Origin of the sequence: Actinomadura opuntiae, from assembly GCF_030283205.1 — a bacterium.
Taxonomy (GTDB): Bacteria; Actinomycetota; Actinomycetes; order Streptosporangiales; family Streptosporangiaceae; genus Spirillospora.
In genome coordinates this window covers 64,540-293,601 of record NZ_JASNWF010000013.1, presented here as the reverse complement: position 1 = coordinate 293,601, position 229,062 = coordinate 64,540, and the positions used below count along the sequence as shown (strand labels likewise).

General features: G+C 72.7%; 206 protein-coding genes and 2 tRNA genes (1 of these 208 only partly in view). 118 read left to right on the top strand and 90 right to left on the bottom strand.

The features are described from left to right. On the top strand, positions 1–575 hold the 3' portion of the coding sequence (locus tag QP089_RS28160; protein WP_285915409.1) for a uracil-DNA glycosylase. The gene continues 106 nt to the left of window position 1, outside the view; only the last 575 of its 681 coding nucleotides appear in the window; its start codon lies beyond the left edge, outside the window; the stop codon is at positions 573–575. A 60-nt stretch (positions 576–635) separates the two neighbouring features. Here QP089_RS28160 and QP089_RS28155 read toward each other — a convergent pair whose 3' ends face one another. From QP089_RS28155 to QP089_RS28140, 4 genes are all read right to left on the bottom strand, one after another. Beyond that, positions 636–1,502: a 1,4-dihydroxy-2-naphthoate polyprenyltransferase gene (locus tag QP089_RS28155; RefSeq protein WP_285915408.1), complete on the bottom strand. Its 867-nt coding sequence runs from the start codon at positions 1,500–1,502 to the stop codon at positions 636–638. A 43-nt stretch (positions 1,503–1,545) separates the two neighbouring features. Beyond that, on the bottom strand, positions 1,546–3,213 hold the full coding sequence (locus tag QP089_RS28150) for an MFS transporter (RefSeq protein WP_285915406.1): 1,668 nt from the start codon (positions 3,211–3,213) through the stop codon (positions 1,546–1,548). Between the two features lie 93 nt (positions 3,214–3,306). Then, positions 3,307–3,861, bottom strand: coding sequence for a GNAT family N-acetyltransferase (locus tag QP089_RS28145; RefSeq protein ID WP_285915404.1), 555 nt, complete (start codon positions 3,859–3,861; stop codon positions 3,307–3,309). Between the two features lie 50 nt (positions 3,862–3,911). Beyond that, positions 3,912–4,472, bottom strand: coding sequence for a CGNR zinc finger domain-containing protein (locus QP089_RS28140; protein WP_285915403.1), 561 nt, complete (start codon positions 4,470–4,472; stop codon positions 3,912–3,914). Positions 4,473–4,573: 101 nt separating this feature from the next. Here QP089_RS28140 and QP089_RS28135 point away from each other — a divergent pair, with 101 nt between their 5' ends. Both QP089_RS28135 and QP089_RS28130 read left to right on the top strand, forming a co-directional pair. After that, entirely contained in the window at positions 4,574–4,843 is a 270-nt protein-coding gene (locus tag QP089_RS28135; protein WP_285915401.1) for a hypothetical protein, read from the top strand. Further along, entirely contained in the window at positions 4,840–5,196 is a 357-nt protein-coding gene (locus QP089_RS28130; protein WP_285915399.1) for a VOC family protein, read from the top strand. The genes QP089_RS28135 and QP089_RS28130 overlap by 4 nt, the downstream gene beginning before the upstream one ends. A gap of 33 nt (positions 5,197–5,229) precedes the next feature. On the opposite strand, the gene QP089_RS28125 is transcribed toward QP089_RS28130, so the two are convergent. Continuing rightward, a complete protein-coding gene (locus QP089_RS28125) occupies positions 5,230–6,618 on the bottom strand; it encodes an aminotransferase-like domain-containing protein (protein WP_285915397.1) in 1,389 nt (462 codons plus the stop codon). Here QP089_RS28125 and QP089_RS28120 point away from each other — a divergent pair. Continuing rightward, the gene (locus QP089_RS28120; protein WP_285915395.1) at positions 6,617–7,681 is read left to right on the top strand and encodes a DMT family transporter; all 1,065 of its coding nucleotides are present in this window, start codon (positions 6,617–6,619) and stop codon (positions 7,679–7,681) included. The genes QP089_RS28125 and QP089_RS28120 overlap by 2 nt on opposite strands. After that, positions 7,656–8,681 (top strand): hypothetical protein, encoded by a 1,026-nt coding sequence (locus QP089_RS28115; protein WP_285915394.1) that lies wholly within the window; start codon positions 7,656–7,658, stop codon positions 8,679–8,681. The genes QP089_RS28120 and QP089_RS28115 overlap by 26 nt, the downstream gene beginning before the upstream one ends. An 83-nt stretch (positions 8,682–8,764) precedes the next feature. Here QP089_RS28115 and QP089_RS28110 read toward each other — a convergent pair whose 3' ends face one another. After that, positions 8,765–8,941 carry a hypothetical protein gene (locus QP089_RS28110; protein WP_285915393.1) on the bottom strand — a complete coding sequence of 59 codons (177 nt, stop codon included), beginning with the start codon at positions 8,939–8,941 and terminating at the stop codon, positions 8,765–8,767. Positions 8,942–9,220: 279 nt separating this feature from the next. Here QP089_RS28110 and QP089_RS28105 point away from each other — a divergent pair, with 279 nt between their 5' ends. The 8 genes from QP089_RS28105 to pgsA all read left to right on the top strand — a co-directional run bounded on the left by QP089_RS28105 (position 9,221) and on the right by pgsA (position 19,321). Then, positions 9,221–10,276: a glycoside hydrolase family 18 protein gene (locus QP089_RS28105; protein WP_285915392.1), complete on the top strand. Its 1,056-nt coding sequence runs from the start codon at positions 9,221–9,223 to the stop codon at positions 10,274–10,276. 138 nt (positions 10,277–10,414) lie between these two features. Next, complete coding sequence (locus QP089_RS28100; protein WP_285915391.1) at positions 10,415–10,636, top strand: hypothetical protein; 222 nt, start codon at positions 10,415–10,417, stop codon at positions 10,634–10,636. A 177-nt stretch (positions 10,637–10,813) separates the two neighbouring features. Beyond that, positions 10,814–11,752: a 4-hydroxy-tetrahydrodipicolinate synthase gene (gene dapA / locus QP089_RS28095; protein ID WP_285915389.1), complete on the top strand. Its 939-nt coding sequence runs from the start codon at positions 10,814–10,816 to the stop codon at positions 11,750–11,752. Next, positions 11,749–13,434: a ribonuclease J gene (locus QP089_RS28090; RefSeq protein ID WP_285915387.1), complete on the top strand. Its 1,686-nt coding sequence runs from the start codon at positions 11,749–11,751 to the stop codon at positions 13,432–13,434. Before dapA ends, QP089_RS28090 begins: the two co-directional genes overlap by 4 nt. Before the next feature lie 136 nt (positions 13,435–13,570). After that, entirely contained in the window at positions 13,571–16,237 is a 2,667-nt protein-coding gene (locus QP089_RS28085; RefSeq protein ID WP_285915385.1) for a DNA translocase FtsK, read from the top strand. Between the two features lie 218 nt (positions 16,238–16,455). Next, on the top strand, positions 16,456–17,211 hold the full coding sequence (locus QP089_RS28080; RefSeq protein WP_285915383.1) for a helix-turn-helix domain-containing protein: 756 nt from the start codon (positions 16,456–16,458) through the stop codon (positions 17,209–17,211). A 98-nt stretch (positions 17,212–17,309) separates the two neighbouring features. Further along, entirely contained in the window at positions 17,310–18,737 is a 1,428-nt protein-coding gene (rimO, locus tag QP089_RS28075; RefSeq protein WP_285915381.1) for a 30S ribosomal protein S12 methylthiotransferase RimO, read from the top strand. A gap of 8 nt (positions 18,738–18,745) precedes the next feature. Then, positions 18,746–19,321 (top strand): CDP-diacylglycerol--glycerol-3-phosphate 3-phosphatidyltransferase, encoded by a 576-nt coding sequence (gene pgsA, locus QP089_RS28070; protein ID WP_285915379.1) that lies wholly within the window; start codon positions 18,746–18,748, stop codon positions 19,319–19,321. Between the two features lie 12 nt (positions 19,322–19,333). On the opposite strand, the gene QP089_RS28065 is transcribed toward pgsA, so the two are convergent. Continuing rightward, positions 19,334–20,116, bottom strand: coding sequence for an MOSC domain-containing protein (locus QP089_RS28065; RefSeq protein ID WP_285915377.1), 783 nt, complete (start codon positions 20,114–20,116; stop codon positions 19,334–19,336). 87 nt (positions 20,117–20,203) lie between these two features. Between QP089_RS28065 and QP089_RS28060 the strand changes: the two genes are divergently transcribed. From QP089_RS28060 to QP089_RS28045, 4 genes are all read left to right on the top strand, one after another. Further along, a complete protein-coding gene (locus QP089_RS28060; RefSeq protein ID WP_285915375.1) occupies positions 20,204–20,716 on the top strand; it encodes a DUF1990 domain-containing protein in 513 nt (170 codons plus the stop codon). Between the two features lie 530 nt (positions 20,717–21,246). Further along, on the top strand, positions 21,247–22,542 hold the full coding sequence (locus QP089_RS28055) for a CinA family nicotinamide mononucleotide deamidase-related protein (RefSeq protein ID WP_285915374.1): 1,296 nt from the start codon (positions 21,247–21,249) through the stop codon (positions 22,540–22,542). Positions 22,543–22,653: 111 nt separating this feature from the next. Then, a complete protein-coding gene (locus QP089_RS28050; RefSeq protein ID WP_151538353.1) occupies positions 22,654–23,007 on the top strand; it encodes a helix-turn-helix domain-containing protein in 354 nt (117 codons plus the stop codon). A 184-nt stretch (positions 23,008–23,191) separates the two neighbouring features. After that, complete coding sequence (locus QP089_RS28045) at positions 23,192–23,659, top strand: Dps family protein (RefSeq protein ID WP_285915370.1); 468 nt, start codon at positions 23,192–23,194, stop codon at positions 23,657–23,659. Between the two features lie 120 nt (positions 23,660–23,779). Here QP089_RS28045 and QP089_RS28040 read toward each other — a convergent pair whose 3' ends face one another. Beyond that, positions 23,780–24,664, bottom strand: a complete 885-nt coding sequence (locus QP089_RS28040; protein ID WP_285915368.1) for a LysR family transcriptional regulator — start codon at positions 24,662–24,664, stop codon at positions 23,780–23,782. Positions 24,665–24,865: 201 nt separating this feature from the next. Here QP089_RS28040 and QP089_RS28035 point away from each other — a divergent pair, with 201 nt between their 5' ends. Continuing rightward, positions 24,866–25,444 (top strand): TetR/AcrR family transcriptional regulator, encoded by a 579-nt coding sequence (locus tag QP089_RS28035; RefSeq protein ID WP_285915366.1) that lies wholly within the window; start codon positions 24,866–24,868, stop codon positions 25,442–25,444. After that, positions 25,441–26,019 (top strand): hypothetical protein, encoded by a 579-nt coding sequence (locus QP089_RS28030; RefSeq protein WP_285915364.1) that lies wholly within the window; start codon positions 25,441–25,443, stop codon positions 26,017–26,019. Before QP089_RS28035 ends, QP089_RS28030 begins: the two co-directional genes overlap by 4 nt. Here QP089_RS28030 and QP089_RS28025 read toward each other — a convergent pair. From QP089_RS28025 to QP089_RS28000, 6 genes are all read right to left on the bottom strand, one after another. Next, positions 26,016–26,804, bottom strand: coding sequence for a DNA-formamidopyrimidine glycosylase family protein (locus tag QP089_RS28025; protein ID WP_285915363.1), 789 nt, complete (start codon positions 26,802–26,804; stop codon positions 26,016–26,018). The genes QP089_RS28030 and QP089_RS28025 overlap by 4 nt on opposite strands. 12 nt (positions 26,805–26,816) lie before the next feature. Next, positions 26,817–27,281: an RrF2 family transcriptional regulator gene (locus QP089_RS28020; RefSeq protein ID WP_285915362.1), complete on the bottom strand. Its 465-nt coding sequence runs from the start codon at positions 27,279–27,281 to the stop codon at positions 26,817–26,819. Between the two features lie 552 nt (positions 27,282–27,833). Beyond that, positions 27,834–29,291 carry a glycoside hydrolase family 3 protein gene (locus tag QP089_RS28015; RefSeq protein WP_285915360.1) on the bottom strand — a complete coding sequence of 486 codons (1,458 nt, stop codon included), beginning with the start codon at positions 29,289–29,291 and terminating at the stop codon, positions 27,834–27,836. Continuing rightward, complete coding sequence (locus tag QP089_RS28010) at positions 29,288–30,184, bottom strand: carbohydrate ABC transporter permease (protein WP_285915359.1); 897 nt, start codon at positions 30,182–30,184, stop codon at positions 29,288–29,290. Before QP089_RS28010 ends, QP089_RS28015 begins: the two co-directional genes overlap by 4 nt. Beyond that, positions 30,181–31,152 (bottom strand): carbohydrate ABC transporter permease, encoded by a 972-nt coding sequence (locus QP089_RS28005; protein ID WP_285915358.1) that lies wholly within the window; start codon positions 31,150–31,152, stop codon positions 30,181–30,183. The genes QP089_RS28010 and QP089_RS28005 overlap by 4 nt, the downstream gene beginning before the upstream one ends. An 88-nt stretch (positions 31,153–31,240) precedes the next feature. Beyond that, positions 31,241–32,515 (bottom strand): extracellular solute-binding protein, encoded by a 1,275-nt coding sequence (locus QP089_RS28000; RefSeq protein WP_285915357.1) that lies wholly within the window; start codon positions 32,513–32,515, stop codon positions 31,241–31,243. Between the two features lie 252 nt (positions 32,516–32,767). Between QP089_RS28000 and QP089_RS27995 the strand changes: the two genes are divergently transcribed. Beyond that, the gene (locus QP089_RS27995; protein ID WP_285915356.1) at positions 32,768–33,991 is read left to right on the top strand and encodes an ROK family transcriptional regulator; all 1,224 of its coding nucleotides are present in this window, start codon (positions 32,768–32,770) and stop codon (positions 33,989–33,991) included. 55 nt (positions 33,992–34,046) lie between these two features. Here the strand turns inward: QP089_RS27995 and QP089_RS27990 are convergent, their stop codons facing one another. Continuing rightward, entirely contained in the window at positions 34,047–34,181 is a 135-nt protein-coding gene (locus QP089_RS27990) for a hypothetical protein (RefSeq protein ID WP_285915355.1), read from the bottom strand. Between the two features lie 232 nt (positions 34,182–34,413). On the opposite strand from QP089_RS27990, the gene secA2 reads away from it, so the two are divergent. Then, complete coding sequence (secA2, locus tag QP089_RS27985) at positions 34,414–36,744, top strand: accessory Sec system translocase SecA2 (protein ID WP_285915354.1); 2,331 nt, start codon at positions 34,414–34,416, stop codon at positions 36,742–36,744. Between the two features lies 1 nt (position 36,745). Here the strand turns inward: secA2 and QP089_RS27980 are convergent, their stop codons facing one another. Further along, on the bottom strand, positions 36,746–37,303 hold the full coding sequence (locus QP089_RS27980; protein WP_285915353.1) for a TetR/AcrR family transcriptional regulator: 558 nt from the start codon (positions 37,301–37,303) through the stop codon (positions 36,746–36,748). 81 nt (positions 37,304–37,384) lie between these two features. On the opposite strand from QP089_RS27980, the gene QP089_RS27975 reads away from it, so the two are divergent. Beyond that, positions 37,385–38,374: a DMT family transporter gene (locus tag QP089_RS27975; protein WP_285915352.1), complete on the top strand. Its 990-nt coding sequence runs from the start codon at positions 37,385–37,387 to the stop codon at positions 38,372–38,374. Here the strand turns inward: QP089_RS27975 and QP089_RS27970 are convergent. Continuing rightward, entirely contained in the window at positions 38,295–43,061 is a 4,767-nt protein-coding gene (locus QP089_RS27970; protein WP_285915350.1) for an Lhr family helicase, read from the bottom strand. The two genes, QP089_RS27975 and QP089_RS27970, sit on opposite strands and share 80 nt — an antisense overlap. A 119-nt stretch (positions 43,062–43,180) precedes the next feature. Here QP089_RS27970 and QP089_RS27965 point away from each other — a divergent pair, with 119 nt between their 5' ends. After that, complete coding sequence (locus QP089_RS27965; RefSeq protein WP_285915348.1) at positions 43,181–44,458, top strand: alpha/beta hydrolase; 1,278 nt, start codon at positions 43,181–43,183, stop codon at positions 44,456–44,458. Positions 44,459–44,467: 9 nt separating this feature from the next. Further along, positions 44,468–44,662, top strand: a complete 195-nt coding sequence (locus QP089_RS27960) for a DUF3046 domain-containing protein (RefSeq protein ID WP_285915346.1) — start codon at positions 44,468–44,470, stop codon at positions 44,660–44,662. Positions 44,663–44,672: 10 nt separating this feature from the next. On the opposite strand, the gene QP089_RS27955 is transcribed toward QP089_RS27960, so the two are convergent. The 3 genes from QP089_RS27955 to QP089_RS27945 all read right to left on the bottom strand — a co-directional run bounded on the left by QP089_RS27955 (position 44,673) and on the right by QP089_RS27945 (position 47,254). Then, complete coding sequence (locus tag QP089_RS27955; RefSeq protein WP_285915344.1) at positions 44,673–45,830, bottom strand: glutathionylspermidine synthase family protein; 1,158 nt, start codon at positions 45,828–45,830, stop codon at positions 44,673–44,675. A gap of 3 nt (positions 45,831–45,833) precedes the next feature. Then, positions 45,834–46,151, bottom strand: coding sequence for a hypothetical protein (locus QP089_RS27950; RefSeq protein WP_285915343.1), 318 nt, complete (start codon positions 46,149–46,151; stop codon positions 45,834–45,836). Positions 46,152–46,384: 233 nt separating this feature from the next. Beyond that, positions 46,385–47,254: an ATP-grasp domain-containing protein gene (locus QP089_RS27945; protein ID WP_285915341.1), complete on the bottom strand. Its 870-nt coding sequence runs from the start codon at positions 47,252–47,254 to the stop codon at positions 46,385–46,387. A gap of 253 nt (positions 47,255–47,507) precedes the next feature. Between QP089_RS27945 and recA the strand changes: the two genes are divergently transcribed. The 4 genes from recA (at position 47,508) to QP089_RS27925 (ending at position 52,767) form a co-directional block, all read left to right on the top strand. After that, positions 47,508–48,659, top strand: coding sequence for a recombinase RecA (gene recA / locus QP089_RS27940; protein ID WP_285915340.1), 1,152 nt, complete (start codon positions 47,508–47,510; stop codon positions 48,657–48,659). Between the two features lie 588 nt (positions 48,660–49,247). Further along, entirely contained in the window at positions 49,248–49,763 is a 516-nt protein-coding gene (locus QP089_RS27935) for a regulatory protein RecX (RefSeq protein WP_285915339.1), read from the top strand. Positions 49,764–50,203: 440 nt separating this feature from the next. Then, entirely contained in the window at positions 50,204–51,775 is a 1,572-nt protein-coding gene (gene rny / locus QP089_RS27930; protein ID WP_285915338.1) for a ribonuclease Y, read from the top strand. Positions 51,776–51,828: 53 nt separating this feature from the next. Further along, the gene (locus tag QP089_RS27925) at positions 51,829–52,767 is read left to right on the top strand and encodes a trypsin-like serine peptidase (protein WP_285915337.1); all 939 of its coding nucleotides are present in this window, start codon (positions 51,829–51,831) and stop codon (positions 52,765–52,767) included. A gap of 97 nt (positions 52,768–52,864) precedes the next feature. Here QP089_RS27925 and QP089_RS27920 read toward each other — a convergent pair whose 3' ends face one another. From QP089_RS27920 to QP089_RS27900, 5 genes are all read right to left on the bottom strand, one after another. Continuing rightward, entirely contained in the window at positions 52,865–54,868 is a 2,004-nt protein-coding gene (locus tag QP089_RS27920) for a S9 family peptidase (protein WP_285915336.1), read from the bottom strand. A 171-nt stretch (positions 54,869–55,039) separates the two neighbouring features. Next, a complete protein-coding gene (locus tag QP089_RS27915; protein WP_285915335.1) occupies positions 55,040–56,041 on the bottom strand; it encodes an amino acid ABC transporter permease in 1,002 nt (333 codons plus the stop codon). Next, positions 56,038–56,721, bottom strand: coding sequence for an amino acid ABC transporter permease (locus QP089_RS27910; protein ID WP_285915334.1), 684 nt, complete (start codon positions 56,719–56,721; stop codon positions 56,038–56,040). The genes QP089_RS27915 and QP089_RS27910 overlap by 4 nt, the downstream gene beginning before the upstream one ends. A 95-nt stretch (positions 56,722–56,816) precedes the next feature. Next, positions 56,817–57,686 (bottom strand): glutamate ABC transporter substrate-binding protein, encoded by an 870-nt coding sequence (locus tag QP089_RS27905; protein WP_285915333.1) that lies wholly within the window; start codon positions 57,684–57,686, stop codon positions 56,817–56,819. A 40-nt stretch (positions 57,687–57,726) separates the two neighbouring features. Beyond that, a complete protein-coding gene (locus QP089_RS27900; RefSeq protein WP_446474094.1) occupies positions 57,727–58,449 on the bottom strand; it encodes an amino acid ABC transporter ATP-binding protein in 723 nt (240 codons plus the stop codon). Between the two features lie 261 nt (positions 58,450–58,710). Between QP089_RS27900 and miaB the strand changes: the two genes are divergently transcribed. Both miaB and QP089_RS27890 read left to right on the top strand, forming a co-directional pair. Further along, positions 58,711–60,246, top strand: a complete 1,536-nt coding sequence (gene miaB / locus QP089_RS27895) for a tRNA (N6-isopentenyl adenosine(37)-C2)-methylthiotransferase MiaB (protein ID WP_285915331.1) — start codon at positions 58,711–58,713, stop codon at positions 60,244–60,246. A gap of 46 nt (positions 60,247–60,292) precedes the next feature. Then, entirely contained in the window at positions 60,293–61,024 is a 732-nt protein-coding gene (locus QP089_RS27890) for a class III extradiol ring-cleavage dioxygenase family protein (RefSeq protein WP_285915330.1), read from the top strand. On the opposite strand, the gene QP089_RS27885 is transcribed toward QP089_RS27890, so the two are convergent. Then, a complete protein-coding gene (locus tag QP089_RS27885; protein ID WP_285915329.1) occupies positions 61,021–61,260 on the bottom strand; it encodes an antitoxin in 240 nt (79 codons plus the stop codon). The genes QP089_RS27890 and QP089_RS27885 overlap by 4 nt on opposite strands. A 122-nt stretch (positions 61,261–61,382) precedes the next feature. Here QP089_RS27885 and miaA point away from each other — a divergent pair, with 122 nt between their 5' ends. After that, a complete protein-coding gene (gene miaA / locus QP089_RS27880) occupies positions 61,383–62,273 on the top strand; it encodes a tRNA (adenosine(37)-N6)-dimethylallyltransferase MiaA (RefSeq protein WP_285915455.1) in 891 nt (296 codons plus the stop codon). Between the two features lie 30 nt (positions 62,274–62,303). Beyond that, positions 62,304–63,119, top strand: a complete 816-nt coding sequence (gene dapF, locus QP089_RS27875; protein ID WP_285915328.1) for a diaminopimelate epimerase — start codon at positions 62,304–62,306, stop codon at positions 63,117–63,119. Positions 63,120–63,382: 263 nt separating this feature from the next. On the opposite strand, the gene QP089_RS27870 is transcribed toward dapF, so the two are convergent. Continuing rightward, positions 63,383–65,347 carry a sensor histidine kinase gene (locus QP089_RS27870; RefSeq protein ID WP_285915327.1) on the bottom strand — a complete coding sequence of 655 codons (1,965 nt, stop codon included), beginning with the start codon at positions 65,345–65,347 and terminating at the stop codon, positions 63,383–63,385. 341 nt (positions 65,348–65,688) lie between these two features. Here QP089_RS27870 and QP089_RS27865 point away from each other — a divergent pair, with 341 nt between their 5' ends. The 4 genes from QP089_RS27865 to QP089_RS27850 are packed head-to-tail and all read left to right on the top strand — an operon-like array spanning position 65,689 to position 71,310. Further along, positions 65,689–66,690, top strand: coding sequence for an ABC transporter permease (locus tag QP089_RS27865; protein ID WP_285915325.1), 1,002 nt, complete (start codon positions 65,689–65,691; stop codon positions 66,688–66,690). Then, the gene (locus tag QP089_RS27860) at positions 66,687–67,589 is read left to right on the top strand and encodes an ABC transporter permease (RefSeq protein WP_285915324.1); all 903 of its coding nucleotides are present in this window, start codon (positions 66,687–66,689) and stop codon (positions 67,587–67,589) included. Before QP089_RS27865 ends, QP089_RS27860 begins: the two co-directional genes overlap by 4 nt. Continuing rightward, complete coding sequence (locus tag QP089_RS27855; protein WP_285915322.1) at positions 67,586–69,631, top strand: dipeptide ABC transporter ATP-binding protein; 2,046 nt, start codon at positions 67,586–67,588, stop codon at positions 69,629–69,631. The genes QP089_RS27860 and QP089_RS27855 overlap by 4 nt, the downstream gene beginning before the upstream one ends. Continuing rightward, on the top strand, positions 69,628–71,310 hold the full coding sequence (locus QP089_RS27850; protein WP_285915321.1) for an ABC transporter family substrate-binding protein: 1,683 nt from the start codon (positions 69,628–69,630) through the stop codon (positions 71,308–71,310). Before QP089_RS27855 ends, QP089_RS27850 begins: the two co-directional genes overlap by 4 nt. A 14-nt stretch (positions 71,311–71,324) precedes the next feature. Here QP089_RS27850 and QP089_RS27845 read toward each other — a convergent pair whose 3' ends face one another. From QP089_RS27845 to aceB, 5 genes are all read right to left on the bottom strand, one after another. Further along, positions 71,325–72,032: a hypothetical protein gene (locus tag QP089_RS27845; RefSeq protein WP_285915320.1), complete on the bottom strand. Its 708-nt coding sequence runs from the start codon at positions 72,030–72,032 to the stop codon at positions 71,325–71,327. A gap of 141 nt (positions 72,033–72,173) precedes the next feature. Further along, positions 72,174–73,460, bottom strand: coding sequence for a (Fe-S)-binding protein (locus QP089_RS27840; protein WP_285915319.1), 1,287 nt, complete (start codon positions 73,458–73,460; stop codon positions 72,174–72,176). Continuing rightward, the gene (locus QP089_RS27835) at positions 73,461–74,666 is read right to left on the bottom strand and encodes an FAD-binding oxidoreductase (protein WP_285915318.1); all 1,206 of its coding nucleotides are present in this window, start codon (positions 74,664–74,666) and stop codon (positions 73,461–73,463) included. Beyond that, positions 74,666–76,114 (bottom strand): FAD-linked oxidase C-terminal domain-containing protein, encoded by a 1,449-nt coding sequence (locus QP089_RS27830; protein WP_285915317.1) that lies wholly within the window; start codon positions 76,112–76,114, stop codon positions 74,666–74,668. Before QP089_RS27830 ends, QP089_RS27835 begins: the two co-directional genes overlap by 1 nt. A gap of 156 nt (positions 76,115–76,270) precedes the next feature. Beyond that, a complete protein-coding gene (gene aceB, locus QP089_RS27825) occupies positions 76,271–77,878 on the bottom strand; it encodes a malate synthase A (RefSeq protein ID WP_285915316.1) in 1,608 nt (535 codons plus the stop codon). Between the two features lie 240 nt (positions 77,879–78,118). Between aceB and hflX the strand changes: the two genes are divergently transcribed. The 6 genes from hflX to holA all read left to right on the top strand — a co-directional run bounded on the left by hflX (position 78,119) and on the right by holA (position 86,838). Then, entirely contained in the window at positions 78,119–79,564 is a 1,446-nt protein-coding gene (gene hflX / locus QP089_RS27820) for a GTPase HflX (protein ID WP_446474090.1), read from the top strand. Positions 79,565–80,154: 590 nt separating this feature from the next. Further along, positions 80,155–81,369, top strand: coding sequence for an imidazolonepropionase (hutI, locus tag QP089_RS27815; RefSeq protein ID WP_285915314.1), 1,215 nt, complete (start codon positions 80,155–80,157; stop codon positions 81,367–81,369). 81 nt (positions 81,370–81,450) lie between these two features. Further along, on the top strand, positions 81,451–82,296 hold the full coding sequence (locus tag QP089_RS27810) for a DegV family protein (protein WP_285915312.1): 846 nt from the start codon (positions 81,451–81,453) through the stop codon (positions 82,294–82,296). Positions 82,297–82,386: 90 nt separating this feature from the next. Then, on the top strand, positions 82,387–83,145 hold the full coding sequence (locus tag QP089_RS27805; protein WP_285915310.1) for a ComEA family DNA-binding protein: 759 nt from the start codon (positions 82,387–82,389) through the stop codon (positions 83,143–83,145). 506 nt (positions 83,146–83,651) lie between these two features. Beyond that, complete coding sequence (locus tag QP089_RS27800) at positions 83,652–85,766, top strand: ComEC/Rec2 family competence protein (protein ID WP_285915308.1); 2,115 nt, start codon at positions 83,652–83,654, stop codon at positions 85,764–85,766. A 121-nt stretch (positions 85,767–85,887) separates the two neighbouring features. After that, positions 85,888–86,838 carry a DNA polymerase III subunit delta gene (gene holA, locus QP089_RS27795; protein WP_285915307.1) on the top strand — a complete coding sequence of 317 codons (951 nt, stop codon included), beginning with the start codon at positions 85,888–85,890 and terminating at the stop codon, positions 86,836–86,838. Between the two features lie 416 nt (positions 86,839–87,254). Here holA and QP089_RS27790 read toward each other — a convergent pair whose 3' ends face one another. Together QP089_RS27790 and QP089_RS27785 are read right to left on the bottom strand one after the other, a co-directional pair. Next, positions 87,255–87,674 carry an SRPBCC family protein gene (locus QP089_RS27790; protein ID WP_285915305.1) on the bottom strand — a complete coding sequence of 140 codons (420 nt, stop codon included), beginning with the start codon at positions 87,672–87,674 and terminating at the stop codon, positions 87,255–87,257. Further along, on the bottom strand, positions 87,614–88,540 hold the full coding sequence (locus tag QP089_RS27785; protein ID WP_285915303.1) for a LysR family transcriptional regulator: 927 nt from the start codon (positions 88,538–88,540) through the stop codon (positions 87,614–87,616). Before QP089_RS27785 ends, QP089_RS27790 begins: the two co-directional genes overlap by 61 nt. A gap of 70 nt (positions 88,541–88,610) precedes the next feature. On the opposite strand from QP089_RS27785, the gene QP089_RS27780 reads away from it, so the two are divergent. Beyond that, a complete protein-coding gene (locus QP089_RS27780) occupies positions 88,611–89,135 on the top strand; it encodes a hypothetical protein (RefSeq protein WP_285915301.1) in 525 nt (174 codons plus the stop codon). Here QP089_RS27780 and QP089_RS27775 read toward each other — a convergent pair. Both QP089_RS27775 and rpsT read right to left on the bottom strand, forming a co-directional pair. Then, positions 89,080–89,613, bottom strand: a complete 534-nt coding sequence (locus tag QP089_RS27775) for an RNA 2'-phosphotransferase (RefSeq protein WP_285915300.1) — start codon at positions 89,611–89,613, stop codon at positions 89,080–89,082. The genes QP089_RS27780 and QP089_RS27775 overlap by 56 nt on opposite strands. A gap of 120 nt (positions 89,614–89,733) precedes the next feature. Then, positions 89,734–90,003 carry a 30S ribosomal protein S20 gene (rpsT, locus tag QP089_RS27770; RefSeq protein WP_285915298.1) on the bottom strand — a complete coding sequence of 90 codons (270 nt, stop codon included), beginning with the start codon at positions 90,001–90,003 and terminating at the stop codon, positions 89,734–89,736. A 279-nt stretch (positions 90,004–90,282) separates the two neighbouring features. On the opposite strand from rpsT, the gene lepA reads away from it, so the two are divergent. Beyond that, positions 90,283–92,124, top strand: coding sequence for a translation elongation factor 4 (lepA, locus tag QP089_RS27765; protein WP_285915296.1), 1,842 nt, complete (start codon positions 90,283–90,285; stop codon positions 92,122–92,124). Between the two features lie 46 nt (positions 92,125–92,170). On the opposite strand, the gene QP089_RS27760 is transcribed toward lepA, so the two are convergent. From QP089_RS27760 to QP089_RS27750, 3 genes are all read right to left on the bottom strand, one after another. Further along, positions 92,171–92,767, bottom strand: coding sequence for a DUF4870 domain-containing protein (locus QP089_RS27760; protein WP_285915294.1), 597 nt, complete (start codon positions 92,765–92,767; stop codon positions 92,171–92,173). Positions 92,768–92,886: 119 nt separating this feature from the next. Further along, positions 92,887–94,290: a hypothetical protein gene (locus tag QP089_RS27755; protein ID WP_285915292.1), complete on the bottom strand. Its 1,404-nt coding sequence runs from the start codon at positions 94,288–94,290 to the stop codon at positions 92,887–92,889. A gap of 112 nt (positions 94,291–94,402) precedes the next feature. Beyond that, complete coding sequence (locus QP089_RS27750; RefSeq protein ID WP_285915291.1) at positions 94,403–95,317, bottom strand: hypothetical protein; 915 nt, start codon at positions 95,315–95,317, stop codon at positions 94,403–94,405. A 262-nt stretch (positions 95,318–95,579) separates the two neighbouring features. On the opposite strand from QP089_RS27750, the gene QP089_RS27745 reads away from it, so the two are divergent. Next, positions 95,580–96,020, top strand: coding sequence for an antitoxin YezG family protein (locus QP089_RS27745; protein WP_285915290.1), 441 nt, complete (start codon positions 95,580–95,582; stop codon positions 96,018–96,020). Between the two features lie 40 nt (positions 96,021–96,060). After that, positions 96,061–97,269 (top strand): radical SAM family heme chaperone HemW, encoded by a 1,209-nt coding sequence (gene hemW / locus QP089_RS27740; protein ID WP_285915288.1) that lies wholly within the window; start codon positions 96,061–96,063, stop codon positions 97,267–97,269. A 198-nt stretch (positions 97,270–97,467) separates the two neighbouring features. Here hemW and QP089_RS27735 read toward each other — a convergent pair whose 3' ends face one another. Further along, positions 97,468–98,280 carry a DUF3097 domain-containing protein gene (locus QP089_RS27735; protein WP_285915286.1) on the bottom strand — a complete coding sequence of 271 codons (813 nt, stop codon included), beginning with the start codon at positions 98,278–98,280 and terminating at the stop codon, positions 97,468–97,470. 188 nt (positions 98,281–98,468) lie between these two features. On the opposite strand from QP089_RS27735, the gene hrcA reads away from it, so the two are divergent. The 3 genes from hrcA to QP089_RS27720 all read left to right on the top strand — a co-directional run bounded on the left by hrcA (position 98,469) and on the right by QP089_RS27720 (position 101,437). Beyond that, positions 98,469–99,479 (top strand): heat-inducible transcriptional repressor HrcA, encoded by a 1,011-nt coding sequence (gene hrcA / locus QP089_RS27730; protein ID WP_285915284.1) that lies wholly within the window; start codon positions 98,469–98,471, stop codon positions 99,477–99,479. Beyond that, complete coding sequence (gene dnaJ / locus QP089_RS27725) at positions 99,480–100,616, top strand: molecular chaperone DnaJ (protein ID WP_285915283.1); 1,137 nt, start codon at positions 99,480–99,482, stop codon at positions 100,614–100,616. 89 nt (positions 100,617–100,705) lie between these two features. Beyond that, positions 100,706–101,437 carry a 16S rRNA (uracil(1498)-N(3))-methyltransferase gene (locus tag QP089_RS27720; protein ID WP_285915281.1) on the top strand — a complete coding sequence of 244 codons (732 nt, stop codon included), beginning with the start codon at positions 100,706–100,708 and terminating at the stop codon, positions 101,435–101,437. A gap of 31 nt (positions 101,438–101,468) precedes the next feature. Here the strand turns inward: QP089_RS27720 and QP089_RS27715 are convergent, their stop codons facing one another. Both QP089_RS27715 and QP089_RS27710 read right to left on the bottom strand, forming a co-directional pair. After that, positions 101,469–102,176: a hypothetical protein gene (locus QP089_RS27715; protein ID WP_285915280.1), complete on the bottom strand. Its 708-nt coding sequence runs from the start codon at positions 102,174–102,176 to the stop codon at positions 101,469–101,471. Beyond that, positions 102,173–102,760: a SigE family RNA polymerase sigma factor gene (locus tag QP089_RS27710; RefSeq protein ID WP_151538426.1), complete on the bottom strand. Its 588-nt coding sequence runs from the start codon at positions 102,758–102,760 to the stop codon at positions 102,173–102,175. The genes QP089_RS27715 and QP089_RS27710 overlap by 4 nt, the downstream gene beginning before the upstream one ends. 300 nt (positions 102,761–103,060) lie before the next feature. Between QP089_RS27710 and QP089_RS27705 the strand changes: the two genes are divergently transcribed. The 4 genes from QP089_RS27705 to QP089_RS27690 all read left to right on the top strand — a co-directional run bounded on the left by QP089_RS27705 (position 103,061) and on the right by QP089_RS27690 (position 106,434). Next, the gene (locus tag QP089_RS27705) at positions 103,061–103,405 is read left to right on the top strand and encodes a histidine triad nucleotide-binding protein (RefSeq protein WP_285915277.1); all 345 of its coding nucleotides are present in this window, start codon (positions 103,061–103,063) and stop codon (positions 103,403–103,405) included. 190 nt (positions 103,406–103,595) lie between these two features. Further along, entirely contained in the window at positions 103,596–104,675 is a 1,080-nt protein-coding gene (locus QP089_RS27700; RefSeq protein ID WP_285915275.1) for a PhoH family protein, read from the top strand. Next, on the top strand, positions 104,672–105,148 hold the full coding sequence (gene ybeY, locus QP089_RS27695) for an rRNA maturation RNase YbeY (RefSeq protein WP_285915274.1): 477 nt from the start codon (positions 104,672–104,674) through the stop codon (positions 105,146–105,148). The genes QP089_RS27700 and ybeY overlap by 4 nt, the downstream gene beginning before the upstream one ends. Next, positions 105,148–106,434, top strand: coding sequence for a hemolysin family protein (locus QP089_RS27690; protein ID WP_285915272.1), 1,287 nt, complete (start codon positions 105,148–105,150; stop codon positions 106,432–106,434). The genes ybeY and QP089_RS27690 overlap by 1 nt, the downstream gene beginning before the upstream one ends. Positions 106,435–106,518: 84 nt before the next feature. Here QP089_RS27690 and QP089_RS27685 read toward each other — a convergent pair whose 3' ends face one another. Beyond that, complete coding sequence (locus QP089_RS27685) at positions 106,519–106,851, bottom strand: cytidine deaminase-like protein (RefSeq protein ID WP_285915270.1); 333 nt, start codon at positions 106,849–106,851, stop codon at positions 106,519–106,521. A gap of 108 nt (positions 106,852–106,959) precedes the next feature. Here QP089_RS27685 and QP089_RS27680 point away from each other — a divergent pair, with 108 nt between their 5' ends. From QP089_RS27680 to era, 3 genes are all read left to right on the top strand, one after another. Then, positions 106,960–109,089, top strand: coding sequence for an MMPL family transporter (locus QP089_RS27680; protein WP_285915268.1), 2,130 nt, complete (start codon positions 106,960–106,962; stop codon positions 109,087–109,089). A 77-nt stretch (positions 109,090–109,166) separates the two neighbouring features. Then, positions 109,167–112,469: an ATP-binding protein gene (locus QP089_RS27675; RefSeq protein WP_285915266.1), complete on the top strand. Its 3,303-nt coding sequence runs from the start codon at positions 109,167–109,169 to the stop codon at positions 112,467–112,469. 162 nt (positions 112,470–112,631) lie between these two features. After that, on the top strand, positions 112,632–113,546 hold the full coding sequence (gene era, locus QP089_RS27670; protein ID WP_285915453.1) for a GTPase Era: 915 nt from the start codon (positions 112,632–112,634) through the stop codon (positions 113,544–113,546). A gap of 13 nt (positions 113,547–113,559) precedes the next feature. On the opposite strand, the gene QP089_RS27665 is transcribed toward era, so the two are convergent. Next, positions 113,560–114,357, bottom strand: coding sequence for a hypothetical protein (locus tag QP089_RS27665; RefSeq protein ID WP_285915264.1), 798 nt, complete (start codon positions 114,355–114,357; stop codon positions 113,560–113,562). Between the two features lie 101 nt (positions 114,358–114,458). Here QP089_RS27665 and QP089_RS27660 point away from each other — a divergent pair, with 101 nt between their 5' ends. The 9 genes from QP089_RS27660 to QP089_RS27620 all read left to right on the top strand — a co-directional run bounded on the left by QP089_RS27660 (position 114,459) and on the right by QP089_RS27620 (position 127,786). Further along, positions 114,459–115,070: a tellurite resistance TerB family protein gene (locus QP089_RS27660; protein WP_285915263.1), complete on the top strand. Its 612-nt coding sequence runs from the start codon at positions 114,459–114,461 to the stop codon at positions 115,068–115,070. A 1-nt stretch (position 115,071) separates the two neighbouring features. Further along, on the top strand, positions 115,072–115,848 hold the full coding sequence (gene ddaH / locus QP089_RS27655) for a dimethylargininase (protein ID WP_285915262.1): 777 nt from the start codon (positions 115,072–115,074) through the stop codon (positions 115,846–115,848). A gap of 246 nt (positions 115,849–116,094) precedes the next feature. Then, entirely contained in the window at positions 116,095–117,792 is a 1,698-nt protein-coding gene (gene leuA / locus QP089_RS27650; protein ID WP_285915260.1) for a 2-isopropylmalate synthase, read from the top strand. A 259-nt stretch (positions 117,793–118,051) separates the two neighbouring features. Next, positions 118,052–119,068, top strand: coding sequence for a LacI family DNA-binding transcriptional regulator (locus QP089_RS27645; RefSeq protein ID WP_285915259.1), 1,017 nt, complete (start codon positions 118,052–118,054; stop codon positions 119,066–119,068). 195 nt (positions 119,069–119,263) lie between these two features. Further along, positions 119,264–120,628: an ABC transporter substrate-binding protein gene (locus QP089_RS27640; protein ID WP_285915258.1), complete on the top strand. Its 1,365-nt coding sequence runs from the start codon at positions 119,264–119,266 to the stop codon at positions 120,626–120,628. 70 nt (positions 120,629–120,698) lie between these two features. Continuing rightward, positions 120,699–121,628, top strand: coding sequence for a carbohydrate ABC transporter permease (locus tag QP089_RS27635; protein WP_285915256.1), 930 nt, complete (start codon positions 120,699–120,701; stop codon positions 121,626–121,628). A 3-nt stretch (positions 121,629–121,631) separates the two neighbouring features. After that, positions 121,632–122,510, top strand: coding sequence for a carbohydrate ABC transporter permease (locus QP089_RS27630; RefSeq protein WP_285915255.1), 879 nt, complete (start codon positions 121,632–121,634; stop codon positions 122,508–122,510). A 46-nt stretch (positions 122,511–122,556) separates the two neighbouring features. Beyond that, the gene (locus QP089_RS27625; protein ID WP_285915253.1) at positions 122,557–124,101 is read left to right on the top strand and encodes a glycoside hydrolase family 13 protein; all 1,545 of its coding nucleotides are present in this window, start codon (positions 122,557–122,559) and stop codon (positions 124,099–124,101) included. Positions 124,102–124,201: 100 nt separating this feature from the next. Next, positions 124,202–127,786, top strand: coding sequence for a discoidin domain-containing protein (locus QP089_RS27620; RefSeq protein WP_285915252.1), 3,585 nt, complete (start codon positions 124,202–124,204; stop codon positions 127,784–127,786). A gap of 89 nt (positions 127,787–127,875) precedes the next feature. On the opposite strand, the gene QP089_RS27615 is transcribed toward QP089_RS27620, so the two are convergent. Then, positions 127,876–128,130 carry a protealysin inhibitor emfourin gene (locus tag QP089_RS27615; RefSeq protein ID WP_285915251.1) on the bottom strand — a complete coding sequence of 85 codons (255 nt, stop codon included), beginning with the start codon at positions 128,128–128,130 and terminating at the stop codon, positions 127,876–127,878. Between the two features lie 70 nt (positions 128,131–128,200). Next, a complete protein-coding gene (locus QP089_RS27610; RefSeq protein ID WP_285915249.1) occupies positions 128,201–129,232 on the bottom strand; it encodes a M4 family metallopeptidase in 1,032 nt (343 codons plus the stop codon). Positions 129,233–129,415: 183 nt separating this feature from the next. On the opposite strand from QP089_RS27610, the gene recO reads away from it, so the two are divergent. Both recO and QP089_RS27600 read left to right on the top strand, forming a co-directional pair. Next, positions 129,416–130,210: a DNA repair protein RecO gene (recO, locus tag QP089_RS27605; RefSeq protein ID WP_285915247.1), complete on the top strand. Its 795-nt coding sequence runs from the start codon at positions 129,416–129,418 to the stop codon at positions 130,208–130,210. Further along, positions 130,207–131,007, top strand: coding sequence for an isoprenyl transferase (locus tag QP089_RS27600; RefSeq protein WP_285915245.1), 801 nt, complete (start codon positions 130,207–130,209; stop codon positions 131,005–131,007). The genes recO and QP089_RS27600 overlap by 4 nt, the downstream gene beginning before the upstream one ends. A 13-nt stretch (positions 131,008–131,020) precedes the next feature. On the opposite strand, the gene QP089_RS27595 is transcribed toward QP089_RS27600, so the two are convergent. The 6 genes from QP089_RS27595 to QP089_RS27570 all read right to left on the bottom strand — a co-directional run bounded on the left by QP089_RS27595 (position 131,021) and on the right by QP089_RS27570 (position 134,888). Further along, on the bottom strand, positions 131,021–131,446 hold the full coding sequence (locus QP089_RS27595) for an OsmC family protein (protein ID WP_190856170.1): 426 nt from the start codon (positions 131,444–131,446) through the stop codon (positions 131,021–131,023). Between the two features lie 68 nt (positions 131,447–131,514). Next, a complete protein-coding gene (locus QP089_RS27590; RefSeq protein ID WP_285915241.1) occupies positions 131,515–131,901 on the bottom strand; it encodes a Fur family transcriptional regulator in 387 nt (128 codons plus the stop codon). Further along, the gene (locus QP089_RS27585; protein WP_285915239.1) at positions 131,898–132,797 is read right to left on the bottom strand and encodes a metal ABC transporter permease; all 900 of its coding nucleotides are present in this window, start codon (positions 132,795–132,797) and stop codon (positions 131,898–131,900) included. The genes QP089_RS27590 and QP089_RS27585 overlap by 4 nt, the downstream gene beginning before the upstream one ends. Further along, positions 132,794–133,555 (bottom strand): metal ABC transporter ATP-binding protein, encoded by a 762-nt coding sequence (locus tag QP089_RS27580; protein WP_285915238.1) that lies wholly within the window; start codon positions 133,553–133,555, stop codon positions 132,794–132,796. The genes QP089_RS27585 and QP089_RS27580 overlap by 4 nt, the downstream gene beginning before the upstream one ends. A 17-nt stretch (positions 133,556–133,572) precedes the next feature. Beyond that, positions 133,573–134,538: a metal ABC transporter substrate-binding protein gene (locus QP089_RS27575; protein WP_285915236.1), complete on the bottom strand. Its 966-nt coding sequence runs from the start codon at positions 134,536–134,538 to the stop codon at positions 133,573–133,575. Positions 134,539–134,570: 32 nt separating this feature from the next. Continuing rightward, complete coding sequence (locus QP089_RS27570) at positions 134,571–134,888, bottom strand: DUF6703 family protein (protein WP_285915234.1); 318 nt, start codon at positions 134,886–134,888, stop codon at positions 134,571–134,573. A 28-nt stretch (positions 134,889–134,916) separates the two neighbouring features. Here QP089_RS27570 and QP089_RS27565 point away from each other — a divergent pair, with 28 nt between their 5' ends. From QP089_RS27565 to QP089_RS27555, 3 genes are all read left to right on the top strand, one after another. Beyond that, the gene (locus QP089_RS27565; RefSeq protein ID WP_285915232.1) at positions 134,917–135,207 is read left to right on the top strand and encodes an antibiotic biosynthesis monooxygenase family protein; all 291 of its coding nucleotides are present in this window, start codon (positions 134,917–134,919) and stop codon (positions 135,205–135,207) included. Between the two features lie 167 nt (positions 135,208–135,374). Continuing rightward, a complete protein-coding gene (locus QP089_RS27560; RefSeq protein WP_285915230.1) occupies positions 135,375–136,904 on the top strand; it encodes a DUF1906 domain-containing protein in 1,530 nt (509 codons plus the stop codon). A gap of 256 nt (positions 136,905–137,160) precedes the next feature. Further along, positions 137,161–138,549 (top strand): glycine--tRNA ligase, encoded by a 1,389-nt coding sequence (locus tag QP089_RS27555; protein WP_285915229.1) that lies wholly within the window; start codon positions 137,161–137,163, stop codon positions 138,547–138,549. 137 nt (positions 138,550–138,686) lie between these two features. On the opposite strand, the gene QP089_RS27550 is transcribed toward QP089_RS27555, so the two are convergent. After that, a complete protein-coding gene (locus QP089_RS27550; protein ID WP_285915227.1) occupies positions 138,687–139,349 on the bottom strand; it encodes a hypothetical protein in 663 nt (220 codons plus the stop codon). A gap of 297 nt (positions 139,350–139,646) precedes the next feature. Here QP089_RS27550 and QP089_RS27545 point away from each other — a divergent pair, with 297 nt between their 5' ends. Together QP089_RS27545 and secD are read left to right on the top strand one after the other, a co-directional pair. Beyond that, a complete protein-coding gene (locus QP089_RS27545; RefSeq protein WP_285915226.1) occupies positions 139,647–140,033 on the top strand; it encodes a hypothetical protein in 387 nt (128 codons plus the stop codon). Between the two features lie 66 nt (positions 140,034–140,099). Further along, a complete protein-coding gene (secD, locus tag QP089_RS27540) occupies positions 140,100–142,361 on the top strand; it encodes a protein translocase subunit SecD (protein WP_285915224.1) in 2,262 nt (753 codons plus the stop codon). A 35-nt stretch (positions 142,362–142,396) separates the two neighbouring features. Here the strand turns inward: secD and QP089_RS27535 are convergent, their stop codons facing one another. From QP089_RS27535 to QP089_RS27525, 3 genes are read right to left on the bottom strand one after another with little or no spacing between them, the layout of a single operon-like run. Further along, complete coding sequence (locus QP089_RS27535) at positions 142,397–143,200, bottom strand: septum formation family protein (RefSeq protein ID WP_285915223.1); 804 nt, start codon at positions 143,198–143,200, stop codon at positions 142,397–142,399. After that, complete coding sequence (locus QP089_RS27530; RefSeq protein ID WP_285915221.1) at positions 143,197–144,354, bottom strand: septum formation family protein; 1,158 nt, start codon at positions 144,352–144,354, stop codon at positions 143,197–143,199. The genes QP089_RS27535 and QP089_RS27530 overlap by 4 nt, the downstream gene beginning before the upstream one ends. Continuing rightward, positions 144,351–145,445 carry a DUF4190 domain-containing protein gene (locus QP089_RS27525; RefSeq protein WP_285915219.1) on the bottom strand — a complete coding sequence of 365 codons (1,095 nt, stop codon included), beginning with the start codon at positions 145,443–145,445 and terminating at the stop codon, positions 144,351–144,353. The genes QP089_RS27530 and QP089_RS27525 overlap by 4 nt, the downstream gene beginning before the upstream one ends. 146 nt (positions 145,446–145,591) lie before the next feature. On the opposite strand from QP089_RS27525, the gene QP089_RS27520 reads away from it, so the two are divergent. Next, positions 145,592–147,349, top strand: coding sequence for a bifunctional metallophosphatase/5'-nucleotidase (locus QP089_RS27520; protein ID WP_285915218.1), 1,758 nt, complete (start codon positions 145,592–145,594; stop codon positions 147,347–147,349). A 51-nt stretch (positions 147,350–147,400) separates the two neighbouring features. On the opposite strand, the gene QP089_RS27515 is transcribed toward QP089_RS27520, so the two are convergent. Next, the gene (locus QP089_RS27515; RefSeq protein WP_285915215.1) at positions 147,401–149,287 is read right to left on the bottom strand and encodes a glycoside hydrolase family 15 protein; all 1,887 of its coding nucleotides are present in this window, start codon (positions 149,285–149,287) and stop codon (positions 147,401–147,403) included. Positions 149,288–149,628: 341 nt separating this feature from the next. On the opposite strand from QP089_RS27515, the gene ppdK reads away from it, so the two are divergent. The 7 genes from ppdK to sigJ all read left to right on the top strand — a co-directional run bounded on the left by ppdK (position 149,629) and on the right by sigJ (position 158,716). After that, positions 149,629–152,334 (top strand): pyruvate, phosphate dikinase, encoded by a 2,706-nt coding sequence (gene ppdK / locus QP089_RS27510; RefSeq protein WP_285915213.1) that lies wholly within the window; start codon positions 149,629–149,631, stop codon positions 152,332–152,334. 126 nt (positions 152,335–152,460) lie between these two features. Next, on the top strand, positions 152,461–153,267 hold the full coding sequence (locus QP089_RS27505) for a YdcF family protein (protein WP_285915212.1): 807 nt from the start codon (positions 152,461–152,463) through the stop codon (positions 153,265–153,267). Positions 153,268–153,339: 72 nt separating this feature from the next. Next, positions 153,340–154,635, top strand: a complete 1,296-nt coding sequence (locus tag QP089_RS27500) for a deoxyguanosinetriphosphate triphosphohydrolase (protein WP_285915210.1) — start codon at positions 153,340–153,342, stop codon at positions 154,633–154,635. Positions 154,636–154,775: 140 nt separating this feature from the next. After that, positions 154,776–156,005: an NAD(P)/FAD-dependent oxidoreductase gene (locus QP089_RS27495; RefSeq protein ID WP_285915208.1), complete on the top strand. Its 1,230-nt coding sequence runs from the start codon at positions 154,776–154,778 to the stop codon at positions 156,003–156,005. A gap of 71 nt (positions 156,006–156,076) precedes the next feature. Further along, entirely contained in the window at positions 156,077–157,279 is a 1,203-nt protein-coding gene (locus QP089_RS27490; protein ID WP_285915206.1) for an MFS transporter, read from the top strand. 113 nt (positions 157,280–157,392) lie between these two features. Further along, positions 157,393–157,842 carry a GtrA family protein gene (locus tag QP089_RS27485; RefSeq protein ID WP_285915451.1) on the top strand — a complete coding sequence of 150 codons (450 nt, stop codon included), beginning with the start codon at positions 157,393–157,395 and terminating at the stop codon, positions 157,840–157,842. A 1-nt stretch (position 157,843) separates the two neighbouring features. Beyond that, entirely contained in the window at positions 157,844–158,716 is an 873-nt protein-coding gene (gene sigJ, locus QP089_RS27480) for an RNA polymerase sigma factor SigJ (RefSeq protein WP_285915205.1), read from the top strand. A 19-nt stretch (positions 158,717–158,735) separates the two neighbouring features. Here sigJ and QP089_RS27475 read toward each other — a convergent pair whose 3' ends face one another. After that, positions 158,736–159,578 carry an isocitrate lyase/PEP mutase family protein gene (locus QP089_RS27475; RefSeq protein WP_285915203.1) on the bottom strand — a complete coding sequence of 281 codons (843 nt, stop codon included), beginning with the start codon at positions 159,576–159,578 and terminating at the stop codon, positions 158,736–158,738. Positions 159,579–159,706: 128 nt separating this feature from the next. Here QP089_RS27475 and QP089_RS27470 point away from each other — a divergent pair, with 128 nt between their 5' ends. Next, positions 159,707–160,147, top strand: a complete 441-nt coding sequence (locus QP089_RS27470) for a carboxymuconolactone decarboxylase family protein (protein ID WP_285915201.1) — start codon at positions 159,707–159,709, stop codon at positions 160,145–160,147. 53 nt (positions 160,148–160,200) lie between these two features. Here QP089_RS27470 and QP089_RS27465 read toward each other — a convergent pair whose 3' ends face one another. From QP089_RS27465 to QP089_RS48870, 3 genes are all read right to left on the bottom strand, one after another. Beyond that, positions 160,201–161,070 carry an LLM class F420-dependent oxidoreductase gene (locus tag QP089_RS27465; protein WP_285915200.1) on the bottom strand — a complete coding sequence of 290 codons (870 nt, stop codon included), beginning with the start codon at positions 161,068–161,070 and terminating at the stop codon, positions 160,201–160,203. A 107-nt stretch (positions 161,071–161,177) separates the two neighbouring features. Continuing rightward, the gene (locus QP089_RS48875; RefSeq protein WP_353070628.1) at positions 161,178–161,477 is read right to left on the bottom strand and encodes a histidine phosphatase family protein; all 300 of its coding nucleotides are present in this window, start codon (positions 161,475–161,477) and stop codon (positions 161,178–161,180) included. 20 nt (positions 161,478–161,497) lie between these two features. Next, a complete protein-coding gene (locus QP089_RS48870; RefSeq protein WP_353070627.1) occupies positions 161,498–161,629 on the bottom strand; it encodes a histidine phosphatase family protein in 132 nt (43 codons plus the stop codon). A 689-nt stretch (positions 161,630–162,318) separates the two neighbouring features. Here QP089_RS48870 and QP089_RS27455 point away from each other — a divergent pair. Together QP089_RS27455 and QP089_RS27450 are read left to right on the top strand one after the other, a co-directional pair. After that, entirely contained in the window at positions 162,319–163,545 is a 1,227-nt protein-coding gene (locus QP089_RS27455) for an HNH endonuclease signature motif containing protein (RefSeq protein ID WP_285915448.1), read from the top strand. Between the two features lie 1,799 nt (positions 163,546–165,344). Further along, positions 165,345–165,722 (top strand): MerR family transcriptional regulator, encoded by a 378-nt coding sequence (locus tag QP089_RS27450; RefSeq protein ID WP_285915199.1) that lies wholly within the window; start codon positions 165,345–165,347, stop codon positions 165,720–165,722. Here the strand turns inward: QP089_RS27450 and QP089_RS27445 are convergent. Both QP089_RS27445 and QP089_RS27440 read right to left on the bottom strand, forming a co-directional pair. Further along, a complete protein-coding gene (locus QP089_RS27445; RefSeq protein WP_285915198.1) occupies positions 165,686–166,096 on the bottom strand; it encodes a hypothetical protein in 411 nt (136 codons plus the stop codon). The two genes, QP089_RS27450 and QP089_RS27445, sit on opposite strands and share 37 nt — an antisense overlap. Continuing rightward, a complete protein-coding gene (locus tag QP089_RS27440; RefSeq protein WP_285915196.1) occupies positions 166,084–166,692 on the bottom strand; it encodes a TIGR03086 family metal-binding protein in 609 nt (202 codons plus the stop codon). Before QP089_RS27440 ends, QP089_RS27445 begins: the two co-directional genes overlap by 13 nt. 82 nt (positions 166,693–166,774) lie before the next feature. Between QP089_RS27440 and pdxR the strand changes: the two genes are divergently transcribed. Next, positions 166,775–168,205, top strand: coding sequence for a MocR-like pyridoxine biosynthesis transcription factor PdxR (gene pdxR / locus QP089_RS27435; protein ID WP_285915195.1), 1,431 nt, complete (start codon positions 166,775–166,777; stop codon positions 168,203–168,205). A gap of 5 nt (positions 168,206–168,210) precedes the next feature. Here pdxR and QP089_RS27430 read toward each other — a convergent pair whose 3' ends face one another. Then, positions 168,211–169,485 (bottom strand): ABC transporter ATP-binding protein, encoded by a 1,275-nt coding sequence (locus QP089_RS27430; protein WP_285915194.1) that lies wholly within the window; start codon positions 169,483–169,485, stop codon positions 168,211–168,213. Between the two features lie 257 nt (positions 169,486–169,742). Between QP089_RS27430 and dnaG the strand changes: the two genes are divergently transcribed. The 5 genes from dnaG to efeB all read left to right on the top strand — a co-directional run bounded on the left by dnaG (position 169,743) and on the right by efeB (position 176,100). Continuing rightward, positions 169,743–171,680: a DNA primase gene (gene dnaG / locus QP089_RS27425; RefSeq protein WP_285915193.1), complete on the top strand. Its 1,938-nt coding sequence runs from the start codon at positions 169,743–169,745 to the stop codon at positions 171,678–171,680. Positions 171,681–171,751: 71 nt separating this feature from the next. After that, a complete protein-coding gene (rpoD, locus tag QP089_RS27420) occupies positions 171,752–172,897 on the top strand; it encodes an RNA polymerase sigma factor RpoD (protein WP_285915446.1) in 1,146 nt (381 codons plus the stop codon). Between the two features lie 186 nt (positions 172,898–173,083). After that, complete coding sequence (locus QP089_RS27415; protein ID WP_285915192.1) at positions 173,084–173,524, top strand: YbjQ family protein; 441 nt, start codon at positions 173,084–173,086, stop codon at positions 173,522–173,524. Between the two features lie 180 nt (positions 173,525–173,704). Beyond that, on the top strand, positions 173,705–174,832 hold the full coding sequence (efeO, locus tag QP089_RS27410; protein ID WP_285915191.1) for an iron uptake system protein EfeO: 1,128 nt from the start codon (positions 173,705–173,707) through the stop codon (positions 174,830–174,832). Beyond that, positions 174,829–176,100 (top strand): iron uptake transporter deferrochelatase/peroxidase subunit, encoded by a 1,272-nt coding sequence (efeB, locus tag QP089_RS27405; protein WP_285915190.1) that lies wholly within the window; start codon positions 174,829–174,831, stop codon positions 176,098–176,100. The genes efeO and efeB overlap by 4 nt, the downstream gene beginning before the upstream one ends. A 20-nt stretch (positions 176,101–176,120) precedes the next feature. On the opposite strand, the gene QP089_RS27400 is transcribed toward efeB, so the two are convergent. Next, a complete protein-coding gene (locus QP089_RS27400; protein ID WP_285915189.1) occupies positions 176,121–177,371 on the bottom strand; it encodes a molecular chaperone DnaJ in 1,251 nt (416 codons plus the stop codon). A 156-nt stretch (positions 177,372–177,527) separates the two neighbouring features. Between QP089_RS27400 and QP089_RS27395 the strand changes: the two genes are divergently transcribed. The 10 genes from QP089_RS27395 to QP089_RS27350 all read left to right on the top strand — a co-directional run bounded on the left by QP089_RS27395 (position 177,528) and on the right by QP089_RS27350 (position 186,957). Next, positions 177,528–178,103: a TerD family protein gene (locus QP089_RS27395; RefSeq protein WP_285915187.1), complete on the top strand. Its 576-nt coding sequence runs from the start codon at positions 177,528–177,530 to the stop codon at positions 178,101–178,103. Between the two features lie 33 nt (positions 178,104–178,136). Then, positions 178,137–178,715, top strand: a complete 579-nt coding sequence (locus QP089_RS27390) for a TerD family protein (RefSeq protein ID WP_285915186.1) — start codon at positions 178,137–178,139, stop codon at positions 178,713–178,715. A 64-nt stretch (positions 178,716–178,779) separates the two neighbouring features. Then, positions 178,780–179,895: a DUF475 domain-containing protein gene (locus QP089_RS27385; RefSeq protein ID WP_285915184.1), complete on the top strand. Its 1,116-nt coding sequence runs from the start codon at positions 178,780–178,782 to the stop codon at positions 179,893–179,895. 58 nt (positions 179,896–179,953) lie between these two features. Further along, positions 179,954–180,532, top strand: coding sequence for a TerD family protein (locus QP089_RS27380; RefSeq protein WP_285915182.1), 579 nt, complete (start codon positions 179,954–179,956; stop codon positions 180,530–180,532). 7 nt (positions 180,533–180,539) lie between these two features. Next, entirely contained in the window at positions 180,540–181,730 is a 1,191-nt protein-coding gene (locus QP089_RS27375) for an HpcH/HpaI aldolase/citrate lyase family protein (protein ID WP_285915180.1), read from the top strand. Beyond that, a complete protein-coding gene (locus QP089_RS27370) occupies positions 181,727–183,097 on the top strand; it encodes a phosphoribosyltransferase family protein (protein ID WP_285915178.1) in 1,371 nt (456 codons plus the stop codon). Before QP089_RS27375 ends, QP089_RS27370 begins: the two co-directional genes overlap by 4 nt. Next, the gene (locus QP089_RS27365) at positions 183,094–184,206 is read left to right on the top strand and encodes a cysteine protease StiP family protein (protein WP_285915176.1); all 1,113 of its coding nucleotides are present in this window, start codon (positions 183,094–183,096) and stop codon (positions 184,204–184,206) included. Before QP089_RS27370 ends, QP089_RS27365 begins: the two co-directional genes overlap by 4 nt. Then, positions 184,203–185,012, top strand: a complete 810-nt coding sequence (locus QP089_RS27360) for an HAD family hydrolase (RefSeq protein ID WP_285915174.1) — start codon at positions 184,203–184,205, stop codon at positions 185,010–185,012. Before QP089_RS27365 ends, QP089_RS27360 begins: the two co-directional genes overlap by 4 nt. A 113-nt stretch (positions 185,013–185,125) precedes the next feature. Then, on the top strand, positions 185,126–186,445 hold the full coding sequence (locus QP089_RS27355) for an MGH1-like glycoside hydrolase domain-containing protein (RefSeq protein WP_285915172.1): 1,320 nt from the start codon (positions 185,126–185,128) through the stop codon (positions 186,443–186,445). Between the two features lie 17 nt (positions 186,446–186,462). Then, entirely contained in the window at positions 186,463–186,957 is a 495-nt protein-coding gene (locus QP089_RS27350; RefSeq protein WP_285915171.1) for a hypothetical protein, read from the top strand. On the opposite strand, the gene QP089_RS27345 is transcribed toward QP089_RS27350, so the two are convergent. After that, a complete protein-coding gene (locus tag QP089_RS27345; RefSeq protein ID WP_285915169.1) occupies positions 186,954–187,250 on the bottom strand; it encodes a YtxH domain-containing protein in 297 nt (98 codons plus the stop codon). The two genes, QP089_RS27350 and QP089_RS27345, sit on opposite strands and share 4 nt — an antisense overlap. Positions 187,251–187,389: 139 nt before the next feature. Here QP089_RS27345 and QP089_RS27340 point away from each other — a divergent pair. Next, a tRNA-Asn gene (locus tag QP089_RS27340) sits at positions 187,390–187,462 on the top strand. A 142-nt stretch (positions 187,463–187,604) separates the two neighbouring features. Here QP089_RS27340 and QP089_RS27335 read toward each other — a convergent pair. Then, positions 187,605–189,590, bottom strand: coding sequence for a hypothetical protein (locus QP089_RS27335; RefSeq protein WP_285915167.1), 1,986 nt, complete (start codon positions 189,588–189,590; stop codon positions 187,605–187,607). A 67-nt stretch (positions 189,591–189,657) separates the two neighbouring features. Between QP089_RS27335 and QP089_RS27330 the strand changes: the two genes are divergently transcribed. After that, positions 189,658–190,044 (top strand): VOC family protein, encoded by a 387-nt coding sequence (locus tag QP089_RS27330; RefSeq protein WP_285915165.1) that lies wholly within the window; start codon positions 189,658–189,660, stop codon positions 190,042–190,044. Positions 190,045–190,051: 7 nt separating this feature from the next. On the opposite strand, the gene QP089_RS27325 is transcribed toward QP089_RS27330, so the two are convergent. Further along, positions 190,052–190,516, bottom strand: a complete 465-nt coding sequence (locus QP089_RS27325) for a MarR family winged helix-turn-helix transcriptional regulator (RefSeq protein ID WP_285915164.1) — start codon at positions 190,514–190,516, stop codon at positions 190,052–190,054. A gap of 66 nt (positions 190,517–190,582) precedes the next feature. On the opposite strand from QP089_RS27325, the gene QP089_RS27320 reads away from it, so the two are divergent. The 4 genes from QP089_RS27320 to QP089_RS27305 all read left to right on the top strand — a co-directional run bounded on the left by QP089_RS27320 (position 190,583) and on the right by QP089_RS27305 (position 193,382). Continuing rightward, the gene (locus QP089_RS27320) at positions 190,583–191,527 is read left to right on the top strand and encodes a quinone oxidoreductase family protein (protein ID WP_285915162.1); all 945 of its coding nucleotides are present in this window, start codon (positions 190,583–190,585) and stop codon (positions 191,525–191,527) included. A 154-nt stretch (positions 191,528–191,681) separates the two neighbouring features. Then, entirely contained in the window at positions 191,682–192,509 is an 828-nt protein-coding gene (locus QP089_RS27315; protein WP_285915160.1) for a helix-turn-helix domain-containing protein, read from the top strand. Continuing rightward, positions 192,506–192,715, top strand: coding sequence for a DUF397 domain-containing protein (locus QP089_RS27310; protein ID WP_285915159.1), 210 nt, complete (start codon positions 192,506–192,508; stop codon positions 192,713–192,715). Before QP089_RS27315 ends, QP089_RS27310 begins: the two co-directional genes overlap by 4 nt. Before the next feature lie 7 nt (positions 192,716–192,722). Beyond that, positions 192,723–193,382, top strand: coding sequence for a DUF6939 family protein (locus QP089_RS27305; protein WP_446474089.1), 660 nt, complete (start codon positions 192,723–192,725; stop codon positions 193,380–193,382). On the opposite strand, the gene QP089_RS27300 is transcribed toward QP089_RS27305, so the two are convergent. Both QP089_RS27300 and QP089_RS27295 read right to left on the bottom strand, forming a co-directional pair. Then, positions 193,304–194,146 (bottom strand): siderophore-interacting protein, encoded by an 843-nt coding sequence (locus QP089_RS27300; protein ID WP_285915155.1) that lies wholly within the window; start codon positions 194,144–194,146, stop codon positions 193,304–193,306. The genes QP089_RS27305 and QP089_RS27300 overlap by 79 nt on opposite strands. 19 nt (positions 194,147–194,165) lie before the next feature. Beyond that, positions 194,166–195,194, bottom strand: coding sequence for an ABC transporter substrate-binding protein (locus QP089_RS27295; RefSeq protein ID WP_285915153.1), 1,029 nt, complete (start codon positions 195,192–195,194; stop codon positions 194,166–194,168). Between the two features lie 135 nt (positions 195,195–195,329). Between QP089_RS27295 and QP089_RS27290 the strand changes: the two genes are divergently transcribed. The 5 genes from QP089_RS27290 (at position 195,330) to QP089_RS27270 (ending at position 200,353) form a co-directional block, all read left to right on the top strand. Next, positions 195,330–196,397, top strand: a complete 1,068-nt coding sequence (locus QP089_RS27290) for a FecCD family ABC transporter permease (RefSeq protein WP_285915152.1) — start codon at positions 195,330–195,332, stop codon at positions 196,395–196,397. Beyond that, positions 196,394–197,431 carry a FecCD family ABC transporter permease gene (locus QP089_RS27285; protein ID WP_285915151.1) on the top strand — a complete coding sequence of 346 codons (1,038 nt, stop codon included), beginning with the start codon at positions 196,394–196,396 and terminating at the stop codon, positions 197,429–197,431. Before QP089_RS27290 ends, QP089_RS27285 begins: the two co-directional genes overlap by 4 nt. Then, complete coding sequence (locus QP089_RS27280; RefSeq protein ID WP_285915150.1) at positions 197,431–198,309, top strand: ABC transporter ATP-binding protein; 879 nt, start codon at positions 197,431–197,433, stop codon at positions 198,307–198,309. Before QP089_RS27285 ends, QP089_RS27280 begins: the two co-directional genes overlap by 1 nt. A gap of 104 nt (positions 198,310–198,413) precedes the next feature. Beyond that, positions 198,414–199,883: an MFS transporter gene (locus QP089_RS27275; protein WP_285915148.1), complete on the top strand. Its 1,470-nt coding sequence runs from the start codon at positions 198,414–198,416 to the stop codon at positions 199,881–199,883. Beyond that, a complete protein-coding gene (locus QP089_RS27270; protein WP_285915146.1) occupies positions 199,880–200,353 on the top strand; it encodes a MarR family winged helix-turn-helix transcriptional regulator in 474 nt (157 codons plus the stop codon). Before QP089_RS27275 ends, QP089_RS27270 begins: the two co-directional genes overlap by 4 nt. Positions 200,354–200,374: 21 nt before the next feature. Here QP089_RS27270 and QP089_RS27265 read toward each other — a convergent pair whose 3' ends face one another. The 6 genes from QP089_RS27265 to QP089_RS27240 form a co-directional block, all read right to left on the bottom strand. Next, on the bottom strand, positions 200,375–200,977 hold the full coding sequence (locus QP089_RS27265; protein ID WP_285915144.1) for an Rv1733c family protein: 603 nt from the start codon (positions 200,975–200,977) through the stop codon (positions 200,375–200,377). 209 nt (positions 200,978–201,186) lie between these two features. Then, positions 201,187–202,587, bottom strand: coding sequence for a WS/DGAT/MGAT family O-acyltransferase (locus tag QP089_RS27260; RefSeq protein ID WP_285915142.1), 1,401 nt, complete (start codon positions 202,585–202,587; stop codon positions 201,187–201,189). Between the two features lie 223 nt (positions 202,588–202,810). Beyond that, positions 202,811–204,331 (bottom strand): MFS transporter, encoded by a 1,521-nt coding sequence (locus QP089_RS27255; RefSeq protein WP_285915140.1) that lies wholly within the window; start codon positions 204,329–204,331, stop codon positions 202,811–202,813. Then, the gene (locus QP089_RS27250; RefSeq protein ID WP_285915139.1) at positions 204,328–205,014 is read right to left on the bottom strand and encodes an LppX_LprAFG lipoprotein; all 687 of its coding nucleotides are present in this window, start codon (positions 205,012–205,014) and stop codon (positions 204,328–204,330) included. The genes QP089_RS27255 and QP089_RS27250 overlap by 4 nt, the downstream gene beginning before the upstream one ends. A 567-nt stretch (positions 205,015–205,581) precedes the next feature. Further along, positions 205,582–205,655, bottom strand: a tRNA-Ile gene (locus tag QP089_RS27245). Between the two features lie 101 nt (positions 205,656–205,756). Beyond that, complete coding sequence (locus QP089_RS27240; RefSeq protein WP_285915137.1) at positions 205,757–206,530, bottom strand: enoyl-CoA hydratase-related protein; 774 nt, start codon at positions 206,528–206,530, stop codon at positions 205,757–205,759. Between the two features lie 68 nt (positions 206,531–206,598). Here QP089_RS27240 and QP089_RS27235 point away from each other — a divergent pair, with 68 nt between their 5' ends. Next, positions 206,599–206,985, top strand: coding sequence for a DUF7715 family protein (locus QP089_RS27235; protein WP_285915135.1), 387 nt, complete (start codon positions 206,599–206,601; stop codon positions 206,983–206,985). A 14-nt stretch (positions 206,986–206,999) separates the two neighbouring features. Next, positions 207,000–207,296 (top strand): MTH1187 family thiamine-binding protein, encoded by a 297-nt coding sequence (locus tag QP089_RS27230; protein WP_285915133.1) that lies wholly within the window; start codon positions 207,000–207,002, stop codon positions 207,294–207,296. A 14-nt stretch (positions 207,297–207,310) separates the two neighbouring features. Here QP089_RS27230 and QP089_RS27225 read toward each other — a convergent pair whose 3' ends face one another. The 3 genes from QP089_RS27225 to QP089_RS27215 form a co-directional block, all read right to left on the bottom strand. Then, positions 207,311–207,688, bottom strand: a complete 378-nt coding sequence (locus QP089_RS27225) for an STAS domain-containing protein (RefSeq protein ID WP_285915131.1) — start codon at positions 207,686–207,688, stop codon at positions 207,311–207,313. Positions 207,689–207,859: 171 nt separating this feature from the next. Further along, on the bottom strand, positions 207,860–208,564 hold the full coding sequence (locus QP089_RS27220) for a 3-keto-5-aminohexanoate cleavage protein (protein WP_285915130.1): 705 nt from the start codon (positions 208,562–208,564) through the stop codon (positions 207,860–207,862). Between the two features lie 22 nt (positions 208,565–208,586). Next, on the bottom strand, positions 208,587–210,557 hold the full coding sequence (locus QP089_RS27215; protein ID WP_285915128.1) for a hypothetical protein: 1,971 nt from the start codon (positions 210,555–210,557) through the stop codon (positions 208,587–208,589). A gap of 265 nt (positions 210,558–210,822) precedes the next feature. Between QP089_RS27215 and QP089_RS27210 the strand changes: the two genes are divergently transcribed. After that, entirely contained in the window at positions 210,823–211,785 is a 963-nt protein-coding gene (locus tag QP089_RS27210) for an isopenicillin N synthase family dioxygenase (RefSeq protein ID WP_285915127.1), read from the top strand. A 34-nt stretch (positions 211,786–211,819) separates the two neighbouring features. After that, positions 211,820–213,262, top strand: a complete 1,443-nt coding sequence (locus QP089_RS27205; protein WP_285915125.1) for a purine-cytosine permease family protein — start codon at positions 211,820–211,822, stop codon at positions 213,260–213,262. Here QP089_RS27205 and QP089_RS27200 read toward each other — a convergent pair. The 5 genes from QP089_RS27200 to QP089_RS27180 all read right to left on the bottom strand — a co-directional run bounded on the left by QP089_RS27200 (position 213,217) and on the right by QP089_RS27180 (position 219,510). Beyond that, entirely contained in the window at positions 213,217–214,497 is a 1,281-nt protein-coding gene (locus QP089_RS27200) for an adenylosuccinate synthetase (RefSeq protein WP_285915124.1), read from the bottom strand. The two genes, QP089_RS27205 and QP089_RS27200, sit on opposite strands and share 46 nt — an antisense overlap. Positions 214,498–214,510: 13 nt before the next feature. After that, positions 214,511–215,482: a hypothetical protein gene (locus QP089_RS27195; RefSeq protein WP_285915122.1), complete on the bottom strand. Its 972-nt coding sequence runs from the start codon at positions 215,480–215,482 to the stop codon at positions 214,511–214,513. A gap of 12 nt (positions 215,483–215,494) precedes the next feature. Further along, positions 215,495–216,535, bottom strand: coding sequence for a serine/threonine-protein kinase (locus QP089_RS27190; protein WP_285915120.1), 1,041 nt, complete (start codon positions 216,533–216,535; stop codon positions 215,495–215,497). 7 nt (positions 216,536–216,542) lie between these two features. Further along, positions 216,543–217,367: an NUDIX hydrolase gene (locus QP089_RS27185; protein WP_285915118.1), complete on the bottom strand. Its 825-nt coding sequence runs from the start codon at positions 217,365–217,367 to the stop codon at positions 216,543–216,545. 160 nt (positions 217,368–217,527) lie between these two features. Continuing rightward, the gene (locus tag QP089_RS27180; RefSeq protein WP_285915117.1) at positions 217,528–219,510 is read right to left on the bottom strand and encodes an amino acid permease; all 1,983 of its coding nucleotides are present in this window, start codon (positions 219,508–219,510) and stop codon (positions 217,528–217,530) included. Positions 219,511–219,871: 361 nt separating this feature from the next. Here QP089_RS27180 and ggt point away from each other — a divergent pair, with 361 nt between their 5' ends. From ggt to QP089_RS27165, 3 genes are all read left to right on the top strand, one after another. Continuing rightward, positions 219,872–221,731 carry a gamma-glutamyltransferase gene (gene ggt / locus QP089_RS27175; protein ID WP_285915116.1) on the top strand — a complete coding sequence of 620 codons (1,860 nt, stop codon included), beginning with the start codon at positions 219,872–219,874 and terminating at the stop codon, positions 221,729–221,731. Positions 221,732–221,783: 52 nt separating this feature from the next. Further along, a complete protein-coding gene (gene cutA, locus QP089_RS27170) occupies positions 221,784–222,143 on the top strand; it encodes a divalent-cation tolerance protein CutA (RefSeq protein ID WP_285915115.1) in 360 nt (119 codons plus the stop codon). Between the two features lie 80 nt (positions 222,144–222,223). Then, entirely contained in the window at positions 222,224–223,138 is a 915-nt protein-coding gene (locus QP089_RS27165) for an oxygenase MpaB family protein (RefSeq protein WP_285915113.1), read from the top strand. Positions 223,139–223,148: 10 nt separating this feature from the next. On the opposite strand, the gene QP089_RS27160 is transcribed toward QP089_RS27165, so the two are convergent. Next, on the bottom strand, positions 223,149–224,714 hold the full coding sequence (locus QP089_RS27160) for a DHA2 family efflux MFS transporter permease subunit (protein WP_285915112.1): 1,566 nt from the start codon (positions 224,712–224,714) through the stop codon (positions 223,149–223,151). A gap of 115 nt (positions 224,715–224,829) precedes the next feature. On the opposite strand from QP089_RS27160, the gene QP089_RS27155 reads away from it, so the two are divergent. Then, positions 224,830–225,378, top strand: a complete 549-nt coding sequence (locus QP089_RS27155) for a MarR family winged helix-turn-helix transcriptional regulator (RefSeq protein ID WP_285915110.1) — start codon at positions 224,830–224,832, stop codon at positions 225,376–225,378. On the opposite strand, the gene QP089_RS27150 is transcribed toward QP089_RS27155, so the two are convergent. From QP089_RS27150 to QP089_RS27130, 5 genes are all read right to left on the bottom strand, one after another. After that, complete coding sequence (locus QP089_RS27150; protein ID WP_151546637.1) at positions 225,362–225,661, bottom strand: metal-sensitive transcriptional regulator; 300 nt, start codon at positions 225,659–225,661, stop codon at positions 225,362–225,364. The two genes, QP089_RS27155 and QP089_RS27150, sit on opposite strands and share 17 nt — an antisense overlap. 76 nt (positions 225,662–225,737) lie before the next feature. Beyond that, on the bottom strand, positions 225,738–226,337 hold the full coding sequence (locus QP089_RS27145) for a histidine phosphatase family protein (protein ID WP_285915107.1): 600 nt from the start codon (positions 226,335–226,337) through the stop codon (positions 225,738–225,740). A 43-nt stretch (positions 226,338–226,380) separates the two neighbouring features. Continuing rightward, complete coding sequence (gene ald, locus QP089_RS27140; protein ID WP_285915105.1) at positions 226,381–227,496, bottom strand: alanine dehydrogenase; 1,116 nt, start codon at positions 227,494–227,496, stop codon at positions 226,381–226,383. Between the two features lie 153 nt (positions 227,497–227,649). Continuing rightward, positions 227,650–228,462, bottom strand: coding sequence for an SAM-dependent methyltransferase (locus QP089_RS27135; RefSeq protein WP_285915103.1), 813 nt, complete (start codon positions 228,460–228,462; stop codon positions 227,650–227,652). A gap of 121 nt (positions 228,463–228,583) precedes the next feature. After that, positions 228,584–229,062 (bottom strand): glycerate kinase (locus QP089_RS27130; RefSeq protein WP_285915102.1); only part of this gene is annotated, 479 nt, incomplete at its 5' end.

The window sequence follows — 229,062 nt, the reverse complement described above, 5'->3', positions numbered from 1 at the left end:
AGTACGGCGCGCAGACCGTCTACCCGCCGCGCGAGGACCTGTTCAACGCCTTCCGGCACTGCCCGTTCGACGCCGCGCGCGTGCTGATCCTCGGTCAGGACCCCTACCACGGGCCGGGCCAGGCGCACGGGCTGAGCTTCAGCGTCCGCGACGGCGTGCGGCTCCCCCCGTCGCTGCGCAACATCTACAAGGAGCTCGCCGCCGACCTCGAGGTGCCGCCCGCCCCGTCCGGTGACCTCACGCGGTGGGCCGACCAGGGCGTCCTGCTGCTGAACGCGGTGCTGACGGTCCGCGCCGGGGAGGCCGGATCGCACGCCGGCCAGGGCTGGGAGGACTTCACCGACGCCGCGATCCGCGCGCTGAACGACAAGACCGACCGCGTCGTGTTCGTGCTGTGGGGCGCCTACGCGCGCAAGAAGGCGCGGCTCATCACCGGCCCGCAGCACACCGTGATCGAGTCGGCGCACCCGAGCCCGCTCAGCGCGAAGAAGTTCTTCGGCACGCGGCCGTTCAGCGCCGTGAACAAGGCGCTGGTCGACGCGGGCCAGCCGGAGATCGACTGGAGCCTCGCCTGATCGGCACGGCTTGAACGCCCCCCGGCCTCCTATGCGGGAGGCCGGGCACCGGCGCGCGGTCTACAGGGCCAGGCCGATGGCGAGGAGCACGCCATAGGCGATCTGGAGGCGTCCGGTCTCGCCCAGCACCGGGATCAGGGCGGGGCCGGACGCGCCGCCCAGCACCTTCTGCGTCGGCGGGATCGACAGCGGAGCCGCGAGCAGCGCGATCAGCACCCACGGGTGCGGCGCGGCCAGCGCCAGCACGAACATGAACGGCAGGGCGGCGCACGCGGCGTACAGGATCCGGGTGCGGCGGTCGCCGAGCAGCACCGCGAGGGTCCGCTTGCCGGACTCGCGGTCGGTGGGGATGTCGCGCAGGTTGTTGGCGACCAGCAGCGCGCAGGCCAGCAGGCCGACCGGCACCGCCGCCGCCCACCCCTCCCACGGCAGCTCCTCGGCCTGCACGTACACCGTCCCGACGACGGCGACGAGGCCGAAGAACACGAACACCGACACCTCGCCGAGCGCCCGGTAGCCGTAGGGGGTCTTGCCGCCGGTGTAGAACCAGGCGGCGAGGATCGCGACCGCGCCGACCAGCAGCAGCCACCAGGTGGTGACCGCGGCGAGCACCAGCCCGGCCACGGCGGCGGCGAGGAAGCAGCCGAGCGCGGCGGCGAGGACCTGCTTGGGCGGCGCGACCTTCGAGCCGACGAGGCGCAGCGGCCCGACCCGGTCCTCGTCGGTGCCGCGGATGCCGTCGCTGTAGTCGTTGGAGTAGTTCACCCCGATCTGCAGGACGAGCGCGACGAACGCGGCGAGCAGCGCGCGCCACCAGACGGCGTGGTCCGCGCCGATCGCGACGCCGGTGCCGACGACGACGGGAACGAGGGACGCGGGCAGGGTGCGGGGCCGGGATCCGGCGACCCATTGGTTCAGCGTGGCCACGGTTACCGTTCGTTCTCGAGGGACGACAGGGATTCAGGGGGTGTCAGCCGCCCTGGCGGTCCGATTCTTCCCGATGTCGATCAGTGCTCGGGCGCAGCCGCAGCGAGAGCGCCAGCCCCGCCGCCAGGATCGCGGCGGTCGCGAGCGCGGCGTGCCTGGTCGCGACGGCGAGGCTCGCGTCGGCGGCGTGCGCCTCGACGGCCTTCTCCGGATCGTCGTGCAGGTCGCGCCCGTAGGTGCCGGCGCTGTCGCGCAGGTGCCGGGTGACGGACGCCTGCTGCTCGGAGGAGAGGGACGTGCCCGCGAGCCGGTCGCTCATCGCGTGCCCGAGGCCGGTGGCGAAGACCGTCCCGATGAGGGCGATGCCGAGGGCCGCGCCGACCTGCCGGGCCGTGGACTGGGTGCCGGACGCCTGCCCGGCCTGCGCGGGCGGCACGTCCGCGAGCGAGACGTTCGTCAGCTGCGCCGACGTCAGGCCGAGGCCGAGGCCGTACAGCAGCATCCACGGCGCGAGCCCGAATCCGCCGGTGGTCGCCGACACCGTGACGCCGAGCGCGAGGACGGCGGCGACCTCCATCACCATGCCGATCTGGACGACCCGGTGCGCGCCGCGCCTGTTGGCGAGCTTGCCCGCGTACCCGCCGGTGAGGAACGCCCCGATGGCCAGCGGCAGGATCGCGACGCTGATCTGCAGCGGGTTCGTGCCGTGCACGCCGAGCAGGAACAGCGGCAGGATGAACAGCAGCCCCAGTTCGCCCACATTGATCAGGGACGAGGCGAGGTTGCCGTGCCGGAAGTTCGGGATCCGGAACAGCGCGAGGTCCAGCATCACCGGACGGCCCGCCGCGGCCCGCGACCGCTCGACCACCACCAGCGCCGCGATCAGCACGATCCCGAGCGCGATCACGACCGGGACGGGCGACAGCGCGGTGCCCGGCCAGTCGAACCCGCCGATCGAGAAGCGGCGGGTGGCCGTCCACCAGCCGTAGGTCTGGCCCTCGATGAGCCCGCACACCAGGGCGCCGAGCCCGAGCGCGGACAGCGCCGCGCCCGGCCAGTCGATCTCCCGCAGCGCGCCCCGCGAAGCCGAGCCGGGCGCCCGGGTCTCCGGCATCAGCCGGAACGCGCCCGCGATGAGCGCCGCGCCGAGCGGCAGGTTGATCCCGAACGCCCAGCGCCAGCCGCCGCCGGTGGCGACGGCGCCGCCGAGCAGCGGGCCGAGCGCCGCCATCCCGCTGATCATCGAGCCCCAGACACCGAACGCGATGGCGCGTTCCCGGCCGGTGAACACCGCGTTCACCGTGGACAGCGTCGCCGGCAGGATCATGGACGCGCCGACGCCCTGCGCGGCCCGCGCCGCGACCAGCGCGCCCTCGCCGCCCGCCAGCGCCGCGGCGACGCTCGCCAGCGCGAACACCGCCACCCCGAGCACGAACATCCGGCGCCGGCCGAACAGGTCGCCGGCCCGGCCGAACGGGATCAGCAGCGCCGCGAACACCAGCGAGTACACCGAGGTGATCCACTCCGCGCCGGCGGTCGTCAGGTCCAGGTTGGACACGACCCGCGGCAGCAGCACGCCGACGATGGTGGCGTCCACCACGACCAGCGAGACGCCCAGGCTGATGACGACCATGCCGAGCCAGCGGCGGTGGTCGGCCATCGGGGGCGTCGCCGGGGCATGCGGCGGCGTCAGAGAGGTGGACTCGGGCACGGCCTCAACGATATGGCCGGGGCGCGGATGCCCCTCACCGGCCCCTGCGCTACGGCGAGCCTCCAGGCCCGGTCTCAGTGCGCGCCGATGGTCTCAGTGCGCGCTGATGTCGGTGTGCAGCCGGATCTGCCGGACGGGCTCGCCCATGTCGAGCGTGCGGGCCGTTCCGTCGGGCGCCCAGCCCGCCCCGCCGAGGAACGCGCGGGTGACCTCGTCCTTCTCGAACGCCCAGCTGACCAGGGTGGTGAAGCCGTCCTCGCGGAGCAGGTCGACGGTGGCGGCGAGCAGCCGGCTGCCGTGGCCGGCGCGCGCGTGCAGCGGGTCGACCAGCAGCGTGATCAGCTCGGCGGCGGCCGCGGGGTCGAGATCGGCGTCCTCGGCCGGGGCGTGCGCCGCGAACCCCACGACCAGGTCGGACGCGACCGCGACGAGCAGCCGGTGCCGCGGGCTCGGCGGGTGCGCCGCCGCGTCCGCCCAGCGCTCCCGCCACGCCTCCAGCGCGTCGGGGCCGGTCACCCGGTCCAGGACGGCGGCCGGCAGCAGGTCGCGGTAGCCGTGCCGCCAGGCGCGCACCTGGATGTCGGCGACGGCGGCCGCGTCGGCGCGCCGCGCTTCGCGCACCCCCGCGTCGGGCCCGCTGGCGGTCATGGGCGCCCCCTCCTGAACGATCATCGGACAGTCTAGGGCCCGGGGCCGCCTCAGGCGCGGTTGCGGGCCCGGTAGGCGCGGGTCTTGGTGCGGTTGCCGCAGGTGCGCATCGAGCACCAGGACCGCGACCGGTTCTTGGAGGTGTCGAGGAACGCCCAGCGGCAGGTGCCCTCCTGGCAGACCTTGAGGCGCGGCCAGGTCCCGGCGGCGGCGGCGTCCGTGATCGCGGCGGCGATGCGGGCGAGGCCGGCGGCGGCGGTCGCGGGCGGGTCGAGCGGGACGAGCGCGGGCCGCGTCCCGGTGAGCTCGACCCGCAGGGGCAGCGCGGACAGCGCGTCGTCGAGGTCGGCGGGGAGGTCGGGCTCCTGCGGGCCGTGGTGGGCGGCCATGGCCTCGCGCAGGCCCTCGCGCAGGGTGATCGCGGTGGCCAGGTCGGCGGCGTGGGCGGGGGTGCCGTCCGGGACGAGCCCGCGCCCGGACAGCCATCCGGCGAGCGCGGCGGGCGACGCGAGGCCCTCGGTGCCGGAGTCGATGTCGAGCGTGTTGACGAAGTCCTGCAGCAGCACCGACGGGTCGTCGCCGGGGCGCTCGCCGGATCGCGCGTCGGCCATCGGTCCCTCCCGCCCTTCGCCGAGCAGCCTACCAACCGTCAACACCAGTGAACGGCTTTGACCGGTTGCAGAATTCCGACACCACCGTTACCGTTTGAGTGGTGTCAACGAAGGGAGGCGCGATGAACGCGCTGCCGTATCTCGCCGGTCTCGCGACCCGGCACGCCTGGGCCGAGCGGGAGTACGCACGGCTGCACGCCGAGATCGTCGAGGCGCGGCTCGCCGCCCGCGCCCAGGCCGGGGAGCGCGCCGCCCGCCGGCGTGCCCGGCTGCGCTCGGCGCTTCCGGTCCGCCGCCCCGAACCCGTCCACTGCCGGCGCGCCGCCGCGCGCCCGGTCCGCATCAGCGGCTCCCTGGGAGGAACCCGATGACCGGCCCGAAGATCGGGAACATCGTGATCGACTGCGCCGACCTGGAGGCGATGGCCGCGTTCTGGGGCGGCCTGCTCGGCGCGAAGACCACGGCGGCCGACGACGGATGGCTCGACCTCGAGCCGCTGGGGGAGGGCGGGCCGATCCTGTCCTTCCAGCGCGTCCCCGAACGCAAGAAGGTCAAGAACCGGCTGCACTTCGACCTGGACGTCCCGGACATCCACGCGGCCGGCGAGCGCGCCGCGAGCCTCGGCGCGACCCCGGCCGGCGAGCCGATGGGGAACCCCGAGGCGCCGTTCCGGGTCTGGCGCGACCCCGAGGGCAACGAGTTCTGCTTCTGCACGGCGCGCTGAGCGCCCGGGCCGCGCGGACGCCGGCGCGGCGCGTCAGCGCAGGACGGTCGCGAGCCGGCGGACGCCCTCGGCCAACTCCGCCTCCGACGACGCGCTGCCGTAGCTCAGCCGCAGGTGGGGCCCCGGAGCCTCGGCGGGGAAGAACGGCCGCCCGGCGCTGACCAGCACGCCGGCGCGCAGGGCGGCCTCGGCGACCGCGACGTCGTCCACGCCGTCCGGCAGCCGGACCCACAGGTTGAGACCGCCCGCGGGGCGGTTGGTCCGCAGCTGCGGCAGGTGGCGGGCGAGCGCGGTGCGCAACGCGTCGCGGCGCACGGGCAGCGCCGTCCGGATCGCGCGCAGGTGCCGCGGCCAGCCGGGCGAGGAGACGAGCTCCAGCAGCGTCTCCTGCAGCGGCCGGGCCGGGAAGAACTCCTCGACGAGCTGCGTCGCGCGGATCCGCTCGGCGACCGGCCCGCGCGCGATCACCGCGGCGATCCGCAGGCTCGGCGCGGTGGCCTTGGTGAGCGAGGCGATGTGCACGACGCGGCCGTCGGTGTCCTGCGCGATCAGCGGCGGCGGTGGCGGATCGATGGCGAGGTGCCGCGCGAAGTCGTCCTCGACGACGAAGGCGCCGGCCGCCCGCGCCACCGCGAGCACCCGCTCGCGCCGCTCGGCGCTCAGCACGGCCCCGGTCGGGTTGTGGAAGGCGGGCTGGCAGTAGAACGCCCGCGCGCCGCTCATGGCGAACGCCTCGGCGAGCAGGTCGGGCCGGACGCCATCGGCGTCCATCGGGACCGGCACCGGTTGCAGCCCGCTCGCCCGCGCGACCGCCAGAACCCCGAGATAGGTCGGCGACTCGACCAGGACGGGCGCGCCGGGCGGGAGCAGTGCCCGCAGCACCGTCGTGAGCGACTGCTGCCCGCCGTTGGTGATGGTCACGTCGTCGGGGGACACGCCCCCGCCGACCGTGCGGGCGAACCAGGCGCGCAGCTCCGGCGCCCCGCCGAGCCGGGGCATGTCCCAGGCGCTCGGGCGCCGCGCGGCCCGCGCCGCGGCGTTCGCCAGGGCGCGGACCGGCTGCAGACTCGGGTGCAGGTAGCCGCCGCTGAGCGCGACGGTGCCGTCCGGCGGCGGGGTGAGCAGCCAGGACACGCCGGCCGCGTCCACCGAGCGGCCGGCCAGCGTCACCGCCTGCCAGCCGAAGTCGGCGGGCTCGGACGCGGCGGACGGCCGGCGGGCGGCGAACGCGCCCGCGCCCGGACGCGTCACGACCAGCCCCTCGGCGGCCAGCAGCCCGATGGCGCGCGACACCGTGACCGGGCTGACGCGGTGCCGCTCGACCAGCGTCCGGCTCGACGGCAGCCGCTCGCCCGGGCCCAGCCGGCCGACCTCGGCGCGCAGCGCGTCGGCCAGCGCCGCCACACTGCTATCGTTCTTCATGAGGAGCAAAGATAGCGCTACTGTCAGCAGGCCGGTAGCGGGCGGGGTCCTCGGGGCCGGCATCGGGCTCGCCGCGCTGGGCGTGCTGATCTACTCGTTCACCCTTCCCGCCACGGAGTACGGGCTCGAAGGCCTCGACCCCTACCTGATCGGCGTCGGCCGGTCGGCCGCCGCGAGCGTCCTCGCCGGGATCGCACTGCTATCGGTCCGGGCCCGCCGGCCGCGCGGGCGGCAGTGGGCCGCGCTGGCCGTCGCGGCCGCCGGGGTGATCTTCGGCTTCCCGGTGCTGTCCACGCTCGCGCTCGACCGGGGCGCCTCGTCCTCGCACTCGGCGGTCGTGGTCGGGCTGCTGCCGGCGGCGACCGCCGTCCTCGGCGTGCTGCGCGCGGGCGAGCGCCCGTCGCGCGCGTTCTGGCTCGCCGGCGCCGCCGGGGCCGCCTGCGTGACCGGGTTCGCGCTGGTCCGCGGCGCCGGCCGGTTCAGCGTCGCCGACCTGCTGCTGTTCGCGGCGCTGCTGTCCGCCGCCGCGGGCTACGCCGAGGGCGGCCGGCTCGCCCGCGACATGCCCGGCTGGCGGGTGATCTCCTGGGCGCTCGTGCTGGCCGCGCCGATCACCGTCCCGGTGACCGGGTGGCTGCTCGCGACGACCCGCCCGCACTGGACGGGCCACACCGTGCTCGGCTTCGGGTACGTGACGGTCTTCTCCGCCTACCTCGGCTTCTTCGCCTGGTACGAGGGCCTGGCGCGGGCCGGGATCGCCCGGGCGAGCCAGGTCCAGCTCGCCCAGCCGGTGCTGACGCTCCTCTGGTCGTGGCTCATGCTCGGCGAATCGGTCGACGCGGTGACGATGCTGGCCGCCGCGGGCGTCCTTGTCTGCGTGGCCCTGACCCAGCGGACGCGGATCCGCCGCGCCCCCGCAGCCGTCCCGCTGGCGCCCGAGCCGACCGCGGTCGCGACCGGGCCGCGCAGGACCGCGACCGAGATGCGCACAATGGACGGTAGGGCGTCACGAAACGGTGACCAGCGAGGAGCCTTCCATGGCCGACAAGCCGATCGTCCCTGAGGGCGGGTTCTGGCCCGCCCCCGAGATCCCGCAGCCGAACATCTACCCGATGGAGTGGCGGGTCGAGACCGACAAGCTCGCCGCCATCTACGAGAAGTCCAAGCGGACGGTGTGGAACCCCGCCGACCTGCCCTGGGACGAGCTGCGCCCGGAGGCGTTCGCGCCGGAGCAGCGGCTCGGGATCATGTACTGGTTCGCGGTGCTGGCCAACTTCGACGCCTCCGGCCCGGCGGTGTTCGCCCGCGCCACCATCCACGCGTTCGAGCAGCACGAGGAGGACCCGGTCCGCAAGTGCTTCTTCTCGATCACCCGCGACGAGATGAACCACGAGGAGTGCTGCCAGCGGGCGATCGCGCGGACGTGGCCGGGCGGCCCGCTCGACTGGACCCCCGGAACGGACCTGGAGAAGGCCGCCCACAACAACATCGGCTGGCTCTACCACAACGGCGGCCGCTACTGGCAGGGCTACAACAGCGCCGTCCGCAAGTACTCGCTCGCGGTGCTGTTCACCAGCTTCATGATGGGGGAGATGGCCGCCTCCACATTGTTCCGGGGCATGGCGTCCGGGACCCGCCATCCGCTGTTCGGTGAGATGTTCAAGCGGATCGGCCGGGACGAGTCGCGGCACCTGCAGATCTGCATGACGATCCTGGAGAACGAGTGGCCCGGCCTCACCGAGGACGTCAAAGGCCAGATCACCAGGCAGCTGCGGGCCGGGTTCGTGTTCCTGTCGATGATCCTCTGGGAGCCGCCGGACGGCTTCTGGGACCTGCCGCCCTACTTCCTGGCCAACCACCGCGTCCTGATGGACCACGCCCGAGACGCGGGGCTCGGCGTCCTGTCGTTCGAGGAGCAGGCGGAGAACTGGCGCGTCGCGATCGCCCGCGTCCGCGCGATCGTGGAGCGCTGGGGCATCGAGTTCCCGGCCATCCCGGAGCTGGACATCTCCGGCGTCGACGTCACCGGCATCGAGGCCGCGGACATCATCCCGGTCTTCTGACCCTTCGTCGAGCCCTTCGTCGAGTTGCGGCGAGTCGTGGTTATGGACCGATCCATAACCACGACTCGCCGCAACTCGACGGCTCAGTCCCTGACGATCTGGGCCAGCAGGGTGACGACGCCCACGCCGACGCCGATGGGGACCGCGGCCCGCGGGGCCATCGCGGTCAGGGCGGCCGCGCCGACCGCGACGATCATGATCAGGAGCGCCCGGGTGCTGATCAGGGGTTTCGGTTCGGCCTGGTTCGGTCGGGTTCGCATGTCGGTTTCGACCTCCATCCCGGTACTTCGGAACAGGATCGGGGCGGCCCCCCAACGGGACCCAGGTCGAACCGGTGTTCGAATCGAAGGTTCCGGCACCGCTGAACCGCCTCGTCACCACAGGGTTCCCCCGGCGCGGGCGCGCGCCGCGCCCGCCACGCGGACGCGGCGCAATCGTGGTCGAGTCATGGAGGTGCCGTGCCCTCGGCCATGCCGGGCGCCGACCCTTCGGGGTCATGGCGCGCCCGATGTGCCGGACTTATACGGGATCATTGCTGGATGGCGGGGACGGGGTGGTCCGGCGGTATCCGGGGCCGGGCGTTGCGGTGGGCGGGCTGGACGGCGGCGTACGTGCTCGGCCTGGTCGCGATCGCCTTCGGCGGGGCGTGGGTCTGGTGGCAGCCGGAGCCGAAGGCGCGCGGCACCGAGGTGAACGCGCTGTGGGCGCGGCACCAGTGGGTGGGGGAGCCGCACACCGACGGCGAGTACCGGGCCCTCGGGGCGCTCCTCAAGCAGAACCGCATCACCGACGTGTTCTTCCATACCGGACCGTTCGAGTCGGACGGGACGGTGCCGCCGTCCAAGTACCGGTACGCGCGGCGGCTCATCGAGGCCGTCCGCACATACGCGCCCGGCGTGCACGTCCAGGCGTACCTCGGCCAGATACGCGTGGTCGAAGGGAAGGGCGTCATCGACCTGGACGACGCGGCGGTCCGGGAACGGGTGCTGAAGACGGACGCGGCCCTGCTCGACGTCGGCTTCGACGGCATCCACTACGACTTCGAGCCGATCTATCCCGACGACCGGGCGTTCCTGGCGCTGCTGGACGGGACCCGCGAACTGACCCGCTCGCGGGGGCGCCTACTGTCGGTCGCGCTGGAGCAGCCGACGCTCGTCGACGCGGCGCAGCCCGTCTACAAGGCGCTGCTGCCGCGCACCGGGTTCCTGCACTATCCCCCGCGCCCGACCGACGCCTTCCTGCGGCGGGTCGCCCGCCGGGTCGACCAGGTGGCGATCATGACCTATGACGTGTCGCTGCCGACGCGGTCGCTCGCCGGCCGGCACTTCGCCCGGCACACCCGGCACACCCTCGAACTGATCGGCGATCAGGTGACGGTTTTCGTCGGCGTCCCCACTTACCGCCCCGCCATGGACTGGGCTGAGAATCTCACTGTCGCCTTGCGTGGTGTAAGGCGCGGAATCGACGAGCTGAAACGGCCACCGAAGCGCCCCTACGGCGTCGGCGTGTACGCGGACTGGACCACCGAACCGTCCGAATGGGCGCGTTATCGCGCGACATGGCTGCCTTCCGCGACAGAAAAAGTTGGCCGCTGAGAAACCCGGCCGACTACGTACTGATTTATGCGTATTCGCAGGTAGAAAGGGGGCGTATAGCGCCGCACCGGCGGGGGTAGGGACGGGTGCGGAGACCGGGTGGTACCGGCGGAGGCGAGGGAAGTGGGGACGAGGCCGATGCGCGATCAGCGGACCGCATGGCACGACGCCGACCGGCTCAGCGAGCTGACGGCCGAGTTCATCGGCTGGCGGATCGGACGGGGCGGGTCCGGGTACTGGTGGGCCGTCCGGGGCAATGATCTCGTGCGCACGCCGGACGTCGAGGAACTGCGCGGTCGGCTGCGCGAACTGACCGGAGGGTCACGTTATCCAACCGAGTCCGGGAAGTGGCCGGACTGACCCCGTAACGAGGCATTTGCGTGCCACGATGTCGGGTGTGGGAGCCGCCGCCACGCGTACCCCCGAGCGTGTGGCGGCGGCTTCTTCCACGTCCGCGGCAGGCCCGCTCCGGACCCGGCCGCGAAACCCCTCGACCTGCGGGTCCAAGCCGGCGGCCGGAACGGTACCGTTCGATGCATGGCACCCAGCACAACGACCGACGCCCCGTTCGGGCGGATGCTGACCGCGATGGTCACGCCGTTCCTGCCGGACGGCGGAGTCGACTACGACGGCGCCGCGCGCCTCGCGACCCATCTGGTCGACGAGCGGCGCCACGACGGGCTGGTCGTCAACGGGACGACCGGCGAGTCGCCGACGACGAGCGACGACGAGAAGAGCGCGCTTCTGCGCGCGGTCATCGAGGCGGTCGGCGACCGCGCCGTGATCGTCGCCGGTGCCGGGACCAACCACACAGAGCACACCCTGCAACTCGCGCGGCAGGCCGAGGCCGCCGGCGCGCACGGCCTGCTCGTGGTCACCCCGTACTACAACAAGCCCCCACAGGAGGGCCTGCTCCGCCATTTCACGGCGGTGGCCGACGCGACGGGGCTGCCGAACATGCTCTACGACATCCCGGGGCGCGCCGGGGTGCCGATCCAGAACGACACGCTGATCCGGCTCGCCGAGCATCCGCGGATCATCGCCGTCAAGGACGCCAAGGGCGACCTGTTCGGCGCGTCCCGGGTGATGGCGCAGACCGACCTGGTGTGGTATTCCGGCGACGACGTGCTGAACCTGCCGTGGCTGTCGGTCGGGGCCGCCGGGTTCGTCAGCGTGGTCGGCCATGTCGTGGGAGCCGAACTCCATGAGATGATCGACGCATACCGCGCCGGTGAGCATGGGCGGGCGCTGGAGATCCACCGGCGCCTGCTGCCCGTGGTCGCCGCGATCATGACCCGTACGCAGGGCGCCATCGCCGTCAAGGCAGCGCTGAACCTGCTGGGCCTTCCCGGGGGCGGCCCGCTGCGCGCCCCGCTGGTGGAGGCCACGCCCGAGTTCGCGGCGCGCTTGCGTGAAGACCTCACGATAGGGGGAGTCAAAGTGCCGGAGGTCGTCATTCCGGAGGTCGCCCGGTGAGTCATCCTCACCCGGATCTCTCGGACCCGCCCGCGCCGCCCGAGGGCGGCCTGCGCATCGTCGCGCTCGGCGGGCTCGGGGAGATCGGCCGCAACATGACGGTGTACGAGCACGGCGGGCGCCTGCTGGTCGTCGACTGCGGCGTGCTGTTCCCCGAGACCGAGCAGCCCGGCGTCGACCTGATCCTGCCGGATTTCGAGTACATCAGGGACCGCCTGGACGACATCGAGGCCGTCGTGCTCACGCACGGGCACGAGGACCACATCGGTGCCGTCCCGTACCTGCTGCGCGAGCGCCGCGACATCCCGCTGGTCGGCTCGAGGCTGACGCTGGCCCTGCTGGAGGCCAAGCTCACCGAGCACCGCATCAGACCGGTCACCGACGTGGTGGCCGAGGGCGACCGGCGCACGTTCGGGCCGTTCGAGTGCGAGTTCTTCGCCGTCAACCACTCGATCCCGGACGCGCTCGCGCTCGCCGTCCGCACGTCCGCCGGGCTCGTCCTGCACACCGGCGACTTCAAGATGGACCAGCTGCCGCTGGACGGCCGGCTCACCGACCTGCCCGGGTTCGCCCGGCTCGGCGCCGAGGGCATCGACCTGCTGCTGTCGGACTCCACCAACGCCGAGGTCCCGGGCTTCGTCACCAGCGAGCGCAACATCGGCCCGGTCGTCGACGAGGTGTTCCGCACCGCGCAGGAGCGGCTCATCGTCGCCTGCTTCGCCTCGCACATCCACCGCGTGCAGCAGGTGCTGGACGCGGCCGTCGCCAACGGGCGCAAGGTGTGCTTCGTCGGCCGCTCGATGGTCCGCAACATGGGCGTCGCCCGCGAGCTGGGCTACCTGAACGTCCCCGAGGACATCATGGTCGACCAGAAGGAGCTGGACGACATCCCCGGCGACCGGCTGGTGCTGGTGTGCACCGGTTCGCAGGGCGAGCCGATGTCGGCGCTGTCGCGGATGGCCAACCGCGACCACTCGATCCGCATCACCGACCGCGACACCGTGATGCTGGCGTCCTCGCTCATCCCCGGCAACGAGAACGCGGTGAACCGCGTCATCAACGGCCTCACCCGGTGGGGCGCGCGGATCGTGCACAAGGGCAACGCGCTGGTGCACGTGTCGGGGCACGCGTCGGCGGGCGAGCTGCTGTACGTGCTGAACGTGACCAAGCCCGGCAACTTCATGCCGATCCACGGCGAGTGGCGGCACCTGCGGGCGCACGCCAAGCTCGCCGCGCTCACCGGCGTGCCCGACGACAACATCGTCATCGCCGAGGACGGCGTGGTCGTCGACCTCGTGGACGGGCACGCCAAGATCGTCGGGGCCGTCCCGGCCGGCTACGTGTACGTGGACGGCCTGTCGGTCGGCGAGGTCACCGAGACCTCGCTGAAGGACCGGCGGATCCTCGGCGAGGAGGGCTTCGTCTCCATCGTCGTCGGCATCGACTCCACCTCCGGCAAGCTGGTGGCCGGGCCCGAGGTGCACGCCCGCGGCGCCGGCATCGTCAACGAGGACTTCAACGAGATCATCGAGCGGATCGAGGGGGTGCTCGCCGGCGCGGCCGGCGACGCCGTCAACGACCTGCACCAGATCAACCAGCTGATCCGGCGCACCGTCGGCAAGTGGGTGAGCGACAACTACCGCCGCCGTCCCATGATCATTCCGGTGGTCGTCGAGGTGTAGCCGCCCGCCGGGACGGCCGGGCGCGCGCGGCGTGCCCGGTCGTCCCGGCGGTGTCGTGCCCGGTCGTCCCGGTATGGGGCAACACGCCCGGTCGCCGTCCCGGGAACCCCGGCGGTCCTTGGTTACTCTCATAACCATGGCCACACGTGCGTCCGGGGGAGCGAAGACCACCTCCTCGCGTACCGGGGGCAGCGCGGCTCGCAAACCCGCAGGGCCGGCCCCCCGGAAGCGAACGAGCAATGCGAAGGGCGGTGGCGCGAAGGGCGGTCCGGCCAGGAGCGGTGCGGCCAGGGGCGGCGCGGGCCGGGGGTCCGGCCGGGGGCGCCCGCAGCAGCAGAAGCCCGACCCGATCTCGCAGGCCGTCCTCGGGTTCTTCAAGCTGCTGTTCAAGCTGTACCTGCTCGCGGCGGTCACCGTCGGCTCCGTCTTCCGCGCCTACGGCAACGGCGCCCGCAACCTCGACCCCGAGCACCGGCGCGACGGGCTCGGGCTCGCGCTGCTCGGCTCGTCGATCGTGCTGGCCTCGGTCACCTGGTTCCGGCCGGACGGCGTCGTCACGATCGCGCTGGAGAAGGTCGTGCGCGGCGGCATCGGCATCGTCGCGATGGCGCTGCCGGTGGTGCTGGCGCTGCTGGCGTGGCGGACGCTGCGCCACCCCGAGCAGAACGAGGAGACCGGGCGCGTCGTCATCGGCCTGACCGCGCTCACCGTCGGTGTGCTCGGCGTCCTGCACATCGCCGCGGGGATCCCGTCCCCGGCCAAGGACATGCCCGGCGTCCGCGACGCCGGGGGCGTCGTCGGCTGGCTGGTGTCGGCGCCGCTGGACGCCGCGCTCAGCGGCTGGGTGGCGGTGCCGCTGCTGCTCCTGCTGTCGGGGTTCGGGCTGCTGGTCATCACCGCGACCCCGATCGCGAAGGTGCCCGAGCGCGTCGCCGACCTGTGGGCCGTCGCGACGCTGCAGGGCCGCCCGGAGCGCCCGTCCGACACGGTGGAGGGCGAGCAGGACGCGCCGAAGAAGCGCCGCCGCAAGAAGAAGGCGGAGGACGCCGACGGCGAGCTGGAGGTCGGCGAGCACTCCAAGCCGTACGACACGCCGCTGCTGGACGACGAGCCGAAGCGCCCCGACCGTCCGGTCCGCGACCTCGCCGACGAGCTGTTCGAGCCGGACCCGTTCGGCGGCGACGTCCCGCCGGCGCCGCCCGTCGACGACGGACCGCCGCTGGACGAGGCGCCCCCGGAGGACCTCCCGCCGGCCGAGCATCCCGAGCGCGCCGAGGTCCCCGACCCGACGCCCGCGCCGCGCAGCTCCGAGCAGCTGCCGCTGTCGTCGTCCGGTGAGATCTACGTGCTGCCGGATCCGATGGAGCTGCGGCCGGGCAGCGTTTCCAAGCCGCGCACCAAGGCCAACGACACGGTGGTGAACGCCCTCACCGGCGTGCTGGAGCAGTTCGACATCGACGCGCAGGTCACCGGGTTCACCCGCGGGCCGACGATCACCCGGTACGAGATCGAGCTCGGCCCCGCGGTGAAGGTGGAGAAGGTCATCGCGCTGACCAAGAACATCGCGTACGCGGTGAAGAGCGCGGACGTGCGGATCATCTCCCCGATCCCCGGCAAGTCGGCGATCGGCGTGGAGATCCCGAACACCGACAAGGACATCGTCAGCCTCGGCGACGTGCTGCGCTCCCCGGCGGCGACCAACGAGCACCATCCGATGGTGGTCGGGCTCGGCAAGGACGTCGAGGGCCGCACGGTGGTGGCGAACCTGGCGAAGATGCCGCACATCCTCATCGCGGGCGCGACCGGCGCCGGCAAGTCGACGTGCATCAACGGGCTCATCACCTCGGTCCTGATGCGGGCGACGCCGGACGAGGTGCGGATGATCCTGGTCGACCCGAAACGGGTCGAGCTGACCATGTACCAGGGCATTCCCCACCTGATCACCCCGATCATCACAAATCCCAAAAAAGCGGCCGAAGCCCTCGAATGGGTCGTCGGGGAAATGGACCGCCGCTACGACGACCTCGCCGCGTCCGGGTTCCGGCACATCGACGACTTCAACAAGGCGGTGAAGGCGGGCAAGCTCACCGCGCCGCCCGGCAGCGAGCGCGTCTACACGCCCTACCCCTACATGCTGGTGATCGTCGACGAGCTCGCCGACCTGATGATGGTCGCGCCGCGCGACGTCGAGGACTCGGTCGTGCGCATCACCCAGCTCGCGCGCGCCGCCGGCATCCACCTGGTGCTGGCGACGCAGCGCCCGTCCGTGGACGTGGTGACCGGCCTCATCAAGGCCAACGTGCCGTCCCGGCTGGCGTTCGCCACCTCGTCGCTGTCGGACAGCCGCGTCATCCTCGACCAGCCGGGCGCGGAGAAGCTGGTCGGGCAGGGCGACGCGCTGTTCCTGCCGATGGGCGCCAGCAAGCCGATGCGCATCCAGAACGCCTACGTGTCGGAGAAGGAGATCCACGGGATCGTCGACCACTGCAAGGGGCAGATGGAGGCGCACTACCGGGACGACGTCGCCGAGTCGTCCGCGCCGAAGAAGGAGATCGACGAGGACATCGGCGACGACATGGACCTGCTCGTCCAGGCGATCGAGCTGGTGGTGTCGACGCAGTTCGGGTCGACCTCGATGCTGCAGCGCAAGCTGCGCGTCGGGTTCGCCAAGGCGGGCCGGCTGATGGACCTGATGGAGAGCCGCGACATCGTCGGGCCGAGCGAGGGCTCCAAGGCCCGCGACGTGCTCGCCAAGCCCGACGACCTGCCCGGCGTCCTCGCGGAACTGCGCGGCGGCGGCTGACCGGGCGTTCCCCCGCGGCGCTTACCGCGGGGGAACAATGGAATGTCCGCGCGGTTGCCGTCATATGGCCACCCGTTCCGGGGACGGGCATGGCGGAATGATGCGAAATCTTGCCCTGTTTCGAACGTGTTGGCGCTCGCCGAGCGGGCATTCCCGTTTCTAGACTGGTGTCGCATCAGCGTGGAACGAGCGGCGAACGCGCTCGAAGGAGGCCCGGCGTGAGCATCGGTGAGACCTTGGCCCAGGAGCGTCGGCAGGCGGGTCTCTCGGTGACGCAGGTCAGTCTCCAGACGCGGATCCGCGAGACGGTGATCCGCGGCATGGAGTCCGACGACTTCTCCGCCTGCGGCGGCAACTTCTACGCGCGGGGCCACATCCGCAGCATCGCGCGGGTCATCGGCATCGACCCGGAGCCGCTGGTCAGCGAGTTCGACGCCGCGCACGGCGGCGCGCCGCAGCCGGTGTCGGCGACGGCGGCGTTCGAGCCCGAGCGCCCGATCCCCTTCCGCGAGCGCCGCTCGGCGAACTGGAGCGCGGCGATGGCGCTGGCCCTCGCCGTCGTGGTCATCGGCGGGGTGTTCCAGGCCATCCGGCAGGACGGCGGGCACGAGCGGCACACCGCCCGCCAGGTCGCCGGGACGCCCGCGCCGCGCACCCCGAAGCCGACCCCGCCGCCGGCCGCCAAGCCCGACGACCCGGTGGCGGCGGCGCCGCGCACCAAGGTCGAGGTCCAGGCCGTGGCCAAGCGGACGGTCTGGGTGAACGTCCGCGGCGACAAGGGCAAGGCGCTGTACTCCGGCGTCCTGCACAGCGGCGACCAGAAGAAGTGGACCGCCAAGAAGAAGATCAGCCTGGTGATCGGCATCGGCGGCGGCGTCCGCCTCACCGTGAACGGCAAGGACCTCGGCACGCCGGGCAAGGGCAAGGGCGTGCAGCGGCTCAGCTTCGACCGCAACGACCCGGCGGCCGCCTGATCCGGCGCCCCGGCCCGCCGCCGGGCCCCTGACCGGCGGGTCCCCGCACCGGCGGGGCGAAGGTCCGCCCCGGTCCCGGGGCCCATTACCTTAGGGGCATGTCGACTCGCCCCAAGGTCTCGCTCATCACCCTCGGTTGCGCCCGCAACGAGGTGGACTCCGAGGAGCTCGCCGCGCGCATGGAGGACTCCGGCTGGGACCTGGCCGACGCCCCGGACGGCGCCGACGTCGTGGTCGTCAACACCTGCGGCTTCATCGAGGCGGCCAAGAAGGACTCCATCGACACGCTGCTCGCGGCGCACGACTCCGGCGCCAAGGTCGTCGCCGCCGGGTGCATGGCCGAGCGGTACGGCAGGGAGCTGGCGGAGGCGCTGCCGGAGGCCGACGCGGTGATCGGGTTCGACGACTACCTGTCGATCGGCGAGCGCCTCGACGAGGTGATGGAGGGCCGCGCGCGCGAGGCCCACACCCCCCGCGACCGCCGCACGCTGCTGCCGATCAGCCCCGTGGAGCGATCCTCGTCCGCCGAGGGCGTGGCGATCCCCGGGCACGGCGACTCTGCCGACCAGTCTGCCGACCTGCCTGACGGCGTTGCCCCCGCATCGGGGCCGCGGGTGCTGCGGCGGCGCCTCGGCGGCGGCCCGGTCGCCCCGCTGAAGCTGGCGTCCGGCTGCGACCGGCGCTGCACGTTCTGCGCGATCCCCGCGTTCCGCGGCGCGTACGTGTCGCGCCCGCCGGCGGAGGTGCTGGAGGAGGCCCGCTGGCTCGCCGGCCACGGCGTCCGCGAGCTGGTGCTGGTCAGCGAGAACTCCACGTCCTACGGCAAGGACCTCGGCGACCTGCGGGCGCTGGAGAAGCTGCTGCCCGGCCTCGCCGCCGTGGACGGCATCGAGCGCGTCCGGGTCAGCTACCTGCAGCCCGCCGAGACGCGGCCCGGGCTGATCGAGGCGATCTGCGGCACGCCCGGCGTCGCGCCGTACTTCGACCTGTCGTTCCAGCACGCCAGCGGCCCGGTGCTGCGCTCGATGCGGCGGTTCGGCGACCGCGTCCGGTTCCTGGAGCTGCTCGACCAGATCCGCGCGCTGGCCCCGGAGGCGGGCGTACGGTCCAACTTCATCGTCGGGTTCCCCGGCGAGACCGAGGACGACTTCGAGGAGCTCGCGGAGTTCCTGTCCGCCGCCCGGCTCGACGCGATCGGCGTGTTCGGCTACTCCGACGAGGACGGCACCGAGGCCGCGAACCTGCCCGGCAAGGTCGACCCCGGCGAGATCGCCCGCCGCGTCGAGGACCTGTCGGAGCTCGCCGAGGAGCTGACCGCGCAGCGCGCCGAGGACCGGATCGGCACCGAGGTCCACGTCCTGCTGGAGGACAAGGCCGACGGCGGGTTCGAGGGCCGCGCCGCGCACCAGGCGCCCGAGGTGGACGGGACGGTGCTCGTCCGCGGCGAGGGGCTGGCCCTCGGCGAGATCGTCGCCGCGCGCGTCACCGGAAGCGACGGGGTGGACCTCGTCGCGGACGTGTCATGATCGCGGGCATGCCCGAACCGGTCGCCGGGGCGCCCGATCCGCCGCCCGCCAGCGTCTACAACATCGCCAACGCGCTGACGCTGCTGCGCATCGCGCTGGTGCCGCTGTTCGTGTGGCTGCTGTTCCTGGACGGCACCGGCTGGCGGATCGGCGCGTTCGCGGTGTTCGCCGCCGCGTCCGTCACCGACAAGATCGACGGCGACCTGGCCCGCGCCCGCGGGCTGGTCACCGACTTCGGCAAGATCGCCGACCCGATCGCCGACAAGGCGCTGATCGGGGCCGCCCTGGTCAGCCTGTCGGCGCTGGGCGAGCTGTGGTGGTGGGTGACCGTCGTCATCATGGTCCGCGAGATCGGCATCACGCTGATGCGGTTCGTCGTCATCCGGTACGGGGTGATCCCGGCCAGCAAGGGCGGCAAGCTGAAGACGATGCTCCAGGTCTTCGCGATCGGCTTCTACATCCTGCCCGGCCCGCTGGACTACCTGCGCTGGGTCACGATGGCCGCCGCGCTCGTCGTCACCGTCGTCACCGGCGCCGACTACGTCGTGCAGGCGTGGCGGTTGCGCCGCGCCCCGCGCTCCTGACGGGACGCCGGGTCAGGACGCGTGCAGCTCGTCGCCGACGCGGAGGACGCCGGTGGCGCGGGGGACGCCGAGCCGGCCGAACACGATCTCGCGGGAGCCGTTGGACCGCGCGGTGCGGTAACCGGCGAGCGCGCGCAGCGGCACGGGGGAGCGCCGGGCCGTCTCCTGGTCGGTGTTGATGATGACGCAGCGTCCGCACGGCTTGATCAGCTCGATCTCCGCCGCCCCGCGGAGCCGCGTGACCCCGTCCTCGCCGTAAGGGCCGAGGCCGCGCAGGACGATGTTGGGCCGGAACCGGTCCATCGGGAGCGGGGCGTCCACCCGGCGGTTCAGGTCGTCGAGCGACTTGTCGGACAGCACCGAGACCGGGTACCCGTCGGCGAACGTCAGCGTGCCGCCGCCGCGCTTGGTCGGGCGCGTTCCGGTGAAGCGGACGAGGCGGCAGGAGATCCCGAGAGCGTCGGAGAACCACGCGGCGGCATCGTCGCCCTGGTCGACGCCCTGGCAGGGGCGCCGGTGCACGGTGACGTCGCGTGCCGGGCCGTCGGCCGCCTCGCAGATCAGGGGAGCGTCCGCGAGCGGCGTGTGGACGGTCAGCTTCGTCCCGTCGTAGGCCGGGTGGATCAGCGCGAGTTCGGGCACCTCCCGCTGCGACAGGTGCCGTCCGTCCGGGCGGACGAGCATGAACGCGCGGTCGTGCCGCAGCCCCTGCGGCGTCAGCTCGGCCTCGGCGAGCGAGACCCCGCTCGCGCTCTTGACGGGGAAGACGTTCAGCTCCGCGATGACGGCGATCATGAGGCGACGTTAGATCCGCGCCCGGCCGGTGACCAGGAGAACGGGCGATACTTGACGCCGATTCGTCAGTTTGGGGGCCGGAGGCCGATGAGCGGGCAGGACTTCACCTACTCCGAGGTGGGCGCGACGTGGGACGCCGAGCGGCCGCCGGGGTTCCGGCATCTGCGCGTGCGCTCGCTCGTCGGCGCGGGACCGGTCGCGTTCCGGAACGCCTCCGACGCGCTGCTGGAGTTCTGGATGCATCGGGCGCTGCCGGCGCGCGTGCGGGCGTCGGCTCCGCGCGCGGAGCCCGGCGTGAGCGTCGAGATGGGCATCGGGGTCGGGCCGCTCCGCCTGGTGGCGCCCTGCCGGGTCGTGTGGACGCGGGAGGAGGACCGCCGCGCCGGATGGGCGTACGGGACGCTGCAGGGCCATCCGATGGCCGGAGAGGAGTCGTTCGTCGTGCACCTGGACGACGAGGGCGAGGTGTGGCTGACGGTCACCTCGTTCAGCCGCCCGGTCACGGCGGCGGCACGGCTGGCGGGGCCGCTCGGGCCGGTCTTCCAGCGCGCGTACGCGCGGCGCTGCGGGGCCGTCCTGCGCCGGCTGGCGCGCCCGTGACCCTCATAGCGGGCCGGGCGGGGACGAGCACGGCCGCCATGCGGGCTGCGGGAGCACGCCCACCCCGGTCGTGCCCCGCAGCCCCTTCATGGCGGCCGCACTGGCAATTATCCCTGTGAATGGGGAGTGGTCGCGACATGGCAAATGAGTTCTGACTCACAAAATGACGGCACGTGTGGCCGATGGTGGACCGTACGGCGCAATGGCGCAGGTCGGGGCGGTGCGACGATGCGCGTCCCGGTCGCGTTCCCATCCGCGCGCAGTGTGCGGGCCCGTGCGGGCGTGTGACACAATGCGCGGCCCGCGTTTTTGCCGGCGAACGAAATGGGATATGCAGCGAACGATCCGGCAAGCGGATGTTTGCCGGGCAAAGGAAGCTTCGTCCTGATTCGGCCGCACGGTGCCGTCAACCGGGCGCGCCTCGCCGCCGTCGGCGTCCCGCCGTCCCCGCCCGGCGCGCGGGCGGCCAGGCCCCGGACCGTCGTCGCCGGCCGGTAGATTCGGTTGGTCGGCGAACGGACGGGGAAGCGATGCGGGTCGAACTGCTCACGGTCGGGGACGAGCTGCTCCTCGGCGACACCATCAACGGGAACGCCGCCTGGCTCGGCAAGCGGCTCGCCGAGCACGACGTCGAGGTGACCCGCAGCGTGGTCGTCGGGGACGAGCTGGACGTCATCGTCGCCGCGGTGCGGTCCGCGCTGGAGCGCGCCGACGCGGTGATCACCACCGGCGGTCTCGGCCCCACCTACGACGACCTGACCCGCGACGCGCTCGCGCAGGCCGCGGGCGTCCCGCTGGTGCGCGACCCGGAACTAGAGCGGCGCCTGCGCGAGCGGGCGGAGGCGGCCGGGCGGGAACTGCAGCCGATGGCGTTGCGCATGGCGGAGGTCCCCGAGGGCGCCGGGCTGCTGCGCAACTCCGCCGGCAGCGCCCCCGGCCTGCGCGTCGAGCTGGACGGCGGCACCGTCTACGCGCTGCCCGGCGTCCCGTTCGAGATGCGCACGATCATGGACGAGGTGGTCCTGCCGGATCTGGCCGGGACCGCCGGGCTGCCCGCGGTCGCCCGCCGCACGCTGCGCACCGCCGGGATGTGGGAGTCGGTCGTCGCGACGCGGCTCGCCGAGGTCGAGGCCATGGACGGGGTGAAGCTCGCCTACCTGCCCGACCCGGCCGAGGTGAAGATCCGCATCACCACCGTCGGCGCGGACCCCAAGGGCCGGCTCGACGGCGTCGAGGTGCGCGTGCGGGAGCTGCTCGGCCCGGTCGTCTACGGAGTGGACGACGAGTCGCTCGACCGCGTCGTGCACCGGCTGCTCGCCGAGCGCTCCGCGACCGTCGCGGTGGCGGAGTCGCTGACGGGCGGGCTCATCGGCGCGGAGCTGACCGCGATGCCCGGCTCGTCGGAGACGTATGCGGGCGGGATGGTGACGTACGCCACTGAGCTCAAGCACAGCCTCCTGGGCGTCCCGGAGGACCTGCTCGCCGAGCACGGGGCCGTCCATCCGGACGTGGCAGCCGCCATGGCCGCGGGCGTCCGCGACCGGCTCGGAGCGACCTACGGGGTCGCGGTGACGGGCGTCGCCGGCCCCCTTCCGCAGGACGACCGGCCGGTGGGAACGGTCTATATCGGCGTGACCGGACCCGGGGATACGCGCACCGTGGTCAAGCCGAAACTCCCCGTGCCCGGCACCGGGCCGGAGATCCGCGCGGTGATCCGCCGGATGACCGTGGTGCACGCGCTTGAGCTGCTGAGACGTGTGCTGCTGGGGCTTGACGCCGAGGTCGGGACCGGGGACGCTCGGGAAGATCGGGAAGTTAGGGGCTGATTACAGCGTTACGTTCCGAGCGAACACGAAATCAACGGTCTGCCACGGCCACCGCCAAGCCGGGTACGGTGGAACCGGCAGATGGTCCGAACTGAGGGAGGGAGCGAGACGATGGTCCTGCTTCGCCAGCTGCTCGGTGACGTACTGCGGCAGCTGCGGCTGCGCCAGGGACGCACCCTCCGTGAGGTTTCCGCGGCCGCGCGGGTTTCCCTCGGCTACCTGTCCGAGGTCGAACGAGGGCAGAAGGAGGCCTCCTCCGAACTGCTCTCCTCGATCTGCAAGGCGCTGGGCGTTCCGCTGTCGCACGTGCTCAGGGAGGTGGCCGACTCGCTGGCCCTCGCCGAGCTGCAGCACGAGCCGGTCATGGCGGGCGCGCCCGAGCACGAGCGGATCCCCGCCGAGCGCATCCCGGAGACCCCCGAGGAGATCACCGGCGAGTTCCGCGGCGACATGGTCGCGGCCTAGCCGGCACCGGTCGCCGTACCGGCCGGCGTCCGCCGGGACCGCGGTCGCGACCGCGGTCCGGGGCGGCCGGGCCCATGCCCGACCGGGGCCGCGGGTGTGCGCGGTCTCACGCATGAGCTCGGCATATGGGGGGACGCTTTCCCGTTGTAGCGGATGACCGTAACGACGCGGAAGGAGCCCGACAATGGCGGCCGTCAAGAGCCCGCTCTCCGACGAGGCACTGAAGGTCACCGGGCAGGCCCTGCAGGGCGCCCTCGTGGACCTCATCGATCTTTCGCTCGTGGCCAAGCAGGCGCACTGGAACCTGACCGGTCGCAACTTCAAGGTCGTGCACGAGCACCTGGACGAGGTCGTCGACCTCGCCCGCGGCGGACAGGACGACGTGGCCGAGCGCGCCGTGGCGATCGGCGCGAACCCCGACGGCCGGGCCCGCACGGTCGCCGACCGCACCGAGCTCCCGCAGCTCGAGGCCGGGTACCTGGCCGACGACAAGGTCGTCGCCGCGATCACCGACGTGCTGGCGCAGATCATCGCGCGGTTCCGCGAGCGCATCGCGGCGACCGACGAGGCCGACCCCGTGTCCCAGGACCTGCTCATCGGCATCACCCAGGAGCTGGAGAAGCAGCACTGGATGTTCCAGGCGCAGACCTGACCGCCTGAAGCGCGGATCCGCGCGCCGCGCCGCCGCGATCCTCGGCGCGGCTCCCGGATCCGGACGAAAAGGCCCGGCCCCTCTCCTGGGGCCGGGCCTTTCGGCGTCCTGGGACGCCGGTCAGCGGCGCAGGTGGTCGAGGACGGTCTCGGCGAACTCGATGGCCAGCGGGGTCAGCGCGTCCCAGCGGCGCGCCGCCCAGCCGGCCGTGAGCGGCGGCAGGCCGGGGATCGGGATCAGCCGCACCTCGCCCTTCCCGCCGCCCCAGCCGGGCAGCGCCGGCAGGATCGCGTGGCCGAGGCCCAGCTCGGCGAGCAGCAGTGCGGTGTCCCAGTCGGCGACGCCGGTGCTGGACGTCAGCCGTACCCCGTGCCGCTCCAGGTGCATCTCCAGGTGGACGCGCGACGTCGAGTGCGCGGGCAGCTCGATGTGCCGGATGCCCGCCAGATCGTCCGGCGCGATCGTCTCCCGGCCGGCCAGCGGGTCGCCGGCGTGCACGGCGAGCACCCACGGCAGCTCGCACGACGCGCGCTGCTCGACGCCCTCCAGCGGCGGGCCGATCGTCACCCAGGCCAGGTCCGCGGCGTGCGTGCGCACCGCCTCCAGGCAGCGGCGGCTGGACCCGGCGGTCTCGAACTGCAGGGCCGCCTCCGGGTGCCGGGCCCGGAACGCGGCCACCCCCGCGGCCATGAAGTGCCGGACGGTCGTGGCGCCCGTCGCGATCCGGACCGTGCCGCCGACGCCGCGGCGCAGGTCGTCCAGCTGCCGCAGCGCCGCGTCCAGCCCGGCGATGCCCTCGGTGGCGGCCCGGTGCAGGATCCGGCCGGCGCGGGTGGGCAGCACCCCGCGCGGGCGCCGCTCCAGCAGCACCAGCCCGGTCTCCCGCTCGAGCCGCTTGACGTGCTGGCTCACCGCGGACTGGCTGCACGACAGGTCGCGGGCGACGGCGCTCAGGTTGCCGGCCGCGCAGACGGCCACGAAGACGCGGAGGTCGTCCAGGGTCATGGGCCCAAGTTAGACCTGGGAGATCGATAAGGAAACCCGAGAATTGACTTGGAACGATCGCAATCGGAGGATGGTCGCGCGGGCGCAGGATCCGGCGACCCGCTCCCGGCGGCGACCCGTCCGCGACCTCGAGGCGACGGACGGGCGCCGACCGCGCCGATTTCATTTACGGATCGATCCGTTTCGTTTATGCTCGGGACCATGAACCGGGGACGCCCGCGGTCCGGGCACGTGGACCGGGCCGTCGCGGACGCGGTCCGCGCGCTGCTGGCGGAGGCCGGCTACCAGGCGCTGAGCATCGACGGCGTCGCCGCGCGCGCCGGGGTCGGCAAGGCGGGGATCTACCGCCGCTGGCGGTCCAAGGCCGAGATGGTGTTCGCCGTCGCGGTGCACGGCCCGCATCCCGTTCCGCCCGCCGACTCCGGCTCGCTGCGCGGCGACCTGGCCGCGCTCGCCGAACGCGTCATCGACCTGCTGTCCGGCCCGTACGCGCGGCTCGTCCTGCCGGGCCTGACCGCCGACCTGTCGGCCGACCCGGCCCTCGCCGCGCGGTTCCAGGCCGGCGTCATCGACGCCGAGCGCGCCGTCGTCGCCGCGATCCTCGACCGCGCCCGCGCGCGCGGCGAACCGGCCGGCGGCGACCCCGCGTTCGTGCACGCCCTGCTGCTCGGCCCGATCTACACCTACCTGTTCCTGGCGGGCGGCGAAGCGCCGCCCGGCCTCGCCGACCGGCTGGCGGGCGCGGCGGTCGCCGCGCTCGGCACGAAGGAGAGCCCGTGAAGCACCCGACCCCGGCCGCCTCGCACGCGTCCGCCCGGCCCGCCCTGCTCGACCGCGTCCTGCCCGAGGCCGACTTCCGCTCCCGCTACACCCGCCGCGTCAAGGCCGAGCCCGCGGCCGTCTGGGACGCCCTGATGACCCTGACCGCCGAGGAACTGCCCGTCTCCCGCCGCCTGATGGCGCTGCGGTCCGGCGGGCGGACCCGGCTCAGCGGGCCCCTCCTCGAGGCGTTCCCGGCCCGCACCCTGCTGCGGGACGAGGGAACGGAGCTGGTCAAGGGAAAGATCGCCAAGTTCTGGCGGCTCCGCCCCGAGGGGGCGCCGGTGGAGCCGGGCGACCCCGGCGCGTTCACCGCCTTCACCGAGCCTGGCTGGGCGAAGGCCGCACTGTCGCTGCGAGTGGTACCCGACGGGCCGGGCTCGCTCCTGGCCTTCGAGACGCGGGTGCACTGCACGGACGCGTTCGCGCGCCGCGTCTTCGCGCCGTACTGGCTGCTCATCCGCGCGGGCGGCGCCGGGTTCATCCGGCTGGAGATCCTCGGCGCCGCCGCCCGCCGCGCCGAGCGGTCGTCCTAACGGACCGGCTGGCAGCGCGGGCACCAGAACGCCGTGCGGTCGCCCACGTCGGACGCCTGGGGAGCGCGTTCGACGCGGGTGCCGCAGCGGCGACAGGGGCGCCCGGCCCGCCCGTACACCCAGTGCTCCTGCCCGCGCGCGAGGTTCCCCGTGGTGACGTGGCCGTGCCGCTCCTTGTTGGCGTCCAGCAGGCGGTGAGCGAGGTCCACGAGGCCGGGCAGGTCGGGGACGTCCGACACCGGGGTCCACGGGTGGACGCCGCGCAGGAAGAGGATCTCCGCCTTGTAGACGTTGCCGATCCCGGCGAGCCGGGTCTGGTCGAGCAGCGCCTCGCCGATCGCGCGGCCGGGCCGCTCCTCCAGCCGCGCGACCGCCTGCGCGGCGAGCACGGCGTCCCAGCCGGGATCGAGCAGATCAGGGCCGAGATGGCCGACGGCCGCGTCCTCCTCGGCGGTGCGCAGCAGCTCGACCAGGCCCAGCGAAGAGCCGACCGCCTGCCGCTCGGCGTTCCCCAGCACCAGCCGGACCCGGTGATCGCGCGGCATCGGCCCGGCGGGCCGGATCTGCCAGCGGCCCTCCATGAGCAGATGGGTGTGGATCGTCAGGCCGCCCTCGACCCGGATCAGCAGATGCTTGCCTCGCGAGACCACGTCGAGCACCGTCCGGCCCCGCAGGTCGGCGGTCGCCAGCCGCGGCACGCGGAACTGCGCACGCGTCAACGGCCGCCCGGCGAGCGCCTCGTGCAGGCGCCGGGCGGTCAGCCAGACGACGTCGCCCTCGGGCATCGATCAGAGCCCCTAGATCAGCGAGGGGCTCTCCCAGGCGGACGGGTCCTCGGTGAGCTTGCGGACACCCTCCGGCAGCTCGCCGGCGGCGATGTGCCCGAGGCTGACCCGTTCCAGGATCGCCCGCTCGCTGGCGCGCAGCGCGATCCACACCTCCTGCAGGGAACGTGCGGGCCCCTCGTAACCGACGTGCTCCGGGCGCTCGCCGCGCACGCCGAGCAGCGGCCCGTCGATCGCGCGGATGATGTCGGCCAGCGAGATCTGCTCGGCGGGCCGCGCCAGCCAGTAGCCGCCCTCCGGACCGCGCTGGCTGCGGACGAGCCCGGAGCGGCGCAGCTGGCCGAGGATGTTCTCCAGGAATTTGGGCGGGATTTGCTGGGCCTCGGCGAGCTGCACCGCGGTCACCGGGTGACTCCCGGCCACCGCCAGCTCCGCGGCGGCACGCAACGCGTAGTCGACCCTGGCGGACAATCGCATGTAGGTATTATCCCTTGCCGATCGGACTGGTCGGGCTCTGCTTCTTGCATTGCCCTTGGCGTCAGGCCCTGGAGGGCCTTCCTTCGGCGGGCAATGCGTGCGATCGCTGCATCGCTCCGACTCGGCCCTGGGGGCCTCGCTCTGTTTGCTTGCATTGCCCTTGGCGTCAGGCGCCAGAGCGCCTTCCTTCGGCGGGCACTGCGGCGATCGCTGCATCGCTTCGACTCGGCCCTGGGGGCCTCGCTGCGCGATCAAGTTCTCGCTTCGCTCGAACTTGGCTTCGCTCGCGATCGCAACGGTTGAGGTTGTTGCGGGGCTGGGCAAGATCGGCTTGGGCGGTCGGTCAGTGCAGGCTGGGGCTGGGGCTGGGGGCGCGGACGTCCGGCTGTATGGGCGTGGCGCGCCCGCTGGTACCGGGCTGTTGACCGGCGGGCGCGCCACGGGCTTACTTGCATTGCCCTGGCGGGCGATGCGTGCGATCGCTGCAGCGTTTCGGCTCGGCCCTGGGGGCATCGAATTCGCGGTCGCGGTGTCGGCGGGTGGTTGGGTTGGTCAGGCCAGGCCTAGGAGTTCGGCGGCGGCTTGGGCGTTGGCGGCTGCGGCGCCGTAGGTGGCCACGTAGACGGCGGCGCCGGGGTTCCAGACCGGCAGCCCCATCTCCACCACCACGGCGTCCGGACGGGCCGTCAGCAGGGCGTCGGCGAGCGCCCGCTGGCCCGCGTGCCGGTGGGCGTCCCGCAGCACGACCACCAGCCCGCGCCCCCTGGCACGTTCCAGGACGCCTTCCGCCTCTCCGGGCGCCCCCGCGGCCCGGACGGCGTCGGGCGCCCAGGGCCGCAGGCCCCAGGGCGTCGGCCCCACCGCGATGTTGCCGGACGCCTCCGCCTCGACCACCAGCGGCGTCCCGTGCCAGCCGGGCAGCGAGCCCGTCACCCGCAGGGCGCGGCGGGCCGCCTCCAGCCCGGCGGCGCGGTCGGCCGCGGCGGGACCGCCGCCGGCGAGCCACTCGCGCAGCCGCCGGGTCCGCTCCGCCGCGTCGAACAGCCGCGCGGCCGGCAGCCGGCCGGCGCGCACCGCCTCCTCGATCGCGTCCAGCGTCGCGCGGAGCGTCTCGGCGTGCTCGTTCGGGCCGAGGCACAGCAGGTCCGCGCCCGCCAGCAGGGCGCGCACCGACGCCTCCGGGATGCCGATCGCGCCGCTCGCGCCCTGCATGTCCAGCGCGTCGGTGACGATCACGCCCTCGTAGCCGAGGTGCTCGCGCAGCAGGCCGGTGATCGCGGCGGGGGACAGGGTCGCCGGCACCCCGCCGGTGATCGCGGGCAGGTTGAGGTGCCCGGTCATCACCGCGCGGGTGCCGGCCGCGATCGCCGCCCGGAACGGGACCAGCTCGCGGCGGTCCAGCAGCGCCAGGTCGGCGTCGACGATCGGGACGCCGAGGTGGGAGTCCTCCACGGTCGCGCCGTGGCCGGGGAAGTGCTTGGCGCAGGCCGCGACGCCGGCCTCCTGCGTGCCGGTCACCGCCGCCGCGGCGTGCCGGGCGACGAGCTCGGGGTCCGAGCCGAACGAGCGGGTCCCGATCACGGGGTTGTCATCGGCGGTGTTGACGTCCACCGACGGCGCGAAGTTGAGGTTCACGCCGACCTCGGCCAGCTCGGCGCCCAGCGAGCGGTAGATCCGCCGGGTCAGCTCCGGGTCGTCGACGGCGCCGAGCGCGGCGTTGCCCGGGTAGGGGCTGCCGGTGGCGTGCCCGCCGAGCCGGGTGACGTCGCCGCCCTCCTCGTCGATGGTGACGAACGGGTCGCCCGCCTTGCGCATCCGCGCGGTGAGCGCGGCCAGCGACTCCGGGCTCGGCACGTTGCCGATCAGCGCGAACAGCGTCACGCCGCCGAGGCCCGCCTCCAGCTCGTCCAGCACCCAGCGGGGCGCCGACGCGCCCGGGAAGGACGGCAGCAGCGTGCCCCGCGCCAGCCGGGCGATCTCGCCGGTGGTCGCGATGTCGTCGGTGGTCACCCCTTCACCGCCCCGGCGGTCAGGCCGGACACCATGCGGCGCTGGACGAGCAGGAAGAACGCGATGACGGGAATGGTGAGCAGCGTGGACGCTGCCATGATGGGCCCCCAGGCGGTGCCGCTGCGGCCGAAGAAGAACTGCAGCATGATCGGCAGGGTGTACTTGTCCTGGTCGTCCAGGAACGTGAAGGCGAAGATGAACTCGTTCCACGCGGTGATGAACGAGAAGATGCTGGTCGCGACCAGGCCGGGCGCGACGAGCGGGAGCATGACGGTGAAGAACGTGCGGATCGGGCCGGCGCCGTCGATCGCGGCGGCCTCCTCCAGCTCCTTCGGGACGGCGGCGACGAAGCCGCGCAGCATCCAGATCGCGAACGGCACCGCGAACCCGATGTAGACGACCGCGAGCCCCGGCAGCGTGTTCAGCATGTCGAGCCGCTTGAGGTCCAGGAACAGCGGGATGACCAGCGACTCGCACGGCACCATCTGCACCACGAGCAGCATGATCAGGAACGTGGTGCGGAACCGGAAGCGGAACCGGGCCACCGCCGTCGCGGCCAGCAGCGCCAGCAGGCTCGACACCACGACGGTGATGAGGGCCAGCACGATGCTGTTGCGGAAGTAGGTCCAGAACGACACCTGGGCGATGCCGCCGTTGAGGACGAAGTCGAAGTGCGCCAGCGTCGGATGGGTCGGCAGCGGCTTCGGCGTGGTGCTGAAGATCTCGCTGTTCGGCTTGAACGCGGTGGACGCCATCCAGAAGACGGGGAACACCGCCAGCACGAACACCAGCACGCCGAGCGCGTTGAGCACGATCCGGCCGAGCCGCCTGCGCCGCGCGGGGCGGCGGCGGTTGCGCGCGGGCCGTCCGGCCTTGAGGGCCGCCTGGGTCATCGAGTCTCCCCCTGACGCACCATGACCCGCACGTACAGCGCGGTGACGACGAGCAGGATCAGCGTGAGCACCGCCGCGATCGCCGAGCCCATCCCGAGCTTGGGGTTGAGCGCGCCGAACGCCTCGGAGTAGCCGTACAGCGACAGGTTGAACGCGTCGCGGTTGGCCATTCCGGACATGATGAACAGCTGGGTGAACACCTTGAAGTCCCAGATGATCGACATCACCAGGACGACCAGGAAGATCGGCTTGAGCATCGGGTAGGTGAGGCTCCAGAACGTCCGCCAGGGGCCCGACCCGTCCACCCGGGCCGCCTCGTACAGCTCGCCCGGGACGCTCTTCAGGCCCGCCAGCACCGACACCGCCACGAACGGGCACGCCTGCCAGACGACGCAGACGGTGAGGACGGTGTAGGTGGACAGCGGCGTGGAGAACCAGTTGTAGTCGTCCCAGCCGCCGCCGACGAGGGCGTCGGGCAGCTTTTCCAGGAACCAGTTGACGAGGCCGCCGGTGGAGCCGAACAGCCAGCTGAAGATGATCGCCGCGGTGACCGGCGGGGTCGCCCAGGCGACCATCACGCCGCCGGAGACCAGGCTCGACATCCGCCGGCCGAGCTTGTTGAGCAGCAGCCCGACCAGCGTCCCGACCACCATCGTCAGGGTGACCGCGACCAGGGCGAACAGCACGGTGTGCCGCAGGGCCGCCCAGAACAGCGGGTCCTTGAGGATGGTGTCGAAGTTCTCGGTGCCGACCGACTCGGCCGGCTCGCCGCGCAGCTGGCGGTTGCCGACCTTCTGGAACGCCATGATCCCGATCTGGATCATCGGCCAGAACATCAGCACGGCGATCACGGCGACGGTCGGCGCGATCAGCAGGTAGGGACCGAATCGGGGCCGGCGGCGCGGGCGGGCGCGGCCGGACGATCTCCGGCCCGGTGGCCTGCGCACCGCGGGGGCGGTGTCGAGCATGGACGCTTCCGATCAGCGGGGACGGGGGCCTGCGGGGTCCGGCGGGCCCGCGGGGGATGAGGCGCGCGGGCCCGCCGGACGCTCGGTGCTACTGGTTGAGCAGCTCGTTGGCCTGCTCGTTGGCCTTCTTCATCTCCTGCTCGGCGGATTTGCCCTGCATGATCGCCTTCACCGCGTTCGGCAGCACCTTCTTGGACTGCTCGAAGTCGCCCCAGCCGGCGCTGATCGGGGTGAACTTGGTGTTGGTCGCGATCTGGGTGAACGGCGCCAGCGCCGGGTCGGAGAACTGGACGTCCGACCGCATCGAGGAGAAGCCGCTGATGTCGGCCCACTTCTTGGCGTTCGCGGCGTTGTTGAGGATGGTGATGTAGTCGAACGCGGCCTTCTTGGCCTTGCTGTCCTTCCACACCGCGAGGTCGGAGCCGCCCGCCATGACCGGCGCGTTACCGCCGGTCTTGGCCGGGATCGGGAAGACCGCCCACTTGTCGGCGTTCTTCGGCGAGATCTTCTTCATCTGCGCCAGCGCCCAGCTGCCGTCGATGTACATGCCGAGCTTGCCGAGGGCGAAGTCGCGCTGCGGGCCGTCCAGCTCGTTCTTGCCGACGTACTTCTCCGGCGCGACCTTCTCCTTGTTGACGAGGCCGGCGTAGAAGTTCACGGCCTCGACCGCCTGCGGCTGGTCGAGCTTGCCGGTCCACTTGCCGCCGTCCTTGACGGCGACCTCGCCGCCGTTGCCCCAGATGAAACTGACCAGCGCGTTGGTCTGGTCGCTCGGCGCGCCGATGCCCGGGACCTTCTTGGCGTCCTGGACCTTCTTGGCGGCGGCGACGAGGTCGGCCCAGTTCGCCGGCGGCTGGATCTTCAGCTCGTCGAACCAGTCCTTGCGGTACCAGATGGCGCGGACGCCGCCGTACCACGGCACGGCGTAGGTCTTGCCGTCCGCCTGGTCGTTCTGCAGCGCGGTCTTGTTCAGCGTCTTGTTGTCCGCCCAGCCCGACATCTCGTCGGTGACCTCGGCGAGGTTGCCCTGCTCGATGTGCGACTGCACGTCGGTGTTGCCGAGCTCGGTCACGTCCGGGCCCTCGCCGCCGGCGGCGGCCTTCTGGAACGTCGTGGCGACCTGCGGCCAGGGGACGTACTTGATCTGGACGGCGGTGTTCGGGTGCTTCTGCTTGAACTCGGTCTCGACGCCCTTCAGGAAGTTCGTCTGCTCGGTGGTGCCGTCGCCCATCATCCAGACCTTGAGCTGCGCCGGGTCCTTGCCCGAGCCCGACCCGTCGTCCTTGTTGTCACCGCCGCCGCCGCAGGCCGTGGCGGCCAGGGCGATCGCGGCCGCCGTGGCCGCAACCTTGATGTACTTCACTGGGGGTTCCTTTCCGGCATCGCCTCGCGCGGCCTTGTGGCCTGCGATGCGAGTGGAGCACGCTCGGACCCTTTAGGGTCCGGGACATGCCCCGCTCGCCGTCGCGTCGCTCGCGGGCGCCCTGCTCGCCAGTCGGCGCTCTGCACGCCCCTCCCCGGATGAGGGGACGGTCGGCGCTTGCGGGTAAACTAACAAGAAACTTTCCTAAACAAAACCGCCCGTTAGCGGATTGAGACATCGAGGGGTACCAGCATGGCCAGACGCCCGGGAACGCCGCGGCTGCTGCGTGAGCTGAACGACCGCGCGGCGCTGGACCTGCTCGTCGAGCACGGCCCGCTGACGCGGGCGCAGATCGGCGAGCACACCGGGCTCTCCAAGGTCACCGCCTCCCAGTTGCTGTCCAGGCTCGAGGAGCGCGGACTCGTCGCGGTGGTCGGGGAGCAGGCCGGTGGCCGCGGGCCGAACGCCGCCCTGTACGCCGTGGTGCCGTCGAGCGCCTACGTCGCGGGGCTGGAGGTCGGCCCGGACGGCGTCACCGCCGGCGTCGCCGACATCACCGGACGCATGGTCGCCCAGGTTACCGTCGATCCGAACGGCGCTGACGAGCCCGTCAAGATGGTCCACAACGCGGTTGTCAAGGCGTGCCGGTCGGCCAAGGTCGCGGTGAACAGGCTGAGCGCCTTCGTCATCGGCACCCCCGGCGTCGTCGACCCGCGCTCCGGCGACGTCCAGTTCTCCTTCGACCTGCCCGCATGGCACGAGGGCGTGCTCGCCGCGCTCCGCACCGACCTGCGCCGCCCGGTGACGATCGAGAACGACGTGAACCTCGCCGCCGTCGCCGAGCGCGCCTACGGCGCGGCGCGCGACGCCGACGACTTCGCGCTGATGTGGTTCGACCGCGGCATGGGCCTGTCGGTGATGCTCGGCGGCCGGCTGCACCGCGGCCGGTCCGGCGGCGCGGGCGAGATCGGCTACCTGCCGGTCCCCGGGGCGCCGCTGCCGCTGAGCACCGCGCGCCGCGTGCCCGAGGAGGAGGGCGGCGTCACCGAGTCGACGTCCTGGGGCATCCCGACCCTCGCCGGCGGCTACGGCGCCCTGGTCGGCGCGGACGGGGTGCGCGCCCTGGCCCACGAGCACGGCATCACCGAGCCGACGGCGGTGGAGTGCGTCCGGGCGGCGGCGGCCGACGAGTCGCGGGGCGGCGCGTTCCTGGACGAGCTGGCCAACCGGTTCTCCTACGGTGTGACCTCGGTCAACATCGTGCTGGACCCGGGCCTGGTGGTGCTGTCGGGCAGCCTGGGGCGGGCCGGCGGGGCGCCCCTCGCCGACCGCATCGAGCGGGCCGTCGGGCGGATCAGCCCGACCCGGCCGACCGTCGCGGTGACCGAGGTGGAGGGCAACCCGGTGCTGCGCGGCGCGCTGCACGCCGCCCTGGAGAAGGCCCGCGACGAGGTCTTCTCGGCGGACGCCGGCTGAGCGCGGACGACCGAGCGCCCCCGCCGGCGGCGGGGGCGCTCACGTGTGCTCGCGGTTACTTGGCCTGCGCGGCCGCGGCCGCGGGCTGGTCATGGCGCCGCGGGTCGTTGAGCGCGCGGTCGATGACCGTCTGGCTGATGATCTGGCGCTTGCGCCGCTGCGCGGCGGCCCACCGTGCCGTAGGTGTCATGGCGAAACCCCGTTCCGCGGTGACGCTCTCCCCGTGGCCACCGCAACCCCGTAATGCGTCCATGGTCTCAAACCGGGGGCTCGCGGGGATCCATCTTGGGGATGAATTCGAGGTCAGACCTCGTGCGGAGACCTCCCGGAGATCGTCCGGAGACCTTCCGCGGCGATCATGGGGAACGAGGGACCGGACCCGGCCGTTGGGGGAACCGTGACTGAGGGATCGAGGGGGCGAGATGGCGCTGCGTGACCGTTTCCGGCGCCTCGTCCAGAGGCCCGGCAGCGTCGATCTGGCGCCCTTCCGCGACGCCGTCGCGGAGGCCGGGCGGCGCGAGGAGCGGGTCCGGGGGCTGACCGACGCGGAGCTCACCGCCGCGGCCGCCCCGGACCTGATCGCCGACCTGCCGGAGTTCTGCGCGATCGGCCGCGAGGCCGCCCGCCGGACGCTCGGCGAGCGGCCCTTCGACGTCCAGCTCACCGGCACCCTGGCGCTCCTGGCCGGGCACGTCGCCGAGATGGCCACCGGCGAGGGCAAGACCCTCGCGGGCGCCCTGGCCGCCGCCGGGTACGCGCTGCGCGGCGAATCCGTCCACGTCATGTCGGTCAACGACTACCTCGCCCGCCGCGACGCCGAGTGGATGGGGCCGCTGTACGCGATGCTCCGGGTGTCCGTCGCCTGGGTGGGGCAGGCATCCACGCCGGACGAGCGGCGCGAGGCGTACCGGGCCGACGTCCTGTACGCGCCCGTCAGCGAGATCGGCTTCGACCTGCTGCGCGACCGGCTCGTCACCGACCCCGCCGACGCCGTCCAGCGGGAGGCGCGCGTCGCGCTGATCGACGAGGCCGACTCGGTCCTGGTGGACGAGGCGATGGTGCCGCTGGTGCTGGCCGGCGCCGCCGACCTCGACCCGGCCGACCCCCGGTACGCCGACCTCGTCCGGCGGCTGCGGCCCGGCCTGCACTACGCCACCGACGAGGAGGCCCGCAACGTCCAGCTGACCGCCGCCGGCGCCCGCGAGGTCGAACGCGTCCTCGGCCTCGACCTGTACGCCCCCGAGAACCTCGCGACGCTGACCGCCGTGAACGTCGCGCTGCACGCCGAGGTGCTGCTGCACCGCGACGTCGACTACATCGTCCGCGACGGCGCGGTCAAGCTGATCAGCGAGTCGCGCGGCCGGGTCGCGCTGCTGCAGCGCTGGCCGGACGGCCTGCAGGCGGCCGTCGAGGCGAAGGAGGAGCTGGAGGCGTCCCCGTCCGGGGAGATCCTCGACTCGATCACCGTGCAGGAGCTGATCGGCCGCTACCCGGTCCGCTGCGGGATGACCGGCACCGCGATGGCGGTCGCGGGGCAGCTCACCGAGTTCTACTCGCTGCAGATCGCCGTCGTCCCGCCGAACCGGCCGTGCGTCCGGGAGGACGAGCCCGACCGCCTGTACGCCACCACCGCCGACAAGGAGGTGGCGGTCGTGGAGGAGATCGTCGCGGCGCACGCGACCGGGCGTCCCGTCCTGGTCGGCACCGGCGACGTCGCCGAGTCCGAGCGGCTCGCCCGCCGGCTGGTCCGCGCCGGGGTCGAACCGGTCGTGCTCAACGCCAAGAACGACGCCGAGGAGGCCGCGATCATCGCCGAGGCGGGCGCGCCCGGCGCGGTCACCGTCTCCACCCAGATGGCCGGGCGCGGCACCGACATCCGGCTCGGCGGCGGCCCGGCCGCGTCCGCCCCCGGCACCGCGCCCGCCGACCGCGACGGCGCGGCCCGCGACGAGGTCGCCGCCGCGGGCGGGCTGCTGGTGATCGGCACCGGCCGGTACCACAGCAGCCGGCTGGACGACCAGCTGCGCGGCCGCGCCGGCCGGCAGGGCGATCCCGGCGGATCGGTGTTCTTCACCAGCCTCCAGGACGACCTGGTCACCCGCTACGCGCCCGACGAGGCCTACGAGGGGCCCGTCGGGAACGAGGGCCGCGTCGACGACAAGGGCGCGCACTGGATCGTCGGCCACGCCCAGCGGGTCGCCGAGGGCGTCGACCTGGAGCTGCACCGCAACACCTGGCGGTACAACCAGCTGATCGGCCTGCAGCGCCGCGAGGTCCTCGCCGAGCGGGACGCGGTCCTGACCGGCGACGCCGCCGACCGCGCCATGGCCGCCGACGCGCCCGCCAAGCACGCCGAGCTCGCGAAGGCCGCCGGCGCGGACGCCGTCGCGGCGGCGGCCCGGCAGATCGTCCTGTTCCAGCTGGACCGGTGCTGGGCCGAGCACCTGACCTTCCTCGCCGACCTGCGCGAGGGCATCCACCTGCGCTCCCTCGGCCGCGGCCTCGATCCGCTGGTCGAGTTCAACCGGGAGGCCGTCCCGGCGGGCAAGCGCCTCCTCGGCGACGCCCGCCGCCGGTCCGTCGCGGCCTTCGAGGGGCTCACCGCCTCCGAGGACGGCGTCGACCTCGACGCCGCCGGCCTCAAGCGGCCGTCCGCGACCTGGACCTACCTCGTGCACGACAACCCGTTCGGCTCCCTGGACGAACGGGCCCTCCGCGGCCTGATCTCGATGTTCAAGGGCCGCCGCCGCTGACCTACCGGGGCAGGAGCGCGTCGGCGGCGGCGCGGGCCTTGGCGGCGGCGTCGCCGACGCCGCCGACGCTGAAGGCGACGACCGCGCCCTCGTGCAGGATGAGGAGCTGGTCGGCCAGCGTCCCGTCGGCGACCAGTCCGGCGTACAGGTCCCTGACCCAGGACTTCTGCTCCGCGGCCACCCCGTGGACGGGATGCCGGGGATCGGGGAGCTCGGCGCAGGCGTTCACCATCGAGCAGCCGCGCCCGCATTCGGTGGACAGCCATTCGCCAAGGGCGTCGAAGGTCGCGAGGACGCGGTCGCGGGGGCCGGGGACCGCGTCGATCCGCCGGGTCATGAACTCCCGCCAGCGCGCGTCGCGGGCGCGCAGGTAGGCCAGGACGAGCGCCTCCTTGGAGCCGAACCGGTCGTAGACGGTCTTCTTGGTGACCCCGGCCTCGGCCGCGACGAGCTCCATGCCGACCGAGCCGATGCCGCGCTCGTAGAACAGCTCGCTCGCGACCTGGAGCACCCGCCGCGCGGCGGGGGTGAGCGGGCGCTCCCCGGTGGTGGCGGGCATCGGCGGCTCCTTCGACCTGGCTCTTCGGTCCGGCGCGGCCAAGTTTACATACCGGTATGGATATGGGGTAACTATACCGGTATGTATACCTCCGCCATCGCTCCGCGCCGCGACGCCCTGATCGGCACCGTGCTCGGCACCGTGTTCGTCGTGACCTGGAGCTCCGGCTTCATCGGCGCGCAGCTCGGCGCGGGCGCCGCCCCGGCGAGCACCCTGCTGGCCTGGCGGTTCATCGTCGCCGGCGGCCTGCTCCTGGCGTGGGCCTGCTGGCGGCGTCCCCGCATCCCGGCTCGCGATCTCGCCCTGCACGTCCTCATCGGGGCCCTGGGGCAGGGCGGATACCTGTACGGGGTCTTCCTGGCCGCCGAGCTCGGCGTCAGCGCCGGCGTCGACAACCTGATCACCGCGCTGCAGCCGCTGCTCGCCGCCGTCCTCGCGGTGCCCGTGCTCGGCGAGCCGATCACCCGGCGGCAGCTGGCCGGATTCGTCGTGGGCCTCGGCGGCGTCGCGCTCGTGGTCGGCGGCGACCTGCGCGGAGGAGCGCCCTCGTGGGCCTACGCGCTCCCGCTCGCCGCGACGCTCTGCCTCGTCGGCGCCACCCTGATCGAACGCCGCACGCGGCCGTCCGTGGGCGTCGTCGACGCCCTCACCGTCCAGGCAGGGACCAGCGCGCTGATCTTCACCGCCCTCGCCGGAGCCGGCGGCGGCCTGGCCCCGCCGGCGGACCCCGCCTTCTGGACCGCCATCGCCGTCCTCGTGGTGCTGGCGATGTTCGGCGGCTACGGCCTGTACTGGGTGAACGTCCGGCGCAGCGGCGTCGGCCGCGCCTCCGCCCTCCTCTACCTCACCCCGCCCGCCACCATGTTCGGCGCGTGGGCGCTGTTCGGCAGCACGCTCACGCCGCTGTCGCTGGTGGGCGTCCTGGCGTGCGCCGCTGCCGTGGCCGTCGTCCTGCGAGCGCCCGCCCCCCGGTCTCTCGCGAAGACCCGGGTCAGGAGCGCAGGCGAAGGCCGCGAGGAGTCGGATGGAAGCCTGCGGACTCCAGCGCGGCGGCGAGCGGCGAGTCGTTGATCGCGGTGCCGTCGGCCCGCTCGACGGTCAGCTTGCCGAGCGCCCCCTCGCGGACCGCCAGGGCGAGCGCGTCGACCGCCGGCCGCAGCACCTCGGGATCGTCGTCCCAGGTCAGCAGTGTCTTGCCGCCGCGCTCCACGTACAGGACGAGGCGTCCCTCGACCAGCACGACCAGCGCGCCGGCCTTGCGGCCCGGCTTGTGGCCGCTGGCGACCTCGTCGTCGCGGCCGGGCCAGGGCAGGGCGGCGCCGTACGGGTTGGCGGGGTCGGCCGCGGCGAGGACCAGCGCGCGGACATCCGGTTTGCGGGGCGTCTCCCACAGGGCGGAGATGTCGTCGGGCGCGGCGGCCGGGCGCAGCGCGCGGAGCCGGTCGACCGCGCCGGGCAGCGCGAACTGCGCGGCGCCCAAGCCCTCGACGAAGTACCCGCGCCGGCACCGTCCGCTCTCCTCGAAGGCGCGCAGCACCGGATACACCGCCGAGAACCCGCCGGGAGTGCGTTCGGCCGCCACCGCGCCGCGGATCACGATGCCGTACCGCTCCAGCAGCGCCTCCGCCAGCGCGTGCGAGCGCAGCGTCGCCGCGGTCTCGCGCACCGGAAGCGGCCACCAGCGGCCCGCGACCGTGGGCGGGCCCGTCCTGGACGGCAGGACGGGACGGCCGCGCCGGGTCGTCCGCGACCGGTGCGTGGGACGTCCGGAGCCGAGCGCCGCGCGCAGCGGGGCGAGGGTGTCGTTGGTCAGGTGCCCCGCCCAGACCAGGTCCCACACGGCGGTGGCGAGGTCGGCGTCGGCGGTGGCGACCTGCGCGTTGACGCGGTCGGCGAGGGTGCGGAAGAACAGCGCGCCGCCGCCTTCGAGGTTGTCGAGGACGGCCTGGTGCGCGGGCGTGAGGGTGATCTCCGCGGGTTCCGGCATGAGCAGCGGCGCGGTGTCGGCCAGGTACAGCGAGACCCAGCCGTCGCCGCCGGGCAGGCCGCCCTGGCCCGCCCACACCACCTCGCCGGCGGACGTCAGCTCGTCGAGCATGGCGGGGGAGTAGCCCGCGACCCGCGATGGCAGCACCAGCGACTCCAGCGCCGACGCGGGCACCGCCGCGCCCTGCAGCTGCTCGATCGCCTGGACGAGCGCGTCGATGCCGCGCAGTCGCGACCCGCCCGCGATGCCGTGCCAGGCCGGCAGGAACCGGCCGAGCGACTCCGGCGGGGACGGCTCCACCTCGGCGCGCAGCCGGGCCAGGGACCGGCGCCGCAGCGTCCGCAGCACCCCGGCGTCGCACCACTCGCCGGTCAGCGGGCCCTTCACGGCCTCGACGGGCAGGAACTCGCCCTCGACGACCCGTCCCGCGCCCGCCAGCCGCCGCAGCGTCTCGGCGACCACGGCGGCGCCGAGCCCGAACCGCGCCGCGACCTCGCCGGTGCGGAAGGGCCCGTGCGTGCGCGCGTAGCGCGACACCAGGTCGCCGAGCGGGTCGTCCACCGGTTCGAGGAACGCCTCGGGGACGCCCACGGGAAGCGGCGCGCCGAGCGCGTCGCGGAGCCGGCCCGCGTCCTCGATCGCGGCCCACCGCTCTTCGCCGGCGACGCGGACGCGGATCGCGCGCCGCGTCGCCTCCAGCTCCTCCAGCCACCGCGACGCCCACACGAGCACGTCCCGCGCCGGTCGCGCGGGATCGCCCGGCTCGCCGGCTCGTACCGCTTCTGCCGAACCGGGTATGACCTGGTCGTCGTGGACGGGGAATGCGGCGACGCCGCCGGGTTCGCCATCCGGGCCGGTACCGGGCCCGTCGGCGGGGCGCGGATCGACGGCCGCCGCGGCGTCGGGTGTCAAGGTCGTTCTCAGCGCGACCTCGGTGGTCGTCAGCGGGCCGAGCGCGCGCAGGAGATCGGCGACGCCTTCGAGGTCGCGGACGCGGCGGTCGGGGGCGAGGCGCTGCAACTCCCGCTCGATGTCGGCGACCGCGTCCGGATCGAGCAACTCGCGCAGGTCGGCCTGGCCGAGCAGTTCGGCGAGCAGGGCCGAGTCGAGCGCGAGCGCCTGGGCGCGGCGCTCCGCCAGCGGCGAGTCGCCCTCGTACATGAACGCGCCGACGTAGTGGAACAGCAGGGAGCGCGCGTAGGGCGACGGCTCGGGCGTCTCCACCTCGACCATGCGGACCTTGCGGCCCGACATGTCGCGCATCAGCTGGACGAGGCCCGGAACGTCGAACACGTCCTGCAGGCACTCGCGCATCGTCTCCAGGACGATCGGGAACGACGGGTACTTGCTCGCGACCGCCAGCAGCTGCGCGGCGCGCTGGCGCTGCTGCCACAGCGGCATCCGCTTGTCGGGACGGCGGCGGGGCAGCAGCAGGGACCGTGCCGCGCATTCGCGGAACCGCGCGGCGAACAGGGCGGAGCCGCCCAGCTCGTCCACCACGATGCGCTCGATGTCGTCGGCGTCGAACACCGCGAGGTCGAGGCTCGGCGGCTCGTCCATGTCGGGGATGCGGATGACGATGCCGTCGTCGGCGTGCATGGCCTGCGCGTCGACGCCGTACCGCTCGCGCAGCCGGCCCGCGATGGCAAGCGCCCACGGCGCGTGCACGCGCGCGCCGAGCGGCGAGTGGACGACCATCCGCCAGTCGCCGAGCTCGTCGCGGAACCGTTCGACGACCATCGTCCGGTCGTCGGGGACGTGCCCGGTGGCCTCCCGCTGCTCGCTCAGGTACGAGACGAGGTTGCCGGCCGCCCACTCGTCGAGGCCGGCGGTGGTGACGCGCTCGCGGGCCGTCTCGGTGGGGAGCCCGGCCAGCTCACGAGTGAACGCGCCCAGGGCGCGTCCCAGCTCGGCGGGGCGTCCGAGCGTGTCGCCATGCCAGAAGGGGAGCTTGCCCGGCTGCCCCGGGGCGGGCGAGACGAGGACGCGGTCGGGCGTGATGTCCTCGATCCGCCACGAGCTGGCGCCCAGGACGAACACGTCGCCCACCCGCGACTCGTAGACCATCTCCTCGTCGAGCTCGCCCACGCGGGACGACTTCTCGCCGACGAGGAACACGCCGAAGAGGCCCCGGTCAGGGATGGTGCCGCCGCTGGTCACCGCGAGGCGCTGCGCACCGGGACGGTCGTGCAGGACGCCGGTGACGCGGTCCCAGACCAGGCGCGGGCGCAGCTCGCCGAACTCGTCGCTCGGGTAGCGCCCGGCGAGCATGTCGAGGGTCGCCTCCAGCGCCGATCTCGGCAGCGTCGCGTAGGGGGCCGCGCGCTTGACGAGGGTCTCCAGATCGTCGACCGTCCACTCGTCCATGGACACCATCGCCACGATCTGCTGCGCGAGCACGTCGAGCGGGTTGCGCGGATAGTGCAGCTCCTCGATCGCGCCGCCGCGCATCCGCTCGGCCACCACGGCCGTCTGGACGAGGTCGCCGCGGTACTTGGGGAAGATGACGCCCTTGGACACCGCCCCCACCTGGTGCCCGGCCCGGCCGACCCGCTGCAGCCCGCTGGCCACCGACGGCGGCGACTCCACCTGGACGACCAGGTCGACCGCGCCCATGTCGATGCCCAGCTCCAGGCTGGACGTCGCGACGACCGCGGGAAGGCGGCCCTCCTTGAGCGCGTTCTCGATCACGGCCCGCTCCTCCTTGGAGACTGACCCGTGGTGCGCGCGGGCGATCTCCGTCACGGCGCCCTTGGCTGCGCCCGCCTGCGCCATCGTCGCCGCGGGGGAGTGGTCTTCCGGCAGCGGCTCGCCGGTGGCGCGCTCGTAGGCCAGTTCGTTCAGCCGCCCGCACAGGCGCTCCGCCAGGCGGCGGGAGTTGGCGAAGACCAGCGTCGAGCGGTGCGCCTGGATGAGGTCGAGGAGGCGGTCCTCCACGTGGGGCCAGATGCTGCGCTGCCGCGGGTCGGCCGTGCCGGACTCCCCGACGAACTGCCCCACCTCGCCCATGTCCTCGACGGGGACGACGACGTCGAGGTCGAACACCTTGTCCGAGCCCGGCTGCACGACCGACGCGGGCCGCGTCCCGCCGAGGAACGCCGCCACCTCCTCCGGCGGCCGGACGGTCGCCGACAGGCCGATCCGCTGCGCGGGCCGCTCCAGCAGGGCGTCCAGGCGCTCCAGGGACAGCGCCAGGTGCGCGCCGCGCTTGGTGCCCGCCACCGCGTGCACCTCGTCCACGATCACCGTCTCGACGCCCCGCAGCGACTCGCGCGCACGTGAGGTGAGGATCAGGAACAGCGACTCGGGCGTGGTGATCAGGATGTCGGGCGGCTTGACGGCCAGCCGGCGGCGCTCGTCGGCCGGGGTGTCGCCCGACCGCATCCCGACCCGGACGTCCGGTTCGGGCAGGCCGAGCCGCCGGGCGGCGTGCCGGATGCCGGTGAGCGGCGCGCGCAGGTTGCGCTCGACGTCCACGGCGAGGGCCTTCAGCGGCGAGACGTACAGCACGCGGCACCGGCGCAGCGGATCGGGCTTCGCCGAGGCGTCGCCATCGCCCGCGCTCGGCGGGCCCGCGGCGGCGAGCCGGTCGAGCGACCACAGGAACGCGGCGAGGGTCTTGCCGGACCCGGTCGGCGCCACGACCAGGGTGTTGTCGCCGCCGGCGATCGACTCCCACGCCCCGGCCTGCGCGGGGGTGGGCGCGGCGAACGCCCCGGCGAACCATTCGCGGGTCGCCGGGGAGAAGCGTTCGAGCACGTCACCGCCCATGGCGCCCATACTGCCCCGCGGGTCGGACAGAATGCGGCGGCGTGGCGCGCGTCACGTTGTAAGCAAGCGCTTGTATGGGCATGGTCTACCGGTAGGACGCCTGCCGCCTAGGAGTCGCGATGCCCTACCTGCTGCTCGCCTTCGGGATCCTGTTCGCCCTTCTCGCGGTCAACGCGCACGCGCCGCGGCGCAACGCCCTCCTGCTGGTGCCGAGCTTCTTCTCCGGCTGGCTCGCCATCGAGATGGCCCCGCACCTGCTCGTCGCCGAGGCCGTCGCGCTCGTCCTCACCTCCCTGTACGGGGGCCTGGACGGGTGGGCCGGCTGGATCGGGCTCGTCCTCGGCGTCCTGGGGGCGGCCGGTACCGTCGCCATCATCCTCGCGTCGCGCCGTACCGTCGTCACCCTGCGGGAGAGCGGAGCGCCCCTCCACCTCGACCCGGACGGCGCGCCCCGGTTCCCGCTGGCGCCGCTGTTCGTCCCGCCGCTGTGCCTGGTCCCGCGCAAGGGCGTGAAGGTGCAGCGCAACATCGTCTACCGCGAGGACGGCCGGCTCCGCCTGAAACTGGACGTCTACAGCCCGGCGGGGTCGGACCCCGGCGATGGGCTGAGGCCGGGGCTCATGCAGATCCACGGCGGCGCGTGGGTCATCGGCGACAAGCGCGAACAGGGGCTGCCCCTGCTCAACCACATGGCCGTCCAGGGATGGGTCGGGTTCAACGTCAACTACCGGCTCAGCCCGCGCGCCACCTGGCCGGAGCACCTGATCGACCTCAAGCACTTCGTCGCCTGGTACCGCGAGCACGCGCAGGAGTACGGCGCCGATCCCGACTTCCTCTGCGTGACGGGCGGCTCGGCGGGCGGGCACCTCACCGCGATGGTAGCGCTCACCGCGAACGTGCCCGAATTCCAGCCCGGCTTCGAGGACGCGGATACCTCCGTGCAGGGCGCGGTCCCCTTCTACGGCGTCTACAACCTCGTGGACGCCGGCCCATGGCCGGTCCCTATGGGAGCCACCCGGCTCCTGGAGAAGATGGTCGTCAAACTGCCCTTCGATGAGAACCGCGAGGCGTACGCCAAGGCATCGCCCGTCACCTACATCCGCAAGGACGCGCCGCCCTTCTTCGTCATCCACGGAAGCCACGACTCGCTCATCCCCGTGCTGGAGGCGCGCCGCTTCGTCGAGCGGCTGCGCGACGTCTCCGAAGCGCCGGTCATCTACGCCGAGATGAAGGGCGGGCAGCACGCCTTCGACGTCTTCCCCTCCTACCGGACGGCCCGCGTCGTCGAAGGCGTCGAGCGGTACCTGACCGGCCTGCATCGCCAGTACCGCCAGGGAACCGCCCCCGCTGTACCGGGCGAGGTCGCGGAGTCCTTGGACGGGCCGACCGTCGGATAGCGTGGGCGGGTGCGTCTAACAGTCTTCTGGGACCGGATGAACCAGCAGTTCGGCGAGGCCTACGCCCAGAGCGTGGCCAAGGACTACGTCATAGCCGAACTGGGCGGGCGCACCATCGAGCAGGCGTTCGCGGACGGGGAACCGGCCAAAAAGGTCTGGCAGGCCGTCGTCGCCACCTTCGACGTCCCCTCCAGCCTCCAGTAGTGCCCGCGCCCTACAGGGCGATGCGGTGCGGGACGAAGGACGAGGTGTCATCGGTGATGAGCCCCGACGTCTCCCGGATGCCCACGCCCGCCGACGCGTCCTCGATCACCCACGCGCCGAGCACCGGATGCTCACCGTCGAAGTCCGGCAGCGCGCAGAACTCCTGGAAGACGAAACCCTCCGCGCCGTAGTCGCCCTGGGTACGCTGCTCGCTGCCGTCCGGCGCGACGATCCGCATGCTCGCACCCTCCCGCCCCAGAAGCGGCTTCTGGACATAGGAACTGAGGCCGGACGGCGTGTTCAGGTACGTCGGCAGCAGGTTGGGATGCCCAGGGAACAATTCCCACAGCAGGACGAGCAGCGCCTTGTTCGACAAGACCATCTTCCAGATCGGCTCTATCCACGACGTCGGCGCACCCGGGATCTCCCGCCCGAACGGCTCCGCGACGATCCACTCCCACGGGTAGAGCTTGCAGAGGGTGCGGATCTCCTGCTCGTCCATGTCGACGAACCGCCGCCGCACCGGATCCCAGCCGATGTCCTCCATGGCGATCGCCACACCCGGCAGGCCCGCCTCCTCGGCGGTCTCCTGCATGTAGGCGATCGTCATGACCTCCTCACCGGTCTCGTCGGCGGTCGTCCAGGCGAAATGCGCGGGGCCGCCGCCGAACCGGGGCACGAGGTCCTTCCAGCGGGCCACCATCTTCTCGTGGATGGAATTCCACTGGTCGTCGCCCGGATGCACGTCCTGCAGCCAGTACCACTGCACCACGGAACTCTCCACGAGCGCCGTCGGCGTATCGGCGTTGTACTCCAGCAGCTTGGCGGGGCCCTCGCCGTCGTAGCGGAGGTCGAACCGCCCGTACAGATGCGGGTCGCGCCGCCGCCACGAGTCCTCGATGAGGGGCGCCACCCAGTCGGGTATGCCGAGCACGTGGTAGCGGCCTGTGCTGACGACGTGCTCCACCACCTGCAGGCACATGCCGTGCAGTTCCTCGACGACGGCCTCGAGCGCCAGCACCTCGTCCATGTCGAAGACGTAGTGCACGGACTCGTCCCAGTACGGCCGGGTCAGGTGCTCGGGATGCGCGGTCCGGTGGAACGCCAGCCCATGGGCTTCGACCTTCTCCGCCCAGCCGTCCCTCGGGGTCGAACGCATGCGGCGCACGGATCAGCTCCCGCTCTTGCCGCTGCCGCCGAAACCGCCGCGGCTCAGCGTCTTCCCGCTACCGGACTTGATCTTCCCGTCGCTCGGCCGGTACCGGCTGCCGCCGGACACGTAGCCGTTGGAGCCGCGCTTGCCGCCGTAGTACCAGAAGTACCGGTTGTAGGAGCCGGCGGACCCGTTGTCGATGTCCTTGACGTCGCAGTAGTTGTCCGGGACCGCCTTGTAGCCGCCCTTGCCCGACGGCGCGTTGCGGTCCACGCAGCGCGCGGTGGTGGAGTGGGAGCCGCAGGCGACCAGGGTCAGCGACAACGCGCTCACCATGCCGACCTTGACGGTACGGGAACTGAGCCGGCGACCGGACTCCTGAGGGGGCACGGGCAGAACACGTCCTTCGCAAGGGAGCTGTACAGCGGCCACAGCCTAGAGGTGGCTCAACATGGGACGGAAGCGGGCATATCCGGGTTCCGCCGCATCACGGACACCCAGCGCTGCCGCGTCCGTCGGTGTCTGTCGGCGTCCCCGCGTGCGTCGGCGTCCGCCGGCGCGCGTCCGCGTCAGTCCGGGACGGGCAGGTGCGCGTACAGGTCCATCGCGTCCACCGACGAGGGAAGATCGCTGACCTGTCCGTCGCCGACCTCCACCACGCGCCACTCGCCGTCCGTGCGGCGCGCCAGGTCGGTCGTGATGAAGCGGCAGCCGAGGGCGCGCACCGCGTGCGCGACCGCGTCCAGTTCCGGCTCGGGCTCCAGGCCCGGCGTGTCCGGATGCGGCCCCACCAGCGCGGGCTCCCCGTCCACCCACCACACGCGCGCCTCGCCCGCGCCGTCATAGGACTCGAACTCGCGCACGACCAGGCCGCCGGACAGGTACTCGTCCTGCAGGGCGATCATCTTGGCGGCGACGGCGTGCAGCTTCGCGGGGTTCTTCACGTCCGGGACGAAGCACGCCTCGTCCCACTCGTGCTTGCACGACTTCACGTAGTCCTTGACCACGCCAGGGCCCGCGCGCAGCGGCCGGACGAGGTCGGCGAGCGCGTTCAGGTCGCCCGGGTCCTGCCCGGCGGAGAGCGGGCGCCACACGCTGTGCGGCGTCAGCCCCGCGAACGTGTCGTGCCATCCGGGAAGCTCGTGCGCGCGCGTGTAGTCGTCCGGATGCGTCAGCAGCACCGTCCCGCGCCGCTTCAGCGCATTGGCCATCGCGGTGTACTCGTCGCCCGTGACCATCCAGCCGCGGTACCAGACCGGCCCCAGGTCGGCGGGCACCGCGCGCACCGCCGCCTCCACGTCACCGCGCCGCAACGCGTCATGGTCCAGCAGGACCGTCTCGCCGTAATGGTCCCGTACGGCCGCGGCCTCGCGGGCATAGTGGGGGTCAACGCGCCGGGGATGGATCGGATCGACGCAGAAGAGGACGGTCAGCGTCATGATGGGACCCTCCGTGGACGGCTCGCCGGCGCCAGCGTACGGGGTCCGGACCTCGGCGCGCACGGTGATTCCCGCCCGAATCGGCACACCGCGCGATGATCGAACGAATGTTCGGTAAGCTGGCCCCGGCACGCCTCGTCGTCCACAACCGCGCCCGCATCTCGAAAAGTGTCGGTGGCCCGCCGTAACGTCGCCTTCGACATCGCAAACAGCGGCCGAGAGCCGACAAGTCACAACGAGAAGGACATCTCACATGGCAGCGAACGACCGGGAGAAGGCTCTCGAGACCGCACTCGCCCAGATCGAGCGGCAGTTCGGCAAGGGCTCGGTCATGCGGATGGGCGAGGAGGCGCGCGCACCCGTCGAGGTGATCCCGACCGGCGCCATCTCCCTCGACATCGCGCTCGGCATCGGCGGCCTGCCCCGCGGCAGGGTCGTCGAGGTGTACGGCCCCGAGGGCTCCGGCAAGACCTCCATCGCCCTGCACGCGGTCGCCAGCGTGCAGAAGAAGGGCGGCATCGCCGCGTTCGTCGACGCCGAGCACGCCCTCGACCCCGAGTACGCCAGCAAGCTCGGCGTCGACATCGACGCCCTGCTGGTCTCCCAGCCCGACACCGGCGAGCAGGCCCTGGAGATCACCGACATGCTGATCCGCTCCGGCGCGATCGACGTCGTCGTCATCGACTCCGTCGCCGCGCTCGTCCCGCGCGCCGAGATCGAGGGCGAGATGGGCGACAGCCACGTCGGCCTCCAGGCCCGCCTGATGTCGCAGGCGCTGCGCAAGCTCACCGGCGCGATCAACCAGACCAAGACCACCGCCATCTTCATCAACCAGCTGCGCGAGAAGGTCGGTGTCATGTTCGGCTCGCCCGAGACCACCACCGGCGGCCGCGCGCTGAAGTTCTACGCCTCCGTCCGGCTGGACGTCCGCCGCATCGAGACCCTCAAGGACGGCACCGAGGCCGTCGGCAACCGGGTCCGCGTCAAGGTCGTCAAGAACAAGATGGCCCCGCCGTTCCGGGTCGCCGACTTCGACCTGCTCTACGGCCAGGGCATCAGCCGCGAGGGCGGCCTGATCGACCTCGGCGTCGAGCACGGCTTCGTCCGCAAGTCCGGAGCCTGGTACACCTACGACGGCGACCAGCTCGGCCAGGGCAAGGAGAACGCCCGCAACTTCCTCAAGGCCAACCCCGACATGGCCGACGGGATCGAGAAGAAGATCAAGGAGAAGCTCGGCATCGGGCCGAAGGTCGACAAGGAGGCCGAACCCGCCGCCGCACCGGTGGACGGCCCCGCCGCCCCGCCGACCCCGGCCCCGGTCGCCGCCGCAGCCGCGCCCGCCGCGAGCCGGGCCGCCGCCGGGAAGAAGAGCACCAAGACGGCCAAGACCGCGGGTGATTCCTGACGGAGAATCCCCCGATCCGGGTGACTCCTGACGAAGAGTGAGCGATGATCTCGTATGCAGGGCGGCGGCGCCCCACCCCGCACCGGCCCACCGGCGCGGGACGCCTTCCCCGACGGCGCCGCCGTCCTTATGGCAGTGTTCATTTGCATTGCCCTTGGCGGTCGGGCGCTGGAGCGCCCTCCCTTCGGCGGGCACTGCGTGCGATCGCTGCATCGCTCCGACTCGGCCCTGGGGGCCTCGCTGCGCGATCAAGTTCTCGCAAGCTCGAACTTGGCTTCGCTCGCGATCGCGACGGTCCAGGTCGCGGCGTGGCTGGGCACAAACGGCTGGGCAATCATCACCTCGCCGGATGCTGGCTTCGCTCGCATCAGCGCCCGGCGCCGATTCCTCGTTTCGCCCACCTCGGCGTCGGTTCCTCGCTTCGCTCACGTGGCGCCGGTTCGTTCGGTGGGGACCGCGGCGGGTGGGGGCCGGTGGATATCGGGGTGAATGTGGGGGGTGAGTGAGGTGGAGGAGGGTGTGGTCGGGTCGGGAGGGCGGCGGCGGGGTGGTGCTCGTCGGAAGGGCGGAGGGGAGTCCGCCGAGCGTGTGCCGGATAATCCTGAGGCCGCGGCGCGGGAGGTGTGCCTGCGGTTGCTGGCGTCCTCGCCGCGTACCCGCGCGCAGTTGGCGGACGCGCTGCGGCGCAAGAACATCCCCGACGACGTGGCCGAGAACGTGCTCGGCCGGTTCACCGACGTCGGCCTGATCGACGACGAGGCGTTCGCCCACGCCTGGGTGCAGTCCCGGCACGCCGGCCGGGGGCTGGCCAAGAGGGCGCTCGCCTCCGAGCTGCGGCGTCGCGGCGTTGCCAATGAGACGGTCGAAGACGCCGTCGACTCCCTCGACCCGGCGGACGAGGAGCGGACCGCGCGGGCGCTGGTCGACCGCAAGCTCCCCGCCACGAGGAGCGTCGACCCCGCCAAGCGCATGCGCCGCCTCGTCGGCATGCTCGCCCGCAAGGGCTACTCGCCGGGCCTGTCCTACCGGGTCGTCAAGGAGGCCCTCGCCGACGAGGGCACCGACCCGGACACCTTTCCCGATGATCCGCTCCCCTTCGACTGATCCGGGTTTTCCGGTCGGGGCGACACGCCGGGTGGAGTGAAGTCAGGTGGGGATCCGGCCGGTGCCCTCCGGCTCCGGTGGCCGGTCGCGGGGCAGGTGGCGCGGGGTGCGGGCGGTCAGGGCGGCCGGTAAGGAAGGACTCACGCGGACGTTCGGTTAGTCCGGAATGCCCGTCGTTTGCTTGCTCATTACCTCCATGCCGCTTACCGTTACGGCAGTGAGGAGTTACTCCGCGTCTCGCGGATTGCCATACGATCGAGCACGTTCCAGCAGCTGAGAGGCATACAGGACAGGTTCGTCGACCGGAACCGGCCGGAACGCCCGGGGCGCGCGACGCGGCCCGGCGGTGCCGTGTACCCGGCCGTCCGCCGGCGCGAGTAAATCCTCGCTAGTCAGGGTCCCGATGTCGGGCCGGCCCGCGGCGAGGAAGGATCTGCCTCATGGAGAGCGTCCTGCTGGGTGCGGCGCTGCTGGTGACCCTGGTCGCTCTCGTCATCGTCATGCTGTGGCGTCCCGGCGTGCCCGGGAAGGCGGCGGCGGAGATGGCCCGCGCGCAGGGCGAGGCCGACGAGATCCGGGCGCGGGTCAAGCAGGAGGCCCGGGAGGCGCGCGAGAAGGCCGAGGCGCAGGCGGAGCGGATCGCCGAGACGGCGCGCGCCGAGGCCGAGGAGGAGGCCCGGACCCTCCGCGCGGACCTGCGGACCGCCAGGGAGGACCTGGAGCGCAGGGAGACCCGGCTGGCCGAGCGGGAGCAGCGCCTCGACGGCGAGATGCGCCGCCTGCAGGAGTGGGCGGACAAGCTCGCGGAGACCAAGCGGTCGCTGGAGGAGCGCAGGAAGGAGCTCGCCGGGATCGAGGAGGAGCGCCGCAAGGTCCTGGAGCGCGCCGCCGGGCTCACCGCCGAGCAGGCCAAGGGCGAGCTGGTCGCGGCGATCGAGAACCAGGCCAAGCGGGAGGCCATCCCGATCACCCGCGAGATCGAGAACGCCGCGCGCGCCGAGGGCGACAAGCGCGCCCGCAAGATCGTGACGCTGGCGATCCAGCGGGTGGCCAGCGAGCAGACCGCCGAGTCGGTCGTGTCGGTCCTGCACCTGCCGAGCGACGAGATGAAGGGCCGGATCATCGGCCGCGAGGGCCGCAACATCCGGGCGTTCGAGACCACGACCGGCGTGAACCTCATCATCGACGACACGCCGGAGGCGGTGCTGCTGAGCTGCTTCGACCCGGTGCGCCGGGAGGTCGGCCGGCTGACCCTGGAGAAGCTCGTGCTGGACGGGCGGATCCACCCGCAGCGGATCGAGGAGGTCTACGAGCGCAGCCGCACCGACGTGGAGCAGCTGTGCGTGCGGGCCGGCGAGGACGCGCTCGTCGAGGTCGGCATCGCCGACATGCATCCGGAGCTGATCGCGCTGCTCGGCCAGTTGCGGTACCGGACGTCCTACGGGCAGAACGTGCTGAAGCACCTCATCGAGTCGGCGCACATCGCCGGGATCATGGCCAGCGAGCTGAAGCTTCCCGTGGAGGTCGCCAAGCGGTGCACGCTGCTGCACGACATCGGCAAGGCACTCACGCACGAGGTCGAGGGCAGCCACGCGCTCATCGGGGCCGAGATCGCGCGCCGGTACGGCGAGCACGAGGACGTGGTGCACGCCATCGAGGCGCACCACAACGAGGTCGAGGTCCGGACGGTCGAGGCGGTGCTCACCCAGGCGGCGGACGCGGTGAGCGGCAGCCGCCCGGGGGCGCGCAGGGAGTCGCTGGAGGCCTACGTCAAGCGGCTGGAGCGGCTGGAGCAGATCGCCCGGGAGAAGCACGAGGGCGTGGAGAAGGTCTTCGCGATGCAGGCCGGCCGCGAGATCCGCGTGATGGTGAAGCCGGACGCCGTCGACGACATCCAGGCGCAGGTCATCGCCCGCGACATCGCCAAGCAGGTCGAGGACGAGCTGACCTACCCCGGCCAGATCCGCGTCACCGTGGTGCGCGAGTCCAGGGCCATCGAGTTCGCGCGCTGACCGGTGTGATCGTTCCCGTTGTGCGGGACCGTCAAGATCGATAGTTTTGCGCGATGCGCAATCGGTGGATGCGGTGGACGGCCGCGGGCGGCGCCTGCGCCGGCATCGTCGCGGCGGGCGCCGGGACGGTCTGGTACACGGCGGGCGACGCGCGGGGACGCACGGTCGTCGACACGTCCGCCAGCATGCGGGTGAGCGCGGCGGACGCCAACGACGCGTCCCGCTACTGGACCCCCAAGCGGATGGCCGCGGCGACGCCCGTCGACCGCAGGAGCGGGGGCGTGACCGGGCAGACGTTCTCCTCGCAGGCGATCGTCCAGTCGAAGGCGTTCGGCGGCGTCCCGACGATCGGCGCGCTGTTCTTCAACAACGGACAGGGCGACCACTTCTGCACCGCGAGCGTCGTGCAGAGCTCGTCGCAGCGGCTGCTGATCACCGCCGCGCACTGCATCCACGGCGGCAAGGGCAAGAAGTACGCGACGAAGGTGGCGTTCGTCCCCAAGTACGACCAGGGGAAGCGCCCCTACGGCACCTGGACAGCCAAGATGCTGCTGGTCGACCAGCGCTGGGTGACCAGCACCGACCCCGACCTGGACTTCGGGTTCATCGCGCTGAACGACCGGAGCGGCAAGACGATCCAGAAGGCGGTCGGCTACAACAAGCTCGCGATCAACCAGGGCACGGGCAAGACGGTGAACGTGGCCGGCTACCCGAAGATCGCCTTCGATCCGCGCGACCGCCCCATCTACTGCCGCACCAAGACCGCGAAGCAGTCCCAGTTCCAGATCCGGATGGACTGCACGGGCTTCTACGGCGGCACGAGCGGCAGCCCGTGGCTGCTGAACTACAGCTACACGACGCAGAAGGGCGACATCAACGGCGTCATCGGCGGCTACCAGGGCGGCGGCAACACCGCGTCGCGCTCGTACTCGGCGTACTTCGACAAGGACGTCTACAACCTGCGCGCCGCCGCCGACAAGCGCGCCGCCTGACCGCCGCGCCGCCTAGCGCCGGGCCGCCTAGCCGCCGGGCCGGCCGGTACGGTCCGCCGCCGGGGCGGGACGCGCCGGCGGCGGACCGACGGCTGCCTCAGGCGACCGTCAGGTCGATGGGGTCGACCCCGCGCGGTTCGAAGCCGAGCGTCTGGCCGTAGAACGCCAGCTCCGCCTCCAGGCACGCGATGACGGTGTCGGCGCGGCGGAAGCCGTGCGACTCGCCCTCGAACGTCAGGTAGGCGTACGGCATCTTCTTGGCGGCCAGCGCGACCGCGAACCGCTCGGACTGGTCCGGCGGCACCACCGGGTCGTTGAGGCCCTGCAGGAGCAGCACGGGGCACGCGGTCCGGTCGGCGCGGTTCAGGGGCGAGCGCTCCTCGTAGGCCCGCTCGAAGCCCGGCAGCGGGCCGATCAGCCCGAACAGGTAGTGCGACTCGAAGTCGTGGGTGGCCTCGGCGAAGCTCTGCAGGTCGCTGATCCCGTAGTAGGACGTGGCGGCCTTGAACAGGTCGGTCTGGGTGGCGGCGGCCAGCGTCGTCCAGCCGCCCGCCGAGCCGCCGCGGATGGCGAGCCGGTCCGGGTCGGCTATGCCGCCGTCGACGAGCGCCTGGGCGGCGGCGATGGCGTCCTCCACGTCCACCACGCCCCATTGGCGGCGCAGCCGCTCGCGGTAGGCGCGCCCGTAACCGGTCGACCCGCCGTAGTTGACGTCGATGACGCCGATACCGCGGCTGGTGAAGTAGCACCGTTCCAGGTCGAGGTCCTTGGAGACGCGGCCGGTCGGGCCGCCGTGCACGAACACCACGTAGGGCGGCAGCTCCCCTTCCGGGGCCGCGGCCTCGGGGTTGGTCGGCGGGAACACGTAGGCGTGGACGGGGCGCCCGAACGGCCCTTCGAGGCGTTCGGTGCGCGGCTTCGACAGGTACGCGACGTCGGGCAGCTCGGCGAGCTCGCGGCGGAGCCCTTCGACGCGGCCGGTGGTGGTGTCCACCCGCACCACCGACGTCGGCAGGTCCGGGCCGCCCGCGATGCCGACGATCGTCGTGCCGTCCGCCGACAGCTGCGGGTGCCAGTCCTCGTAGGGCACCTCGATGTCGACCAGGTCGAGCGTCTCGGGGTCGTAGATACCGAGCCGCAGGTCGCCCTCGCCGTGCAGGACGGCGAGGCGCCCGTCGCCCAGCAGCGCGTACGGCATGCCGCCGAGCTGCCAGAGCGCCCCGGTGAACTCCTCCTCGGCCGGGTACTGCGCCTGCGGCGACTCCCCGTGCAGCCCGACCTGGTAGATGTTCCACCAGCCGGGCCAGTCGGAGATGACGTAGAGGGACTCGTCGTCGCGCCACAGCGGCGCCACGGCGGACTCGGTGAGGCCGCCCTTGACGGTGCGGGGCGCGACCGTGGTGCCGTCCTCGATGGCCGCCACGCGCAGCTCCGTCCCGTCCCACGGCATGCGCGGGTGGTTCCACTGCACCCACGCGAGGTGCCCGCCGCTCGGAGAAGGCGCGGGGGAGGCGTAGAAGTGCGCGCCGGTGACGAGCTCGCGGATGGCCCCGGCGTCGTCGGCGGCGCTGCCGTCCAGCGGGACGGCGACGATGGCGCGGCGGATGCCGGTGGTGCCCTCGCTCTGCTCGGCGGCGCCCGCCGGCGGCTCGGCGATGTGCCCCTCGCACACGCACCAGACCTCGGTGCCGTCGGGGGACAGCACGTAGTCGGCGTAGCGGAGCCCGGCCGGGACGGCCGGCTCCGGGGTCAGCGGGTAGGGCTTGGGGTCGCCCTCGTCGAGCCGGTGCAGCCGCTGGTCCTCGTAGTTGGAGAACACCAGGGACACACCGTTGGCGGTGCGGACCGGCAGGTACGACCGCCCGCCGTACTCGTGCACGCGCGTACGGGCGTCCCAGGGCGCCTGGAGCAGCTCGGTACGGTGACCGCCCTGGAGATGGATGACCGTCGTACGCCCGCCCTCCTCGGGACGGGTCTCCTGCCACCACACGTCATCGCCCACCACGGTGGGGAAACTGAGGCGAAGCCGAGCACGGGCCACGTCGGCCGCGGAGATGGGGGAAGGCCAGGAGCCGTAGGGGAGGGTCGCACGAGCGGTCATACCAGGAATCGTCCCGCATACGGGGATCGGTTGGGGCCATGACGGGCGCTTTGACTTCGGAAAGATATGTGCCGGTCACAGGTGATCGGCAACGCGCGGCGCCCGCCCCGGGAAAAGCGGAGGGCGCCGCCGGATAACGGCGGCGCCCTTGCACGGCGGGGTGCTGCGGGCCTAGACGACCCCGGCCCCGCCGGATGTCCCTCCGACGGCCATCCCGGGTGCGGGCGGAGCCCCCGTCCCGGTCCCCATGGTCCTCGCCTCCGTCTTGCGGCTGCGGCGGCTGCGCTTCTCCAGCGCCGTCGCCAGCCGGCTCACCGACATGTTGATCGCGATGTAGATGATCGCGACCACGACGCCGGCCTGGATGACGTTGTTGTGGTAGTTGGCGGGCACCTGCTTGAAGCCGGCCTGGAGCAGCTCCGGGTAGGCGATGATGAAGCCGAGGGCGGTGTCCTTGAGCAGGACGACGATCTGGCTCACGATCGCCGGCATCATCACGGTGACGGCCTGCGGGAGCAGCACCAGCCGCATGACGCCGTTCTTGCGGAGGCCGATGGAGTAGGCGGCCTCCGACTGCCCCTTCGGGACCGACAGCACGCCCGCGCGCACGATCTCGGCCAGGACCGAGCCGTTGTACAGGACCAGGCCGAAGACCACCGCCGCGAAGGCGGGCACGATGACGGTCCCGGCGTTGATCTCGACGCCGAAGAGCGAGAAGAAGTCCTCCACCAGGACCCGCTGGAGGGTGCCGAACTGCGACTCGGCGATCGACGGGCTGATCTTGTTCGGCACGAAGAACACGAGGAAGATCAGGATCAGCAGCGGGATCGCCCGGAAGAACTCGACGACGACGCCCGCCGGGATCCGCACCCACCAGTGGTCCGACAGCCGGCCCAGCCCGAAGACGACGCCGAACAGCAGGGCCAGCACCGAGGCCAGCGCCGCCGCCTTCAGCGTGTTCCACAGACCGGGCAGGATCAGGTGCTGCCAGACCCCCCACTTGAGGAAGGGGCTCCAGAGGTTCCCGGCGAACTGGCCCTTGTCGTTCAGCCGCCAGACGAGCACGGCGACGACCGCGGCCACCACGACCGACGCGACGGCGGTCAGCACCGCGTTGCGGACGCGCGCCCGCGGTCCGGGGGCGTCGAACAGGACCGTTGCTTCCTTGGTCATCGGGCCACCGCCATCCGTTTGGCCAGCCAACCGAAGAAGAAGCCGGTGGGCAGGACGAGGATCATGAAACCGACGGCAACGCCGATGAACAGCGGGATGGTGCCGTTGCTGAAGGTGGGCTCGTCCAGGATGGTCTTGGTGACCAGCGCGACCTCGGCGTAGCTGGCCGCGGAGGCCACCGTGGTGTTCTTGATCATCGCGATGTAGACGCTGCCGAGCGGCGCGATGACCGCGCGGAACGCCTGCGGCAGGATGATCATGCGGAGCGACTGGACGAAGGTGAGCCCGATCGAGCGCGCCGCCTCCGCCTGGCCGAGCGGCACGGTGTTGACGCCCGCGCGCAGCGACTCGCAGACGAAGGCCCCGGTGTAGCCGGACAGCCCGAGGACCGCCCACCAGTAGTAGCTCGTCGAGGAGTTGCCGGAGAACCGGATGGCCAGGTTGTCGTTGAGCCCCAGGCTGCACATCAGCAGGATCAGGGTCAGGGGGGTGTTGCGGATGATGTTGACGTAGACGGTTCCGACGCCGCGCAGGACCGGGACGGGCGACACCCGGAAGCTCGCCAGCACCGTGCCGATGACGAGCGACAGCACCGCCGACGCCGCGGCCAGGCGCACGGTCGCCCAGAACCCCTGGAGGATCTCGTCGAAGTGGTCGAAGAACGGGCCGAAGTCAAACATTGATTAGCTGTTCCATGGCGTTCCAGCGGGTCGGGGCCGCGCCGGCGCCTCCGGGACTCCCGGGACGCGCCGGCGCGACGGGCCTCGGCCTGGGATCAGGCGCAGCCTTCCATCTGCGGAGCGGTCGTGACGAGCTTCAGCCCGGTGCCGGAGAAGTTCTGCTCCAGGTACGTCTTGGCGCTGCCGTCGGTGTACATCTTCTGGATGGCGGCGTTGACGGCCTCGCAGGTCTCCTTGTCGCCCTTCTTGATGCCGACGCCGTACTTCTCGTCGGTGAAGGGGTCGTTGATGACCTTGAAGGCGCCCTTCTGCTGGGCGGCGAAGCCGGCCAGGATCAGGTCGTCGGTGCTGACCGCGTCGAGGGCGCCCGACTTGAGCTTGCTGACGCACTCGGAGTAGCTGCTGGCGTCGACCAGCGTGACGCCCTTGATGTTGAGCTTGCCGTCCGGCGGGCCCTCGGTGACGCGGCGGAAGGAGTTCGACCCGGCGGCGCGGCACAGCTTCTTGCCCTTGAGGTCCTGGGCCTTCTTGATGCTGTTGTTGCTCGCCTTGACCATCGTGTCCTGGTGCGCGACGTAGTACGGGCCGCCGAAGGTGACCTGCTGCTTGCGCGCGTCGGTGATGGAGTAGGTCGCCACGACCAGGTCGACCTGGCCGCCGCCGAGGAACGACTCGCGGTTGGCGGAGGTCGTCTCCTTGAAGGTGATGCCGCTCTCGGGGACGCCGAGCTGCTTGGCGATGTACTTGGCGACGTCCACGTCGAAGCCGGCGAACGTGCCGTCCGGCTTCTTCAGCCCGAGCGCGGGCTGGTCGAACTTGATGCCGATCGTCAGCTTCTTGTCTTCCTTGGCCTTCTGGACGACCGTCTTGGCCTCGGTCTTCTCCTTGTCGCTGCCGCAGGCCGACACGGCCAGCGACAGGGCCATGCCCGCGCCGATCAGAGCGCCGAAACGCTTGAATCGCATTGCTCGCTACACCTCTGCTTCTCTGCCGGAGCCCCGCGGCTCAGTGCGTGAGGATCTTGGAAAGGAAGTCCTTCGCGCGGTCCGTGCGCGCGTTGGTGAAGAACCCGTCGGGAGTGTTCTCCTCGACGATCTGCCCGTCCGCCATGAACACGACCTTCTGCGCGGCCCGGCGGGCGAAGCCCATCTCGTGGGTCACCACGATCATCGTCATGCCCTCCCGGGCCAGGCCGGTCATGACGTCGAGGACCTCGTTGACCATCTCGGGGTCGAGCGCCGAGGTGGGCTCGTCGAAGAGCATCACCTTCGGCTTCATGGCGAGGGAGCGGGCGATCGCGGCGCGCTGCTGCTGCCCGCCGGAGAGCTGGGCGGGGTACTTGCCGGCCTGGTCGGCGATGCCGACGCGCTCCAGCAGCTCCATCGCGTGCTTCTCGGACTCCTGCCTGCCCTGCTTGCGCACCTTCACCGGGCCGAGCGTGACGTTCTCGAGGATCGTCTTGTGGGCGAACAGGTTGAACGACTGGAACACCATGCCCACGTCCGCGCGGAGCCGCGCCAGATCCTTGCCCTCCTTGGGCAGCTCCTTGCCGTCGACGAGGATCCGGCCGCCGTCGATGGGCTCCAGCCGGTTGATCGACCGGCACAGGGTCGACTTGCCGCCGCCCGAAGGGCCGATGACGACGACGACCTCGCCGCGGTCGACGGTGAGGTTGATGTCCTTGAGCACGTGCAGCTCGCCGAAGTGCTTGTGGACGTGCTCGACCACGACGAGCGGTCCCGTGCCGGTTGCGGCGGCCTGCGTGATGGCGTCCTCCGGCCCTTGCCCCTTGGTCAGGTCGGGCCCGCCTTCGCTGTCCGTCATGCGGTGGAACTTTACGTCATCCCGCAGGACGCGTTGGTTCCGTGGCGGTACCGATCCGATCACGACTGCGCAGTTCGGCGGGTGGATCGGGCACCGCAGCGTGATCATCCGTGCCCGGCGCGCACCCTCCGGCGCGTACGCTTGGGGACTGTCATGAGTGCGCCTATGGAGACGAGCCCCCGCACGTACGAGATCCGTACCTACGGGTGCCAGATGAACGTCCACGACTCCGAGCGGCTGTCCGGGCTGCTGGAGGCGGCCGGGTACGTGCGCGCGGGCGAGGACGAGCCCGACGTGGTGGTGTTCAACACCTGCGCGGTGCGGGAGAACGCCGACAACCGGCTCTACGGCAACCTGGGCCATCTGCGGCCCGTCAAGGACGGTCATCCGGGCATGCAGATCGCCGTGGGCGGCTGCCTGGCGCAGAAGGACCGCGACACCATCGTCAAGCGCGCCCCCTGGGTGGACGTGGTGTTCGGCACCCACAACATCGGGTCGCTGCCGGTGCTGCTGGAGCGGTCGCGGGTGCAGAGCGAGGCGCAGGTCGAGATCGAAGAGTCGCTGGTGACCTTCCCGTCGACGCTGCCGACGCGCCGCGAGTCCCCGTACGCCGCCTGGGTGTCGATCTCCGTCGGCTGCAACAACACCTGCACGTTCTGCATCGTCCCATCGCTGCGCGGCAAGGAGCGGGACCGCCGCCCCGGGGAGATCCTGGCCGAGGTCGAGGCGCTGGTCGGCGAGGGCGTCCTGGAGATCACGCTGCTGGGGCAGAACGTCAACGCCTACGGCTCGGGCTTCGGCGCGCTGTCGGCCGCGCCGGACGAGGTGCGCGCGATGACCGCCGACGGCTCGTCCGCGTTCGCGGGCCTGCTGCGCGCGTGCGGGAACGTGGACGGACTGGAGCGGGTCCGGTTCACCTCGCCGCACCCCAAGGACTTCACCGACGACGTGATCGCGGCGATGGCCGAGACGCCGAACGTCATGCCGTCGCTGCACATGCCGTTGCAGTCCGGATCGGACGCGGTGCTGCGGGCGATGCGCCGCTCGTACCGTCAGGAGCGCTACCTCGGCATCATCGAGAAGGTGCGCGCCGCCATCCCGGACGCGGCGATCACGACCGACATCATCGTGGGATTCCCCGGCGAGACCGAGGCGGACTTCGAGCAGACCCTGCACGTGGTGCGCGAGGCGCGGTTCTCCTCGGCGTTCACGTTCCAGTACTCCAAGCGCCCCGGCACGCCCGCGGCCACCATGGACGGGCAGCTGCCCAAGGAGGTCGTGCAGGAGCGGTACGAGCGGCTCGTCGCGCTCCAGGAGGAGATCTCCTGGGCGGAGAACAAGAAGCAGCTCGGCCGCACCCTGGAGGTCCTGGTGGCCGAGGGCGAGGGCCGCAAGGACCAGGAGACCCGCCGCCTGTCGGGCCGCGCGCCCGACAACCGCCTCGTCCACTTCCAGGCGCCCGACGAGCCCGTCCGGCCGGGCGACATGGTCACCGTCGAGGTCACCTATGCCGCGCCCCATCACCTGGTGGCCGACAAGCCGGTCCAGGACGTCCGCCGTACGCGGGCGGGCGACGCGTGGGAGGCGCGGCAGGCCGAGGGGCCGAAGGGCGTGTCGCTGGGCATGCCGACGATCGGCCGCCCCGCCCAGAGCGAGGCCGCCGCACCGGGCTGCGTCGCCCCCGCCTCGACGCCGGCATGATCGCTCGGCACCTGGAGCGCCCGTCCGTCGCGCGGGCGCGTGAAGAATGCTGATCTCGGCGGCGGTGTGCCCGCATCCGCCCATCCTGGTGCCCGCGCTGGCGGCGGGCGCCGCGGCGGAGCTGGACGGCCTGCGCGCCGCCTGCGACGAGGCCGTCAGCCGGCTCGGCGCTGGCGACGCGGACGCGCTCATCGTCGTGGGCGGCGCGCCAGAGACGCGTGCCTACGGTGTCGGCGCCTACGCCACGCTGCGCCCGTACGGGCTCGACTGGACGAGCCCGGCCGACCCGGCCGACGGGTACGGCGGCGAGGCGCTGCCGCTCTCCCTCACGATCGGGTACTGGCTGCTCGAACGGCACGGCCTTGCTGCGGACGCGCGGTACCGGTCCATCGCGTTCGATGCGGATCCGGACGCCTGCCTGCGGCTGGGCGCGGAACTGGCCGGTTCGGCGCAGCGCGTCGCGCTTCTGGTGATGGGCGACGGATCCGCATGCCGGACGGAGAAGGCGCCCGGATACCTCGACGAGCGAGCGCAGCCTTACGACGAGCACGTCGCAGGGGCGCTCGGTAAGGGCGATGCCGCCGCCCTCGCCGCACTGGATCCCGCTCTCTCGCGGGAGCTCCAGGCGGCGGGGCGTGCGGCATGGCAGGTGCTCGCGGGCGGCGCCGCGGCCGCGGCTCCAGCGGGTTTCACCGCCTCGCTACTGGCCGACGACGCGCCCTACGGAGTCGGCTACTTCGTCGCGAGCTGGTCGATAGGGGACTCTGTGGTCGGCTAGTGGGGCTTGTTGGCGCCCGGCATACCGCCCTCGGGGCCGCCCTCAGTGCCGCTCCCCGGGGCGCGCCTGTCGCCGCGGTCGATGTAGTCGCCGGCCTTCTCCTGGGCCTTGTCGACCTTGTCGGCGTACTTGCCGCCGGTCTTCTGGTCGAACATGTCGCCGGCCTTCTCCACGCCCGACTTGGCCTGGTCGGGGTGCTGGCCCAGCATCTCCTTGACCTTGTCCATGAAAGACATATCGCGTTCCCTCCGGATCCCTCGGGGCCGATGGTCCCTCGCCGCCGGCCGCGGCGCGGTGCCCGTACGTGCGGGCCCATACCCACTCTGTTGCCACAATTGCAGTCGTGACCTCTCCAGATGTGATCGCGGTCGTGGGGGCGACGGCCGCCGGCAAGTCCGACCTCGCCGTGGAACTGGCGCTCCGCCTGGGCGGGGAGGCCGTCAACGCCGACTCGATGCAGCTTTACCGCGGCATGGACATCGGCACGGCGAAGCTGACGCCGGCCGAGATGCGCGGGGTCCTGCACCACCTGCTGGACGTCTGGCCCGTCACCGAGACCGCGAGCGTCGCCGAGTACCAGCGGCTCAGCGCCGAGGCGATCGCGGACGTCCGCGCGCGCGGGCACGTCCCCGTCCTGGTCGGGGGATCCGGGCTCTACGTGCGCGCCGCACTGGACCGGCTGGAGTTCCCCGGGACGGACCCGGCCGTCCGGGCGCGCCTGGAGGACGAACTGGAGCGGGAGGGGCCGGACGTCCTGCACGCCCGCCTCCGCGACCGGGACCCGGCGGCGGCCGAGGCGATCCTGCCGAGCAACGGCCGCCGCATCGTCCGCGCGCTGGAGGTCATCGAGATCTCCGGCCGTCCGTTCACCGCGACCCTGCCCGAGCACGTCTACCGCTACGACGCGGTGGTGCAGATCGGGCTGAGCGTGCCGCGCGAAAGGCTGGACGAACGGATCGCGCTGCGCGTGCAACGGATGTGGGACGCCGGGCTGGTCGACGAGGTCCGCGCCCTGGAGAAGCAGGGGCTGCGCGACGGCCTGACGGCCGGCCGCGCCCTCGGCTACGCCCAGGTGCTCCGGTACCTGGCCGGGGAGTGGACGGAGGAGCGCGCCAAGGAGGAGACGATCCGGACGACGCGGCGTTTCGCGCGCCGCCAGGAGTCGTGGTTCCGCCGGGACCCCCGCGTCCACTGGCTTCCGTACGACGCCCCCGACCTGCTGGAGCGGGCCCTCGCCCTGGTCGGATGAGGTGTCGGTCCCAGGCCATACGATCGAGGGATGCGGTTTGTTAAGGGGCATGGCACCGAGAACGACTTCGTGATCCTGCCCGACCTGGACGGTGCGCTGGAGCTCACGCCCGAGGCCGTGGTGCGGCTGTGCGACCGGCGCGCCGGCATCGGCGCGGACGGGGTCCTGCGGGTCGTCCGCACGAAGGCGATGGACTCCGGCGCCACCGGCGGGCTCGATGGTGCGGAGTGGTTCATGGACTACCGCAACGCCGACGGCAGCATCGCCGAGATGTGCGGCAACGGCGTCCGGGTGTTCGCCCGCTACCTCGTCGACTCCGGGCTCGCCGCCCCGGGGGAGTGGGACATCGCCACGCGGGGCGGCCTCAAGCGGGTGACGCTCGGCCCGTCCGGTGACGTGAGCGTCGACATGGGCGCGCCCGTGCCGCTCGGCCCCGGTGAGGCGTCCCTCGCGGGCGCCGTCTTTCACGGCGAACGCGTCTCCATGGGGAACCCGCACCTGGCGTGCCACGTGGACGGTCCCGTCGCCGCCCTGGACCTGTCGCGTGCCCCGGACTTCGATCCCCAGGCCTTCCCGGAAGGCGTGAACGTCGAGTTCTACCGGCCCGTGGGCGACCGGCATCTGGAGATGCGCGTGTACGAGCGCGGGTCCGGCGAGACGCGCTCCTGCGGCACCGGGACCGTGGCCGCGGCCGTGGCGGCGGCCGGCGGCGCGGCCGGGCCGGGCGAATGGACCGTGGACGTCCTCGGCGGGCGGCTCACCGTCACGCTCGACGGCCGGACCAGCCACCTGCGGGGCCCGGCCGTCCTGGTCGCCGAGGGCGAGACCCGGCCCGGCTGGATCTAGCCGAGACCGCCTCGACCAGGGCAGACGGGGCGTGCGGCGCGGTCCCGGATCGATCGGGACAAGTGTCCCTCTGCAACGGGACCGCGGGCCGCATAACTTCTCTCTTGCACACCCTCTGGTGAATGGCCCGTATGGACCGGGATGGGAGCCCCGGCGCCGTACGGAGCCCGAGGGCCGGTGGCGACCTTCTTGGCGGGGGGCGGTCACCGGCCCTCCCACCGGGAGGGCCGAGTCTCCGAAGGCCCGGGTCTCCGGAGGCCCTCTCAGCTCCGGGCGCCGTTGACGGGCAGCCGGGCGCGGACCAGCGTTCCGCCCTTGGGCCCCGGCCCCACCGTGCAGGAGCCGCCGATTTCGGCCGCACGCTCGCGCATGGACGACATGCCGATACCGGACCGCATCTGTGAGGGAAGCCCCACACCGTCGTCGTTGACGGTCACGTGCAGATCGCCGTTCAGGTACAGCCGCACCACCGCCGACTCCGCCCTGGCATGCCGGTGCACGTTCGTCAGGGCCTCCTGGACGATCCGGTACGCCGCCACCTCCGCGGCGGCAGGGAGCCGCTCCAGGTCGCCTTCGACATGGACGTCCACACGGGGCCCGTCCCCGGTCGCCACGACGCCGCCGAGCGCCTGGATCGCGCCGGCGAGCCCCAGATCGTCCAAGGCGGGGGGACGCAGCCCGTACACCAGTTCGCGGATGTCGCCGATGGTGCGGCCCATCATCGTCCGCAGGTTCTCCAGCAGCGCGTCGGCGGCCTCGGGGTCGGTCCTCATGGTGATGCGCGCCGCGTCCACCGTCATGGCGAGGCTGGCGAGCGTCGGCCCGAGCCCGTCGTGCAGGTCGCGGCGGAGCCGCCGCCGCTCCTCCTCCCGGGTGCGCAGGATGCGCTCGCGCGAGCGCTGCACGTCGGCGGTGAGCCGGGCGGCGTTCGCCAGCTCGGCGAGGTTGCGGGCGAGGATGCCCGACATGTGGGCGTCCGGCGGCCGGGCGACGCCGAACAGCAGCCGCCCGACCGGCTCGCCGTGCCACACCAGCGGGATGAGCTGCGGGCGGGCGCCGAGCACGCCGTCCTCCGCCGAGACCGTCCGGCCCTCGCGGTCCAGCACCTCGATCACGACGCCGGTGGCGTGCAGGGCGGTGCGGGCGATCTCCGCGGCGGCCGCGAGCGCCGCGGCCGGGTCGGCGGCGGCCTGCAGCCGCCGGTTCAGCCGGTCGGCGATCCGGTAGGGGTCGCGCTCGCCGTGGATCAGGCTGTCCACGGCGCGCTGCAGCCGCCGCCGGACCGGCTCGAACACCGCGCCGGCCACGACGGCGCCGGCGAGGCCCGCAAGCGTGCCGTAGCCGTGCGCGAGCAGGCTCGCCGCGCCGACCAGCGCGAAGTACACGCCGGTGATCACCACGACCAGCCCGGCGTAGACCAGCGTCCGGCTGACCACCAGGTCGATGTCGTACAGCCGGTAGCGGCGGATGGCGATCGCGATGCAGATCGGCACGGCGGCGATGCTGAGGTCGCGCAGCGGGTCGCCGATCGCGCTGTTCTCCCCGACGTAGATGACGGCCTGGGCGAGCACGCCGGGGTAGACGACCCAGGCGATCTGCCGCCGCACGTCCGGCGACGACCGGGCGAACCGGACCACCAGCGACAGCAGCCCCCCGGCCAGCGTCCCGAGGATCAGGACGGTGATCGGGACCGGGATCTCCTCGAACGGGTACACCGACACCCCGTTGTGGAACCGCCGGACGCCCGGGTCGATCGTCAGGTGCACGCACACGACCACCGGCACCAGGCAGGCCAGCCCCAGCACGGGCCGGAACCAGCGCGACACCAGCCGCCCGTCCGGGAAGATCAGCGGCAGGACGAGGGTGAGCGCGTAGGTGTCGACCGCCCACAGCCACGTGCCGAGCCACTTGAGGAAGCCGGCGCCCGCCCAGTCGTGCAGCGCGAACCACGGGCCGAGGTTGAGCACCAGGACGTACACCGCCGCGTTGAACCCCGAGCCGAGCATCAGCCAGCCGACCCGCAGCCCCGCCCGCTGCCGCAGCAGCAGGGCGGCCACCGGCGTCCAGAAGAGGGCGATGACGATCTCCGGATGCCACCAGACCAGCCGCTCGCCGGCGGGCAGCCCGGTGCCGAGCACCAGCGACGCGGCGACGGCCAGCACGGCCGCCAGGGCGAGCGGGACCGCCGCGCGTGCCGCGCGCCCGCGGCCGTGCTCGACGGTGTCCATGTGCGCTCCCCGGTTCAAAAGTAATGGAATGTTAAAACGCCCAGGTCTCCGTCCTGCACACATAGGGGCGTCCGCCTCAGGACAGGCGCGTCCGGGGCGCCGCACCGCGCTCGCTGCGGCGCGTGCCGTGATGGTAGCCGCGGAACCGGGCGCTGAGAACAGTTGTCCCAGTTCAGGCCGCCAAGGGGCGAACGGGGCATCTCGCTCATCACTCGTGTCCGCATTCCGAGCCGGCCGGCGGCGGTCGGGTAACGGAAACGGGAACCGTCGGCGTTTCTCCCGCGCTCTGCGTGATCGATCCATAGCATTCTGTGATCGATTCGTGCGGGGGGAGGAGGGACATGGCGGCGTTCCTGCTGCGCCGGCTCGCGAACCACGCGGTGCTGGTCGTGGTCGCCACGAGCCTGGCCTACCTGCTCGCCGCGGTCGCGCTCGATCCGCGCTCCAACTTCGACGGCCGCGCGCCCCGTCCGCCCGAGTCCGTGGTGGACGCGCGGCTCAGCGAACTCAACCTGAACGACCGGACGCCGCTGAAGGACCGGTACGGCCGGTGGGCGGCCGGCGTCCTGCACGGTGATTTCGGGCGCACGTGGGAAGGGCGTCCCGTTGACGCGGAATTGTGGCGGCGCGTGGGGGTGAGCCTGCGGCTGCTACTCGCGGGCGCTTTCCTGGGGTCGGTGCTGGGAATCCTGCTGGGCGCCTATGCGGCGATACGGCACGGGCATGCGGCCGACCGGTTCATCACGTTCGGGTCGTACCTGCTTCTGGCCGTGCCGGTGTTCGTGCTGGCGGTGCTGTTGCAGATCGTCGCCGCCAAGGCCAACGACGCGATGGGGATGCACATGTTCGCGTGGGTGGGTGAGACCTCCCCGGAGGCGGCGTCGGGGCCGTTCGGCGTGTTCGGCGGGTTCGCGGATCGGATACGCCATCTGCTGCTTCCGACCGTCACCATCGCGCTGACGCAGCTCGCCCTGTACAGCCGCTACCAGCGCAGCCTGATGATGGACGTCCTGTACGCCGATTACGTGCGCACGGCGCGGGCCAAGGGGCTGCGGCACCGCAGCGCTCTTCTGCGGCACGGGCTGCGCACCGCGCTGATTCCGATGACCACCTACTTCGCCTACTCGTTCGGGTTCCTGCTACTGGGTGGCATGTTCTGCGAGCAGGTCTTCGGTTGGCACGGAATGGGCGAATGGCTGGTCGAGGCGATTTCGCGCGGTGACGTCAATGTGGTCGCGGCGATCTGCTGCCTTGCGGCGTGCGGAGTGCTGTCCGCCGACCTGGTCTCGGACGTCCTGCAAGGGATGCTCGACCCACGCGTACGCGCGGGGGCGGTGGCGTGACGGCAGGTCTGGCGGCGCGGGACCGCCCTCTCCGTGTGGAGCCGCCCGCCGAACCGGTGCGGCTGCCGCGACGGTTGGCGCGCAACAAGCGGGCGGTCGCGGGCCTGGTCCTGCTCGCCGTGCTCTGCGCGGTCGCGTTCGCCGGGCCGCTGCTGTCGCCGTGGGGATGGGACGACACCGACTTCGCCGCGTTCCGGCAGGGCCCGTCGGCGCGGCACTGGCTCGGCACTACGCAGAGCGGCCGGGACGTCCTCGCCCTCACCCTGCGCGGCACGCAGCGGTCACTGGTCATCGGCATGGCCGCGGCTGTCCTGTCGACCGGGCTGGCGGCGCTGGTCGGCACGGCCGCCGGGTTCGCGGGCGGCTGGGTCGACCGGATCCTGATGTGGGCGACCGACCTGCTGCTGGTGCTGCCGTCGCTCCTGGTGGTCACCGTGCTGTCGGCGAGGTTCGGCGGCGGCGCGGCGGCGCTGGTGCCGCTGCTGGCGGCGTTCCTCTGGATGATCACCGCGCGGGCGGTGCGGGGCATGACGGTCTCGCTGCGCGAGCGCGAGTACGTGCTGGCCGCCCGGTTCGCCGGAGCCGGCACGCCGCGGGTGATCGTCCGGCACGTCCTGCCGCAGCTGGCGTCGCTGCTGGTCGTGGACGCGAGCGTGAACGTCAGCGTCGCCGTCGTCGCCGAGAGCGGGCTGTCGCTGCTCGGGTTCGGCGTCCGGCCGCCCGACGTCTCGCTGGGCACGCTGATCGCCGCCCGGCAGGGCACCGCGACCGGCCGCCCGTGGCCGTTCGCGGCGGCCGCGGCGGCGCTCGTTCTGATCGTCCTGGCGGTCAACCTGCTGGGGGACGGCCTCCGCGACGCCCTGGACCCTTCGCCCGGCCCGCGGCGGGGTGGGCGGTGACGGTCCTCGCGGTGCGGGACCTGACGGTCCGGTACGCGCCGGACGTGCACGCGGTCCGCGGGGTGGGCCTCGACGTCGGCGCGGGGGAGGTGCTCGGCGTCGTCGGGGAATCGGGTTCGGGCAAGACCGCCCTGGCTTTGGCGATCATGGGCCTGCTGCCGCCGGCCGCGCAGGTCACCGGGTCGGTCCGGCTGCGCGGCGAGGAGCTGCTCGGACGGTCCGACGCCGAGCTCTCGCGCGTGCGCGGCAAGGACCTGGCGATGGTGTTCCAGGACCCGCTGTCCGCGCTGACGCCCGTCCATCCGGTCGGCGACCAGATCGCGGAGACCATCCGGGCCCACGCGGGCGCCACCCGCGCGGCGGCGCGGGCCCGGGCCGTCGAACTGCTCGACCTCGTCGGCATCCCGGGGGCGGCGCGCAGGGCCCGCGCCTACCCGCACGAGTTCTCCGGCGGGATGCGGCAGCGCGTGATGATCGCGATGGCGATCGCCAACGACCCGGTCGCGATCGTCGCGGACGAGCCCACGACGGCGCTGGACGTCACCGTGCAGGCGCAGGTCCTGGACGTGCTGCGGACCGCGCGGCAGGCCACCGGCGCCGCGATCGTGCTGATCACCCACGACCTCGGCGTCGTCGCCGGGTTCGCCGACCGGATCATGGTGATGTACGCGGGGCGGGCGGTGGAGTCCGGGCCGGTGGAGGAGGTCTACCGGCGGCCGCGGATGCCGTACACGATCGGGCTGCTGCAGTCGCTGCCACAGATGGGGACGGCGGGGAGCGCCCGCCGCGTGGCGATCGAGGGCGCGCCGCCCGGTGCGTCCGCAGCGGGCGGCGGGTGCGCGTTCCTGCCGCGCTGCCCCGTCGCGACGGACGTATGCGGCGACCGGGAACCGGACCCGGTGCCGGTGGGGCCGTCCGGGCACACCGCCGCGTGCGTCAACACCGTGGCGACGGCCGGCTCCGGCGAGGTGTTCCCGCTGCCTGAGACGGTGCCGCCGCCCGCGCGTCCGCCCCGGTGCGAACGTCCGGTCGTCCTGGAGGTCGACGGCCTGGTCCGCCATCACCCCCTGTACCGGGGGACGCTGTTCCGGCGGCGGGTGGGGGCCGTGCACGCCGTGGACGGCATCGGGTTCGACGTCCGCGAGGCGGAGACGCTCGCGCTCGTGGGGGAGTCGGGGTGCGGCAAGACGACGGCCCTGATGGAGATCCTGCGGCTGGCCCGCCCGCAGGGCGGACGCGTCGCCGTGCTGGGCGAGGACACCGCCGCCCTGCGCGCCGCCCGCCGCAAGGCGCTGCGGCGCGACGTCCAGGTGGTCTTCCAGGACCCCTTCGCCTCCCTCGACCCCAGGATGCGCGTCGCCGACATCATCGCCGAGCCGCTCGCCGCGCACGGCGTGCGCGCGCCCGCCGGACGCGTCCGGGAACTGCTCGACCTGGTCGGGCTGGAGCCGGTCCATGCCGCGCGGTATCCGAACGGCCTGTCGGGCGGCCAGAGGCAGCGGGTCGGCATCGCCAGGGCACTCGCGCTGGAGCCGCGGCTCCTGCTGCTGGACGAGCCCGTCGCCGCGTTGGACGTGTCCGTGCAGGCCGGCGTCATCGACCTGCTCGAAGGGCTGCGCAACCGGCTCGGCATCGCCTACCTGCTCGTCGCGCACGACCTGGCGGTCGTCCACCGCATCGCCGACCGCGTCGCCGTCATGTACATGGGACGCATCGTCGAGATCGGTTCCGTCGACGAGATTTACGAAAGCCCCGCCCACCCGTACACGCGCGCGCTGCTGGACGCGGTTCCGCTACCGGATCCGCGCCTGGAACGGCGCCGCCGCCGCGTCCCGCTGCGCGGGGACCCGCCCGACCCCACGGCACCGCCCCCGGGCTGCCGCTTCCGTTCGCGCTGCCCGCGCTACGCGGCGCTGCCGGAAGTGGACGCCCGCCGCTGCGAAGAGCACGACCCCATGCCCCGTCCCATGAGCACCGACCGAGAAAGCGACCAATGGGCCGCCTGCCATCACCCCCTCGTCGAAGCCCGAGTCTGTCCGTGACGCGCCTGTTCGGGGCGTGTCTGCTGTTCATCACCGCCGCAGCGGTCGGCGGCTGCGGCGGTCCGGGGCCCGGGGAGGCGACGACCCGCGCGTCCGGGCGGCTGCCCGCCTCGGACGTGAACCCGACCCCGCGCGACCACGTCCGCAACGGCGGCACGCTGCGCTGGCCCCTGCCGGAGTTCCCCTCGCAGTGGAACTTCAACGACGTCAACGGCACGAAGGGGTCGGTCGAGCAGGTGATCCAGGGCGTGCTGCCCCACCTGATGCGCGCCGACGAGAAGGCCGTGCCGCATCCCGTCCCCGAGTACCTCCGCTCGGTGGAGGTGCGGCGGAGCGGGAACGGCCAGGTCGTCACCTACCGGCTCAACCAGGACGCGCGCTGGTCCGACGGGCGGCCCATCAGTTACCGCGACTTCGCCGCACAGGCGCACGCGCTGTCCGGCCGCGATCCGCGTTACGAGGTCTCCACCGTCACCGGTTACCGGGGAATTCAGAGCGTCGAGCAGGGCGCCGACTCCCATACCGTCAAGGTGGCCTTCGCGGGGACGTACGCGGACTGGCGGAGCCTGTTCAGCCCGCTCTACCCGGCCGCGGCCTACTCGACGCCCGCCGCGTTCAACACCGGCTGGGTCGACCGTATGCCGGTCACCGCGGGCCCGTTCAAGCTCCAGAAGATCGACCAGACGGCCGAGACCGTCACGGTGGTGCGCGATCCCCGCTGGTGGGGCCCGCCCGCCAAGCTCGACCGGATCGTCTACCGGGCGATGGACACCAGCGCGATGCCCGGCGCGTTCGCGAGCAACGAGATCGACCTGATGGACGTCGGGATGGACGCGGGCGCGCTGCACCGCGTGCAGGCCGTTCGCGGCGCCGTCGTGCGCAGGGCGGGCGGCCCTGACTGGCGGCACTTCACCTTCAACGCGGCGGGCCCGATCCTGTCCGATCCGCGTGTCCGGCGCGCCCTCATGCTGGGCGTCGACCGGCGCGCCATAGCCCGCTCCGACCTTTCCGGACTGGGAGCGCCGATCCAGACGCTCGGTAACCACTTCTATGTCAACACCCAGGACGGCTATCAGGACAACTCCGCGGAGCTTGGCGGCTACGACCCGGCAGGCGCGCGGCGGCTCCTCGACCAGGCCGGCTGGGCCCGGCACGGGAAGTACCGCGAAAAGGGCGGCCGGACGCTCGCGCTACGGTTCGTCATCCCCGCCGGTGTGCCGATCAGTGAGCAGGAAGGCGAACTGACGCGCGCCCTGCTGCAACGCATCGGCGTCCGGGTGGACATCGACGCCGTTCCCGCCGACGACGTGTTCGACCACTACGTCACGCCCGGGAACTTCGACATCGTCCCGTTCTCGTGGCTCGGGACCTCGTTCCCCGTGTCGCCCATGAAGGCGGTGTTCGCGCGGCCGCACGGAGACCGCATCCAGCAGAACTACGCGCGCACGGGAACGGCCGCCATCGACGCGGCGATGGACCGCGCGATCGCGGAGATCGACCCTGCGAGGATTCACGTCCTTGTGAACGAAGTGGACCGGCTCGTTTGGCGGCAGGCGACCGTCCTGCCCCTGTACCAGCGTCCCCAGCTCGTCGCGGTCCGCGGGGACCTGGCCAACATGGGCGCCCGCGGCTTCTACGAGCCCGCCTACCAGGACATCGGCTTCACGAGCCCCGGCTGACCGCGGATGCCCGGCTACGGGAATGCGATCTCGACGCCCTTGCGGTCGCTGGTGTAGCGGGCGTTCCACACGTACATCTTGAGCTCGTCGGCGGACAGGCCGTCCTTCACCGGAAGGTCGGTCGCGATCCGCACCAGGTAGGAGGCGCCCGCGGGCATCATCTGGTCGCCGCCCTCGTCGACCGGCGCCTTCGCCCCGCCGAGCCTGGCGGTGATCTTGCTGTGGTTGGGGAGGGTGCACAGGTCGTCGGGGATGCCCGGCTGGGGCATGCAGCGGCCCTGCGCGTCCGCCGGCACCTGCGACCGGGGCATGAACAGGTCGGCGGGGAAGTCCAGCAGGACGGGCCTGCGCTGGCTGTTGGTCAGCACGTAATCGGCGTAGGCGTACGTCGTGCCGGACGGCGGCGCCTGCGTGGCGCCGAGCGGCTGCCGGTCCGTCCCGGCCTTCACCGCGGCCAGGCTGTAGCCGTACCCCTCGGGGGTGGTGAAGTTGACCGGCGGCCCGGTCTTCGGCATCGGCGCGGCGGCGTGCGTCCCGGTGTCGCCCTGGCTGGCGAGCGACGGGCGGCCGGTGTTCCCGCCGCCGTCGCCGTCCGGGCGGAAGTAGACGATCCCGGCGGCGACGGCGGCGATGCCGACGACGCCCGTGAGCGCGCCGGCGAGGCCGAGCCGGCCCGCGCCGCTCTTCTTTCTTCGGCGGTGTGAGTGGTAGCTGTTCGACACGTCTCCCGTGCTCCCTCGGGCCCGCACCGGGCCCAGTAAGCGCGTCCTGCCTGCAGGGGCCAGACACGATACCGGACGGCCGGATCAGCGGCCGCCGTCCCTCCCTTGACAAGGAAGCGGCGGAACCACCTGGTCAGGACCCTACGAACTGCGTCCGACAAGGGCGTCGCGGCCGAGCCCGCGCAGCGAGGCGTCCAGCACCTGCGCGGTGTGCGCGACCGCGATGTGCGCGCCGCGGCGTTGCAGCGCTGTGGCGATCTGCATGGAGCAGCCGGGGTTGGCGGCGACCAGTAGTTCGGCTCCGGTGGCGTCCACGTTCACCGCCTTGCGGTCGCCCAATGCGGAGGCGGCCTCCGGCTGGAGGAGATTGTAGGTGCCGGCGGACCCGCAGCACAGGTCGGGCTCGGCGACCTCCACGACCGTCAGCTCCGGGATCGCGCCCAGCAGCGCGCGCGGCTGGGACCGGATGCCCTGCGCATGGGCGAGATGGCACGCGTCGTGGTAGGCGAGAGTGACCGGAAGTGGCCTTCGTTCCGCGCGGGGTCCGAGGTCCGCCAGGAACTCGGCGAGGTCGCGGGTCCGGGCCGACAGCGCTTCCGCGCGCGGCGCCCATTCCGGGTCGTCCGCGAGCAGCGCCCGGTACTCCTTCATCGCCGAGCCGCAGCCGGCCGAGTTCACCACGATGACGTCGACGGACTCGAAGGTCTCGACGGTTCGCCGGGCGAAGGCGCGCGCCTCGTCCTCGCGCCCGGAATGCAGAGACAGCGCGCCGCAGCATCCCTGCGCCTTGGGGATGACCACGTCGCAGCCCTCCAGCGCCAGGACGCGCGCCGTGGCGGCGTTGACGTCGGGGAAGAACTCGCCCTGCACGCAACCCGTCAGCATTCCGACGGTGGCACGGCGCTCCCCGCGCGCGGCGACGAACTCCGGTAGCCGCGGCGCCCGTCCCAGCGGCGGCGCGAGGCGTTCCATGGCCGCGATGGACGGCGAGATGCGCTCCAGCAGCCCGCTGCGCCGGACGAGACGGTCGAGACCCGACTTCTGGTAGGCGCGCAGTGGCCCGCGCATCGCGCGGAGCCGACGCCGGTACGGGAAGAGTTGGAAAATCGCCTCCCGGATGGCCCGCTCCTTCAGCGAACGGGGATGCTCCCGTTCCACCTCGGCACGGGTCGTTTCGATGAGCCGGTCGTACTGCACGCCGGACGGGCAGGCCGTCACGCACGCCATGCAGCCGAGGCACTGGTCGAAGTGCTGCACCATCGGGGCGTTGAGGGGCGCGCCCTCCACATGCTGCTGCATGAGGTGGATGCGGCCGCGCGGGGAGTCCATCTCCTCGCCCCACAGCACGTACGTGGGGCACGTCGGCAGGCAGAACCCGCAGTGCACGCAGTCGCCGAGGAGTTTCGGGAGGTCGTCCTGGGCGCTCATTCAGATTCCTCCCACGAAGCGGCCGGGGGACAGCCGGTGATCAGGATCGAACTGGTCCTTGACCTGGCGCATCAGCGACAGGGCGGGAACGGGGCCCCACAGGTCGATTTCGCTGCGCACGTCCTGTGGCGCGTAGCGGACGACGGCACCGCCCTTGTGGCGGGCTAGAACGTCGCGTAGGGCATTGAGCGCTCCGGACACCTCTTCGGAGGTCAGGCCGGACGGGAGACCGATATGTCCGTGCCCGCTGCCGTTCCAGGCCATCGCGACGTCGTGCCCTGTGCCGTTGACGGCACCGATCAGGTCGCTGAGTGAAGGCGGCGGAGCGGTGACGTCGATGAGGGTCGTGCCATCGGGATAGCCGCCCCATCCGTCCGGCGCGGTTTCCGTGATTTCGGCCTCGCCGCCGAGGAGTTCCACCAGTTGCCCAGCGCGCGCGGCGACACCGTCCGGTACACCCTCCAGCAGCGCTGCGACCGTCCCTGGAGCGATGTACTCCAGGGCGCTGGGCGCCACGGGCGAGTGCAGGACCGCTTGGACCGCATCGTGCGCCTCGTCCGGGCCGTTGACCCGGCGTATCACCCAGGCGGTGGCGGCGGGCACCGGATGCAGGCGGAACGTCGCCTCCACGATGAGCCCGAGCGTGCCGTACGAACCGGAGAACAACCGGCCCAGGTCGTACCCGGCGACGTTCTTCACGACCTTCCCGCCGGAACGCGCGATACGGCCGTCCGCCCGCACGACCGTGAGGCCGATGACGAGGTTGCGCGGCGTCCCGTACAGCGTGCGGAGCGGACCGGCGGCACCGGTGGCGATGGTCCCGCCGACCGTCGAGCCGGGCAGCGGAACGTCCAACGACAGCCGTTGCCTCTTCTCCGCGAGCCTCTCGGCCAGCGTCTCCATGGGGAGCCCCGCCTCCGCCTTGGCGACCAGGTCTCCGGACGCGTGCTCGACCAGCTTGTCCAAGCGGTGGGTGTCCACCAGCAGATCGCAGCGTTCGGGAGGCGTTCCCCAGTCCAGCCGTGTCTCGGCACCGCGGGGAACGACGGACAGGCCCTTCTCGGCGGCGACCCGCATCACCTCGGCGGCCTCCGCGATGGACGCGGGGGCGGCCACCAAGTCGGGCTGCACGCCCAGCACACCCTCCTCGGGCTCGCCGGCGCGGACGTCGTCGCAGACCTTCGCCAGGGCGTCCAACGGCTGCATCAGAAGATGTCCGCCTTTCCCTCGTACGGGTGCGGGCCCTTGCGCACGCCCGGAACCTCCCCGCACAGCCGCGGCGTGGGGAAGACCTTCCCCGGATTGCACAACCCCGCAGGATCGAACCCGCAACGGACCATCTGCATCGTGTCCAGATCGGTGTCGGTGAACATGCGCGGCATGTAGCGCGACTTGTCGACGCCCACGCCGTGCTCGCCCGTGATGGACCCGCCGTGCTCGATGCACAGGTCGAGGATCGCGCCCGACACCTCCTCGGCGCGCTCGGCGGCGCCCGGCTCGGAGTCGTCGAACAGCACCAGCGGATGCAGGTTGCCGTCCCCGGCATGGAAGACGTTCGCGACCCGCACGCCCGACTCGGCCGACAGCGCGTCGATCCGCGCCAGCACCTGCGGCAGCACCGTGCGCGGGATGACGCCGTCCTGCACGAGGTAGGCGGGGCTGATCCGGCCGACCGCCGCGAACGCCGACTTGCGGCCCCTCCAGATCAGCGCGCGCTCCGCGTCGTCGGCGGCGATCCGGATCTCGAACGCGCCCGCGTCCCGGCACAGCCGCTCCACCTCGGCGAACTGCGCCGCGACCTCCGCGTCCGGGCCGTCCAGCTCCACGATCAGCACCGCGCCCGCGCCAGGCGGGTACTCGCAGTGCACCGCCGCCTCCGCCGCCTCGATGGCCAGCGCGTCCATCATCTCGATCGCGGCCGGCACCACCCCGGCGCCGATGATCGCCGACACCGCCGTCCCGCCCGCCTCGATCGACTCGAACGCGGCCAGCAGCGTCTGGACGGTCTCCGGAACCCGCGTCAGCCGCACCGTGATCTTCGTGGTGATGCCGAGCGTGCCCTCCGCGCCGACGAACACCCCCAGCAGGTCGTAGCCCGGGCCGTCGGCCGCCAGCTCCACCAGCTCGCCGTCCGGCGTCACGACCTCGCAGCCCAGCACGTGGTGCGCGGTGAACCCGTACTTCAGGCAGTGCGCGCCGCCGGAGTTCTCCGCCACGTTCCCGCCGACCGAGCAGATCTGCTGGCTGGACGGGTCGGGCGCGAAGTAGTACCCGTACGGCCGGACGGCCCGGGTCACGTCCAGGTTGATCACGCCCGGCTCGACCACGGCCCGCTGCCCGGGGATGTCGATCTCCAGGATCCGCTGCATCCGGGACGTGACGATCAGCACCCCGTCCGCGCGGGGGAGCGCGCCGCCCGACAGCCCCGTCCCGGAGCCCCGCGCCACGTAGGGGACGCCCGCCTCCGCGCACGCGCGCACGATCTCCGCGATCTGCCCGGCGGTGTCGGGCAGCACGACGATCCCGGGCGTCGAACGGTGGGTGGTCAGGCCGTCGCATTCGTAGGTGCGCAGCCGCACCGGGTCGGTGATGACCCGGTCGGGCCCGAGCACCGCGTCCAGCCGCAGGGCAAGCGCTTCCAGTACCGGTTCCATCCCCTCCACCATCCTCCCGGACCCGTCCGGACGGCAAGATCGGACCACCCGGGCCTGCCCGCCGACCGACAGGCTGTTTCGCCACGGAGCGCCAGCGGAGTGGCGAAACAGCCTGTCGGTCGTTGACGGGGGTTCCAGGGGGTCGCCCCCTGGGAATCAGGGGAACTGCTGGTAGGCGGGGGTGGTGAGGAACTCGGAGTACTCGTCGGCCAGGGTGACCTCCTTGAAGAGGGTCACGGCCTGGTCGAAGCGGGGCTCGTTGTAGGCGTCGCCGAGCTCGGCGCGGATCTTGCCGAGCTCCTCGTCCAGGAGCTGCTCGACCCACTCCTTGGTGATCTTCTTGCCCTCGGCGGTGGAGACGCCGTTGTAGATCCACTGCCACACCTGCGAGCGGGAGATCTCCGCGGTGGCGGCGTCCTCCATGAGGTTGTGGATCGCGACGGCGCCGGAGCCGTTCAGCCAGGTGGCCAGGTAGCGCAGCGCGACGTCGATGTTGTTGCGCAGGCCGGCCTCGGTGATGTCGCCGGGGGTGTCCTTGACGTTGAGCAGGTCGGCGGCGGAGACGTGGACGTCCTCGCGGAGCCGGTCGCGCTGGTTGGGCTTGTCGCCGAGCACGCCGTCGAAGACCTCGCGGCAGACCGGGACCAGGTCGGGGTGGGCGACCCAGGAGCCGTCGAACCCGTCGCCGGACTCGCGGGTCTTGTCGGCCCGGACCTTCTCCAGCGCGACCTTGTTGACCTCCTCGTCCTTGCGGGACGGGATGAATGCGGCCATGCCGCCGATCGCGTGCGCGCCGCGCTTGTGGCAGGTGCGGACGAGGAGCTCGGTGTAGGCGCGCATGAACGGCGCGGTCATGGTGATCGCGTTGCGCTCGGGCAGCACGAAGTCGGCGCCGCGGTCGCGGAACTTCTTGATCACCGAGAACAGGTAGTCCCAGCGGCCGGCGTTCAGGCCGGCGGAGTGGTCGCGCAGCTCGTAGAGGATCTCCTCCATCTCGAACGCGGCCGGGATCGTCTCGATCAGCACGGTCGCGCGGATGGTGCCGCGCGGGATCTCCAGGTGGTCCTGGGCGAGGTTGAAGGCGTCGTTCCAGAGCCGCGCCTCCAGGTGGCTCTCCATCTTCGGCAGGTAGAAGTAGGGGCCCTTGCCCTTGTCCACCTGCCGGCGGGCGCAGTGGAAGAGGTACAGCCCGAAGTCGAACAGCGACCCCGACATGGGCTCGCCGTCGACGAGGAGGTGCTTCTCCTCCATGTGCCAGCCGCGGGGGCGGACGACGATGGTGGCCAGCTCCGCGTCGTCCTTGAGCGCGTAGGACTTGCCGGACCTGGCGTCGGTGAAGTCGATGGTGCGGTCGAGGGCGTCGCGCAGGTTCAGCTGCCCCTCGATCATGTTGTTCCACAGCGGGGTGTTGGCGTCCTCGAAGTCGGCCAGCCACACCTTGGCGCCCGAGTTGAGCGCGTTGATGGTCATCTTCCGGTCGGTCGGGCCGGTGATCTCGACGCGGCGGTCCTCCAGGCCCGGCGCGGGCTGGGCGACCCGCCAGCTGTCGTCCTCGCGGACGGACGCGGTCTCGGGCAGGAAGTCCAGCGTCCCGCCCTCCGACAGCTTGCGCTGCCGTTCGGCGCGGGCCGCCAGCAGCTCCTTGCGGCGGGCGCCCAGGTCACGCTGCAGGGCGGCGAGCAGGCCGAGCGCCTCGGGCGTCAGGATCTCCTCGTACCGCTCCCCGAGAGGTCCGTTGACCTCGACACCTTCCAGTTCGGCCATCTGCTCGCCCTTTCGTATGGTGAAATTCCACTTCTGTCTTATGGAGTAACGCTACTCGGCGGTACGGAGCCCGGTCAAAGCGGGGCCGCCCTCCACCGTGCCGTTGACCTCCCCGCGCGCGATCGCGCCAATCCACGCGCCCGCGCCGCCGGGCGGCCGATAACCGCGTGACCCGGCAGGACGGCCGTGAGACGATCGCCGGGAAGACACGGCCGCGCCGCGGCGTTCTACCGAGGACATATGACTCTTCCTTTCTCTGCAGACCAGACCCACGAAGACCGGACCTACGACGAGCCGGACGCCGAGCCCATGACCGGCGAACTCGACCTGGAGGACCGGCGGGCACTGCGCCGCGTCGCGGGACTGTCCACCGAGCTCACCGACGTCACCGAGGTCGAGTACCGCGCCCTGCGGCTGGAGCGGGTCGTCCTCGTCGGCGTGTGGACCGAGGGCACCGCCGAGGACGCCGAGAACTCGCTGCGCGAGCTGGCGCTGCTCGCCGAGACCGCGGGCTCCGAGGTGCTCGAGGGGCTCGTCCAGCGCCGGTCCCGCCCCGACCCGGCCACCTACATCGGCTCCGGCAAGGCCGCCGAGCTGCGCGACGTCGTCATCGCCACCGGCGCCGACACCGTCATCTGCGACGGCGAGCTGGCGCCGAGCCAGCTGCGGCACCTGGAGGAGACCGTCCAGGTCAAGGTGATCGACCGGACCGCGCTGATCCTCGACATCTTCGCCCAGCACGCCAAGAGCCGCGAGGGCAAGGCGCAGGTCGAGCTGGCCCAGCTGAACTACCTGCTGCCGCGGCTGCGCGGCTGGGGCGGCAACCTGTCCCGGCAGGTCGGCGGGCGCGCCGCCGGCGGCGTCGGCATCGGTGGCCGCGGCCCCGGCGAGACCAAGATCGAGCTGGACCGGCGGCGGATCCGCACCCGGATGGCCAAGCTGCGCCGGCAGATCGCCGAGATGTCCAAGGCCCGCGACACCAAGCGCGGCGAGCGGCGCCGCCACGAGGTGCCCGCCGTCGCCATCGCCGGCTACACCAACGCGGGCAAGTCGTCCCTGCTCAACCGGCTCACCGGCGCCGGGGTGCTGGTGGAGAACGCGCTGTTCGCCACCCTCGACCCCACCGTCCGGCGCGCCGAGACGCCGGGCGGCCGCGCCTACACCCTCGCCGACACCGTCGGGTTCGTCCGGCACCTGCCGCACCAGCTCGTCGAGGCGTTCCGCTCGACGCTGGAGGAGGTCACCGACGCCGGGCTGGTCCTGCACGTCGTGGACGGCTCCGACGCCGACCCCGAGGCGCAGATCGACGCCGTCCGCGAGGTGCTGCGCGAGATCGGCGCCGACGCGATCCCCGAGATCATCGTCATCAACAAGGCGGACGCCGCGGACGACCTGGCGATCGCCCGCCTGCAGCGCCGCGAGCCGCACAGCGTCGTCGTCTCCGCCCGCACCGGGTTCGGCATGGACGAGCTGCGCGCCGCGATCGAGGCCGACCTGCCCGGGCTCGACAGCGAGCTGCACGCCCTGGTGCCCTACGAGCGCGGCGGCCTGGTCGCGCGGGTGCACGAGCGCGGCGAGGTCCTCAAGCAGGAGCACGTCGCCGAGGGCACGCTGCTGCACGCGCGCGTCCCGCAGGACCTGGCGGCCGAGCTGTCCGGATACGAGGTGGCCGCGCAGATCGTCTGAGGCGTCCGCGCGCGCCGGCGGGTACGGGCTCAGGCCGTCCGGAAAGGACGGTCTGGGCCCGTCCGAATTCCGGGCCCGGCATGATCCTGGTCGCCGAACGGTGACAGCTTCCCCAAACGGCTTGACGGTCTCGTTGAAATCCGTACGGTCGAAGGGCTAGGGGGCGGGTGATGGCTGTCAATGCGCTGCGACCGGACACCATGGGGTGCGCGGATCGGCGTGCGGGTCGCGTCCGGTCGGCTGACCAGCGCCGACCAGAGCTTGTCGGACGGGCCTTCAGTGCACTACCGTAACGAAACCGATATCTCCGGTCTCGTTGCCAGTGGTGGTCGCCCGATCACCCGACCCTCCAACGGTGAATCGCCGGCACCCAGTCGGCGTTTCGGATCGAGAGCAGGTGGCCCCATCGATGGCAGGTGCGAACACCGGACGGCGAGCAGGCGGCCCGCCGCGTCCCACGGCGCAGCGCCCCGCGCGCACCTCACCCGCACGCACCTCACCCGCACGGCCCGCACCCGCACAGCCGGGTCCCTTCGCAGCGTCCGGTACCGCGCCCCGCGGCGCCTCGTCTCGAGCAGGTCGGTGACCCTATGACGGTTCGGCTGTTGACGAACATCGGCAGGCTCTGGACGGGCACCGACGTCTGCAGCAACGCCGCCGTGCTGATCCACGACGACCGCATCGTCTGGGCCGGGCCCGCCTCGGACCTGCCGCAGAGCGTCCCGGGGATCATCGACGACATCGTCGACGTCGACCATGTCGAGAACCTCGGCGGCGGCCTGGTCACGCCCGGCCTCATCGACGCCCACTCCCACCCCGTCTACGCGGGCAACCGCTGGGCGGAGCTGGCGATGCGCACCAGCGGGTCGTCGCACTCGGCGATCGCGGCGGCCGGCGGCGGCGTCAACTCCACCGTCACCGTGACCCGCGGCACCGACCCCTGGACGCTGTGCAACGGCGTCCGGGAGCGGCTGCGGCAGTGGATCCTCGCCGGAACCACCACCGTCGAGGCCAAGACCGGCTACCACCTCACCCGCGACGGGGAGCTCGCCGACATCCGGATGCTGCGCTCGCTGGAGGGCGAGCCGTCCATGCCGCGCATCCACGCGACGTTCCTCGCCGCCCACATCCTTCCGCCGGAGTTCTTCGGCCGCCGCCGCGACTACATCGAGGCCGTCCGCCTGTGGGCCGGCGACGCCGCCGTCGCGGGTGCCGACTCGATCGACGTCTACTGCGACGAGGGCCACTTCACCGCCGAGGAGGCCCGCGCGCTGCTGCTCACCGGCAAGCGCGCCGGGCTGAAGGCCCGCATGCACGCCTGCGCCAACGAGCGCGTCGGCGCCGCGCAGGTCGCCGCCGAGGTCGGCTGTGCCTCCGCCGACCTGCTCACCCAGGCCAACGACGACGACATCAAGGCCCTCGCGCACGCCGGCGTCACCGCCACCGTCTGCCCCGGTAGCGCCCTCAACAGCAGCCGCGCCCCGGCGCCCGTCCGGCAGATGCTCGACCGCGGCGTCACCGTCGCGCTCGGCACCGACCACAACCCCGGCCAGTGCGGCATCACCTCGATGCCCCTCGTCATCGGGCTCTCGGTCGCCATGTTCGGGCTGAGCGTCACCGAGGCGCTGCGCGCCGCCACGCTCGGCGGGGCCGCCGCCCTGCGCGTCGGCGACCGCGGCTCGCTGGCGCCGGGCATGCTCGCCGACATCGTGCTGTGGGACGCCGACCACGAGGGCGCGTTCGCGTGGGCGTTCGGGCTGCGCGCGCTGCGGGTGTGGCGCGGGGGCGTGCCGGTCCAGCCCTGACGCGTCGTCGCTTGGACGTCCGCTTTCGACGAGTGCGTCGCGGAAGTGGTTTTGGAGACGCCTGGGGGTAATGTCGCGTTCATGGGCAGCTCCGTCGCGGTCGTCACGGATTCCACCGCCTACCTCCCGCCGGGGCTCGCCGAACGGCACGGGCTGACCGTCGTCCCCATGCAGATCTCCCTGGGCGGCCCCATGCGGGACGAGGGCGACATCAGCGGCGCCGAGGCCGTCCGGGCGCTGCGGGACCGGCGGCCCGTCACCACGTCCCGTCCCTCGCCGGGACGGTTCGTCCAGGCTTACGAGGCCGCCGCGGAGGCCGGCGCCGACGCCGTGGTGTCCGTGCACCTGTCGGCGGCCATGTCCGGGACGCTGGAGGCGGCGCGTCTCGCCGCCGAGGACGCGCCCGTTCCCGTTCGCGTGGTCGACAGCGGGACCATCGGCATGGGACTCGGGCTGGCCGCGCTGACCGCGGCCGCCGCCGCGATGGCGGGTGCGGACGTCGACGCGGCGGCCGACGCCGCCGCGCGCCGCGCCGGGACGTCCCGGTCGCTGTTCTATGTCGACACCCTCGAGCATCTGCGCCGCGGCGGCCGGATCGGCGCCGCCGGGAAGCTGCTCGGCTCCGCCCTCATGGTCAAGCCGCTGCTGGACATCGCCGGCGGACGGATCATGCCGCTGGAGAAGGTGCGCACGTCCGCGCGTGCGCTGGCCCGGCTCGAGGAGCTCGCCGTCGCGCAGGCCGGTGCCCGCCGCGTCGACCTCGGCGTCCAGCATCTCGCCGCCGCGGGCCGCGCGGACGCCCTCGCCGCCCGGCTGCGCGACCGCATCCCGCACGTCGAGGACATCTACGTCGGCGAGGTCGGACCGGCCATCGGCGCCCACGTGGGACCCGGCATGCTCGGCGTGGTCATCGCCCCGCACCTCTGATCCTCCCTGCTCAGGAGGGGTGCGCCGTGAGTTATCCACATTTTCCGGCGGGCCTGCCGGTAGGCGGCCGGCGCACCTAGCGTCGACCCCATGACCGCCAACGACCGCCTCCAGACCCTCATCGACCGGTTCAAGCCGCCCTCCTCCGAGGCGCCGGCCGCGCAGCCGCCGTCCGCCCGGCTGCGGTCCGGGCCGGAGAAGGCGAACGTGCGCGTCCTAGCCGTCATCGCGTTGATCGCAGCCCTGGTCGCGGCGGGGTACCTCTGGCTGGCCCGCCCCCGCCCCGACCCGGCGCCCGCCGGCGCGGACGCCGCCCCGGTCGAGGCGTCCGCCGACGCCCCGGCCTCGTCCGGGCCGTTGCCCGCGGCCGTCCCCGCCGGCGCCGCGAGCCCGGCCGGCACCGTCGTCGTGCACGTCCTGGGCAAGGTCGAGCACCCCGGGGTGGTCACGCTCCCGTCCGGCTCCCGCGTCGAGGAGGCTATCAAGGCCGCGGGCGGGGTGCGTCCCGGTGCCCGGACCGGCACCCTCAACCTCGCCCGCAAGCTCGTGGACGGGGAGCAGATACCGGTCGGCATCCCCATGCCCTCGCCCGCCCCCGGCGCGCCGCCGCCGGGCGGCGAACCGCCTGCCGCCTCCGGCGGCCCGGCCGCGCCCGGCACGCCCATCGACCTGAACACCGCCACCGTCGCGCAACTCGACCAGCTCCCGGGCGTGGGCCCCGTCCTCGCCCAGCGCATCATCGACTACCGCACCCAGCACGGCGGCTTCCGCTCGGTCGACCAGCTCCAGGACGTCACCGGCATCGGGGCCCGCCGCCTCGCCGACCTGAAACCGATGGTGCGGGTATGACCCACGACCTCCGCCTCGCCGCCCCGGCCCTCGCCGCCTGGATCACCGCCGCCCTGACGATCGGCTTCCCGTCCACCCTCACCTGGACCGTAGCCACCACCACAACCGCCACCGCCCTCTACCTCCTCACCACCTCCCGTCGCCCGCGGAACACCACACCCCCCATCAACCCAAGAGAGACGACTCCTCCCCTCGGAATCGGAAGACCTGATGGCCGCGACCAACGGACGTCATCGGAGCAGGCACTCGGACGTCGACATCCGGCCGCCACTCGAGCCACACCCGCGATGCCGGACGAGGCGGCACGAGGCTCATGGCAGGCGAACGAACCCGCCGGATCTTCGGTCGTGCCCGGACGGGAACCGGACGGTAGCGGGCGGCGGCCGCCAGCGGCACCGGCAGCCGAGGTGCGGGCGTCGGCGGGATGGGGGCTCGGAGGTGAGCGAGCGACCATCGCACGGCTGGTTGCGCTCCCGAACAGGGGTGGTGTGTTCGGGGCTGCGCGGATGCTCGACCGTCGGCTGATGGGGATGGTGCTGGTGTGCGTGGCCGCGTCCGCGACGGTTGTGGCGTTTCGAGCGACCGCCGTGGGCACCGGGCCTGTCCGCGCGCTTGCCCGGACGGGCGGGACGGCGGCGGCCGAGGCGGTTCTGACCGGTGATCCGCAGGCCAGGAAGGGTGGGGGGCGGCCGATGGTGATCGTCCGGGCGCGGGTGGAGGCGGTCGCGGGAACCGAGGTGCGGGTGCCGGTGCTGCTGATCGCGCGCGACGGGCGCTGGCTCGGGCTGCTGCCGAGCCAGCGGGTGCGGCTGCGGGGCCGGTTCGAGGAGCCGCGCGGCGCCGAACTGCTCGCCGCGGTGGTGATCGTGCGGGGCCCGCCGGCGGTGCTGGGCGACCCGTCTGCGATCCAGCGGGTCGCGGAGCGGGTCCGCGAGCGGCTGCGCGCGGCGGCCGATCGGCTCCCGCCCGACCAGCGCGGTGTCCTGCCCGGCATGGTCGATGGCGATACCTCGCGGCTGGACCCGGCCCTCGCCGACGACTTTCGCGCCGCTGGGCTGAGCCACCTCCTCGTCGTGTCCGGCGCCAACCTGGCGATCGTCATCGGCGCCGTCCTGTGGCTGTGCCGCGTCGCCGGCCTCGGCCGCCGCCGTGCCCCGCCGGTCGCGGCCGTGGCGGTGGCCGCGTTCGTGGTGATCGCGCGGCCGGACCCGAGCGTCCTGCGGGCCACGGTCATGGGGCTGGTGGCGCTGCTCGCGCTGTTCACCGGGCGGTCCCGGCAGGGCGTGCCCGCGCTGTGCGCCGCCGTGCTGCTGCTCGTCCTGATCGACCCGGAGCTGGCGCGCTCGTACGGCTTCGCCCTCTCGGTGCTGGCGACGGTGGGCCTGCTGGTCCTCGCGCCGCCCTGGCGCGAGCGGCTCGCGCGTCGCCTGCCCGGCCCGCTCGCGGACGCCCTCGCCGTCGCGGCGGCCGCCGAGGTGGCCGTGGCGCCGGTCCTGGTGATGCTCTCCGGTGAGGTAGGGGTGGTGTCCCTGCCGGCGAACCTGCTGGCCGCCCCTGCTGTCGCGCCGGCGACGCTGCTGGGCGCCCTCGGCGCCGCCATCGCGCCCGTGTCGCTGCCGCTCGCCCGCCTGGTGGTATGGCCCGCAGGCCTCGCCGTCGGCTGGATCATCCGGGTCGCCCGCACCGCCGCCGCGCTGCCCTACGCGACCATCCCGTGGACCGGCGGCGGGCTCGGCGCGGCCACCCTGCTGCTGGCGGGCGGCGTCGCCGTGCTGATCCTCCGCAGTCCCCGCCTGCGTCTGCTTGTGGTCGCCGCGATGGCGGGCGTGCTGGTCGCCGTCGTCGTCCTGCGGGTGATGGCACCGGGCTGGCCGCCACCGGGTTGGCAGATGGTCGCCTGCGACGTCGGGCAGGGCGACGCGCTGGCGCTCGCCGCCGGGCCCGGCCGCGCCGTCGTCGTGGACGCCGGTCCCGCCCCCGCCCCGGTCGACCGCTGCCTCTCCCGCCTCCGGGTGACGGACGTGCCGCTGCTTGTCCTCACCCATCCGCACGCCGACCACATCGGCGGGACGTCCGGCGTCCGGCACGGCCGCACTGTCCGCGAGGTCCTCAGGACGCCCCTCACCGACGGTGCCGAGAACCGCTTCATCGCGGGCCTGCCGTCCCGTCCGGCGCTCGCGGGCCGGCAGTGGCGCGTCGGCGACCTCACCCTCACGATCCTCGCCCCGTCCACCGGCCCGGCCCTGTCACCGAGCGACGACGGCACCACGATCAACAACGCCAGCATCGTCCTTGTGGCCCGGCGCCCCGGCTTCAGCGCCCTGCTCGCCGGCGACGTCGAGACCGACGCGCAGCGCGCCCTGGAAACGAGCGTCCCCCGCGTCCAGGTACTGAAGGTCCCGCACCACGGATCCCGCAGCCAGGACCCCCGCTTCCTGGCCGCCGCCCACGCGCCGATCTCCCTCGTCTCCGTCGGCCGGGACAACGATTACGGTCACCCGTCCCCGTCCACCCTCGCCCTGCTGCACGGCCTCCACACCCAGATCCACCGCACCGACCAGGACGGAGACATCGCCATCGTCCACACCAAAGCCGGCCCCACCGCCATCTCCCGCCACTAACCCACCCCCCACCCCCGCCACGTCGCGTCCGCGTTGCTGTCACCCCGCCGCCGTGCCCCCTCGCGTTGGGGGTGTTTGCGGGGTGGCGCGGGGAGGGGGTGGGGCGTGGCATGCTGCAGGGGTGTCCGAGGCCATCATCCTGATCGTGGGAGACGAAGAGCTGCTCGTGGAGCGGGCGATCGGCGAGGTCGCCGCGTCCGTGCGGGGGCGGGACCCGGAGGCCGAGGTGATCGACCTCGCGCCGGGCGGGCTCGAGCCCGGGCGGATCTCGGAGCTGACGTCGCCGTCGCTGTTCGGCGGCGGGAAGGTGCTCGTCATCCGGGCGGCGCAGGACCTGGGCAAGGACCTGACCGCCGAGGTGCTCACGTACGCCAAGGACCCGGCGGAGGACGTGGTGCTCGTGGCCGTCCACCACGGTGGCGCCAAGGGCAAGGCGCTGGTGGACGGGCTGACGAAGCTCAAGGCACGCAAGATCTCCTGTCCCAAGGTGACGAAGATGGGGGAGCGGATCGACTTCGTGCGGGCGGAGATCCGGCGGTCCGGCGGGAAGATCTCGCCGGACGCGGCGCGCGGACTGCTGGAGGCCGTGGGCAACGATCTGCGCGAGCTGGCCGCCGCGTGCAGCCAGCTCGTCGCCGACACCGGCGGGAAGATCGACGACGCCGCCGTCGCCCGGTACTACAGGGGACGCGCCGAGGTCAGCGGGTTCACGGTCGCGGACAAGGCGATCGAGGGGCACTTGGCGGAGGCGCTGGAGCAGTTGCGGTGGGCGCTCGCGACGGGGGTGGCGCCGGTGCTGATCGTCAGCGCGCTGGCGCAGGGCGTCCGCGGCCTGGCCAAGGTCGGCGGCGCGCCGCGGGGAGCCCGCGGTGCCGCGCTGGCCAAGGACCTGGGCATGCCACCGTGGAAGATCGAGCGCGTGCAGAGGCAGCTGCGCGGCTGGTCGGGTGACGGCGTGGCCCGCGCCCTGACCGCCGTGGCCGAGGCCGACGCGCAGGTGAAGGGCGGCGCCGCCGACCCCGCCTACGCGCTGGAGAAGACCGTCGCCGACATCGTCGCCGCCCGCGGTTGACGTCCGCCCGCGGTTGACGTCCGTCCGCGGTTGAGGTCCGTCCGCGGTTGAGGTCCGTCCGCGGTTGAGGTCCGTCCGCGGTTGAGGTCCGTCCGCGGTTGAGGTCCGTCCGCGGTTGAGGTCCGTCCGCGGCTGACCCCGCCCGCGGTTGACCTCCGCCCGCTCCGATCGACTGTCGAGCGCCGCGGCCGCCTGGGGCGTCCGCTGCGCGGCGGTCTGATCGAGGGCCCGTTGGTTTCGGCACATCGCCGTCCGCGGCGACACCGCGAACGACATGCTTACCGCCGCCGCTCCGGTCCATCGTCGCGGGCGTCCTAAAGGGGCCCACGATCGGGACGGCCTCCTCGCCGCCTGTGTCACCCACGTCCTCTCGGGCGTCGCCGCCTCCCCGACCTCCTCGGGGCGGCAGGTGTCGGTCAGGTGGCTTCGGCGGCGGTTTTGAGGCCGTTGGCCTCCATGGTGACGTAGCGGCGGGTCCGGGAGCCCAGCAGGAGGGCGACCAGTGGGGCGAGGGGGCCGGTCTGGTCGAGGGTGAGGCGGACGGTGGTGCCGCCCGATGGACGCGGGCGGACCTCGTGGCCGCCGGTGGTGGTGACGCCAGGAGAGCGGGACTGCCAGGTGAAGTTCTCGTTCTCGGTGAACGCGGTGACCGTCCAGACCGCAGCCGGCATGCCGGGCTGGCGGACGCGGGCGCGGGAGCCTTCGGGGAGCGGGCCGTCGAGCAACTCGACGCGGCTCATGGAGGCGGTCATGTCGGGCCAGCGCTCGACGTCCTTCAGCAGCTTCCAGACGGTCTCGGGGGCGGCGTCGATGTCGACGGTGACCTCGAAGTGCATGGTGGGCTCCCGGTGCTCAGTGCGGTGCGGATCCGATTCAGCAGGCCGGTGACGAGCGGGTCGTCGCCGCGGCCCGGTAGGTGGACGGCGTAGTAGGGGACGTCCGGCAGGTCGATGATCTCGCGAAGGACGACTCCGGGGGGAGGGGTGACGCAGCCGTTCACGACGGCGAGCCCGGCGCGCAGCGACACGAAATGCAGCAGCAGCGGCCAGCCCTCGGCCTCCACGGCGGCCGTCCACGGCACCTCGGCGGCGCGGAGGGCGCGTTCCAGGGCGACACGGTGCGGCCCCGACGGCGGCGGGACGACCAGGGACGCGCCGGCGAGATCGGCAAGGGCGAGCGAGCGGCGGTCCGCGAGCGGATGGTCGTCGGGCATGGCGAGAGCCTGCGGGTAGGCGGCCAGCGGGACGGCCTCCAGGTCGGACGGCAGCACGTCCAGGACCGCAACCCCGAGGTCGGCGCGGCCGGTGCGGACGGCGGTGAGCGTGCGGGCGCGGTCGCCGTTGATCAGCCGGACGCCGTGCCGGACGACGTCGCCGAGCAGGTAGAGGTAGGCGCCTTCGCCGGCGGCGAGGACGGGGAGGCGGGCCGGGGCGGTGCCGTCGAGTTCGGCGAGGAAGGCGGTGACGCGGGCGTCCAGGTCGCGGGCGAGGCGGGCGACGGCCTCGCCCGCCGGGGTCAGCGCGATGCGTCGGCCCTGCCGGGTGTAGAGGGGGCGGCCGAGGGTCTCGGCGAGCTTGCGGATCTTGACGTGCAGGGCCGGCTGGGAGATGTGCAGGTCCTCGGCGGCGCGGGTGAAGTTGAGGCGGTCGGCGAACGCGGCGAAGGAGGCGAGCGCGTCGGTGGACAGACGGCTCAGTTCCATAGCGCAGAACTATAGACCCAAGGCCGATCGATAGTTCTGCTCTAGTGGCGGTCGCGCCAGGGTTGACCGCATGGAACCTCGTCTCGGCATCGACTTCGGCCGCGTCATCCAGGGAGTCTCGGCTCCGGGGACGGACGACACGGTCTTCCTCGGCGGGTCCTTCGCGGCGGCGATGGCGTCCCCGGCGGCGGACGGCGTGTACGACGTCCTGCCGGGGCTCGTGGAGGCGTTCGGCGGACGGGCCTGGATCATCTCCAAGTGCGGCGACCGGGTCCGCGAGCGGACGCTGGCGTGGCTCGACCACCACGACTTCTACGGCCGGACGGGCCTGCCCAGAGGCAACGTCAGGTTCTGCCGGAAGCGGCCGGAAAAGGCGCTGCACTGCGCGGAGCTCGGCATCACCCACATGATCGACGACCGGCTGGACGTGCACCGGGCGATCCGCGACGTCGTCCCGCACCGGTACCTGTTCGGGCCGCAGAAGGGCGACGTCCCGGACTGGGTGCGGCACGTCCCGTCATGGGCGGACGCCTCGCTGATCAGCGAAGATATTCCGGCGGCACCGCGCCCGCGAGCCACACGCCGTTCGCGCTGACGCGGAACTCGTGGCCGTCGGCGGCCATCCGCCCGGCCTCGACGACCAGGACGGCGGGCGTACCGCGGCGCGCGCCGACGCGCCGGGCCGTCTCGGGGTCGGCGGACAGGTGGACGGCATGCCGGTCCATCCGCCGAAGCCCTTCGCGCCGGATCGACTCGACAGACCGCTCCGGCGTGCCGTGGTACAGCAGGGCGGGCGGCGCGACCACCGGGAGGTCGAGGTCGACCTCGATGCTGTGCCCCTGGACGGCCCTGATCCGGTCGCCGTCCAGCGCGTAGCGCCGCTTGTCGTTGACGGCGACCACGTGCTCCAGTTCGTCGCGCGTGATCGGGAAGCCGTGCCGCGCGGCGGCGTCGAGCAGGTCGGGGACACGGGCCCAGCCCCCGGCGTCGAGGGTGAGGCCGATGCGCTCGGGGCGGTGCCGCAGGTGCTTGGCGAGATACTTGGAGATCTTCACCGTGCGCCGCGCGTCCATGGATCCGCGACCACCCTCCCGCGCGTCCTGCCCGCCCGCGCCCTTTTCCGGGAATGCGTCAGGGCCGGTCGCGATGGACCGGCCCCGGGCGTGCGCGTGCTCCCTCGAGTCGCGCCGTGCTTACTTGGCCTGCAGGGCGGCGGCCTGCTTGGCGATGGCCGACTTGCGGTTGGCGGCCTGGTTCTTGTGGATGACGCCCTTGCTGACGGCCTTGTCCAGCTTGCGGGCGGCGACGCGCTGCGCGGCGACGGCGTTGTCGACCTCGCCGGCCTCGGCGGCCTCGCGGAACTTGCGGATCGCGGTCTTCAGCTCCGACTTGACGGCCTTGTTGCGCAGCCGCGCCTTCTCGTTCTGCTTGTTCCGCTTGATCTGGGACTTGATGTTAGCCACGTCGTAGTGCCTCAACCTTGGTTGCGATCATGGCCTGCCGACTCGGCAGGCGCGAACAGGATGTCTGACGGGGGCGGACGGTGCCCCGGGGCACGACGCTACGCCACACGCAGTCGCACAGCCTACCAATCACGCCCGTCCGCCGCGAACCGGCCAGGTGCGGGCGGGTGCGACCGGGTGCGGGCCGGCCTCCGCAGGCCCTGCACGGAGCATCGCGCGGGGCATGGGACCATGGGATGCAGATCCATTGTCCACCTGTGAGTTTGCGAACGGACCCCGGTGCCAGCGCCTGAGCCTGACAAGACCGATCCCGCGATCATCCGCAACTTCTGCATCATCGCGCACATCGACCATGGCAAGTCGACGCTCGCGGACCGCATGCTGCAGTTGACCGGTGTGGTCGAGGAGCGCCAGATGCGCGCCCAGTACCTCGACCGGATGGACATCGAGCGCGAGCGCGGCATCACGATCAAGAGCCAGGCGGTCCGGCTGCCCTGGAGCTCGGACGGCACCGACTACGTCCTGAACCTGATCGACACCCCCGGCCACGTCGACTTCTCCTACGAGGTGTCGCGGTCGCTGGCGGCGTGCGAGGGCGCGGTCCTGCTGGTGGACGCGGCGCAGGGCATCGAGGCGCAGACGCTCGCGAACCTGTACCTGGCGCTCGAGGCGGACCTGCACCTGATCCCGGTGCTGAACAAGATCGACCTGCCCGCGGCGCAGCCGGAGAAGTACGCCGAGGAGCTGGCCGGGATCATCGGCTGCGACCCCTCGGACGTGCTGCGGGTGTCGGGCAAGACCGGCGAGGGCGTCCGCGAGCTGCTCGACAAGATCGTGCGGGACGTGCCGGCGCCGGTCGGCGACCCGGACGGCCCGGCCCGCGCGCTGATCTTCGACTCGGTCTACGACACCTACCGCGGCGTGGTCTCCTACGTCCGGATCATGGACGGGCGGCTGTCGCGCCGCGAGAAGAGCCTGATGATGTCGACGGGGACCGCGCACGAGACCCTGGAGGTCGGCGTCATCTCCCCGGAGCCCAAGCCCGTGCAGGGGCTCGGCGTCGGCGAGGTCGGCTATCTGATCAGCGGGGTGAAGGACGTCCGGCAGGCGCGGGTCGGCGACACCGTGACCGTCGCGAGCCGTCCGGCGCCCGAGGCGCTCGGCGGCTACCGGGACCCGAAGCCGATGGTGTTCTCCGGCCTGTATCCGGTGGACGGCGACGAGTATCCCGAACTGCGCGACGCCCTCGACAAGCTGCAGCTGAACGACGCGGCGCTGGTCTACGAGCCGGAGACGTCGGCGGCGCTCGGGTTCGGGTTCCGCTGCGGGTTCCTCGGGCTACTGCACATGGAGATCGTCCGTGAGCGGCTGGAGCGCGAGTTCGGCCTGTCGCTGATCTCCACGGCGCCGAACGTGGTCTACCGGGTGGTCATGGAGGACGGGACGGAGCACACCGTCACCAACCCCAGCGAGTTCCCCGAGGGCAAGATCGGCGCGGTGTACGAGCCGGTCGTGAGGGCGACGCTGCTGTCCCCGAGCGACCACATCGGCGCGATCATGGAGCTGTGCCAGGGGCGGCGCGGGGTGCTGCTCGGCATGGACTACCTGTCGGAGGACCGGGTCGAGATCCGCTACACGCTGCCGCTCGCCGAGATCATCTTCGACTTCTTCGACCAGCTGAAGTCGCGGACCCGCGGGTACGCGTCGCTGGACTACGAGCCGAGCGGCGAGCAGGAGTCCGACCTGGTGAAGGTCGACATCCTGCTGCAGGGCGAGTCGGTGGACGCGTTCAGCCAGATCGTGCACAAGGACAAGTCGCGCGAGTACGGGCTGATGATGACCGCGAAGCTCAAGGAGCTCATCCCGCGGCAGCAGTACGAGGTGCCCATCCAGGCCGCGATCGGCGCGCGCATCATCGCGCGCGAGAACATCCGCGCCATTCGCAAGGACGTCCTCGCCAAGTGCTACGGCGGCGACATCTCCCGCAAGCGCAAGCTGCTGGAGAAGCAGAAGGAGGGCAAGAAGCGGATGAAGACGATCGGGCGGGTGGACGTCCCGCAGGAGGCGTTCGTCGCCGCGCTGTCGACCGGCGGCGAGTCCGCCGACAAGGGCCGCAAGTAGCTTTCCGGCAGGCCGGGCGGGCGCGGTGCCGCCGCCCGGCCCTCGGTCACTTGATCAGCGGCCAGGCGACGACGGCGGGCACCGCGCGGAACTCGCCGCGGTTGGCCGCGCGCGCGGCGTAGACCAGGAAGAACAGCACGACCGCGGTGAACAGCAGGGGCACCCAGATGAGGACCTCGACGGCGAGCGAGAGCAGGCCGCCGACGATCCAGACCGCGATCGCCGCGATGCCGATGTTCAGGCCCTGGGCGGCGTGCCGGCGGACGAACGGCGAGCGCGCCTTGCCGAGGTACACGATGCCGGGCGCGATGGCGCCGACGAGGAACTGGCCGAGGTAGGCCATCAGCGACCAGGTCCTGTCGTCGTCGCTGACGGGACCGTAGTGGCCCGGCATCGGCGTGGTGCCGGGGTGCTGCGGTGCCTGCTGCTGCCACGCCTGACCGGGCTGCTGGGGCTGCTGCCACGCCGAGTCCGGCTGCGGAGGTTGCTGCTGCCACGCCGCCCCCTGCTGAGGAGGCTGCTGCCAGGCCGATCCGGGCTGCTGCCACGGGCTCTGCTGCTGGGACGGCTGCTGCGGTTGCCGAGGCTGCTGCCATCCGGGCTGCGGGCCCTGGCCGGGCGACGGGGGAGGCCCGTAGGCCATGGCGGGTGTCCTCTCCGGGTTCGCTGAGCGAGGTGTTCGCGAAGTGTACGACTCCTTGGACGCGCCCGGAGTTCGCCCGGTTTCCCGCCTTTCCGCCCCCGCCGCCGGCGCAGAGGGCGTCAGGGACGCCAGAGGACTCCCGACGGGTTCTGCGGCGTGAGCGTGACCGAGCCCTTCCAGGTAAGGAACGACGGCTGCGGCAGGTACGAGGAGCCGAGGAAGAAGCCCCGGTTGACCGAGGTGACGGTGGCGGGCGCGCCGTTGTCGCCGAGCCCGATGGGCCGCCGGATCGCCTCGACGCTCGCGATGTCGGACGCCGTCGTACCCTCCGGCAGCTCGACCGTCGTCGCGACCGGACCGTCCCGGTCGATCGACCACGTCGGCTGGTCGTGGTCGGACCGGTAGAGCCGCGACGGGTCGGACTTCAGCCGCACCCCGAGCGCGACGCCCGGCACCGACCCGGTCCCGGTGGCGGCACCGGTCGTCTTGGCGAACTCGACGAACAGGTAGGTGCGCTGGTCGCCGACCGCCGTCGTCGCGGGGTCGGACGGGCTCTCGATCTTGCCCTCGCGGAGCATCTCCTGCGCCATCACCCGGTACGTCCAGGGCTGCTGGTCCATGACGTACTCGCGGGTGCGGTCCTGCGGGCGGGTCGCGGTGACGTCCGGCGTGAAGCGCAGCGGCGCGTCCGGCGTGATGGCGTCGCACATGTTGTTGTTCACCGTGCACGTCTGGAGCAGCGGATGGTCTGCCTCGTACTTGCCGGTGAACTGCAGCGTGGCGTGGTTGGGCGCCTGGTAGACGCCGGTGCCGTCCACCCGGTTCCCCTTGGCGTCGACCTCGACGCGGTAGATCCACTCGATGTCGGTGGTGCGGCCCCAGCGGGCCATGAGGGCGGGCGTGTCGGTGCCGCCGTCCTCGTTGCTCCAGACCACCGAGTATTCGAGGATCTGGTGGCCGGGAGTCGTGGCGGGCTTGGTCTCGTGCCAGGCGATCAGCGGAGTGTCGGTGGTGGCGTTCTGGTACGCGTCGCCGGTCAGCGCGAGGGTCCGTCCCACCACGACGGGGGCGTAGCGCAGGACGAGCTGGTCGGCGGCGGGCATCCGGACGCTCGGACGCGCCAGCCGCACGCTGCGGGCGGCGGGCGCGCTGCCCTTGGCGAACCGGAGCGTGACCTTGTGCCTGCCCCGGTCGACGTGGCCGAGGGCGAGGCTGCGGGGCGTCGGGTCGGACGACGGGACGACCAGGTCGGTGACGTGGCGGCCGTCCACCGCGATGGAGACCACGGCGGACTCGGCGCCCTTCTTCGCCCACGACACCCCGGGCGCGGACGCGGTGAAGCCGATCAGGGCCTCCCCGGCGCGGCCGGCGGAGAAGGTGAACGAGCGGGCGGGCCCGCCCCGGTGGACGTTGACGGTCCGCGGGGCCGAGGCCTGCGCGGGGGCGGCGACGGCGGCGAGGGGAGCGGCGGCGAGGGCGGCGGTGGTCAGGGCGAGGGCTGTGTGACGCGCACGGCTTCTCATGATCGGCGAACCTAGGGCGGCCGGATTGCGCCCCGGTGACGGGCAGGTCCCCGGTGCGTGTCGGGATCGTTGCCGCGAGCCGATCATCCGCCGCCGAACCCGTCCCGCTGGCTCAGGCGGTGCTCCACAGCGGGGCCAGGGAGGCCGGGAGCTGCAGCGACACGCCCGCGAACCGCGACGGCCCGTCCTCGTGCCGGACGGCGGAACGGCCCGCGGCGCGGTCGTCCGGCTCGTGGAGCGTGAGCCCCAGCGCGGGCAGCCGCACCGCCCGTCCCCGCCGCACGACCTCGTGCCCCAGCTCGGCCAGCAGCGCGGTCACGTCCCCGGACGGCTCGTCCAGCAGGTCGATCCCGTCCAGCCGGAACCGCATCTCCGGGTTGCCGCTCCAGCCGGGCCGGCGCGTCCCGCAGATCTCCGCGACCCGCTCGGCGCCGGTCGCGGACCGCTCGGTCGACAGCGACAGCATCCCGCGCCCCACCCGGACGCTGCGGTGATCGGCCCACCCGCACAGGAACTGCGCCCTCGGCGGCGGCGTCCCGCACCGCTCGGCGACCGCGGCGAGGGTCGCCCAGGCGTCCGGCGCCGGCGTGCTGAACAGCAGGTGGGCGTCCGGGAGCACGGCCCCGCGCCCCGGCTCCAGCGTGATCACGAACGGCGCGACCCGTCCCGGGAACCGCGCCGGATCGGCCTCCCGCAGCGTGACCAGGCCCTCCCACTCCACCGGGTCGTCGACCGCGAACCAGGTGATGGCGGCCTCCGCGCCGAGGTCGCCGAAGGTCGCGTCGGTGAGCCGCTCGGCGATCACGGCGCGCAGCCCCTCGGCCGTCTCGCCGAGCCGGCGCGGCCACCATGGCGGTTCGGGGTCGCGGCGCCCGCCGGTCTGCCAGCGGGTGCCGGGGACGTCGAACGCGGTGCGCCGCTCCGCGCCCTTGTCGTCCACGACGACGTAGTGCCACCCGTCCGGGCCGCCGCGCAGCAGTACCCGCGCGGGCACGCGCCCCCAGTCCACCGGCCCCTCGTTCCGCATTCGGACGACCCTATCCGCCCAAGAGGGGCGGCATGCGTCATTGCGGCCCGCGCCGCCGTCCCCGGCGCCCGGCTCGACCAAGATCGTCCCGGCTGGGCGGTGGCGGCGGCCGGCGGTTTCGCCGCGACACGGCCGGCGCTGCTCGATCCCGGCGCGGATGTCGGTACGGTCGGGGGCAGTGCTTCCCCGGGGGACGGCCCCGCACCGCGCGGGTCCGGCCTCCGCCGGGACGAGCGGCCACGACGGTACCGGAGGTTCGAGCGTGCCCCACTCCGAGCAGGTCCTGCGCTCCCCGCAGGAGCGCGAGACCGTGAACGGCGCCGTGCGCGCCCTGCGGTCGGCCGCACCCCAGGGCTGGGAGCGGCTCGGCTTCGAGTTCCGCGCCACCGTCGGCATCGACAGCGCCTCCTTCGAGGTCGAGGGCGCCGACGGCGAGCGCCGCAAGGCCACCCCGCCTGGCCAGGCCGTCGGCAAGATGGACGAGCTGCGCCGCGTCATGTACCGGCGGGGCAAGGGCGCCTGGTTCACCGCCCGGCTGGAGATCGAGCGCTCCGGCCGGTTCAGCGCCGAGTTCGACTACGACGGCGAACCCGACTTCACCCCGCCGCTCACGCCGTCCGCCTACGCGCTGGACCTGGACCGCTTCCCCCGCACCGACGCGCACATCCCCGGCTGGCTCCGCCGCAAGCTCGACGAGGCCTGACACGGCCGGACCATCCGGCCGGGCGCGGCAGACTGTAGAGGTGCCCTCCACGCTGCCCGACGGTGATCCCGTACCCGCCGACGGCGCGCTGCCCCGCAGCGCCCTGCACGGCCTGGGCACACGGCCGTTCGCGTTCTACGTGCACGTCCCGTTCTGCGTGACGCGCTGCGGATACTGCGACTTCAACACCTACACCGCCACCGAACTCGGGCCGGGCGCCAGCCGCGACTCCTATGCCGACACCGCCATCGCCGAAATCCGCATGGCCCGCAAGGTGCTCGGCGACGCGGACCTCCCCGTCGAGACGGTCTTCGTAGGCGGCGGCACACCGACCCTGCTCTCACCGGACGACCTGGGGCGCGTCCTCACGGCCATCGACACCGAATTCGGTCTCGCCCCCGGCGCCGAGGTCACCACCGAGGCCAACCCCGAATCGGTGGACGAGGCGTACGTGGCGAAGCTCCGCGAAGTCGGTTTCACACGCGTCTCCTACGGCATGCAGAGCGCGCGCGAGCACGTCCTGGCCGTCTTGGAGCGCACCCATACGCCCGGCCGCGTTCCGCAGGTCGTCGACTGGACGCGCAAGGCGGGCTTCGAGCACGTCAACCTCGACCTCATCTACGGGACGCCGGGGGAGACGGACGACGACTGGCGCGCGTCCTTGGAGGCCGCCCTCGAATGCGACCCCGACCACGTGTCCGCCTACGCGCTCATCGTCGAAGAGGGCACGCGCCTGGCGGCGCAGGTCCGTCGTGGTGAACTCGCCGCCCCGGACGACGACGCCATGGCCGACCGCTATCTGATCGCCGACGAACTCCTCAGCGCGCACGGCCTGCACTGGTACGAGATCTCCAACTGGGCCGCCGCGCCCGAGGCCGCCTGCCGCCACAACCTCCTGTACTGGACGGGCGCGGACTGGTGGGGCGTCGGCCCGGGCGCCCACAGCCACGTCGGCGGCACCCGCTGGTGGAACGTCAAGCACCCCGCCGCCTACGCCGCCCGCCTGGCCGAGGGCACCACGCCCGCGCACGCGCGCGAGATCCTCGGCGCCGACGACCGCCGCATCGAGCGCATCATGCTCGAACTCCGCCTAGCCGACGGCTGCCCCACCGACCTCCTGGACGACGCCGCCGTCCGGCGCGCCATCGCCGACGGCCTCCTCGCCCCGTCCCCCTACGAGCAAGGCCGCGCCGTCCTCACCCGCCAAGGCCGCCTCCTAGCCGACGCCCTAACCCGAGACCTGACCTGACCTGACCGTCGAGGGGCTTCCAGGGGCGCCTGAAAGCTTGAAGCTCAGCCGCCGGCCACGGGCAGGCACGCGGAGCGAGCGCAGCGAGCGGAGCGGGCCTGCCCGCCGACCGACAGGCTGTTTCGCCACGGAGCGCCAGCGGAGTGGCGAAACAGCCTGTCGGTCGCAACGGGGGTTCCAGGGGGTCGCCCCCCTGGACTAACACGTAACGAAGTCGATCAGCTCCTCCACCCTGCCGAGCAGGGCGGGTTCGAGGTCGGTGTAGGCGTTGACGGAGCCGAGGATGCGTTTCCAGGCCGCGCCCGTCTCGCAGTCCCAGCCGAGCGCTTCGACGACGACTTCCTTCCACGGGATGCCGCGGGGGACGCGGGGCCAGGCGGGGATGCCGACGGCGGCGGGCTTGACGGCCTCCCAGATGTCGATGAACGGGTGGCCCGTCACCAGGACGTGCGGGGAGGACACCTGCGCGGCGATCCGGCTCTCCTTGGACCCCTCCACGAGGTGGTCGACCAGGACGCCGAGGCGGCGGCCCTCCTCGGGGGCGAACTCCTCGACGATGGCGGGCAGATCGTCCACGCCCTCCAGGTACTCGACGACGACGCCCTCGACGCGCAGGTCGTGGCCCCAGATCTTCTCCACCAGCTCGGCGTCGTGGAGGCCCTCGACGTAGATCCGGCTCTCCTTGGCGACCTGCGCGCGCAGCCCCTGCACGGCGATCGACCCCGAGGCCGAGCGGGCGGGCCCGGTGGGCGCGGCGGCCGGCCGGACGAGGGTGACCGGCTTGCCGTCGATCAGGAACCCGGCCTTGGTGAGCGGGAACACGCGGCGCTTGCCGAACCGGTCCTCCAGCGTGACGCCGAACTTGTCGCAGCCGACGACGGCGCCGCAGAAGCCGCTGTCGGGGTCCTCGGCGACCAGGCCGGATTCGGCCGGGACCTCCGGGATCTGCCCCTTGCGGGGGCGGCGCCAGTCGCCGGCGAGCACGTCGTTTCCGTAGTTGTCGCTCCGCACGGTTCCGCACCCTAACGGCCGGGATAAGATCACGCAGCCGCGCGCCCGGGCACGGACGGCCGCGGACCCCCGGAACGTCCCCGCCGGGCCGTACACTTGGCACTCGGAACTTCGGAGTGCCAGCAACGCCCCGGCGGCGGTATACCTGGACGTGAGGACCTGTGGAAGGTGCAGAAGGAGGTGACCGGGTGCTTGACGACCGGAAGCTCGCGGTACTGCGCGCCATAGTCGAGGACTACGTCTCCACGAACGAGCCGGTGGGCTCCAAGGCGCTCGTGGACCGGCACAACCTCGGAGTGTCCTCGGCCACCATCCGCAACGACATGGCGGTCCTGGAGGAGCAGGGGTACATCGCCCAGCCGCACACCAGCGCGGGGCGCGTCCCCACCGACAAGGGATACCGGCTGTTCGTCGACCGGCTGTCCACGATCAAGCCGCTGTCGATCGCCGAGCGCCGCGCGATCGAGACGTTCCTGTCCGGCGCCTACGACCTGGACGACATCGTCGGCCGCACCGTCCGGCTGCTGGCGCAGCTGACGCGGCAGGTCGCGGTCGTGCAGTACCCGTCGCTGACCCGCTCGTCGGTGCGGCACGTGGAGCTGGTCCCGGTCGCCGAGGGCCGGCTGCTGCTGGTGCTGATCACCAACACCGGCCGGGTGGAGCAGCGCGTCATCGAGACCGGGAAGATCTCCGAGGAATCGGTGGGGCACCTGCGGGCGTTGCTCAACACGTGCCTGGACGGGCTGGGCTTCGGCGACGTGCCGTCGGCCGTGGCGGACCTGCCGGACAAGGTGGACCCGGACGAGCGTCCGGTCGCCGCCGCGGTCCTGTCGGTCCTGCTGGAGACGCTCGTCGAGAACCACGAGGAGAAGATCGTCTTCGCCGGGGCGGCGAACCTGGCCGCGGTCGACTTCTCCCAGAGCCTGCGGGAGGTGCTGGTGGCGTTGGAGGAACAGGTCGTGCTCATGCGGCTGCTCGGCGAGACCGGCGACTCCTCTACTCTTACGGTGCGGATCGGCACCGAGAACCCCGACGAGGGGCTCCGATCGACCTCGGTCGTCGCCGCCGACTACGGCGTCGGCGACCTCACCCTGGCCCGGCTCGGCGTACTCGGGCCGACACGCATGGACTACCCCGGCACGATGGGAGCGGTACGGGCAGTGGCACGCTACGTGGGACAGATCCTGGCGGGGTCGTAAGTGGCCAACGACTACTACGCGACCCTCGGCGTCCGCCGGGACGCCAGCGCCGACGAGGTCAAGAAGGCGTACCGGCGGCTCGCCCGCGAGCTGCACCCGGACGTCAACCCCGACCCGGAGACGCAGGAGAAGTTCAAGGAGATCACCCAGGCCTACGAGGTGCTCTCCGACCCCAGGAAGCGCGAGATGTACGACCTCGGCGCGGACCCGTTCGCGCCGGGCGGCGCGGGGGCGGGCGCCGGCGGCTTCGGCGGCGCGGGGTTCCCGTTCAGCGACATCATGGACGCCTTCTTCGGCACCGCGACCTCGCGCGGCCCGCGCTCGCGGGCGCGCCGCGGCCGCAACGCGACGCTGCGCGTCGAGCTGGACCTGGCGGAGACGGCGTTCGGGACGACCCGCGAGCTGTCCATCGACACCGCGGTCGCCTGCACCACCTGCGAGGGGTCCGGCTGCGCGCCCGGCACGCACCCGGAGACCTGCGAGACCTGCCACGGCCGCGGCGAGGTGCAGCAGGTGCAGCGCTCCTTCCTCGGCCAGGTCATGACCGCCCGGCCGTGCCCCGCCTGCGGCGGGTTCGGCTCGGTGATCCGGCACCCGTGCACCGAGTGCTCCGGCGACGGCCGGGTCCGCACCCGGCGCACCGTCAAGGTCAAGATCCCGGCGGGCGTGGAGAACGGCATCCACATCCAGCTGGCCGGCGAGGGCGAGGTCGGCCCGGGCGGCGGCCCGCCCGGCGACCTGTTCCTGGAGATCGCCGAGAAGCCGCACCCGATCTTCGAGCGGGAGGGCGACGACCTGCACTGCACGGTCGAGATCCCGATGACCGCCGCCGCGCTCGGCACCAGCGTCACGATCGAGACGCTGGACGCCGCCGAGGAGGTCGACATCAAGCCCGGCACCCAGTCCGGCCAGGTCATCACGCTCTACAACCGGGGCGTGCGGCACCTCAACGAGTCCGGCCGCGGCGACCTGATGATCCACGTGAACGTGGAGACGCCGAACCGGCTCGACGAGGAGCAGGAGGAACTGCTGCGCCGGCTCGCCGCGCTCCGCGGCGAGGAGCGCCCGCCCGGCAAGTTCGCGCCGGGGCAGCGCGGCATGTTCTCGCGCCTGCGGGACGTGTTCAACCAGCACTGAAGAGCCACGGTGTCGGCCTACCAGGAGGGCCGCGACGGCACGCCGCCGGCCGCCGGCGGGCGCGCGGGCGGCGGCCCGGGAGGAGCGGGATGAGCCCGCCGGTGTTCCTCGCCGATCCCGGCCGGCTGCGCGCCGACCGGGTCGTGCTAGACGGCGCCGAGGGCCGGCACGCCGCGGCCGTGCGTCGGCTGCGGCCCGGTGAGCGGGTCGACCTGACCGACGGGGACGGGCTGCTCGCCGAGTGCGTCGTCGCCGCCGCCGACCGCGCGGCCCTGACCCTGGACGTGCTGGCCCGCCGCGTCGAGCCGGCGCCCTCGCCCCGCCTGGTCGTCGTCCAGGCGCTGCCGAAGGGCGACCGGGGCGAGCTCGCGGTGGAGACCATGACCGAGGCCGGCATCGACGAGATCGTCCCGTGGGCGGCGGCCCGGTGCGTCACCCAGTGGCGCCCGGAACGCCGCGAGAAGGCGCTCGGGCGGTGGCGCGGCACGGCCCGGGAGGCCGCCAAGCAGGCCCGCCGCAGCCGGCTGCCGCAGGTGGCGGACCTGGCGGCCACCGCCGACGTCGCCGCGCGGATCGCCGCCGCGCCGCTCGCGCTCGTCCTGCACGAGGACGCGGAGGAGCGGCTCAGCGCCGTGCGGCCGCCCGCCGAGGGCGACATCGTCCTGGTGGTCGGCCCCGAGGGCGGGATCGCCGAGGACGAGCTCGAACGTTTCGCGGCCGCGGGCGCGCGGACGGTCCGGCTCGGCCCGACCGTCCTGCGCACCTCGACCGCCGGGGTCGCCGCCGCGTCCGTGCTGATGGCCGCCACCGGCCGCTGGTGACCCGCGCCCGGCCGGGCGCGGGCCGGGCCGGTCAGGGGGCGGAGGCGCCGGCCCCCTGGTCGGCGGTGGTGGCCGGGGTGGAGCTGGCGGGCGGCGTCGGCTGCTCGGTCGGCTGCGTCGGCGTGGACGGCGGGGGCGTCGTCGGCGTCTGCGTCGGCGTCGGGCTCGTGGTCGGGCTGCCGCTCGGGCACGGCGAGGCGGACGCCTTCGCGCCGCCCCTGGACGACGAGCCGGACCCGGACGCCTTCGCGCCGGTGCCCGCGGACGGGGAACCGCACGGCGTCGGCCCGGTCGAGGTCGTCGGCGACGACGAGGCCGACGTGCTCGGCGACCCCGACGCGTCGGGCTGCGAAGCCCGGGGCGAGCCGGGCACGACGGGATTGCCCTGGGAGTCGACGTGGTCGCCGGCGTGGGCGTTGCGGTCGTTGTCCGACGGCCCGTTACTGCCGACCGAATGCTGGATCAGGTCGATCGTGTGCGGCGCGGTCACGCCGAGGCCGGCTATGGCCACGGCCGCGGCCACGGCGAGCGCGGGCCGCGCCCAGGTCAGGGCGAACCGGTCCAGGCCGTACCAGGCCGTGCCGAACCGTTCCAGGCCGAACCAGCGCCGGCGGCGCGGGTCGGCGATGCGGGCCCGGATGCGCTCCAGGCCGTCGTCGGCGGGGGTGACCGAGTCCGCCTCCGCGTGCAGGGCGCGGCGGAGGATCTCGCCGTGCTCGTCGTGGGGGTCGGTGGTCATGAGAACTGCTCCAGGACGTTGCGTAGCGCGGTCATGCCGCGCGCCGTATGACTCTTCACGGCGCCGCGGGAGATGCCCATGGCGTTGGCGATCTCCGCTTCGGACAGATCGGCGTAGTAGCGGAGCACGAGCGCCTCCCGCTGGCGGGCGGGGAGGCGGGAGAGCGCGTCGATCACCGCCGAGCGTTCCAGCTCGCCGATCGCTCCGGCCTCCGCGCTCGGCGCGTCCGGCAGCCCCTTCGGGGCGTACTTCTCGACGACGGCGCGGTGCCGCAGCACCGATCGCGACCGGTTGACCACGGACTGGCGCAGGTAGGACAGGGCCTTGTCGGGGTCGCGCAGGCGGCGCCAGCCGCCGTGCATCGCCACGAACGCGTCCTGGACGACCTCCTCGGCCGTCCCGGAGTCGCGCACGAGCATGGCGGCGAGACGCACGAGCGAGCGGTAGTTGGCGCTGTAGAGCGCGGTCACCGCCTGATCGGCGTCCCAGGCGACGGCCACGGCCCCCGCCGTTCCCCTGGCCACGAGGGTCTCGGTCACGTCAGTGGGACGCGCACCCTCGCCGTTGGGTTTACGAAAGGGCATGTTCTTGAGGACCTCGGTCACCTATCCGCCGCCTTCACCGCCCCCGGGCCGCCCATTCGGGCGAGCCGTTCGGACCGGCATCGAATCGGGTTTCCCCCACCCGCGCGAGCGCGCGGCAACGCCCTCGGACCGGGGGGTACGCCCTGAGTTGACAACCTTAACCAGTGGCCGGTCGGAATGCGGCTCGACAACCGGAGATCGACGCCGGAAACATTAGCGATCTTGGGGCGTCGCGGGCCATCCCCGCGGTGGTCTCGATAGGATCTCGGACGCGGCCAGGGCCGCCGTGAGGGGAGACAGATGACCGACTGCCTGTTCTGCAAGATCGTTTCCGGGGACGTGCCCGCCAAGGTCGTCCGGGACTCCGCGCGCGTGCTGGCGTTCCGCGACATCAACCCGCAGGCGCCCACGCACGTGCTGGTCATCCCCAAGGACCACCACCCCACGGCCGCCGAGCTGGCCGCCGCCGACCCGGCGCTGCTGGCCGAGGTGCTCGGCGAGGCGCACCGGGTCGCGGTGGACGAGGGGATCGACGGCACCGGCTACCGGATCGTCTTCAACACCGGCGCCCAGGCCGGCCAGACCGTCTTCCACGTGCACGCGCACGTGCTCGGCGGGCGTGGCCTGAACTGGCCGCCCGGCTGACCGCCCGCCCGGCCGCCCGGCCGGGCCGACCGACCGAGGTCCGGCCGGCCCGCGCCGGTCCCGCGGGCGCCGCGGCGGGCGCGCGCAAAAGCGGCGGCGTTCCGTCGGGGGGTCCCAGTACCATGGAAACGCAACCCTGGACACCCGGAGCGAACAGAAGGCAGGTCGGAGAGGCCGCAAGGCCCGGCTGATGGTCGAATCAACTCACACGAGGTCAACTCGTACCGGGCGCGACGACCGTGCGGGCGCGCGCTCCCAGATCAAGATCGTGGTGCCGGACGACCATTCGATGGTGAGCCTGCTGGGCTCGCGGGACGAGCTGCTGCACGCGGTCGAGCGCGCCTTCGGCAGCGACGTCGACGTGCACGTCCGCGGCAACGAGATCACCGTGACCGGCCCGCAGGAGCAGACCGATCTGGCGTCCCGGCTGTTCACCGAGATGCTCGAGCTGCTCAAGAACGGCACCCAGCTCACCCCCGACGCGGTCGAGCGCAGCCTGGCGATGCTGCGCGGCGAGGGCGGCGAGCGCCCGGCGGAGGTCCTCACCCTGGACGTGCTGTCCAGCCGGGGCCGCACCATCCGCCCGAAGACGCTGAACCAGCGCCGCTACGTCGACGCGATCGACAAGCACACGATCGTGTTCGGCATCGGCCCCGCGGGCACCGGCAAGACCTACCTGGCGATGGCCAAGGCCGTCCGCGCGCTGCAGGACAAGAAGGTCAACCGGATCATCCTGACGCGCCCGGCGGTCGAGGCGGGCGAGCGGCTCGGCTTCCTGCCCGGCACGCTCTACGAGAAGATCGACCCGTACCTGCGGCCGCTGTACGACGCGCTGCACGACATGGTCGACCCCGACTCGATCCCGCGCCTGATGGCCGCCGGCACCATCGAGGTCGCCCCCCTGGCGTACATGCGCGGCCGGACGCTGAACGACTCGTTCATCATCCTGGACGAGGCGCAGAACACCTCGCCCGAGCAGATGAAGATGTTCCTCACCCGGCTCGGGTTCGGGTCGAAGGTCGTGGTGACCGGCGACGTCACCCAGGTCGACCTGCCGAACGGGCAGCTGAGCGGGCTGCGCGTCGTCCAGGACATCCTGGACGGCGTCGAGGACATCCACTTCTCCCGGCTGAACAGCCACGACGTCGTCCGGCACAAGCTGGTGACCGACATCGTCGACGCCTACAACCGCTACGACGAGGCGCGGGTGCCGGAGCTGAAGCAGGGCGCCGGCGGCCGCGGCGCGCCGCGCAAGCGGGGGCGGCAGTGAGCATCGAGGTGCTGAACGAGTCCGGCGTCGAGGTCGACGAGGAGAACCTCGCCGGCCTCGCCCGCCACGTCCTGGACGGGATGCGCGTGCACCCCCTCGCCGAGCTGTCGATCCTGCTCGTCGACGAGGACGCGATGACCGAGCTGCACGAGAAGTGGATGGACGAGCCCGGCCCCACCGACGTGCTGTCGTTCCCGATGGACGAGCTGCGCCCCGGCCACATGTCCGGCGGCGCCGACGAGGACGGCGAGACCGACCCGGGCCTGCTCGGGGACGTCGTGCTGTGCCCGCCGGTGGCCGAGCGGCAGGCGAAGGAGGCCGGGCACGGCACCGCGGCCGAGCTGGAGCTGCTGACCGCGCACGGCATCCTGCACCTGCTCGGCTACGACCACGCGGAGCCCGAGGAGCACAAGGAGATGTTCGGCCTGCAGGCCGGGCTGCTCGCCTCCTGGCGGGGGGAACGCGGCCGCTGATGAGCACCGCGCAGGGGTGGCTGTCCGCCCTGGCGGTGGGCCTGGTCCTGATGGCGGGCCTGCTGGCCGGCGCCGAGACCGCGCTCGCCCGGGTCTCCCGGGTCACCGTCGAGGAACTCGTCCGGGAGAACCGGCGCGGCGCCGGCAAGCTCGCCGAGGTCGTCGCCGACCCGGCCCGCTACGTCAACATGGTCCTGCTGCTGCGGATCGGCTGCGAGCTGGTCGCCACGGTGATCGTCGCGGACCTGTGCATCTCGTGGCTGGACGAGACGTGGCGCGCCTACGTCGTCGCCGCCGCGGTCATGATCGTGGTCAGCTACGTCGTCATCGGGGTGGGGCCGCGCACCCTCGGCATCCAGCACGCCGGCCGGATCGCGCTGGCCGGCGCCGCGGTGATCCACCCGATCACCCGGGTGCTCGGGCCGCTGCCCCGGCTGCTGATCGCGCTCGGCAACGCCCTCACCCCGGGCCGCGGGTTCCGCGAGGGACCCTTCGCGTCCGAGGCCGAGCTGCGCGACCTGGTCGACCTCGCCGAGCAGCGCAGCCTGATCGAGCCGGACGAGCGGCAGATGATCCACTCGGTGTTCGAGCTGGGCGACACCCTCGTCCGCGAGGTGATGGTGCCGCGCACCGACATCGTGTTCATCGAGCGCGGCAAGACGCTTCGGCAGGCCATGTCGCTGGCGCTGCGCAGCGGCTTCTCCCGCATCCCGGTCGTCGGCGAGAACGAGGACGACGTCGTCGGCATCGCCTACCTCAAGGACGTCGTCCGCCGCAGCCAGGAGAACCCCGGCCGGGAGACCGTCGAGACGGTCGGCTCGGTCATGCGGGACGCGACCTACGTCCCCGACAGCAAGCCGATCGACGAGCTGCTCCGCGAGATGCAGGCCCGCCAGATCCACCTCGCGGTCGTCATCGACGAGTACGGCGGCACCGCCGGCCTGGTCACCATCGAGGACATCCTCGAGGAGATCGTCGGCGAGATCACCGACGAGTACGACGTGGAGATCCCGCCGGTGACCTGGCTCGACGACGGCGCCGCCCGCGTCACCGCCCGCCTTCCGGTGGAGGACCTCGCCGAGCTGTTCGACGTCGAACTGGACGCCGAGGAGGTCGAGACGGTCGGCGGCCTGCTCGCGCACGCCCTCGGCCGCGTCCCGATCGAGGGCTCCACCGCCGAGGTCGGCCCCGCCGAAGGCGAGACCCCCGTCCTGTCCCTCAAGGCCGAGACCATAGCCGGCCGCCGCAACCGCATCGGCACGGTTCTAGTCCGCCGGTTGGGCTGACCCAGGGGGTTGTGTTTTCCCAGGGGGCGACCCCCTGGAACCCCCGTCAACGGGCGGCTGAGGTTCGAGCTGCCGGGCCGGGGGTCAGACGGTTGTGCGGAGGTCGCCGGTGGGGGCGGCTACGAGGATGGGGGCCTTGGGGCCCAGGTCGCGGACGGCGCTGATGTCGGCGGGGTCGGCGGTCTCGGCGGCGGTGACGACGGCGGCGGCCTCGAGGTCCTCGGCGCCGCTGGAGACGGCCATCGCGACGGCGACCTTGAGGGCCGACAGCTTCAGCGACGGCAGGTCCACGCTCGTGGCGGAGTAGGTGCGGCCCGTCTCGTCGCGGACGGCGGCGCCCTCGGCGGCGCCCGTGCGCGCCCGCGCCGACCGGGCCAGGGTGATGATCTTCGCGTCCTCGGCGTTCAGCTCGCTCACGAGCCCAGCGTACGGCCTTGCCGGCGGCCGCAAGTCACCGGCAACCGGGCGGCAAGCGGGGCGGACGACCCTGGGCGGTGTCGGATCACACCGTTCTGGGGGAGGGCCATGTCACGCCTGCTCTACCGCCTCGGCAAGGCAGCGGCCTTGCGGCCGTGGCGGTCCATCGTCGTCTGGCTGGTCCTCGTCGGCGCGCTGGCCGGTCTTGCGGGCGTCGCCGGGGGCGCGCTGCACGATGACTACACGCAGTCCGGAAGCGGGTCGCAGAAGGCGAGGGACCTGCTGGAGGAGCGGTTCCCCGCGTTGTCGGGCGCGGACGCGCGGGTCGTGGTGCACGCGAAGTCGGGCCGCGTCGACGGGGCGGCGCTGGCCGTCGCGGGGGCGCGGCTGCGCACGCTCCCGCATGTCAGCGCGGTGGATCCGGCGCAGCCGAGCCCGGACGGGCGGACCGCGCTGCTCACCGTCCGGTACTCGGTGCAGGTCACCGAACTGGCACCGAAGGAGAGCGTCGACCGGCTGAAGTCGGCGACGCGGAACCTCGACGCCGCCGGCTACCAGGTGGAGTTCGGCGGCCAGGTGCCCGAGAACGTGACCGCGCCGGGCGGCGTCGCCGAAGGAGTCGGGGTCGTGGCCGCGCTGGTGGTCCTGTTCCTGGCGTTCGGGTCGGTGGTGGCGGCCGGGCTGCCGCTCGTGGTCGCGCTGGCCGGGCTCGGGGCCGGCGTGTCCGGGGTCACGCTGCTCGCCGCGTTCACCGACGTGTCGACGACCGCGCCCACGCTGGCGGTCATGGTGGGGCTGGGCGTCGGGATCGACTACGCGCTGTTCATCCTCACCCGGCACCGGGAGGGGCTGGCCGAGGGCCTGGACGTGCCCGAGGCGGCGGGACGCGCGATCGCGACCGCCGGCCAGTCGGTGATCTTCGCCGGGTTCACGGTGCTGCTGGCGCTGTGCGGGCTGGTGCTGTCGCGGAACCCGGTCTACATGACGATGGGGTTCGCGACCGGGCTCGTCGTGGCGGCCACGGTCGCGAGCGCCGTCACGCTGCTGCCCGCGGTGCTGGGCCTGGCCGGACGCCGGGTGCTGCGCCGCCGCGACCGGGCCCCCGGGGCGACGATCCACGCGGACTCGCCGCGGGTGCGGCGCTGGGCCGAGCATGTCGGGCGCCGCCCGTGGGCGTGGCTGCTGGCCGGGCTCGTCCTGATGATCACGCTGGCGGCGCCCGCGCTCGGGATGCGCACGTGGCCGAGCGACGCCAGCAGCGAGCCGGAGTCCAACACCGTCCGGCGGGCGTACGACCTGGTCGCCGAGGGGTTCGGCGACGGCGCCAACGGCCCGCTGATCGTCGCCGTCGACCTGCGGAAGGCCGACGCGAGCACGCTGCCCGCCCTGCGGGAGCGGATCGCCCGCACCGACGGGGTGGTGAGCGTGTCGCCGCCGCTGCTGTCCCCGGGCCGTGACGCCGCCGTCCTCGTGGCCACGCCGAAGTACGGGCCGCAGGACGAGCGGGCGCCGGCCGTCGTCGACCGGATCCGCGGCCGCGACCTGCCGCCCGGCGCGGAGATCACCGGGCTCACCGCTGCGTACGTGGACCTGTCGCGCTCGCTGTCGGACCGGCTCTGGCCGATGATCGGGGCGGTCGTCGCCACCTCGTTCGTGATGCTGATGATCGTCTTCCGGTCGCTGGTCGCGCCGCTGAAGGCCGCCGCGATGAACCTGCTGTCGATCGGCGCCGCCTACGGGGTGCTGACGGCGGTGTTCCAGTGGGGCTGGGGAGCGGGGCCGCTCGGGCTGCCGCACGGCGTGCCGGTGTCGTCGCTGATCCTGCTGCCGATGTTCGCGGTGCTGTTCGGGGTGTCGATGGACTACGAGGTGTTCCTGCTGTCGCGGGTCCGGGAGGAGTGGCTGCGGCACGGCGACGCGCGCGGCTCGGTGTCGTCCGGGCTGGCCGCCACGGGCCGGGTGATCAGCAGCGCCGCGCTGATCATGGTCGCGGTCTTCCTCGGCTTCGCCGCCGACCCCGGCCTGGTCATCAAGCAGATGGGGGTGGGCCTCGCGGTCGCGGTCGCGCTGGACGCGACGGTCGTGCGGCTCGTGCTGGTGCCCGCCGCGATGGCGCTGCTCGGACGGGCGAACTGGTGGCTGCCGAAGCCGCTCGCCCGCGTGCTGCCGGAGATCGACCTGCACGGCGCCGAGCCGGCGGACGCCGGACGCGAGCGGGAGCCCGCGCCGGCGCGCTGACGCCGCCGAGGCGCCGCTCGCACCGGACCGGCAGGGGATCACGGCGGCGGTCACGGCCCGGTTAGGCTGATCGGGCCATGACCACCGCCGTCCGCGTCCTCGGGACGTTCGCCGTGCACGTCGCGGGCGTGCCCACCGACCTGGGCGGTCCCCGGCGGCGCTCGGTGCTGGCGCGCCTCGCCGCGGCGCACGGCCGCATGGTCCCCGCGGACCGGCTCGTCGACGACCTGTGGGCGGGCACGGCGCCGCCGCACGCCGCCGCCGGCCTGCAGTCGTTCGTGTCGCACCTGCGCCGCGCCCTCGAACCCGGACGGCCGCCCCGCACGCCCGCCCGCGTCCTGGTCACCGAACCGCCCGGGTACGCCCTGCGGCTGCCGGACGACGCCGTCGACGCCTGGCGGTTCGACGCGCTGATCGACCGGGCCGCGCGGCTGCTGGACGCCGGCGACCCGTCCGGGGCCCGCCGCGACGCCGAGGCGGCGCTGGCCGAGTGGCGCGGGCCCGCCTACGCCGAGTTCGCCGCGCTGCCGTGGGCCGCCGCCGAGGCCGCCCGGCTCGACGAGCGGCGCCGCCTCGCCGTCGAGCGCCGCGCCGAGGCGATGCTCGCGCTCGGGACCGCCGCCGAGGCCGTCCCCGACCTGGAGGCGCACACCGCCGCCCACCCGCTGCGCGAGGAGGCGTGGCGGCTCCTGGCCCTCGCCCTGTACCGAGCGGGACGGCAGGGCGACGCGCTCGCCGCGCTCCGCCGCGCCCGCGCCGCCCTCACCGAGGAACTCGGCGTCGACCCCGGCCCCGCCCTGCGCGACCTCGAAGCCGGCATCCTCGCCCAGGCCCCGGACCTCGGCGGCGGAGCGGAACGGCCCGCCCGGTACGTGGCGCGGGCGGCGGCCGCGGAGCCGTCCGGCGCCCCGTTCGTCGGGCGGGAGCGGGAACTGGCCCGGCTGGACGAGGCGGCCCGCGAAGCCGAGGCCGGACGCGGCACCACCGTCCTCATCAGCGGCGACGCCGGAATGGGCAAGACGGCCCTCACCGAGCGGTTCGCCCGCCTGCTCGCCGGACGGGGCTGGACGTGCGCGTGGGGACGCGCGCCGGAGACCGGGGGAGCGCCCGCCGCCTGGCCCTGGGCCGAGCTGCTGCGCGACCTCGCCGCCACCGCCCCGCCCCCCGCCGCCCTGGCCGTCCGCCTCGCCCCGCTGCTGGACGACGCCGCGACCGGGCACGGCGCCGCCGACGTCAGCGCCGGCCGGTTCCGCCTGCATCTCGCCGCCGGTGACTACCTCGCCGGGCTGGCCGAAGGCAGGCCGCTCCTGCTCGTCCTCGAGGACCTGCACTGGGCGGACGAGGAGACCCTCGCGCTGCTCACCTGGCTGGCCGGGCGGGTCCGCGACCGCCGCGTCCTGCTCGCCGCGACGTTCCGGCAGACCGAGGTCCCGGGCCCGCTCGCCGGCGCGCTCGCCGCGCTGGCCCGGCGGGAGCCGGCCCGGATCGAGCTGCCCGGGCTGTCGGCCGCCGAGGTCGCCGCGCTGGTCCGCGGCGTCTGCGACACCCGGCTCGGCGACGCGGAGCTGTCCGCCATCGCCGAACGGACCGGCGGGAACCCGTTCTTCACCCGGGAGACCGCGCGGCTGCTCGCCGCCGAGGGCCTGCCCGCCGCGACCCGCCGGGTGCCCGCCGGCGTCGGCGACGTGCTGCGCCGCCGCATCGCCCGGCTCCCCGAACCCGCCCGGACCGTCCTGCGCGACGCCGCCGTCGCCGGCCGCGACGCCGCCCTGGACGTGCTGACCGACCTGTCCGGCGACGAGGACACCGTGATCGACGCCGTCGACGCCGCCCTCGCCGCCGGCCTGGTCACCGAGCCCGCGCCCGGACGCATGCGGTTCGCGCACGCCCTCGTCCGCGACACCCTCTACACCGACCTGTCGAGCGCCCGCCGCACCCGCCTGCACGGCCGCGTCGCCGCCGCCCTCGAACGGCACAGCCCCGACGAGGTCGCCGCCATCGCGCACCACTACCTGGAGTCCGGCACGGCGCCCGACCGGGCCGTCCGGTACGCGCGGCTCGCGGCGGAGGCGGCCGAGGCCCGCTACGCCCATCGCGTCGCCGCCGACCTGTGGGTCCGCGCCGCCGAGACGCTGCGCGCCCGCGGCGAGGGCGCCGCCCGCGAACGGCTGGAGATCGAGACCGCCGCGATCCGCGCGACCGCGCTGGCCGGGCAGGTCGTCGACGCCCGGGACCGCCGCCGCCGCGCCATCGCCGACGCCCGCGCGCTCGGCGACGTCCGCCTCCTCGCCCGGATCATCGTCGCCTTCGACGTGCCGACCCTGTGGACCAGCCGCGAGTACGGGATCCTCGACCGGGAGGTCATCGAGGCGACCGAGCACGCCCTCGCAGGCTCGCCCGGCGACGACCCCGCGCTGCGCGCCCGCCTCCTGACGACCCTCGCGATCGAACTGGAGGGCGAGCAGGACGACCGGGGCGCCAGGGCGGCCCGCGAGGCCGTCGAGACCGCCCGCGGGCTCGGCGACCCCGCCCTGCTGGCCGCCGCGCTCAACGGCGGCTACCTCAACGGCTACCGCTCCGCCGACGGCCTGCGCGAACGCCGCCGCATCGCCGCCGAACTCCTCGACCTCGCGACCGAGCACGACCTGCCCGGCTACCTCGTCCTCGCCCGCCTGCAGCTCCAGCAGACCGAGGTCGCCTCCCTCGACCTCGCCGCCGCCCGCCGCCACCTGGACGAGGGCCGCCGGCTCGCCGAGCACTACGGCCTCCCGCTGCTCGCGATGATCGCCGAGTGGTACGGCGGCCTCGCGCACACGTTCGGCGCCCGCTACGACGAGGCGGAACGGGTCTACACGCAGGTCGGCGGCGCCATCGGCCGGACCGGCATCTGGAGCAGCGAGCGCGGCATGATGCTCGTCGGCGCGTTCTGCCTGCGGTACGTCCAGGGGCGCGCGGGCGAACTGGTCGACGAGACCGCCTGGCTGCGCGCGCAGTGGCCGCACGTCGCCGCGACCTCCGACATCCACGTCCTGGCGCTGGCCGCCGCCGGCCGCCTCGACGAGGCCCGCCGCGCCGCCCCCGCCGACACCGCGCCGGTCCGCCGCGACTACTTCTACGACCTGGTCATGGCGATCCGCGCCCGCCGGGCCCTCGCGCTCGGCGACCGCGCCCTCGCCGCCGAGACCTACGACGCGCTGCTCCCGTACGAGGGGCACGTCACCGGCGGCGCCACCGCCGTCGCCACCATCGGCCCCGTGGACGAGGTCCTCGCCGACCTCGCCCGCTTCCTCGGCCTCCCCGAAGCGACCGCCGCCGCCCACGACCGCAAGGCCGCCGAGGTCATGAGGGTGCTGACGGGTGTCGGCCCAGGGACGGCCTGACCGTCGGGCGCACCCCGGCGATCAGGCGCGCGTCCGTGACCCCGACGGGGGCGAGCCGGAGCGACGCGGCGATCGCCGCAGTGCCCGTTGAAGGAAGGCGCTCTGGCGCCTGAGGCCGAGGGCACTGCAACAATATGGAGCGTGACGAGCAGCGGAGACGTGATGGGCGGGGTCGCGCCCGCGGGGTATCGGGCCGGGTTCGCCTGCTTCATCGGCCGGCCGAACGTGGGGAAGTCCACCCTGATGAACGCGCTGGTCGGCACCAAGGTGGCGATCACCAGCAGCCGGCCGCAGACGACCAGGCGGGCGATCCGCGGGATCGTGCACCGGCCGGAGGCGCAGCTCGTCGTGGTGGACACGCCCGGCCTGCACAAGCCCCGGACGCTGCTGGGGGAGCGGCTGGACAGCCTCGTCCGCTCGACCCTCACCGAGGTGGACGTGATCGGCTTCTGCGTGCCCGCCGACCAGCCCGTCGGGCCCGGCGACAAGTACATCGCGCGGGAGCTGGCGGGGGTGAAGAAGACGCCGGTCGTGGCGATCGTCACCAAGACCGACCTGGTCGCGCCCGAGCGGGTCGCCGAGCAGCTGATGGCGGTGGGACGGCTCGGCGAGTTCGCCGACATCGTGCCGTGCTCGGCCGAGAGCGGCTTCCAGGTCGGCCTCGTCGGCGACCTGCTGATCTCCCGGCTGCCCGAGGGGATGCCGCTGTACCCGGAGGGCGACCTCACCGACGAGCCCGAGCAGGTGCTGATCGGCGAGCTGATCCGCGAGGCGGCGCTGGAGGGCGTCCGCGAGGAGCTGCCGCACTCGATCGCGGTGGTGGTGGACGAGGTGAACCCGCGCGAGGGCCGCGACGACCTGATCGACGTCTACGCGCACCTGTTCGTCGAGCGGCCCAGCCAGAAGGGCATCATCATCGGGCACAAGGGCGCCCGGCTGCGCGAGGTCGGCGCGGCGGCGCGGCGGCAGATCGAGGCGCTGCTCGGCACCAAGGTCTTCCTGGACCTGCGGGTCAGCGTGCTCAAGGACTGGCAGCGCGACCCCAAGCAGCTCCGCAGGCTGGGGTTCTACGACTGACCGGGGCGGGTGTTCACTCCTGCTCGGGCTGCGGCGTCGGCGCCGTCCCCCCATGCGGCCGGTGATCGGGGTGGTGCTCCTCGGGCTGCCGGCCCCAGGCCTGCGCCTCCTCGGGCCACGCGGCGCCGGATTCCGCCCACTGCTGCTGCGCGTACTGCGCTTCGGCGTACTGCTGTTCGGCGTACGCGTACTGCTGGTCGGGGTGCGGCGCGCCGCCCGTCCTCGCGGCCAGGCGGTCCGAGATGGGACGGACGAGGCTGAACGCGACCAGCAGTAGACTCGACGCGACCGCGAGGAACCAGCCGTACCGCAGGCTGACCTGGTAGGTGAGGTTCAGCCCGCTGTCCGCCAGGCGGTCGGGCACGTCGCCGAGCCGAAGCACGAAGATCCCGCAGGTCAGCAGCGACAGCACGGCGGGGATGGCGGCCAGCGCGCCGATCCGCTGGTCGCGCGCGACGAGGTTCCAGAACGCCATCACGATCGCGACGACGGCCAGCACCGGGACGGCGAGGACGATGGTGTCGGCGTCGATGCCCGCCACGCTGCCCCGGTCGCGGACCAGCGAGCGCCCGAACAGATCGAAGACGATCTGGGCGTGCGCCCACGGCAGGAACGCCGAGACCACCAGCACGGCGGAGACCACGATCATGGCGAGGTCCCAGCCGGCGCGGCGCGGCCCGGCCGGCGCGGGCGGCGCCGCCGGCGGCGGGCCGAATCCGGCGGGCGCCGCCTCCGGCGGGTCCCCCTCGGGCGGCAGGAAGGACGGGCGCGGCCGCGCGCGGCCGGCCTCGGAACCCAGGTCACCGGTCATGGACCCAGCGTAAACGGCGCGGCCGTGTTCCCCGGGACGGCCACGTCGGCGGCGCGGGGTCGGTACTTTGGAGCGAAGTCCGTTTTGGGAGGAGAGCCCCGGTGTTGCTCGTTTTCGGGCTGACGGTCGTCTTCCGTACGGTCGGCGAGGGCATGTTCCACTGCCCGCAGTGCGGTGGCGACCGCGCCTACCGCAGGCGGGCCGCGCGGCGCTGGTTCAGCCTGTTCTTCGTGCCGCTGGTCCCGCTGTGGCGGCTCGGGCACGCGGCCGAGTGCCGCACGTGCCGCGGCCGCTTCCCGGTGTCGGCGCTGCGCGCGCCGACCGCCCAGCAGATGGCGGCGGCGCTGCCGGCGGGCATGCGCGCCGCCGCGGCCCTGGTGCTGCGCTCGGGCGCCCCCGACGACGAGTCGTCCCGCGCCCGCGCCATCGAGACCGTCACCCGCTACGGGGAGCCGGAATACGACGACGACGCCATCGACGCCGATCTCGTCGTGGCCCCGGTGTTCCTCGGCCAGGAGGTCGAGCGGGCGGGCGCCCACCTCGCCGTGGAGGCCAAGGAGTGGTTCCTGGCCGAGGCCGTCCGCATCGCGCTGGCGGACGGCCCGCTCGACGAGGGCGAGCGGCAGGCGCTGCACGCCGTCGCCGAACTGCTCGGCATGTCCCGCGCGTACGCGCTGGGCGTGATCGTCACCACCGAGGGGGCGTCCCGCTGACATGGACCCCGCCCATCCCGGCCCGGGTCCCGGCACGGCCCTGGTGCGGCCGCCGGGGCCGCGCCTCGCCGAGGGGATCGTCACCCACATCGGGCGTCGCCCGGTCGACACCGCGCTCGCCGTGCGCCAGCACGAGGCGTACGTCGCGGCGCTGCGGGCGTCCGGGCGGCGGATCCGGGCGGTGCCGCCGGCCGACGACCATCCGGACGCGGTGTTCGTCGAGGACACGGTGGTGGTCTGCGGCGACCTGGCGGTGCTCGGCAGGTCGGGGGAGACGCGGCGGCGCGGCGAGGCGTCCGGCACCGAGCAGGCCGTCCGCGAGCTGGGCCTGCGGGTCGAGCGGATCAAGGCGCCGGGCACCCTGGACGGCGGGGACGTGCTGTGCGTCGGCGACACCGTGTACGTGGGGCGCGGCGCGCGCACCAACGAGGAGGGCATCTGCCAGCTCGCGCACCTGCTGGGCGGGCGGCGGGTGGTGCCGGTGGACACCCGCGGCTGCCTGCACCTGAAGTCGGCGATGACGGCGCTGCCGGACGGCAGCCTGATCGGGGTGCCGGAGCTGGTGGACACCTCGGTGCTGCCGTTCATCCGGGTCGTCCCGGAGCCGGCGGGCGCGCACGTGGTGCTGCTCGGCCCCGACCACGTGCTCATGGCGGCGTCCGCGCCGCGAACCGCCGCGCGGCTCGCCGCCGACGGGCTGCGGGTGACGCGCGTCGACATCAGCGAGTTCGAGGCCCTGGAAGGCTGCGTGACCTGCCTGTCCGTCCTCCTCCCCTGAGGCGGCGGGACGGGAATGCCCGGTGTGCCGCGGGCCGTTGGAGGAGACGGCAGGGGTCCCTGTTGTCTCAGCATCCGGACGTTGGTTTCCGTAACTGGGACGTCGTCTGTTACGTTGGCAGGCGTGTTGCGTGAGCTGCTCCTCCTTAGCGGCCGCAGCGGGGGCCTGTAAACCAGGTCGGCTCCCTCGCTGCGGGACTTCGTTATGGACGTCGGCCGTGAGGTTCGAGCAGAGAGAGCACATCGGATGTATCCGCAACAGCAGCCTTCCGGAATGCCGTTCCAGCGCTACCGGCCGTTCACCCCGATCAAGCTGACCGACCGGACCTGGCCGGGCGAGGTCATCACCGAGGCCCCGCGCTGGTGCGCGGTCGACCTGCGGGACGGCAACCAGGCGCTGATCGACCCGATGGACTCCCACCGCAAGCTCCAGATGTTCGAGCTGCTGGTACGGATGGGCTACAAGGAGATCGAGGTCGGCTTCCCGGCGGCCAGCCAGACCGACTTCGACTTCGTCCGGCAGATCATCGAAGAGGACCGGATCCCCGACGACGTGGTGATCCAGGTCCTGACGCAGGCCCGGCCCGAGCTGATCGAGCGGACCTTCGAGTCGGTGCGCGGCGCCAGGCAGGCGATCGTCCACCTGTACAACTCGACCAGCACGCTGCAGCGCCGCGTGGTGTTCGGCCAGGACAAGGACGGCATCACCGCGATCGCGGTGGAGGGCGCCAAGCTGTGCGCCAAGCTCGCCGAGGACATGGGCGACACCGAGATCTACTTCCAGTACTCGCCGGAGTCGTTCACCGGCACCGAGCTGGAGTACGCCGTCGAGGTCTGCAACGCCGTCAACGACGTGTGGAAGCCCACGCCGGACAAGAAGGTCATCGTCAACCTGCCGGCGACCGTCGAGATGGCCACCCCGAACATCTACGCCGACCAGATCGAGTGGATGCACCGGAACCTGGCCTACCGCGACTCGGTCGTGCTGTCGCTGCACCCGCACAACGACCGCGGCACCGCCGTCGCCGCCGCCGAGCTCGGCTACATGGCGGGCGCCGACCGCATCGAGGGCTGCCTGTTCGGCAACGGCGAGCGCACCGGCAACGTCTGCCTGGTCACCCTGGGCCTGAACCTGTTCACCCAGGGCGTCGACCCGCAGATCGACTTCTCCGACATCGACGAGATCCGCCGCACCGTCGAGTACTGCAACCAGCTGCCCGTGCACGAGCGCCACCCCTACGGCGGCGACCTGGTCTACACCGCCTTCTCCGGCTCCCACCAGGACGCCATCAACAAGGGCTTCGACCACCTCAAGCGGGACGCCGAGGCCGCCGGGACGCCGGTGGAGGAGTACACCTGGCAGGTCCCGTACCTGCCGATCGACCCGCACGACGTCGGCCGGACGTACGAGGCCGTCATCCGGGTCAACAGCCAGTCCGGCAAGGGCGGCGTCGCCTACATCATGAAGACCGAGCACTCCCTGGAACTGCCGCGCCGGCTGCAGATCGAGTTCTCCCGCGTGGTGCAGGAGCACACCGACGACGAGGGCGGCGAGGTCACGCCCGAGCGGATGTGGGAGATCTTCGAGGCGGAGTTCCTCGCCAACGGCCCGCGCGTCGGCCTGCTGGCGCACCGCGCCACGTCCCGGGTGGACGAGAAGGACGCGCTCAGCTGCGACATCCGGGTGGACGGCGAGATCCGCGAGATCCAGGGCGTCGGCAACGGCCCGGTGTCGGCGTTCGAGGACGCCCTCGCGTCCGTCGGGATCAGCGTGCGCGTGCTGGACTACGCCGAGCACGCGATGAGCGCGGGCGGCGACGCGCGCGCCGCCGCCTACGTCGAGTGCGACGTCAACGGCACGACGGTGTGGGGCGTCGGCATCGACGGCAACATCGTCACCGCCTCCCTCAAGGCCATCCTGTCGGCGGTCAACCGCTGCTGTTAGCCCAGGGGGGTGACCCCCTGGAACCCCCGTTGCGACCGACAGGCCGTTTCGCCGCTCCGCTGGCGCTCCGCGGCGAAACGGCCTGTCGGTCGGCGGGCAGGCCCGCTCCGCTCGCTGGCGCTCGCTCCGCGTGCCTGCCCGTGGTTGTGGCTGAGGTCCGGCCCTCCGTTCCTTTGTTCAGCCGGGTTCCACGTTCGGTGGCGGGGTCGGGCTGCAAGGAACGCAAGCGGTTTGCAACTTCGCGTCGTATAGTTGCGGTATGACACGTCGACTGGCTGAGGTGGCCAAGAAGGTCGGGGTCAGCGAGGCCACCGTCAGCCGGGTCCTCAATGACAAGCCGGGCGTTTCCGACGCGACCCGCGCGGCCGTGCTGACGGCCCTGGACGTGCTGGGGTACGAGCGGCCCACCCAGTTGCGGGGTGAGCGGGCGCGGCTGGTCGGGCTGGTGCTGCCCGAGCTCGGCAACCCGATCTTCCCCGCGCTGGCCGAGGTCGTCGGCGGGGCGCTCGCCCAGCGCGGTTTCACGCCGGTGCTGTGCACGCTGACGCCGGGCGGGCTGTCGGAGGCCGACTACGTGGAGATGCTGCTGCAGCAGCAGGCGTCAGGGGTGATCTTCGCGGGCGGGCTGTACGCCGAGGCGGACGCCCCGCACGGCCACTACCACCGGCTGCTGGACGTGCGGCTGCCCGTCGTGCTGGTCAACGCGGCCAGCGAGAAGCTCAGCTTCCCGCAGGTGTCCACCGATGACGCGGTCGCCGCCGAGCAGGCGTTCGCGCACCTGCTGTCGCTCGGGCACGAGCGCATCGGAGTGGTCCTCGGCCCCGCGGACCACGTGCCGTCCAGCCGCAAGCTCGCCGCCGTCCGCGCCGCCGCCGAGCGCGCCGGCCTGGACCTGCCCGAGGCGTGGGTGCGGCGGAGCATGTTCTCGCTGGAGGGCGGCCAGGCCGTCACAGGGCGGCTGATCCGCGACGGCGTCACCGGCGTGATCTGCGCAAGCGACCCGCTCGCGCTCGGCGTCATCCGCGCGGTGCGACGGCTCGGCATGACGGTTCCGGACGACGTCTCCGTCGTCGGTTACGACGACTCGGCGTTCATGAATTGCGTGAATCCGCCGCTGACCACCGTCCGGCAGCCGATCGAGGCGATCGGCCGCGCGGCCGTGGCGCTGCTGGTGAGCCAGGTGGAAGGCGGCCCGGTCGCCGCCGAGGAACTGCTCTACGAGCCCGAACTGGTCGTTCGCGCGTCCACGGCGCCGATCAGGAACCCGCGCGGCTGACGCCGCGCCCCGCGTACCGGACCGTCCGAAAGCCGCCCTCGTGCAGGGCGGCTTTCGGTGTTCTGCAGGCGCTTACGGCTGGTGGGGGAGCTGTTGTCGAGTTCTTGCGAATATTCATTCACCTATTGCACTGTGATGTTGGTCTCTGTATGTTCCTCGCAATCGGCCGACCCAACGGCCCAGGAGGGAACCCCCATGAGATCCCGGATTCTCGCCACCGCGCTCGCCGCGGCCCTCGGCGCCACCGTCGCCGGCTGCGGCGGGGACGGCTCCGGTGGCAAGGACACCGCGCCCCTGGACGCCGGCACCAAGGTGTCGATCACGGTCGGCTGCATGCCGGCCAAGAGCCAGGCCGCGCAGCGCAAGGAGTGGCTGGAGGACGTCGCCGCGTTCCAGAAGCTGCACCCCAACATCACGGTCGAGGGCAAGGACGCCTTCCCCTGCATCGACCCGAACACCTTCCAGGCGAAGCTGGCGGGCGGGCAGATGGAGGACGTCTACTACGTCTACTTCACCGACGTGCGCGGTGTCATCGCCAACGGGCAGGCGGCCGACATCACCCCCTACATCGGCCAGTCCAAGCAGTACCCGAGCGTCGACCCGGCGGTCGAGAAGGTCTTCAAGGACGGCGGCAAGGTCTACGGCCTGCCCCGGCAGAACTACTCGATGGGCCTGTTCTACAGCCGGTCCCTGTTCAAGAAGGCGGGCCTCGATCCCGACCGGCCGCCCACGACCTGGGCGGAGGTCCGCGAGGACGCCAAGAAGATCAGCGCCCTCGGTGGCGGCACCGTCGGCTACGCCGAGTTCAGCGCCAAGAACCAGGGCGGCTGGCACTTCGCGACCTCGGTCTACAGCCAGGGCGGCGACATGGTCACCGCCGACGGCAAGAAGTCGGCGTTCAACAGCCCGCAGGGCAAGGCCGTCCTGCAGAACCTCAGGGACATGCGCTGGACCGACGACTCGATGGGCACCAAGCAGCTGCTCGTCGACGCCGACGTGCAGCGGATGATGGCCGCCGGCAAGCTCGGCATGTACCTCGGCGCCCCCGACAACGCGACCGCGCTGGTCGACCAGTTCAAGGGCCGGTACGAGGACTACGGCATGGCGCCGATCCCGGGCTCGGCCGGGACGCTGATGGGCGGTGACGGCTACCTGTTCAGCCCGAAGGCGTCCCCGGAGAAGATCAAGGCCGGGCTGATGTGGCTCGACTTCGCCATGCTCACCCCCGGCCAGGGGCAGCTGAACTACGCGCGGGCCGCCAAGGACGGCCGTCCCGTCGGCATCCCGCAGCCGAAGCTGTTCGGCGACAACGCGATGGGGCAGAAGGACCGGCAGCTGCGCGCCGCGTCCGCGAACCTGCCCGTCCAGAACTTCAAGCCGTACGAGGACGCCTACGCCAAGGTGCCCGGCAAGCTGGAGCCGCCGCACGCCCAGCAGCTCTACACCATTCTCGACTCGGTCGTCCAAGCCGTGCTGACCAGGCGGGACGCGAACATCGACCAGCTGCTCGCGGACGCGCAGCGCAAGGCCGACGCCGCGCTGGCGCGGTCGGGGAACTGACGCCCGCCCCCGGGGCGCCGGCCCGCGACGCCGGCGTCCCGGACCCGCCGCCCAACGCCCGGAGGCACCGATGACCACAGCGCGGACGCTCGTCCGCCCCGCCGCGCACGCGCGGCGGAGCCCCTCGCGCGCCCGGCGCGCCGCGAAGCGCAACCTGACCGCGTACGGGTTCCTGTGCGGGGCGCTGATCTGCTTCGCGTTCTTCTCCTGGTACCCGATCGTCCGCGAGGTGCTGCTCAGCTTCCAGAAGACCAACTTCGTCGGCGAGGCCCGCTGGGTCGGGCTCGACAACTTCCGCACCGTGTTCGCCGACCCGGGGTTCGTGGACGCGTGGGTCAACACGGCGGAGTTCACCTTGCTGGCGCTGGTGGTCGGGTACGTCGTGCCGTTCGCCATCGCGATCGTGCTGAACGAGTTGAAGCACGCCCGCGCGTACCTGCGGTTCGTGGTGTACCTGCCGGTGATGCTGCCGCCGGCGGTCGCGGTGCTGCTGTTCAAGTGGTTCTACGACCCGGGGCCGGGGCTGTTCAACCAGATGCTGCACGCCGTGCACCTGCCGGGGCTGAGCTGGCTCGACTCGACGAGCACCGCGCTGGTCTCGCTGGTGATCGTGTCGACGTGGATGAACCTCGGCAGCGGCACGCTGATCTACCTGGCGGCGCTGCAGACCATCCCCGGCGAGCTGTACGAGGCGGCGGAGCTGGACGGGGCCGGGCTGTTCCGCCGGATCCGGCACATCACCGTCCCGCAGACCCGGCTGATCCTGCTGGTGATGCTGCTCCTGCAGATCATCGCGACGATGCAGGTGTTCATCGAGCCGTACCTGCTGACCGGCGGCGGACCCGAGGGCTCGACCGTCACCGTGGCGTACCTGATGTACCAGTACGCGTTCAACTTCACCAACTTCGGCGGCGGCGGCGCGCTCGGGCTGATGCTGATGCTCGTGCTGATGGTGTTCTCCGCCATCTACCTGCGCGTCTCGCGCGAGGAGGCGAGGTAACCGATGGCGGAGACGCGCACCCTGGTCTCGCCGCACACGCTCGGCACCCGGCGCGGCAAGGCGATCTACTGGACGACCCTCGTCTCGATCGTCGTCGTGTTCACGTTCGTGTTCGTGTTCCCGCTGTACTGGATGGTCACCGGCGCGATGAAGTCGCCGGACGAGCTCGCCGACGTCCCGCCGGACGTGTTCCCGCACCACCTCGACCTGTCCGGCTACCGGGAGGCGTGGCGGCAGCTCGACCTCGGGTTGTACCTGCGCAACACGCTGGTCTACGCGCTCGGCGCCTGGCTGTTCACGATGGGCGTCGACGTCACCGCCGCGTACGCGCTGTCGAAGCTGCGCCCGATGTTCGGCCGGGCGGTGCTCGGGCTGATGCTCGCGACGCTGATGATCCCGCCGATGGTGATCCTGCTGCCCGCCTACCTGACCGTGAAGGACCTGCCGCTCCTGCACGTCAACCTGCTGAACACGCCCTGGGCGATCTGGCTGCCGGCCGCCGCGAACGCCTTCAACATCTTCCTGCTCAAGCGGTTCTTCGACTCGATCCCCACCGAGCTGCTGCAGGCCGCGGAGGTGGACGGCGCCTCGCCCGCGCGGATCCTGTGGTCGGTGGTGCTGCCGGTCTCGCGGCCCATCCTCGGCGTCGTGTCGATCTTCACGATCGTCAACGTGTGGCGCGACTTCGTCTGGCCGCTGCTGGTGCTGCCCGACTCGCACCGCAAGACGATCAGCGTGGCGATCTCGTCGCTGGCGGTGCAGGTGCCGCAGAACGTGCTGATCGGCTCGCTGGTAATCGCCAGCGTGCCCACCATCGTCGTCTTCTTCGTCTTCCAGCGGCACATCATGGCCGGCCTCACGGCGGGCGGCCTGAAGGGCTGATCCGCCCCCGGCCGTCCGTTCCTCTTAACGAGCAAGGAGTGTTCGCATGCCCGAAGCATGGTGGCGTGGCGCGGTGATCTACCAGGTGTACCCGCGCAGCTTCGCCGACGGGAACGGCGACGGCGTCGGCGACCTCGCCGGCCTGCGCGACCGGCTGCCCTACCTCGCCGGGCTCGGCGTCGACGCGCTGTGGCTGAACCCCTGGTACCCGTCCCCGATGGCGGACGGCGGCTACGACGTCGCCGACTACCGGGACGTCGAGGCGGTGTTCGGGACGCTCGCCGAGGCCGAGGCGTTCATCGCCGCGGCGCACGGCGCGGGGCTGCGGATCATCCTGGACGTGGTGCCCAACCACGCCTCCGACCAGGCGGCCTGGTTCCGGGAGGCGCTGGCCGCCGGGCCGGGCTCGCCCGAACGGGAGCGCTTCTGGTTCCGTCCCGGACGCGGCGACGGCCCGCCCAACGACTGGCGGTCGATCTTCGGCGGGCCCGCCTGGACCCGCGTGCCGGACGGCGAGTGGTACCTGCACCTGTTCGCGCCCGAGCAGCCCGACTGGAACTGGAACAGCCCCGACGTCGTGCAGGAGTTCCACGACGTGCTGCGGTTCTGGTACGAGCGCGGCGTGGACGGCATCCGCATCGACTCGGCGGCGCTGCTGGTCAAGGACCCCGACGCCGAACCGGACGGCCGGGACCCCTACACCGACCGCGACGGCGTCCACGAGATCTACCGGGGCTGGCGCAAGATCACCGAGGAGTACCCGGGCCGGATGCTGGTCGGCGAGGTGTGGCTGCCCGACCAGGAGCGCTTCGCCCGCTACCTGCGCCCCGACGAGATGCACACCGCGTTCAACTTCGACTTCCTGAACTGCGCGTTCGAGCCGCGCGCGCTGCGCGGGGTGATCGACACGACGCTCGCCACGCACGTCCCGCTCGGCGCGCCCCCGACCTGGGTGCTGTCGAACCACGACGTCGTCCGGCCCGTCACCCGCTACGGCCGCGCCGACACCTCGTTCGACCTGCAGGACCGCCGGCACGGCGCGCCGACCGACCGGGCCCTCGGGGTGCGGCGGGCGCGGGCCGCGGCGCTGCTGGCGATGGCGCTGCCCGGCGCCGTCTACATCTACCAGGGCGAGGAGCTCGGCCTCCCCGAGGTCGAGGACCTGCCCGACGACCTGCGCCAGGACCCGATCTGGAGCCGCTCGGGCCACACCGACCCCGGCCGCGACGGCTGCCGCGTCCCGCTGCCGTGGTCGGGGGACCGGCCGCCGTTCGGGTTCGGCGGCGACCCCTGGCTGCCGCAGCCCGCCGACTGGAAGGACCTCACCGTCGAGGCGCAGGAACCCGACCCCGGCTCGATGCTCAACCTCTACCGGAGGGCGCTGGGGCTGCGCCGCGAGCACCTCGGCGACGGCTCCCTCACCTGGCTCCCCTCGCCGGACGATGTCCTCGCCTTCGCCCGCGACTCCGGGCTGACCTGCATGGTCAACCTCGGCGCCGAGCCCGTGCCGGTCACCGGCGAGGTGCTGCTGGCGAGCGGACCGCTGCCGGACGGCCTGCTGCCGCCCGACACCGCCGTCTGGCTGCGCTGAGCCGGGCCGCCGCGGCCGCGCCGGCCCGCCGATACTTCTGCCGCTCCTCCCAGGCAGGTGTCCCACCCCCCGCATTCACCGAACAGGGAGCAGAAACGCGATGAGACAGAAGTCCCTCCGCACGCTGGTGGCGGCCGCGCTGGCCACCGTGCTGGCCGCCGCCGGGCTCACCGGCCCGGCGGCGGCGCCCGCCGCCGCGGCCGAGACGAACCTGGCGGCGGGCAAGACCGTGTCCGCCAGCAGCTCCAACGGCCAGTACACCGCCGACCACGTCAACGACGGCGACCAGGCCACCTACTGGGAGAGCGCCAACAACGCCTTCCCGCAGTGGATCCAGGTCGACCTCGGCGCCTCCGTCGACACGAACAAGGTCGTCCTGAAGCTCCCGACCGCGAACTGGGGCGCCCGCACCCAGACGCTCTCCGTGCAGGGCAGCACGGACGGGACGACCTACAGCGACCTCGTCGGCTCCGCCGGCCGGACCTTCGACCCGGCCGCGAACAACACCGTGACGCTGACCTACGACGCCAAGCTCACCCGCTACCTGCGCGTCCGCGTCACCGCCAACACCGGCTGGCCCGCCGGGCAGCTGTCGGAACTGGAGATCTACGGCCCGTCCACCGGGGACCGGACGCCGCCGACCGCGCCGTCCGGGCTGGCGTACACCGAGCCGTCCGCCGGGAAGATCAAGCTGACCTGGAACGCCGCGTCCGACGCGGTCGGCGTCACCGGATACGACGTCTACGCCGACGGCGGGAAGCGCGCGAGCGTCGCCGGGAACGTCCTCACCTACACCGACGACCAGCCCGCGACGGCGACCGTCTCCTACTTCGTCCGGGCGCGGGACGCGGCGGGCAACGTCTCGCCCGACAGCAACGTGGTGACCCGCCAGGGGCAGGGCGGCGGCACCAACCTCGCCGCGGGCAAGCCGATCACCGCGTCCTCGCACGTCTACTCCTTCGTCGAGGGCAACGCCAACGACAACGACGTCGCCACGTACTGGGAGTCCGGCTCCGGCGCCTATCCGGCGACGCTCACCGTCGATCTCGGCGCGAAGGCCGACCTCACCTCCGTCGTGGTGAAGCTGAACCCCGACGCGGCGTGGTCCACCCGCAGCCAGACGATCGAGGTGCTCGGACGCGGCGGCCACACGGGCTCGTTCACGACCATCAAGCCGGCCGCGAAGTACGCCTTCGACCCGGCCACCGGCAACACCGTGACGATCCCGGTCACCGCGACGGCCGCCGAGGTGCGGCTGGCGTTCACCGCCAACTCCGGCGCGCCGGGCGGCCAGGCCGCCGAGTTCCAGGTCATCGGCACCCCGGCGCCCGCCCCGGACCTGACCGTCACGAACCTGTCCTGGGACCCCGCCGCTCCGGACGAGACCAACGGCGTCACGCTCCGCGCGACCGTGAAGAACGCCGGGACGGGCACCGCCGACCCGAGCTCCCTCGACTTCCTGGTCGGCGGAACGAAGGCGGCGTCCGCGCAGGTCGGAGAGCTGGCGGCCGGAGCGTCCACCACCGTGTCCGCCTCGATCGGGACGCACGACGCCGGCAGCTACACCGTCGCGGCCACGGCCGACGCCGGTGACGACGACGTCGAGCTGAACGAGACCAACAACACCGCGAGCGCGACCCTCAAGATCGCGCCGGTGCCGAGCTCCGACCTGGTGGTACGCGACGTCACCTGGAGCCCCGGCAACCCGCAGGCCGGCGACGCGGTCAGGTTCTCGGCCACGCCGCGCAACGAGGGCACCCAGGCCACCGCCGGCGGCTCCCACGGCATCACGCTGACGATCCTGGACGGCGGCACGGCGGTGAAGACGCTCACCGGCTCCTTCACCGGCCCGCTCGCGCCCGGCGCCACCGCCGCGCCCGTCGACCTCGGCACCTGGACCGCCGCGAACGGCCGCTACACGATCCGGACCACCATCGAGGACGACGTCAACGAGGTGCCGGTCAAGCGCGCGAACAACACCTCCACGCAGGCCCTGTTCGTCGGGCGCGGCGCGCACCTGCCGTTCGACGCCTACGAGGCCGAGGACGGCGTCCTCGGCGGCGGTGCCGCTGTCGTCGGCCCCAACCGCACGATCGGCGACCTCGCCGGAGAGGCGTCCGGCCGCCGCGCCGTGACGCTGAACTCCACCGGCAGCAGCGTCGAGTTCACCACCAAGGCGCCCACCAACACCCTCGTGACCCGCTACTCCATCCCCGACGCGGCGGGCGGCGGAGGCGTCGACTCGACGCTCGACGTCTACGTCGACGGGACGTTCCTCAAGGCCATCGACCTCACGTCCCGGTACACGTGGGTGTACGGGGCCGAGGCGAGTCCGAGCGACTCGCCGGGCGCCGGGCCGCCCCGCCACATCTACGACGAGGCGAACCTCATGCTCGGCACGACGGTGCCGGCCGGCCACAAGATCAAGCTGCAGAAGGACGCCGCCAACACCACCACCTACGCCATCGACTTCGTCAACACCGAACTGGCCACGGCCAAGCCGAACCCCGACCCGGCCAAGTACGCCGAGCCCGCAGGCTTCACCCACCAGGACGTCCAGAACGCCCTCGACAAGGTGCGGCAGGACTCCTCGCTCGTCGGCGTCTACCTGCCGCCGGGCACCTACGACACCGCGCAGAAGTTCCAGGTCTACGGCAAGGCCGTCAAGGTCGTCGGCGCGGGCCCCTGGTTCACCCGGTTCCGCACGCCGCCGAACCAGCAGAACACCGACGCCGGATTCCGCGCGGACGCGACCGCCAACGGTTCGACGTTCTCCGGATTCGGGTTCCTCGGCAACTACACGTCCCGTATCGACGGGCCGGGAAAGGTGTTCGACTTCTCGAACGTCAGCGACATGACGATCGACGACGTCTGGGCCGAGCACGTCGTCTGCCTTTTCTGGGGGACGAACGTCGACCATTCCACGATCGAGAACTCGCGGATCCGCGACACGTGGGCGGACGGCATCAACTTCACCAACGGCAGCTCCGGAAACCACGTCGCGAACGTCGAGACCCGCACCACCGGCGACGACAGCTTCGCGCTGTTCCCCGCCACCGACAACCACAACGAACAGGAGACCGGGAACGTCTTCGAGGACCTCACCTCGCTGCTGACCTGGCGCGCGGCCGGGCTCGCGGTCTACGGAGGCGGCGGCAACACCTTCCGCAACATCCACATCGCCGACACGCTCGTCTACTCCGGGATCACGATCGGGACGCTGCAGTTCGGCGGCATTCCCGCCCTCGGATTCGAATCGGACCCGAAGACGACGTTCGAGAACATCTCGCTGATCCGGGCCGGCGGGCACTTCTGGGGGAACCAGACCTTCCCCGCCCTCTGGCTGTATTCGGGGGAGTTCCCGTTCCAGGGCATCCGCATCAACGACGTCGACATCGTCGACCCGACCTACTCGGGGATCATGTTCCAGACCAAGTACTCCGGAGGGCAGCCGCTCAAGCCGATCACCGACACGGTCCTCACGGACGTCACCATCTCCGGCGCCCGCAGGAGCGGTGACGCGTTCGACGCCAAGTCCGGATTCGGGATCTGGGTCAACGAGATGCCCGAACCCGGTCAGGGCCCGGCGGTCGGCTCGGCCACCTTCGACCACCTGACGCTGCACGACAACGCCGAGGACATCAGGAACACCACGACCACGTTCACCATCACCAGGAACCCCTGAGCAGGGGGACCGGGGACGCGGGTGTTGGGAGGCACCCGCGTCCCCGCGTGCCCGCCGGCCCGGCGCGCCCGGGGGTCACCGGCCGGGGGTCACCGGGCGCGGCCGAGGACGTGGTGGACGAGCTCGCGGAGCGGGCCGTTCAGCTGGGCCTCGCCGACCGTGGTGTGCCGGCCGTCGATGTCGATGTCGTACACGAACTGGTCGGGGATCCGGCCGGGCGGCGGCACCGCCGCCAGGTCGACCCGGCCGACCAGCCGCGCCAGCATCGGATCGGTCGTACTGTCGGCCTCGCCCTGCCGCCGGATCCCGGCGAACCCGCCGCTGCGGACGACTGTCACCTTCACCGCACCGTCACCGTCCCGCACTGTCACCGTCTCGCGCGTTCCCCCGCCCGCGCCGCCGCTTCGGCCTGCCTCACTGTTGGACGCCTACCCCTTTCCAGGCGTTGCTCACCGCCGCGGTCTCGGCGGCGTCGGCGCCGTAGAGCCGGGTCGCGGTCTGGACGGTCTCGGCGGCGAAGCCCGCGAAGTCGATCGCGCTCGCCAGCGACCCGCCGGTGAGGGTCTCGTACCAGACGCGCCCGGCCTTCTCCCAGGCGTTCCCGCCGATCGCGGCGGCGGCGAGGTAGAACGCGCGGTTCGGTATGCCGGAGTTGATGTGGACGCCGCCGTTGTCCTCGTAGGTGCGGACGTAGCCGCTCATGTGGGCGGGCTGCGGGTCCTTGCCGAGCTGCGGGTCGTCGTAGGCGGTGCCGGGCTCCTTCATCGAGCGGAGCGCGACGCCGTGCACGCCGGGGGCGAGCAGGCCCTGGCCGATCAGCCAGTCGGCCTGGTCGGCGGTCTGGCCGAGGTGCATCTGCTTGATCAGCGAGCCGAACACGTCGGAGAGCGACTCGTTGAGCGCGCCGGACTGGCCCGAGTAGTCCAGGTTCGCGGTGTACTGGGTGACGCCGTGGGTCAGCTCGTGGCCGGTGACGTCGAGCGGGCCGGTGAAGTCGGTGAAGATCGTCCCGTCGCCGTCGCCGTACACCATCTGCTCGCCGTTCCAGAAGGCGTTGTCGTAGCGCTCGCCGTAGTGGACCGTCGAGATCATCTTCAGGCCGGCGCCGTCGATGGAGTCGCGCCCGTAGGCGGTCTGGTAGAAGGCGAAGGTGGCGCCCAGCCAGTCGTAGGCCTGGTCGCAGGACGTGTCGCCGGTGGCGGCGGCGCCCTCGGCGCGGACGGTGCGGCCGGGGAGCTGCTCCTTGTGCCCGGCGTCGGCGATCTCCCGGTTCGGCGCGGCGGCGCCGGACGGCGCGGGGGGCGCGGCGTAGGAGGCGAGGCGGCGTTCGGTGGCGTGGGCGGAGGTGAGGGCCAGCGTCCGGCGGGCACGGTCGCGCATGGCCGGGTCGGTGGCGTCGCGGGCGATGCGTTCCAGCATGTGCGGAGGCACGATGTGGCATCTCATGCTCCAACGCTGCCAGCTCGCCGTGACGGCGGCCACACCTTTCGCCGTCACCGCACGGCCGAAACCGGTCACAAAGCGTGACCGCATCCGGGGCGGACGGGGCGGCTGGGAGACTTGTGAAGATCCTGCGGAGATGCCGGGCGGCGCGACCGGGCACCCGGGCGCGTGCGCGAGAATGAACGGGTGACCCTCTACCGCGACGAAGGCATCGTCCTGCGCACCCAGAAGCTGGGCGAGGCCGACCGCATCGTGACGGTGCTGACCCGGCGCGGCGGCCGGATCCGCGCCGCGGCGAAGGGGGTGCGCAAGACCAGGTCCCGGTTCGGCGCGCGGCTGGAGCCGTTCACCCACGTCGACCTCCAGCTGTACGAGCGCCGCTCGCTCGACCTGATCACCCAGGCCGAGACGCTGCGCCCGTACGGCGAGGCGCTCGTCGGCGACTACCCCCGCTACACGGCGGGCACGGCGATGCTGGAGACCGCGGACAAGCTGGCCGGCGAGGAGGGCGAGCCCGCCCTGCGGCAGTTCCTGCTGCTGGTCGGCGGGCTGCGCACGCTCGCCGAGCGCGGCCACGACCCGCGGCTCGTGCTGGACGCCTTCCTGCTGCGCTCGCTGTCGGTCGCCGGGTGGGCCCCGGCGCTGGACGAGTGCTGCCGGTGCGGTAACCGCGGCGGGCTGCGCGGGTTCGCCATCGCGGCGGGCGGCGCGGTCTGCGCGAACTGCCGCCAGCCCGGCGCCGCGACGCCGGCGCCGCCGACGTTCGCGCTGATGCTGGCGCTGCTGCGCGGCGACTGGGAGTACGCCGACGCCAGCGAGCCCCGCCACCGGGTGGAGAGCAGCGGCCTCGTCGCCGCCTACCTGCAGTGGCATCTGGAGCACGGGATCCGCTCGCTGCGGCACGTCGAACGCGAGGACCGCGGAGACCGCGCGGACCGCTCGGACGCCGCCGGCGACGACACCACCAGGGAGAGAGTGTGAGAAGGGCCGTATCGCCACCGGAACCGCATCGGGACGGCGCGAAGCCCCCGCCGATCCCCGCGGACCTGGTGCCGCGGCACGTCGCCATCGTCATGGACGGCAACGGCCGCTGGGCCAAGGAGCGCGGGCTGCCGCGCACCGAGGGCCACAAGCGCGGCGAGGACTCGCTGTTCGACGTGATCATGGGCGCGATCGAGCTGGGCGTGCCGTACCTGTCGGCCTACGCCTTCTCCACCGAGAACTGGAAGCGCTCGCCGGACGAGGTCCGCTTCCTGATGGGCTTCAACCGCGACGTGATCCGCCGCCGCCGCGACCAGCTGCACTCGATGGGCGTGCGGGTGCGCTGGGCGGGCCGCCGCCCGCGGCTGTGGCGCAGCGTCATCAAGGAGCTGGAGACGGCCGAGGAGATGACGCGCGAGAACGACGTGCTCACCCTGCAGTTCTGCGTGAACTACGGCGGCCGCGCCGAGATCGCGGACGCGGCGGCGGCGATCGCCCGGGACGTGCGCGCCGGCCGCCTCAACCCCGACAAGATCAACGAGAAGGTGTTCGCCCGGTACCTCGACGAGCCGGGCATCCCGGACGTGGACCTGTTCCTGCGCTCGTCGGGGGAGCAGCGCACGTCCAACTTCCTGCTGTGGCAGTCGGCGTACGCGGAGATGGTCTTCCTCGACACGCTGTGGCCCGACTTCGACCGGCGGCACCTGTGGCACGCGTGCGAGCTGTACGCCAGCCGCGACCGCCGGTACGGCGGTGCGATCCCCAACCCCGTGGAGCCCACCGCCGCGACCGGCTGACGCGGGTCCGGGCTCAGACCAGGGCCGCGTCCAGGGTGATCGTGGTGCCCTTGAGGGCCTGGCTGACCGGGCAGTTCTCCTTGGCGTCCTGCGCGGCCTTCTCGAAGGCGTCCGCGGACAGGCCGGGCACGCTCGCCCGGACCGTCAGGTGGATGCCGGTGATGCCCTCGCCCGGCTGGAAGGTGACCTCCGCCTTGGTGTCCACCTTCTCCGGCGGGTTCCCGGCGCCGGCCAGCCCGTGCGACAGGGCCATCGAGTAGCAGGTGGAGTGGGCGGCGGCGATCAGTTCCTCCGGGCTGGTCCGCCCGTTCGGCTCCTCGCTGCGGGACGCCCAGGTCACGTCGAACGTGCCGACCTTGGACGAGTCGAGCGAAACGGTTCCCTGACCGCTGAGGAGCGGTCCTTCCCAGTGCGCGTTGGCGGTGCGTGTCGTAGCCATGCCACCGATTCTCTCGCACACCGTCCCCGCGTACGCCGAGGCCCCGCGGACGGGGACGCGGGGGCGGGTCAGCGGGCCTGGGAGCGGCAGTCCGCGCAGGTGCCGAACACCTCGACGGTGTGGGTGATGTCGGCGAACCCGTGCTCGGCGGCGATCGCGTCCGCCCAGCGCTCCACGGCCGGGCCCTCGACCTCGACCGTCCGGCCGCAGGCGCGGCAGACCAGGTGGTGGTGGTGCTCCTCGGTCCGGCAGGCGCGGTACACCGCCTCGCCCTCGTCGGTGCGCAGCACGTCGACCTCGCCGGAGTCGCTGAGCGCCTGCAGCGCCCGGTACACCGTCGTCAGGCCGATCTTGGAGCCGTCCGCGCGGAGGTCGGCGTAGATGTCCTGGGCGCTGCGGAAGCCCTCGCAGCCGGCCAGCACCTGCCGCACCGCGTCGCGGCGGGCCGTCGTCATCCCCTGATCACCTCCGCCTCGGCGTCCACCCGCAGCCGCTCGCCCGGTCCCGGGCCCGGGACCGCGTCCCCGGCCGGACGGGCCTTCGCGCGCCTGCGGCGCACCACGGTCCCCCCGGCGGCCGCGACCGCGAAGAGCGCGAGCGCCAGCAGCACGATCGAGGGTCCCGGGGGAAGATCGTACTCGAAGGAGCCGGCGAGGCCCGACACGGCCGACAGTACACCGACCCCCATCGCCAGCAGCATCGTGCCGCGGAACCCCCGCGCGACCTGCTGCGCCGCCGCCACCGGCACGATCATCAGCGCGCTCACCAGCAGCAGCCCGATCGCCCGCATCGCGATCACCACGGTCACCGCTGCGGTCACCGCGATCAGCACGCTGAGGAACCGGACGGGCAGCCCCGCCGCCCGTGCCACGTCCTCGTCCTGGCACAGCAGGAACAGCTCCCGGCCGAACACCGCGACGATCCCGAGCACGACGACCGCAAGCGCCGCGACCACGTACAGGTCGGACGCCGACACGCTGCTGATCGACCCGAACAGGTACGACTGCAGGCTCGTCCCGCCGCCCTGCACGTTGGTGAGGATCACACCGCCGGCCAGCCCGCCGTAGAACAGCAGTGCCAGCGCCACGTCGGCGCCGCTGCGGCTGCGGGCGCGCAGCACCTCGATCGCCACCGCGCCGAGCACCGCCACCACCAGGGCGCCGAGGACGGGGGAGGAGCCGGTCAGCAGGCCGAGGCCGATGCCGGTCAGCGCGATGTGCCCGACGCCGTCGCCGAGCAGCGACAGCCGCCGCTGCACGATGAACGTCCCGACGGCGGGCGCGGTCAGGCCGATGAGCACGGCCATCACCAGCGCGATCCGCATGAAGTCGAACTGCAGCATCTCCGTCACGTCGCGCTCCCCCTCGTGCCGCCGCCCACCGTGCTCCCCGCGGTGCTTCCCGCGGCGCCGCCCGCCGTCTCGCGCGCGATGCGGCCGTGCTCCAGCTCGACGGTGCGGGTGACGAGCGGCTCCATCGGGCCCAGCTCGTGCGCCACCAGCACCACCGTCCGGCCCGCCTCGGCCAGCCCGCGCAGCGTCGCCGCGAGCGCCGCCTGGCTCCCCGCGTCCACGCCGGCGGTCGGCTCGTCCATCACGAACACGTCGGGCTCGCCCGCCAGCGCGCGGGCGATCAGGACCCGCTGCTGCTGGCCGCCCGACAGCAGATGCGCCGAGTCGCGGGCGCGGCCGGCGAGGCCGACGGCCTCCAGCGCGCGGTCCACGGCGGCGCGGTCGGCGGCCCGGTCGGTGAACAGCGCCGGCCGCCAGCGCGACCGCCGCGCGATCCGCCCGGACGCCACGACCTCCCGGACCGTCGTCGGGACGCCGCCGCCCAGCGGCAGCCGCTGCGGGACGTACCCGATCCGCGTCCAGCCGCGGAACCGGGCGGGCGGCTCGCCGTAGATCTCGGTGCGGCCTGCGGCCAGCGGGACCAGCCCGAGCAGCGCCTTGACCAGGGTGGACTTGCCGGCCCCGTTCGGCCCCATGACGGCCAGCACGTCGCCGGCGGCGACCCGCAGGTCGACGCCGGACAGCACCTCGCGGCCGTCGCGCCGGACCACGCCGCCGGTCATCGCGAACGGCGGGGCCGCCTCCTGCGCACCGGTCATCTCCGTCCCTCCGCCGCTCATGAGCACCCCAGGGCGGGGCGCAGCGTCCGCAGGTCGCGGTCCATGACGGTCAGGTAGTCGTCGGACGAGCCCGGCTCGACGCCCTCCACCGGGTCGAGCACGGCGGTCCGCACGCCCGCCTCGCGGGCGAGGGAGTCGGCGACCTTGGAGCTGACGAGCCGCTCGGTGAAGATCGTCGTCGCGCCGGCGGCGCGGACCTCGCGGGTCAGCCCGGCGAGCCGTTTCGGCGACGGCTCCATGGACGGGTCGATGCCCGCGATCGACACCTGCCGCAGGCCGTACCGTTCGGCGAGATAGCCGAAGGCGGCGTGCGCGGTGACGATGTCGCGGCGGGCGCAGTTCTCCAAGCCGTCGCGGAACCGCTGGTCGAGGCCGGTGAGCTGGGCGGCGACGGTCTGCGCGCGCTGCCGGTAGGCGGTGGCGTGCGCGGTGTCGGCCTCGGCGAGCCGGTCGCCGAGCGCGGTCGCGATGGTCGCCATCCGGGCCGGGTCCAGCCAGACGTGCGGGTCGTAGCCGACGTCGGCGTGCCCCCGGTCGCCGTCGTGCTCCTCGATCTCGCTCTCGTCGTCGGACGGCGGCGGCAGCGTCCTCACCAGGCTCGCGGCGTCCAGCGACCGGTTCCGGGCGTGCTCGCGGACGGCGTCGTCCACGGCCGGCTGCACGCCCTTGACGTAGACGGCGAGGTCGGCCTTCTCGACCTGCGCGACTTGCCGGGCCGTCAGCTCCAGGTCGTGGGGCTCGGCGCCGGGTCTGGTCAGCGTCCGGACGTATACGTCGCCGCCGCCGACCCGCTCGGCGAGCCAGGCGGCGGGATAGAAGGACGCGACCACGGCCGTCTTGCCCGGCGGGACGTCCGCGACGGCGCTGCCGCAGCCCACCAGCGCGGCGCCGAGACCGGCGGCGAGCACCGCTGCGGGCACGGCCGCGAGGAGGGCGCGGAGCGGGTTGCGGGGTCGGGGCACCTCACGATTATGGACGAAGATGAAAACGGTTGTCAAAACCGCCCAAAGCCCCGTCCCAGGGCGAACCCGACGAGAACGGCCAACGCCACGACCCGCAGGATCCTTCCCTGCGCCTCCAGCTCCGGCCAGTTCAGGAACGCGAACCAGGCCAGCGCCGCCGCCAGCACCAGCAGCCCGGCCGCCGCCACCCAGCCCGTTCCCACCATCCCGATCACCAGCAGCACGAACACGACGGCGAGCAGCAGCCCGCGCGGCAGCCGGTGCAGGAACACCACCGGCGCCGCGCTCCACCGCTCCACCGCCGCCCGCACGCCGCCCGCCGGCCGGTCCCGTCCGCTCCGCGTCTCCACCGGCCCAACGTACTGCGAGGATGGGCGGATGATCGCGATAACCCGGTACCGCGTGCCCGCGTCGGACGCCGACGGCTTCGCCGACCGCATGACCGCGGTGCTCACCGCGCTGTCGCGCAGCACCGGATTCCGGTCCGGGCGACTCGCCAGGACCGTCGACGAGCCGGGCCTGTGGGCGCTGGTCACCGAATGGGACGGCGCCGGCCACTACCGCCGCGCGCTCGGCGCCTACGAGGTGCGGCTGGAGTTCATGCCGCTGGCCGCGCTGGCCGTCGACGAGCCCGGCGCCTACGAGGTCGTCACCTCCCTCCCGCGCTGACCCGCGGGACCTCGCCGCAGGTCAACGAAGCGGGCAATACCGGGGCAAGAAGCGGCCGGGCCCGGTTTCGGCGCCGCCCGTCAAGGTCATCTTTGCCGGGTCACGATCATGCCGCCGGGCCCGCGGGGGAGACGGCCGCCGCCCCGCCCGGCGTAGTTCGGGGGAGAATGATGCGCCGTGTCGTCTCGCAGACCGCTGTCGCCCTGCTCAGCTCGGCCACCGGGACGGCCGCCGTCGCGTGCCTCGGCGCCCTCCACGCGGCGGCCCCCGCGCGGCCCGCGGCCCACGCGGCCGCCGCGCTGACCGGAGGGGCGCCCGGCGTCCGCGCGGCGGGCGAGGCCGGGCCCCGCTCGGTCGCCTACCGCGGCGTGCGCGTCCCCGTCCCGGAGGGCTGGCGGGTGATCAGCCTCGACCTGGACCCGTCCGCCTGCGTCCGCTACGACCTGCACGCCGTCTACCTGGGACGTCCCGGGCCGCAGCCGGACTGCCCGGCCCGGGTCGTCGGCCGCACCGAGGCCGTGCACGTCCAGCCGCTGCGCGGCGCCGCGGCGTCCCGGACGGTCGTGCACGGCGACAAGCTCGGCTCGTTCACCGTCCGGCCCACCATCGGCCACGAGACCATGCTGGCCCTTCCCGAGGCCGGTCTCAGCATCACCGGCGTGTACGGGACGGACCCGGCCGAGCTCCAGCGGGTCCTGCGCGGCACCCGGCTGATCTCGAAGCGGACCGGCGGACCCGGCAAGCCCCACGCGCACGGGAAGCCCGGCACACCCGCCAAGCCGGCCGACCCCGCCAAGCCCGACGCATCCGCGAAGCCCGACGCATCCGCGAAGCCCGATGCACCCGCGAACCCCGATGCGTCTGCGAAGCCCGATACGTCCGCGAAGCCCGCGAAGCCCGAGACGCCTGCGAAGCCGGTCCAGCCGGAGAAGCCGGCCGGGGCGCACGAGCCGGCCGGGCCGTCGTCGAAGCCCGCCGTCCGCCGCAGCGCGCCGCCGGAGCCCCCGGAGCGGCTGGACTACGCGTCCGGCAAGGGCTTCGACACCTGCACGGCTCCGGCGCTGTCCACGATGAAGGCGTGGCGTCCGGCCTACAAGGTCACCAACATCTACATCGGCGGCGCAGCGCGGGGCTGCGCGCAGCCCAACCTCACGGCCTCGTGGGTGAAGAAGGTCCACAACATGGGCTACCGCATCCTGCCGACGTACGTCGGTCTCCAGCCGCCGTGCGGCACGCGCCCGCAGAAGTTCACCAAGAAGAGCGCCGCGTCGCAGGGCAGGAGGACCGGCGGGGACGCCGCGGCCCGGGCCAAGGCGCTCGGCATCCCGGCCGGCGAGCCCATCTACCTCGACCTGGAGGCGTACAACAGCGGGAACGCCTCCTGCCGGGCCGCCGTGATCCGTTTCGTCAGCGCCTGGGTGAAGGCGGTCGCGAAGAAGCACTACAAGCCGTGCCTCTACGGGAACGCCAGCTCCGGGGTCCGCGACGTGGGCGCGGCCGCCGGGGCCGCCAAGCCCGTCGGCATCTGGTTCGCCAACTGGGACGGCAAGGCCCGCGTGTACGGCGACCGGTACCTGCCGGACCGCTGGTGGCCGCCGCACCGCCGCATCAAGCAGTACCGGGGCGCCCACCGGGAGCGGCACGGCGGCGTCACGCTGAACATCGACAGCAGCCTCGCCGACGGCCGCGCCTACTGAGCCCCGGCCCGCCCTACCGCCCCGGCCTCCGGCGCGGCGCACCCGGCACGTCGGGCGCGCCGCGCCGGTGCCGCCCGGGAACCCCGCCGGGTGCCCTAAGCTGGGGAATGCTCTGAGGCGCCGGGGAGCCGCGCCTCACCGCTCTTGCACAGCGCACCATCACCGGGGATCACCATCGCCGCCGTACCGCCGTTCCGCCGGCGGCCGGGGCGTTCGCACTGACCCGCCGACCGCCAGCCGGATGGAGAGAAGACTCATGGCACGCCGTTCCGATGTGCTGGACACGATCGTCAACCTCGCCAAGCGGCGGGGCCTGGTCTACCCGTCGAGCGAGATCTACGGCGGGCTCCGCGCGTCCTGGGACTACGGGCCGCTCGGCGTCGAGCTGAAGAACAACGTCAAGCGCCAGTGGTGGAAGTCCATGGTGCAGGGCCGCGACGACGTCGTCGGCCTGGACTCGTGCGTCATCCTGGCGCGCGAGGTCTGGGAGGCCAGCGGTCACGTCCAGGCGTTCGTCGACCCGCTCACCGAGTGCCAGTCCTGCCACAAGCGCTTCCGGGCCGACCACCTCGAGGAGGCCTACGAGGAGAAGCACGGCCGGGCGCCCGCGAACGGGCTCGCCGACATCACCTGCCCCAACTGCGGGGTGAAGGGCTCGTTCACCGAGCCGAAGATGTTCAACGGCCTGCTCAAGACCTACCTCGGCCCCGTCGAGGACGAGTCGGGCCTGGCCTACCTGCGGCCCGAGACCGCGCAGGGCATCTTCATCAACTACCTGAACGTCCAGCAGTCCGCGCGCCGCAAGGTGCCGTTCGGCATCGGGCAGATCGGCAAGTCGTTCCGCAACGAGATCACGCCGGGCAACTTCATCTTCCGGACGCGCGAGTTCGAGCAGATGGAGATGGAGTTCTTCGTCAAGCCGGGCAGCGACGAGGAATGGCACCAGTACTGGATCGACGAGCGCATGCAGTGGTACGTCGACCTCGGCATCCGCAAGGAGAACCTGCGGCTGTACGAGCACCCGGCCGAGAAGCTGTCGCACTACTCCAAGCGCACCGTCGACGTGGAGTACAAGTTCGACTTCGTCGGCAGCGAGTGGGGCGAGCTGGAGGGCATCGCCAACCGCACCGACTACGACCTGTCGACGCACTCCAAGGCGTCCGGCGCGGATCTGTCGTTCTTCGACCAGGAGTCCGGTGAGCGGTTCACCCCGTACGTGATCGAGCCGGCGGCCGGTGTCGACCGCTGCACGCTCACCTTCATGATGGACGCCTACGCCGAGGACGAGGCGCCCAACGCCAAGGGCAAGCTCGAGAAGCGGACGGTCATGCGGCTCGACCGGCGGCTCGCCCCGGTCAAGGTCGCGGTGCTGCCGCTGTCGCGCAACGCCGACCTGTCGCCGAAGGCCCGCGACCTGGCCGCGCAGCTGCGCCGCAACTGGAACGTCGACTTCGACGACGCCGGCGCGATCGGCCGCCGCTACCGGCGCCAGGACGAGATCGGCACGCCGTTCTGCGTCACCGTCGACTTCGACACGCTCGAGGACGACGCGGTGACCGTCCGGGAGCGCGACTCGATGAGCCAGGAGCGCATCGCGATCGGCCAGGTCGAGTCGTTCCTGGCGGCGCAGCTCGTCGGCTGCTGAGCCGCCGGGGCCGCTGAGACGCGGCGGCGGGCCGCCCCTCTTGTGCGAGGGGCGGCCCGCTTCTCTTTGGGAGCGATCATCGCTGTGGTGGGAGCGCGTCGTTCGGGAGCCTGCCGGGGAGCGCCCCCTCTGGCGGGTCAGCCCGTGACGTACAGGGTCTGGTCGTAGGTGCCGGACCCGGCGGTCGTCTCGCCCTGCAGCTGGTACGTGGCGGAGACGGTGGCGGTGGACGGGCAGAGGAAGCTGCTGCCGGACTGCTTGTTCACCGTCGCGTTGTTCACGCCGACCTGAGCCTGGGCGTTGCTCGTGACGGGACGGTTCGGGTTGTCGGGGTTGTAGCCGTTGGCGGTGAGGTTGCCGCCGAAGACGCAGGTGATGCCGCCGAACAGGTCGACGACGGCCTTGACGCTGAAGTTGGCGATCGTGACCGCCGCGTCGCGGTTGCCGCTGTGGCCGGAGTCGTAGACGACGGTGCCGCCGGTCCACGGCAGCTTCTGCGCGGTGATGGCGACGGACGCGGTGCCGGTGCAGTTGCTGAAGTCGGCGCTGCCGATGCTGAGGCCGGTGCCGTCGGAGTTGATCGAGCCGGTCATCGTCGACTGGCTGCAGGAGCCGCTGCCGATCGAGGTGGAGACGGTCGCGGTGCCGAGCAGCGAGGCCCGCACGTTGCCCGCGTAGGGGGCGGCGGTGGCCGAGCCCTTGCGGATGGTCGTGGTCGCGGCCGAGGCGGGTGCGACGCCCGCGGCGAGGACGGCGAGCGCGGCGGTCCCGATGATCGCGGTCTGTCTGATACGTGCCACCGGATACTCCTTTGTCCGGTTCGGGGTGGGCAACGCGAAAGTAATTCGCCTTTCCTGGGTCGGCAATGGGCGCGGTCCGATCCGGCCTGGCCGCATTGGGACACCAGCCGGTGTCTGCTGGTGGGCCCGGACGCGCGGGGGAGGGGGAGGAGGTTGTGGCGCCCGGCCCGATTGACGGAGTCCCGACTCCGTGCTTTCTCGCTTTGTTGCGGTCCAATGCGCCCGCCCGCGAAGTGGCCTAGATTGGGCCGCACCACCGCCGCCGGCCCGGCGGCTCGGGGACGGTGAGGAGGGCCCATGCGCGAACCGCGCCGCTCGCCCGCCGCCGTCCGCTGGCTGCTCGCCCTCGCACTCGGCCTGCTCGGCCTCGCCGGCGCGCCCGCCGCCGGCACGCTCGCCGGACCGTCCGGCGGCGTGGCCGACGTCGCGGTCCGCACCGGCTCCGTGCAGTACGCGCCCGGACGGGCATCCTCACCGCGATCGGCCCATGCCGCCGCGGTGGTGGCGCGGCATCACGCCGGAGCACCCGCGCCTGCCACGCCGGGCGCGTTCGCCGCCGCGGGACCGGACGTGCGTCCGGCGCTCGTCCCGCTCGTCCGGCCGCTTCCCGGCTTCGACGCGCCCGTCGTCACGGCCACGGGCGTGCCGCGGGGACGCGCCCCGCCCGCCTCCACTCGGATCTGACGTTCCGTCCAGCGGCGCCGCGCCTTGCGAAGCGGCGGCGCCATCGCTCCGTGTGGAGGTTCCCCTTTGACTCGCGCCAACGCGGTGCGGGCGGTCCTGGCATTCGCCGTGCTCGCCGCATCGCTGTACTTCGCATTGTCCGAACCCGCCCGGCTGGGCCTCGACCTGCGCGGCGGGACCCGGATCGTCCTGGAGACCCGGGACTCGCCGTCGGTGAAGGCCGGCCGCGAGGCCACCGACCGCGCCCGCCAGGTGCTGCACCGCCGCGTCGACGCGCTCGGCGTCGCCGAGGCGTCCATCACCCGCTCCGGCGACCGCCGGCTGATCGTCGAGCTGCCCGACGTGCAGGACCCCTCGCACGCCGCGTCGCTGCTCGGCCGCACCGCCCAGCTCACCGCCCACCCCGTCCGCGCGGCCGACGGCCGGGCCGGCGACGGCGAGAAGGAGGTCCCGGACGAGAGCGGCCGGCCGGTCATCATCGGCCCCGCCGTCCTCACCGGCGACGGGATCGGCTCGGCCGCCGCGTCCTTCGACCCCGAGGGGCTCGGCGGCTGGGACGTCGGCATCGAGTTCCGCGGCGGCGGTGGAGCCGCCTGGGAGAAGGCGACCGCCAAGGCCGCCTGCGCGACCGGCGACGAGCGCCGCGTCGCGTTCGTCCTGGACGGCAAGGTCATCTCATCGCCGCAGGTCAGCGAGGATGTCGCCTGCGGCATCGGGATCACCGGCGGCTCCACCCGCATCACCGGGAACTTCGGCGCCGAGGAGGCCAAGGACCTGGCCGCGCTGGTGCAGGGCGGCGCTCTCCCCGTCCCGGTGACGATCGTCGAGCAGCGGGTCGTCGGCCCCACCCTCGGCGAGGAGGCGATCCGGGCCAGCGCCTGGGCGGCCGTCATCGGCGTCGCGCTGACCGGCCTGTTCATCGTCGCCGTCTACCGGCTCGTCGGCCTGCTCGCCACCCTCGCGCTGGCCGGCTACGCGCTGATCTCCTACGCCGCGCTCGTCGCCGCCGGCGCGACGCTCACCCTGCCCGGCCTCGCCGGGTTCGTCCTGGCGATCGGCATGGCGATCGACGCGAACGTCCTGGCCTTCGAACGCGCCCGCGAGGAACGCGCCGCCGCCCCCGGCCGCTCCCCGCGCAACGCCCTCGCCATCGGCTTCACCAAGGCGTGGTCGGCGATCGCCGACTCCGCCGCCACCACGCTGCTCGCCGGCGGCCTGCTGTTCTTCCTCGCGTCCGGGCCGGTCAAGGGATTCGGCGTCACGCTGTGCATCGGCGTGCTGGCCTCGCTGGTGTCGGCGATGCTGCTCAGCCGCGTCCTCACCGACGCGGCCCTGGCCCGCCTGCCGCGTCTCGGCCGTTCCAAGGCCGGCGGCCTCAGCCCCGGCGGCCGGATCCGCCGATGGCTGGAACACCGCGAACCCGACCTGATGAAACGCCGGACGCTCTGGCTCGCGATCTCCGGCCTCGCCGTCGCGATCACGCTCACCGGCATCGTCACCCGCGGCCTGAACTACGGCGTCGAGTTCACCGGCGGACGGGCCGTCGAGTACACCACGAACCGTCCCGTCGACATCGACGACGCCCGCTCCGCCGTCGCCCGCGCCGGCTTCCCGCAGGCCACCGTGCAGACCTCCGGCAAGGACGGCATCGCCGTCCGCACCAGCGAGCTCACCGACGCGCAGGAGAGGCGCATCCGGGACGCGCTCGCGCAGCAGGGCGGCGGCGCGGCCAAGCAGCGCGACGAGCTCATCGGCCCGAGCCTCGGCGGCGAGATGCGCACCAAGGCGATGATCGCGCTCGGCGTCGCCCTGCTCGTGCAGCTCGGCTACCTGACGTTCCGGTTCCGCTGGACGTTCGCGGCCGGGTCAGTGCTGGCGATGCTGCACGACATCACCATCGTCACCGGCCTGTTCGCCTGGCTCGGCAAGCCCGTCGACGGCGTCTTCCTCGCCGCGCTGCTCACCGTCATCGGCTACTCGGTGAACGACTCCGTGGTGGTGTTCGACCGCGTCCGCGAACTGTGGACGGTCTCACCGCGCACCCCGTTCGCGCAGGTCGCGAACCGTGGGGCGTTGCAGACCGTCCCCCGCACCGTCAACACGGGCATGGGCGCGCTGTTCATCCTGGCCGCCCTCGCCGTCCTCGGCGGCGACACGCTGACCGACTTCGCCATCGCCCTGCTGGCGGGCATCCTCGTCGGCACCTACTCCAGCGTCTTCACCGCCACCCCACTAGCGATCACTCTGAACCGCTTCGCCGGCCCCCCACCCCACCCGGCCCCGAAGCCCCGCCCCGCGAACCGCACCGATTCAGGCGCCGTCGTCTGACCGGGACGTGCCGCCGGCAGACCACCGGCGGCACGTCACCCGGCCACGCCGCCGTGGTCCGCGACCAGGCAGACGACCGACCTTCGATGATCTTCCCAAGCAGCCCGAGACGGCTGCACCTGCCCAGGCCGCCGCTCACGCACCCGCCGGCCGCCGAACACCATGCCCCGCAACGCCCCGCAGCCCTCCTTCACCATCGCGAACTCCGTGCTCCTCCCCGGCCACGCGTCTCCGGAGAGCGTGAAAACACCGAGCACCCGCCGCTCGTAACCGGGCCGGCAGTCGACGAACGCTTCGCCGTCGTCCAGCCGCCATTTCTTGACGCACTCGCCCGACCGGAGTTCCGCGATGTCCTTCCAGCCCGGGGACGGCGTCGAGGCGGACGCCTGCGCACCGGTACGGCGAAGTACGCAACCCACTGCGCGGTCGCCGCGCTTCCACGCTTCGGGCTGCGGACGGTCGATGCGTACTTCCAGGTCATCGCCTCGGCGGTCATCCGGCATGAACCCGATCCGCTTCTTGCAGGCTTTCCCCGCCACGGCCACGAGTGCCGCGTCGCCGGGATAAGGCCCACCGGCCACAGCCGTCACGACACCGACTTCCCCTTCATGCGGGCGCTGGCACGACACCTTGGTCACGTACATTCCGGTGACGCCCTCCTCCAACCCGTTGAAGCAGTCACCCGCGTGCAAGAGCGTGACCCGCTGCCCACGCGGACCGGTCACGGGGACGCTGCCGCCGCGCCCATGAAGCATCACGAAGGCGGCGACGACGAGCAGGCCGACGACCAGCGCGATGACGACGAACCGCCGCCGGACCGGCGCGCCGAGCCAGGTCACCGGGGCATCAGCGAACGCCGGAGCGGGCCGTCCACGCCGTGCACCAGGCACATGATTCTCCGGTCACCGTAGTTCCACCCCTTTTTCGACGGGTAGGTGTACCAGATCTCGACACCGCCGGGAAAGTGCGACTTGAATACTTTGTCGGCGCGCTTGGTGCAGCCTTGGGTCGCCTTCGCCTCCAGCCCTGAAGGATAGTCGTCACCATGCAGATTGTAAGTGGCGAAGACCTGGTACTTATGCTCCTTCTTGCAGTCGACAAGCGATTCGATACCGGTGGTGCGCCACGTGACGATGCAGTCGCCGGTGACCAGATCGCTGGCGCTTCTCGGTCCCCATTGCAGATATTTGAGCGGTGACGTGAGCTCTTCCTTGCCCGTGTAGTGGAGGACGCAGATGATGTGGCGGTCCCCATCGTCCCAGTCGCTGCGGCGGGGTCGGTCGAGGCGCAGTTCGATGTGGTCGCGGTAGCGGTTGTCGACCAGGTCCTCGGTCTTCTCCTTGCATACCTTCGTCGCCGTGGACACGAGTTCGGTGTCACCGGGATAGGGAGCGGCCGGCATCGCGAACTGCGCGCCGACCTCGCCTTCATGGGGAAGCGTGCAGCCTCCGATGGTCGCGTAGATGCGGTCGAGGTCCTCTTCGTAATCGAGGAAGCAGGCACCCACACCGAGCGTCGTAACGCGCGGCTTCCCGTTCTTCGTCGAAGCGGCCGCCGAGGCATCCCCGCTGCCACCGGCGCTCAGCGTGGTCGCGGCCACGACGGCGACAACGCCGACGACCCAGGCGGCGGACGCGGCGAGGCCGCCGATGGCCAGCCCTTTGCCCTTCTCGCCACGGCGTCCGATCTGCACGAACGCCGCGATGGCGAACCCGATCGCGAGGAGCAGCATGCCGAGGAGCCCGGTGACCAGCGCAACGATCGCGAACCGATTCGTCCGCCGCGGCGCCGGCCCGTGCCCGTGCCCGAACGGCGGCGCGTACGCATACTCGACGGCCGGCGCCGAACCCTCCGCACGCACCTCGTCCGGCGGAGCCGCGAGCTCCGTGGACGACCGGTCCGGTGAAACCCAGCTGTGAGCGCCCGACGCCGATTCGGGGACATCGAACTGCGGCGACTCATCGGCGCCGGGACCGGGGTCCTGAGCGCTCATCCGGGCATCACCGAATGCCGGAGCCGACCGTGGGCCGCGGTGAACGTGCAGACGATGCGCCGTTCACCGATGGTCCATCCATGTTTCGAGGGGAAGCCGTATCCCGGCATGAGACTCCTAAGCGGGTGCGTGCCGAACAGTTTCACCGCACGCTCGGCGCAGTCTCGTAGGATCCCATCCTCGGCGGCCCGAGTGGAGGGGTAGTTGTTCCCGTGCAGGTCGTAGACGGAATAGACCTGGATTTCGTGCGGCTTGGAGCAGTCGACGGTCTCCAGCCGGGTCTTGCTCCACTCGCGGACGCAATCACCGGCGACCAGCTGCGTGTAATACCGAGGCCCCCACGTCAGGCTGCCGAGCGTGCCCATCAGCTTTTCCTTGCCGGTATAGCGGAGAACGCAGGTGACATGGTGCTCGCCGTGTTCCCACGCGTCCCGCCGAGGACGGTCGACGTGCATTTCGATGTCGTTGGCGAATCGGTTCTTCATCAGATAGTGGGTCTGCTGCCCGCACAGCCTGGTGGCCTCGGCCATCAGCGCCGCATCGCCGCGATAGGCGGAGCCGGGCATCGTGATAGCGGCCCCGATCTCCCCTTCGTGCTGCCCTGTGCATGACACCGGGTTCGCGTAGATGCGGTTGATGTCCTCCTCGAAGGCGTCGAAGCAGTCTCCGATCTGCAACGTGGTGACGCGCGGTTTGCCGTTCCGGACGTCCGGTGCCGCCGTTGCTCCGCCATGGTGCGAATGACGCGCGGGCACGACGACCGCGACGGTGGCGAGGGCGATGATCCAGGCGGTGGACGCGGCGAGGGCGCCGATGGCGAGGCCGCGGCCCTTTTCGTTGCGGCGGCCTGCTTGGACGAGGGCGGCGATGGCGAACCCGATCGCGAAGACGACCAGGCCGAGGAAGCCGGTGACCAGCGCGGCGATCGCGAGGCGGTTCGTCCGGCGTGGGCCTGGTGCGGGTGGGGGCGGCGCGAAGCCGGGGGAGTGGGGCGGTCCGACCGGTGGTGCCCAGGCTTCGGCGGGGGTCTCCGGGACGTGGTCAGCGTCCGGTGGCGTTGTCACAGCGGGAAGGTACGCGATCAAGGTCACGAATCGGGCGTTTCAGGCGGCAGTCGCCGAGTTGTGATCAAGAGCCGTTCATCCGGCGATGATCTTCCTCTTGCCCGGCGGACATCCGGCGCTGGTGATCTTCAGGCGATCAGTCCGATCGCTGCGGAAGGTGCCTCGTGTCTCGAATGTCCCGACGGCTGGCCGGGGGCGCCGTCGCCCTCGCCGCCCTCACGGCGGGGGCGGTCCCCGCCGCGCACGCCGGGCAGGCCGCTCCGGTCGACGTGCAGCTGCTGTCCATCACCGACCTGCACGGCTACCTGCAGCCGTACAACGACGCGGCGAACGGGCAGGTGAAGCTGCCCGACGGCACCGTCCTGAAGGTGGGCGGCGCCGCCTACAACGCTGCGCACCTGGAGCGGCTGCGCGAGGGGAAGAGGAACTCGATCCTGTTCTCGGTCGGCGACAACTTCAGCGGCTGGCCGTTCGAGGTGGACGCGTTCCAGGATGAGCCGACGATCGAGGTGCTCAACAAGCTCGGCGTGCAGTTCTCGACAGTCGGCAACCACGAGCTGGACGTGTCGGCAGGGTTCCTCAAGGACCACATGATGAAGGGCCGCTGTTTCGGCAAGGTGAACGTCGACAGCTGCTTCACCGACTCCACCGGCAAGCGGTTCCGAGGCGCCGACTTCCCCTTCTACACCGGCAACATCGTCGGCGCGAAGACCGGCAAGCCGATCCTGAAGCCGTACAACATCGAGTGGGTGCGCGGGGAAGGCGGCCGCAGGATCCCGGTCGGGTTCATCGACCTGACCGTCCCGGACACCCCGGCCGGTTCGACCTCCTACCAGCCGGACCTGCGGTCCCTGCCGCTGCTGGAGACGGCGAACAAGTACGCCGAGGAGCTGAAGCGGCGCGGCGTGAAGGCGATCGTCGCGAACGTCCACGACGGCGGGTCGGCGGACGGCGCGGGCTTCAACGGCTGCAACGCCCCGTGGGGACCGGTCATCGACTTCGCCAAGCAGGCGTCCCCCGACATCGACGCCATCTTCACCGGGCACTGGCACGCCGGGTTCAACTGCACGATCGCCGACCCGGCCGGGAACCCCCGCCCCGTCATCGAGGGGCTCAACCACGGGCGGCTGATCAGCGAGGTCGACCTGCGGCTGGACGCCCGCGGCGAGGTGATCCGCAGTGAGACCAAGGCCGTCAACCACCCGGTGACCAGGGACATCACCCCCGACACCACGGTCCAGAAGATCGCCGACTACTGGACGGCGCGCGGCAACGAGCGGTCCGCGCAGCCGCTGGCGAAGCAGACCGGCGACTTCACCCGCACGCAGAACGGCAACGGCGAGAGCACGATGGGCGACCTCGCCGCCGACGTCCAGTACTGGACGGCCGGGACGTCGCGCAAGGGCCGCGCCGACCTCGCGCTCGTCGCCACCAAGCCCGTCACCGGCTCCAACGCCGTCGCGCGCGACCTGCCGTACGCGAAGGGGACCGGCGCCGGCGACGCCGACGGGCGCGTGACGTTCGGCGAGGCGTGGAGCGCCTACGGGTACGGCAACCCGATCCTCACCGTCACCGTGACCGGCGAGCAGATCCATCAGGCGCTCGAACAGCAGTGGCAGGGCGCGAAGTTCGCGCCGTTCGCCGTGTCGAGGAACGTCCGCTACAGCTACGACGCCTCCCGGCCGGTGGGCGACCGCGTCGACCCGAAGAACGTGCTGATCGACGGCAAGCCGCTCGACACGTCCCGGACGTACCGGCTCGCTGCGCTCGCCTACACGCTGATCGGCGCGGACGGCTACACCGCCTTCACCGGGTTCACCACCGCCCACCGCAACGATCCGCCCGACCACGAGGCGTTCGTCTCCTACCTGAAGGCGCACCCGACGATCGCCCCGGTGCCGCTCGACCGCGTCACGACGGCCGAGGGCTGACCGGTGAGAGGCGCCGTGGCCGGCGGGCCCCCGGCCACGGCGCCCGCCGGCTCAGGCCAGCGGCGGCTGGTGCTGCTCGCCCTCCGCGTTGATCACCTGCATCACCGCGTTGATCAGCGCGAGGTGGGTGAACGCCTGCGGGAAGTTGCCGAGATGCCGGCCGGTGTGCGGGTCGATCTCCTCGGCGTACAGCTGCAGCGGGCTGGCGTAGGACAGCAGCTTCTCGCACAGCGCCCGCGCCCGGTCCAGCTCGCCGATCATCACCAGCGTGCTGACCAGCCAGAACGAGCAGATGGTGAAGGTGCCCTCGTCCGACTCGAAGCCGTCGTCGGTCTCGGTCGGCCGGTACCGCAGCACGAGGTCGTCCTCCGACAGCTCGTCGGCGATGGCCAGCACCGTCTCCCGGACGCGCTTGTCGTCGGCGGGCAGGAACCCCAGCAGCGGGATCAGCAGCGCCGAGGCGTCCAGCGCGTCCGCGCCGTAGTGGGCGGTGAACACGCCGCGCTCGTCCAGCGCGTTCGCCAGCACGTCGGCGTGGATCTCGTCGGCGGCGGCCTGCCAGCGGCGCGCCCGCTCCTGGTCGCCGCGGATCCGGGCCAGCCGCGCGCCGCGGTCGGCCGCGACCCAGCAGAACACCTTGGACGAGGTGAAGTGCTGCGGCTCGCCGCGCACCTCCCACATCCCGCAGTCGGGGGTGCGCCAGTTGGCGAGGGCGTCCTCCACCTGCTTGACGACGATCTTCCAGAGCCGGTCGTCGAGCCGGTCGCGCTTGCGCACGAACAGGTAGATCGACCCGATGATCGCGCCCCACACGTCGTGCTGGGCCTGCATGTACGCCTCGTTGCCGATGCGCACCGGGCGGGCGTTGTCGTAGCCGGTCAGGTGGTCGAGCGTGGACTCGGGCAGCTCCTCCCGGCCGTCCAGCCCGTACATGATCTGCAGCTTGCCCTCGGCGGCCTCGGCGACGTCGGTGATGAAGTAGAAGAAGTCGTTGGCCTCCCAGTCGTAGCCGAGGGTGTAGAAGGCCCACAGCGCCATGGTGGAGTCGCGGATCCAGGTGTAGCGGTAGTCCCAGTTCCGGTCGCCGCCCGGCGCCTCCGGCAGCGACGTCGTCGCCGCGGCCGCCACCGCGCCCGACGGCGCGAACGTCAGCCCCTTCAGGGTGAGCGCGCTGCGCTGCAGGTGGCTGCGCCACGGGTGGTCGGGGAAGCGGCCGCGGTCCAACCAGTGCTGCCAGTGGTGGACGGTCCACACGAGCCGCTCCTGCGCCTCCTCCCACGAGGAGGGCGCCGCGTGCTCGCTCCACGACAGCGCGACGAACCGGGACTCGCCCTGCTTCAGCAGCGTCCGGGACGTGGCGAGCGACCCCTCGAACCCGACGTTCATGTCGGTGGTGAGCCGGAGCCCGACGCCGTTGCCGCGCGCGACCGCCTCGTGGTACCCGGCGCCGGCGTGCTCCCAGCGGGCCGGCGTCTGCCCGTAGTCGAACACCGGCATGCAGTCGAGCCGGACCTGGACCTGGCCGTTCACGCAGCGGACCATCCGCAGCAGGACGTGGTCGGCGTCGTAGTCGGTGGGGGCGCGGCGGTGCGTGTGGGAGCGTTCCGTCTCGTGGTGCCACGGCCCCATCAGCAGGGCGTCGGTGACCACCAGCCAGCCCCCGTGCACCCACCAGGTCGTCTCCATGACCATGGTGCCGGGGATGTAGCGCTGCGCGGCGGGCACCTCCACGCCCGCCGGGCCGACCCGGAAGTATCCGGCGTCCCGGTCCAGGATGGAGCCGAACACGCTCGGCGAGTCCATCTTCGGCAGGCACATCCACTCGATGTTCCCGCTGGGCGCGACGAGCGCGGTCGTCTCGCAGTCGGACAGGAACCCGAAATCGGCGATCGGGGCGAACGGGTCTCCCGCCCGGCCGCCGGCGACCTTCGGCCTCACAGCCTCACCTCCTTGATCCATCATTCCCTCTCCAGAGCAATGGGTGCGCCAGGGGCGCGGGGTGTTTCCCCGGTGCCGGGCGCGCGGTGTGCGGCCTCATGGGCGCCGTCGTCGTGCCGGTAGTGGAGTAGACCACTTGGAATAGACCATTAAACGGCCTCTGAGCTGCAGAAACGCCGCTGCGGGCACGGAGTGCCGGGAGACCCGGTCAGGCGCGGGTACAGTCCCGGCAAACAGGGCAGCGGACCCGCCGCCGCCTGGGAGGACGCGACGGCGCGCGCTCCCCGGCGCGGGGGGCCGGAACTGTCACTGGGTGGAACCGGAGCGAGAAGGAGCTCCCCGTGCCGAAGTTCGTGTACGACTTCACCGAGGGAAACAAGGACCTCAAGGATCTGCTGGGCGGCAAGGGAGCCAACCTGGCCGAGATGACCAACCTCGGCCTGCCCGTGCCTCCCGGGTTCACGATCACCGCGGAGGCCTGCCGGCACTACCTTGAGCACGGGACCCTGCCCGAGGGGCTGGCGGAGGAGGTGAACACCCACCTCGCCGCCCTGGAGAAGGCGATGGGCAAGAAGCTGGGCCAGCCCGACGACCCGCTGCTGGTCAGCGTGCGGTCGGGCGCCAAGTTCAGCATGCCCGGGATGATGGAGACCGTCCTGAACGTCGGTCTCAACGACGAGTCGGTGCACGGCCTTGCCGCCCAAGTGGGGGGCACGGAAACAGAGCGACAGCGGTTCGCGTGGGACTCCTACCGCCGGCTGATCCAGATGTTCGGCAAGACGGTGCTGGACGTCGACGGCGACCTGTTCGAGGACGCGATCGAGGACGTCAAGCGCGCCCGCGGCACCGAGGACGACGTCGACCTCACCGCCGACGACTTCAAGGAGCTGGTGGAGCGGTTCAAGACGATCGTCCGCGAGCAGGCCGGCCGCGAGTTCCCGACCGACCCGCGCGAGCAGATGGACCTGGCCACCCAGGCGGTGTTCGAGTCCTGGAACGCGCCCCGCGCGATCCTGTACCGCCGCCAGGAGCGCATTCCCGTCGACCTCGGTACCGCCGTCAACATCTGCTCGATGGTCTTCGGCAACATGGGGATGGACTCGGGGACGGGCGTCGCCTTCACCCGCGACCCCGCGTCCGGGCAGCAGGGCATCTACGGCGACTACCTGCAGAACGCGCAGGGCGAGGACGTCGTCGCCGGCATCCGCAACACGGTTCCGCTGAAGGATCTGGAGCGGATCGACAAGGCGTCCTACGACCGGCTTCTCGAGATCATGGAGACGCTCGAGAACCACTACCGCGACATGTGCGACATCGAGTTCACGATCGAGCGCGGGAAGCTGTGGATGCTGCAGACCCGGGTCGGCAAGCGGACCGCCGCCGCGGCGTTCCGCATCGCCTGCCAGCTGCACGACCAGGGGCTCATCGACCTGGACGAGGCGGCCCGCCGCGTCACCGGCGACCAGCTCGCGCAGCTGATGTTCCCCCGGTTCGCCAGCAAGGTCGACGGCGTCCAGAAGCTGACCAAGGGGATGAACGCCTCGCCGGGCGCGGCCGTCGGCAAGGTCGTGTTCACCTCCGAGCGGGCCGTCGAGCTGGCCGATCAGGGCGAGGACGTGATCCTCGTCCGCCGCGAGACCAACCCCGACGACCTGTCCGGCATGGTCGCCGCGAAGGGCGTGCTGACCTCCCGCGGCGGCAAGACCTCGCACGCCGCCGTCGTCGCCCGCGGCATGGGCAAGACCTGCGTGTGCGGCGCCGAGGAACTCGACGTCGACGTCAAGGCCGGGACGTTCACCGCTCCCGGCGACGTCACCGTGAACGAGGGCGACGTCATCTCCATCGACGGCTCGTCCGGCGAGGTCTACCTCGGCGAGGTCCCGGTCGAGGACTCCCCGGTCGTCCGGTACTTCGAAGGCGAGCTCTCCGCCGAGGACGGCGACGAACTGGTCGTCGCGGTGAACCGCATCATGGAGCACGCCGACGCGAGGGCGGCGATGGCGGTGCGCGCCAACGCCGACAACGCCGAGGACGCCGCGCGGGCCCGCCGGTTCGGCGCGCAGGGCATCGGGCTGTGCCGCACCGAGCACATGTTCCTCGGCGACCGGCGCCAGCTGGTCGAGGAGCTCATCCTCGCCGAGGGCGACCAGGAGCGGCAGGCCGCGCTGGACGCCCTGGAGCCGCTGCAGAAGCAGGACTTCGAGGGCATCTTCGAGGCCATGGACGGGCTGCCGGTCACGATCCGGCTCATCGACCCGCCGCTGCACGAGTTCCTCCCCGACCTCACCGAGCTGTCGGTCAGGGTGGCCCTCGCCGGCGACGGCGCGGACCCCAAGGACCGGAGACTGCTCGAAGCAGTCACCCGACTGCACGAGCAGAACCCTATGTTGGGGCTGCGCGGCGTGCGGCTCGGTTTGGTGATTCCGGGCCTGTTCGCCATGCAGGTGCGCGCGATCGCCGAGGCCGCCGCGGCCCGCCGGAGCGCCGGCGGCGACCCCCGCCCGGAGATCATGATCCCGCTCGTCGGCGCGGTGCAGGAGCTGGAGGCCGTCCGCGACGAGGCGCGCGGCATCCTGGAGGAGGTCGGGCGGTCCAGCGGCGTGGACGTCCCGGCGCTGGTCGGCACCATGATCGAGCTGCCGCGGGCGGCGCTGACCGCCGGGCAGATCGCCGAGGCCGCCGAGTTCTTCTCCTTCGGCACCAACGACCTCACCCAGACGACGTGGGGCTTCTCCCGCGACGACGTCGAGGCGGCGTTCTTCTCCCGCTACCTGGAGCTCGGCATCTTCGGGGTGTCGCCGTTCGAGACCCTCGACCGCGACGGCGTCGGGCGGCTCGTCCGGATCGCCGCCGAGGAGGGCCGCAAGGCGCGGCCGGGCATCAAGCTCGGCATCTGCGGCGAGCACGGCGGCGACCCCGACTCGGTGCACTTCTGCCACGAGGTCGGCCTGGACTACGTGTCCTGCTCGCCGTTCCGGGTACCGGTGGCGCGGCTGGAGGCCGGCCGCGCCGCGATCGAGGCGGACGGCTCCGGCGGCGCCCGCTGATCCGTCCCGGGCGGTCGGCCGTTCGCGCGCCGGCCGCCCGGTACGGGAGAAATGTGGGGCGCGCAACACGCCGGGTCCGCGAACCCCGGACGCCCGCCGGACCATCTCACTAACGTGTCCAGAGCGATGACGTTGGAAGTGGAGTTGCCGGACCAGGACCCGGACGAGCCGGAGGAGACCGAGGAGCGCCCGCGCGGCCGCAACAGGCGCGGGCGGCGCACGAGGCCGCTCTGGTTCAGGGTCTCGGTCACCGTCCTGTGCGGGATCCTCGCCGTGGTCGTGCTGACCCCGCTGACCGTCGGCGCCCGGGTCTGGTACCAGGCCCGGCAGGACGAGCGCCCGCGCTCGGACGCGATCATCGTGCTCGGCGCCGCGCAGTACAACGGCGTGCCGTCCCCGACGCTGCGGTGGCGCCTCCAGCACGCCCTGGACCTGTACCGCGACAAGGTCGCGCCCGCGATCGTCACCGTCGGCGGCAGGGCGCCCGGCGACAACTACACCGAGGCCGACTCCGGGCGCCGCTGGCTGATCGAGCACGGCGGCCTGCCCGCGTCCAAGGTCGTCGCGGTGCCGGTCGGCCGCGACACGCTGGAGAGCATGAAGGCGGTCGGCAAGGCCTACAAGGCGCGGCACTGGTCGTCCGGTGTGATCGTCACCGACCCGTGGCACGCGCTGCGGTCCAAGCGGATGGCGGAGGACAGCGGGATCACCGCGGCCGCGTCGCCGACCCGCAGCGGCCCGAGCGTGCAGACCCGCGACACCCAGTTCCACTACATCGTCCGGGAGACCGGCGCGTACCTGTCGTACGTGCTGCTCGGCAAGAGCGTGAAGACGCCCAGCGAGACCATCAAGATCATTCACGGCGACCCGACGGCGACCGTGTCGCCCGGCCCCGCGGGCACCGCGTCCCCCAGCGGCTCGCCTACCCGCTGAGGCACCACATTTCCCGAGACACGGCGGGCCATGCCTGCTTACTCTCCCTTTGCCCGCTTACTCTGGAAGGACATGACCCAGAACCCACCACGGACCGGCCGCTCGGCGGCGTCCGCATATTCGGCGACCGACCGGCTGCGCTGGGCGCCCGAGTCCGCCAAGCGCCGTGACCGCACGGCGTTCGAACGCGACCGGGCCCGCGTGCTGCACAGCGCCGCGCTGCGCCGGCTCGCCGCCAAGACCCAGGTCGCCTCGCCGGGCGCGGACGCCGCTGCCGACACCGTGCAGAGCCTGCGCACCCGGCTCACCCACTCGCTCGAATGCGCCCAGGTCGGCCGGGAGCTCGGCAAGTCCCTCGGCTGCGACCCCGACCTGGTCGAGACGGCCTGCCTGTCGCACGACATCGGGCACCCGCCGTTCGGGCACAACGGCGAGTCCGCCCTCGCCGTCGTCGCCCGCGACTGCGGCGGCTTCGAGGGCAACGCGCAGAGCCTGCGCGTGCTGACTCGGCTGGAGCCCAAGTCGTTCGCCCCGGACGGCCCGCCCCTGCACGGCCGCAGCGTCGGCCTCAACCTGACCCGCGCGGCCCTCGACGCCGCGATGAAGTACCCGTGGACGCAGCAGGACGCCGTCAACGGCAAGTTCGGCGTGTACGCCGACGACGTGGACGTCGCCCGCTGGGTCCGCGAGGGCGCCCCGCCCGGCCGGACCTGCTTCGAGGCCCAGGTCATGGACTGGAGCGACGACGTCGCCTACTCCGTCCACGACCTCGAGGACGCGCTCGTCGCCGGGCACGTCGATTTCGCGCGGCTCGCCGACCCGTCCGAGCGCCGCCTCGTCGCCGCCACCGCCGCCAAGCTGTACTGCACCGACGCCGATCTGAACGAGCTGGAGGAGCGGTTCGCCGCGCTGCTCGCCGAGCCGTACTGGCCGGACCGCTACGACGGCACGCCGCGCAGCCTCGCCGCGCTCAAGAACCTCACCAGCACGCTCATCGGCCGGTTCTGCCTGGCCGCCGAGACCGCCACCCGCGCCGCCCACGGCGACCGGCCGCTCACCCGCTACGCCGCGGAGCTGATCGTCCCGCGCCAGCAGCGGCTGGAGAACGCCCTGCTCAAGGGCATCACCGCGCACTACGTGTGGATCAGCCACGAGGAGGTCAGGGCCCGCCAGCGCACCCTGATCACCGAACTGGCCGAGATGATGCTCGTCGGCGCGCCCGGCTCGCTCGACCCCGGGTTCCGGGAGGCGTTCGTGGACGCGCGCGACGACGCGGCCCGGCTGCGCGCCGTCGTCGACCAGATCGCCTCCCTCACCGACCTGTCGGCGATGGCCCGCCACCGCCTCCTCGGCGGCCGGCCGCAGTAGCCCCGCTGATAGCGCGCGCTTCGGGCGGCCCGCTAGCGGGCCGGGTGCGTGCCTTCCGCCCCGACGCGCCCGACGATGACCCTTGTCTCGTCACGGAGGCCGCTGTAGGGATAACTACAAGTCAACTACAGGAGGTCGCCATGCCCGAGGAGACGTTCGTCATCGTCGGTGCCGGCCTTGCCGGAGCCAAGGCGGCGGAGACGCTCCGCGAGGAGGGCTTCGCGGGCCGCGTGCTGCTGATCGGCGAGGAGATCGAGCGTCCGTACGAGCGTCCGCCGCTGTCCAAGGGGTTCCTGCTGGACAAGGAACCGCGGGACAAGGCGCACGTGCACGAGGCCGACTGGTACGACAAGCACGACGTCGAGCTGCGCGTCGGCGTCTCGGTCGCCTCGATCGACCGGGCGGCCCACGAGGTGCGGCTGTCGACCAAGGAGCCGATCGGCTACGGCAAGCTGCTGCTGACGACCGGAGCGTCCCCTCGCCGCCTCGACGTGCCGGGCTCCAAGCTCCAGGGCATCCACTACCTGCGCACCATGGCCGACTCGGCGGAGCTCAAGCAGGCGTTCGCGCACGGCGGCCGGCGCGTCGTCGTCGCCGGGGCCGGCTGGATCGGGCTGGAGGCGGCCGCCGCCGCCCGCGCGTACGGCAACGACGTCACGCTCATCGAGCCGGAGCCCGCGCCGCTGCACGCCGCGCTCGGCCCCGAGCTCGGCCGCGTCTTCGCCGACCTGCACCACGACCACGGCGTGGACGTGCGCCTCGACCAGGGCGTCGCCGGGTTCTGGGGCGCCGGGCAGGTGTCGGCCGTGGTCACCTCCGGCGGCGCCGAGGTGCCCGCGGACGTGGTCGTCGTCGGCATCGGCGTCCGGCCGAACACGCGGCTCGCCGAGCAGGCCGGGCTGGAGGTCTCCGACGGCGTCCTCGTCGACCAGTCGCTGCGCACCTCCGACCCCGACATCTACGCCGCGGGCGACGTCGCCAACGCCTACAACCCCCTGCTCGGCCGCCGCATCCGCGTCGAGCACTGGGCGAACGCGCTGAACGGCGGGCCCGCCGCCGCCCGCGCCATGCTCGGCCGGGACGTCGTGTACGACCGCGTCCCGTACTTCTTCAGCGACCAGTACGACCTCGGGATGGAGATGTCGGGCGTCGCCGCGCCGGGGGAGTACGACCAGGTCGTCTACCGGGGCGACGTCGCCTCCCGCGAGTTCATCGCGTTCTGGCTGAACGAGGGCCGGGTCGTCGGCGGGATGAACGTCAACGTCTGGGACGTCACCGGCGACGTGCAGGCGCTGATCCGCTCCGGACGGCAGGTCGACGCCGCCCGGCTCGCCGACCCCGGGGTGCCGCTGGCCGATCTCGCGGCCTGACCCGGGCCTCCTGATCTTTCTCACCGCCCGGCCGTATCGGGCCCCGGTGTAAGGCACGTACAGTCGGCCGGGTGGTGACAGACGAGATCGCCGCGCCGGCGCGGGCGCGCCTGGCGGTGACGGTGGCGTTCGTGGCGCACGGCCTGCTCGGCGCGGCCTGGGTGGCGCGCATCCCGCAGATCAAGGAGCACCTCGGGCTGAGCGCGGGGACGATGGGCGTCGCGCTGCTCGGCGCGCCGGTCGGCGTCGTCGCCGCCGTCCGGTTCGCCGGTTGGATCGTGGACCGCTGGGGCAGCCGCGCCACGACGGTCGCCGCCGGGACCGCGGGCGCGCTGGCGCTGGTCCCGCTGGGGCTGTCGTGGAACCTCGCGTCGCTGATCTGCTCGCTGGTGCTGATGGGCGGGTCGCTCGGCCTGATGGACGTGGCGATGAACGCCCAGGGCGTCGCCGTCGAGCGCGGCTACGGGCGCCCGCTGATGTCGGGCCTGCACGGGTACTACAGCATCGGGACGCTGCTGTCGGCGCTGGTCGGGTCGGCGGCGGCGCATGCGGGCGTCCCCGTGGCGGTGCACCTCACGCTCGCGGCGGTGGTGCTGGTGCTGCTGCTGGCGGTCGGCTGCCGCGACTTGTTGGATCGTTCCATCGACGTGCCGCCGGAAGTGGACGACGCTCCCGGGGACGCGGACGCGCCGTCCGCGCGGCGGCGGTCGACGGCCGTCCGGGCCGCCCGGTGGCCGCTGGTCATGCTCGGCGTCATCGGGCTGTGCTCGTTCGTGGGCGAGGGCGCGATGGCCGACTGGAGCGCCATCTACCTGCGGGAAAGCCTCGGCACCGGGCCCGGCGCGGCCGGGCTCGGCTACGCCGGATGCGCGATCGCGATGACCGCGGGACGGCTCGCCGGCGACCGCGTCGTCGCCCGGTTCGGGCCCGTCGCCGTGCTGCGGATCGGATCCCTCGTCGCCGCGCTCGGCCTCGCCCTCGGGCTCGCGGCGGCGAACCCGGTGGCCGCCGTGTCCGGTTTCACGCTGTTCGGCCTCGGCATCGCGGTCGTGGCGCCCGTCACGTTCAGCGCCGCCGGCAACGTCCCCGGCGTGCCGGCCGCCGCCGGGATCTCCCGGGTGACCGGCGTCGGCTACCTCGGCCTGCTCGGCGGCCCGCCCGTCATCGGATTCATCGCCCAAGGCGTGGGACTGGCGTGGGCGCTGGCCGTCCCGGCCGGGCTCGCCGCGCTGATCGTCCTGCTGGCGCCGGCGGCGGGCACCGCCGAACGCTGACCGGCGGGCGCACCTTCTGTGAGCGGGCGGGCCGTGAAGGGGTCGGACCGTTTCAGCGGGGTTGTGACGTCGTTATATGTACCGTTCAGGTAAGGTCTGGGCGAGTGAGTACCATGCAGCGGTCGAGACCGGCGAGAACGGTCTCGTCCGCACCGGCCTACCGGGCGTTCTTCCAGGAACTGCTCAGCTTCGGCCTCGTCGGTTTCGTCGGCACCCTCATCATGATCTTCGGCGCGAACCTCATGCGCGCCCGGCTCGGCGGCAGCCCGGTGACCAGCGTCGCCGTGCCGACCGTCGCGTCCACGCTGAGCTCCTACCTGCTCAACCGCTACTGGACGTTCCGGCACCGCGACAGCGACGGCTCCGGCCGCTTCGCGATCTTCTTCGCGCTGAACGGCGTCGGGCTCGCGATCCAGATCCTGTGCACCGGCTTCACCTACTACACCCTCGGCCTGCACGGCGGGGTCGCCTACAACCTCGGCCTCCTCGCCGGCGTCGTGCTCAGCTCGGCGTTCCGCTACTGGTCGTACAAGAAGTGGGTCTTCACCACGGCGGCCGCCTGAGTTGGGACGCCTCGACGACGAGTGGGCGGCGCACCGGCCCGCGGTGTTCGGGGCCGCCTACCGGATCACCGGCAGCGTCGCCGACGCCGAGGACGTCGTCCAGGACGTGTGGCTGCGCGCCTCCGCCCGCGAGCCCCTCGACGACGTCCGCGACCTGCGCGCCTGGCTGATCACCGTCGCCGCGCGGCGCGCCTACGACGTGCTCGGCTCCGCGCACGCGCGCCGCGTCGACTACGTCGGGCCCTGGCTGCCCGAACCGCTGCTGACCGGCCCCGACGCTGCCGAGCCCGTGCTGGTCGACGAGACCGCCGGCACCGCGATGCTGCTCGTGCTGGAGGAGCTGTCGCCGCCCGAGCGGGTCGCGTTCGTCCTGCACCAGGCGTTCGACGTGCCCTACGACGCCATCGCGGAGGTGCTCGGCAAGAGCCCCGCCGCGTGCCGGCAGCTCGCGTCGCGCGCCCGCCGCAAGGTCGCCGCGGCGTCCCCGTCCCGCCCCGCCCGCGCAGGGGAGCGGGAACGGGTGCTGCGCGAGTTCCGGTCCGCCTACGAGCGCCGCGACGAGGCGGCCCTGATGGCGCTGCTCGACCCGGACGCCACCTACACCACCGACGGCGGCGGCCACGTGTTCGCCGCCCGCAAGATCATCGCGGGTGCGGCGCGGGTCGCCGCCACGCTGCTGCGGGTCGCCGTCCGCAACCGGTTCGCGCTCGTGCCCGCCGAGGTCAACGGGGAGCCGGCGCTGCTGGTGCGCAACGGGGCGGGCCGCCTCGCCGCCGTCGACACGCTGGAGATCCGGGACGGGCGGATCGTCGCGGTCCGCCGCGTCCTCAACCCCTACAAGCTCGCCGCCGCCCGCGCGACCCTGAACTGGTGACCTCTCGCCCTCGGGACCGCTACCGGGCGGCCGCCCGGCTCATCGCCGCGTCGAGGTCCAGCGGCGACAGGCTCCCGGCGGTCGCGTCCAGATCGCCGTCCGCGAGGAACGCCTCCGTCGCGCGCTGGACGGCGGTGTAGGCCGCGCCGGCCAGCGCCGTCCCCACGCTGACCCGCCGCACGCCCGCCTGCGCCAGCTGTGCGACCGTCGGGCCGCCCGCGAAGAACAGGCCCGCGTTCACCGGCATCGGGACCGCGGCGGCCAGCGTCTTCAGGAGGCCCAGATCCAGCAGGCCGGGGACGAACAGGCAGGCCGCACCCGCCTCCGCGTACGTCCGCGCCCGCGCGATCACCTCGTCGAGCCGGCCCGACGGGTCTCCGACCTGGTGGAAGAAGACGTCGGTCCGCGCGTTCACCACCAGGTCGGGCGCGCCTGCGCGGGTCGCCGCCTCGCAGGCGGCTGTGATCCGCTCGGCCTGCGCGTCCGGCGCGACCAGCGGGTCGCCCGCCGGGCCGGGGGAGTCCTCCAGGTTGATCCCCGCCGCGCCCGCCTCCACGACGGCCTCGACCGTGGCGGCCACGTCCTTCGGGTCCGGCCCGTAGCCGCCCTCGATGTCCGCGGTCACCGGGACGTCCACCGCGCCCGCGATCCGGCCGACCGCCGCCGCCATCGCGTCGCGGCCGAGGCGCTGCCCGTCCGGGCTGCCGAGCGCCCACGACACCGCCGCGCTGGACGTGGCGATCGCGGACGCCCCGGCCCGCTCGATCACCACGGCGCTGCACGCGTCCCAGGCGTTCGGCAGGACGAGCAATCCGTCGTGGTACGACCTGAAGAGCCGGGCCTTCTCGTTGTTCGCTGCCATGCGGCCGAACCTAGGACCGTCGACCGGCCCAGTGAAAGAGCCAATACTGCTTCATTCGACTGAGCCGATTGCGCCTGTCACACGGTGGGGCGGTGCGTCGTCTCCCTGGCGACGAAGGGAGAAGCACCATGCCGCGCTTGCTCATGCAGGAGGCGACCCCCGAGGTCTACCAGGGGTTCATGACCATCGCCGGGCACATCCACCGGGGGCCGCTGGCCCGGCCGACCCAGGAGCTCATCAAGATCCGGGCCTCCCAGCTGAACGGCTGCGCGTTCTGCGTGGACCGGCACACCCGGGACTTCCGGGCCCTCGGCGAACCCGAGGAACGCCTCCACCACCTGACGGTGTGGCGGGAGTCGCCGCTCTACACCGACGCCGAACGCGCCGCGCTCGCCTACACCGAGGCCGCCACCCGCCGCGAGCCGGTGAGCGACGAGGTGTGGGAGACGCTGCGCAAGCACTACCCGGACGACCGCGAGGCCGGCGACCTCGTCGCCCTGGTATCGCTGATCAACGCGCTCAACCTGTTCGGCGTCCCGCTGCACATGAAGCCGCCCGCGCGGAACTGACCGGACTTGCGGCCCGCGCCCCGCTTCTCGGCGGGACGCGGGCCGGACAGGGCTCAGCGACCCGCCGGAACGATCTTCTCCGTCTGCGTCAGCGCCTCGGCGAGGATCCCGGTCAGGTCCTGCCCGGTGCCCTGCGAGAACATCACCTGGTCGATGCCGTGCTCCGCGAGCCGCCCGATGGTGTCGACGGCCGCGCCGACCGACGGCGTCTCGGGGAAGAAGCTCAGCGAGGTCTTCTCGATCTCGGCGTAGTCGCGCCCCTCCCGCTCGCAGTGCTCACGCAGGACGTCCAGCTTGCGGGGCAGGTCGTCGCCGTCGAAGATGTTGCAGGCGTCGGCGTACTTGGCGACGAACCGCAGCGTCTTCTTCTCGCCCGTCCCGCCGATCAGGATCGGCGGATGCGGCCGGCGCAGCGCCGGCGGCGAGTTCAGCGGGCGCTCCAGCGAGTAGTGCTCGCCCTCGAACGCCGACTCGTCGCCCTTCCACATCTGGTGCGCGATCCGCAGCGTCTCCTCCAGCCGCTCGAACCGCTCCGCCGTCGGCGGGAACGGCACGCCGAGCCCGCGCGACTCCTCGTCGTTCCACGCCGCGCCGATGCCCAGCCACGCCCGCCCGCCCGACAGGACGTCCAGCGTCGTCACCGTCTTCACCAGGATGCCGGGATGCCGGTACGTCACGCCGGTGACCAGCGTGCCGAGCGTGATCCGCTCCGTCAGCGCCGCCGCGTACGCCAGCGCGGAGTAGCCCTCCAGCATCGGCTCCTCCGCCGGCCCCACCATGCTGATCTGGAAGAAGTGGTCCATGACCCACAGCGAGTGGAGCCCGCCCTGGTCGGCCTCTCTGGCGATCCGGCCGAACGTGGGGCCGATCTCCTCCGGCCCGCCGGGGAACGTGAAACTGGGAACCTGGAGTCCGATGCGCATGGGTGATCCCTCGTGTCGTCGTGTCTGCCGTCAACTCTGCGACCTGGACCGCACTCCAGGTCAAGTCCTGGTCCCCGCTGGATACCCGCCCGTTCCCGGCCCAGTCTTCAGGTTTGTTCGCACCCCGGCCAGGCCGCACAACGCCAGCCCTGATCGTCCACCAGCACCGGGAACGGCGCGGCATGCGGCAACGGCGCGCCCCAGACCCGAGAGCCGAGCCCGCACAGCACACTCAGCCCCACGGTCAGGCTCGCCACATGCCCAACCACGGCGACCTTGCCGCCGTGCCGATGCTCCGCCGCGATCATCTTGAACGCGGCCACCACCCGCTCGACCACCGCGCGCCCCGTCTCCCCGTCGGCCACCCGCTCGTCGAGCCGCCCGTCCACGACCCAGGCCCGGAGCACCTCGGCGGTCCGGGCCCTCGTCACCGGACCCGTCGCACCAGCCCGCCGATTCCCGCTTCGACCAGCCCCGCCATCCCCGTGACCTTTGCCCCGTGGACCCGCCCGATCGCCTCCGCCGTCCGGTACGCGCGCTCCGCCGTGCTGGCGTACACGTGGTCGACCGCGGGCAACGCGCGCGACCGCTACGGCCTGCCGGCGCCCACGCTCGGTCAGCAACGCCCCAGGAAGCGCCCCGGCCGCCTTGGCCACGACATTCTCTGCCTCGGCATGCCGAAGGCACATCATTTCAAGCACACCGTCCATCGGAGGATGGTATCGGCGGTGGTCGTACTTGTTGTTTCGTGGTGTGCGGGTCTTGTGCATGGCGGTTCATGCTATGGATGGTTTGGAGAATGGGGGTATTTGGAGTTCAAGATCAGTAAGGGTGTTCGGCTGAGCGGCAAGAAGGGTGTTCGGGCGGTGGGGTGGCGCTGGCGTACGGGGCCGCCCCTCCAAAGTCAAGGGCGCCTTCGGCGTCGCTTCGCGATGGACTTCGTCCACCCTTGACTTTGGAGCCTCTGCGGCCCCTGAGGCAGCGCCAAAGGGGCAGGCTCCGCCTGCCCCGCCCGGGTCGCGCCACCCCACCGCCCCCATCCGTCCGCGTGCTCGACAAGCCACCCCAAAGAGACAATTCACCGACCAGGCAAAGGTGAGCAAAATCGAGGCGCACTGAGCAATATCTTTCCACTGATCAGCAAGAAAGAAGGCCCCCGCTCTGCGCGCAATTGTCGGTCACTTGGGGTACACTTTAGGTATGCAGTCAGTGACGGTCGACCTTGCGGGCGCGTCCACCATGGAATTGGTGAACGCGCTCTCAACGATCGCCACTGAACTCGCCCAACGCCAGGCCCCGGAATCGGCGGCCGCGTGCCTGGAACTCACCGAAGACCTGGCCGCCGCCTGCGATATGCAAGAAAGCGCCCTGGCCGGTTTCATCGGCCGGGTTGATGCCACCGGAGAGCAGCAGAGGTGGGGATTTCCCTCCACACGGGCGTGGCTGCGGTCCCGCCTGGGCATGCGCGAGAACCGCGCCAAAGAACGCCTCACACTGGCGCGGCAACGCCACCGCCTACCGCAGGTGACCGAGCAACTGGCGGCCGGAGAGCTGTCCTACGGGTACGCCGTCACGGTCGCCGACTCAGTAGCCCGACTGGACGACACCGACTGCGCCAAGGCAGAGAACAAGCTGCTGGAGATGGTCGGCCAGGGGTTCTCGCCGGGGAAGATCGCGGTGTTCGGTCACCGGATCCGCGACGTCATCGCCGAACGCGACGACACCGAGCACGAACCCGAGGAAGTCAAGCGCGGCTACGCCAAGTCCTGGGTCACCAGCTCCGGTTCGTTGGACGGTGGTCGGTACATCAAGGGGTGGCTGAACGCCGAGGACGCCGCGATCTGGGACGGCACGCTGGCTCCGCTTGCGAAGCCGGCCGGACCCGACGATCACCGTGACGTCGCCGAGCGAACGGCGGCGGCGCTGTCGAGTGTGCTGTCGGGCGGACACAAGGCCACCAAGGTCACCGTCATCTGCGACCTCGAGACGATCACCGGCGGCAATGCCCCAGGCCACCTCATCGACGGGACACCGATCCCGGCCGAGCAGGTACGCCGCATCGCACTGGCAGCCGGAGTCTCCCCGCTGATCCTGGGACGCGGGCACAACCCGCTGTACCTGGGCTATCGGGAGCGGTTCGCCACCCCGGCCCAACGCCGGGTCTTGGAGACGCTGTATCCGACGTGTGCGGTGCGGGAGTGTGAGATTCCGGGGACGTTGTGCGAGGTCGACCACGTCCACGGCTGGGCCCTGGGTCACAGTCCGACCGACATCGATCAGCTCACGCTCACCTGCGGATGGCACAACCGCTTCAAACACACCAGCCGGAAGCAGATCGGGATCAGCAAAGATCCCGACGGGCGGTATGTGTACCGGCTGCTGCCACCACCCGACGCCAGGTCAAGAACCAAACTCGGGAACGGACCGCCGGGCGCACTCGGCCCACCCGATCCCGCCATCACCTGGGCCGCATAACCAACCCCACCCGCACATGGCCGGTTCGCCCGAATCCACATGGGATCTCGGGCGAACCGGCATGCCCCACATCACTCCCACCCTCCACTGCTCCGTCAGCAGCAGCTGCGATCAGCTGAACCTGGGCCCCTCGCCCCGGCCCCTCGCCATTGCCTTGTTGCGGCGTGCGCGGCGACCACACTCCACCGTGGTGTACCGCTCGAGACCCATCGCTCATAACGGGATGCGGACGACGGCCTCCTACCGGGTGGCCACGGCATGGTGGTGTTTCAGCCCGTTGATGCCGTACCCGACTGCGCGTCGCCGCTCGGTGGCCCCGCTCGCACCACACCGGCGGGCGTCCACCGCGACTGCCCTTGCCTCGCTTCTTGCGGTTGCGGGCCTGGGCGACCCTGATCGCGGTGGTGCAGCCAAGCCAGCGTCTACGCCGGTAGGCGCGGTTGGCACCAGGAGCCGTTGGCCTTATCGGCACGGACCCGGTCGGACCGACTGCAAGGACACCCCGGCCCAACACAAGGGCACGCTTATGCACTCCAGAACGGCACGGCCCCAGGAGCGACGCGCCCCTCAGGTGGCTTGGTCTCTCCTGAATGCAGGGAGTGAGGCGACCCGCCCCGACCTGCCCTGCACCATCGGCGTGAGGTCGGCGCCCCATACACGCTGGGAGTCGTCTCCTTCTCCGTCTCTGCCTCTTGGTCCTCTGGTTCGGGGGCGGTGGGGTGGCGCGACCCGGGCGGGGCAGGCGGAGCCTGCCCCTTGGCGCTGCCTCAGGGGCCGCAGAGGCTCCAAAGTCAAGGGTGGACGAAGTCCATCGCGAAGCGACGCCGAAGGCGCCCTTGACTTTGGAGGGGCGGCCCCGTACGCCAGCGCCACCCCACCGCACGGCCAACCCAACACCCCTGCCCCAAAACGTGCTTGCACCCGTCCCGAATGCCCGCCCACGCCTGCTAGCGCGAACACTCCTTCACGCTTCCCATGCCTAGCGACGACACCCTCTTCCCGTCCGCGCACCGCCCTGCCGCCGGACCGTCCACCCCCTGCTTACTTGTGCACCGCTCCTGCCTCGCCCACGCACTGCCCGCCGCCGTTGCCCGCCGCCCGCTTGTCCGGCGCGCTTATCGCCGCCGAGCTCTCGTCTGCCTGTGCCGCGTCTGCCTGACTGTCCACCATGCTTGCAACACCCTGCCCGCCGCGCCTGCCCTGTCTGCGCATCGTGCTGGCCACCTGTGCGTGGCACCCGTCTGCCCGTCGCGTGTACCCGCCGCGACTGTCCGGTGCGCTTGTCGCCCGCGCGCCGCGCTTGTCGGCCTGCGCACCTACCCGTCGGACCTGACGCCCGCCCGGGACGCTTGCCGTCTGTGGACCACGCTTGACCGTCGACGCATCATCGTGTCCGCGTGTAGACCGCGTTTGCTCGATGGCGCGCGCTAGCTTGCTCGGTTGCCAATGCTCGTCTGCGGTCGATCTCGCCTTGTCTGGCGTGTTCCGTAGCTTTCAGCCGGGTGCCACGCTCGCCAGTGTCGCGCCCATCCTTTGCCTGCGCCGCGCTCTTCGCTTCGTGCTCGGTCTTGCTTTGCGTGCCGTCTGTCACGTGTCGGTCGGCCTTGACGCCACGTTCGGAGGGCTCCTTACGCTGATCATCTTTCGTATCGCGTGAGATTCCTTGGTGCAGGGGCGGTCTCCTCGTTCGCTGAGGGCGTGTGGGGGTGTTCTTTTGGCTGGTCAGTGGCTATGTGTCTGGCTTTGCCGGGTGGACGGTGGGTTGACCTGGAGTGGGCTCCAGGTGGGATCCTGGGAACGTGAGTTCCTACTCTCCGGCTGAGACCGCCGAGAAGAGCGGCTTCAGCATCGACACGTTGCGGTACTACGAGAAGATCGGGCTGCTGTCCGGGATCGCGCGGAACGCGTCGGGGCGGCGCGTGTTCAGCGAGAGCGACCTGCAGTGGCTCGGGATGCTGCGCTGCCTGCGCGAGACGGGGATGCCGATCGCGGAGATGCTGCGGTACTCCGAGCTCGCGCGGGGCGGGGCCGAGACCGTGCAGGAGCGGCTGGAGCTGCTGCAGGAGCACGATCGCCGGGTGGAGGAGCAGATCGCCCGGCTGCGCGAGCAGCAGGAGCACATCAAGTTCAAGATCGGCTTCTATCGGGGCGCGGTCTGCGAGGAAGTGCCGGTCTGAGCGAGGACGCGCGCCGCGCGCGTCCAGGTCTCGGCGGGGTCGAAGGCGTCCGCGGTCCAGGTGGAGGCGCGGATGGCGCCGCGGTTCCGGAAGCGGCGCATGATGGCGACGTGCGGGGGCCAGGCGACGAAGCGGTGCAGGTCCTCGGTGGTCTCCCAGATGGAGACGGAGCCGCAGCGCAGTTGGAGCGGCTTCGTCCACAGCCACAGGCCGACCGCGCCCTGGAGGTCGGGCCAGGCGCGGCGCAGGGTCAGGCCGGCCCGGTAGACCTCCGGGAGGTCGGTCGCGTGGTCGCAGGTGAAGTCGGTGACGCTCACCAGGACGGGTCCGCGGCCGTCGGCGGGTCCGGGGCGCCAGCTTTTCAGCGGTTCCACGACGGGGAGCGGCCAAGGAGGGTCAGGAGGCGGTCCTTCGGGGACGTGCCGTCCGCCGGCGGGACGACGGGCGCGAAGGCCGTTCCGGGGCCGCGGTCGTCGGTGGGGACGATCGCCGCGACCTTGAGGGACGCGGTCAGCAGCTCGTCGCCGGGTTCCCAGGGGGCGCCGATGGTGGCGGCGACGTCCCAGGCGTGCACGACCAGGTCGACGGAGTGGAAGCTGATCGCTAGTGCGGCGGGGAAGGGGCCGCCGTCCCGGATCTCGGGGAGGACGAGCCCGGTGTCGAGGGGCACCGAGGCGAAGGCCTCGGTGACGAGGTCGAGGGACGCCTTGGCGGCGGCGTAGGGGTCGTCGCCGAGGTCGCCGCCGTGCCAGTTGGCCAGGCGGCCGCCGTCGCCGCGGACGGCGGCCGCGAAGCCCTGGTCCTGGCTGACCTGGTGGCGGAGCAGGCCGTGCAGCGTCCAGTCGGGGCACGGCGTCGGCAGGGCGAGCGCGTCCGGTTTCACCTGGGCGACGGCCGAGAGGTAAAGGTCGGCGGCCTTGCGGTCCAAGGGGCGGAAGTCGGTGGTGAGCAGTTCGGTGAGAACGTCCATACGTCCACCGTAGGAACGGTGAGTGGCCCAGGTACAGGGCCAAAATCGCGGAAAATGACTGAGCCGGTCTAGGGTCGGACGTGTGGACCTGCACGTGAGCCTGGTCGGGCGGAAGGACCTCGTCGGCCAGATCTACCGGCAGCTGCGGGCCGCGGTCCTGGACGGGCGGCTGCGCGCGGGCGAGACTGTGCCGCCGACGCGGGAGCTGGCGCGGCGGCTGGCGATCTCCCGCAACACGGTGGCGGTCGCCTACGACCGGCTCGCGGCTGAGGGGTTCCTCGAGAGCCGGGTGGGGGCGGGGACGTTCGTCCGCGATGCCGGTTTCCTGGAGCGGGAACGTCCGGTGGCGTCGCCGCTGCGGCCGCGCGAGGTGTGGGACGAGATCGGCGTGTGGCCGGGCAGGATGTCCGGGATCACCTGGGACTTCCGGGCCGGGCTGCCGGACGTGGGGCTGTTCCCGTACGAGCCGTGGCGGCGGATCATGGCGGGGCGGCTGCGCCCGTCCGCGTTCGGCGATCCGGCGTCGGCCGGCGATCCTGCGGGGCTGAGCGAGCTGCGGGAGGCGATCGCCCGGCACGTCGGGGTCTCGCGGTCGGTGCGAGCTACGGCGGACGACGTGGTGGTGACGTCGGGCATCCAGCAGGCGCTGGACCTGGTCGTCCGGGTGCTGCTGGAGCCCGGTGACGTCGTGGCCGTCGAGGACCCCGGCTACCCGCCGGTTCGGATGCTGCTGCGGGCGGCGGGGATGCGGGTGCGCGGCGTGCCGGTGGACGCCGAGGGCCTGCGCGTGGACGCGCTGCCGGACGACGCGCGCGCCGTCTACGTGACGCCGTCGCACCAGTTCCCGCTGGGGATGGCGATGTCGCTGCCGCGCCGCCACGCCCTGCTGGAGTGGGCGCGGCGCCGCGACGTGGTGATCGTCGAGGACGACTACGACACCGAGTACCGGTACGGGGGGCGGCCGATCGAGCCGCTGCAGAGCCTCGACGACGGGGGCCGGGTCCTCTACATGGGCACCTTCTCCAAGATCATGCGCCCGGTGCTCAGGCTCGGGTTCCTGGTCGCGCCGCCGTCGCTGCACCGCGCGTTCCGGATGGCGCGGTACGTCTCGTCCTGGCACGCGGAGCTGCCCACGCAGGCGGCGCTCGCCCGGTTCATCGACGAGGGCCTGCTCGCGCGGCACATCCGCCGGTCGCGGCGCGAGTACCAGGCCAGGCACGAGCGGGTCGCCGGGCTGCTCGGCACCCGGTTCGCCGGACGGCTGGAGGTCGTCCCGTCGGCGGCGGGCCTGCACCTGTGCGCGACCCTGCCGGACGGGACGGACGACGCCGGCATCGTCCGCGAGGCGCTGGGGGAGGGCGTCGGCCTGTTCGCGCTGTCGGAGTTCGCCGTCGACGCGCCGCCGGCGCCCGGCCTGGTGTTCGGCTACGGCGCCGTCACGCTGCCGGAGATCGGCGAGGGCCTGCGCCGGCTGCGGCCGGTCGTCGACCGGTGGGCCGCGGCGACAAGCTGACGTCCTCAGCGCTGCACGGGCGTGACGCGGCGGCCGTCCGCGCCGAACAGCAGCATCCGGTCGAGGTCCACGGTCAGCGCGACGTGGTCGCCGCGGTTCGGGCGCTGCCCCGGGTTCGCGCGGAAGATCAGGTCGGAGCGCCGGTGGTGCCCGGCGTGCTCCTCGGCGTGGCCGGGCTCGCGAGACGGCCGGCCGAGCATCTCGCGCAGCCGGTCGCGCAGGCCCGGCTGCGCCGCTGCCACCGCCGGCGCGGGACGCGGTCGTCCGAACTCGTTCGCGTCGACGGTGGGGATGCCCGCCTGCGCGTAGGCGAGCCATTCGTGGCCGTGGAACTCCAGCGCGTGGACCTGCCCGGACAGGACCGTCCCCGGCCGGGCGGGCGACCCGGCCGCGATCGGGAGCAGCGTGTCGGGCCGGATCCCGACGATCACCATCTGCCCGTGGTGGCTGATCAGCGAGGACGCGCGCGGGTCGTCCCACGGGACCGTCAGGCGCTGCGGGCCGAGGTCGAGCAGCAGCCCCTCGCCCTCGACGGCCCACAGCCTCGCCTGCAGCAGGTTGATCGGCGGGGAGCTGAGGAACGCGGCGACGAACACCGTCGCCGGGTCCTCGTAGATCTGCTCGGGGGTGCCGACGTCCTCCAGGACGCCGTCGCGCAGCACGGCCATCCGGTCGGCCATCGTCATGGCCTCGATCTGGTCGTGCGTGACGTAGACGGTGGTGGTGCGGCTGGAGCGCACCAGCGCGGCGATCTCCACCCGCAGCTCGGTGCGCAGCCCGGCGTCCAGGCTGGACAGCGGCTCGTCCATCAGGAACAGCGACGGCTCGCGGATCAGCGCCCGGCCGATCGCGGCGCGCTGGCGCTGGCCGCCCGACAGCGTGCTCGGCAGCCGGTCGATCATGGTGTTCAGGCCGAGCGCGCGGGCCAGCTCGACCACCTTCGCGCTGGCCTCGGCGCGGTCGTCGCCCGAGACCTCCAGCGGGAACATCATGTTGCCCTTGACGGTGCGGTGCGGGTAGAGGGCGCCCTCCTGGAACACCATCGCCACGTTCCGCTCGCGGGGCGTCAGGTCGTTGGCCACCGACCCGTTCAGCCACAGGTCCCCGGAGGTGATCTCCTCCAGCCCGGCGATCATCCGCAGGATGGTCGACTTGCCGCAGCCGGACGGCCCGAGCAGGACGAACAGCTCGCCGTCGTCGATCCGCAGCCGGACGTTGCGGACGGCGACCTGCCCGCCGGGATACACCTTCTCGACGCCGTCTAGCACAACATCCGTCATCGGGGCCGCCTGGGGGTGGGCAGGAACTCGGTGCGTCATCTCATCGCGTCACAATCCGTTTGTCCATAGCCCATCCAGAGTTACCGGCGGTTAACAAGGCCGGGTCCGGCCACCTCGGGAAAGTCCGTGCCGGTGATCGCCCGGAGCGGGATCCGGCGCCGGGGCCGGCCCCGGCGCGCGGCGGGTGCGCGCGGGCGGCCATGCGGGTTGCGGCGTGATGCGCCGGATGTCGGTGGGGCGCCGTAGACTCCTTCGCTGTGGCCGGCCGTATTCGCAATGAGGACATCGCGCTCGTTCGCGAGCGGTCGTCCATCGCCGACGTCATCGGCGAGTACCTGCAGCTGCGCAGCGCGGGCGGCGGCAACCTCAAGGGCCTGTGCCCCTTCCACGACGAGAAGTCGCCGTCGTTCAACGTGACGCCCTCGCGCGGGCTGTACTTCTGCTTCGGCTGCGAGGCGGGCGGCGACGTCATCAAGTTCGTCCAGGAGATCGAGCACCTCTCGTTCTCCGAGGCGGTCGAGCGGCTCGCGGCGCAGACCGGCATCCAGCTCCGGTACGAGGAGGGCGGCGGCGGGCGCGGCCCCCGGCAGGACGGCGGGCAGCGCGCCCGCCTGCTGGAGGCGCACAAGGCGGCCGCCGAGTTCTACGCCGAGCACCTCGCCGCGCCCGAGGGGGAGATCGGCCGCCGGTTCCTGTCCGAGCGCGGTTTCGAGACCGAGGACGCGGCGCGCTTCGGCGTCGGGTTCGCGCCCCGCGAGTGGGAGGGCCTCGTCCGGCACCTGCGCGGGCGCGGGTTCACCGACCGCGACATCGTCGCCGGCGGGCTGGCCAAGGAGGGCCGCCGCGGCCCCATGGACCGCTTCCGCGGCCGGCTGATGTGGCCGATCCGCGATCTGTCCGGCGACGTCATCGGGTTCGGCGCGCGCCGCCTGTACGAGGACGACGACGGCCCGAAGTACCTGAACACCCCCGAGTCGCCGCTGTTCCACAAGAGCTCGGTGCTCTACGGCGCGGACCTGGCGAAGAAGGAGATCGCGCGGCGGCGGCAGGCCGTGGTGGTCGAGGGCTACACCGACGTGATGGCCTGCCACCTGTCCGGGGTGCAGACGGCGATCGCCACCAGCGGGACGGCGTTCGGCGACGACCACATCAAGATCCTGCGCAGGCTGCTGATGGACCAGGACGAGTTCCGCGGCGAGGTGATCTTCACCTTCGACGGCGACTCGGCCGGGCAGAAGGCGGCGCTGCGCGCGTTCGCCGACGAGCAGAAGTTCGTCACGCAGACCTTCGTGGCCGTCCAGCCGGACGGCCTCGACCCGTGCGACCTGCGGATCCGGCACGGCGACGCGGCGGTGCGCGACCTGGTCGCCTCGCGGCTGCCGCTGTTCGAGTTCGCGGTGCGCAGCGCGATCGAGCGGCACGACCTCGACACGGTGGAGGGGCGGCTCGCGGCGCTGGACGCGGCGGCGCCCGTCGTCGCGGCCATCAAGGACCGGTCGCTCCGGCAGATGTACGCGGTCAGCCTCGACCGCTGGGTCGGGCTGATGGACGAGCAGTTCGTGCTGCGGCGCGTCCGCGAGCTCGCGAACCGGCGCCACGCCCGCGCGCAGAACGGCCGCGGCAACGGCGGCGGCCGCACCGGCGCCCTGCAGAACGGCGGCGGCAACGGCAACGGCGGCAACGGCAACGGGACGGTGCCGCAGCGCCCGGCCTACGACCCGAACGATCCGGAGGTCCAGCGCGAGCGCGAGCTGCTGAAGCTGGCGGTGCAGCGCCCGGCGGTGCTCGGGCCGGTGTTCGACGAGGTCCCGGCGGGGGCGTTCATCGCGCCGCCGCACGCCGCGGTGCGCGCGGTGATCGCCGAGGCGGGGGGCGTGACGGCGGCCGGCAACGCCGCGGAGTGGGCGATGACCCTGCTGGAGGCGGCTCCGAACGAGCAGGTCAAGGATCTGATCACCATGCTCGGAGTCGAGCCGGTACGGTCCGCACAGGAATCGGACGACCGCTATGCCGTGGAACTGCTGGCCCGAATACAGGAGCGCCAGCTCACCCGCATGATCGCCGATGCGAAGTCTAAACTCCAGCGGCTGAATCCGGTCGAGGACCCCGAGCAGTACAACCGGCTCTTCGGCGATCTTGTCGCGCTTGAGCAGCAGAGACGGGTGTTGCGGGAGCGAGGGCTTGGATCCCAGTAGCCGGTATTACCGCGAAATGGGTCCTGTGATCTAGGCCGCATCTGTCGCAGACTGTCCCCGTGGGCCCTTCGGTGCTGCCAAGCGAGGCGCCATCGGTTGATCAGGTGGCGGACCTCGTCGCACGCGGCAGAGAGCGCGGCGGTGTGACCGTCGAAGACGTCGCTGCCGCGCTCGATCGCTCGGACTTGCCGGACGACTCCCTGGAGCGCGTCGTCCGGATGCTCGCAGAGCAGGGGGTAGAGGTCCTCGAATCTCAGCAGGAGACCGAGGACGTCGCGCGAGCGGATGAGGGAGACCTCGGCAAGCGGGCGCCGACGAGCGACCTGGTCCGGATCTATCTGAGAGAGATCGGTCGCGTACCGCTTCTCACGGCAGAAGATGAAGTAGAACTGGCGAAATCGATCGAGGCGGGGCTGTTCGCCGAGGAGAAGATGGCGCACGCCGCCGTCCTCTCCCACGCCGAGCGGATCGACCTCGAACTGCTCTCCCGCGACGGCGTCCGGGCGAAGCAACGGCTGATCGAGGCCAACCTGCGGCTGGTGGTCTCGATCGCGAAACGCTACGTGGGCCGGGGAATGCTGTTCCTCGACCTGATCCAGGAGGGAAATCTCGGGCTCATCCGTGCGGTCGAGAAGTTCGACTACACGAAGGGGTTCAAGTTCTCCACCTACGCCACCTGGTGGATCCGGCAGGCGATCACCCGCGCGATCGCCGACCAAGCCAGGACCATCCGGATCCCGGTGCACATGGTGGAGACGATCAACAAACTGGTCCGCGTGCAGCGGCAGATGCACCAGGACCTCGGCCGCGAACCCACCCCCGAGGAGATCGGCCTGGAGATGGGGCTGCCGCCCGCCCGGGTCGTGGAGATCCAGCGGATCGCGCAGGAGCCGGTCTCGCTGCAGTCGCCGATCGGTGAGGAGGACTCCGACCTCGGCGACTTCATCGAGGACGCGGACGCGGTGGTGCCGATCGAGGCCGCCGCGTTCATCCTGCTGCAGGACCAGCTCGAGGACATCCTCGGCACCCTGTCGGACCGGGAGCAGCGCATCATCCAGTTGCGCTTCGGCCTGGCCGACGGGCATCCGCGCACGCTGGAGGAGGTCGGCCGGGAGTTCGGCGTGACCAGGGAGCGGATCCGGCAGATCGAGTCCAAGACCCTGGCCAAGCTGCGGCACCCGTCCCGCGCGCAGACGCTGCGCGAGTACCTCGAGTAGCCCGCGAGCCGGGGACGGCCCCGTCCGGGCCGGGACCGGGCGGGAGAGACCGACAGGGGGCGACCGCCCTCCGGGCCCGAGCGGCCCGGAGGGCGGTCGCCCGCCCGCGCTCCGGCGCGCGCCGGTTTCCGGGGATCCGGTGCATGACGTCGCATTTCGGGCGGACGGTGGATTACCGTAATGCCCATGCTGATCGTGACGACTGATGCCGTGGCCGGGTACGAGATCCGCAGCGTGCTCGGCGAGGTCCTGGGGACGGCCGTCCAGACCGATCAGGCCGGGGTGCAGCGCCCCGGGCATTCGGGGAGCAGCGCGACGTTCCGGGTGACCGGCGACCGGCCGGCCCTCGGGCTCGCGGGCGCGCGCCGCGACGCGGTGGACCGGCTCGGCGAGGAGGCGCGCCGCAAGGGCGCGAACACGGTGGTCGGGATGCGGTTCGACACCGCGGCGCTGCCCGGCGGGGGCACGAGGTGTGCGCGTACGGGACGGCCGTGTGGGCGGAGCCGGCGGCGCGCGAGCAGGCGCCGCACCACCAGGCGCCGCAGCACATGCAGCACTCCCAGCAGGGGCATCTGCCGCCGTACGGCGACCCGCAGTCGGGCCCGCCGATGGCCGCGCGGAACCTGACGATGGGCATCAACGACCGCCCGCGCTGACCTTCCGGGGCAGGGGCCCGGGGCCGGTCCGGACCCGGGTCGTCTCCCGGGGCGGGTGGGATCCCTCTCACTGTCGCCCGGGCGACTTGACGGGGTGAGGTTAGCTTTGGCTAATTTAGGTGAGCCTAACCATTGCACCCTGGAGTCCCCCATGCGCCCTGCCTCCGTCCTCGCCCTCAGCGGCGTGGCCGCCGTGTCGATGTCCCTGCTCTCGGCGTGCGGCGGTGACGGGAAGGCGGACGCCGCGGGCGCCGTTCCGGTGACGGCGTCCAAGGACAAGTGCGAGGTCGCCAAGACCGAGCTGGCCGCCGGGAAGAACTCCTTCAAGGTGACCAACAAGGGCTCGGAGGTCAACGAGTTCGAGGTGCTCAAGCCGGACGGCAGCATCCTGGCGGAGCGGGAGAACATCGGCCCCGGCACCAGCGTGAACTTCGTGGTGAACCTGCCGGAGGGCAAGTTCAAGCTGCTGTGCAGCGCCGGGCAGACCGGCAAGGGCCCCTCCCAGGAGGTCACGGTCACCGGCAAGGGCGGCGGCGCCGACCCGCGGCTGGCCCAGGCCGCCACCGACTACAAGGCCTACGTCACCGTGCAGCTCGACGACACCATCGCCAAGACGAAGCCGTTCGTGGCGGCGGTGAAGGCCGGCGACGTCGAGAAGGCCAAGAAGCTGTACGCGCCTTCCCGCGTCGGCTGGGAGTCGATCGAGCCCGTCGCGGAGAAGTTCAGCGACATCGACGGCAAGGTCGACACCCGCGAGGCCGACCTCAAGCCGGGCGAGAAGAAGGACTGGTCCGGCTGGCACCTGCTGGAGAAGGCCCTGTGGAAGGACGGCTCGGTCAAGGGCAAGGAGAAGTACGGCGACCAGCTGCTGGCCGACCTGGACACGCTGAAGGGACGGCTGCCGAGCCTCACCCTCGACCCCGTCAACGACCTCGCCGCCGGCGCCAAGGGCCTGCTGGACGAGGTCGCCACCGGCAAGGTCACCGGCGAGGAGGAGCCCTTCAGCCACACCGACCTCGTCGACTTCAAGGCCAACGTGGACGGCGCGAAGAAGGCCTACGACCTGCTCAAGCCGGTCGTCCAGGAGAAGGACGCGCAGCTGGCCAAGGACCTGGACGACAACTTCGGGGCCGTGTACGCGCTGCTGAAGAAGCACGAGGAGGGCGACGGTTACGTGTCCTACGACAAGGTCGGTAAGGACGACCGCAAGAAGCTCGCCGACGCCGTGAACGCGCTGGGCGAGCCGCTGTCCAAGCTCGCGGAGGTCGTGGCCAAATGACGCAGCCCGGTGCTTCGGACGCGCCGTCCCGCCAGGAGGGCGGGCGCGCCGGGATGTCCCGGCGGCGGATGCTCGGGTTCTCCGGCGCCAGCCTGCTGGTCGGCGCCGCCGCCGGGGCGGGCCTGGACCGGGTCGCCTCCGCCGACACGGGCGGGCCGGACGCGGGCACCGCGGTGTCCTTCCACGGCGCCCACCAGGCGGGCATCGCCACCCCCGTCCAGGACCGGCTGCACTTCGCCGCGTTCGACGTCACCACCGACGACCGCGGCAAGCTCGTCCAGATGCTCAAGGACTGGACCGCGGCGGCGGCCGACATGACGGCGGGCCGGGCGATCGGCGACGGCGCGATCCCGAGGGTCGCCGTGGCGCCGCCCGACGACACCGGCGAGGCCCTCGGGCTGCCCGCGTCCCGGCTGACGCTGACGATCGGCTTCGGCCCGACGCTGTTCGAGAAGGACGGCAAGGACCGGTTCGGGATCAAGGCCAAGCGCCCGCCCGCGCTGGTCGACCTGCCGCACTTCTCCGGCGAGAACCTCGACCCCGACCGCAGCGGCGGCGACATCTGCGTGCAGGCCTGCGCGGACGACCCGCAGGTCGCGGTGCACGCCATCCGGAACCTGGCGCGGATCGGCATGGGCGTCGTCGGCGTCCGCTGGTCGCAGCTCGGGTTCGGCAAGACGTCCTCGACCACCCCGGACGCGCAGACGCCCCGCAACCTGTTCGGGTTCAAGGACGGCACGGACAACATCGGCGTGAACGACACGGCGCTGCTCGACAAGCACGTGTGGGCGGGCAAGGGCGAGGGCGCCGACTGGATGGCGGGCGGCTCCTACCTGGTGGCGCGCCGGATCCGCATGCACATCGAGATCTGGGACCGCACGTCCCTGCGCGAGCAGGAGGACGTGTTCGGCCGCAGCAAGTCCGAGGGCGCGCCGGTGGGGGAGAAGAAGGAGCGCGACAAGCCCGTCCTGGCGCGGATGAAGCCGGACGCGCACGTCCGCCTCGCGCATCCCGACTCCAACGGCGGCGCGCGGATCCTGCGGCGCGGCTACTCCTTCACCGACGGCTCCGACGGGCTGGGCCGGCTGGAGGCGGGCCTGTTCTTCATCGCGTTCCAGCGGGACCCGCGCACCGGCTTCATCAAGATCCAGGAGTCGCTGGCGGGCGACGCGATGAACGAGTACGTCCAGCATGTCGGATCGGGCATCTTCGCGTGCCCGCCCGGCGTGCGGGAGGGCGGCCACTGGGGCGAGACCCTGTTCGCGTGAAGGGGCCGGGCGGGACGCGCTCAGGAGCCGCCCGCGGCGCGCTCGGAGCGGATGCGGGTCACCACGTCGCCCGCGGCCGTCTTGATCGACTCCAGTTCCTGGAGGTAGGCCCAGTAGTCGGGATGCGCGCCGCCGAGCCGCTTCGGCGCGTGCTCCAGCCGCTCGACCAGCGCGTCCAGCGCCCGCGCGTGGTGCGGCGCGGCCCCGCCGGGCTGCGCCATCGCCAGCCGCTGCGCGTCCCGTATCGCGAACCGGGCGCTCTCGACCGGCTTGTCCGGGTCGGCGGCGACCGCCTCCAGCTCCGTCACCCGCCCGGTGACCTGCCCGGCGCGCCGGTCGGCCGCGTTCAGCTCGGTGCGCGCCGCGGTCAGCGCCTGCTGCGCCTGCTTCCATTCGGTGCGGGCGGCGGACTCCGCCGCCTCGTTCAGCCGCTCGCGGGCCCGCGTGACGCCCGACTCGATCGCCTCGGGCGCGCCGCGCAGGTCCTGCCAGCAGGCCTGCGAGTAGGCGCGCAGCAGCACCCGCATCGCCTGCCGGACGGGCTCGACGCGGTTGGCGACGACGTCCACCCGGGTGCGCACTGAGGCCAGGGAGTTGCGCACCTTCTCCGCCATCTTCGGCAGCTCCGCCGCTGCCTCCCGGGCCTTCTCGGCGATCTCGCGGACCTCCTCGGCCTTGCGCATCGCCCCGTCCAGCCCGAGGCCGCCGAGGCCCTGCGAGCTCAGCAGCGCCAGCGCCTCCTTCGCGCGGGCCAGCTCGGCCTCGGGGTCGGCGGCGTCCATCCCCGCCTCGCGGGCGGCCCGGACGGCCGCGTCGGCGGCGGCGACGGCGTCGCGGGCGGCGGTGAGCCGGGGTGGGAGCTGGTCGAGGGCCGCCTCCAGGCGCGCCATCCGCGGCGCGAGCCGCTCGGCGAACCCGTTCAGGTTCCGGGTGATCTGCTGGAGGCGCTCGGTGGCGGCCAGGAACGCCCTGCGCGCCGCGTCGTACTCGGCGGGCGACCGGTCCCGGTCGTCGAGGTCGTGCGCGTCCAGGACGGCGATGTAGGCCACGGACGCGGCGTCGGCGGCCTCCGCCAGCCCGGTGAACTCCCGCCGGACGGGCGCGGCGGCCCCCGCGTCGAGATCCCCGAAGACGGTGACGCGGCCGTCCAGGAACTTCTGCGCCTGGTCCATGTCGTAGAAGGCGGCGGCCGCCGCCTCGCGCGCCTGGATCGCCGCGTCGGCCGCCTGCCCGCCCCTGCCGCGCCGCCGCTGGTCGCCCGGTCCCCGCACGCCGCCTCCCCTCGTCCTCCATGCCCAGTCTCGCGCAGTCCGGACGTTCTCGCGCAATGCGACCGGCAATGAGGGAACGGATAGCATCGCTGCTACGTCGATATAGCGAGGCGCCTGGCCGGCGTCCGGTACGTCGTGCGATCTTGGAGGAACGCCGTGGGTGTCAGTCTCAGCAAGGGCGGCAACGTCTCGCTCACCAAGCAGGCGCCGGGCCTGTCGGCCGTGACCGTCGGCCTGGGCTGGGATCTGCGCACCACCACCGGCACCGATTTCGACCTGGACGCCTCCGCGATGGTGCTGGACGCCTCCGGCAAGATCATCAGCGATCAGCACTTCGTCTTCTTCAACAACCTGCGGACCCCGGACGGCGGCGTCGAGCACACCGGCGACAACACCACCGGCGCGGGCGAGGGCGACGACGAGCAGATCAACGTGAACTTCGGCGCCATGCCCGCGCAGGCCGAGCGGGTCGCGTTCGCGGTGTCGATCTACGACGCCGACAGCCGCGGGCAGAACTTCGGCCAGGTCCGCAACGCCTACATCCGGGTGCTCAACCAGGGCGACCGGTCCGAGATGGCCCGCTACGACCTGTCCGAGGACGCGTCCATGGAGACCGCGATGGTCTTCGGCGAGCTGTACCGCAGCGGGACGGACTGGAAGTTCCGGGCGGTCGGCCAGGGCTACGCCTCCGGCCTGGCCGGCATCGCGATGGACTTCGGCGTCAACATCTAACGACTTCTTCCCCGGGAAGGGAGTGGCCCGATCATGGGAGTCTCACTCGCCAAGGGCGGCAACGTCTCGCTGACGAAGGCCGCCCCGAATCTGACCGCCGTCACCGTCGGCCTCGGCTGGGACGTGCGCGCCACCACCGGCGCCGACTTCGACCTGGACGCCTCCGCGCTGCTGCTCGGCCCGTCCGGCAAGGTCATCTCCGACCAGCACTTCGTGTTCTTCAACAACCTGAAGAGCCCGGACGGCTCGGTCGAGCACACCGGCGACAACCTGACCGGCGAGGGCGAGGGCGACGACGAGTCGATCAACGTCGACCTGACCGGCGTGCCGCAGGAGTGCGACCGCATCGTGTTCCCGGTGTCGATCTACGACGCCGACAACCGGCAGCAGAACTTCGGGCAGGTCCGCAACGCCTTCATCCGGATCGTCAACCGGGCCGACGGCAGCGAGCTGGCCCGCTTCGACCTGACCGAGGACGCCTCCACCGAGACCGCGATGGTCTTCGGCGAGCTGTACCGGCACGGCGCCGAGTGGAAGTTCCGCGCGGTCGGCCAGGGGTACGCCTCGGGACTGGCCGGCATCGCGATGGACTTCGGCGTCAACGTCGGCTGACGGCCGGCCACCCCGCCCGCCGGCCGGTCCGTCCGGCCGCCCTTTTCCTCACAGAAATACGCGCATGATTCTTCGCACCTTCGGTTGGGCCTTCGGCATCACCGTCCTCGGCCTTCTGGTCGCCGCCCTGTACGACGGGGGGACCGGGCTGGCCCTGGTCGCCGTCCTCGCAGTGCTGGAAATCTCGCTGTCGTTCGACAACGCCGTGGTCAACGCCAAGGTGCTGGACCGGATGAGCCCGTTCTGGCAGAAGATCTTCCTCACCGTCGGCATCGCGATCGCGGTGTTCGGGATGCGGCTGGTCTTCCCGCTGCTCATCGTCGGCATCACCGCCAAGCTGAACCCCTACGACGCCTTCGACCTGGCGCTGAACGACCCGGACCGCTACCACCACCTGATGAACGACGCGTACCCGATGATCGCGGCGTTCGGCGGCATGTTCCTTCTGATGCTGTTCCTGGACTTCGTGTTCGAGGAGCGGGTCGACAAGTGGCTGCCGTGGCTGGAGGCGCCGCTGCAGCGGATCGGCAAGCTCGACCAGCTGTCGGTGGTCGTCGCGGGCGGCGCGCTGGCCTTCACCGCCGGGCTGTTCGCCGACGACCCCGGCCAGGTCATGATCGCCGGCGTGCTGGGCATGGTCACCTACATCCTGGTGAACGGGCTGGGCGAGCTGTTCTCCGAGGCGACCGGGGACGACGAGGACGAGGACGGGGAGGAGACCGCCGAGGAGCGGGCGCCGGCCCGGTCCGGGCCGAGCTCGCTGGCCCTGGCCACCGGGAAGGCCGGGTTCTTCCTGTTCCTGTACCTGGAGGTGCTGGACGCCTCGTTCAGCTTCGACGGCGTCATCGGCGCGTTCGCGATCAGCACCGACCCGATCATCATCGCGCTGGGCCTCGGCATCGGCGCGATGTACATCCGGTCGCTGACGGTGTTCCTGGTCCGCAAGGGCACCCTGCACGAGTACGTCTACCTCGAGCACGGCGCCCACTGGGCGATCGGCGCGCTCGCGGTGTGCATGCTGGTCAGCATCGGCCGGCACGTCCCCGAGTGGCTCACCGGCGGGATCGGCGCGGGCCTGATCATCGCCGCGTTCATCAGTTCCGTCGTGCGGAACCGGACCGAGGGCGGCGCCGACGCCGGGGCGGGCGAGGACGAGCCGCTGCGCGCCGGCAAGGTCTAGGCCGGCGCGCCCGTCCGCATCCCGCGACGACCGAGCATCATCACCGAAGGAGGCGACGATGTCGATTTCGCTGCAGAAGGGGCAGAAGGTCTCGCTGGCCAAGCCCGGCGGCGGCACCCTCACCCGGGTCCGGATGGGCCTCGGCTGGGACGCCGTCGCCAAGAAGGGCCTGTTCGGCAAGGGCAAGGCGCAGTCCATCGACCTGGACGCGTCCTGCCTGCTGTTCGACGGCAGCGGCAACCTCGCCGACTCGGTGTGGTTCCGCCAGCTGCGCAGCAAGGACGGCTCCGTCCAGCACACCGGCGACAACCTGACCGGCGCGGGCGAGGGCGACGACGAGGTCATCAACGTCGACCTGCAGAGCGTCCCGGCGAACGTCACGCAGCTGGTGTTCACGGTGAACTCCTTCACCGGGCAGGACTTCTCGCAGATCGAGAACGCGTTCTGCCGGCTGGTGGACGAGACGACCGGCCAGGAGATCGCCCGCTACGACCTGAGCGGCGCGGGCCAGCACAACGCGCAGATCATGGCGAAGGTGTCGCGGGACGGCCAGGGCTGGTCGATGACCGCGATCGGCGCGACCGCCACGGGCCGCACGTTCCAGCACCTGCTGCCGGCGGTCTCCGCCCATCTGTGACGGCAACATGCGGCATTTCGACCACATTGACACCGCCTACCGCAAGCACCTGTTCCACCGCCACCCCCGCCCGTTCGGCCGGCACGACGATCCGGACGTGCTGGCGGTGGCGCTCGGCGCGACGCTGTACTGCCCCGCCACCCGTCCCACGCTCGCCGGCGACATCGAGAAGGCGGCGCGGCGCGGCGTCATGAGCATGGTCGTGTGCCTGGAGGACGCGATCGCCGACGACGAGGTGCCCGCGGCGGAGGCCAACCTGGTCGCCCAGCTGCGGGACCTGCACGCGCGGGGCGCCGGCGACTCCGGCGCCGGGGAGCGCTCGATCGGGGGCGTGCCGCTGCTGTTCGTGCGGGTCCGCGAGCCCCGGCAGATCGGCGACATCGCCGTCCGGCTGGGGCCCGCGGCCGGGCTGGTCAGCGGGTTCGTGCTGCCGAAGTTCACCGCGGCGACCGGTGGAGCGTTCCTCGACGCGCTGGAGGACACCGCCGACCGCACGGGGCTGCGGCTGATGGCGATGCCGGTGATCGAGAGCCCGGACGCGGTGCACAGCGAGACCCGCACCGAGATGCTGCACGACGTGGCGCGGCTGCTGGCCAAGCACCGCGAGCTGGTCCTCGCGGTGCGGATCGGCGCGACCGACATGTCGGCGGCCTACGGGCTGCGCCGCCCGCCCGACCTGACGATCTACGACATCCGGCCGGTCGCCGCGGCGATCACCGACATCGTCAACGTGCTCGGCCGCGCGGACGGCAGCGGGTTCGTGCTGACCGGACCGGTCTGGGAGTACTTCTCGGCGGGCGAGCGGATGTTCAAGCCGCAGCTGCGCCAGTCGCCGTTCGAGGCGCAGCGGGCCGCGCCGCTGCGGCAGCGGCTCATCACCTCCGACCTGGACGGGCTGATCCGCGAGGTCCATCTGGACAAGGCGAACGGCCTGACCGGCAAGACGGTCATCCACCCGACGCACGTCGCGGCCGTGCACGCCCTGTCGGTCGTGACGCACGAGGAGTACTGCGACGCCGCCGACATCCTCGGGTTCGCCGGGGGCGGCGCCATGGCCAGCTCGTACGCGAACAAGATGAACGAGGCGAAACCGCACCGCGCCTGGGCGGAGCGGCTGATGCTGCGTGCGCGGGTGTTCGGAGTGGCGGCGCGGGACGTCACGTTCGTCGAACTGCTCGAAGCCGCGGGCAGCCGATGACGGGCGTGTGGCCGGGGGAGTGGGTGGCGTCGCGGCTCGGGGTACGGCTCGCGGACGGTGAGCGTCCCGCCGGCGCCGGGTTGGCCTCGCTGGTCGGGCTCGCCGTCCGGCGCAATCCGCGACGTGCCCACCTGCTGGTGTCGGCCGTGCTCGGTAAGCACGTCCCCACCGATCCGCGCCTCGTCTACGGGTCGGGGCTGCTGCTGGGGGAGCTCGTGCGCGCGCGCCTGCGGGACGAGGCACCGTCCGTTCCCAGCGGCTCGCTTGCGGACGCATTGGCGGGGGCTCCCGGTGCAGCCGCGTCCTTGCGCGACGCTATGCGGGAGCCGCGTCCGCCCGTGGACGCCCTGGTGTTCGGCTATGCGGAGACCGCCACCGCGCTAGGGCATTCGGTGGCGGACGCGCTGGGCGGCGCCTACTACCTGCACTCCACGCGCCGTCCGGTGCCGGGCTTCGCCGCTTACGGCGGGTTCGAGGAGGAGCACAGCCACGCCACGAGCCATCTGCTGCTGCCGTCGAATCCCGCAGCGCTCGACCGGGACGTGCCGGTCGTGCTCGTGGACGACGAGCTCTCCACAGGGCAGACCGTCCTCAACACCATTTCCGCCCTGCATGAGCTCCGCCCCCGGAAGCACTACGTGCTGGCGGCACTGGTGGATCTGCGCAATGAGAACGACCGCGCGCGCATGGACGAACTGGCCCTGCGGCTGGGGACGCGTATCGATGCCGTGGCGCTCGCCGGAGGACGTGTGGAGCTGCCCGGTGACGTGCTGGAAGTGGGGGAGCGGATCGTCTCCGACTTGTCGGCGAACGCTGCGCCGCCGCCGGCGTCCGATCTGTTTCCCCTCGCTCGGATTTCGCTGGAATGGCCGAGCGGGGTGCCGGACGGCGGCCGCCACGGGTTCCTGCCCGAGCATCGCGCCGCCCTGGAGAAGGACCTGCCGCGCATGGCCGACGCGATCGCGCCGGAACTCGGAGACGGTCCGTCCCGCGTGCTCGTGCTCGGGTTCGAGGAACTGATGTACGCGCCGTTGCGGCTGGGGGAGGCGCTCGCCGACGCCCTGCCGGGCGCGGACGTCCGGTACTCCACCACCACGCGCTCGCCCGTCCTGGCCGTGGACGACCCCGGGTACGCGATCCGCACCCGGCTCGCGTTCCCGTCCCACGACGACCCGGCGGACGGCCCGGGGGAGCGGTACGCCTACAACGTCGCGCCCGCGTCGGATGGGCCGGCGTTCGACCGCATCGTGTTCGTCGTCGACGACGTGGGCGACACCCAAGCGCTTGCCGACGGGTTGCTGGCGCGCCTGCGCTCGCTGGCGCCCGTACTGGTCGTGACGGTCCCGTCCTATAGGGGAGACCAGTGAGACCGCTGTACGGGCCCGATTTCGGCAGCTACCCGGCGGAGGACGTCACGTGGCTGCTGAAAGACCTGTCGGACGTCCGCCTCGAGGCGCCCGCGGAGGAGCGCGAGGCCGCGGTGCAGACGGGCCGCGCGCACTACGCCGAATCACTGCCCATCGAGTACCAGCCGGGCCCGGAGTACCGGCGGCTGTTCCAGGAGGCGCTGGAGGCGTCCGCCGAAAGGCTCGCCTACGCGACGGGGCTCGTCACCGAGCAGATCCTGGCCGAGCGCGGCCCGGACGCCGTTCTGGTGTCGCTCGCGCGCGCGGGCACGCCCGTCGGGATCCTGGTGCGCCGCTGGGCCCGGTTCGCGCACGGCCTCGACCTGCCGCACTACGCGGTCAGCATCGTCCGGGACCGCGGCATCGACACCGTCGCGCTGCGGTACCTGGCCGGACGGCACGACCCGTCCACGGTGATGTTCGTGGACGGCTGGACGGGCAAGGGCGCCATCACCCGCGAGTTGACCGCCGCGCTCGCGGGGAGCGGATTCCCCGACGACCTGGCCGTTCTCGCCGACCCCGGCCGCTGCGCGCCGCTGTACGGCACGCGCGAGGACTTCCTGATCCCGTCGGCGTGCCTGAACTCGACCGTGTCCGGCCTGGTCAGCCGGACGGTCCTGAACGACCGGCTGATCGGCCCGGACGACTTCCACGGCGCGAAGTTCTACGCCGAACTGGCCGCCGACGACGTGTCGGCGCTGTTCCTCGACACCGTCTGCGCGCGGTTCGCGGACGTGGCCGAGCGCGTCGCGAAGGACGCCCCGGGCCTGCTGGAGTCCGATCGCACGCCCGACTGGTCGGGGTGGGAGGCCGTCCGCGATGTGGCGGCGGAACAGGGCATCGACGATCTCAACCTGGTGAAACCGGGCATCGGCGAGACGACCCGTGTGCTGCTGCGCCGCGTCCCGTGGAAGGTCCTCGCGCGTACCGACGTCGGCCCCGAACTTCGGCATATCAGGCATCTGGCGGAGGAACGCGGGGTGCCCGTCGTGGACGTCGATCCGGACCGCTTCCCCTATGCGTGCATGGGGCTCATCCATCCGCGGTTCGGCAAGGGGACGGTCCAGTGACCGTGCTGGTGTGCTCCGACCTGGACCGTACGCTCATCTACTCGCAGGCCGCCTTTTCCCTGCACGGCCCCGACGAGAGCATGCCGCGCCTCGTCTGCGTGGAGTTCTACCAGGGCGCGCCGCTCTCCTATATGACGGAGCCCGCCGCGCGGGCGCTGGAGACCCTCGCCGCGTCCACCGTGTTCGTCCCCACGACGACGCGGACGCCGGAGCAGTACCGCCGCATCCATCTGCTGGAGAAGACGCCCGCATACGCGATCTGTGCGAACGGCGGGCATCTCCTCGTCGACGGCGAGGACGACCCGGCCTGGTCGTCGGCCGTCCGCGCCCGTATCGCCGACGGGTGCGCGCCGCTCGCCGAGGTCCGCGACCATCTCGTCGCGGTCGGCGGCGAGTTCGTACTGAAGCGGCGCACCGCGTCCGACCTGTTCGCCTACACGGTCGTGGACCGCGCCGCGCTCCCGCCCGCCTGGGTCGGCGACCTCACTGGCTGGTGCGCCGAACGCGGCTGGCGGACGTCCCTGCAGGGCCGCAAGGTCTACTGCCTGCCCGCCTGCCTGACCAAGGCCGCCGCCGCGGCCGAGGTCGCCCGCCGCACCGGCGCCGCGACGATGCTCGCCGCCGGCGACTCGCTCCTGGACGTCGAACTCCTCGAAGCCGCCCACCGGTCGATCCGTCCCGCGCACGGCGAGCTCCACGACGCGGGCTGGACGTCCCCCGCCACCGCCGTCACCGCGTCCCGCGGCATCGCCGCCGGCCAGGAGATCACGAACTGGCTGCTGCACTCGGCGGAAAATCACCGCTGACCGGCCGCGTCCGTCGACAACCGACGCCGCCCTAGGGGTCGCCGGGGCCGCCGGCGCGGGTCACAATCACACTAGGCCCCCGCACCCCGGACGCGAGGAGTACCCCTGAGCGCATGAGCTCCCGTCTCACCGGCGACGAGACCGCCCTGTGGAAGGCCGCGGCCCGCGTGCTGGACGCGAACTGGACCGGGACCGCGACCGCCGCGTCCCCCGGCCTCTACCCCCACCAGTGGAGCTGGGACTCGGCCTTCATCAGCCTCGGCCTGGCCCGGCACCGCCCCGCCCGCGCCGAGGCCGAACTGCTCTCGCTCTTCCGCGGCCAGTGGGCCGACGGCATGCTCCCGCACATCGTCTTCAACGCCTCCCTCGCCCGGCACGCGTTCTTCCCCGGCCCCGACCTGTGGCGCAGCGCCGAGCAGCCCGCCGCCCCCCGCGGCGTCCAGACCTCCGGTCTCACCCAGCCGCCCGTCCACGCCCTCGTCGCCCTCCGCCTGCACGCCTGCGCCCGCGACACCGACGGCAGCCGCGGCTTCCTCGCCCGCCTCTACCCGATGCTCGCCGCCCAGCACCGCTATCTCGCCACCGCCCGCGACCTCGGCGCCGCCGGCCTCGCCGCGATCTGCCACCCCTGGGAGTCCGGCCTGGACAACAGCCCCGCCTGGGACCGCCCCCTCGCCGCCCTCCCGCTCCCGCCCACCGCCTACGCGCCCGGCCACCGCTCCCGCACCCTGCCCACCGGCGAGGACTACGACCGCTACGTCCGGCTCGTCGCCCTGCTCCGGGAGTCCGGCTACGACCGCGCCTACCTGCGCGAATCGCACCCGTTCGCGGTCGAGGACCCGCTGTTCAACGCCACCTACCTCGCGTCCGCGCACGCCCTCGCCGAGGTCGCCCGGATCGTCGGCGCCGACCCCGCCCCGCACGTGGAGACCGCGCAGCGCGTCCACGCCGCCATGCTCGACCGCCTCTGGGACGCCGACACCGGCTGCTTCCGCGCCCGCGACCTGCGCGACGACCGGCTCCTGCCCGTGATCACCGCCGGCTCCTTCGGCCCGCTCCTGGACCCCGAACTGCCCGCCGCGCACGTCCGCAACCTCGTCGACCTGCTGCTGTCCGCCCGGTTCGCCGGCGCCGCCGGCTACCCCGTCCCCACCTGCGACATCCAGGCCCCCGCCTTCGACCGCGGCGGCTACTGGCGCGGCCCCACCTGGATCAGCACCAACTGGCTGATCTGGTACGGCGCCCTCGCGCACGGCCTGCCCGTCGTCGCCGACCTGCTGTACGGCTCCACGATGCGGCTCGTCCGGCAGTCCGGGTTCCGCGAGTTCTTCGACCCCTTCGACGGCACCGGGCGCGGCAGCCACGACTACTCCTGGTCCGCCGCCCTCGTGCTGGACCTGCTCGCCGCCCGCCGCGCCCCGCAGGCCGCCTGATCGCCTACCGTTGGGGCATGCGCCTACTCCGGGGCAACCTGCCCGCCGCGGTCCGCGACGCGCTCGCCACCGAACGCGGCGAACGCGTCCTCGCCTCCGCCCCCACCCGCGGCGGCTCCCACGTGGTCGCCACCACCACCGCCCTGCACGTCCCGGCCCCAGCCGGCGGCTTCGCCCGCGTCCCGTGGGAGCGCGTCGACCAGGCCACCTGGAAGGACGGCTGGCTGCACGTGACGGAGACCTCCGGCGGCACCGAGCACCACGTCCGCCTCACCGACCCCGGTTCGGTCCCCGAGACCGTCCGGGAACGCGTCACCGCCACCATCGCCGTCACCCACCAGGCCAGGCTGCCCGGCGGGGGACGGGTGCGCATCGCCGGCCGGCGCCCCGCAGCCGGCGGCGACGTGCGCTGGACGTTCGTCTTCGACGCGGGCCTCGACCCCGCCGACCCGGGCCTGCGCGCCCAGGCCGAGCAGGTCCTCGAGGACCTGCGCCGCCAGACGGGCCTCTAGCCGGGGTAGACCGTCGGCTCGTCCTCGGCGTCCGCCTCGGCCTTGTGCCGGCCGGGCATCTGCTGCGGCACCTTCTCCTTCGCGGTGGAGGCCATCTCGCCGGCCTTCCCGCGCGCCGCCCCGGCGAACTCGCCGCCCTTGGCGCGCAGCACGCCCGCGGCCTCCTGCACGTTCGGGTTCTCCGAGACCTGCCGCGACAGACGCTTGATCTGCTCGTACCGCTCCCGTCCGGCCTTCGTCCCGAGGACGTAACCGAGCGCGGCGCCTGCCATGAACATCGTTCGCGACTTCATGTTCAACTCCCTGTGGGGCCGATCGTCCACACTCCATACCCGAGAACGCCGCCGCAACCCCTGACGCGTGCGCGAACAGCCCCGCACATGCGCTAACCTAGACGCGCTGGCAGGGCCGAGGGCCCCACCGGACGCACGATCCCGCGTAGCTCAATCGGCAGAGCAGCCGGCTGTTAACCGGCAGGTTATTGGTTCGAGTCCAATCGCGGGAGCAGATCAACACCCCAAAACCACAGGTCAGGCCCGTTCCCTATGCCGGGAACGGGCCTGACTGCTGTATTGGGTGGCTGACTGAGTGCCGGGCGTCCTGGGGGAGGCGTGGTGGTTCGTGCGGAGTCTCGCGAAGCTTCCTGGTCATTGGCGGGAGAGGACTCTGGTTATGCCGGCGGCGATGGTGGTGGCGAGGATCCAGCCTGAGGCGATGAGGGCGGCGGCGAGCCATTGGTAGGGGCCTCGGGGGTTGAAGGCGAGTTCCTGGCCGAAGCTGATGATCGGTAGGAGCAGGTCGAGGGTGTAGAGGAACGGGTTGAAGGCGGGGGCCTCGTCCTTTTTGAGGGGGAGGGGGTGGTGGGCGGCGAAGACCAGGGTGCCGATGAGGAGGAGTGCCGCCAGGAGCGCGCCGGCGCGGAGGGGGCGGTAGCCGTAGCCGACGGTCCAGTCCTGGGCGACGCCCCAGGCGCGGGCGGGGAGCCCGAGGGTGCGGCGTCGGCGGCGTTGTTTCGCGAGGCGGACGGTGCGGGCCTCGGCGTCGCGGCCCATGCCCTGGAAGACGGTCGCGAGTTGCTCGTAGGGCTGCGGGTGGTAGCCGTCGGCGGCGTCCAGCCAGGCGAGGCGGGCGGGGAGCGGGCCGGGCTTGTCGAGGGTCTGGTAGACGAAGCCGTCGAGCCGGGGGCGGGGCGGCCAGCGGGCGGGGTCGTCGCGGAGCACGTCGATGCGGGCGTGCCGCAGGTCGACGGTTCCGGTGGACAGTGTGCAGCGGGTGAACCAGAGCATCTCCGCGCGGACGCGGCGGAGGCCGAGCGCGATGTCCTCGAAGCCGTTGATGGTCGCGTCGTCGAAGTCGAGCTCGCCGGCGCGGGCGCCGGCGAGCGACACGCGCCCGTCGGCGGTGAACCCTTCGTGGCAGTTCAGGACGCCGCTGACGGTCAGGCCGTAGCCGGTGAGCGACCGGCCGCCGGGGTTGGACAGGCGGGCGCCGCCGAACTCGACGCTGGCGCCGACGACGGTGTCGAGCAGCCGGATCTCGCCGTCGGCGCGCAGGCCCCCGCCGGCGAGGCCGCCGGTGACCTCGGCGCGGCACAGGCTGAGCGCCTGGCCGCCGGGGTCGGCGAGGTGCGCGCCGGTGAAGTCGGCCGCGCCCTGGACGGTCGCCGAGTCCAGGCAGACGCGTCCCCGGGTCCGGAACCCGTCCGCGGCGCGCAGGCTGCTGCCGACGCTGATCAGGCGGGCGTTCAGCGCCGTGCCGCCGGGGGCGTCGAGGTCGGCGCCGCTGAGCAGCAGGGTTCCGCCGATCACCGCGGAGCGCATGCTGACCTTGCCGTCGGCGCGGAACCCCGCGTCCAGGACGGCGGCCCCGTCGATGCGGGCGCGGTCGGCGTCGAGGGCGGTGCCGCCGGGGTTGGACAGCCGCGCGCCGGTCATGACGAGACGGCGGCCGATCCGCGCGTCCGGCAGCCGGACCTCGCCGTCCGCGGTGAGCGCCTCGGCGTGCAGCCCGGACGGCAGTTCGATGCCGTCGGCGTTCAGCGCCACCGCCCCGGGGTTGGACAGGCGGGCGCCGTTGAGGACGCAGGTCCCGCCGACGTGGACGCCGTGCAGCATGACCTCGCCGGTGATCTCCGCGTCGGTGGCGTCGATGTTGCGGACGACGGTCAGCGCGTTGGCCTCGACGCCCGCGAGGCGGGCCGAGCGCAGCGACAGCGTCCCGTCGATGCGGGTGCCGACGAGTTGCAGCGGGCCGTCCAACCGGCAGTTCCGCAGCCAGAGGAGCCCGTCGACCTGCGAGTCGGAGGCGTGGAGGGCGGGCAGGCGCGAGCCGGTCAGGCTGAACTGCCGCACCCGGGCGCCGTACAGGGCGGGCGGCTCGTCGAACGTGCAGTCGCGCAGCAGCACCGCGTACCGCACCTCGGCGAAGGACAGGTCGAGGACGCCGCTGATCCGCGCCCCCGTGAGGCGCAGCGCGGGGACCTGCCCGGCGTCGGCGGGCCGGGCGCCGAGCAGCAGCGCCGCGAGGACCTCGCCCCGGACCGCCTCCCCGGTGCCCGTCAGATCGACCTTGCCGGCGCGCGGGAAGGCGTCCCAGATCACGCGCTCCGCGTCCGAGAGATCCTCGATATCCATTTGGTCCCATGAATACACCGGGGGACGGGCGCGGCGCCACGGAACCGGTGCTCCTAGACTCGGGCCCATGTTGAGGCTTGGCTTTCCCGTGATCGGTGTGGAGGACCTTCCGCGCGCCGTGGCGTTCTGGACGGCGGCGCTGGACCTGGTGCCGAGCCCGGAGTTCGAGAGTCCGGGCTGGCGGACGCTGAACCACGCGGACGGTTCGGGCCGCGCGCTCGGGCTGATGCGCAGCGAGTCGCCCGCCGAGCCCCGTCCGCGCCTGCACCTCGACCTGTTCGTCGACAGCGCGGCCGAGCAGGAGGCCGAGGTCGAGCGGCTGGTCGGGCTCGGCGCGAGCCGGGTCGACTGGGACCTGTACCCGCCGGACCCGGACTTCGTCGTCCTCGCCGACCCCGACGGCAACCTCTTCTGCGTCGTCGACCTGAGCCACGCACCGTCCGGTTCGCAGTGAGCCGCCGCTAGGCGTCCGGCGGTGTCTCGCGGGCGTCGATGAGGGCTTGGACGCTGTCGGAGAACCGGCGGGTGAGGCGCGCCAGGTCGGCGCGGTCGCGGTCGCTCCACCCGGCGAACGCCTTCTCCAGCAGCCGCCGCCGGCCCTGGTTGATCGACGCGACCACGCGCTGGCCTTCAGGCGTGAGCTCGGCCGTCTTGACGCGGCGGTCATGGGGGGCTTCGGCGCGCGCCACCAGGCCGAGATCCTCCAGGCGTGCCAGGGAGCGGCTGACCTTCGGATGGTTGTGGTCGACCAGCTCGGCGAGGTCGAGCACGCCGGTCGGGCCGCGCAGGTCCAGGTGGATGAGGTAGCGGCACAGGTCCGGGTCGAGCGTGACGCCGGCGAGGTCGAGGATCAGCGCGACGAAACGCGGCCGCGACGTCCGGCCGAGCATGTCGAGCCAGACGTCGTAGTAGTCCTCGTCCGCCATCCCGTTCATTATGCACGGATCCTCGGCTAGTGTTCCGTTCAAAGTGAACGGATCGCGGGAGGGGCCATGCCGGACGTCATGCGGGCGGCGGTACTGCACGGGATCGGGGAGGTGCCGCGCTACGGGGAGTTCCCCGCGCCGGTGGCGGGAGCGGGCGAGGCGGTCGTGACGGTGGGCGCGGCGGCGCTGAAGCCGTTCGACCGGTGGTGGGCCGAGGGGCTGCATCCCGCGAGCCCGACCGTGTTCCCGCAGGTGGTGGGCGCGGACGGGGTGGGGAGGCTGGACGACGGCACCCGAGTGGCGTTCTTCGGCCCGGTGACGCCGTACGGCGGGATGGCCGAGCGGGCGCTCGTGCGGCGGGGCCTGTGGTTCCCGGTCCGGGCCGGCGTGGACGACGTGACGGCGGCCGCCCTGCTGAACCCCGGCGGCGCAGCCTGGAAGACGGTCGTGTGGGAGGGCGGGGCCGGCCCGGGAAAGACGGTGCTGGTGCTCGGCGCCACCGGGGCGTCCGGACGGATCGCGGTGCAGGTGGCGAAGCGGGAAGGGGCGCGGGTCGTCGCGGCCGGACGCGATCGCTCGGTCCTCGACGCGCTCGGTGCGGACGCCGTCGTCCGGCTCGACCGGCCGAAGGACGAGGTGGTCGATGCCATCACTGCGCACGGGCCCTATGACCTGGTCGTCGACTACCTGTGGGGCGCTCCGGCGGAGGCCGCCTTCGCCGCGCTGTCGCGGGGCAATGAACGGCGCGTCAGGTACATCCTGGTCGGTATGTCGGCGGGCGCCACAGCGGAGGTCCCCGCAATGGCGCTGCGTGCGGCGCGCGTCGAGGTGATCGGCGGCGGGACGGGTGGCTCGCCGTCGATCGAGGAGGCGGCGGCCGCGTTCGACCGGATGCTCGGCCTTGTGGCCGAGGGCGAGATCGTCCTCGACGCCGAGGCCGTGCCGCTCGCCGACATTGAGGACGCCTGGACGCGTCCCGAGAACGGCCGCCGCACCGTTTTGGTCCTATGAGCCGACTTTCGCTGGGATTATCCATCGAACGAAAGAAAGCGGACCGATTTTCTTTCGATGATTGCTTCACAGTTTTCCGGGGCCGTCTTATGGTCGGAAAAGCCGCCGGGGTTAGTGAAGGCTCGCGGCGGTCTCCGACCCCCTGGAGGCAACGATGCCCCGTCGTCCCCGTGACCTCGGAATCCCGAAGAACCCCGTCGAGTACTTCGCCGCCGAACTGCGCGCATGCCGCGAAGCCGCGGACCTCGGACGCCCCCAGCTCGCGGCGAAGCTCGGATACTCGCCCCAGCGGATCGGCCAGGTCGAGAGCGGCACCAGCGCCCCGTCCGAGAACTTCGCGAAGGACTGCGACACCTTCTTCGAGACGAAAGGGTCATTCCATCGCATCTGGGAATGGATCCAAGATCTCGGGTACCTCCTCATCCTCCCACCCGGCTTCGCCGAATTCCTGGAGCGCGAAGCCGTGGCGCGAGTGATTCACACCTTCGAAGCCATGGCCGTGACCGGCCTCTTCCAGACACAGGACTACGCCTACGCTCAACTGAAGGATGGGCGAACTCCGGAGGAGACCGAGGAACTCGTGACGACGCGGCTCGCTCGCCAGTCAATCCTCGAAGGGGAGGACGCCTGCCACGTCGTCGTGGTCTTCGACGAGTACGCCCTCCGGAGGCCCGTCGGAGGGCCCGAGGTCATGCGTGGCCAGCTGCAGCACCTGATCAACCTGGCCGACCGGTTGAACGTCACATTGCAAATCGTCCCGAGTGCCAAGGGCTCCTATCCAGGGGTCATGGGGGCCTTCATGCTTTTGGGCTTCGACGAGGGGCCGGACGTGGCGTACGTTGAAGGTCATGTGGGTGGACAGTTGATCGAACGGACCGACACCGTGCGGGCGTATGCGCGACGTCTCGATCTGATAAGGGGTGCAGCACTGTCCGCCGACGAGTCGGTGAAGTTGCTTCATGAGATCTTGGAGGGTCTGTGAGCATCCGTGGCACGTCGAAGGTCCGGTGGCGGAAGAGCAGTCGTAGCGGTGACACCGGCGGTGCCTGCGTCGAGGTGGCGTCCCTGGCTAAGAGGGTCGGTGTGCGGGACTCCAAGGATGCGGACGGTCCTGCGCTGGTCTTTTCGGCCGCCGAATGGCGGGCGTTCGCGCAGCGGGTGAAGTGCGGCGGGCACGACATCGGCTGATCGCTTCGTGGCCGGCGGTGGATTGTCGGTGGCGGGTGGGAGGGTGCCCGGTGTGGGGATTCATGTGGCGAGTCGGCGGCGGGCGCGGGAGTCGGTGGTGGCCCAGTGGCCCGGGGCGGTGGTGCTGGACGTGACGTCGCGCGGGCCGGAGCCGTGGGTGCGGTTCAGTCCGTTCTACCCGCACGGGGGCATACCGGTGCCGTTCTCGGACGGGGTGACGGCCGCGTCGGTGGAGGGGATCTGGCAGGCGTTGAAGGTGTTCGACGGCGCGGACGTGGACGCGTCCAAGCTGGCGGTGACGTCGATGAGGGGGATCAAGCGGACGGTCCGCAGGTACGGCCCGGTGCGGGGGCACCGGGCGGGGCTCGAAGGGGACGAGCTGCTGCCCTACGGGCGGGCCAGGAGAGAGATCTACCTGCCCGCATACCGATGGGTGCTGGAGAACAAGGTCGCGCACCTGGTGGAGGAGCTGCGGCGCCTCGGGGAAGTGGTGCTGCTCGACTACACCGTCAACGGGGACGTGGACGATCTGTCCACGCCCCTGTCGCACGCGGCCTTGGTCGGGCGGTTCGCCGAGAACCGCTGGCCCTACTCCTCGGTGGCGGGGCTGCCGCCCGCGACCACTTCGGCGAGCAGGTCCTCTTCGGTGGCGCCGCGCCGCCAGTAGCCGGTGAAGGTGACCGAGCGGCGGTCGATGCCGCGCTCCTTCACCAGGTGCCGGCGCAGCGCCTTCACGGTGGCGGCCTCGCCCGCGATCCACGCGTAGGCGTCGTCCGGGAGCGATGAGCCGCGGACGGCGTCGAGGAGGCCGCCGGGGGAGACCCAGCCGATCTCCGCGTCGGCCTCGGTCGGCAGGTCCTGGCGGTCGTCGGGGTACGGGGTCTCGACGAACACCCGCGCGGGCGTTCCGGCGGGCAGCCAGTCGAGGTTCCCGGCGATGGCCGGGAGCGCGGTGAGGTCGCCCGCGATCACCACGGGACGGCCGTCCGGCGGGCGGAAGTCGTAGCCGCCGTTGTCGGGGCCGGTGGGGCCGAGGACGACGACGCGGTCGCCGGGGGCGGCGGCCGACGCCCAGCGGGACGCGGGGCCGGACGTCCCGCCGGGGTGCAGCGCGAAGTCGACGTCGAGCTCGCCGGGGCGCTGCGCCCGCACGGTGTAGGAGCGCATGATGCCGCGCTCGTTCGGGTCGAGGGCGCGCCAGTCGGCGAACCAGGTGTCGGGCGACCAGTCGTCCGGCATGACGGGCGCGTCCTGGTGCGGGTGCGGCAGGAAGATCTTGAACCGCTGGTCGCGCCCGCCGGTGACGAAGCCGCGGGGGCCGCCGTCCAGGCACGTCCCGCCGAAGGTGACGCGCACCATCGAGGGGCCGAGCGGCGCGGCGCGCAGGACGTGCAGGTCGAAGAAGGCGTACGGGTCGCTGGGGGTCCTCATCACTGTCCCTTTCGGTGGGTCAGCCGGTCTTCTTCGCGGAACGGATCGTCGCGGCGAGGGCCTCGATGATCGGGGCGCAGCCCTCGTAGGAGAAGCGGGGCTCGGGCTGCCAGGGGACGACCTGCCCGGCCTTCACCGCGGGCAGGTCCTTCCAGGACGGCCTGGAGCCGAGGTCCTTGGGCTGCAGGGCCTGCGTGCGGCTGTCGAGCATGATGACGTCGGCCTTGTACTTGTCGGCGTTCTCCCAGCTCAGGCTCTCGAAGTAGCCGTCCTGGCCGAGCTTGTCGGGGACGACGAGGTCGACGCCGAGCTCCTTGAAGTAGATGAGGTCGGTGTTCTTGGCGGGGCTGGAGGCGTAGAAGAGGTCGGGGCTGGCGGACGCGGCGAGCACCTTCAGTCCCGCGTTGGCCTTCGCGGCGGCGCGCAGCGACTCGACTGCCTTGTCGAAGCGGGCCTTGGCGGCGGTGACCTTGGCGGACTTCAGGTCGGCGCCGAGCGCGGCGGCGAGCGCGGCGGTCCGCTCGATCGGCTTGGGCAGCGCGACCGCGCCGGTGGAGATCGCGGCCTGCGGCGCCAGCGCGTAGATCTTCTCCTTGCTCTCGGCGGGCACATAGAAGAGCTCGTTCTGCACGAACATGTTGTCCACGAGCAGCTCGGGGCGGAGCGAGGCGTACTTCTCGATGTTGAACTCGCCGTAGGCGTTGCCGATGATGGTCAGCCGGTCGACGGGCAGGTCGCCCGCCTGCGGGTCGGGCTTGCCGTCCTTGAGCTTCGTCGGGCCGTACACCCCGACGAGCTGCTTGTCGACGCCGAAGTCGTAGAGGGCGGCGAGGGCGCCGACGTAGCCGACGACGCGCTGCGGGCGCGCCTTGAGCCGGACGGCGGTGCCGCGGTCGTCGGTGAAGGTCCACGCGCCGCCGGAGGGGGACGCCTCGCCGTTCCCGTCGCCGCTTCCGCCGCACGCGCTGATGAGGGCGCCGAGCGCGACGGTGCCGCCGGCACCGAGAAGACCGCGGCGGGTGAAGGAGGGCGAGGGGACTGTCCGCATTTTCGGCTGCTCATCTCTGATCGACCGTGATGGCCGGATTCCGGCCCGATGGGCGCTTAGGTTAACCTAACCTAAGTCGTTGTCCAGTGGCAGGGGGCGGACCACCGCCCCCGTCCGTCCCCCCGGAGCCAGCCCGTGCCGTTGACCAGAACCGCGCAGCCGACGGCCCCGGCGCGCGCGCCAGCCGCCCTCGCGCCGGCGCCGGTGCGGCGCCATTCCGCCCGCGCGTCAGGGCTCGTCGCGGCGGTGCTCCTCCTGCTGGCGGTCGTCGTGGCGAGCCTCGCGGCCGGCGCGAAACCGCTGTCGGTCGGGCAGGCGTGGGACGGGCTCTTTCACGAGGGCTCGGCGTCCTACACCGTCGTCCACCAGATGCGGCTGCCGCGCACCCTGCTCGGGCTGCTCGCCGGCATCGCGCTCGGCTTGGCGGGCGCGGTGATGCAGGCGCTGACCCGCAACCCGCTCGCCGACCCCGGGCTGCTCGGCATCAACGCGGGTGCGTCCGCCGCGGTGGTGTCCGCGATCTCCTTCCTCGGCATCGTGTCGTTCGCCGGGTTCGTATGGTTCGCGTTCGCGGGCGCCGGGGTGGTGGCGGTCCTGCTGTACGCGGTCGGCGGCGGGCGCGGCGCGACGCCCGCGCGGCTCGCGCTCGCCGGGTCCGCGCTCAACGCCGCGCTGTACTCCTACGTCAACGCCGTCCAGTTGCTCGACACCGCGTCGCTCGACCGGATGCGGTTCTGGACGGTCGGCTCCCTCGCCGCCGCGCAGACGTCCACGGTCGAGAAGGTCGCGCCGTTCGTCGTGATCGGGCTCGTGCTCGCATTGCTGCTGGCCCGTCCGCTGAACGCGATGGCGATGGGCGAGGACGCGGCGCGCGCGCTCGGCGCCCGGCCCGGACGTGCCAAGATCGTGGCGATCGTCACGGTCACGCTGCTGTGCGGCGCGGCGACGGCGGCCTGCGGGCCGATCATCTTCGTCGGGCTGATGGTGCCGCACCTCGTCCGCGCGCTCACCGGGCCCGACCTGCGGTGGCTGCTGCCGTACTGCGCGGTGCTCGCGCCCGCGCTGATGCTGGCCGTGGACGTGCTCGGACGCGTCGTCGTGCGGCCGTCCGAACTCCAGGTCGGGGTCGTCATGGTGGTGGCCGGCGGGCCGGTGTTCCTCTACTTCGTCCGGCGCCCGCGCGGCAAGGCGGTCGCGTCGTGAGGCCCGCCGTCATCAGGACGCCGAACGGGGTGTCGCTGCGGTTCCGGCCGCGCGCGCTCGCCGTCGCCGTCCTGTGCCTGGCCGTCGCGCTCGGCGTCAGCGTGCTGCTGATCGGCAGCGGCGACTTCCCGATGAGCCCCGCCGACGTCGTCCGGACGCTGCTGGGCCACGGCTCGCCCGCAGACTCGCTGATCGTCAACGAGATCCGGCTGCCGCGCGCGGCGGCCGGGCTCGCGGTCGGCGCCGCGCTCGGGCTGGCCGGCGCGATCTTCCAGTCGCTGACCCGCAACCCGCTCGGCAGCCCCGACGTGCTCGGTTTCACCCAGGGCGCCGCGACCGGCGTGCTCGGCGTGATCGTGCTGACCGGCGGCGGCAGCGCGGCCGTCGCGGCGGGCGCCGCAGCGGGCGGGCTGCTCACCGGCGCGGTCGTGTACGCGGTGGCCGGCCGGCACGGCGCGCACGGGCAGCGGCTGATCCTCGTCGGCATCGGCGTCGCCGCGATCCTCACCGGCGTGAACGGCTACCTGCTCACCCAGGCGAAGATCACCGACGCGGCGCGCGCCGTGCTGTGGCTGACCGGCAGCCTGGACGGGCGGGACTGGGCCGACGCGGCGCCGGTCCTCGCCGCGCTCGCCGTCCTCGGCCCGCTGGTGGTGGTCGGCTGCGGGCGCGCGCTGCGGATGCTGGAGATGGGCGACGACGCGGCGCACGGCCTCGGCGTCCCGATCGAGCGGGCGCGGCTGATCATGCTGGCCGCGGCCGTGCTGCTCACCTCGTTCGCCGCGGCGGCGGCCGGACCGGTGTCGTTCGTGGCGCTGACCGCGCCGCAGCTCGCCCGCCGGCTGACCCGCACGCCCGGCCCCAACCTGCTGCCGTCCATGTGCATGGGCGCGGCGCTGCTGGTGGCCGCCGACTGGGCCGCGCAGCGCGCGTTCACCGGCCACCAGCTCCCGGTCGGCGTGGTGACCGGGCTGCTCGGCGGCGGATACCTGGTCTGGCTCCTGGTGACCCAACGCAAGACGGGACGGATTTGATGAAGGACGCGAACGCGCGGCTCAGCGGCTCGGGCCTCACCCTCGCCTACGACAGGCGCACCATCACGCGGGACCTCGACGTCACGGTGCCGGACGGCTCGTTCACCGTGATCGTCGGGCCGAACGCGTGCGGCAAGTCGACGCTGCTGCGGGCGCTCGCGCGCATCCTCAAGCCCGCGTCCGGCACGGTCGTGCTGGACGGCGAGCCGATCGCGGGCTGGCCCGCCAAGAAGCTGGCGCGCACGCTCGGGCTGCTGCCGCAGTCGTCGATCGCGCCGGAGGGGATCACGGTCGCCGACCTGGTGTCGCGCGGCCGGTACCCGCACCAGGGGCTGCTGCGGCAGTGGTCCCGCGAGGACGAGCGGGTCGTCACCGCGTCGATGGAGGCCACCGGCGTCGCCGCGCTGGCCGACCGCGCGGTGGACGAGCTGTCGGGCGGGCAGCGGCAGCGGGTGTGGATCGCGATGGCGCTCGCGCAGGAGACGCCGCTGCTGCTGCTGGACGAGCCGACCACCTACCTCGACATCGCGCACCAGATCGAGGTGCTGGACCTGTGCGCGCGGCTGCACGAGGAGGGCCGCACCGTCGTCGCCGTCCTGCACGACCTGAACCACGCGGCCCGGTACGCCACCCACATGATCGCGATGCGGGACGGCGCGATCGTGGCGGAGGGCGAGCCGGGGACGGTGGTGACGGCCGAGCTGGTCGAGGAGGTGTTCCGGCTCCCGTGCCGGGTGATCGAGTGCCCGGAGACCGGGACGCCGCTGGTCGTCCCCGCCGCGCGCGCCACCCGCGACGCCCGCGCGGCCGAGTTCGCGCGCGACGCCGACGACGCGTCCGGAGACGTCCGCGCGGTGGAGGACGCCCGCGCCTGCTGACCGGGCGCGAACGGCGTGACGAGGGACACGAAAGCCAGGTGTGCGACGTCCAGAAATAGTTGTACGCTTATAACGGTTATAGGGGTACAACGATTGGAGTCCGCTTGACCGACCTCACCCCCCGCCGCCGGATGCTGGTGCTGGCCATCTGCTGCATGAGCCTGCTCATCGTCAGCCTGGACAACACCATCCTCAACGTCGCGCTGCCCACCCTGCGGCGCGACTTCCACAGCTCGGTGTCCGGCCTGCAGTGGACCATCGACGCCTACCTCATCGTGCTGGCCTCCCTGCTCATCCTCGCCGGCTCCACCGCCGACCGGATCGGCCGCCGCCGCGTCTTCCAGACCGGGCTCGCGCTGTTCGTGCTCGGCTCGGTGCTGTGCAGCCTCGCCCCGTCGCTCGGCTGGCTCGTCGGCGCCCGCGTCGTGCAGGCCGTCGGCGGCTCGATGCTCAACCCGGTCGCGATGTCGATCATCACCAACGTGTTCACCGAGCCGCGCGAGCGCGCCCGCGCCATCGGCGTGTGGGGCGCCGTCGTCGGGCTCAGCATGGCGATGGGCCCGCTGGTCGGCGGCGTGCTGGTCGACTCGGTCGGCTGGCGCTCGATCTTCTGGCTGAACGTGCCGATCGGGCTGGCCGCGCTCGCGCTGACCGCGCTGTACGTGCCCGAGTCGCGCGCCGAGCGGCCGCGCCGCGCCGACCCCGCCGGCCAGGCCTTCATGATCGTGCTGCTCGGCGCCCTGACCTACGCGATCATCGAGGGGCCCGGGCGCGGCTGGGGCGACCCCGCCGTCCTCGGCGCCGCGATCGCCGCCGCGCTGTCGCTGGCCGGGTTCGTCGGGCACGCGCTGCGCGCCCCCGAACCGCTGATCGACCTGCGGTTCTTCCGCAGCGTCCCGTTCGCCGGCGCGACCGTGATCGCGGTGTCGGTGTTCGCCGCGTTCGGCGGCTTCATGTTCCTCAACGCCCTCTACCTGCAGGACGTCCGGGGGCTGTCGGCCCTGCACGCCGGACTGTACCTGCTGCCGATGGCCGCGATGAGCGCCGTGTTCGCGCCGCTGTCGGGACGCCTCGTCGGCAGCCGCGGCCCGCGCGCCTCGCTCGTCGCCGCGGGCGCCGCCACCCTCGCCAGCGCGCTGCTGATGGCGGTCTTCGACGCCGAGACCCGCAACGTCACGCTGTTCGCCGCCTACGTGCTGTTCGGCATCGGGTTCGGCATGGTCAACTCGCCGATCACCAACACCGCGGTGTCCGGGATGCCGCGCGCCCAGGCGGGCGTCGCCGCCGCCGTCGCCTCCACCAGCCGGCAGGTCGGCAACGCGCTCGGCGTCGCGGTGATCGGCGCGGTGCTGGCCGCCGGCACGTCCGGCTCCCGGTCCGGCGGCGCCGCCTTCGTGGACGCCGCGCGCCCGGCATACTGGGTGCTGGCCGGCTGCGCCGCCGCCGTGCTGGTGCTCGGCGTGGTCACCACCGGCCGCCGCGCCGCGCGCAGCGCCGAGCGGACGGCCGCGTTGTTCGAGACCGCCGAGCCGCCCTCCGGCGGACGCCACGTGACGGGAGCGAGCACCCGATGAACCAGCCCGGGCCCCGCCCCGGCGCCGCGTCCGGACCGGCGCCCGGCGCCGAGCCGGATGCGGCCCGCCGCGTCTGGAGCAACCTGTGGACGCTGATGCAGGAGCGGGGCGACCGGCGCGCCGAGGTCGCCGAGGCGCTCGGGATGAGCTTCTTCCGGACCAAGGTGCTGCGCCGGCTGGCCGCCGCGCCGGAGCCGCTCACCCTGCGCGGCCTCGCCGACCTGCTCGGCACCGACCGCCCCTACATCACCCTGGTGGTGGACGACCTGGTGGAGCGGGGGTTCGTCGAGCGCACCGCGAACCCCGCCGACCGGCGCTCCAAGATCGTGACCGTCACCGGCGCCGGCCGCGCGGCCGCCGCCGAGGCCGAGCGCATCCTCGGCACCCCGCCCGCCGCCCTGTACGAGCTCCCGCCGGAGGACCTGGCCGTCCTCGACCGCGTGGCCGCCCGCCTGGTCGAGGACCACTGAGACCCCGCGCGAGAAGGGCCGTCAGCGCTGGCCGGCGGCGTCCATGCGGGCCCAGTCGGCCTCCCACAGCGCGTCGCGGTGGCGGTCGCAGCGGCGGCGGACGAGCACGTAGGCCAGCAGGACCGGGGTCGCGACGGCGAGGACCGCGGCCGTGGCGGCGTAGGCCGCGTCGGTGACCGTGCGGCTGTGCGGGCGGGGACGCACGGTCGGCTCGCCCTTCGCGTCGATCCAGATCGTCCGGTGCGCGCCCACCTTGGCGTTCTTCCAGCTGGGCAGGGTCCCGGTGCGGACCGAGCCGTCGGCGCCCGGCCAGTTCGCCTGCACCGTCTCGTGGATGTAGCGGTCACCGGACGACCCGATGCCGCCGGTCGAGACGACCGTGGCGACGACCTGGTGGCGCTGCGCCCGCTCCGCGCGTTCGGCGCCGCTGCCCGCCTGGTAGGACCACGTGCCCGCCCACATCGCCAGCGGCGGCGCGACCGCGAGCAGCAGCACGAGCAGCCCGAGGCCGATCAGCCGCTGGACGCGGTCGACGCGGCGGCGCAGCTCGTTGTGCTCCCAGCCGAACCTGCGGCGCAGCCTGGTGAGCGGCCCGCCTCCCTGTCCGCTGCCGGACCCGCGCATCTGCGTCACCTCCCCGGGGTGTGCCCACCCGGCAAGAGGTCCTGGACCCTCTCTCCCCAGGATATTCCCGAGTTCGATGATCGGCACATGACCGGTGACCGAATCCTCTCCCAGCCGGCGCGGGGTATGCCGAGGCGATGACCGGATCCGGCCATCGCCTCGGCGGTGTTCAGCGGCGTTCAGTGCCGTTCAGGGCCGTTCGGCGCCGTTCAGCGGGCGGGCGGCGCCGCGGGGCGGGCCTCGGCCGCCGCCCGCGCCAGCTCGTCCAGCCCGCCCTGCAGGCCCTTGGCCAGGACGTCCAGATCGGGCATCGCGTCGAAATCGCCGGTGATCCCGAAATGCAGCGTCCCGCAATAGGAGACGATCGCGGTCGCGACCCGGATGCCGCCGGTCAGCGGCACGTACGGGTGCATCTCCAGGACCCGGCGCCCCATCACGTACAGCGGGAAGTCCGGGCCGGGGACGTTCGTCGTGACGGTCTGGACGATGTCCTGGCGCAGCCGCACCGGGATCCGCGCGGCCAGCGACAGCAGGGCCGGCGCCACGGCGGTGTCGGTCAGCCGGGTGATCGCCTGCGTCCCGGCGGCCTGGTTGCTGCGCTTGACGTCGTCGGTCTGCTCGCGGACGCGGCGCAGCCGCTCGAGCGGATCGTCCACGCCGACCGGCAGGTTCACGAACACCGCTGCGACCCGGTTGTTCATCTCGCCGCGCTCGTCGGCGCCCCGGTGCGACACCGGCACCGCCGTCCGCACGACGGTGTCCTCCTCCAGCCGCCCCCGCGCGTTCAGCAGGTCGCGGTACCCGGCGGACACCGCGGTCAGGACGACGTCGTTGACCGTCCCGCCGAGCGCCTTGCGGACCGCCTTCACCTCGTCCAGCGGCACCCGCTGCCAGCACCAGCGCCGGTGCGGGCCGATCGGGCCGTTCAGGGAGCCCGCCGACGGGCTGGCGAGGCGGGCCGTGGCGCGGCTCAGGCCGGAGACGAACTCGCGCAGCCGGTGCGCCTCCCGGACCGCGCCCGCGGTGCGCGCCACGTCCGTGAGCTGGCGCAGCGGCCGGGTGACGGTGCGGCGCGCGGCGTCGGCCAGCAGCGCCAGGTCGGACGGCTCGGGCTGGGCCTCCCACGGCTCGCCCTCGCGGGGCTGCTCGAACTCGGGGGACAGGTCGAACATCACCGTCGCCAGGTCCATGCCGGCGATGCCGTCCACCATGCAGTGGTGCACCTTGGCGATCAGCGCCCAGCGCCCGCCGGTCAGGCCCTCGACCAGCCAGATCTCCCACAGCGGCTTGGCCGGGTCGAGGCGCTGCGCGAGCACCCGGCCGGACAGGTTGCGCAGCTGCTCGTCGTTGCCCGGCGCCGGGAGGGCGGTGTGCCGGACGTGGTAGAGGATGTTGAAGTGCGGATCGTCCACCCAGACGGGCCGGCCGAGGTGCAGCGGGACACCCCGCACGCGCTGCCGGTACCGGGGGACGAGCGGAAGCTTGGCCGCGATCGTCCTGACCACGTCGCCGTACGAGGGCGCCGGGCCCTCGAACACGACGACCGAGGCGACGTGCAGGGGTGTGTTCTCGTCCTCCAGGAGGTAGAAGCTGGCGTCCAGTCCGCTCATGCGATGCACGGGCTCACCGTCTTTCTGCCGCGTTCCGCGGGGGGTCGGGGGGAGGCGCGCCACCGGCCGGACCGCCGGGGCGCGGGCGGCGGAAGAAGTCACGGTAACCATGCGCCCTGTGAACGGCGAGGTCAATGCGGCCGGTGTGAGCGAGGTGGCACCCGAGCATGGCCACATCCGGCCAGATTTCTTCCGGCCCTTGATTCTTTGGCGAAACGCGAGGTCAGCGCGCGGCCAAGCTCTCCTCCGGCTCCGGCGACGGCTCCGCGCCGTCCCGCCGCGCGCCCGCCGCCAGCGCCAGCACGGCGCCCAGCACGCACATCCCGGCCGTGATCCAGAAGATCTCCCGGTACTCGGTCCGCAGCGCGTCCTGCACCGCCGCCTTGTACACGGTCATCTGCTTCGCGAACTCCGCCTTCGACATCAGGAACGGCAGCGGCGGCTGCAGGTGCGCCGTCAGCGCGTGGAAACGGTGGAACCCCCACGCCGACAGCGCCGAGACGCCGAGCAGCATCCCCATCATCCGCGCCACCACCACGGCCGCCGACGCGACGCCGTGCCGCGCCGCCGGGACGAACGCCAGCACCGCCGACGACACCGGCGCGATCACCAGGCCCAGCCCGAGCCCCGTCACGACCAGATCGACGTCCATCCGCGGCAGCGGCCCGTACGACGCGTGCGCCAGATCCGCCGGCCACCCCGCGATCAGTACATAGCCCACCGCGGAGACGACCATCCCCACCGCCATCGGCCACCGCTCGCCGACCCGCCGCGCGACGAATCCCCCCACCACCGCCGCGACGGGAAGCGCCACGAGAAAGCGCGTCAGCAGCAGCGCGCCCTCGGTCTCGTCCTTGTTCAGCACGGTCTGCGCGACCAGCACCACGTCCACCAGCGTCACCATCAGCGCCGCTCCCGACAGGAAGCTCACACCCAGCGTGGCCAGCAGCGGACCGCGCCGCACCCCGGTGAGATCGAGCAGCCTCGTCCGGGCCTTGATCTCCCACACCACGAAAACGACCAGCACCACCCCGCCCGCGGCCATCACGGGCAGCCCCCACGACGGCAGCGCCGACTTCTCCGGATCCGGGTTGTAGACACCCGCGACCAGCAGCGCCAGACCCGCCGCCAGCAGCAGCCCGCCCACCACATCGACGCCGGGACGCGGCCCCTTCGGCCGTCCGCCCGGCACCGTGAGCTGCACCGCCACCACCGCCAGCGCGGCCAGCGGCAGGTTGATCCAGAAGATCGCGCGCCACTCCAGCGCCGCCGCGATCCCCGCCCCGTAGAGGGGCCCGAGCACGCTGCCCAACTCCTGCGCCGCGCCCACCGCGCCCAGCACCACCGGACGCCGCCGCTCGTCCCACAGGTCCCCGGCCAGCGCCATCGTCACCGGCAGCAGCGCACCGCCCGCCACCCCCTGGACGACCCGTCCCGCCGTCAGCACCGGCACGTCCTGCGCCAGCGCCGTCACCACCGACCCGGCCGCGAAGAACACCAGGCACGCCTGCAGCAGCGGCCGCCGCCCGAACCGGTCCGACAACTGCCCGAGCAGCGGCATCGCCGCCACGTACCCGAGCAGGAACCCGGTCAGCACCGGCGTGATCCGCTCCAGCCGGTTCACCGGGACGCCCAGGTCCTTGACCACCGGCATCAGGATCGTCGTGACGACGTAGGCGTCCAGCGCGGCCAGCAGCACCACCGCGCCGCCGGCCCCGATCGCGATCCCGCGCCGCGCGGTCACTTCGGCGCGCTGATCTTGTAGGGGGCGTTGAAGCCGGTGAACGTGATCACCACCGCGCCCTGCCCCTTCGGGAACGCGCCGCGCACCTTCAGCAGCCGCCCGTCGGCCTTGCTCACCCACACCTGCCCGGCCAGGTCGTCGTCGATCCCGGGGATCAGCCCGCCGACCTGGTCCTGCGGCAGCGTCGCCCCGACCCGGTAGGCCTCCTTGCCGTCCACCTTCTCCACGGCCTCGGCCTTCGGCGCCTGCATCGACGTCAGCAGCTTGGAGATGCCCCGGTTCGGGTCGAGCACCGCCGACGGGTCGTACACCACCGACGCCATGGACTTCGGCAGCTTGCGCCACCCGCCCGTCCCGGCGTCCAGGTAGAACGCCTCGCCCTTCGCGACGACCTTGGCCTCGACGTTCTGGCCCGACTGCTCCAGCGTCAGCGTCCCCTGCGCGTCGCCGTCCCGGAGCAGCTTCATGTCGCCGCCCTTGACCATGATCGGCGTCTTGCCGTCCGACGTCACGGTGAACGCCACGCTCTTCAGACCGGCCATCGCGCCTGCCGCCTGCCTCAGCGTCGCGGCCCCGTCGAAGTTCGCCTTCGGCGCCGGCTTGCCGGATCCGCCGCCGCCCCCGCACGCACCGGCCAGCAGCGCGAGCGACAGCGGGACGAGACCGAGGATTCGTCTGGACATACGCGGACCCTACCGACGAGTCACCTCACCCGTCACTCGGTACCAGGTCTGACTTCCCCTAGTCCTGGAGTACGAGTTATCTTGCATTGCCCTTGGCGTCAGGCCCTAGAGGGCCTTCCTTCGGCGGGCAATGCGTGCGATCGCTGTATCGCTCCGACTCGCCCTGGGGGCTCGCTGCGCGATCGGATCCTCGCAAGCTCGAATCCGGCTTCGCACGCGATCGCGACGGCCCAGGTCGCCGCGTGGTCCGGCAAAAGCGGCGTGTCCGTGCGGCGGTGTGATCAGTGCTCGCACTGCCAACGAGCGTGGGCGCTCGCCACCGGCTGACCGGCGCTTCCCCCTAACCGGTACCGGGAGGGGGCGTGGGGGCGGAGCCCCCACATCGGGGGTCTGGGGGTCGCCCCCCAGAAAGACACCGCGGCGAGGGCGAAATCACCCGAAGGGCGATGAGCATGCGGCCCCAGCCCGTGGGGGGCGGAGCCCCCACACCGGGGGTCTGGGGGTCGCCCCCCAGAAAGACACCACGGTGGCGGGAAGGCGGCCGAAGGCCGCCGAACACCACGCCCGTAGGGCGGGCGGGACTCGAACCCGCGACCGGGAGATTATGAGTCTCCTGCTCTGACCAGCTGAGCTACCACCCCGGAGGCGGCGCCCCGTCGGTGACGCGTGGTCGGGGGCGTGCCGGGTGCCATCCTAGCGGCGGGGTGTCGGCGGGGGCCACCGGGAAGTGGCGGCGGGCGGGTCAGGCGGGCCAGGTGGGGCGGCGTTTGTCCAGGAAGGCGTGCATGCCCTCCTGGGCTTCGGGGGTCTGGCTGGAAGCGGCCATCACTTCGACGGCGTAGGTGTAGGCGTCGGCTTCGGGGCGGTCGAGCTGGGCGTACATGGCCTGTTTGCCGAGGGCTTTGCTGCGGGGGCTGCCCTGGGTGGCGCGCTGGAGGAGGGCGAGGGTGGCCTTGTCGAGGTCGTCGTCGGGGACGGCGTAGTTGACGAGGCCCCAGTCGGCGGCGGTGGCGGCGTCGACGGTGTCGCCGGTGAGGGCCATTTCGGCGGCGCGTTTGCGGCCGATGTTGCGGGAGATCGCGACGAGGGGGGTGTGGCAGAACCAGCCGCCCTTGCCGCCGGGGGCGGCGAACGCGGCGCTCTCGGCGGCGACGGCGAGGTCGCAGGACGCGACGAGCTGGCAGCCGGCGGCGGTCGCGAGGCCGTGGACGCGGGCGATCACGACCTGGGGAACGGACTGGATCGTCTGCATCAGGACGGTGCAGGTGCGCAGGAGGTCGCGGACGTCGGCGTGGGAGGCTCCGGCCATGTCGGCGAAGTCGTGGCCGGCGGAGAAGACGGGGCCGTTGGCGGCGAGGACGATCCCGCGGGCGTCGGTGCCGGCGGTCTCGGTGAAGGCGCCGGTGAGCTGCAGGAGGAAGGCCTTGGACAGGGCATTGCGGCGGCGCGGGCGGTTCATGGTGATGGTGGTGATGTCGCCGTCGCGGCTGAGGAGGACGTCATCGGCTTCGCTCATGCTCCCGACGTTACGTCAGACCCTCGTCGTACGGTGGGCTGGTCCACGGACGCCGAGGGGGTATGGCCTTGAAGCTGCTCACTGCCACCAACGCCGGCCAGGGTTTGCGCGACAACGATTTCGACTGGTGCGTCGAGGGCGAGCTGGTGCACATCGGCGTGGTGTGCGCCCGTGACCGGGACGACCCGGACGGCGGCTGCGGGTGCGGCCGCTCGTTCGCCGGGCTGAACTCGCACCGTGCGACGACGACGGCGATGGTGCGGGACGTGCCGGGGTTCACCGACGAGGACTATGTGGAGGCGATCCGCTCCAGCCTGGAGCAGCAGGGCTGCGATCCGTCGTTCGCCGAGCACGACGCGGCGCTGCTGCGCTGCCTGGTGCGCGACTGGCCGGTGGGGGCGATCGTGGAGCGGCGGCTGAATGAGATCGTGGTGAGGCAGGTGGTGCAGCCCTGATCAGGAGGTGCGTTGTGCTCGTCGCGTTCTCGGTGACCCCGCTCGGCACGGGGGAGGACGTCGGTGAACTGGTCGCGGAGGCGGTGCGGGTGGTGCGGGCCAGCGGCCTGCCGAACCGCACCGACGCGATGTTCACGACGGTGGAGGGGGAGTGGGACGAGGTGATGGCGGTGGTGAAGGCCGCCACGGACGCGGTGGCCGCGCGGGCGCCGCGGGTGAGCCTGGTGGTGAAGGCCGATCTGCGGCCGGGGGTGACGGGCGCGTTGGACGCGAAGGTGGAGTCGGTCGAGCGGTACCTGTCGGCCGGCTGAGCGCCGCGCCGCGGCTAGGCCAGCCAGGCGGCGATCTCGTCGTCGCTGCGCGGGAGGGCGCACCAGAGGGCCTCGTCCATCGAGGAGCACAGGGGGATGCGCTCGTCGAGGCCGAGGACGCGGAACATGCGCTGGGCGAAGGGCCGGGCGCCGACCACCGCGAGGGCGGCGCCGTTGTCCTCGCAGCGGCGGGCGCAGTGCGCGACGGCGCGCATGCCCTCGGCGTCGAAGAAGGAGACGCCGGCGACGTCCAGGACGATGGGGCGGGCGGCGAAGTGCATCAGCCGCGTCCGGACGGCGGGGGCGGACGCCCGGTCCATCTCCCCGGTCAGCAGCACGGTGGTGTGCCGCTCGTGTTCGATGACGACCATGGCGACGGCGGTGTCCTTCACGGTGCCCCCAGTCGGTTGAGCCGGCCTGTCCGGTGACTCAAAAGCATCGCGCGAGCACGTAAGGTTGCCAACCCGTTGCGGGGCATCGGCCCGTTCCTGTTCGTTCCGATCCGTCCAGCCAGGTGAGCGGGGACGCCGGGCGGGCGCCGCCGGCGGGTTCCGTACCCGCCGTTATCCGGTCATCAGCGTCTTCGCCGTCTGGACGAGGGCGGTGTTGTCGACCGCCGCGGTGCCGTCCGGGAGGGTGAGGACGTCCTCCAGGCCGATGCGGGTGTCGAGGTTGAACCGGACGGCGAGCCGCAGCACGGGCCAGGCGCCGCCGTCCTCGCCGTGCAGCAGGACCGGGCGGCCGTGGCCGGTGCCGAGCGCGTGCAGGAGGTCCTTCGCGGCGTCGGTGGCGGACTCGGGGTCGGTGTCGGTGACCTCGGCGAGGACGCGCAGCACCTCGCGGGCGCGAGGCCAGCGCAGGAAGCGCGCGGCGGCCTCGGTGCCGGAGAAGATCCCGGCCTCCACGGCGACGCCGCGGTCGAGGAGGGTCTCGGCGACGCGTTCGGCGCCGTCCTCGTGGAAGTTGACCGACGCGTGGTCGGGCAGGACGGTCCACGACCGGATCAGCGCCGCGCGCTCGGCGGCGTCGGCGGCGGTCCACGCGCCGGTGGTGACGCCGACGGGCACGCCCGGCGCGGCCTCGCGGACGGCCGACAGCGCGGCGGCGACGTGGCCGGGGTCCAGGGTGTCGGCGCCGGTGTCGTCGCGGGGATGCAGGTGGACGTCCTGCGCGCCGACGTCGACGGCCGCGCGCACGGCGGTCGCGAGCTCGTCCGGCGTGACCGGGACGCCCGCGGCCCGCGTCCCGTTGGGGCAGACCTGGAGCATGATCCGATTCTCCCAGCGCGCGTCAGGGGGTGATCACGCAGGGGCCGCCGCCGCAGACGTCGACGGTCTGCCCGGTGGTCAGGAAGATCGCCTTCTGCTTCCGCGCGTCGGCGTTGCCGCGCGGGTCGGAGTGCGGGTCGCGGCCTTCGGTGGGCGGCGTGTTGGTGGTCGGCGGGGCGGGGGAGCCGCTGTCCCAGACGACCATCGCCGAGCCGCCGGTGGACGCGCCGAACGTCGGGACGCCCCAGTACGGGACCTTGTCGAGGCTGCGTCCGGGCCGGACGGTCGGGGCGTGGATCCGGGCGCCGATCGTACGGGCCTCGACCTCGGCGGCGACGGTCGCGACCTGGTGGTCGCCGAACGCGACGTGCATCAGAACCTGGTGCTTCGGCGTGCCCGGATACGGGTCGTCGGTCATGTGCCAGGCGTAGCCGTCGGCCTCGCCGCGGTCCCACAGCATCTGGATCAGCGCGAGGCCGATCTGCTGGTCGAGCTTGTCGGGGTAGAACAGGTCGAGGACCTTGGCGTACTGCGGGAAGTCGGCGCTGCGGTTGAGCAGCGTGCTGTAGTTCATCGCCGGGACGCCGAGGACGGAGCGGTGCAGGTCGGGGGAGACCGCGGTGAGCGCGCCGCCCATGATGCCGCCCTGGCTGTTGCCGTCGTAGGTGAGCGGCGCGCCGGGCGCGATCAGCGGCTTGCCCGCGCCGTCCTGGAAGGCCGCGTTGCCGGCGAAGCCGCGGGTCATCGCGCGGCCGAGGAAGACGAAGTTCAGCATGCTCTGCTGGAGGCGGTCGGCGACGGTGCGGAACCGGGTGATGTCGGCGAGCGCGGAGATGACGTTCGGGACGTCCTCGTCGGACATGCCGATCCACTTGGTCGCGCAGAACACGAAGTCGTGCTCGGCGGCCATCGCCTTGACGTTCCCGGCGTCGACCTCGCCCTCGCTGCCGAGCAGGCCGTGCCCGTAGAGGGCGGGGTTCGCGGGCTTGCCGAACGCGGCCTTCGGGATCTCGCACTGGAACGGGACGGCCTGGCTGTTGCCGGGCAGCTGCGCGGGGAGGCCGTCCTTGCCGTAGTGGAACGCCGATCCGGGGAGCCCGCCGTACTGGTCGAGGTAGCTCGGCGCCCACACGACGCCCTTCACCTCACGCGCGATCTTGTCGTCGACGTCGTTGGTCACCTTCGTGACCAGGAACGACGGCGACGCGTTCCCGAGCTTGCGGAGCGCGTCGTCGCGGACGTGCAGCATCGGGCCGGCGATGCTCCGCGCGCTGGCGACGGTGAAGTCCCAGGCCAGGTACAGGCCGTTCGTGCCGACGCCGCGCCCGGCGAGGTCGGCGAGCACCTTCTTCTCGGCCTTCTGCCGCGCGTGCAGCGGGTCGGTCGACGGCAGCGCCGGGCCGAGGATCTTGCTGAACGCCGCGTTCGGCCCGAGCAGGTTCCCGGACGCGTCGCGCAGGTTCCGCAGCGCGACCGCGTAGCGGTGGCCCTCGACGAGATTCTTCGCGGGCCGGACGATCAGCGCCTTGCGGTCGTCGGGCGCGTTGGCGTCCAGTTCGGCCCAGTACGGCCAGCGCTGCCCGGTCGCGGTGTCGACAAGGACGATCGGCGCGTCCGGCTTCAGCGACGCGCCGATGTCGGTGACGGGCGCGGCGCCGCTGCGCGCCAGGTCCACGCCGGGGACGCGGGCGAGCAGGTCCGAGCCGGGGGAGAAGCCGTCCGCCCGGTTCCACTCGTCCGGCGAGACGGGCAGGCCGAGCGCGTTCTTCAACGTCGTGCGCATGTCGACGCGCAGGCCGGTGGCGGTGTGCGGATCGGCCCTGGTGTACCAGTTGCTCGGGAACGGCAGCAGGCACGACGCCGGGTCGATCGGGTCGCAGCCGTCGCCGCCCGCGGGGGCGGTGTCGGCGGACGCCGGCGTCACGGCGAGCAGGGCCGCGGCCAGGGCCGGAGCCGCGCCCGAAGCGAGGGCGCGCAGAGACAGGGCACGCAAGGACCGGGCACGCATCGTCCACCTCCGGGGAGATCCGCGGCGTTCGGGGAGATCTTGGTCTCACCGCGGCCCCGGGTCAATGGGCGTCCGAAGTCGGCCGATGCCGGTCATCCGGGGACCGTCCGGAGGGCCACCGGCCCCCGTGTGTTCCGACCACGTTAATTCTTCCGAAGTGACGGTTTCATCTCCGTTTCGGGGGGTGATCCGGCCTTGATCGCCAGCGATAGTGAGCGCAGCGCCGCACCCGCTCGGAAAGGACCGTTCCATGACAGCCGTCCCGATCGTCGACCTCGCCCCCTGGTTCCGCGGCGGTGAGCGCGACCGCGCCACCGTGGCCGCGCGGGTCGACGCCGCGCTGAGCGAGATCGGCTTCCTGGTCGTCACCAGGCACGGGGTGCCCGCCGCGGAACGGGACGCGATCCGCGCCGCCGCGAAGCGGTTCTTCGCGCTGCCGCAGGAGGCCAAGCGGCGGTACGCGGCGACCGTGGGGGAGCGCGGCTGGCTGCCGCCCGGCGTCGAGGCCAACGGGTACGCCGAGGGCACCGCGACGCCGCCGGACCTGAAGGAGACGTTCGCGGTCGGCGCGGACCGCCCGACCGGCGACCCGTTCTTCGACGCCGAGTGGTTCCTGTCGAACGTGTGGCCGGACGAGGTGCCGGAGCTGGAGGCGCTGCTGACGCGCTACCTGGCCCGGATGAAGCGGCTGTCGGACGACCTGCTCGCGCTGTGCGCGGTCGCGCTCGGCCTGCCGTCGGGCTTCTTCACGGCGCACGCCCTGCACCCGTCCTTCACGCTGAACATCAACCGCTACCCGCCGCTGTCGCAGCTCGGGGAGCCGGAGCCCGGCCAGTTCCGGATCGGCCCGCACACCGACTTCGGCACCGTCACGGTCCTGGACCGGCAGGACGGGGTGGGCGGCCTCCAGGTGCACTCCGACGAGGCCGGCTGGGTGGACGCCCCGTGGGTCGAGGACTCCTTCACCATCAACGTCGGCGACCTGCTCGCCCACTGGACCGGCGGCCGCTGGAAGTCCAACCGGCACCGCGTCCTGCCGCCGGACCCGAGCGCCCCGGACGAGGAGCTCGTGTCGCTGATCTTCTTCTACGAGTGCGACCCGGACACCCGCGTCGAGCCGCTCGGCCCGCCCGTCGGACGTACCGCCGGCGGTGCGGCCGTCCGCGCGCACGACTTCCTCCTCGAACGCCTCGACGCCATCACCCTCGCCTGAGCGCGCTTCGCCGGAACAGCTGAAAGGTCCCCCCATGACGGAGATAAAAGAAGGCGTGCCCGCGGGCGCGGTCGTCCGCGAGGGCGACTACGGCGCCCGGGTCGCCGCCGTCGAGCCGGGCGGCGCCGGCTTCATCCCCCTCGACGAGCGGCACGGCCGGCCGCTCAACCTGCTGTGGACCTGGACGTCGCCGAACCTGGAGTTCGCGACGGTGTTCCTCGGCGTGCTCGCGGTCGCCGCGTTCGGGCTGACGTTCTGGCAGGCCACCGCCGCGATCGTGGTGGGCACGCTGCTCGGCTCGGTGACGCACGCGGTCCTGTCGGCGCGCGGCCCCCGCTACGGGGTGCCGGAGATGGTGCTCGGCCGGGTCCCGTTCGGGCACCGCGGCAACATACTGCCGTCCGCGATCAACTCGGTGGCGGGCGGCGTCGGCTGGTTCGCGGTGAACAGCGTCAGCGGGTCGCTGGCGCTCAACACGCTGACCGGGATGCCGAAGCCGCTGTGCCTGGCGATCGTGGTCGCGCTGCAGGCGGGGGTCGCGTTCTTCGGGCACAACCTCGTGCACGCCTACGAGCGGTACGCGTTCCCGGTGCTGGCGGTGGTGTTCGGCATCGCGTCGGTGATCATCCTGGCGAAGGCGGACACCGGCGCGCCCGCGCCTGCCGGGGCCGGACCGGGCGGGATCGGCGCGTTCCTCATCGTGGTCGGCGCGAGCTTCGGGTACGCGGCGGGCTGGAACCCCTACGCCGCCGACTACACCCGCTACCTGCCGGCCAGGACGAGCCCGCGCGCCGCGGGCCTGTGGGCGTCGCTCGGCGTCTTCGCCGGCTGCACCGTCCTGCAGATCGTCGGCGCGGCGTCCGCGACGCTCGGCGGCGAGGCGCTCGCCGACCCGACCGGTGCGTTCACCGGGCACCTGCCCTCCCTCGTCGCGAACCTCACCCTGCTGGTCATCGCGGTCGGCGCGGTCGGCGCCAACGCGATCAACATCTACTCCGGGTCCATGTCGTTCGTCGCGACGGGGATCCGGCTGCCGCTGCCGGTGCGGCTGCAGCGCGCGCTGGTCGCCGGGGCGTTCGGCGCGGTCGGGCTCGTCGTCGCCTACTTCGGGCTGGACGACGCCGGCCACGACTACGAGGCGTTCCTGCTGGTCATCGCGTACTGGATCGGGCCGTGGCTCGGCGTGGTGCTGGCCGACCTGGTGCTGCGGCGCGGGGTCTGGTCGGTGCGGGACGCGGACGCGCGGGTGGACGCCATGGTCTTCGACGTCCGGCGCCGCAACTGGGCCGGGCCCGCGGCGATGGCGGTCGCCGTCGTGGTGTCGGTGTGGCTGTTCTCCAACCAGGAGAAGTACGTCGGGATCGTGCCGAGCCACCACCCCTCGTTCGGCGACATCACGTTCGCGGTCGGGTTCGTCCTGGCGGCGCTGCTCTACGCGGTCCTGCGCAAGGTGCCGGGGTTCCGCGAGAGCGGCTGACCGGTGGGGCGCTTGTCCGCGGCCGCCGGGCCGTGCGAGGTGAGGACGACCGGGACGCCGAGCGCGTCCTCGATCGTCGCGGCCGGGCGGCCGAGCGGCGCGTAGACCGGCCGCGCCGACGCCAGCCGGCGGGTGAGGGCGGCCTGGCGGTCCAGGTCGCCCTCGCCGGCAGGCAGCCGGTCCAGCCGCCCGTCCGGCGTCGCGTAGGCGTGGCAGACGCGCAGGTCGGGACGCGCCCCCGCGACGTCCAGATGCGTGACCGCCAGGCCGTCCACGCCGTCGGTGACCTCCAGCGCGTACCGGAGCGCGACGGCGTCGAGGTGGCCGACGCGGAACGCGCCCTGCCACGGGCCCGTGCCGTTGTGCGGGTCGGGGAGCGCGGCGGTCAGCGCCGCGTCCTCGGTGACGAACGGGCCGGGACCGTGCCGGGTCGCGTACGTCCGCAGGACCCCGAGCCGCGCTGCCGTCGCGCCCGCCTCGGCCAGCAGCGTCTCGGCGTTGGCGAACGTCGTGGTCGACCAGGTGGTGTACGGGTGGAAGCCGTGCCACTCGTCCAGCAGGACGCCCTGCGCGCCCTCGAACACCACGTCGCCGGAGCGCAGCAGGGTGTGCAGATGGCCGCCGCCGACGATCCGGACCCGGTCGGCGAACGCGGTGAACGCCTCGGCGCAGGCGTCGACGTCCGGGACGTCGCCACCGGAGGGGAACGTGTCGCGGTACCAGTCGTGGAGCGCGGTGAGCCGGCGCCGCAGCCGCGCGGGCGACAGGCAGTCGCCCGCGCGCGGTGCGTCATCGTGCGCGAGCGCGTACGACGCGGTCTCGCCGATGCCCATGCCGCACGACCCGTGCCGGGCCGCGCCGCGCGCCCGCTCCCGCGCGCGGTTGGCGGCCCGGTGGTACGGCGTGGTGAGGAGCGCGTCCCGGTCGACGGTGAGCCGGTCGAGCGCGTCGCCGACGCCGAGCCGCCGCAGGTGGTCGGCCTCGGCGGCGAGGGAGAGGGGGTCGACCAGCATGAACCGCGACAGGTGCGTCCGCACGCCTGGGACGAACGTCCCCGAGCCGAACTGGGCGAACGTGTGGTGCCGCCCGTCGTCCGTCACGACGTTGTGCGCCGCCTGCGCGCCCCCGTTGAACCGGACGACCGCCGTCACCGGGGACGCGCGGCAGAGGTGGTCGACGACCGTGCCCTTGCCCGCGTCCCCGTACCCGAGATCGACGACGATGACGTGCCCCATCGCGGCCTCGACCTCAGAGCCGCGTCGTGGCGGACGGCCCGGAGGCGTCCAGTCCGGGCGGCGTCGCCGACACCGCGACCGGCGTGCGCGACGCGTCCAGCCGGGCCAGCGCCCGCGACACCGACGCGCCGGCGTCCGAGCCGGCCTCGGCCAGGTGGTCCAGGCCCTCGTCCAGGTCGATGGCGTCCTCGGCGAGCCCGACGGTCAGCGCGATCGTCTCGCACACCGCGTCGAGATCGTCGAGGTAGAGGACGTGCTGGCCGAGCAGCCCCTGCCAGAAGTCCTTCAGCTCGCGGCTGCCGGAGTGGTAGGCGCCCTCGGGGATGATGAAGTACACCTCGTACATCCGCTGGAGCTCGCGCAGCACGTCCGCGATCGGCAGGTCGCGCTCCAGCTCGTCGCCGATGACCTTGGCGACCTCGCGCCGCTTGATCTTCGGGTAGGCCAGCTCGTCGCCGATCATGAACAGGTAGCCGCGCTTGCCGCGCTTCTCGAAGCAGTCGATCGAGGTGTGCCGGGCCATGAAGTACATGGCCAGCTCGTAGGACTCGCGCATCTGGCCGCCGCCCCCGCCCTCCAGCAGGATCTTGCCGAGGTCGTCGTCCATCCGGTTGTCGGCCTCGAACTGCCCGATCTGCAGCGGCGCCCGGTCACAGGTGGCGTCGCCGACCGCGCCGAACAGGATGTGCGGGTGCTCGACGTACCCCTTGCGCAGCAGCAGGCCGAGCAGGTCGGGCAGCTTGGTCTGCAGCGTGCGCGGCACGGTGCCCATCGAGCCGGTGACGTCGAACAGCACGCCGATCGCCAGCGACTCGGGGTGGTCGTCGGAGTCGCGGCTCTCCCGGACGGTCACGCCGTGCGGGTCGAGGTCGGAGTGGACGGCGGTCGCGCCGCCGTCGCTGTAGGCGAACGCGCTCGCGCCGGTGGACGCGCGGTAGCTCGCGCGCGCCGCGTAGACGTCGGTGGACCAGTTTCCGCTTCCCATGGATCTTCTCCTTCAGTGGGTGACGGGCAGGTGGAAGGGGCGGAAGCGCCGCGGGCCGTAGAGCCGTTCGAGCAGCTCGTCGAGTTCCGCCAGCAGCCGCCAGGCGTCGTGGGGACGGCGGTTCTGCGCGGTCAGCAGGCAGCCGCGCGCGAACATGCGCATCGCCTTGGGCGCCCGGTCGCCCATCAGGTCGGTCATGCACCGGGCGGCCATGAAGAGGTCGGTGGCCTGGCTCGCGGGACGCCGCGCCGGGACCTCCGGCGGGTACCAGTCGCGGTACCGCTCCACCAGCGCGGGGACGCGCCCGGACGGGTCGGCGTGCGCGTAGCAGCCGGGAACGGAGTAGCACCAGTCGACCAGGACCAGCCCGTGCTCCTCCGGGTGGATCATGACGTGGTCGGGCAGCACCGCGCCGTGCAGGACGCCCGCGCGGTGCGCGAACCCGAGCCCGACCAGCAGCCGCCGCCACATCCACGCCGCGTCGCGCGGGTCGACGCCGCCGGGGAAGGCGGCCCTGACCTCGGCCAGGCTGCGGAAGCCGTCGAGCGCGGCGATGGCGTTCGACTGCCGCAGCCCGCCCGTCGCGGCGTCCTGGTGCCGGAACGACTCGACCAGGCGCGGGACGTACGGCAGGAACCGCCCGTCCCCGTCCTTGGGGAGCTGGCGCAGCGCGACGGCCTCGCGTTCCAGCAGGTCGCCGTCGCGCGGGTCGCGCGGCATCTTCAGCAGCACCTCGCCCGCCGCGGCGTCCGTCGCGGCCCGGTACAGCTGGGCGAGGTCGCCGGAGACCGAGTCGCCCGCGATGCGGTAGGAGTGCCGGCGGGTGGTGACGACGGCCGGGTCGGACCGGTTGTAGGTGCGCCACAGCGCGTTCAGCCGGACGAACGCGTCGCGCGTCCGGCCGCCGGTCGCGTCCGGGTGGACGAGCCGGACGAGCCGCCGGTAGCGCCGCGCCGCCTCGGCGGAGTCGTCGCCGAACAGGTCGGCGGGGACGCGGGCGCGGCCGAGGCGGGCCAGCGCGTCGTCGAGTTCGCGGATGTTCACGTCGTCCATCGGGGGATCACCTGATCTCTTCCTCGCGGCCGGGACGCAGCAGTGCGGGATGCAGGAGGCGGGCGTCGCCCGCGCGGTAGAGCCGGGGCCGGGGACCGCCGCGCCGGCCGCCCTTGTCGGACGTGGCACCGGTGCTCTCCACGAAGCCGGGGACCGACAGCACCTTGCGGTGGAAGTTGCCGGCGTGCAGTTCCTCGCCCCAGACCGCCTCGTAGACGGCGCGCAGCTCGGGGATGGTGAACTCGCCGCCGCAGAACGCCGTGGCGAGCGGGGTGTACTCCAGCTTGCCGCGGGCGCGCTCCAGGCCGTCGGTGAGGATCCGCGCGTGGTCGAAGGCGAGCCGCCGCGTCGTGCCGGGCCGCTGGTCGCCGGACTCGGTCAGGCCGAGCGCGCCCACCGGCGCCCAGGCCGCGTCGGCGGCGTCGCCGCCCGCCTCGGGGTCCGGCAGCTCGGGCGCGAACGCCAGGTAGGCGACGGAGATGACGCGCATGCGCGGGTCGCGGCCGGGCGCGCCGTAGGTGCCGAGCTGCTCCAGGTGGACGCGCCCGAGCGCGCCGTCCTTCCCGCTGAGCCCGGTCTCCTCGGCCAGCTCGCGGACGGCGGCGTCCGGCAGGTCCTCGGCCTCGCGCCGGCCACCCGCGTGGACGAACCCGCCGGGCAGCGCCCACATCCCCTCGAACGGCGCGTTGCCGCGGCGGACGAGCAGGACGTGCAGCGACCCGTCCCGGATGGTGAGGGCGACGACGTCCACGGTCACCGCGACGGGGTCGTAGGCGCGCGGGTCGTAGTTCGCGAGGAACTCGCTCTCGTCGCGCATCGGGTCCGGGGTCATCCGCGCCTCACCATGGTCTCGCTCTGAGTAAATCTCAGTATGAGTTCATCTCGATATGAGAAGAACATAACCCCGGGACGGGCGGTATGTCCAGCCGGTTTCGTGCACGCGCAGAGCGCCGCCTCCCCACCTGGGGAAACGGCGCTCGACGAGTGGATCGTCAGCGGCGGTGGCGGCCGCCGGGATAGGGCGGCTCCTCGCGCTCGCCGTCCTCGTACGGCTCCTGGACGTACGGGTCCCGCGTGTAAGGGCCGGTTCCGTACCGTCCGCCCTCGTACGGGTTGGAGCCGAGCTCCTCGGGCCCGTACCGCCCGGCCGCCGGATGCGGACCGGACGCGAACGGGTTCGGCACGTCCGGATCGAGCGCGTACGGATCGGCCGGCGGTTCCGCGGTGCCCTCCCGCCCGTACGGACCCGACTCCCGCGCATGAGGCTCGCGGCGGCCCGCCGAGTAACGGCCGGTCGGGTACGGGCTCTCCGGCGCGGGGACGTTCGGCCGCCCGCCCGTCCCGTGCCGGCCCACCGCCGGGAACCCGTCCGGCGGCGTCGAACCACCGAACGCGTCGAAGCCCGCCGCGCCCTCGAAGGGCGCCACGCCGGGCGGCGGCGCCTCCATCCGGGCGGCGACCGGACGCGCGGGCGGCGGGGCGTCCAGCAGCAGCTTCATCTGGCTCTTGCGCCGGCCGTACACCAGGTAGATCAGGATCCCGGCGGCCATCCAGACGGTGAAGTAGCCCCAGGTCTGGACCTTCAGGTTCAGCATCAGCCAGCCGGTCGCCAGGATCGTCGCGACGGCGGTGACCGGCGCGGCCGGGACGCGGAACGGGCGGTGCAGGTCGGGACGGTCGCGGCGCAGCGCGAGCACGCCCGCCGAGACGAACAGGAACGCGAACAGCGTCCCGATCACCACCATCTGCTCCAGCGTCAGCACGTTGACGCTCTGCGACATCACCACGGCCGCGCCGCCCGCGACGAGCGTGGCCCGCGACGGCACCCGGTAGCGGCTCATCCCGGCGATCGGGCGGGGCAGCAGCCCGTCCCGCGACATCGAGAACACCACCCGGGTCAGGCTGATCAGCACCACCAGGATCACGGTGGTCAGCGCCAGCACCGCGCCGACGTCGATGATCTTGCCCATGGAGTCCGCGCCCACCAGCCCGAACGCCGTCGCCAGCAGCGGCTTGGCCGGATCCAGCCGGTCGGGGGAGACCATGCCGACCATCGCGACCGCGACCGCGACGTACAGCACGACGGCGATCGCCAGGCTGGTCAGCATCCCGCGCGGCACCTTGCGGGGCGCGTCGTCGGTCTCCTCGGACGCGGTGGCGATCAGGTCGAAGCCGATGTAGGCGAACGCGATCGCGGGCGCGGCGGCGAAGATCCCCCAGATGCCGAACACCTCGGGCCTGCTGCCGGTGACCGCGCCGAGCACGGCGTCGAGCACGGTCTCGGCGCCGGCCGGCGCGGGCCGCTCGGGCGGCACGAACGGGGTGAGGTTGCCGGCGTGGAAGAACTTCAGCCCGGTCGCCACGACCAGCCCGATCACGATCAGCTTGGCCATCACCATGAACCACAGGCTGCGCAGGCTCATCCGGCTGCCGGTGGCCAGCATCACGATCAGCAGGACCAGGATGCCGAACGCGAACAGGTCGAAGCCCTTCTCCTGCCCGATGATCCCGGCGAGCCAGGACGGCACCGGCACCGCGAAGTCGGCGAGCGCCTGCGCGGCGTACAGCGACCAGGCCCGCGCGACGACCGACGCGGCCAGCAGCAGCTCCAGCACCAGCGCCCAGCCGACCACCCACGCCCAGATCTCGCCGAACGCGACGTAGCTGAAGGAGTAGGCGCTGCCCGCCACCGGCACGATGGACGACAGCTCCGCGTAGGACAGCGCGGCGAGGAAGCAGACGCCGCCGGCGATCAGGAAGGAAATGATCACCGAGGGGCCGGCGGTGGTCGCGGCCTGCTCTCCGGAGATCTTGAAAATGCCGGAGCCGATCATCACGCCGAGCCCGAGCACGACCAGGTCCCGGGTCCGGTACACCACGCGGAGCCGGTGCCGGCCGCCGTACAGCCGGCCGGTCGCCTGCTCCACCGGCAGCCGGCGGAACATGTTGTTGCGCATGCGGACGTCCCAGGTCATAGGTGTTCCCCCCTGGCCCGAACCCGCGCCGCTGTTCGCGAGAGACGGTTGGTCGAAGTCCCTAAGAATTCACCAGGTATGACCATAATCGCAACGTTTTCCAGCGGATTGCCGTCGAGCGTCTGTTGTCGGATGCTGCCAAACCACGGTCCGCCAGTATGGCGGAAGGAGCCGCAGGTGAGGGGGCGATACCGGGGCCGTTTCCGGTGGACCGTTCCCACCAATACCGCCATTCCGAAGGAAAGCGCTTTCGATCCGCGGCCCCGGCGGCCCCGCGGCGGCCGGGGTCGGCCGGTGCGGACGGTGGCAATCGGCGAAGATCGGTGACACCGTAGGGACGCCGCGTCCCACAGGAGGTTCGGTGTCCCGCCCAGCACAGCGCCCCTCGCCCTCCGGAGCCCTCCGCCGCACCGCGCTCGCCGCCGCGGTCGCCGTCACGGCGGCGCTGGCCGTCCCGGCCGCCGCCGCGGCGTCCCCGCCGGGGCACCGCCCGCCGCCCAAGCAGCCCGTCGCCACCGGCTACGGCGGCGCGGTCTCCACGGTCGACCCGGACGCGAGCCGCGCGGCCCTGGAGATCCTCAAGCGGGGCGGCAACGCGATGGACGCCGCCGTCGCGGCGGGCGCCGCCCTCGGCGTCACCGAACCGTACGTGTCGGCCATCGGCGGCGGCGGCTACATGACCTACTACGACGCCAGGTCGCGCAAGGTGTACGCGCTCGACGGCCGCGAGTTCGGCCCGGCGTCGATGAAGGAGGACTACTTCATCGACCCGGCGACGGGCAAGCCGCTCTCGTTCGCCGACGCCGTCACCAGCGGGCTCAGCGTCGGCGTGCCGGGAACGCTCGCCCAGTGGGACCTCGGGCTGCACCGGTTCGGCACCCGCAGGCTGAGCACGCTGCTGCAGCCGGCGATCAAGGTCGCCGAGCGCGGGTTCGTGGTGGACCAGGAGTTCCACGACCAGACCGCCGTGAACGCGGACCGCTTCCGCGACATCGTCCCGACCCGGAAGCTGTTCCTGCCCGGCGGCGAGCCGCCGGCGGTCGGCTCGGTCTTCAAGAACCCCGACCTGGCGAACACCTACCGGCAGATCGCCGAGCACGGCATCGGCTGGCTCTACCGGGGCGAGCTGGGCAAGGAGATCGTCAGCACGGTCACCCGGCCGCCGGTCGACCCGAAGGCGACGCGGAAGGTCCGGCCGGGGGTCATGAAGACCAGCGACCTGGCCGCCTACAAGGCGCTGCCGAAGCAGCCCACACACGTCGCCTACCGCGGCTACGACGTGTACGGGGAACCGCCGTCGTCCTCCGGCGGCTCCACGGTCGGCGAGGCGCTCAACATCCTGGGCAACTTCCGCCTCGACCCGCGCGACCCCGTCACCGCGCTGCACTACTACCTGGAGGCGTCGAAGCTCGCCTACGCCGACCGCGGCGCCTACGTCGGCGACCCCGCCCAGGTGAAGGTGCCGCTGGACGAGCTGCTGTCGCAGGGGTTCGCCCGCGAGCGCGCCTGCCTGATCAAGCCCGGCGAGGCCGCCACCGCGCCCGTCGCGCCCGGCAGCCCCGACGGCCGATATGAGCCGTGCGTCCCGTCCGGCACGCAGACCCGCGTGCTCGCCGCCGAGGGACCGCAGACCACCCACCTCGTCGTCGCCGACAAGTGGGGGAACGTCGCCTCCTACACCGTGACGATCGAGCAGTTCGGCGGCAGCGCCCTCACCGTCCCCGGCCGCGGCTTCCTGCTGAACAACGAGCTGACCGACTTCTCCTTCACGCCGTCGGCGCCCGGCGGCCTGCCCGACCCGAACCTGCCCGGCCCGCACAAGCGGCCGCGCAGCAGCATCTCGCCGACGATCGTGCTGCAGGACGGCCGGCCGCGGCTGGCGCTCGGCACCCCCGGCGGATCCACGATCATCACGACCGTCCTGCAGATCCTGGTGAACCGGATCGACCTCGGCATGGACCTGCCCGCCGCGCTGGCCGCGCCGCGCGCCACCCAGCGCAACACCCCGCAGGTCTTCGCCGAGCAGGCGTTCATCGACCGGTACGGCAGGGGCCTCGCGGCGCGCGGGCACCGGCTGGAGGTGTTCCCCGGCCCGCCGGCGGGCGTGATCGGCGCGGCCACCGGCCTGGAGTTCCTGCGGCCCGGGCTCGTCCAGGCGGTCGCCGAGCCGGTCCGGCGCGGCGGCGGCAGCGCGATGGTCGTCCGCCCGGACTCCCGGTGATGATCTGTGCGGGCACGCGTGCGGGGCCGGGCGAGCGGGAAGTAGTGCTCTCATGGCGCAGTCTTACGTGCAGGTGACGACCACGACCGACGCCCGGTCCGAGGCGGCCGGGCTGGCCCGGTCGGCGGTCGCCGAACGGCTCGCCGCGTGCGCCCAGCTCGTCGGCCCGATCGCGAGCACCTACTGGTGGGAGGGCGAGATCGAGTCGGCCGAGGAGTGGATGGTGGTGTTCAAGACCACCGCCGACCGCTTCGACGAGCTGGCCACCCTGATCACCGACCTGCACTCCTACGACACCCCGGAGATCATCGCGACGCCGGTGGTGGCGGGCAGCCTGGACTACCTCGCCTGGGTCGCCGAGCAGACCGAGCCCGGCGAGCGCGACGACGCGGTGGACGAGCCCGTCGACTAGCGCGGCTGGCGACCGGCGCGGCCGGTGCGCGCGTGTGACCGACGCCACAGCCGGGTAAGTCTTCATTTACCGTGGCCGGCGTGGTTTCCTCGGCCGCGGAGAGGAAGGCGGTCGACGTGCGCGAGGAGTTCGAGGTCCGCGGGATCGGGGAGCGCGAGGACACCGGCCTGTTCGGGCCGGGCTCGGTCACCTGGCGGGTGATGGGCGAGCCGGTGCTGATCGTCGGCGGGATCCGGGCGCTGCTGCTGCAGGCGCTGCATCCCCGGACGATGTGGGGCACCGCGCAGAACTCCGAGCTGATGAACCCCGACGCCGCGTGGGCGCGGCTCGGCCGGACGGTCGAGTTCGTCCGGGTGCGGACCTACGGCACGCACGACGAGGTCGAGCGGGTGGGCCGCCGCGTCCGCAAGCTGCACTCCAAGCTCACCGGCCTCGACCTGCGCACCGGCGAGACGTTCCCGGTCGGCGATCCCGAGAACCTGCTCTGGGTGCACATGGGCGAGGTCGACTCCTACCTCGACGTGGCGCGCCGCGCCGGCGTGCCGCTGACCGCCGCGGACGCCGACGCGTTCGTGGACGAGCAGCGCCGCGCCGCCGCCGTCGTCGGCCTGGACCCGGCGGACGTGCCGGCCTCGGTCGCCGAGATGAAGGAGTACTACGAGGGGATGCGGCGGCGGATCTTCGCGTGCCGGGAGGCGCGCGAGGGGCTCAAGCGGATGTTCAGCCCGGCCGTCCCGCAGCACCTGATGCCGCTGAAGCTGGCCGCGCCGGGCGTCGCGATGCTGGTGGTGTCGACGCTGCCGCGCTGGGCCCGGCGCATGTACGGGCTGCCCGGGCTGCCGACGTCCGACCTCGCCGCGACGCTCGCGCTCAAGGGCCTGTACCGGACGACCCACGTCGTGCCGGAGCGGTTCCGGTACTCGCCGGACGCCCAGCGGGCCAGGCGCCTCATGCGCGCGCACGAGGACCCGGCCGGCTGGTCGATGGCGTCCTGAGACGGGCCCGTCAGGCGATCGGCGGGGGAGCCCCGCCCTTCGCGGCCGCGTCCGGTCCCTCGCCGGCGTCCTTGCCGTGCTTGGGCAGCAGCAGCGCCGGGACGATCAGCACCGCGGTGAGGACCATCGAGACCCAGAACGTCGTGCCGAACGCGTCGGCGAGCTTCGGCGCGACCTGCTCGCGGATCCGGTCCGGAATGGCGCCCACCCCGGCGGTGCCGCCGTTGCCGCCCGCCTGCGGCAGCCGCGAGCTGATCTGGCGGGACAGGATCACGGCCAGCAGCGCCACCCCGACCGAGCCGCCGAGCTGGACGAGGATGTTCAGCGTGCTGCTCGCCCGCGACGCCGCCGAGCGGGCCAGCGTGGTCAGCGCGGCCGACATCGTCGGCATCATGGTGCAGCCGAGGCCGAGACCGCGCACGTACAGCGCGCCGCCGAGGACCCAGTACGAGGTGTGCGCGCCGACCAGTGCGAACGGGATGGTCCCGACCACCAGCAGCACGATGCCGACCGGGACGATCCGTCCGGCGCCGAGCTTGTCGGTGACGATGCCGGAGAACGGCATTGCGGTGGCGGCGCCGAGGCCCTGCGGGGCCAGCAGCAGCCCGGCCGCGAGCGCGCCCTCGCCGCGGGCGGTCTGGTAGTACAGCGGGATCAGCAGCATCGAGCCCATCAGTGCGATGCCGACGAGGAACACCGCGACGGACGCGGTCGCGAACGTCCGGTCGGTGAACAGCCGCACGTCGATCAGCGAGCGCTCCCGCCGCTGCAGGCTGTGCAGCACGAACAGCGTCACCAGGACGGCGCCCGCGACCAGCCAGGCGATCGTGGAGGTGCTCCCGAAACCGCCGTTGCGGTTGGTGGTGGACAGCCCGTAGATCAGCAGCGCGAACCCCGGAGGCAGCAGGAACAGCCCGCGCAGGTCCAGCGCCGAGGAGCCGCCCCCGCCCTGCCCCTCCTGCTCGTGCGGCACCTTCCACCAGGCGAGGGCGAAGGCGAGCGCGCCGACCGGGAGGTTGACGAAGAAGATCCAGCGCCAGTCGACGTCCTCGACCAGCCAGCCGCCGATCACCGGGCCGAGGACGGGCCCGAGCAGCATCGGCACGCCCACGATGCTCATGATGCGGCCCATCCGCCGCGGCCCGGCGGCCATGGTGAGGATGGCCATGCCGGTCGGCATCAGCATGCCGCCGCCGAGCCCCTGCAGGACGCGGAAGACGATGAGCGACTCGATGTTCCAGGACGCGCCCGACAGCGCCGAACCGGCGACGAACAGCACGATCGACAGCATCCACACCCGGCGGCCGCCGAACCGGTCGACCGCCCAGCCGGTGATCGGGATGACCGTGCCGAGCGCGAGCGTGTAGCCGGTGATCGTCCACTGGATGGTGGACAGGCTCGCGTGGAAGTCCTTGCCGAGCGTCTGCAGGGCCACGTTGACGATGGTGGTGTCCAGGATCGCCATGACGGTCCCGGAGACGATGACCAGGCCGAGCAGGATCACCTGCCGGTCCAGCCGTTCGGTGGCGGCGGACGCGCCCGGCGGCGCGAGGTCGGTGGGCGGGCTCTCGGCCATGGTCGGCCCCCTCGTGTGTGCTCCGGTTGCCCCGTGTCCCCGTTGCTGAAAGCTTGAAACGGCTTGAAGTTCAACGTATTTACACTGCAACACGGAATGTGTTGAAATTCAAGGTATGTCCGGGAAATCAGGCGCGGCCGCCGGTGCCGACGCCGGTACGGGCACCGGCGTGGACGCCGACCTGGAGGCGATGGTCCAGATCATGGGCCGGATGTTCCGCGGCATGAAGGGCTCGGCGGCGCACGGCGAGGCCGAGGAGCTGACCGGCCTGGTCAAGGACGCCGGGCTCGGCCCCCGGCACGTGCCCGTGCTGATCCGCCTGGTGCTCGACGGGCCCGTCCCGGTCGGGGTGCTCGCCCGGCACCTGGCGCTCAGCCCCGCGACCGTCAGCCAGCTCGTCGGCGAGCTGCAGCGCGGCGGCTTCGTGGTGCGCCGCCCGGACGAGCGGGACCGCCGCCGCATGATCGTCAGCCTGGACGAGGAGCGCCGCGACCTCGTCGAGCGGTTCGCCTGGCGGCGCCTGCGGCCCCTGCGGATGACGCTGGAGGCGCTCGGCCCGCTCGAGCGCGAGCACTTCCTGCACGGCTGGCGGACCCTGGTGGAGATGATGGAGCGGGCCGCGCGCGAGGACCCGCTCGGGGGCGGGGTCAGCCGCGGCGCATGAGCCGCCCGACCGCCGCCATCAGCTCGGTGGACATCTCCTCGCCCTTGCCCTCCTGCGTCCCCTCGGCCACGCAGTGCCGGACGTGCCCGTCCAGCAGCCCGAGCGCGACCTTGTCCAGGGCCGCCTGGACGGCGCTGATCTGGGTGAGGATGTCGATGCAGTAGCGGTCGTCGGCCACCATCCGGTCGATGCCGCGGACCTGCCCCTCGATCCGGGCGAGCCGGGTCTGCAGCTGGTCCTTGGTGGCGGTGTACCCGCGGGTGGGGGTCTCGCTGGTCGCCATCTCCGTCCTCGCAATCACTCCGGGGCCGCGCGGGTCCCTGGGACGCCCCGCCGGGGGAGATCCCCCTCGGGGTATTTTATGCGGTCGGATCGGCCGGGACGTTCCACGAGGCGACCACCGGGTGGCCGTGCTCGGTGCCGAGCGTCGACAGCGTCCCGGTGGCGAGCGCGAAGACCCGCCCGAGCGCGGGCTCCAGCCCGAGCCAGCGCGCGGTCAGCACCCGCAGCACGTGCCCGTGCGCCACGAGCGCCACGTCGCCGTCGGCCAGTAGCGGCCGCACCCGCGCGAGGACGGCGTCGGTCCGCGCGCCGACCTGCTCGACGGTCTCGCCGGGGTGCGCTTCGTCGCCCGGGACCACCCCGTCCTTCCAGAGGTACCAGTCCGGCCGGTCCCGCCGGATCTCGGCCGTCGTGATCCCCTCGTAGCCGCCGTAGTCCCATTCCCACAGGTCGGGGTCGTGCTCGTCGACCTTCAGGCCGGCGAGTTCGGCGGTGCGCCGGGCCCGCTCCGCCGGGCTGGCCAGCACGCGGACGATGCTCCGCCCCGCCAGCAGTGAAGGCAGCGCCCGCGCCTGCTCCTCACCGCGCGCGGTCAGCGGCAGGTCGGTGCGCCCCGTGTGCCGGCGGTCCCGGCTCCACTCGGTCTCGCCGTGCCTCAGCAGGATCAGTTGGCCCATGCGCCCCACCCTATTGGCCTTCGCCGGGGGCGCCGCGGCGAGCTCAGTCCAGGATCGAGGCCAGGCGGGTGTAGGGGAGGCCGTGGGCTTCGGCGACGTGGTCGTAGACCAGTTCGCCGGCGTGGGTGTTGAGGCCCTTGGCGAGGGCGGCGTTCTCGTGCAGGGCGCGGCGCCAGCCCTTGTCTGCGATCTGCACGGCGTAGGGGAGGGTGACGCCGGTGAGCGCGTACGTCGAGGTGTTGGGCACCGAGCCCGGCATGTTGGCGACGCAGTAGAACGTCGAGCCGTGCACCGTGTAGGTGGGGGCGTCGTGCGTGGTGGGGCGGGAGTCCTCGAAGCAGCCGCCCTGGTCGATGGCGATGTCCACCAGCACCGAGCCGGTCTTCATGCCGGCGACCAGCTCGTTGGAGATCAGCTTGGGCGCCTTGGCGCCGGGGATCAGCACCGCGCCGATCACCAGGTCGGCCGCGCGGGCCTCCTGCTCGATCAGGTAGGCGTTGGACACCAGGGTCCGCATCCGGCCCTGGTAGATCGCGTCGATGTGGCGGAGCCGGTCGACGTTGAGGTCCAGGACGGTGACGTCGGCGCCCATCCCGACGGCGATCTGCGCGGCGTTCAGCCCGGACACGCCGCCGCCGATCACCACGACCTTCGCCGGGGCGACGCCGGGCACGCCGCCCGGCAGCACCCCGCGGCCGCCGTTGGAGGCCATCAGGTTGTACGCGCCGACCTGCGGGGCGAGCCGCCCGGCGACCTCCGACATCGGGGCCAGCAGCGGCAGCGAGCGGTCCGGCAGCTGGACGGTCTCGTAGGCGATCGCGGTGACGCCGGCGGACAGCAGCGCGTCGGTGCACTCGCGGGACGCGGCCAGGTGCAGGTAGGTGAACAGGGTCTGGCCGGCGCGCATCCGGTGGTACTCCGCCGCGATCGGCTCCTTGACCTTGAGGATCAGGTCGCCCTCGGCCCACACCTCGTCCGGGCCGTCGAGGATCTTGGCGCCCGCGGCGGTGTAGTCGTCGTCGGGGATGTGGGAGCCGAGGCCGGCGCCGCGCTCGACGAACACCTCGTGGCCGTGCCGGGTGAGCTCGTGCACCCCCGCCGGGGTGATGGCCACCCGGTACTCGTGATTCTTGATCTCCTGCGGGACGCCGATCTTCACGGGGCTCCTCCGTCAACGCTGACCAGGGCGTACGCCGGTGCGCACGCCTACAGCGTGCGGTGCGCGGAGCTCTCCGTGCCACGTGCAGCCTGCAAAGGCCTCGGCCTTTTCGATGACACTGTGTAAAGGCCCCCAGGTCGGCGCGGGCGCCGGTCAGGGCTTGCGGGCGATGCCCCCGTACATGAGCCGGTGCCCGACGGTCAGCTCGCTCGGGACGGGCCCGTCGGGCCGCCACAGCGGCAGCGGGACCACGCCCGGCTCCAGCAGCTCCAGGCCGCCGAACCAGCCCTCGATCTCCTCGGGGGTGCGGAACCGGCCGGTGCCGAGCAGCCCCTGGTACTGCACCTCGGCGTCGACCGCCTCCTGGCTGGACGCGCAGAAGCTCGTGATGAACAGGTGGCTGCCGGACGGCACCGCCTCCATCAGCGTGTCCACGACGTGCTGCGGGTTCTCGTCGTCGTGCAGGTGGTGCAGGATGCCGACGAGCATCACCGCGACGGGGCTCCCGAAGTCGATCAGGCGGCGGACGTCGTCGTGCGCGAGGATCTTCTCCGGCTCGCGGACGTCGGCGGTGACGACCGTCGTCCGCTCGTTCTCGGCCAGCAGCGCCCGCCCGTGCGCCAGCACGATCGGGTCGTTGTCGACGTAGACCACCCGGGACTCCGGCGCGACGGACTGGGCGACCTGGTGGGTGTTCTGCACGGTCGGCAGGCCCGAGCCGAGGTCGAGGAACTGGCGCAGCCCGGCCTCGCCCGCCAGGTACCGCACGCCGCGCCCGAGGATCTGCCGGTTGTAGTCGGCCACGTCGTAGATCTCCGGGACGATCTTGACGATCTCGTCCACGAACGCCCGGTCGACCTCGAAGTTGTCCTTGCCGCGCAGCACGACATCGTAGGTGCGCGCGATGCTCGGCTTGGTGACGTCGATACCGAGTGATGCCCAGTCGTACTGCCGCTCGTCCGCCATGTGCGTCCGCCCGTCCCGCTGTCGAGTTATCCGGATGCCGCCGCCGTTCTTGATCTTAGACGCCGGTCCGGCCGCCCGTCCGGGAACCGTGGAATGTTCGCTGGAGCGTTCCGGGCGGGCGTCAGCGGCGGGGGCCGGGCAGCCACTCGTCGGCGATCGCGACCGTCAGCTGCTCCAGCAGCGGCCCGGCCCGCCGGACGCGGCGCTCGGCGTCCGGCTCGATGTCGTCCAGCGCGTACACCGCCTGGATGCGGGCCTTGCGCAGCCGCTCACCGGTCAGCCCGCGCCGCCCGGCGACCGCGATCACCGGCGCGCCCGCGCGGGCGGCGGCGCGCGCGACCCCGATCGGCGCGGTGCCGCGCAGCGACCGGGTGTCCAGCGTGCCCTCGCCGGTGACGACCAGGTGCGCGCCGCGCGCCCGGCCGGCGAAGCCGAGCAGGTCCAGCATCAGCGCGGCGCCCGGCTCGATGGTCGCGCCGAGGAAGGTCAGCGCGGCGAACCCGACGCCGCCCGCCGCGCCGGCGCCCGGCAGGTCCCGCGCGGCCCGGCGGGAGGCCGCCTCGGCCAGGTCCGCCCAGCGGCGCAGGCCCGCGTCCAGCA

Bases quoted from the DNA above. Each gene is read 5' to 3' on its own strand.
- QP089_RS27385 (WP_285915184.1), top strand. From the start codon at position 178,780: ATGATTCTTCGCACCTTCGGTTGGGCCTTCGGCATCACCGTCCTCGGC.
- QP089_RS27390 (WP_285915186.1), top strand. From the start codon at position 178,137: ATGGGAGTCTCACTCGCCAAGGGCGGCAACGTCTCGCTGACGAAGGCC.
- QP089_RS28065 (WP_285915377.1), bottom strand. From the start codon at position 20,116: ATGATCGCCGTCATCGCGGAGCTGAACGTCTTCCCCGTCAAGAGCGCG.
- QP089_RS27665 (WP_285915264.1), bottom strand. From the start codon at position 114,357: ATGACCGGTGACCTGGGTTCCGAGGCCGGCCGCGCGCGGCCGCGCCCG.
- QP089_RS27715 (WP_285915280.1), bottom strand. From the start codon at position 102,176: ATGACCACCGACCCCCACGACGAGCACGGCGAGATCCTCCGCCGCGCC.
- QP089_RS27950 (WP_285915343.1), bottom strand. From the start codon at position 46,151: ATGGTGAGCGCGTTGTCGCTGACCCTGGTCGCCTGCGGCTCCCACTCC.
- rny (WP_285915338.1), top strand. From the start codon at position 50,204: ATGGAGAGCGTCCTGCTGGGTGCGGCGCTGCTGGTGACCCTGGTCGCT.
- QP089_RS28125 (WP_285915397.1), bottom strand. From the start codon at position 6,618: ATGAAGAACGATAGCAGTGTGGCGGCGCTGGCCGACGCGCTGCGCGCC.
- QP089_RS27595 (WP_190856170.1), bottom strand. From the start codon at position 131,446: ATGGCTACGACACGCACCGCCAACGCGCACTGGGAAGGACCGCTCCTC.
- QP089_RS27970 (WP_285915350.1), bottom strand. From the start codon at position 43,061: ATGGGCGGTGACGTGCTCGAACGCTTCTCCCCGGCGACCCGCGAATGG.
- efeB (WP_285915190.1), top strand. From the start codon at position 174,829: ATGACGCAGCCCGGTGCTTCGGACGCGCCGTCCCGCCAGGAGGGCGGG.
- QP089_RS27920 (WP_285915336.1), bottom strand. From the start codon at position 54,868: ATGACCGCTCGTGCGACCCTCCCCTACGGCTCCTGGCCTTCCCCCATC.
- QP089_RS28020 (WP_285915362.1), bottom strand. From the start codon at position 27,281: ATGCGATTGTCCGCCAGGGTCGACTACGCGTTGCGTGCCGCCGCGGAG.
- hutI (WP_285915314.1), top strand. From the start codon at position 80,155: ATGACGGTTCGGCTGTTGACGAACATCGGCAGGCTCTGGACGGGCACC.
- QP089_RS27210 (WP_285915127.1), top strand. From the start codon at position 210,823: ATGACAGCCGTCCCGATCGTCGACCTCGCCCCCTGGTTCCGCGGCGGT.
- QP089_RS27590 (WP_285915241.1), bottom strand. From the start codon at position 131,901: ATGACGACGGCCCGCCGCGACGCGGTGCGGCAGGTGCTGGCCGGCTGC.
- QP089_RS27705 (WP_285915277.1), top strand. From the start codon at position 103,061: ATGACCGACTGCCTGTTCTGCAAGATCGTTTCCGGGGACGTGCCCGCC.
- QP089_RS27750 (WP_285915291.1), bottom strand. From the start codon at position 95,317: ATGCGGAACGAGGGGCCGGTGGACTGGGGGCGCGTGCCCGCGCGGGTA.
- QP089_RS27485 (WP_285915451.1), top strand. From the start codon at position 157,393: ATGCAGCGGTCGAGACCGGCGAGAACGGTCTCGTCCGCACCGGCCTAC.
- QP089_RS27195 (WP_285915122.1), bottom strand. From the start codon at position 215,482: ATGGGAAGCGGAAACTGGTCCACCGACGTCTACGCGGCGCGCGCGAGC.
- QP089_RS28035 (WP_285915366.1), top strand. From the start codon at position 24,866: ATGAACCGGGGACGCCCGCGGTCCGGGCACGTGGACCGGGCCGTCGCG.
- QP089_RS27330 (WP_285915165.1), top strand. From the start codon at position 189,658: ATGTTGAGGCTTGGCTTTCCCGTGATCGGTGTGGAGGACCTTCCGCGC.
- QP089_RS27915 (WP_285915335.1), bottom strand. From the start codon at position 56,041: ATGACCAAGGAAGCAACGGTCCTGTTCGACGCCCCCGGACCGCGGGCG.
- QP089_RS28050 (WP_151538353.1), top strand. From the start codon at position 22,654: ATGGTCCTGCTTCGCCAGCTGCTCGGTGACGTACTGCGGCAGCTGCGG.
- QP089_RS27975 (WP_285915352.1), top strand. From the start codon at position 37,385: ATGTATACCTCCGCCATCGCTCCGCGCCGCGACGCCCTGATCGGCACC.
- ddaH (WP_285915262.1), top strand. From the start codon at position 115,072: ATGGACCCCGCCCATCCCGGCCCGGGTCCCGGCACGGCCCTGGTGCGG.
- QP089_RS27810 (WP_285915312.1), top strand. From the start codon at position 81,451: ATGGGCAGCTCCGTCGCGGTCGTCACGGATTCCACCGCCTACCTCCCG.
- era (WP_285915453.1), top strand. From the start codon at position 112,632: ATGGGCGGGGTCGCGCCCGCGGGGTATCGGGCCGGGTTCGCCTGCTTC.
- QP089_RS27350 (WP_285915171.1), top strand. From the start codon at position 186,463: ATGCGCCTACTCCGGGGCAACCTGCCCGCCGCGGTCCGCGACGCGCTC.
- QP089_RS27830 (WP_285915317.1), bottom strand. From the start codon at position 76,114: ATGGAACCGGTACTGGAAGCGCTTGCCCTGCGGCTGGACGCGGTGCTC.
- QP089_RS27380 (WP_285915182.1), top strand. From the start codon at position 179,954: ATGTCGATTTCGCTGCAGAAGGGGCAGAAGGTCTCGCTGGCCAAGCCC.
- QP089_RS27180 (WP_285915117.1), bottom strand. From the start codon at position 219,510: ATGACCTGGGACGTCCGCATGCGCAACAACATGTTCCGCCGGCTGCCG.
- efeO (WP_285915191.1), top strand. From the start codon at position 173,705: ATGCGCCCTGCCTCCGTCCTCGCCCTCAGCGGCGTGGCCGCCGTGTCG.
- QP089_RS27280 (WP_285915150.1), top strand. From the start codon at position 197,431: ATGAAGGACGCGAACGCGCGGCTCAGCGGCTCGGGCCTCACCCTCGCC.
- QP089_RS27505 (WP_285915212.1), top strand. From the start codon at position 152,461: ATGACGTTGGAAGTGGAGTTGCCGGACCAGGACCCGGACGAGCCGGAG.
- QP089_RS27610 (WP_285915249.1), bottom strand. From the start codon at position 129,232: ATGAGATGCCACATCGTGCCTCCGCACATGCTGGAACGCATCGCCCGC.
- rimO (WP_285915381.1), top strand. From the start codon at position 17,310: ATGTCGACTCGCCCCAAGGTCTCGCTCATCACCCTCGGTTGCGCCCGC.
- QP089_RS27680 (WP_285915268.1), top strand. From the start codon at position 106,960: ATGTCACGCCTGCTCTACCGCCTCGGCAAGGCAGCGGCCTTGCGGCCG.
- QP089_RS27240 (WP_285915137.1), bottom strand. From the start codon at position 206,530: ATGAGCGAAGCCGATGACGTCCTCCTCAGCCGCGACGGCGACATCACC.
- QP089_RS27565 (WP_285915232.1), top strand. From the start codon at position 134,917: ATGATCGCGATAACCCGGTACCGCGTGCCCGCGTCGGACGCCGACGGC.
- QP089_RS27910 (WP_285915334.1), bottom strand. From the start codon at position 56,721: ATGTTTGACTTCGGCCCGTTCTTCGACCACTTCGACGAGATCCTCCAG.
- QP089_RS27645 (WP_285915259.1), top strand. From the start codon at position 118,052: ATGACACGTCGACTGGCTGAGGTGGCCAAGAAGGTCGGGGTCAGCGAG.
- QP089_RS27295 (WP_285915153.1), bottom strand. From the start codon at position 195,194: ATGCGGACAGTCCCCTCGCCCTCCTTCACCCGCCGCGGTCTTCTCGGT.
- QP089_RS28100 (WP_285915391.1), top strand. From the start codon at position 10,415: ATGCGCGATCAGCGGACCGCATGGCACGACGCCGACCGGCTCAGCGAG.
- QP089_RS27495 (WP_285915208.1), top strand. From the start codon at position 154,776: ATGCCCGAGGAGACGTTCGTCATCGTCGGTGCCGGCCTTGCCGGAGCC.
- QP089_RS27465 (WP_285915200.1), bottom strand. From the start codon at position 161,070: ATGCGCATCGGACTCCAGGTTCCCAGTTTCACGTTCCCCGGCGGGCCG.
- QP089_RS27710 (WP_151538426.1), bottom strand. From the start codon at position 102,760: ATGCCCTTTCGTAAACCCAACGGCGAGGGTGCGCGTCCCACTGACGTG.
- QP089_RS28005 (WP_285915358.1), bottom strand. From the start codon at position 31,152: ATGCTCGACACCGCCCCCGCGGTGCGCAGGCCACCGGGCCGGAGATCG.
- QP089_RS28055 (WP_285915374.1), top strand. From the start codon at position 21,247: ATGCGGGTCGAACTGCTCACGGTCGGGGACGAGCTGCTCCTCGGCGAC.
- QP089_RS27320 (WP_285915162.1), top strand. From the start codon at position 190,583: ATGCCGGACGTCATGCGGGCGGCGGTACTGCACGGGATCGGGGAGGTG.
- QP089_RS27415 (WP_285915192.1), top strand. From the start codon at position 173,084: ATGCTGATCGTGACGACTGATGCCGTGGCCGGGTACGAGATCCGCAGC.
- QP089_RS27870 (WP_285915327.1), bottom strand. From the start codon at position 65,347: ATGGACACCGTCGAGCACGGCCGCGGGCGCGCGGCACGCGCGGCGGTC.
- QP089_RS27620 (WP_285915252.1), top strand. From the start codon at position 124,202: ATGAGACAGAAGTCCCTCCGCACGCTGGTGGCGGCCGCGCTGGCCACC.
- QP089_RS27630 (WP_285915255.1), top strand. From the start codon at position 121,632: ATGGCGGAGACGCGCACCCTGGTCTCGCCGCACACGCTCGGCACCCGG.
- QP089_RS27720 (WP_285915281.1), top strand. From the start codon at position 100,706: ATGAGCCCGCCGGTGTTCCTCGCCGATCCCGGCCGGCTGCGCGCCGAC.
- miaB (WP_285915331.1), top strand. From the start codon at position 58,711: ATGGAGACGAGCCCCCGCACGTACGAGATCCGTACCTACGGGTGCCAG.
- QP089_RS27675 (WP_285915266.1), top strand. From the start codon at position 109,167: ATGACCACCGCCGTCCGCGTCCTCGGGACGTTCGCCGTGCACGTCGCG.
- QP089_RS27270 (WP_285915146.1), top strand. From the start codon at position 199,880: ATGAACCAGCCCGGGCCCCGCCCCGGCGCCGCGTCCGGACCGGCGCCC.
- QP089_RS27905 (WP_285915333.1), bottom strand. From the start codon at position 57,686: ATGCGATTCAAGCGTTTCGGCGCTCTGATCGGCGCGGGCATGGCCCTG.
- QP089_RS27760 (WP_285915294.1), bottom strand. From the start codon at position 92,767: ATGGCCTACGGGCCTCCCCCGTCGCCCGGCCAGGGCCCGCAGCCCGGA.
- QP089_RS27545 (WP_285915226.1), top strand. From the start codon at position 139,647: ATGCGCGAACCGCGCCGCTCGCCCGCCGCCGTCCGCTGGCTGCTCGCC.
- QP089_RS27785 (WP_285915303.1), bottom strand. From the start codon at position 88,540: ATGGAACTGAGCCGTCTGTCCACCGACGCGCTCGCCTCCTTCGCCGCG.
- QP089_RS27995 (WP_285915356.1), top strand. From the start codon at position 32,768: ATGGCCAGACGCCCGGGAACGCCGCGGCTGCTGCGTGAGCTGAACGAC.
- QP089_RS27265 (WP_285915144.1), bottom strand. From the start codon at position 200,977: ATGCGCGGGTCCGGCAGCGGACAGGGAGGCGGGCCGCTCACCAGGCTG.
- dapA (WP_285915389.1), top strand. From the start codon at position 10,814: ATGGCACCCAGCACAACGACCGACGCCCCGTTCGGGCGGATGCTGACC.
- recA (WP_285915340.1), top strand. From the start codon at position 47,508: ATGGCAGCGAACGACCGGGAGAAGGCTCTCGAGACCGCACTCGCCCAG.
- QP089_RS27925 (WP_285915337.1), top strand. From the start codon at position 51,829: ATGCGCAATCGGTGGATGCGGTGGACGGCCGCGGGCGGCGCCTGCGCC.
- QP089_RS27790 (WP_285915305.1), bottom strand. From the start codon at position 87,674: ATGCACTTCGAGGTCACCGTCGACATCGACGCCGCCCCCGAGACCGTC.
- QP089_RS27475 (WP_285915203.1), bottom strand. From the start codon at position 159,578: ATGGCAGCGAACAACGAGAAGGCCCGGCTCTTCAGGTCGTACCACGAC.
- QP089_RS27520 (WP_285915218.1), top strand. From the start codon at position 145,592: ATGTCCCGACGGCTGGCCGGGGGCGCCGTCGCCCTCGCCGCCCTCACG.
- pgsA (WP_285915379.1), top strand. From the start codon at position 18,746: ATGCCCGAACCGGTCGCCGGGGCGCCCGATCCGCCGCCCGCCAGCGTC.
- QP089_RS27885 (WP_285915329.1), bottom strand. From the start codon at position 61,260: ATGTCTTTCATGGACAAGGTCAAGGAGATGCTGGGCCAGCACCCCGAC.
- QP089_RS27775 (WP_285915300.1), bottom strand. From the start codon at position 89,613: ATGGACGCGCGGCGCACGGTGAAGATCTCCAAGTATCTCGCCAAGCAC.
- QP089_RS27890 (WP_285915330.1), top strand. From the start codon at position 60,293: ATGCTGATCTCGGCGGCGGTGTGCCCGCATCCGCCCATCCTGGTGCCC.
- QP089_RS27755 (WP_285915292.1), bottom strand. From the start codon at position 94,290: ATGAGAAGCCGTGCGCGTCACACAGCCCTCGCCCTGACCACCGCCGCC.
- leuA (WP_285915260.1), top strand. From the start codon at position 116,095: ATGTATCCGCAACAGCAGCCTTCCGGAATGCCGTTCCAGCGCTACCGG.
- QP089_RS27625 (WP_285915253.1), top strand. From the start codon at position 122,557: ATGCCCGAAGCATGGTGGCGTGGCGCGGTGATCTACCAGGTGTACCCG.
- QP089_RS27690 (WP_285915272.1), top strand. From the start codon at position 105,148: ATGAGCACCGCGCAGGGGTGGCTGTCCGCCCTGGCGGTGGGCCTGGTC.
- QP089_RS28105 (WP_285915392.1), top strand. From the start codon at position 9,221: ATGGCGGGGACGGGGTGGTCCGGCGGTATCCGGGGCCGGGCGTTGCGG.
- QP089_RS27640 (WP_285915258.1), top strand. From the start codon at position 119,264: ATGAGATCCCGGATTCTCGCCACCGCGCTCGCCGCGGCCCTCGGCGCC.
- QP089_RS27315 (WP_285915160.1), top strand. From the start codon at position 191,682: ATGCCCCGTCGTCCCCGTGACCTCGGAATCCCGAAGAACCCCGTCGAG.
- QP089_RS27865 (WP_285915325.1), top strand. From the start codon at position 65,689: ATGGCGGCGTTCCTGCTGCGCCGGCTCGCGAACCACGCGGTGCTGGTC.
- QP089_RS27355 (WP_285915172.1), top strand. From the start codon at position 185,126: ATGAGCTCCCGTCTCACCGGCGACGAGACCGCCCTGTGGAAGGCCGCG.
- QP089_RS27145 (WP_285915107.1), bottom strand. From the start codon at position 226,337: ATGGGCCAACTGATCCTGCTGAGGCACGGCGAGACCGAGTGGAGCCGG.
- QP089_RS27345 (WP_285915169.1), bottom strand. From the start codon at position 187,250: ATGAAGTCGCGAACGATGTTCATGGCAGGCGCCGCGCTCGGTTACGTC.
- QP089_RS27580 (WP_285915238.1), bottom strand. From the start codon at position 133,555: ATGACCGGTGCGCAGGAGGCGGCCCCGCCGTTCGCGATGACCGGCGGC.
- QP089_RS27205 (WP_285915125.1), top strand. From the start codon at position 211,820: ATGACGGAGATAAAAGAAGGCGTGCCCGCGGGCGCGGTCGTCCGCGAG.
- QP089_RS28120 (WP_285915395.1), top strand. From the start codon at position 6,617: ATGAGGAGCAAAGATAGCGCTACTGTCAGCAGGCCGGTAGCGGGCGGG.
- QP089_RS27370 (WP_285915178.1), top strand. From the start codon at position 181,727: ATGACGGGCGTGTGGCCGGGGGAGTGGGTGGCGTCGCGGCTCGGGGTA.
- QP089_RS27200 (WP_285915124.1), bottom strand. From the start codon at position 214,497: ATGGGGCACGTCATCGTCGTCGATCTCGGGTACGGGGACGCGGGCAAG.
- QP089_RS28040 (WP_285915368.1), bottom strand. From the start codon at position 24,664: ATGACCCTGGACGACCTCCGCGTCTTCGTGGCCGTCTGCGCGGCCGGC.
- secA2 (WP_285915354.1), top strand. From the start codon at position 34,414: ATGGCGCTGCGTGACCGTTTCCGGCGCCTCGTCCAGAGGCCCGGCAGC.
- QP089_RS27150 (WP_151546637.1), bottom strand. From the start codon at position 225,661: ATGGCGACCAGCGAGACCCCCACCCGCGGGTACACCGCCACCAAGGAC.
- QP089_RS27135 (WP_285915103.1), bottom strand. From the start codon at position 228,462: ATGGCGGACGAGCGGCAGTACGACTGGGCATCACTCGGTATCGACGTC.
- QP089_RS27945 (WP_285915341.1), bottom strand. From the start codon at position 47,254: ATGACGCTGACCGTCCTCTTCTGCGTCGATCCGATCCATCCCCGGCGC.
- QP089_RS27530 (WP_285915221.1), bottom strand. From the start codon at position 144,354: ATGAGCGCTCAGGACCCCGGTCCCGGCGCCGATGAGTCGCCGCAGTTC.
- QP089_RS27980 (WP_285915353.1), bottom strand. From the start codon at position 37,303: ATGCCCGCCACCACCGGGGAGCGCCCGCTCACCCCCGCCGCGCGGCGG.
- QP089_RS27780 (WP_285915301.1), top strand. From the start codon at position 88,611: ATGGAACCTCGTCTCGGCATCGACTTCGGCCGCGTCATCCAGGGAGTC.
- cutA (WP_285915115.1), top strand. From the start codon at position 221,784: ATGGCGCAGTCTTACGTGCAGGTGACGACCACGACCGACGCCCGGTCC.
- QP089_RS27375 (WP_285915180.1), top strand. From the start codon at position 180,540: ATGCGGCATTTCGACCACATTGACACCGCCTACCGCAAGCACCTGTTC.
- QP089_RS28140 (WP_285915403.1), bottom strand. From the start codon at position 4,472: ATGGCCGACGCGCGATCCGGCGAGCGCCCCGGCGACGACCCGTCGGTG.
- QP089_RS27300 (WP_285915155.1), bottom strand. From the start codon at position 194,146: ATGAGGACCCCCAGCGACCCGTACGCCTTCTTCGACCTGCACGTCCTG.
- dapF (WP_285915328.1), top strand. From the start codon at position 62,304: ATGCGGTTTGTTAAGGGGCATGGCACCGAGAACGACTTCGTGATCCTG.
- QP089_RS27155 (WP_285915110.1), top strand. From the start codon at position 224,830: ATGTCCGGGAAATCAGGCGCGGCCGCCGGTGCCGACGCCGGTACGGGC.
- QP089_RS27250 (WP_285915139.1), bottom strand. From the start codon at position 205,014: ATGTCCAGACGAATCCTCGGTCTCGTCCCGCTGTCGCTCGCGCTGCTG.
- QP089_RS28145 (WP_285915404.1), bottom strand. From the start codon at position 3,861: ATGACCGCCAGCGGGCCCGACGCGGGGGTGCGCGAAGCGCGGCGCGCC.
- QP089_RS28010 (WP_285915359.1), bottom strand. From the start codon at position 30,184: ATGACCCAGGCGGCCCTCAAGGCCGGACGGCCCGCGCGCAACCGCCGC.
- QP089_RS27555 (WP_285915229.1), top strand. From the start codon at position 137,161: ATGGCACGCCGTTCCGATGTGCTGGACACGATCGTCAACCTCGCCAAG.
- QP089_RS27560 (WP_285915230.1), top strand. From the start codon at position 135,375: ATGATGCGCCGTGTCGTCTCGCAGACCGCTGTCGCCCTGCTCAGCTCG.
- QP089_RS27500 (WP_285915210.1), top strand. From the start codon at position 153,340: ATGACCCAGAACCCACCACGGACCGGCCGCTCGGCGGCGTCCGCATAT.
- QP089_RS28025 (WP_285915363.1), bottom strand. From the start codon at position 26,804: ATGCCCGAGGGCGACGTCGTCTGGCTGACCGCCCGGCGCCTGCACGAG.
- QP089_RS27965 (WP_285915348.1), top strand. From the start codon at position 43,181: ATGCCCTACCTGCTGCTCGCCTTCGGGATCCTGTTCGCCCTTCTCGCG.
- QP089_RS27220 (WP_285915130.1), bottom strand. From the start codon at position 208,564: ATGCTCCAGGTCTGCCCCAACGGGACGCGGGCCGCGGGCGTCCCGGTC.
- QP089_RS27185 (WP_285915118.1), bottom strand. From the start codon at position 217,367: ATGACCCCGGACCCGATGCGCGACGAGAGCGAGTTCCTCGCGAACTAC.
- QP089_RS27440 (WP_285915196.1), bottom strand. From the start codon at position 166,692: ATGGACGTTCTCACCGAACTGCTCACCACCGACTTCCGCCCCTTGGAC.
- QP089_RS27990 (WP_285915355.1), bottom strand. From the start codon at position 34,181: ATGACACCTACGGCACGGTGGGCCGCCGCGCAGCGGCGCAAGCGCCAG.
- QP089_RS27335 (WP_285915167.1), bottom strand. From the start codon at position 189,590: ATGGATATCGAGGATCTCTCGGACGCGGAGCGCGTGATCTGGGACGCC.
- QP089_RS27470 (WP_285915201.1), top strand. From the start codon at position 159,707: ATGCCGCGCTTGCTCATGCAGGAGGCGACCCCCGAGGTCTACCAGGGG.
- QP089_RS28110 (WP_285915393.1), bottom strand. From the start codon at position 8,941: ATGCGAACCCGACCGAACCAGGCCGAACCGAAACCCCTGATCAGCACC.
- aceB (WP_285915316.1), bottom strand. From the start codon at position 77,878: ATGGCCGAACTGGAAGGTGTCGAGGTCAACGGACCTCTCGGGGAGCGG.
- QP089_RS27430 (WP_285915194.1), bottom strand. From the start codon at position 169,485: ATGACGGATGTTGTGCTAGACGGCGTCGAGAAGGTGTATCCCGGCGGG.
- QP089_RS28085 (WP_285915385.1), top strand. From the start codon at position 13,571: ATGGCCACACGTGCGTCCGGGGGAGCGAAGACCACCTCCTCGCGTACC.
- hflX (WP_446474090.1), top strand. From the start codon at position 78,119: ATGACTCTTCCTTTCTCTGCAGACCAGACCCACGAAGACCGGACCTAC.
- QP089_RS28115 (WP_285915394.1), top strand. From the start codon at position 7,656: ATGGCCGACAAGCCGATCGTCCCTGAGGGCGGGTTCTGGCCCGCCCCC.
- QP089_RS27160 (WP_285915112.1), bottom strand. From the start codon at position 224,714: ATGGCCGAGAGCCCGCCCACCGACCTCGCGCCGCCGGGCGCGTCCGCC.
- QP089_RS27840 (WP_285915319.1), bottom strand. From the start codon at position 73,460: ATGAGCGCCCAGGACGACCTCCCGAAACTCCTCGGCGACTGCGTGCAC.
- QP089_RS27325 (WP_285915164.1), bottom strand. From the start codon at position 190,516: ATGGCGGACGAGGACTACTACGACGTCTGGCTCGACATGCTCGGCCGG.
- QP089_RS27805 (WP_285915310.1), top strand. From the start codon at position 82,387: ATGACCGCCAACGACCGCCTCCAGACCCTCATCGACCGGTTCAAGCCG.
- QP089_RS27635 (WP_285915256.1), top strand. From the start codon at position 120,699: ATGACCACAGCGCGGACGCTCGTCCGCCCCGCCGCGCACGCGCGGCGG.
- QP089_RS28045 (WP_285915370.1), top strand. From the start codon at position 23,192: ATGGCGGCCGTCAAGAGCCCGCTCTCCGACGAGGCACTGAAGGTCACC.
- QP089_RS27260 (WP_285915142.1), bottom strand. From the start codon at position 202,587: ATGAGCGGACTGGACGCCAGCTTCTACCTCCTGGAGGACGAGAACACA.
- QP089_RS27800 (WP_285915308.1), top strand. From the start codon at position 83,652: ATGCTCGACCGTCGGCTGATGGGGATGGTGCTGGTGTGCGTGGCCGCG.
- QP089_RS27835 (WP_285915318.1), bottom strand. From the start codon at position 74,666: ATGCAGCCGTTGGACGCCCTGGCGAAGGTCTGCGACGACGTCCGCGCC.
- QP089_RS27190 (WP_285915120.1), bottom strand. From the start codon at position 216,535: ATGGACGACGTGAACATCCGCGAACTCGACGACGCGCTGGCCCGCCTC.
- QP089_RS28130 (WP_285915399.1), top strand. From the start codon at position 4,840: ATGACCGGCCCGAAGATCGGGAACATCGTGATCGACTGCGCCGACCTG.
- QP089_RS28060 (WP_285915375.1), top strand. From the start codon at position 20,204: ATGAGCGGGCAGGACTTCACCTACTCCGAGGTGGGCGCGACGTGGGAC.
- QP089_RS27700 (WP_285915275.1), top strand. From the start codon at position 103,596: ATGGTCGAATCAACTCACACGAGGTCAACTCGTACCGGGCGCGACGAC.